Origin of the sequence: Nocardia sp. NPDC058114, assembly GCF_042884695.1 — a bacterium.
In the GTDB taxonomy this organism is placed as follows: Bacteria; Actinomycetota; Actinomycetes; order Mycobacteriales; family Mycobacteriaceae; genus Nocardia.
Window position 1 is genome coordinate 285,116 of record NZ_JBHVTK010000001.1, and the last position, 230,686, is coordinate 515,801.

Consider the following 230,686-nt stretch of genomic DNA (forward strand, 5'->3'; position numbering starts at 1 on the left):
GTACCTGGCGGCGCTGATTGCCCAGCATCGGGTCACCGTGACGCACTTCGTGCCGTCGATGCTGGCCGCGTTCGTCGGTGACGTGGGTCCCGAGGTGGATCTGTCGTCGTTGCGGATGGTGTTCGCCTCCGGTGAGGCGCTGCCCGCTGCCACGGCCGCCCGGCTGCGCGCGCTGTCGGCGACGGCGCTGCACAACCTGTACGGGCCCACCGAGGCGGCGGTCGACGTCACCGCGCACGAGGTGACCGCTCTCGACGAGGTGTCGGTGCCGATCGGGGGTCCCGCCGACGACACCGGGCTGCTCGTGCTCGACGAGAACCTCGACCAGGTACCCGTCGGGGTGGTCGGCGAGCTGTATCTGGCGGGTGTCCAGTTGGCGCGTGGGTACGTGGCGCGCCCGGGACTCACCGCGGATCGGTTCGTCGCCAATCCGTACGGCGTGCCCGGTGAGCGCATGTATCGCACCGGTGACCTGGTACGGGAGTCGCGCGGTGAGCTGGAATACCTGGGGCGCACCGACTTCCAGGTGAAGCTGCGTGGTCTGCGGATCGAGCTGGGGGAGATCGAGGCCGTGCTGGCCGCGCACCCTCGCGTCGGCAACGCGGCGGTGGTGCTGCATCGCCATGGCGCCGGTGAGGCGCTGGTCGGTTATGTGGTGAGCGTCGACGGTGCGGTGCTCGACGAGGCCGAGCTGGTCGAGCACGCCAAGTCGTCGATGCCCGAGTACATGGTGCCGTCGCTGCTGGTGCAGCTGGACGCGATGCCGATCAATGCCAGCGGCAAGCTGGATCGGAAAGCGTTGCCGGAGCCGGACTTCCGGGTGTCGGCCGCCGAATTCCGGGAGCCACGCACGGCGACCGAGCGTACCGTCGCCGCGTTGTTCGCCGAGCTGCTCGAGGTGGACGTGGTCGGCTTGGACGACGACTTCTTCCGCCTCGGCGGCAACTCGCTGATCGCCACCCGCGCCATCGGCCGGTTGCAGGCGAACTTCGGTGTGCGGGTGGATGTTCGCGACTTCTTCGACAGCCCGACGGTGGCCGTACTCGCGAAGCTGGTCGAGGGCGGGGTGGTCGATGATCGGCCCGCGCTCGTCGCGGGTCCGCGTCCCGAGCTGTTGCCGCTCTCGCCCGCGCAGCAGCGGATGTGGTTCCTCAACCGGTTCGATCCAGCGACCGGGGCGTACAACATCCCGATCGCGGTGCGGTTGACGGGTGCGCTGGATCGGGACGCGTTGCGGGCGGCGGTGGGTGATCTGATCGCGCGGCACGAGGTGCTGCGCACGGTGTACCCCGAGGTCGACGGGGTGGGGACACAGCGGGTTCTTCCTGTCGCCGAGGCGCTCGAAGTGCTTGCGGCCGAATTGTCTTCGAGCGACCACGCCGATGCCGGCGCCGATGGAGTCGCGCCGGGGTCTTCGACGGTGCTCGACGCCGTCAGCATCGGCGCCGAGGACCTTCCGGAGGTGTTGGCGGCCGTCATTCTGCGCGGATTCGATGTCACGGCCGCGCCACCGGTGCGCGCGAGCCTGTTCGAGGTCGACGGTGATCACGTGCTGGTGCTGGTGGTGCACCACATCGCCTCCGACGGCTGGTCGGCCGGTCCGCTGGTGCGTGACACGATGACCGCCTACTACGCGCGTGCCGAAGGTATGGCGCCGCAGTGGAATCCGCTGCCGGTGCAGTACGCCGACTACACCCTGTGGCAGCGTGCCGTCCTCGGCGCGGAGGACGACGCCGACTCGCAGGCCGGGCGCGAGATCGCGTTCTGGCGTGACTCGCTGGCCGGACTGCCGGACGAGTCGGGCCTGCCGACCGATCGCCCTCGCCCCGCCACCGCGTCGATGCGGGGACGCCGGGTCTCGTTCGAGCTCGATGCCGACGTGGTCGCGGCGCTGAACGCTGTTGCCGCGGAACAGGGTGCGACCCTGTTCATGGTGCTGCACGCGGCATTGTCGGTGCTGATCGCACGCCTGTCGGGCAATGCCGATGTGGCGATCGGCACGCCGGTCGCCGGGCGCGGTGCCGCCGAACTCGACGACGTCATCGGCATGTTCGTCAACACCGCCGTGCTGCGCACTCAGGTGCGTGGCGGCGAACCGTTCGCCGGCCTGCTCGGCCGCGTCCGCACCGGGGATCTGGCCGCTTTCGACCACACCACCCTGCCGTTCGAGCGGCTCGTCGAGGTGCTCGCGCCGACCCGTTCAGCCGGTCGTCATCCGCTGTTCCAGGTGGCACTGTCGTTGCAGAACCTGCCGCCGACCACCTTCGAGCTGCCCGGTCTGCGCGCTGCCGCCGTCGACTTGCCCTATGACATCGAGAAGTTCGATCTCTCCCTGACCCTGCGTGATTCCGCGGCCATGGGTCTGTCCGGCGAATTCTCCTACGCCACAGATCTGTTCGACGAGCAGACCATCACGCGCACGGTGGCCCGCTTCACCGGCCTGCTCGCCGCGATCGCCGCGGCCCCGCAGACTCCCGTCGCCGACCTGCCACTACTGATCGACACCGAACTCGCCGAGCTGACCGCCCGTACCGGCGGCCCGTCGACTCCCGCTGCGCTGCTGCCGCAGGTCCTCGCCCGCGCCGCCACCGACCCCACCGCGATCGCCATCCGAGACGGCGCCCGCACCCTCACCTACGGCGAGCTCGACGACGCCTCCACCTCCCTGGCCGCCCGTCTCGCCGATCTCGGCGTCGGTACGGGTGACCTTGTCGCCGTGAGTATTCCGCGTTCGGCCGACTCGATCACCGCGATCTGGGCCGTCGTGAAGTCCGGCGCGGGTTTCCTCCCGGTCGACCCGAACTATCCCGCCGACCGCATCGCCCACATGCTCTCCGATTCCGGCGCGGCGGCGGGTATCACGATCGAGGTGGTGCGGTCGGATCTGCCGGCTACCGTGAACTGGCTCGTGCTCGACGGCACAGAACCCACGGCAGACGATGCGGCGCGGGCGGGCCTGGGCGCATACGCACGTGCCGGTGACAGGACGATCAGCGTCGAGAACGCCGTCGATGTCGAGACCGGTCGCGGTGGCGTCGTGACCTCTCCAGATGCCCCCGTGGCCGATTCCCGTACGGTCGGCGCAGCAGGTGGCCGTGCGGTGAACGGCGGCGCGGCGGGTGCACGAGCGGTGGATCCGCTGGATCCCGCGTACGTCATCTACACCTCCGGCACCACCGGTCTGCCCAAGGGTGTGGTGATTCCGCACGGTGCGGTCGCGGCGTATCTGCCCGTACAGGCCGGGCGGTACCTGGCCTGCGCCGATGCGCGCGTGCTGCACGTGGCGTCGCCCTCGTTCGACATCTCCGTGGCCGAGCTGCTGCTGACCGTGACCGAGGGGGCGACGATGGTCATCGCGCCCGCCGGGGTGTTCGGTGGGGCGGAGCTGGGGGAGTTGCTGCGGGCCGAGCGGGTGACCCATGTGGTCATCACGCCGTCGGCGCTGGCGACGGTGCACCCGGAGGGCCTCGACGAGCTGCGGATGGTGGTGGTCGGTGGCGAGGCGTGCCCGCCGGAACTGGTGGCGCGGTGGACCGCCGCGATTCCGGGTCTGACCTTCCGCAACGGTTACGGCCCGACCGAGACGACCATCGTCACCAATATCAGCGAACCACTCAGTGCGGCAACGGCGATCACGCTCGGCGCACCGGTGGAGGGCACGACCGAACTGGTGCTCGACGAGCGGCTGCGGCCGGTGCCCGCCGGGGTCGTCGGCGAGCTGTACATCGCTGGTGCGCAGCTGGCGCGCGGCTACCATCGCAGGCCCGCGCTGACCGCCGGACGGTTCGTCACCAATCCCTTCGGCGCGCCCGGCGAGCGGATGTACCGCACCGGCGACACCGTGCGCTGGGTGCGGCGCGAAGGCTCGTTCGATCTGGAGTACCTGGGCCGCAACGACTTCCAGGTGAAGGTGCGCGGCTTCCGGATCGAACTCGGCGAGATCGACGCGGTCCTGGCCCGCCATCGGACGGTCGACTTCGCCGCCACCGTCGGTCATCGGACCGACGCGGGCGCCACCCTGCTGGTCTCCTATGTCGTGCCCGTCGCCGGTGCCACGATCGACGCCGCGACCCTCATCGCGCACACCGCCGCGCACCTGCCCTCGCACATGGTGCCCGCCGCGGTCGTCACTCTCGATGCCGTGCCGCTGACCCCCGTCGGCAAGCTCGATCGGGCCGCGCTGCCCGCACCGGTCTTCGACACCGCCGCCTACCGGGCACCGGAAACGGTGGCCGAGCAGGTGGTGGCCGCCGCGTTCGCCGAGGTCCTCGGACTGGACCGGGTCGGCCGCGACGACGACTTCTTCGATCTGGGCGGCAACTCGCTCCTGGCGACCCGGTTGATGGCGCGCATCGGCGCCGACCTCGACCTGCGCATTCCCGTCCGCCAGCTCTTCGACACCACGACGGTGCTGACGCTGGCCGCGGCCGCCGACCGTCTGCGTGGCACCGGCACCGGCCCCGCGCTGGTGGCGGGACCCCGACCCGATCCCGTGCCGCTCTCGCCTGCCCAGCAGCGCATGTGGTTCCTCAACCGCTTCGATCCCGGCTCGGCCACCGACAACATCCCGCTGGCCGTCCGGCTCACCGGTGCGCTCGACATCGCCGCACTCCAGGCCGCGATCGTCGACGTGCTGGACCGGCACGAGGTCCTGCGCACCCGCTACCCGGAACTGGACGGCAACGCCATCGCCGAGATCCTTCCGGCGACCGGCCTGCTTCCCGAGGTCCACCCGCAGATCGTGGCTGCGGCCGACCTGTCCGACGCCGTGCGTACCTTCGCCGCCACCGGCTTCGACCTCACCGTCGATGCCCCGATCCGCGCGACGCTGCTGCGTGTTGCCCCGGACACCGCGCTGGAGCATCGCGCGTCGGGCGCGGGTGACCGGGCCGATGGGCATGCCGCAGTAGCGGACTCGACGGGGTCCGCCGGTGCTGAGTACGTGCTGGTCATCGTGGTGCATCACATCGCGGCCGATGGTTTCTCGTTCGGGCCGTTGATCCGGGACGTGCTCACGGCCTACGGCACGCGCGCCATCGGTGAGGCCCCGGGTTGGGCGCCGTTGGAGGTGCAATACGCCGACTACGCCGTGTGGCAGCACACGGTGCTCGGTGATGCGGCCGATCCGGAATCGGTGGCGGCGAAGCAGCTCTCGTTCTGGCGTGACGCGCTGGCGGGGGTACCCGAGCAGCTGGAACTGCCCACCGACCGGACCCGGCCTGCGGTCGCTTCCCGGCGGGGTGCGATGCACGGCGTCGAGATCGATGCCGCGACCCATCGGGCACTGGCGGAATTCGCTCGCGCGCAGGGCATCACGGTGTTCATGGCCGCGCACGCGGTGTTCGCGGTGCTGCTGGCACGGCTGTCGGCGACCACCGACATCGCGATCGGCACGCCGGTGTCGGGACGCGGTGCGCGTGCGCTCGATGATCTCGTCGGCATGTTCGTCAACACCCTCGTCCTGCGCACGCAGGTGGCACCCGCGACCCCGTTCGCCGCACTGGTGGCCCAGGTCCGCGAGCAGGACCTCGCCGCCTTCGGCCACGCCGACGTGCCGTTCGAGCGCCTGGTCGAGGTCCTCGATCCGGTCCGCTCCACCGCCCGCAACCCCCTGTTCCAGGTGATGCTGTCCCTCAACGAGGACACCCCGAGCGAACTCGCGCTCCCCGGCCTCACCGTCGCAGGTTTCGACCTGCCCACCGGTATCGCCAAGTTCGACCTGGAACTCACCCTCACCGAGCACCGCGACGACAACGGCACTCCCACCGGCATTTCCGGTGCCTTCCTCTACGCCACCGACCTGTTCGACGCCACCACCGTCGCCACTTTCGCTACCCGCTTGGACCGCATCCTCACGGCCGTCCTCGCCGACCCGGCCCGCCCCGTCGGCGACCTCGACTTCCTCGACGCCGCCGAGCGGACCGACATCCTGACCACGTGGAACGACACCGCCACCGAGACCGGCCACGCCGCGACTCTCGCCTCGCTGCTCACCGACCGAGCCGCCGCAACGCCCCACGCGATCGCCGTCGTCGTCGATACCGATCCCACCGCGGCCGATGGCGCGCCCCTCGGAATCGGGGCGTCCTCGAGCGCGATTTCCCGGCTCGAACACGCGGCAGCCGATGCCATCGCCGCACACCGCGCCGGGGGTGCGGTGCCCGAGGTGTCGCTGCGTGCTGCTGATTCCACGACCGCAGTGGAGCTTTCGTACGGGGAGTTCGGCGTGCGAGTCGCACGACTGGCTCGTCATCTGATCGGGCTGGGAGCGGGCCCTGGCTCGCTGGTCGCGGTCGCGATGCGCCGTGGTGTGGAGCAGTTGGTCGCGGTGCACGCCGTGCTGGTGGCCGGGGCGGCCTATGTGCCGGTGGACCCGGATCATCCGGCCGAGCGGACCGCGTATGTGCTGGCGCAGACGGCACCGGTCTGTGTGCTGACGCTTGCCGGAATCGGTGTGGCTGTGGGCGAATCGGTGGTGGAGGTCGACGTGCTCGACCTGTCGGAGCTGTCCGGCGAGCCGATCACCGATGCGGAGCGGGTGGCGCCGCTGCGTCCCGGGCACCTCGCGTATGTGCTGTTCACGTCAGGTTCCACCGGCAGGCCGAAGGGTGTGGCCGTGCCGCACAAGGCCGCGGTGAACCAGTTGCTGTGGTTGCAGCGGGAGTACCCGCTCGGTGTCGACGACGTGGTGCTGCAGAAGACACCGTTCACCTTCGACGCATCGGTGTGGGAACTGCTGTGGCCGTTGCACGCCGGGGCGCGCTTGGTGCTCGCCACCGCTGACGGGCATCGCGATCCGGCCTACCTGGCGGCAGCCACCGTGCGGCATCGGGTGAGCGTCGTCCAGTACGTACCGTCGGTGCTCGCCGCGGTCGTGGCGGAACCGGCTGCCGCGCAGTCCGATTCGCTGCGACTGGTCTTCGTGGGCGGTGAAGCGCTGACGACCGACCTGGCGCGGCGGGTGCGCGCGATGACCGGCGCGACGGTGGTCAACCTGTACGGCCCGACCGAAACCGCCATCCAGGTCACCACGCACGAGGCCGGTGACGAACTCGGCGCCACGGTGCCGATCGGCGCACCGGTCGCCGATACCCGTGTGTACGTGCTGGATTCGCGCCTGCGTCCCGTCCCCGCGGGTGTTCCGGGCGAGCTGTACGTGGCGGGCGCGCAGCTCGCCGACGGCTATCACGGCCGTACCGAGCTCACCGCCGAACGTTTCGTCGCCGACCCCTTCGGCGCGGGCGAGCGCCTGTACCGCACCGGCGATCTGGTCACCTGGCGCACCGGCGCCGACGGTCCGGCGCTGCACTACCTCGGCCGCACCGACTTGCAGGTGAAACTGCGCGGTCTGCGCATCGAACCGGCCGAAATCGAAGCCGCGATCGCCTCGGTTCCCGGCGTCGGCCGCGTCGCCGTGCTGGTCCGCTCGGACGAAGGCCGGACCGATCAGCTCGTCGCCTACGTCGTCCGTGCTGCCGAGACACCCGAGGTCGTCGTCGGTGACTTCGGCCCCATCGCCGGCGGCGCCGATTCCGGGGGAGGCGACGCGGTCCGTGCTGTCGACGTCGCGCCGGCTGTTCCGCGACGCGACTCGTCGGCGGCGCCCACCACCGCCGACTTCGACGCAGCGATCGCGGCGACCCTGCCCTCCTACATGGTCCCTGGCGCCTACGTCTTCCTCGACGAGTTGCCCGTGAATGCTTCGGGCAAGCTCGATCGCCGGGCACTTCCTGCGCCGCAGTCGCGGCAGCTCGACTACCGCGAGCCCGCTACCGCCACCGAGCGGATCGTCGCCGCGACGTTCGCCGGGGTGCTCGACCTCGACCGAGTCGGCGCGGGCGACGACTTCTTCGCCCTCGGGGGCAACTCGCTGCTGGCGACCCAGGTGGCGGCCCGGCTCGGTGCCGCGTTGGATGCGCGGGTGCCGGTGCGCGAGCTGTTCGAGGCCAGCACCGTCGACGCACTCGCCGTGCGGCTGGACGCGCTGCGCGGCACCGGCAGCAGGCGTGGACCGGTGGCGGGCCAACGGCCGCAGCGGATCCCGCTCTCGCCCGCCCAGCAGCGGATGTGGTTCCTGCACCGCTTCGATCCGGACTCCGCCGCGTACCACATCCCGGTCGCGATCCGGCTCAGCGGCGAGCTGGATACGACCGCGCTGCGCGGCGCCCTGGGTGATCTGATCGCCCGGCACGAGACATTGCGCACCACCTATCCCGAATTCGACGGGCAGGCGACCCAACTCGTCGGTCCGGCGTTCGTGCCCGAGCTCGCCGTCGTCGACGTGGCTGCCGATCACGTGCCCGCGACGGTGGTGTCGGTCCTCGCCGGCGGTTTCGACATCACCCGCGAGGTGCCGGTGCGCGCCGCACTGCTGCGGGTCGCGGCGACCGAACACGTGCTGGTGCTCGTTGTGCATCACATCGCGGCCGACGGCTGGTCGTTGGGGCCGCTGACCCGGGATCTGGTGGCCGCCTACGCCGCCCGCGCTGCGGGTGCGCAGCCACAGCTGCCCGCGCTCGCTGTGCACTATGCCGACTACGCGCTGTGGCAGACCGAGGGGCTCGGCAGTGCCGACGACCCGGACGCGCCGCTGGCCCGCCAGCTCGACTACTGGACGCGCCGACTCGCGGGTTTGCCCGATGTCCTGACGCTGCCCGCCGACCGGCGCAGGCCGCTGATCGCCTCCAACCGGGGCGCGACCTTCACCACCACCCTCGGCGCCGACCTGCATCGCGGGATCGAGGAGCTGGCTCGCGCGCACCGCGCCACTGCGTTCATGGTGCTGCACGCGGGCCTCTCGGTGCTGCTCGCGCGGCTCTCGGCCGGTACCGACATCGTCGTCGGCACGCCCGTGGCCGGGCGTGGCCATCGCGAACTCGACGACATCGTCGGCATGTTCGTCAACACGCTCGTGCTCCGTGCGCAGGTGCGCGCGGGCGCGCGTTTCAGCGATCTCCTCGACGCGGTCCGTGCCGAGGATCTCGATGCTTTCGACAATGCCGACGTGCCGTTCGAAAGCCTGGTCGACGCACTGAATCCGGCGCGCTCACAGGGGTATTCACCGCTGTACCAGATCTCCCTGGCCTTGCAGAACCAGCGCAGGACCGCCTTCGAATTGCCGGGCCTGACCCTGTCGGGGCTGACCCTGCCGGATGCGCCGATCGAAGTCGATCTGGACTTCACCTTCGTCGACCGTTTCGCGCCCGACGGCGCACCTGACGGGCTCGACCTCGAACTGCGCTACGCCACCGATCTTTTCGATGCCGACACCATCGCGACCATGGTCGCGATGCTCGATCGGGTGCTGCGGCACGCGGTCACCGCCCCCGGCACCGCGGTCGGCGACCTCGCCTTGCTGGCCGACACCGCCGCGGCCACAATACCGGCGCGGCACCACGGTGAGGTGGTGCCACTCGACAGCGCGCTCGCGGAACTGGGCCTGCGCGCCCCACTCGCCGCCCACCTGCTCGATGCCGCGGCAGCGCGAGCTCCCCACGCCGTGGCGGCGATCTTCGAAGGCGTCGAGATCACCTACGGCGCGCTCGCTGCCAGGGCGAACCGGTTGGCGCGCAGGTTGATCGACTGCGGTGTCGGGCCGGAAACACCGGTGGCCGTGGCTGTTCCGCGCAGCATCGAACTGCTGGTGGTGCTGCACGGTGTACTCGCCGCCGGGGGCGTGTACGTGCCGATCGACGCGGGCCAGCCCGCCGAACGCATCGGGCATGTGCTGGCGACCGCGACCCCGCGACTCGTCGTCGTCGCGGCGGCCGGTGACCTCGACCATGTGGACAGCGGTATCCGATCCGCCACGGCCTCGGTGCATTTCGCCGCCGCGTCGCGCTCCGGGGTTGCGGTGCTCACCGTCGGCCAGCTCGAGGACGTAGCGCAGGACACGGTGGCAGCCGGCCCGGTCACCGACCTCGAACGGCTAGCGCCGCTGCACCCCGAGCACCCGGCGTATGTGCTGTTCACGTCCGGCTCCACCGGTACGCCGAAAGGCGTGCTGATCTCGCATCGCGCCGTGGTCAACGAGATCTGCTGGCTGCGTGGCGAATACGGCATGACGTCGGCCGATCGCTTCCTGCAGCGCGCGCCCCTCACCTTCGACGTCTCGCTCTGGGAACTGCTGGCCCCCGCGCTGCTCGGCGCCCCGCTGGTGCTGTTGCGCCCGGGCGGTCACCTCGACCTGGAATATCAGGCGCGAGTGGTGCGCGAGCAGGGCGTCACCATCATGGAGATCGTGCCGTCGGTGCTGGCCGCGATGCTCGCCGAAGGGCTCGGCGACGCGCTGAGCGGGCTGCGCATGCTGCACGTGGGCGGCGAGGAACTGCCCGCGCCACTGGCGGCCACCGTTCTCGCCACGATCCCCGGCGAACTGCACAACACCTACGGCCCCACCGAAGTGGCGATCACCAGCACGTTCCAGCGGATCACCGCGCCGGTCGAGCAGACCGAGCTGCCCATCGGCAGGCCGACCTGGAACGTGCGCGCCTACGTGCTCGACGAGCGCCTGCACCCGGTGCCCGGCGGTGTCGCGGGCGAGCTGTATCTCGCGGGTGACCAGCTGGCCCGAGGCTATCTGGGCAGGCCCGACCTGACCGCCGACCGCTTCGTCGCCGATCCGTTCGGGGCCGACGGAACCCGGATGTACCGCACGGGTGACCTCGTTCGCCGCGATCGCGACGATGCGCTGGTCTACTTGGGCCGCAACGATTTCCAGGTGAAGATCCGGGGACTGCGGATCGAGCTGGGCGAGATCGAGGCCGCGCTCGGCGACGCACCCGGCGTCACCCACGCGACCGTGCTGCCCGCCACCGACGACGCCGGTCGGCAGTGTCTGGTCGGATATGTCGCGGGCGAGGTGGACAGCGTGGCGGTGCGTGCCCACGTCGCGGGCCGGGTGCCCGCGTACATGGTGCCCTCGCACCTGGTCGTGCTCGACACCGTGCCGCTCAACTCGGCGGGCAAACTGGATCGGGCCGCGCTGCCCGCCGCCGACCTGTCCGTCACCACCGAATACGTGGCGCCGCGACCGGGTGCGCAGACCGCGCTCGCCGGTGTGATCGGCGAATTGCTCGGCGTGGCACGCATCGGCGCCAACGACGACTTCTTCGCCGTCGGCGGCAACTCGCTGCTCGCGATGCGTCTGGTCGCTCGGGCCAACGCGGCCCTCGGCAGTGCGCTCGACGTGCGCGATGTGTTCGACGCCCCGACCGTCGCCGGACTCGCCGAGCGTGCGGGCGTCGGCGGCGAACAGTCGCCGCCGCTGACCGTGGTGCGACCGCGCCCGGATCGAATCCCGCTGTCGCTGGCCCAGACTCGCCTGTGGTTACTGAACCGGATCGATCCCGAATCGGCCGTCTACACCCTGCCGATCGCGTTGCGCCTGACCGGCGACCTCGACACCGGCGCCCTGTGGGCGGCCCTGGCCGATGTCCTCGACCGGCACGAATCACTGCGCACCATTTTCCCCGAAGACGCCGACGGCCCGACCCAGGTGGTCCTTCCCGCCGACGCGGTGCTGCCCGCTGCCGTCGTGCGCGAGATCGCCGAGGGTGAACTGGCCGCTACGGTGCGCTCGATCATCGGCCAGGGTTACGACCTGACCACTCAGCCGCCTCTGCGCGCCGCGCTGCTGCGCCGGGAAACGCCGGTCGAAGCTGTCGACCGCCGACCAGTGGTCGGCGATGCCACGCCGCGTCTCGCGGCCGTGCATTGCATGGGTTCGCACCAGACAGAGCACGTGCTGGTGCTCGCTGTGCATCACATCGCCGCCGATGGGGTGTCGACGACGCCGCTGGCGCGGGACCTCATCGCCGCCTATGCCGCGCGCGCCGCGGGGATCGCTCCGGTGTGGGAGCCGTTGCCGGTGCAGTATCCGGACTTCACCCTGTGGCAGCGTGCCGTGCTCGGCGACGCGGCCGACCCACAGTCGCGGCTGGCGCGGCAGTCGGCGCACTGGCGTGACGAATTGGCCGGGATCGCACCGGTTCTCGAACTGGCGACGGATCGGCCCCGGCCCGCCGTCCGCGCGGGTGCGGGCGGGGCCGTCGGGTTCGAGGTGCCCGCCGATGTCGTGGCGGGGATCGAGGCGCTGGCCCGCCGCCACGGGGTGTCCACCTTCATGGTGGTGCACGCGGCGTTCGCGGTGCTGCTGTCTCGTCAGGGCGCAGGCGCGGATGTGCTCGTCGGCACGCCGGTCGCCGGGCGGGCCGATGCCGCGCTCGACGACCTGGTCGGCATGTTCGTCAACACCCTCGTGTTGCGGACGGCGGTCGATGCCGGTGCCGGGTTCGGCGAACTACTGGCCGAGGTGCGCGACGCTGATCTGCGGGCCTTCGCACACGCCGACCTGCCGTTCGAGCGGCTCGTCGACGAGCTCAATCCGAGCCGCTCCACGGCGTATTCGCCGATCGTGCAGGTGATGCTCGCGTTCGAGCATCGCGAGGACACCATCATCGAGTTGCCCGGACTGCGGATCGACGAGTTCGCTCTGGACGCGGCGACCACCCAGTTCGATCTGTCGCTGGCGATCAACGAGATCGTCGGCGCCGCGGGGGAGCCCGGCATGCGCGGGTGGCTGCGCTACGCCACGGATCTGTTCGACGCCGACACGGTGGCGGCGTTCGGTGCGCGGTTCGTGCGGGTGCTGAGCGCGGTCGTCGCCGACGACAGCATCGCGGTCGGCGAGATCGATCTGCTGGATGCCGCCGAGTCCGCCCAGCTCGCGGCGTGGAACGACACCGTGGCCCCGCTCGACGCCGAGGCGACGCTGGTCTCGATGTTCGCGGCGCAGGCCGCGCGTACCCCCGACGCGATCGCCCTGGAGTTCGAGGGGCAGCGGATCACCTATGGCGAGTTCGCGATGCGTGTCGCCCGCCTCGCGCGTTGGCTGATCGCCGAGCAGGTCGGTCCCGGCGCGGTCGTCGGTGTCGGGCTGCGGCGCGGCATCGATCTCCTGGTCGCCCTCTACGCGGTCCAGGCCGCGGGCGCCGCCTATCTGCCGCTGGATCCCGACCACCCGGCCGACCGGATCGCCGACATCCTGGCGACCGCGGCCCCGGTCTGTGTGCTGGCCGCCGCCGACTTCCCCGAAACCGGCGCACGCACCGCGGTGCCCGCCGCGCAGGTCGAGTCCGGCTACCGGCCGGTCGAATCCGGCACCGAGCCCGGCATTCGTCGTGTCGAGCCCGGCGCGCTCGATCTTTCCGGGTTCGCAGTCGACCCGGTGACCGATGCCGACCGGATCCGGCCGTTGCGTGCCGCGGACCTGGCGTATGTGCTGTTCACGTCCGGCTCGACCGGTAAGCCCAAGGGCGTCGCGGTGACCCATGCCGCGATCGTCAACCGTCTGGTGTGGATGCAGGATGCCTACCGGCTCGACGCGGCCGGCACCGTGCTGCACAAGACGCCGATCACCTTCGATGTGTCGGTGTGGGAACTGTTCTGGCCCTTGCAGATCGGCGCCACCCTGGTGATCGCGCGGCCCGACGGGCACCGCGACCCCGCCTACCTGGCCGAGGTCATCACCCGCACGGGTGTCGGCGTCGCGCACTTCGTGCCGTCGATGCTGGCGGCCTTCCTCGCCGAGCCGCGTGCGGCCGACTGTGTCTCGCTGCGGCAGGTATTCGCCTCCGGTGAGGCGCTGCCCGCCGCCGCTGCCCAGCGCCTGCGCGCGCTGGTCCCCGGTGTCGCCGTGCACAACCTGTACGGACCCACCGAGGCCGCGGTCGACGTGAGCTTCCACGAGGTCACCGACGCCGACACGGTCACGGTGCCGATCGGCGCCCCGGTCGCCAACACCGCCCTGCACGTGCTCGATGCCCGCCTGCGTCCCGTTCCCGTCGGCACACCGGGTGAGCTGTATCTGGCCGGCGTCCAACTCGCCCGCGGCTACCTCGCCCGCCCGGATCTGTCCGCCGACCGCTTCGTCGCCAACCCCCTCGGTGCCCCCGGCGACCGCATGTACCGCACCGGCGACCTCGTGGTCCGCACTCGCTCGGGCGAACTGGAATACCTGGGCCGCACCGACTTCCAGGTGAAACTGCGCGGCCTGCGCATCGAACTCGGCGAAATCGAGGCCGTTCTCACCGGTCTCGACACCATCGAACGGGCGGTGGTCACGGTCCGTGACGACGGCACCGGCGACTACCTCACCGCCTACCTGCTCGGCGTCCCGGGTGTGGACCTCGACGTGGTGAAATCCGCTCTACAGCAGGCACTTCCGGCCTACATGGTGCCGAGCGCGTTCGTTGTTCTCACGGAGTTCCCGGTCAATTCCTCGGGCAAGCTCGATCGGCGGGCGCTGCCCGCGCCCGAGCTGGCCGCTCGTGAATTCCGTGCTCCGGCGACACCGTCGGAGCGGTTGGTGGCCGGGGTCGTCGCCGAGGTGCTCGGTGTCGAACTGGTCGGTGCCGAGGACGATTTCTTCGATCTGGGCGGCAACTCGCTGATCGCGACCCGGGTCGCGGCGCGCCTCGGTGCGGCGTTGAACCGGCAGGTGCCCGTGGCGCGGATCTTCGAGACGCCGGCGGTGGCCGCGTTGGCTGCCGCGCTCGACGCCGCGGGCGGCGCGGCGCGGCTGGCGCTGGTGGCGGGGGAGCGGCCCGCTTCGATCCCGCTCTCGCCCGCCCAGCAGCGCATGTGGTTCCTCAACCGGTTCGATCCGGACTCGGCCGGCTACAACGTGCCGATCGCGGTGCGACTCGGTGGCGCGCTCGATCTCGACGCGCTCGCCGCCGCGGTGGACGATCTCATCGATCGGCACGAAGTACTGCGCACCTATTACCCCGAGACCGCCGAAGGTCCGGTACAGCGGATCGTGTCCGCCGCCGAAGCCGGTGTGGCTCTGCGGGTTCAGTACCTCGCGCCGGCGGAGATCGTGGCTGCCGTGACGGCGCTGGCCGCCACCGCCTTCGATGTCACGGCCGGTGTGCCGTGGCAGGTGGTGCTGTATCGGATCAGCGCCGACGAGGCGGTGCTCGCCATGGTCGTGCACCACATCAGCGCCGACGGTTCGTCGATGCCGCCGCTGGTGCGCGACCTGATGACCGCCTACCTCGCACGACGCGACGGTACGGCCCCGTCGTGGACGCCGCTGCCGGTGCAGTACGCCGACTACGCGCTGTGGCAGCGCGCGCTGCTCGGCGACGAAGCCGATCCCGACTCGGTGGCCGCCCGCCAGCTCGACTTCTGGCGCGCCGAACTCGCCGACCTCCCCGATGAACTCGCGTTGCCGCTGGACCGCCCGCGCCCGGCGGTGCGGACCCTCGCCGGTGGGACCGTGCCGGTGACCCTGGACGCGGGCACCCACGCCCGGCTCAGCGCGCTGGCCAGGGAGTCCGGCGCAACGCTGTTCATGGTCGTGCACACCGCGTTCGCGGCGCTGCTCGGTCGCCTCTCGGGCAGCGCGGACATCACCGTCGGCACGCCGGTCGCCGGGCGCGGTGAGGCCGCGCTCGAGGACCTGATCGGCATGTTCGTGAACACGCTGGTCTTCCGAACCCGGCTGCGCGCGGGAGAGTCGTTCCAGCAGTTGCTGATTCGCCAGCGCGCCACCGACCTCGCCGTGTACGCCCACGCCGAGGTGCCGTTCGAACGCCTCGTCGAGGTGCTCGATCCGGCCCGCTCCACCGCCCGGCATCCGCTGTTCCAGGTCGGCTTCTCGTTCCAGAACTTCGAGCGTGCCGAGCTGGCCCTGCCCGGGATCACCGTGTCGGGGCTGGACACCGAGAACGAGCTGTCGCAGTTCGATCTGCACCTCATCGTCAGCGACGAGTACGCGGTCGACGGTGCGGCCGCGGGCGTCACCGGCGTCCTCACCTACGCCCACGACGTGTTCGACACCGAGACCGCGGTGGCGATCGCCGGACGGCTGGAACGCCTGCTCACCGCTGTCGCGGCATCGCCGGGTACACCGCTGGATTCGGTCGAGGTGCTCGAACCGGTCGAGCGCACGCGCATCCTCACCGAGTGGAATGCCACCACCCACGAGATCGACGGCGCCGCCACGCTACTCACCGCGTTCCGTGCGCAGGTTCGGGCTACCCCGGACGCGACAGCGCTCGTGTTCGAGGACACGGCCCTGACCTACGCCGAATTCGACACCCGGGTCAACCGCCTGGCCCGGTACCTGATCGAGGAAGGTGTCGGCCCCGACGCCTTGGTGGGGCTCGCCATCCGGCGCTCCACCGAACTCGTCGTCGCCCTGTACGCGGTCCTCACCGCGGGCGGCGCGTATGTGCCGATCGATCCGGATCACCCGGCCGACCGGATCACCCAGATCCTCGACACCGCGCGGCCACACCTCGTCCTCACCACCGCCGCAGACGCATTCGACAAGCCGGCACCGGCTGACGGTTCGTCCGACTCGCCGTTCCGGGTGATCGGCAGTGATCGCGGATCGCCGATCCCGGGAGTCGAGGGCGGCGAGACCGCGCCAGGTGGTTCGCGGACCGCGGGGCCGACCGGGGTTGTCGTGCTCGATGACATCGACACTGCCCGTTACCCGGGTCATCCGGTCGTGGAGTCCGAACTCCGCGCCCCCCTGCGGGATTCGAACCTCGCCTACGTGCTGTTCACCTCCGGCTCGACCGGCGAACCCAAGGGCGTGGCCATGAGTCATGCCGGCATTCGCAACCAGATCGCCTGGCTGATCGAGCAGTACGCGATCGACGGTGACGATGTGTACCTGCAGAAGTCCGCGGCCGGGTTCGACTTGTCGGTCTGGGGCTTCTTCGCACCGCTCGCAGCGGGCGCGACGCTGGTGCTCGCCACCCCGGACGGGCATCGCGACCCGCTGTACCTCGCCGAACTGGTGGCAGCGCGGCAGGTCACCGTCGTCGACTTCGTGCCGTCGATGCTGGCAGTGTTCGCCGCGCACGCCGACGCCGAGCACCTGGCCGGTCTGCGGCTGGTGCTCGCGATCGGTGAAGCGCTCACTCCGGAGACTGTCGGCGCGCTGCGGGCGAAATCGGCTGCGGCGGTGCACAACCTGTACGGGCCGACCGAGGCCGCCGTGTCGGTGACGGCGTGGCCCGCCGACGGTGCGACCGGGCAGACGGTGCCCATCGGTGTGCCCGAATGGAATTCGCGCGTGTACGTGCTCGACGAACGGCTGCGCCCGGTCGCACCGGGAGTGGCCGGTGAGCTGTACCTGGCGGGTGACCAGCTCGCTCGCGGGTACCTCGGCCGCACCGCGCTCACCGCCGACAGATTCGTCGCGGACCCGTTCGCCGGGGCGGACATCCATTCCGGCGCGGCAGGCACCGTCGCGGACGCGGGTCTCGACACCGCGTATTCCGTCGGTGACGGCCGCGACCGGCATCGCCGGGGCGCGAGAATGTATCGCACCGGAGACCTGGTGAAGTGGACTCGCGACGGCGTACTGGTCTATCTGGCGCGCATCGACTTCCAGGTGAAGTTCCGTGGTCAGCGCATCGAACTCGGTGAGATCGAGGCCGCGCTCGGCGGATCGGCCGGGGTCGGTCAGGCCGCGGCGGTGGTCGCGGCGAGTGCGACCGGTGACCAGCTCGTCGGCTATGTCGTGCCGAGGCCGGGCGTCGCGCTGGATCCGGCCGCCCTGCGGTCGGGCGTGGGCGCGGTGCTGCCGTCCTACATGGTGCCGTCGGTGATCGTGGTGCTCGACGCGTTCCCGCTCAACACCTCCGGCAAGCTCGACCGCAAGGCGCTGCCCGCACCGGAATTCGTGGCCAGGCCGTTCCGGGCGCCGGTCAGCGCGGCGCAGCGGGCGGTGGCCGAGGTGTTCGGTGAGGTGCTCGGGCGCGAGCGGGTCGGGCTCGACGACGACTTCTTCGAACTCGGCGGCAACTCACTCGTCGCGACCAGGGTCGCCGCCCGCCTCGGCGCGACATTGTCGACGCGGGTGCCCGTGCGGACCCTGTTCGAAGCGACCACCGTGGCCGACCTGGCCGCCGCGCTCGCGACCACGGCCGGCAGCGGCGCGGGGATCGCGTTGACATCCGGCGAACGACCGGCCCGGATACCGCTGTCCGCGGCCCAGCAGCGCATGTGGCTGCTCAACCGCCTCGATCCCGAGTCCGCCGCGTACAACATCCCGATCGCGGTGCGGCTCACCGGTGATGTCGATGCCGGCGCGCTGGCCGCCGCGGTTACCGACGTGCTCGACCGGCACGAGGTGCTGCGCACGGCCTACCCTGCCGTCGACGGGATCGGGCACCAGGCGGTGTGGGAGTTCGTGCCGACGCCGGTGGTGGAGACCGTGGACCCCATCGCGGTACCGGCGATCGTCGCGGCCGAGATCGGGCGCGGATTCGATGTCACCGTCGCGCCGCCGGTGCGGGTGCGCGTATTGCGCTGCGCGGCGGACGAAGTCGTGCTGGTCGTGGTGATCCACCACATCAGCGCCGACGGGTTCTCCGCCGGGCCGCTGCTGCGTGACACCACCGCCGCCTACCTCGCCCGTCGCGCGGGGACCGAACCCGGGTGGGCGCCGCTGCCGGTGCAGTACGCCGACTACACGCTGTGGCAGCGTGCGGTGCTGGGCAGCGAGGACGACGCCGAGTCGGTCGCCGCACGGCAGCTGCGGTTCTGGCGCACCGAGCTGGCCGGACTGCCCGGGTTGCTCGAATTGCCCGCCGACCGGCCGCGGCCTGCTGTCGCGTCGCATCGTGGTGCGAGCGTTGACACTGTTGTGCCGCCGACGGTATGGCAGCGGGTGGCGCGGTTGGCGCGTCGCGCCGACGTGAGCGAGTTCATGGTTGCCCATGCCGCGCTGGCCGCGTTGCTCGCGCGACTCGGTGGCGCCGGCGACATCGCGATCGGCACCCCGGTGGCGGGTCGCGGTGAGCAGGCCCTCGACGATCTCGTCGGCATGTTCGTCAACACGCTGGTGCTGCGCACCGGTGTCGACCCCGCAGCGTCGTTCAGTTCGCTGCTGCGCGAGACCAGGCGGGTGGATCTGGATGCCTTCGAGAACGCGCAGGTGCCGTTCGAACGGCTGGTCGACGTGCTCGACCCGACCCGCTCGACCGCGCACAGCCCGCTGTTCCAGGTGATGCTGGCCTTCCAGAACCTGGCCGCAGGCCCGGTCGAGGTGGTCCTGCCCGGCCTCACCGTGACCGGACTGGACGCCGACGCCGCCATCGCCAAGTTCGACCTGGATCTGGTCCTCACCGGCACCGCCGACGGTGGTTGCGCGGTGAGCGTGACCTACGCCACCGACCTGTTCGACGCCGAGACGGCCGCCCGCATCGCGGACGGGTACGTGCGGATCCTCGACGCGGTCACGGCGAATCCCGAAGGTGCGGTCGGCGATATCGACCTGCTCACCGACGGCGACCGTCAGATGCTCGAGAATTGGTGTGACACCGCGCATCCGGCCGACGATGCGTGGCCGGTCGCGGCGACCGAGGATGCGAGGTCGCTGCCGGGCGACATCGCTCACGTCGGCGCGGTCGGCGTTCTGCCGACAGCGTTCGATCGCCGAGCCGCGGCGACACCGGACGCCGTCGCGCTCGTCGACGGTGACCTCGTTCTCACCTACGCCGAATTCGCGGCGCGGGTGAACCGGCTCGCCCGCCATCTGATCGACCACGGTGTCGGGCCGGATCACGCGGTGGCGGTGGGAGTTCGGCGCTCGGCCGAGTTGCTGGTCGGCGTGTACGCGGTGCTGGCGGCGGGTGGCACCTACGTGCCGATCGATCCGGATCATCCGGCGGAGCGGATCACCCGCATCCTGCGGATCGCGCAACCGGTCTGCGTGCTCACCACCAGCGGCGATGCTATGGACCTCCCACTGCACGGGCACGAGGTGATCACGCTGGACACCGTCGATCTCGCGGGCTTGCCGGTAGCGCCGATCGCCGACGCCGAACGGGTGGCGCCGTTGCTCCCGGAGCACACCGCGTACGTGATCTTCACGTCCGGGTCGACCGGTCTGCCCAAGGGCGTCGGCGTGCCGCATCGCGCGATCGTCCACCAACTCGACTGGCTGGCACAGCAGTTCGGCTTCGCTGCCGGTGACAGGGTGCTGCACAAGACGCCGATCACCTTCGACGCCTCGATCTGGGAGCTGTTGCTGCCGCTGCGGGTGGGCGCCCGCACGGTCATCGCCCGGCCCGGTGGGCACGGGGACCCGGCCTACCTGGCCGCGCTGATCACCGAACACCACATCGACACAGCGCAATTCGCCCCGACCCTGCTCGCGGCCTACGTGGCGCATGTGCGGGAGGCGGCCGCTGCGGGCAACAGTGTCGTGAGTACGACGCTACGGCGGGTGTTCGCCGGTGGCGAGGCGTTGCCCGCCGGGCTGGCACAGCAGGTGCGCGCACTGACCGGCGCGCAGGTGGTGAACCTCTACGGGCCGACCGAGACCACGGTGCAGGTGAGTGCGCACCGGGTGACCGATGACGACGTCGTCACGGTGCCGATCGGTGCGCCGGTGTGGAATACGGGGCTCTACGTGCTCGATGCCAGGATGCGTCCGGTGCCGCCGGGGGTGACCGGTGAGCTGTATGTCGGTGGCGCGCAACTCGCACACGGGTACATCGGGGCCGCCGAGCTCACCGCGGAGCGGTTCGTCCCGGACCCGTTCGGTGCGTCCGGCGCTCGGATGTATCGCACCGGCGACCTCGTTCGCCTGCGGGGAAGCGACACCCCGGCACTGGAATACCTCGGGCGTGCCGACCTGCAGGTGAAGCTCAACGGCCAGCGCATCGAACTCGGTGAAGTGGAAGCCGCGCTGCAGCGGCGGCCCGGGGTGGCGCAGGCCGCGGCGGCCGTGGTGTCCGGGGTCGGCGCAGATCGACTTGTCGCGTACGTGGTGGCGTCACGGAACAAGGAATCCGATGGCATTGCCGGTGCGCCCACTACCGTCGGAGCAGGTCCCGGTGCGGCGGTCGACGGCACTGTGACACACGCTGGTTCGGGATTCGATGCGGCCGTGCTGCGGGCGGCGCTGGCCACCGAACTACCCGGCTACCTGGTGCCCGCCGTGGTCCTCGAGCTGGACGCGTTGCCGGTCAACACCTCCGGCAAACTCGACCGCGGCGCACTGCCGCGCCCGGAGATCCGCCAGGCGACCTATCGGGCGCCGATCACCGAGACCGAGCAGCTCGTCGCAGGCGCCTTCGCCCGGGTACTCGGACTGGACCGCATCGGCATGGACGACAACTTCTTCGACCTCGGCGGCAACTCCCTCACCGCGGTCCAGCTGTCGTCTCGACTGAGCGAAGCACTGGGCAGCCCGGTGCCGGTGGCGTGGTTCTTCACCGACCCCACGCCGGCGGTCGTCGTGGAACGGCTACGCGCCGACGATGATTCGAGCGATGACGCGTTCGCGGTCCTGCTCCCGCTGCGCGCCGGCGGCACCGGCGCGCCGCTGTTCTGCATCCACCCCGTCGGCGGTGTGTCCTGGTCGTTCGCCGGACTGACCCGCCACCTCGACCCGCAGCGCCCGATCTACGGGTTGCAGTCGCCTGCCCTCACCGCCGACGAACCGCTGCCCGCCACGATCGAGGACTGGGCGCGCCGCTACATCGCCGCCATCCGCGAGGTGCAGCCGGAAGGGCCGTACCACCTGCTCGGCTGGTCGCTGGGCGGGCTGCTGGCCCACGCCGTCGCCACCGGCCTGCAAGCCGACGGCGAACAGGTGGCACAGCTGGCCATGATGGACAGCTGGCTCGGCGACGGACCGCAACAGACTGCGATGCCCACCGTCGGCGACCTGCTCGGCGGGCTCGCCGGTGACGATCTCGCGTTCGACACCGACGGTCTCGCCGCCGCGGCCGCGGGCATCGGCGGACCACTGGCGGCACTCGATCGCGACCGCATCGCCCGCATCATCGACGCCGCCACGGCCTCGATGCGGATGGTCGACGAATACCGGCCACGTCGCTTCGACGGCGACCTCGTCTACTTCGCCGCCACCGTCGACGATCCCAGCGGATCGCGTGGCGCGGCGAGTTGGGCCACCGCCGTCGACGGCACGGTCCACCGGCACGCCATCCCCGCCACGCACTGGGCGATGGCGGGTGAGGCGGCGCTGGCCCGGATCGCGGACGTCCTCGACGGGAGCGGATCCGAGACGCGCGGGCTCGCAGGAGAGGACCCGGCGACGAGGGCCGATGCGCGGGCGGGGGCGATGGGCGCATAGAATCGCGGAGCCGGCCGTCGTGCCTGCGGCCTGCACAATGAGGCATTACGCGCACGTCGCCAGGTCCCGTTCGAGAGTTTGAGGAACCATGCCAGCACAGCCGTCCGGTGGGATCGGGTGACGAGGTCCGAGCACATCGAGTCGCAGACCGAGTCCGACGAAGACACTGTTATCGAGGATCGGGTGACGAAACCGAAGTTGACCGAGTCGAATACCGAATCCGCTGACGATGTCTCCACCGGGGGAGTGCGCCGCACCGTGCTGCCCGGTGGCCTTCGTGTGGTCACCGAGCACGTGCCCGGCGTGCGCTCGGCCTCCATCGGAGTGTGGGTAGGCGTCGGTTCGCGCGACGAGGGCCCCACCGTGGCCGGCGCCGCGCACTTCCTCGAACATCTGCTGTTCAAGGCGACGCCCACACGCACCGCCCTCGACATCGCGCAATCCATGGACGCGGTCGGCGGCGAGCTCAACGCGTTCACCGCCAAGGAACAGACCTGCTACTACGCCCACGTCATCGACGAGGACCTGCCGCTCGCGGTGGACCTCGTCTCCGATGTGGTGCTCAACGGTCTGTGCCGCGCGATCGACGTCGACGTGGAGCGCCAGGTGGTCCTGGAAGAGATCGCGATGCGCGACGACGACCCCGAAGACCTGGTCGCCGACTCCTTCCTCACCGCCATGTTCGGCGACCACCCGATCGGGCGCCCGGTGATCGGCAGCGTCGAATCCATCGAGAACATGCAGGCTGCCCAGCTGCGCGGCTTCCATCAGCGCCGCTACCGGCCCGAGCGCATGGTCGTCGCGGTGGCGGGCAACGTGGAGCACGAACGCGTGGTGGAACTGGTGCACCGCGCGTTCGGGCCACACCTGGACACCACCGCCGAGCCCGCGCCGCGCCGCGAAGGGAAGTTCCGCGCGCAGGGCGCACCCGGCCTGATCAGAATCAACCGCGACAGTGAACAGACCCACCTCGCCTTCGGGGTGCGGGCGTTCGGCAGGCACGAAGGCCAACAGCGCTGGCCGCTGTCGATCCTCAACACCATCGTCGGCGGCGGCCTGAGTTCGCGCCTGTTCCAGCGCATCCGGGAAGAACGCGGCCTGGCGTACTCGGTGTACTCGAGCGTCGACACCTTCGCCGACACCGGCGCGTTCTCGGTCTCGCTCGGCTGCCAGCCCGAAAACCTCGGCCAGGTCGCGACATTGGCACGTGGCGTGCTCGACGAGGTCGCCGCCAACGGCGTCACCGATGCCGAATGCGCCAGGGCCAAGGGCTCTTTGCGCGGCGGGCTGGTCTTGGGCCTCGAGGACTCGGCCTCCCGGATGAACCGCATCGGCCGCAGCGAACTCAGCTACGGCAACCATCGCAGCGTCTCGGCGACCCTGGCTCGCATCGACGCCGTCACCACCGACGAGGTCAGCGAGATCGCCCGCACCTTGCTCGCCCGCCCCTACGGTGCGGCGGTGTCGGGCCCGTATCAGCGCACCCGCGATCTGCCCGCCTCGGTCCGAAAGCTCGTCGAGCGCTGAGCAATTCGGCACCGGGGTCATCCGGGTGCGCGCGTGAACGGCGGTGCCGATGATCGGTGGTGAGCGGTGTCGCGCCACCCCGGGTGGAAGCCCCGGTCGCCTGTGGCCATCTGTCCGAGCCGGGCTCTGGCCGGTACGCCGTCACTGCCGGGCGGCGCGGTGGCGACAGCCGCGGAACGCTGGAAACACGCAGGGCCGGTAGGGCCAGTCGGGCGATCAGCGCAAGGACTGCTCGTCGCGGTGTGTGGCATCCGCATCCACGCGGTTGGCGGCGTCGACGATCGAGGGGAGCAGGCCGGGCAGCGCGTGCTCTACGGCATCGGTGCGCAGTTCCTGGAAGGTCTGGCCGTCGATGGTGAGCCGTTCGATCAGGCCCGCTTCGCGCAGGATCTTGAAGTGGTGGGTCGCGGTGGATTTGTTGATCGCGTCGTAGAGCGCCGCGCAGCGGACGGGGGCGGCGGCATTGCTCAGGCGACGGACCATCTCCAGGCGGACGGGGTCGTGAAGGGCGCCGAGGACGGTGGGGAGCGCGGCGACGGGTATGGTCGGCGCCGGGGTGAGATCTTTAGCCTGTGTCATGAGTTACCTCACTCGGGGGTTTGATAGTCATCATACTCGGCGTAGCCTGATCATCGTTCGATGGTTATCAAACTCTGCTGATGGGGGCTGCTGTGGCAGCGACAACGATGGCGCCGGTCGAGGCCGGGCAGCGCTGGGCGTACGGGCTCGTCCTGGCCGCGAGCGCGGTGGCGCTCGGGGTTTCCGGGGCGCCCGCTCCGCTCTACGGGATCTACGAGACCGAGTGGCATCTGTCCCCGCTGACCACGACCCTGGTCTTCGCCGTCTATGCCTTCGCGGCGCTCGGCGCGGTGCTGGTCTCCGGCCGGATCTCCGATGTGGTCGGCCGCAAGCCGGTGATGATCGGCGCCTTCGCCACCATGATCCTCGGGCTGGGCGTCTTCCTGCTCGCCGATTCGGTGCCGATGTTGTTGCTGGCCAGGGCATTACACGGGGCGGCCGTCGGCGCCACCGTCGTCGCGGGCGCGGCGGCGCTGCTGGATCTGCGGCCCGAGCGTGGTGCTCGCTCCGGGCAGCTCAGCGGCGTCGCGTTCAACGTCGGCATCGCGATCGCGGTGCTCGGCACCGCGGTGCTCGCGCAGTACGCGCCGTCGCCGTTGCGCACGCCGTATGTGGTGATCACCGTCATCTGTGTGGCCGCGGGGGCCGGCATTCTCGCCCTTCGTGAACCGCACACCACCCGGGTGAAGGCACGCATCACCATCGCGAAACCGTCCGTCCCGCACGAGATCAGGTCCGACTTCTGGTTCTCGGCGATCGGCGTGATGGCCGCCTGGTCGGTGCTGGGTGTCCTGCTGTCGCTGTATCCGTCGCTGGCCGCGGCCGAAACCGGCGTGCACAATCTGGTGTTCGGTGGTGTCGTCGTCGCGAGCACCGCGCTGGCGGGCGCGTTGGCGCAGTTGCTGGCCACCCGGGTGCCGGCCCGTCGCGCCGCGATGATCGGTGACCTCGGCATGGCGGCCGCACTACTCGCCACTATTCCGGCGCTGGCCACGAAAGAGCCCGCGGTAGTGGTCCTCGCCGGTCTGGTGCTCGGCGGCACCTTCGGTCTCGGTTTCGGTGGGTCGCTGCGGCACCTGTCCGAGGTCGTTCCGCCGCATCGCCGTGGCGAGACCATGTCGGCCTTCTACCTGCTGGCCTATTCGGCGATGGCCTTGCCGACCCTGGCGGCGGGCTGGGCCGCGACGACCTGGGGACTCACGACGGTATTCCCCTGGTTCATCGTGGGCGTCTCGGTGGCGTGTGTCGGCGCCGCGCTGCTGGGTCTGCGCGGGACCCGCGCGGCCGCGAAACTCGGGTAATCGCAAACAGGCCGGTCCCAGCAGGGACCGGCCTGAACGACTACTCGGGCCAACCGCCGTACGGAACGGTGATCAGTTCCAGGAAGTGGCCGTTGGGATCGAGGAAATAGACACCGCGACCACCATCGTTGTGATTGATCTCGTTGACCCCGTGTTGCTGGGGGTCGGCCCAATGGTCCAGCTTGTAGCGCTGGATCTTGGCGTAGGCCGCGTCGAACTCGGCCTCGCTGACCAGGAACGCGTAGTGCTGTGGCTGGATCTCGGAAACGAAGGGCGGGACCTCGGCGAAATCGAAGGCCGCACCGTGATCGAGGGCGATCGGAATGAACGGCCCCCACTCTTTTCCTACGTCCAACCCGAGGATGTCCGCCCAGAACTCGGCGGTCTCCCGATTATCGCGGCATCCGACAATGGTGTGATTGAACTGCACTGACAGGGGATTTCTCCTTGTTCGTGATGGCGCCGACCCTGGGCACGGTACGAGGCGGCCGACAGGAGCACCATCACCGAGATCGAGGTTAGCGACAGATCCCGGAACCTGTAAAGGGCACTCGCGGTAGCGTCGCGACCATGAAGATTCGTGGAGCCGTTCTGGAACGGATCGCCGACCCGGCGCCGTTCGCCGATTCGCAGCCCATCACCGTGTGTGACCTGGAATTGGCCGAACCGGGGCAGGGCGAACTGCTGGTGCGCATCGAAGCGGCCGGCCTGTGCCATTCGGATCTGTCTGTGGTGGACGGCAATCGGGTGCGCCCGGTGCCCATGCTGCTCGGCCACGAAGCCGCGGGCATCGTCGAATCGGTGGGCGCCGGTGTCACCGATGTGGCCCCTGGACAGCGGGTCGTGATGACGTTCCTGCCGCGCTGCGGCGACTGCGCGGGCTGTGCGAGCAACGGACGCACGCCGTGCGGGCCGGGCAGTGTGGCCAACAACGCGGGCGAACTGCTCGGCGGCGGCCGACGGCTCACCCGCGACGGCGAGGTGGTGCAGCACCATCTCGGCGTCTCCGGCTTCGCCACGCACGCGGTGGTGGACCGGCGCTCGGTCGTCCCGGTCGACCACGACGTGCCGCCCGAGGTGGCGGCGGTGCTCGGCTGCGCGGTGCTCACCGGCGGCGGCGCACTGCTCAACGCCGCGAAACCCGGTGCGGGCGACCGGATCATGGTGGTCGGGCTCGGTGGTGTCGGAATGGCGGCGGTGCTCGTCGCGGTGTCGCTCGGGCTCGGTGAGGTGATCGCCGTCGACACGGTTCCCGAAAAGCTGGCGCTCGCCCGCGAATTCGGTGCGACCGCGGCCTGCACGCCGGGCGAGGTCGCCGAGCAGGGCGTGCAGGCCGACGTGGTGATCGAAGCGGCGGGCAACGTGCGCGCGTTCGAAACCGCCGTCACCGCAACAGCACCCGGTGGCGTCACCGTGACGGTCGGCCTGCCCGCCCCGACCGCCACGGCCACCATCTCGCCACTGGCGCTGGTGGCGCAGGGCCGCACCATCATCGGCAGCTACCTCGGCTCCGCTGTTCCCGACCGTGACATCCCCGAATACGTGCGGCGGTGGCGCGAGGGCAAGCTGCCGCTGGAACGGCTCGTCTCGGCCCGCATCGGACTCGACCAGGTGAACCAGGCGATGGACGATCTCGCGGCGGGCGCGGCGCTACGACAGGTGATCGTCTTCGACTGACGGCTCGGCCGGCCCGATGGTGTGAGGTCGGCGCCGCGGCCCCACGGGCTGCTCGATAGGCTTCGACGAGCAAGCTGAGTCGAGGACGAGGAGATGCGGTGACCATTCGGGTCGGAGTGCTCGGAGCACGCGGCAAGGTCGGGCAGGCGATCTGCGCGGCGGTGGAGGCGGCGCCCGATCTGGAGCTGGTGGCGCAGGTCGACAAGGGTGACGCGCTCGAGACGTTCACCGAGGCGGGCACCCAGGTGGTCGTCGATTTCACCCACCCCGATGTGGTGATGGGCAACCTGAAGTTCCTGATCGAGAACGGCATCCACGCCGTCGTCGGCACCACCGGCTTCGACGAGGCCCGCCTCGCCGAGGTACGCGGGCAGCTGGCGCAGCGGCCCGAGGTGGGCGTGCTGATCGCGCCGAACTTCGCCATCGGCGCCGTGCTGTCGATGCGATTCGCCGAGCAGGCGGCGCGGTTCTTCGACTCGGTCGAGGTCATCGAGTTGCACCACCCGAACAAGGCCGACGCCCCCTCGGGCACCGCCTACCGCACCGCCGCGGTGATCGCCGCGGCCCGCGCCGAAGCCGGGGTCGGGATCAGCCCCGACGCCACCACCACCGAACTCGAGGGTGCCCGCGGCGCCGATGTCGACGGTGTGCGAGTGCATTCGGTGCGGCTGGCCGGGCTCGTGGCCCACCAGGAGGTGCTGTTCGGCACCCAGGGCGAGACCCTGACCATTCGCCACGACTCCATCGACCGGTCCTCGTTCGCCCCGGGCGTGCTGCTCGGGGTGCGCGAGATCGCCGGACGGCCGGGTCTGACCGTCGGGCTCGACCCGTTCCTGGATCTGTGAGCGACTCCGACGCGCAGCGACCCGATCGGCAGGTCCTGAAAACCGTTGCGGTCGTGGTGTTCCTGGTCGTCGCGCTGCTGTTCTACTTCGTCCGGCTCGGCGGGCTCGCCATCGCCTACATCGCCGACGGCGGGTTCGCGGGTATCGCGATCGGCATCGGCATGCTGCTGCTGCCCGTCGTCGGTCTCTGGATCCTGTGGGCGACCTTGAGCGCGGCGTTCGCGCATCAACGGCTGGCCCGGCGTATCCACGAGGAAGGACTGGAGGTCGACACCTCGCAACTGCCGCGCCGACCCTCCGGCCGGATCGAACGCGACGCGGCCGACGCCCTGTTCACACAGATCAAGACCGAATGGGAAGCCGACCCGGACAACTGGCGGTCCTCCTACCGGCTGGCCCGCGCCTACGACTACGCCGGCGACCGGGGCCGCGCCCGCGACACCATGCGCCGCGCGGTGGCACTGGAAAAACTGGAACGCGACCCAGGAGAGTAGCGAGCCCATGGCCCGGTTGCTGATCATCCATCACACCCCGTCGCCGCACACCCAGGCGATGTTCGAAGCGGTCCTCGCCGGGGCGAGCGACCCCGAGATCGAGGGGGTCGAGGTGGTGCGCCGGGCCGCGCTGGCCGTGACCGCCGTCGATGTGCTCGACGCCGACGGCTACCTGCTCGGCACCCCGGCCAATCTCGGCTACATGAGCGGCGCGCTCAAACACGCCTTCGACACCATCTACTACCCCTGCCTCGACTCGACCGGTGGGCGCCCCTACGGCCTCTACCTGCACGGCAACGAAGGCACCGAAGGTGCTGAGAGCAGCGTGGAGCGGATCACCACCGGGCTGGGCTGGCAGCGCGCCGCCGAGGCGGTCGTGGTCTCGGGACCGCCGAGCAAGGCCGATCTGGAGAAATGCTGGGAACTCGGCGCGACCATCGCCGCTGGTCTGATGGAATAGCTGATCGGGACAGCGGGTCCGCCCCGAATTTTGGTGGGCTGACACGCGGGCTCGGGATGCGGTAGAACTCGACCGACGTGTTGCGGGCTGGCCGCGGTGGGTGTTCGAGGATGGGGAGTGGTCGGGTGAGCGAGTTGGCGCAGACGCGCACGGTGCGGCGGGTCGGTCTGGTGGAGGACCACGAGTCCGTGGCGATCGGACTGGCGGCCATGCTCGGCCCCGAACCCGACCTGGAACTGGTGGCGGTGGCGGAGTCCGTCGCCGGGCTGCTCGCCGAGACCACCGATCTCGACCTCGTCGTCCTCGATCTGCGCCTGCCCGACGGCTCGACGCCCGAGGACAATGTCACCGCGCTGCGCGAACGCGACATCGAGGTGCTGGTGTTCACCGGCGCCGACAACGCCTTCCTGGTCCGCTCCGCCGCCAAAGCGGGCGTGCTCGGGGTGCTGCGCAAGTCCGAGAGCGTGGCGACCGTGGTCGAGGCGGTGCGCCGGGCCGCGTCGGGGGAGCAGGTGGTGACCACCGACTGGGCCGCCGCCATCGACGGTGATCCGAAGCTCTCCGACGTCGGGCTCAGCCCGCGTCAGGAGGAAGTGCTGATGCTGTACGCCTCGGGGGAGAAGGCCTCGCGGGTGGCCCGGCTGACCGGTCTGTCGGAACAGACCGTCAACGACTACCTGGGCCGTATCCGGCAGAAGTACGCCGACGCGGGCCGACCCGCGCCCACCAAGACCGATCTGTACAAACGGGCCGTCGAGGACGGATGGCTGCCCGTGCCGGAAAGGCAGCAGCGCACGTGACCGATCTCGCGGTCGCGACGGCGCCCGCACCGGTCGGCGACGTCGACTTCTCGCGCGCGGCGACCGAACAGATCCTGCGCAGGCTCGGGCTGGTGATCGGGACCGGCGCCACGATCGTGATGGTGCTGGAACTGCCCGCGGTGCTGGTGCAGCCGATCAATCATTCGGTGTGGCCGGAACTGCATCTGGTGTCGGCGTATCTGATGTTCGGTGTGCTGGCGATCGTGTCGGCGCGCGGCACCGCCGCGGCGATCCGGCGCACCGCGGCCGCGGCCGCCGTGTGTTACCTCGCGGCCACCGTGGCGACGCCGCTGGTGTATCCGGTGGTGCACGTCGGTTCGTTCGCCTCGTGGCCTTATCGAGGGCTCGCTGTCGGCGTGCTGGCCGCGGGTCTGGCGTGGCCGCGACGTGGTGCGGCCGCGTTCGCAGCCCTGCTCGCGGTGACGACCAGTGTGTCGAATGCCCTTGTGGTGCCCGACAGTTCGATGGGGGCGTTGTTCGGCGACATCACCAGGGCGCTCGGCGTAGCCGCGCTGTTCCTGTGGTGCGTGGTGTACGCGCGTGCCGCCGCCGAACGGGTCGACCGGGAAGCGGTCCGGCAGCGCAGCCGGGCGGCGGCGGTCGCGGCGACCTCGGCCAGAGAACGTGAGGGCGCGCGTTTCGCGGCGCTCATCCACGACGCGGTGCTGTCGACGCTGCTGGAGGCCTCGCGGGCGCAGCAGTCCTCGCCGGTGCTGCGCAACCAGGCCGCGCGCACCCTCGAACAGCTCGAGCTGTCGCGGACCGCGCCCGAGATCGACCACCTCGACGCCGCCGCGGCGATCGAATTCCTGCGCGAGGCGGTGCGCGAGGTGGAATCCGAGATCCCGGTGCAGGTGTCCTCGCGGCGCGCGGCCGATCTGTGCCTGCCGATCGAGGCCGCCCAGGTGCTCGGGGCCGCGCTCTCGGAGGCGGTGCGCAACAGCGTGCGTCATGCCGACGTCCCCGGTCGGACAGTGCGGCGCGGTGTGTCGGTCACCATCGCGACCGGCGGCATCCGGGTGGTGCTGTCCGATGACGGCGCCGGGTTCGACCCGGCGCGGGTGTCGGCCGATCGGATGGGGATCGCGGGCAGCATCCTGGGCCGGATGCGCGCGCTCGCCGGTGGCGCGGCGTTCGTGGAATCGGCGCCGGGCGCGGGAACCGTGGTGACACTGGTGTGGGGTAGCTGATGGTCGATCGGGATCTGCCGTTCGCGATGCGCGATCTGTTCGGCCTCAGCGACGGCACGGCGTGGCTGTTCGTGGTGATCTTCGAAGCCACCATCGTGATGTACCTGCGGGTGAATTTCGATATCGCCCCGCCGGCGGCCGCGGCCGCCGCGCTGGTGCTGATGGCCGTGGCCGCGCTGGTGGTGCTGGTGTTCCCGGTGGACCCGCTGCCGTGGCCCGCCACGATCTACGTGGCCTGTGCCGGACCTGCGGCGATGGCGCTCACCGTGCCGTGGCTCGAGAGCTCGTCGGGGTTCGCCCACCAGCTGTGGACCGCCTATCCGACGTCGTATCTGCTGGCGATGCTGGTGCTGCGCGGGCGGATCGTGTCGGCCTGGCTCGGCGTGGCGGCCGCCGCGACGGTGCTGGTGACGATGGGGGTGTTCACCAGTTGGCACCCCGAAACCGTGGTGCGCGCGCTGACGCCGGTCGCCACCGTCGGCGCGGTGACGGTGTTCATGTCGATCGTGCGGCCCACCCAGCGTTCGCTGCGGGAACTGCGCAGCGAGGCCAATCGACGCGCGGCGACCGAGGCCGCGCTGGCCGCGGCCACTGCCGAGCGTGATCGTCAGTTGGGAGCACTCGACCGGGTGGCCGGGCCCCTGCTCGCCCGCATCGCCGCCGGGCTCGAGCTCACCGACACCGAACGCGAACAGTGCAGGCTGCTCGAAGCCGAACTGCGCGACGGTCTCCGGGCGCCGCAGCTGGTCACCGATCGGCTCAGCGCCGCCGCTCGGGGGGCGCGATCGCGCGGCGTCGAGGTCACCCTGCTCGACGACGGCGGCTTTCTCGGGGTCCCGGAATGGGTGCGCCACCACGTGATCGAGGCCGCGGTCGACGAACTCGACATGGCGGGAGCGGGCTCGGTGACCGTGCGCGTGCTGCCGGTCGGCAGACGCTGGGTGGCGACCGTGCTGGCCGCCGCGCCGGGCGGGGATCGGCGGACCGAGATCGACACCGCGGGTGAGGTCCGGGTCTCCACCTGAGCGCCGAAAACCTGTCGGACCCCTGTGTCAGGCTGAGCGAATGCAGCGGATGAATGCGGCGCAGGCCCGTCGAACGGCGCTGGCCGCGCAGGGCTTCGGCAAGCGAAGGCCGGCCAACCCGAAGCGTCGGGCCGTGCTCGATGTGGTCGCCAGAACCCGTCTGCTGCAAATAGATTCGGTCTCGGCTGTGGTCCGCGCGCACTACGCGCCGGTGTTCAGCCGGATCGGCCCCTACGATCGCGGCCTGCTCGACGGCGCCGCCTGGAGCGACAGTGCGAAGGCGCGACGGGGGCTGGTGGAGTACTGGGCGCACGAGGCGGCGCTGATCCCGGTCGCCGACTGGCCGCTGATGCGCTGGCGGATGCGGGAGTACCGGCACGGGCGCTGGTCGGGGATGCGCGCGATCGTCGAACGAAATCCCACGCTGGGCAAGGACATTCTCGATGTCGTGACCGAGGTGGGCGCGGCGAGCGCCGGGGAGATCGAACGTCATCTGGAACTGGACAAGCCCCGGCCGAAGGGGACCTGGTGGAACCTGAGCGACACGAAGATGATCTGCGAGCAGCTCTTCGCCGCCGGTGAGCTGTCCACCGCCCGCCGGGTCGGGTTCACCCGGCATTACGACCTCACCGAACGGGTCGTCCCGGCCGATGTACGCGACCGGGAGATCGCCGAGGACGATGCCGTGCGCGAGCTGATCCGCCGGTCCAGCCGGGCCCTCGGGATCGGCACCGAGGCCGACCTGCGCGACTACTACCGCCTGGCCCGGCGCCAGAGCGCCCCGGCGATCGCCGACCTGGTCGACGCGGGCGAACTACTCCCTGTCGACGTCGACGGCTGGGACGCACCCGCCTACCTGCACCCGGAGGCCGCCACCCCGCGCCGGATCACCGGGACCGCGCTGTTGTGCCCGTTCGATCCGCTGATCTTCTTCCGCCCACGTACCCAGCGGATCTTCGACTTCCACTACCGCATCGAGATCTACACCCCCGAACCCAAACGGGTGCACGGCTATTACGTCTTCCCGCTGCTCGTCGACGGCAAGCTCGTCGGCCGGGTGGATCTGCGCGCCGAACGCGCCACCGGCCGACTGCTCGCGCCCGGCGCGTTCGCCGAACCCGGCTACGCGACCGCCGAGACCGCCCAGGCTTTGCGTGGGGCACTGCGGGAAATGGCCGACTGGCTCGAACTCGACGAAGTCGTTATCGGCGAACGCGGCGACCTGGCCCCACTGCTGTGATCTCGGACGCCCTCTACCAGCCCTTGCCGCCGTAACCGCGCATCTGATCCTTCAACGCGCCACTGACGGCGCCGGAGAGCCAGGAGTTGAGCGACTGCCCGTTCTGCTGGGCCGCTTCCTCCGCGCGGGACTTGAGCTGTTCGACCAATCGCAGGGTCACCCGGCTGATGTCGCCGGTCATTTCCTCGAAAGTCTGGGGTTCTTCCGCGCCCGGCGGCGTGTTCTTGCGCACGTCGGCCTTCGCCTGCGTGCCTTCCAGGCGGACGTGCACGGTGCGGTCACCGAGTTCGGTACTGATCTCGGCGGCCAGTTCCGACAGCGCCGACAGCAGCACCAGGCGGCTCGAACTCTCCACCGCGGCGGCGAGGGCGGCGGCGGTGGCCTGCGTTTTCTCGTCGCCGAGCGCGGCGGCGGCGATCAGTTCCTCGCGCAACCGCGCGGTATGAGCATTCAGATCCATGACATCATTGTGACGTCACATATGACATCACGCAAGGTGAAAAACACCCACCGGCAGCCGCTTCGGGCGCTAGGGTGTCGAGGCGCATCCGGCGACCGGGTAGCCTTTCTGACCATGACGAACGGTGAATCGACGCCAACGGAGCTGCGCGCGTCCGGCACGGTAGGTGTCGCGATGGTGACCCCCTTCAGCGCTGCGGGCAAGCTCGACGTCGATGCCGGTGTCGCACTGGCGGCACACCTGGTCGACCGTGGGGTCGACCTGCTGATCATCTCGGGTACCACCGGCGAATCGCCGACCACGACCGAAACCGAGAAGCATGATCTGCTGCGGGCGGTCGTCGACGGCGTCGGCGACCGGGCCACCGTGGTCGCGGGCGCGGGTACCTACGACACCGCGCACTCGATCGAACTGGCGCGTGCCGCGGAGAACGCGGGCGCACACGGTCTGCTCGTGGTGACCCCGTATTACTCGCGGCCCACACAGGAGGGCCTGATCGCGCATTTCACCGCGGTCGCCGACGCCACCGCGCTGCCGATCACGCTCTACGACATTCCACCGAGGTCGGTGGTGCCTATCGCCATCGACACGATCCGGCGCCTTGCCGAGCATCCCAACATCGTCGCGGTGAAGGATGCCAAGGGCGATCTCGTCTCCGGAGCCGATCTCATCGCGACCACCGATCTGGATTTCTACTCCGGTGACGACGGACTGAATCTCCCCTGGCTCTCGGTCGGTGCGGTCGGATTCATCAGCGTCATCGGACACCTCGTGCCGGAGCGACTGCGCGAGATCCACCACGCCTACACCATCGGTGACGTGGCCAGGGCGCGAGAGATCAACGCGACACTACTGCCGCTGTACGCGGCCATGACCCGCCTGGGAGGTGTGGCGATGTGTAAGGGAGGACTCCGATTGCTCGGCATCGACGTAGGTGAGCCCCGGTTGCCCCAGCTGATGCCGACGCAGGCCCAGCTCGAGGAGCTGGCGCTGGACCTGCAGGCCGCGGGGGTGTCGGCATGACCGAACCCGTAGCCCGTAAGCCCCGCCGCCGTTCGGCATCGCGTGCCGCCGGTGCGCCGGAGCCGACGCCGGTGGAGACCGCGCAGGCCGCGGTGAAGAAGGTGGTCGCGCCCGAGGAAGCCGCCGCGGCGAAGGAACCGGCGATCGCCGAACCGATCGCCGAGGTCACCGCGGAAGCGAACCTGGCCGGTAGCGCCGAAGTGGGCACCGACCTGCTCAGCGTCGCCGAAGAGCAAGTGACCGCGAAGAAGACCGCGCCGCGGCGCGCGAGGACCAAGCCGGCTACCGAAGCCAAGGGCAAGCAGGCCGAGGCCAAGAGCAAGCCCGCCGCCGAGCAGTCCCGCGGTGGTGGCCGTGGCAGGCAGGGCGGTGGACGCGGTCGAGGTTCCGCGCCGGTCGCCGAGCCGCGCGAGAAGGCGGCCCACGACAAGCTGGGCCCGCCGCCGAAGCTGGTGAAGAACGGCTTGCGCCTGTTCGCCCTGGGCGGCATCGGCGAAATCGGCCGCAACATGACCGTGTTCGAATACGGCGGCAAGCTGCTGATCGTCGACTGCGGTGTGCTGTTCCCCGAGGACCAGCAGCCCGGTGTCGACCTGATCCTGCCGGACTTCGGGCCCATCGAAAACCGGATGGCCGACGTCGAGGCCATCGTGCTCACCCACGGCCACGAGGACCACATCGGTGCCGTGCCGTTCCTGCTGCGCCTGCGCCAGGACATCCCGGTGATCGGCGCCAAGTTCACCCTCGCGCTGGTCGCGGCCAAGGCGCGCGAGCACCGGTTGCAGCCCAAGCTGCGCGAGGTCGCCGAGGGCGAGACCACGGTGCACGGCCCGTTCGAGCTCGAGTACTTCGCGGTCAACCACTCGATTCCCGACGCGCTGGCCGTGGCCATCCGCACCGGTGCCGGCGTGGTCCTGCACACCGGCGACATCAAGCTCGACCAGCTGCCCCTCGATGGCCGCCTTACCGACCTGGCCGGTTTCTCCCGCCTCGGCGACGAAGGTGTCGACCTGTTCCTGGTCGACTCCACCAACGCCGAGGTTCCCGGTTTCGTCACCCCCGAGCGCGAGATCGGTGGCGTGCTCGACAACGTCATCGGCAAGGCCACCAACCGCGTCATCGTGGCGTCGTTCGCCAGCCACGTGCACCGCATCCAGCAGGTCGTCGACGTCGCGCAGAAGTACAACCGCAAGGTCTGCTTCGTCGGTCGCTCGATGGTCCGCAACATGGAGATCGCGCAGGACCTCGGCTACCTCACCGTGCCCGACAACGTGGTGGTCACCCTCGATCAGGCCGCGAACCTGCCCGGCAACCGCCTGGTGCTGATCTCCACCGGCTCCCAGGGCGAGCCGCTCTCGGCGCTGTCACGGATGGCGCGCGGCGAGCACCGCCAGATCAACATCCGCGCCGACGACCTGGTCGTGCTGGCGTCCTCGCTGATCCCCGGCAACGAGAACTCGGTGTTCGCCGTGGTCAACGGCCTGGCCAGGCTCGGCGCGACCGTGATCACCCAGCAGAACGCGAAGGTGCACGTCTCCGGGCACGCTTCCGCCGGTGAGCTGCTGTACCTGTACAACGCGGTGCGCCCGACCAACGCCATGCCCGTGCACGGCGAATGGCGGCACCTGCGCGCCAACGCCGCACTGGCGGTGGCGACCGGTGTGCCCGAGGAGCGGGTCATGCTGGCCGAGGACGGCGTGGTGGTCGACCTGGTCGACGGCATCGCCTCCATCGTCGGCCGTGTGCCGGTCGGACACGTCTACGTCGACGGCCTCTCGGTCGGCGACGTCGGCGAGTCGACCCTGTCGGACCGCCTGGTCCTGGGCGAGGGTGGGTTCATCTCGATCACCATCGTCATCGACTCGACCACCGGCAAGGCGGTGAGCACGCCCGAGCTCAACGGGCGCGGCTTCTCCGACGACCGGACCGCGCTCGACGGCGCGAACGAACTGGTCGAGGCGGAGCTGCTGCGCCTGGCCGGTGAGGGCATCACCGACACCCACCGCATCGCCCAGGGCGTGCGCCGGGTGGTCGGCCGCTGGGTCGCCGACGTCTACCGTCGCCGCCCGATGATCGTGCCGACGGTCGTCGCCGTCTGATCGCCTGATCGAGAGATCAACAGATCAACAGATCAACTGAAAACCGCTGGGCGACTATGTCGCCCAGCGGTTTTCTTGATATTCGGACCCGATATTTCGGACCGATATTCGGACCGTGACTCAGGCCTGGCAGGCCGCGGAGTCGAGCTGCGCCGACTTCACGATGTTGCACGCGAACACGTGCGACACCTTCCAGGAATCGTCCTCGGCGACGAAGTCGACGAAGGCGTCCTTGACCGGGGCGCCGTCGATGGTGACATCGGCGTTCGCCTTGAGCTTGCCGTCGGCGGGGTCACCGACGGTGGTGATGGCGACTTTGACGTTGTTCTGCTTCGCCGCCTCGACGAACTTGTCGACGAGCATCGGATCCTGGTCGGCGTCCTCGATGTAGGTCTTCTTCTCCTCGCCGGTGAGCTGGCCCGCGAGGGCCTTGTTCAACCGGGCGTTCAGCTCGGCGGCGGTCGGCTTGGGCAGGTTGGGCACCGTGGTGGCCGCGGGCTCACCGCCCTCTTCCTTGCCCGACTTGGCGTCGCCCGTTTCGAAGGCGCCGCCCTTGCTGGTGGTGGTTCCCGCGCTCGTGCTGGTCGAGTCGGTGCCGGAACTGCACGCGCTGAGGCCGAGCGCCGCGACGATCGCGACGAGAACGGCAGCGTATTTCACTGGACGGTTGTTCACTACAACTCCCATGATCATGGTCGAAACGGTCGGGCTAGAGCTGGTAGCCGCTGGTGCAGTTCCAGTGCTTGATGTAGGCGTTGCCCGGATTGTTGTTCAGCGCTTCGCGTTTCGCGCCGCCGATCGTCGACGCGGAGCCGTAGCTCCACCACCCGCGTGAGATCGCGATGGCTCCACACCCGTTGCGGTAGGACACCTTCACGTCGCACCCGCCACCACCGCCGCCACGCAGGCAGGCCGACATGGCACCGGCCTCGGCATCGGCGTAGCTGCCGTAGTCCGTGGCGTATCCGTAAACCCCCGGTTTGACCGACACCGCGATGGCGCCGTAGTTGCCCGACTGCGCCTGGGCCGGTGCGATGTGCCCCGCGAACACTGCGGCTGCGGTGGCACCCAGCACGGCCACGCTGGTGAGCATTCTCTTCACTTGTAGCGTCCCCTTCATCTGCACGGGTCGACGACCCGATAGAGCGCAGTCAACGTACCGAGGGTTACGGCGCCCGCGCTAGACGCGCGAGCCCGCTCACGCCCGAATCAGTGGCGATCGACAAGGATTCCGTAAGTTCGGGCCCGCGAAACGCGGTTCCCGGCGAGATTTCCCCGCGCTGACCGGGGCGCTGCGACCTGCGCATCCACCCTGGATCACCGCGGCGAGCACGGTGGGACCAGTGTTGCGGATGGTCTCGGAGGTGTTCGAGCGGCTAGCCTGATGGTCATGGCAGGTAAGTCCCGCAGCACCACGACCTCTCGTGCGCGGGCGGGATCGACCAGGGGGCAGACGCCGGCGGCGCGGTCTCGTTCGGCGACCCCGCGAGCGACGGCGGCTCCGCGTGGGCGCACCACGCCCGTACGCAGGCCGGTCAAACGCGTCTCCAACACCGCACCGCTGGCGGTGATCAGCCGCGGGATCGGGAGCGGTTGGACCATGCTGGCGCGCGGCGTCGGCGCCACCACCCGCACGTTGAGCCGGGCAGGCGACCTGGACCACGGGCACCGGCGCGACGGCATCGGCCTGGCGCTCATCGCGTTGAGTGCGATCATCGCCGCCGCGATGTGGCTGTCGGCGGGTGGACCGGTCGGCCGTTTCCTCGAGGACATCGTCCGGGCGATCGCCGGTTCCGCGGCCGCGCTGGCGCCGATTCTGCTGGTCGCGCTCGCGGTGGTGCTGATGCGCACCGAACCACATCCGGAGATCCGGCCACGGCTGGTCCTCGGTGGGCTACTCGTCGTGCTTCCCGCCCTGGGGGTCTGGCACCTGGCAGCTGGTTCCCCCACCGGCGCGGACGGCCGCGCCACCGCGGCCGGCGCGCTCGGCTATGCGATCGGCGGACCGCTCGGCCAGGGACTCACACCATGGCTCGCGCTGCCGATCCTGTTGCTGGCCATGATGTTCGGCGTCTTGCTGCTCACCGGTACCACGGTGCGCGAGGTGCCTGCCAAGCTGAGCGAATACTTCGGCCTCGGCGAATACGCCGACGACGGCGACCCCTACGACCCGGCCAACTACGATGCCGACGGATTCCCGGTGCACCGCAACCGAACCCGTCGCCGTGGCCGCAACCCCGACGACAACTACCCGCCCGACGAGTTCGGCGGCTCCGACGCGGTCACCGAATCACTGGGCGAACCGCCGCTGCGCGATGCCAAGCCGATCGAGGAACCGCCCGCGCCCGCACCGAAACCGGCGCGCAAGCGGCCGGTGGTCAAGCCGGTCGACCAGACCCCGCCGCCGCCACCGGAACCGGAGTTCGTCACCGATCGGGTCGTCGACGGCGACTACACGCTGCCCCCGCTGACACTGCTGCTCGACGGCGACCCGCCCAAGAAGCGTTCCGCGGCCAACGAATCGATGATCGAGGCGATCACCGAAGTCCTGGTGCAGTTCAAGATCGACGCCGCCGTCACCGGGTTCGTGCGTGGCCCCACTGTCACTCGCTACGAGGTGGAGCTCGGTCCCGGCGTCAAGGTCGAGAAGATCACCGCGCTGGCCCGCAACCTCGCCTACGCCGTCGCCACCGAGAACGTGCGCCTGCTCGCGCCCATCCCCGGTAAGTCGGCCGTGGGCATCGAAGTGCCCAATGCCGACCGCGAATTGGTGCGCCTGGCCGACGTCCTGAAGTCGCCGCACACCCGCAACGACCACCATCCGCTGGTGATCGGTCTCGGCAAGAACATCGAGGGCGAGTTCGTCTCGGCGAACCTGGCCAAGATGCCGCACCTGCTGGTGGCCGGTTCCACCGGTTCGGGTAAGTCGAGTTTCGTGAACTCGATGCTGATCTCGCTGCTGCACCGGGCCACCCCCGAGGAGGTCAGGATGATCCTGATCGACCCGAAGATGGTGGAGCTCACGCCGTACGAGGGCATTCCACACCTGATCACGCCCATCATCACCCAGCCGAAGAAGGCCGCCGCCGCGCTGGCCTGGCTGGTCGAGGAGATGGAGCAGCGCTACCAGGACATGCAGGCCAACAAGGTGCGCCACATCGACGACTTCAACAAGAACGTGCGCTCGGGCAAGATCACCGCGCCGCTGGGCAGCGAACGCGTCTACCGGCCCTACCCGTACATCCTGGCCATCGTCGACGAGCTGGCCGACCTGATGATGACCGCACCGCGCGATGTCGAGGACGCGATCGTGCGGATCACCCAGAAGGCGCGTGCCGCCGGTATCCACCTGGTGCTGGCCACCCAGCGGCCCTCGGTGGACGTGGTGACCGGTCTGATCAAGACCAATGTGCCCTCGCGGCTGGCGTTCGCCACCTCCTCGCTCACCGACTCGCGCGTCATCCTGGACCAGCCGGGCGCGGAGAAATTGATCGGCATGGGCGACGGTCTGTTCCTGCCGATGGGTCAGGGCAAGCCGACCCGGTTGCAGGGCGCGTTCATCTCCGACGAGGAGATCCAGGCCGTCGTCGAGTTCAGCAAGACCCAGGCCGAACCCGAATATCAGGAGGGTGTCACCGCGGCCAAGGCCGGCGAGGTCAAGGACGTCGACCCCGATATCGGCGACGACATGGACGTGCTGCTGCAAGCGGTGGAGCTGGTGGTCACCTCACAGTTCGGTTCGACCTCGATGCTGCAGCGCAAGCTGCGCGTCGGCTTCGCCAAGGCGGGCCGGTTGATGGACCTGATGGAGACGCGTGGCGTGGTCGGGCCCAGTGAGGGTTCCAAGGCGCGTGACGTGCTCATCAAGCCCGACGAGTTGGACGGGTTGCTGTGGTCGATCCGTGGCGGCGATCCCGGTGCGTCCGAGGACGAGTGACGCCGTTCCCGGTTTGCTCTGACCGTGCCGGAAGCAGGCGGCGACGAACGAGGAGGGACCTGGCACGGCTCATGGTCGGGACTGGCCCGGGGTAGGGCGAAAATCGCCTGTCAGGCGATGAAGCGGGCGCGCGCGAGGCGGGTACCCGACTTCACGGCACCGGGGCTGGGCCGGTGCATCGCGGTGGGGCGCTGGTTCTGCGCGGTGGATTCGTACACGGCTCGCTCCTCTCGGGGCTGTGGTCGGGGTATGTGGTGACGGTAGCAGCGCTCGCGAACCGGGCGAAAGCGCTTTTCCGTGTGCGCGGCGGGTGCGTCGGCCGCCGATGTGTGTGAAATCATGACGGGCAATCGTTCCGCAAAGCCGACTGAAACGGACAATTCGGGCATGATGGGCGACATGAACTTCATCGATCGGACCACCACATGCAGGTGACCACGCTCGAGTGGGTGATCACCGGACTGGTGATCCTCGGCCTGTTCGTCTTCGACTTCTTCGCCCACGTGCGCACCCCGCACGAGCCCACCTTCAAGGAATCGGGCATCTGGTCGGCTGTCTACATCAGCTTGGCGCTGCTGTTCGGCCTGTTCGTCGCCTGGAAATGGGGCGGCACGTTCTCGGGGGAGTACTACGCGGGCTTCGTCACCGAGAAAGCGCTCTCGGTCGACAACCTGTTCATCTTCCTCATCATCATGAGCACCTTCGCCGTGCCGCGGATCTACCAGCAGAAGGTGCTGCTGATCGGCATCGTGCTGGCGCTGGCGATGCGCGGTGTGTTCATCGCGGTCGGCGCGGCCGCGATCAGCGCGTACAGCTGGGTGTTCTACCTGTTCGGCGCGTTCCTGATCTACACCGCGATCAACCTGCTGCGCGAGAGCGGGCACGAGGTCGAACACGAGAAGAAGCGCGACAGCTACATCGTCTCGCTGGCCAAACGGGTCCTGCCCACCACCGACGAGTACGACGGCGACAAGCTCGTCACCCGGATCAACGGCAAACGCGTGGTGACGCCGCTGCTGCTCGCGCTGCTGGCGATCGGTTTCGCCGACCTGCTGTTCGCGCTGGACTCGATTCCGGCGATCTACGGTCTCACCGAGGAGCCGTACCTGGTGTTCACCGCCAACGCCTTCGCGTTGATGGGCTTGCGCCAGCTGTACTTCCTCATCGGCGGCCTGCTCGACCGCCTGGTGTATCTGTCCTACGGCCTGGCCGCGATCCTGGCGTTCATCGGTGTGAAGCTGGTGCTGCACGCGCTGCACGAGAACACGCTGTCGTTCATCAACGGCGGTGAGCACGTGAGCGTCCCGGAGATCTCCACGGCGTTCTCGCTGAGCGTGATCATCGGCATTCTGGTCATCGCGACGGTGGCGAGCCTGCTGCGCACCCGTAACACCAACAAAGCCTGACACCACCGCGGACGACGCTGCCCGGAACCCCGAGGGTTCCGGGCAGCTCTGTCTCCGGGGCTGCGCTACTCGGCGAAGGCGCCCATCACCGGCAACCACTCGACCACGCGGACGGCGTCGATCAGGTCCAGCTTCGCGAATGGGTCGTTGCCCAGCAGTTCGGTCAGCGAGGGCGCGTCCTCGGCGCGGAACAGCAGCAGCGCGCCCGAACCGTCGGGGTAGGGCCCGCTACTGAGCACCGTGCCCGCGTCGACGAGCGCGTTCAGCCAGCCGCGATGCTCGGGTCGGTTGGTCGCGCGGTCGGCCGCCGTCGCATCGGAGTAGGTGTAGTGGACAGCGAAGATCGGCACAGTCGATCACTTTCTCGCGAGGGATTCTCTACAGGGTCAGCAGCATGCGGGTATTGCCGAGGGTGTTCGGCTTGACGAAGCTGAGGTCGAGGAATTCGGCGACACCGGTGTCGTAGGAGCGGCACATCTCCGCGTACACCTCGGCGGTGACGGGCGTGCCGTCGATCTCGACGAACCCGTGCCTGCCGAAGAAGTCCACCTCGAAAGTGAGCACGAACACACGCTGCAACTGCAGTTCGCGGGCGACGGTGACCAGGTGCTCGACCACCGCCCCGCCGACGCCGCGGCCCTTGACGACGGGATCCACTGCGACAGTGCGTACTTCGCCCAGATCGGCCCACAGCACATGCAACGCGCCGCAGCCCACGACGCGCCCGTCGAGCTCGGCGACCCAGAACTCCTGCACCGATTCGTACAGTGTGACCAGGTTCTTCTCCAGCAGGATGCGCCCGGCGTACTCGTCGACCAGACGCTTGATCTCGGGGACATCGGAGGTTCGCGCTCGTCGGACGACCACGCCGGAAACAGGCGCCACAGTGGGCGCGGCAGTATGCGCGTCGCTGGTCGAACCGCTCAAGGGTCCCCGTGAGGTCATGGGTGCACAGTAGTCGGCCGGGTTACCGATAGTCTGAACATGTGCCGCACATCCTGTCGTTCCGCTCCTCGCATCGCGCCGGGCTCGACGACCGGATCGCGCGGCACCGATCGTGCGAGCAAACAGCTCGCGAAACCGTTGGATTTCGGCGCAGTGCCGGTGAGTGCCGAGAGGGCAGCGCATGAACGGTCAGCGTCTGGAGGCGGTAGCTCGCGTGGCCACGCGAGGCGCCCGGTCATGCCACGAGGACAGGGCATGAGCGTGCGACCCGAAGAGATCGATCGTGGGTCGAGTGCGGTGGCGCCGATGCACGGGGTGGCGGAGACGCAGGTTCCGCTGCTCAATATCGCCAACGTGCTGACCATCGCGCGCATCGTGCTGGTGCCGCTGTTCGTGCTGGCGCTGTTCGCCGAGGGCGGGCACGACACCCGCTGGCGGGTCATCGCCGCGGCGGTCTTCGGCCTGGCCGCGATCACCGACCGCTTCGACGGGCAACTGGCCCGCAAATACGGTTTGGTCACCGATTTCGGCAAGCTCGCCGACCCCATCGCGGACAAGGCGCTGATCGGAGCCGCGCTGATCGGGCTCTCGGTACTCGGGGACTTGCCGTGGTGGATCACCCTGGTCATCTGCGGCCGTGAAATCGGCATCACGCTGCTGCGGCTGGTGGTGGTGCGGCGCGGGGTGATCCCGGCCGGACGCGGCGGCAAGCTCAAAACGCTGGTGCAGTCGGTGGCGATCGCGCTGCTGGTGCTGCCGCTGTCGGGGATCTTCGCCACCGCGGGCATGTGGCTGATGTACCTGGCCGTGGCGCTGACGGTGGTCACCGGCCTGGACTATGTGGGGCAGGCGGCCAGGGTGTGGCTGGCGGGTGGACGGTCGCGCTCGTGAGCGATCCGCTCATCGACGGTGCGCCGGTCGCCGAACTGGTCGAGGCCCTGAACGCGGCGGGTCAGACCGTCGCCACGGCCGAATCGCTCACCGCGGGCCTGCTCGCGGCCACGGTGGCGGGAGTTCCCGGTGCGAGCGCGGTGCTGCGGGGCGGCTTGATCGTCTACGCCACCGACCTCAAGAACAGTCTGGCCCGCGTCGACGACGAGCTGCTCCGTACCGACGGACCGGTCGCCGCCTCGACCGCCGAACAGCTCGCTGTGGGGGCGCGGGAGCAGTGTGGCGCGGACTGGGGTCTGGGATTGACCGGGGTCGCCGGACCCGATTCCCAGGACGGGCATCCCGTCGGCACGGTATACCTCGGGTTGGCCGGTCCACATCACAGCGAAGTGGTCCGGTTGAAACTGCACGGTGACCGGTGGACGATCAGACTCGGTGCGGTGCACAGTGCGGTGCGGGAGTTGCTGCGCTGTGTCAGTGTGAAGTAGCCCGGTTCGGGAACCACCGGTCCATGCTCGACGTTGTGCCAGAAAGAGGTGAGCACCGCTACGGCGGTGACACGAGGTGGAGGAGAACGAGATGACGCTGCTGCGGGAGGCAATCGGGGACAGTCTGCGGCGTGCGCGTCTCGCCCAGCATCGAACGCTGCGCGAGGTGTCGACCTCGGCGCGCGTGAGCCTCGGCTATCTGTCGGAAGTGGAGCGCGGCCGCAAGGAAGCCTCCAGTGAACTGCTCGCCAGCATCTGCGAGGCACTCGACGTGCCGCTCTCGCGCGTGCTCTGGGACGTGAGCACCCTGATGGCGGGCGCCGACGGCTCCGCGCCGCGCGAACCCGCGCTGACCGGCCCCGCCGCCGAGCGCGAGCCCGCCGAAGCCGAGCCCGCCACCCTGCCCGAACCCGCCGCGGGCGAGGCTTCCGCCTCCGCGAGCGCGGCGGCCGAGCAGGGCGCGCGCATCGGCATCGCCGAAGACACCCGCATCGTCATCCCGGCCCCGAGGGCCGAGATGCTGGTACTGGTGAAGGGAATGTGACGCGGCGAACCCTGCGCCCGGCGCGCGAGACGCTGCACACCGCTGGTGAGAACGGATAGATTCTCATCAGGCGTCGATCGGTCCGGCCACTGCCGGTCCGGGTGCCGCATGGTGAAGGATAAGCACGTATCTGGTGCGTGACGGTCGCGTACCACCAGTCGCACGAGCGACGCACAGATGGAGGCGGGATCAATCGATGGCTAATCCGTTCGTGAAGGCCTGGAAGTACATGATGGCCCTCTTCGACTCCAAGATCGAAGAGCATGCGGATCCGAAGGTCCAGATTCAGCAGGCTATCGAGGAGGCGCAGCGTCAGCATCAGGCGCTGTCGCAGCAGGCGGCGTCGGTGATCGGTAACCAGCGTCAGCTGGAGATGAAGCTGAACCGCCAGCTCGACGAGGTCGAGAAGCTCAACGCCAACGCCCGTCAGGCCGTCACCCTGGCCGATCAGGCACAGGCGGCGGGCGACACCGAGAAGGCGATCCAGTACACCAACGCCGCCGAGGCGTTCGCCGCCCAGCTGGTCACCGCCGAGCAGTCGGTGGAAGACCTCAAGGTGCTGCACGATCAGTCCCTGCAGGCCGCCGCACAGGCCAAGAAGGCGGTCGAGCAGAACGCGATGATGTTGCAGCAGAAGGTCGCCGAGCGCACCAAGCTGCTCAGCCAGCTCGAGCAGGCCAAGATGCAGGAGCAGGTCTCGGCCTCGCTGCAGCAGATGGATTCCACCCTGTCCGCGCCGGGCTCCACGCCCAGCCTGGACGCCGTGCGCGACAAGATCGAGCGCCGCTACGCCAACGCGCTCGGCTCGGCCGAGCTGGCGCAGAACACGGTGCAGGGTCGCATGATGGAGGTGCAGCAGGCCAGCGTCCAGATGGCCGGGCACAGCAAGCTCGAGCAGATCCGCGCCTCCATGCGCGGTGATGCGTTGCCCACCGGCAACAACAACGCGGCGATCAACCCGGCGCAGCCCAAGGCCGCACCGGCACCGAACATCGACAAGGGCCAAGCGCTGTAATATTCGGAGCGCTGGCGCGCTCGAGTTCGCGGCCCCTTGTGTCCCGTCGATCAGGCACCGTTGCTTGCTCCTTCGTCGCCTACGCAACGGCACCTGATCGACGGGACGGCCGCGAACCGCCGCTTCGCGGCGGACCCTCCTCGAGGTCGGGTCGTACGGGGTTGGGAAGGCCGGCGTCGGTACCTGCGGCAGCAGCGGGTGCTCGAGCAGCGGAAGGATGAGGGGATGAACGGCAACAGGCGGCGCGCGCGTGCCGAGATCGTGGATCCGGCGGCGATCGCGCAGGTCGCGGTGGCGGGCTCGATGCCCGCGACGCTGCGGGGGGTCGGTGAGCAGGCACTGGTCGCGGTGCGGCGTTGGGCCGACCCGCGTGAACGGGAGCTGCGCCGTCGGCGACGGGTCCGCAGGCGCAGTTTTCAGCTCGGCACCGCCTCCGGTATCACCACGGTCGGCGCGGTCGGTCTTGCCGTGATCTCGGCGCCCGCCTGGGCGGTCGTGGTGATCGGTGGTGGCGCCATAGCCTTCGTCACCGGTACCGCTCTCAGCGCCCGCCGCTACCTGGAGTTGCGCAACAAGCCCTTACCCCAGGCGGCTTTCGTCGCCCGCAAGTCGCCCGGCCTGCGATCGGCCGCGCGCGCCCCTATCCAGCGCCTGATCCGTGCCGAACGGGCGCTCTACGACCTCGGTGCCCAGATCGCGCGCACCCGCCGCCTCCCCGAAGACGAACTGCGCGACCTGCTCGAGACGGCCCGCTCCGGCGCGGCCGCCCTGCACGCGCTCGCCACCGACGTCGTCGCCATGGAACAGGCCGCCGACACCGTCGGCCGCGCCAATCCCGACACCGTCGCGGCGCTGAAAACCACTGTCGCCGGCGTGCTCACGCGCCTGGAGACCGGTGTGGTCGAGTACGAACAGCTCGTTGCCGCCGCGGCCCGCATCCTCGCGGTTCCCGAGGACTCGGTGCTGGCGTACCAGTTCAACGGCATCGTCGCCGATCTTCGTGAAGCCGCCGACCGCCTCGACGGCTGGGCCCAAGCGCTCACCGAGATGGCCGACCAGGGCCCCGACTTGTTCGCCGGCGGAACGGATTCCGTCCGCTAGCCCCTCTCGGACCACCGCGACTTCCGGTCGGCACGCCGGTTCGGGACGCGGTGTGCCGACCAGGAGGATCAGGCTGGGGCGATGGCCTTGCGCAGGGCCGCGAGTTCGGTGGCGCGGGGATCGGTGACGGTGGCGGACTCGGGGTTGTCGAAGATCCGGACGTTCTTCTCGTCGGTGGTGAACGGGGCCCAGCCGGTGGTGCCGTCGGTGGCGAAAGCGACCCAGGCGGCGTGGATTTCGTCGGCCAGCGCCTGAGGTGGGGTGGGTCCGGTCAGGGTATGGGCGTCGTCGATGGTGTCGAAGACGAACGGGACCTCCAAGACGTGGCAGGCGCCGAGGCCGGGAAGTCCGGTGGGCCACGCGAATTCGTACACATGGGTGGGGACGGTGGCGGCGCAGGCTTCGGCGAAGTCGTAGGTGCCGGAGCGGAAGCTCATGTCGGTGAGGACGGCGTTGAAGATCTCGGCGGGGGTGGCATCCGGGCGCTCTGTCGAATAGACCTGGGCGACAGCGGGATCGATGCCGTAGCGGGTGAGGACGAAGGGCAGGGTGTCGGTGGTGATGGCGGCGGCGAGCCCTGCCGGGACGGTGAAGAAGCGGAACTCGTCGGCGGTGGTGCCCGCGATGAGGGGGACCGCGCGATCCGGATGGGCGCGCAGCACCTCCGTCGGCGGGCCCGCGACGATGTCGTCGTCGATCACCGGGAACAGGCTCATGATGCCGCCGCCCAGCTGGATCACCGAGTCGCCCCACCGCTGCGGATCGGGGTCGGTCATCACGGCCAGCGCGACGGCGTTCTGCGCCGTGCGCAACTCGTCCGGACCCAGTTTCCCGAAATCCTGCGCGGTAGGCGAGATTCCGAGCTCGGCGGCCAGCGCGGCCGACACCTTGCGCGCGTCCTCGGGATCGGCGGCGACCGCACCGTTGCCGCTCTGCATGATCGCCCGGCGGAACAGCCCGGCCGTCTGCGGTGCGGCGATCAGCGCCGCCACACTCATCGCGCCGGCGGACTCACCGAAGATCGTCACCTTGTCGGGGTCGCCACCGAAGGCGGCGATGTTCTCGCGCACCCAGCGCAAGGCGAAGATCTGGTCGTGCAGACCGCGATTGGACGGTGCGCCCTCGATCTCGGCGAAGCCCGACACCCCGAGCCGGTAGTTGATCCCCACCATCACCACGCCGTCGCGCGCGAACGCCGACCCATCGTAGATTGCCCGCGCGTTGGACCCGCGGACGAACGCGCCACCGTGAATCCACACCAGCACCGGTAGACCCGAAGCGGCGGAGTCGGGCGTCCACACGTTCGCGTTGAGGTACTCGTCGCCAGGGATACCGTCACTGCCGATGAGGGCGTGGATCGGCGCGGGATACGGCGTCTGTGCGCAGGTGGCGCCCATTTCGGTCGCGTCTCGCACGCCGTCCCAGGCGGGCGCGGCCTCGGGCAGCTGGAAACGTTTCGGCCCGACCGGCGCCGCCGCGTACGGCACCCCGAGAAAACGGGTGATCCCGGCCTCGGTGTGGCCGCGGATCGCGCCACTCGTGGTCGTGACGATGGGTTCCATGACAAGTCCTCCTACGCGCGGTGAGCCCCGATTATGGGCGCTTGTCCGGTTCGCCGTCAGTCGTTTGCCTACGGAACGAGCGGTCCGGCGAGTACTCGCTCGCCCGCCGTGCGGTCGCCGTCCCAGGTGAACTCCGGGTCGTCGCCGGATTTGCGTCCCCACAGGGCCAGGAGCAGGTCCGACGCGGTACCCGCCAGCTCGGCTACCGACTCGCCCGGACCGTAGGTCCAGGTGCCGCCGGTATCGGTGGCCCGCAGCCGCAGCGCCACCTCGGGTTCGACCGCCAGGCCGCGGTGGATCATCCGCAGAGCGAACAGTTCGAAGACCTCATCGATGCCGTCGACAGCGAGATCGGAGTCGAACGGGTCGGCCTTGCCGAGCGCGTTCTGACCGTCCCACAGGTGCATGAGCGTCTCGTGGGCGCGGCGCCGCCGCCAGAAACCGACGGTGCGCGGCATGGACCGGGTGAAGGTCCAGGCCTCCTGGTTCTCGTCCGCGGACAGCGAGGTCACCATGGCGTCGGCGGTCGACTCGTACCACTCGCGCAGGGCGGCGGGATCTCTCGGCGCGGGCTCGCCCTCGAAATCGCCGCGCAGCTCGGCCACCGCGGTGACCACCCACAGATTGCCGCGCCCGACATGGTCGACGAGGTCGTAGAACACCCAGTCGCCGCAGGACGGCACCGGCGCGGCCAGATCGGTGTCGGGGGTGATGAGCTCACCGAAGGCGGTGAGCTTCGCACAGAGCAACGCCAAGTAGTCCATGCCGATCACGGTAGCCCGGCACTCGACACGCTGCCGGTCGGCTCTACCGCGAGACGAGGCGGGCCCGGCACCATGGGGCCTTCGGATGTGACGTTCGCCGTCAGGTCGCGGGCGCGGACATGCGCAGGGTGATCCGGTCACCGCGCATCCGGACGAATTCCAGGCAGGCAGGCGAACCGTCGCTGAGCCGTGTCGTGCGCTGCAGGACGAGAAGCGCGCTGCCCGGCGTCACGCCGAGAAGCGCCGCACAGTGTTCGTCGGCGTTGACCGCGTCGAGGTTGATCGAGACTGTGGTGAGGCGGTCGTCGGCCGCGCGCTCGATCAGCGCGAAGAGGTCTTCGGTTTCCAGATCGGCCTGCAGGAGCGCGGTGCCGATGTCGAGTGGCAGGTAGGTCAGATCCAGGGAGATCGGTTCCCCGTCGACCCGTCGCAGGCGTTCGATGTAGCAGACGTGCGCGCCCGGCTCGAGTCCCAGCGCGACCGCGACCGCGGTCGGCGGACGCACCTGACCGGCGGTGCGGACCTGGTTGACGACGGTCCCGTGCCCGCGCAGCGAGGCGGCCAGACCCCGGGTGGCGGCGATGGTGTGTTCGAGCTTGGGCCGCCGCACCACCGTGCCGACGCCGGGCAACCGGTCGACCAGTCCTTCGCGCCGCAGGATCTCCAGCGCCTCGCGAATGCTGTTGCGCGACACACTGAATTCGCGCTGCAGGACGGCCTCGGCGGGCAGTTTGGCCGCGACGGCACCCTGGGCGATCTGCTGACGCAGCACGTCGGCGACCTGCCTGGCCCGATCCGAACGCGATCGCCGCCCGGGGTGCGCGCGGATCGGGTCGGGCCGGTGTGTCACGCGCCGAGCATAACCAGCGTCATCCCGGCCGCCGCAGATACCGGCCGACGGCGGCGGCGAGCGCTTCGGCGGCGAACTCCATCGTGGTGATGCCGATGCTCTCGTCGTAGACCGCCCAGCCGTCGTCGCCCGGTCCGAAGGTCACCGCGGGGATGCCCGCGTGCCGGAATCGGATGGTGTCGCAGTAGGCGGGTTTGGTGTAGGTGCGGGCTGGTCCACCGCCTGCGTCGTGATAGCCGGCCCTGAGCGCGGCGACGATCGGTTCGTCGACATCGAGGGGCTCGGTGCCGGGGACGAAGGTCGGTCCCGGCGCGTAGGTGACGTGGACATCGGTGCCCGCCGTCGGGTGGTCGCGGGCGATGTCGGCGATCCGTTGCAGCAGCTCGGCGCGATTCACCTCGGGCCCGAGCCCGACGACGGCGATCCGGGCCGACGCGGTGAGCGGGGTGAACTGCGCCATTCCGGCCTCGCCCGCGTCGAGCCCGACCACACTGTGTCCCCAGCCCTCGGGGAGTGCGCTCAGGCCGCCGAGCACCGTGAGCAGGGCGTGGGCGGCGTTGATTCCGGTATCGGGTCGCCAGATGTGGCTGGAGCGGCCGCGCACCTCGATGTCGATCAGCGCGTGCCCGGTGTGCTGGGTGGCGATCGCGACGCCGGTCCCCGACTCGTCGGTCCAAGCGGTGGGCTCCACGGTGATGCTCGCGTCCGCGCGCAGCCCGTGTTGCTCGAGCAGGTACAACGCGCCTTCGACGCCGTTGCGTTCCTCGTCGACGGTCAGCGCCACCACCAGGGTGCCCGTCTCGGGCGGTTCGGCGCAGACCCGGGCGACCGCGCTGAGCAAGGTGGCGAGGTTGCCCCGGGTGTCGGAGGTACCGCGCGCGTACACCCGGCCGTCCGCGACCACCGCGCGGAAGGGGTTGTCGCACTTGGTCCACCGGCTCGGCGGACCGGAGGGGTAGGTGTCGAGGTGATCGTTGAGCAGCAGGGTGGGCCCCGGTCCGAATGCCTTGGTGGCGAGCAGATTGGCGCGCGTCGGGGTTCGTCCCACGAGCCGGGTCTCGAAGCCCAGTTCGGTGAGCAGCGGCGCGATCTCCTGCGCGGCCCTGGTCTCCTCGGGTGGTCGGGCAGGCCCGTCGAGACTGTTCTCGCACCAGGGCTGCCCGGCGGGGACCAGCAGTTCGACGAGTTCGGTAAGGCTCAGGGCGGCCAGGCGGGGGGTGTGCACGATGGTCACGTCAGCGACTCCAGATGGTGGATGAGGGTGGACCGCACCGCGTTCGCGGTCAGTCCACGGGACACGGCGACGGTGAGGAAGACCCGCACCTGGTGCGGGGTGATGTGATCGGCGAGCACGATGCCCGCCTCGACGAGTCGTCCACCGCCGCCGCGATAGCCGTAGACCGCGGCGGTGCGGCTGTCGGCGGCACGGGTGGCGACCACGACGAGGGTGCCCGCGGCGGCCAGTTCGATCGCTGTGGAGGCGAGTGCGGGCGGCAGATTCCCGGCCCCGTTGCCCGCGATCACCACCGCGTCGGCGTCCACCGCGACCGCCCGGAGCGCGAGGTCGTCGGCGCCCAGCGCCGCCCCGACCAGCGGGACCCGGGCGATGCGAGCGCCTGGCGGCCCCAGCACCGTCGCCGGCGCGGGCGCCGGGTGCTCGGCCGTGACGACGGCACCCTCCTTCGTGGCCGACGCCGACCGCGCGGCGGGGCCTTTCACCTGACCGAGGGCTGGTCGGCCAGGGGTGGCGAACGCGTCGAGGCCGATGCCTGCCACCTTCTGGACGCCGCGTCCGAGCCAGATCGCCCCGGCGAACGCGACCACCGGTTCGCTCGACACCGGTGTGTCGACGGCAGCGAGGGCGGCCCGCAGATTCGCGACGGCATCGGAACCGGGCTCGCCGCCGGGTTCCATCGAGCCGGTCACCACCACGGGCACGGTCCACGGCCCGGTGTAGGTGAGCCAGGCGGCCACCTCCTCGATGGAATCGGTGCCGGTGGTGACGATCAGCCCGGTGCTGCCACGGTGCTGCGCGGCCGTCATGGCGGCGTGCAGGTTACGCAGGTGATCGAAGTCGACTTCGGAGCCGCCGACCCGAGCCACCTCTACGGCGTCGAGGACAGGATCGCCGCCGAGGAGTCGCGCGACGCCGACGGCATCGAGGGTGGGGACGGCGAGACCGTCGACCAGTCGCATGCTGATGGTCCCGCCGAGAGTGAACAGCGTGGGGGTACTCATGACTGCGGCAGGGCGCTCGCGTCGAGCAGGCGCGGGTAGTCGGCAGTGGGAACTGCCGGATCGAGATAGTTCTTCGAGCGGGCCCACAGGGCGAGCGCATCGAGATTGCCTGCCAGCTCGGGGCGCAGTTGCAGCGTGAAATCGAACTCGCGCAACACCTTCTCGACCAGGGCGGACGCGAGTTTCGTCGCGTCGGCGACCGCCGCGACGGCGGCCGCGTCGTGCTCGGCGAGCGCGGTGCCCGCCTCGGCGATGGCGTCGAAGAACTTGCGGAACGTCGCGGCCTTCTGCTGGGCGACGCCCGCCTGCGCCAGGTACAGGCTGTGCTGGCGGTACGGGTCGGCGGTCACGTCCAGCTCCACCGCGTCGCCGCCGAGCACTTCGATGGCCTGGGTCTGGTAGGGCTGGAAGATCGAGACGGCGTCCACATCGCCCTTGCTGATCGCGGTGGTGATCGTCGCGGGCGCCACCTGGACCAGTTCGGCCTCGACTCCGGCGCCTGCCAGCGCCTTCGCCGCGAAATAGGCGGCACTGGTGCCCAGCGGCGTGCCGATCTTCTTGCCCGCCAACTGGTTCAGGCTCTCGATGCCGCGCCGGGCGACGATCCGCGACCCCATCCAGCGTGACCCGTCGGCCACCACCCGCAGATCGCCGGACTTGGCCAGCGCGCTGGCGGTCGGGACATCGGCGGCGGTGGTGATGTCGACCTGTCCGCCCTGCAATGCCTGCAGGGCCTGCACACCGGTCGAGAAGTTCACCACTCGCACGGTGACCCCGTGCCGGGTGAAGATGCCCCCCTGCTGAGCGACCGGGATCTGCGCCCACGACGGGTCGACGACGAAACCGACGGTGAGCGTGTCGGTTCCGGTGGTGGCATCACCCGCGCACCCGGCCAGTGACAGGGCGGTGGTGGCGGCGACGAGCAGGGCGGCGCAGGCTCTGCGCAGTGATCCGGACATGAGTGACCTCCGAGAGTGGTTCGGTACGAACAGAAGTGGTTCAGTGCGACAGGAGATCGTCTGCTTCGACCCACAATTCGGCGTGCAGACGGCGACGGAGTGCGCTGTATCCCGGCAACTCGGCGAGCCGGTCGGCGGGACGCGGACGGGGCAGCGGGTTGTCGAACCGGGCCCGGATGGTGCCCGCGCCGAGGATGACGAAATGGTCGGCCAACCGGATCGCCTCGTCCACGTCGTGCGTCACGAACAGCACTGTGCGGCCCGAATTCGCCCATAGCTCGGTCACCAGATCCTGCATGTGCAACCGGGTTTGGGCGTCCAGTGCGGCGAAGGGTTCGTCCATCAGCATCACCTCCGGGTCACCGGCGAGCATCCGGGCGACACCGACTCGCTGGCGCATACCGCCCGACAGTTCGTGCGGTCGGCGGGTGGCGACGTCGGCGGGCAGGTGCACCGCGGCGAGCAGTTCCGCGATCCGTGCGGGCCGTGCCCGCCGCGGCATACCGGCGGCGCCGAGGACGAAGTCCAGGTTGGCGCGCACACTGCTCCAGGGGAACAGCACGTCACGCTGGAACACGACACCGCGTCGTGGCGCCGGTCCGGTGATCGGTACCCCGTTCTCGGTGACCACACCGGAGTCGGGTCGGCGCAGGCCGGCGAAGCAGTCGAGCAGGGTCGATTTGCCGCAGCCGGACGGCCCGACGAGCACGGTGCACGAGCCGGCCGCGACGGTGAGCGAGAGATCGTCGAGGACGGGGGTGTCGCGGCGGGCGAATCGGACGGTGACGCCGCTCGCGGTCAGGGTGAGGCTCATCGTTCTTCCTTGTCCCAGCCGATGAACGGGGCCGCGGCCCGCGCCACCACCTGATCGCACAGCACCCCGAGAACTCCCAGTACGAGCAGGCAGAACAGCATGCGATCGACTTGCGAGAACAGTTGCGCCTGGGCGATGCGATAGCCCAGTCCCTCGGTGGTACCCGCCATTTCCGCGACCACGATCAACACGAATGCGGTGGCGGTACCGACCCGCAATCCGGTGACGATATCGGGAAATGCCTCGGGGAGCACCACCCGAATCAGCGTGCGCCAACGGGAAGCGCCCGCGCAGCGCGCGACTTTCAGGAAATCGGCGGGTGTCGCCGAAAGTCCGGAATGGGTATTGATCCATACCGGGACGAACACACCGAGCGCGATCACGAACTGTTTACTGCCTTCGCCGAGCCCGAACCACAGAATGGCCAGGGGGACCAGCGCGACCGTCGGCACCGGCGCGAACAATCGCAGTACCGGCTGCACGACCAGACGGCCCACCCTGGTGGTGGCGGTGAGCGCGCCCACCGGGATCGCGACCAGCACACCCACCGCGAAACCCCGGACCACCCGGTCGAGGCTGGCCAGTGAATCCGCGCGCAGGGTTCCGTCGCGCCACATCGCGGCGCCGGCCGAGGCGATCTCGTCGAGGCCGGGAAACAATACCGCCGGGAAAATTCCCCACCTTTCGATCGCGGTCCAGATCAGCGCCACGGCGAGAATGCCGATTCCCGCGGTGATTGTCCGAGCCACGGGAACGGAAATCACGGTGAGTGCGTGGCGCCGCGGTGATTCCGCCGTTGATATCCCCGGGGCGGGTATTTCGAGGGTTTCCGTTGTCACGGGCTGTCCCACCTTTCCTGCGTCAGGAATGTTATAGAGCGGCGGTATTACGCCGAGGTGTCCGCGAACAGGTCCGGCGTGCTACGCCACCTGCGCACCCGGGAACCGGCCGATGGCGGGCGCGCGAGAGGACGGATACGCCACCGGATTCACCGTGATCCGAAACGTCGTACCGCTGGGCCCGAGATCTCGGGGTGAACCCTGATCTACACCCGGATATCGGTGCTGACCTGGTGATCTATTGCTCGCCGGGTGGGAGGATCGGAGGTGTCGGATCGCTGGACGGCGGTCGCAGAGGTGAAGGAGTCGTCATGGTCTTGAAAGTCATCGGCATCGTCGTGGTCGCGGTGATCGCGTTCTGGATTCTCGGCGCGCTGATCGAGGCGCTGATGCCCATCCTGGTGATCGGGGCGATCGGCACCGGCGTGTACCTGCTGTACAAGGCGGTGTCGGGGAGCGACAAGACCCCGATCAGTTAGTCGTCTGTGGTTAGCATGGCGGGGTGGAACAGGTACCCGAGGACTGGCAGCGCGGACTGGTGATCGTCGCGCACCCCGACGACATCGAATACGGCGCCGCGGCGGCGGTCGCGCGATGGACGGGGCAGGGCAAGGACATTCGCTACCTGCTCGTCACGCGCGGCGAGGCGGGGATCGCCGGGATGCCGCCCGCGCAGGCCGGGCCGTTGCGGGAGATCGAGGAGATCTCGGGCGCCCGTGAGGTCGGCGTGCACACCGTCGAATTCCTCGACCATTCCGACGGCCGCATCGAGGAAGGTCTCACCCTGCGAAGGGAACTCGCCGCCGCGCTGCGCAGACATCGCCCGGAGATGGTGGTGCTGTTCAACTTCGGCGACACCTGGGCGCCCGGCGTGGTCAACAGTGCCGATCACCGGGCCGTCGGCCGATCGGCGATGGACGCGATCTCCGACGCGGGCAACGAGTGGATCTTCCCCGAAATCGCTGATCTGCCACCGTGGTCGGCGCGGTGGGCCGCCGTGGTCGGTCCCGTGGCCACCCATGCTGTCGACGTGAGCGCTCAGCTGGAGCAGGCGCGCGCGTCGTTGTCGGCGCATCGGCGTTACCTGCAGGTGCTGAGCCCGGTGCCGGTGGAGGAGCAGGTGCGCGAGATCGTCAGCTTCGCCACGGGTCCCAAGGAAGGGTTCCCCGCCGAACACGCCGTCGGGTTCGAACTGTTCACCTTCGGCGGCTGATCAGCGACTCGCGCATCGATGATGTTGCGGTGCAAGGGCACTGGGTGCCGTCGCCATCAGAGCCGTCGGGCCGCGACGCGCTCGACAAGTGGCCGCCACTCCTGAAGCGGCGCGACCCGTAGGCCGACCACCTTGCCCGCGTCATCGGCCCTTCGCAGCGCGAGGGCCGCGGCGAAGTCGGGGTCCGCGCGGAACGAATCGGTCTCGGTGGGCGTCATCGGGCCGCCCTGTGCGACGAGCGTGCGGTGACTCGAGGCCGACAACCCGGCCGCGTGTGCTGGATCCGTTGCCACCAGAAAGCGTTTCGCGGTCACGTGGAGTTCGATCAGGCGCGCTACCCGGGGGCCGAGCAGCGTACGCACCGCCTCGGCGCCGTGCCTGCCGTGGCCCGCGTCGTCACCGGGGAAAAGTACATGGCCGATGTCGTGCAGCAGACCCGCGACCTGGAGTTCTTCGTCGTCGGGGAAGTCGCGGCGGAGCAACTGCGCGCACTGGCGATCGTGATCGAGGATGTCGACCGGGTCGCCGGTGCGGTCTGCGGTGTCCCAGGCGCCGGCGCACCGCTCGAGCAGCGCGAACAGGTCGTCGACGGTGTCGATTCCGGGGTGTCGCACGTGCTCGCTCCTGATGGTGTCGCTCGGACGGATCGGTCTCGCGGCGGTCAAGGTAGCGCAGAAATCGTGGATCGGTCGTCCGAGGTGGGCGGGGTCTGGCGGTATGGCAGGGTGGGCGGATGCGAATAGCTGTGGTGGCCGGGCCCGATCCAGGGCATGCGTTTCCCGCGATCGCGCTGTGCCTGCGATTGCTGGCCGCGGGCGACGAACCCGTGTTGTTCACCGGGCCGAGATGGCTGGATCAGGCGCGCTCGGCGGGGCTCAGCGTGCGCAAGCTCAAGGGCCTCGCGCCGCGCCCCACCGACGACGACGCCGACGCGGGGGCCCGGATCCACGAGCGCGCCGCCCACATCGCTACCGAGAACCTGCCCGAACTCAGCGCGATGCTGCCCGACCTGATCGTCTCCGACGTCCTCACCGCGGGCGGCGGGATGGCGGCCGAGCGGCTGGGCCTGCCGTGGGTCGAGTTGTCACCGCACCCGCTCTACCTGCCGTCGAAAGCCTTGCCGCCCATCGGTAGTGGCCTGGCGCCGGGGGAGGGTATGCGTGGCCGGATGCGCGACGGTGTCCTGCGCACGATGACCGCGCGCGCGGTCCGCAACGGACATCGTCAGCGTTCGGCGGCCCGCGAAACCATCGGCCTGCCCGCCGAGGACCCCGGTCCCGCCGCGCGCCTGGTCGCCACCCTGCCCGCGCTGGAGATGGACCGCCCGGACTGGCCTGCCGACACCCACGTCGTCGGGCCGCTGCTGTGGGAACCGACCGATGCCGTGCTTGCGCTGCCCCCCGGCGATGCGCCGTTGGTGATGGTGGCGCCGTCGACCGCGCACACCGGCGTCGCCGATATGGCCGATATCGTCCTGTCCGGCCTGGCCGGACTCGGTGTGCGCGCGGCCATCTCGACCCTCGATACGCCGCCCGCCGATCTTCCCGACTGGGCCACCGCCGGCCTGGGCCGCCAGGACGAACTGCTCACGCACGCCGCGGTCGTCGTCGGCGGTGGTGGACACGGCCTGCTCGCCAAATCCCTGTCCGCGGGCGTGCCGGTGGTGACCGTCCCCGGCGGCGGTGACCAGTGGGAACTCGCCAATCGGGCGGTGCGACAGGGCAGTTCGGTGCTCGTGCGACCGCTCACACCCGAGGCGGTCGGTGCCGCGGTGCGTCAGGTACTCGACGACCCCGCCTATGCCGAAGCGGCTCGGCACGCCGCCGCCGGTCTGGCGGAAGTCGAAGACCCGGTCCAGATCTGTCACGACGCCGCGAAGCGGTAGTTCGACCCCGGTCCAGCCGAGTTCGAGGGCCTGGTCCCGGTCTGTCACGACGCTGCGAAAGCGGTAGTTCGCCGCCGGATCCCGTCCGTCGTGCGTCTCTGGGCGTTAGCACAGACGAGTCGGAGAGTGGCCCTGAGCAGGGTGTGCTCGGACGATCCTGGGTGTCGCGACGGAGGTGCGCTGAGCGGGGCCCTGTCGGCTCTGGTCCAGCGCGAGTATCTTGGGCAACGTGCGATTGACCGAATTCCAGGAGCTGATGCACACCGAGTTCGGCGTGGCGCGCGCCGACGCCATGCTGACCGATCACGTGATACCCCAGCTGGGGCGCACGGGGGCGGTGGCGATCGACAATGGTGTCGACCCACGCGACGTCTGGCGGGCGCTGTGTGCCGACTTCGACGTACCTCCGAACCGGTGGTGACCAGGAAATGGCCGTGACAGCGCAGAACCCGGACACGCGACCGTATCGGTTCGACGAGCGGCTGCGGATGATCCCGGTCGACGCCGAAACCCTCGCGGCCAGGGTCGCCCTCGCCGACCCGCACGATTTTCCCGGCCTGCGCAGGCTCGGCATCGCGCTGATGCTGCTGGGGCGCTACGACGAGGCCCTCGACCGGCTCGATCAGGCCCTCGAACTGGCCGACACCGAGCGGCGCCGGATCACCGTCTGGATCAACCTGGCCGATGTCTACCGCTATCACGGCGAGCCGGGGCACGCCGAGATCCTCTACCGCCGGGCGCTGCACGCCAGCCGCGCGCTCGACCCCGAGCTCGTCTCCTTCGCCGCCCACCACCTGGGCAAGTCACTGGCCGAACAGCACCGTCCGCTGGAGGCGCGCGAGCTGCTCAACGAGGCCATGCGGCTGCGGGTGGCCGACGGCGATTCCGAACTCATCGAGTCCACCCGCGCGGCCCTCGACCATCTCGACGAGCTGGCCGTGCCGCTGCCGCCGGTGATCGAGGAGCTCCTCGGGCCGGTGCCGGAGTGGTCCGACGATCACGAGGGCTGTGACGGGAACCTGGTGCGGTCGGGTGAGTACTGGATCAAGCGTGGTCCGCGGGCGGTGGCCGAGCACGCCCGGCTGACGTGGTTGCGCGACAACGGGATCGCGGTGCCGGACGTGGTCGCGTTCGCCGAGGACGTTCTCGTTCTCGCGGATGCCGGTGGATCGCTCGCCGGACAGACCGATCCGGCCGAAGTCGGTGCCCAGATGGGCCGCGCCCTGCGGTCGTTGCACGACCTCCCGGTGCCGAGTTGCCCCTTCGCGGGTGGTCTGGATCTCAGCCTCGCCCGCGCCCACCGCCATGTGGTCGAGGGCTTCGTCGACCCCACGGATTTCGACGACGATCATCGCGACCTCTCACCTGTCGCGATACTCGAGCGCCTGCGGGAGCGGCGCCCGGCCACCGAGGATCTGGTCGTCACGCACGGCGATTTCACGCCGGGCAATGTGCTCACCGGCGGCTTGCTCATCGATGTCGCGACGCTGGGCACCGGCGACCGCTATCGCGATCTGGCGCTGGCCGAGCGCGACCTGGCCGGGGACTTCGGCACCGAGGCGGTCGCGGCCTTCTACACCGCCTACGGCCTGACCGAACCCGACCGCGTCAAGCTCGACTACTACCGGCTGCTCGACGAACTGTTCTGACGAGGCGCTGCTCAGCTGGTCTTGGCGTAGTGGCGCGCGGCCTTGGTGCGGTTGCCGCAGGTCGCCATCGAATGCCAGCGGCGGGTGCCGTTCTTGGACGTGTCGTAGAAGAACAACACGCAGTCGGGATGCGCGCATTGGCGGATCCGCTGCGGTGCCTGCGCGATCAGGTGCAGCAGATTGTCGGCGGCGAGCCAGCCGGGTAGCCACGCCGGGTCGTCGACCTCGGGGATGTCCTGTGGCCCCTCGTCGGTGAGCTCGCGCCGGATTCGCCCGTGGTCGAGGACCTTGTTCAGTGCGGTGTGATCGGCGCGAGTGACGGCGTCGTGCACGGCCGCGCGCGCGGTGTGCAGCGCGGTGAGGGCGTGGTTGTCGGCGGGTACGCGGTCGGCGAGCCCGAGGAGCTCCAGCCAGGTGCGCAGCCCGTCGAGATCGGCGAGCAGGTCGCCGGGTTCGGCGCCCGCCCACCGGGTGTTGAGCAGGTCGAGAGCAGGGGGTTCGCCGGTGTGCGGACGGGGATCGCGCATGCCCGAGGTTATCAACACGCCCCTCCTAACTGTCTAAAAGTATTTCAAGGGTTGACGAAGCGGGTGGGCTCATTCTATGTTCTAACTGTTCAACAACCGATAGGCAGTTAATCATTCCGGGAGGAAACCATGACCACCGTCGCCGCACCTGTGCTCACCACCGGTCATATCGGACTCAACGTCGCCGACCTCGACCGTTCCGTCGACTTCTACCGCCGTGGCCTCGGCTTCGAACAGCTCGGCACCGGCGCCGACGGCGAACAGCGCTGGGCATTCCTCGGCCGGGGCGGTGCGCTGGTGCTCACGCTGTGGCAGCAGAGCAGCGGCGAGTTCTCCACCAGCACGCCGGGCCTGCATCACCTGTCGTTCCAGGTCGACGACGTCGACACGGTGCGGGCCGTCGAGTCGGCGCTGCGCGCGGTCGATGCCGAGTTCTTCCACGACGGGGTGGTCGCCCACGGTGAGGGCGCGTCCTCCGGTGGCATCTTCTTCGCCGATCCCGATGGCATTCGCCTCGAGGTGTTCGCGCCGCTGGGCGCCGATACCGCTCCCGCGCCGGCCGGACCCGCCCCGACGTGCGGATTCTTCTGACCCACGGGCAATTCACGTCGTAGACAGGGAGGGTGAGGATGTTTCACTCCGGAGAACTGGCTGTGCAGCAACGCCTGGGGCAGGCCGACGCGGCTGCTCGCGTCGGCCGTTCGATCCGAACCGGGATTCCGGCGGTCGCCGCGTCCTTCCTGGCCGAGCAGCCGATGGTGGTGCTCGGTGCCGCCGATCCGGCGGGGCGGCTGTGGGCGAGCCCGCTCACCGGTCCCGCCGGGTTCGTGCACGCGATCGATGACGCGACCATCGACATCGACACGCTGCCCGAGACGTCGGATCCGCTCTCGGCGGCGATGGCGGGTGACGTCGACGTCGGGCTGATCGCCCTGCAGCCGCAGCGCCGCAGGCGGATGCGCGTCAACGGCACATCGGTGGTGCGCGACGGTGGACTGCGGATCACCACCGAGCAGGTCTACGCGAACTGCCCGAAGTACATCTCGCGCAGGCAGATTCGGGAGGTGTCCGCCGCCGGGGAGCCCGGCCCGGTGTGGCGTGGCACGGCGCTCACGCCCACCGCGGTCGAGATGGTGGGGGCCGCCGACACCTTCTTCGTCGCCACCGCCGACAGTGACGGGCACGCCGACGCCTCACACCGCGGTGGCAATCCCGGTTTTCTGCAGGTGCTGTCGCCGACCCGGTTGCGCTGGCCGGACTATCGCGGCAACTCGATGTTCATGACGCTGGGCAACCTCGCCGTGCAACCGCGCTGTGGGTTGCTCGTCGCCGACTGGTCGACCGGCGCGCTGCTGCAGCTCACCGGCCGCGCCGAATTAGTCTGGGACAGCGCGGCATTCACTACCGGCGCGCAGTGTGCTGTCGACTTCACCGTCGAGGAGGCGATCGAACGGCCCGGTGCGCTCGCTGTGCGCTGGGGGCCGCCCGAGCTCTCCCCGAACAACCCCTGATCACATCGAAAGGTCTTCCATGCGTCCACCATTGCCACCCTTTGATCTCGACTCCGCGCGCGCGAAGGTGCTCGCCGCCGAAAATGCCTGGAACAGCAGGGATCCCGAACGCGTCGCCGCCGCGTACACCGAGGATTCGGTCTGGCGCAACCGCGACGAGTTCTTCACCGGCCATGCCGCGATCGTCGACTTCCTCACCCGCAAATGGTCGGCCGAGAACGGCTACGCGCTGCGCAAGGATCTGTGGGCTTTCCACGACAACCGCATCGCCGTGCGCTTCCAGTACGAATGGCACGACGAATCGGGGCAGTGGTGGCGCAGCTACGGCAACGAGCAATGGGAGTTCGCGGCGGACGGGCGGATGGCACGGCGCGAGGCCAGCATCAACGACGTGCGCATCGAACAGTCGCAGCGGCGGATCTTCGGGCCACGCGCCGAGGGCGACGACTCGGTGCTGCCGCAGCGCTGACGACCGGTATCGCTCCCGGATTGCTGGTCGGAGCGGCTGCTTCGCGTGTTGCCGGGCGCGTCGCTTGACTCGAATGGGTGTTCGACTAACCTGGGCGCCAGAACTTGTCGGTGCCGGCCTCTACTGTGGGCGCCAACCAGAGAGACACTCACCTCGAGAAGGGGCACACATCATGGCACCGCAGGCCTACGATCGCGACAAAGCGCTGGAACTGGCACTGGCGCAGGTGGAGAAGAGCTTCGGTAAGGGTGCGGTCATGCGCCTGGGCGAGGAGACCCGCCAGCCGATCGCGGTCATCCCGACCGGCTCCATCGCGCTCGACGTCGCGCTCGGTATCGGTGGGTTGCCGCGCGGTCGCGTCGTGGAGATCTACGGCCCGGAATCCTCGGGTAAGACCACCGTCGCGCTGCACGCCGTCGCCAATGCCCAGGCCGCGGGCGGTGTCGCCGCCTTCATCGACGCCGAGCACGCCCTCGACCCCGACTACGCTCGCAAGCTGGGCGTCGACACCGACGCGCTGCTGGTCTCCCAGCCCGATACCGGTGAGCAGGCCCTGGAGATCGCCGACATGCTGGTGCGCTCCGGCGCCATCGACATCCTCGTCATCGACTCCGTCGCAGCCCTGGTGCCGCGCGCGGAAATCGAAGGCGAGATGGGCGACAGCCACGTCGGCCTGCAGGCCCGCCTCATGAGCCAGGCGCTGCGCAAGATGACCGGTGCGCTCAGCAACTCCGGCACCACCGCCATCTTCATCAACCAGCTGCGCGAGAAGATCGGCGTCATGTTCGGCTCCCCGGAGACCACCACCGGTGGTAAGGCGCTGAAGTTCTACGCCTCGGTCCGCCTGGACGTGCGCCGCATCGAGACCCTCAAGGACGGCAGCGACGCGGTCGGCAACCGCACCCGCGTGAAGGTGGTCAAGAACAAGGTCGCCCCGCCGTTCAAGCAGGCCGAGTTCGACATCCTCTACGGCCAGGGCATCTCCAAGGAGGGCTCGCTCATCGACATGGGTGTCGAGCACGGCTTCATCCGCAAGTCCGGCTCCTGGTACACCTACGAGGGCGACCAGCTGGGCCAGGGCAAGGAGAACGCCCGCAAGTTCCTGCTGGAGAACACCGACGTGCGCGACGAGGTCGAGAAGAAGATCAAGGAGAAGCTGGGCATCGGCGCCGTCCTGACCGCCGAGGCCGACGCGCCCGCCGACTTCTGAGCCGATGACCACGCCGAGCCCCGGCGGCCACCGCGATTCGGCCGACCCGGTCGAACAGATGCGCAGGCAGCTGGCTCGCCTCGGTATCGAGGTCGAGCCGGAGCCGGTCATACCGCCCGCGGTAGGGCGCGGCAGGGGCACGGCCGATGAACTCGTCCGGTCGGCTCGTGACACACGAGCCGACCCGGACGCGGAGAGGATTCGGTCGGGTGCGGGCGATCCGCAGCGCGCGCACCCGACCGGATTCACCGATTTCACCGATGGTGACAAACCACCGCGTTTCGCTGCGCGGGTTGGTGATGATCATGAAGAGTGGGGGAGCGAGGGTCGGCGACGACCCCGCGGCGCACGACGCGAACGCAAGTCCGCGCGGCGCGACGAAGTCTCCCTGTCGACCGTCGTCGGTGGTGACGACGGACGGCAGGCGGATCCGGTGGCGGCCGGATCCCAGCCGGGAGAGCCCGACAGGCGGGCCGGCGCACGCCGGCTCGCCCCGGGCGACCGTCCCGATGCGACCTTGGAGCAGGCCAAGGACGTGTGCCTGCGATTGCTCTCGGTACGTGCTCGCAGCCGCGCGGAATTGGAGAAACGACTCGGCGAGAAGGGCTTCCGTATCGAGGTGACCGAGGCCGCTCTCGAGCGGTTCACCGAGATCGGCCTGATCAACGACGCCTCGTTCGCTGAACAGTGGGTCCACGAACGGCACACCTACTCCGGCCGGGGCAAGAAGGCTCTCCACCGTGAATTGCGCGAGAAGGGCGTCGCCCCGAGCGACGCGGAAGAGGCGTTGTCGATGGTCACCGACGACGCCGAAAACGCTCGCGCCGCCGACCTGGTCCGCCGAAAACTACGCACCCTTCCCCGGGAGATAGAACGCGACAAGGCAGTCCGCCGACTCGTCGGCATGCTGGCCCGCCGCGGCTACGACCAATCCACCGCCTTCGCCGTCGTCACCGCAGAGTTGGACGAAGCGGGGTTCGAACGCACCGCGCCCCGCCCCCCTCGTGCTGCCGGCGAGGGGGAGCAGGCGCCACCTACCGACGCGGCAGGTGGCTCGTGGCGGACACGCCGTTCGCTGTCGCGCGGTGCTGGTTTTTCGGACGCCGACGAAACCGCCGGTGAGACGGACGAAGCGGATAGCGCCCGCCCCTCGCGCCCGGCTCCCGGCGACGAACAGGCCGCGATCGACCTGGTTCGGCGCAAACTCCGTTCCATGCCCGCCGATCTGGACCGCACCAAGGCGACACGACGCCTGGTCGACATGCTCGCCCGCCGCGGCTACAGCTCGTCAACGGCCTTCGCGGTGGTGAAAGCGGAACTGTCGCAGGCGGATCGGTGAGGTCCGTGGAGACAAGCGCCGAACTGCCGCGAGGGCGGTACGCGGCGCGTAAGATGATCACGCTTGGCGAAACCTGTTTCAGCGCAGGCTGATTCGCCGCGTCGGTGACGATGCGGATGTGGGGAAGGGATGTTTCACCCGGTTCGGGGTGGGAAATCCGGGGAGCAGGGCCGTAGGCGGCCGCCGAACGACGGGGAGGTGGACCCTGGACGCGTTGTGGTCGTTCGTGGTGAACCGGCGTGAGCAATTGCTGGTCGATTCCTATCTGCATGTGTCGGCGGTGGTGCAGTCGCTGGTGCTGGCGACCGTGATCGCGGTGGCACTCGGGATACTCGTGTATCGAAGTCCGCTCGGGTCAGCTGCCGCTACCGCGATGGCGGGGGCGATTCTGACGGTGCCCTCGTTCGCGTTGCTCGGGTTGCTGATTCCGTTTCTCGGGCTCGGCGTCGGGCCCACGATCGTGGCCCTGGTGCTCTACGCGCTGTTGCCGATCCTGCGGAACACGGTGCTCGGGTTGTCGTCGGTGGATCCGGCGGTGACCGATGCCGCGCGCGGTGTCGGGATGAACCGGTTGCGCCTGCTGACCAAGATCGAACTGCCGCTGGCATGGCCGTCCATTCTCACCGGAATGCGGGTCAGCACCCAGATGATCATGGGCATCCTGGCACTGGCGGCCTACGCGAAGGGGCCCGGCCTCGGCAACGTGATCTTCTCCGGACTCTCCCGCCTCGGCAGCCCGAACGCGGTGCCGCAGGCACTCACCGGCACCGTCCTCATCGTCGTGCTCGCACTCGCACTCGACGGCGTCCTGGTTCTGCTCGGACGGCTCACTATTCCGAGGGGAATTCGTGACTGACATCGAAACCACCAACGCGGCACGCGCTTCCGCGGTCTCCGGGGTCGAGATCGTCCTCGACCGGGTCACCAAACGCTATCCCGAACAGCCCGAACCCGCGGTCGAGGAGGTCTCCATGACCATCCCGGCCGGGGAGATCGTGGTGCTGGTCGGCCCGTCCGGCTGCGGCAAGACCACCACCATGCGGATGATCAACCGGCTGATCGAACCCACCTCGGGCACCGTCACCATCGGTGGCCGCGACGCGGGCGCGATCGACGCCGACGAATTGCGCCGCGGCATCGGCTATTCGATCCAGCAGGCCGGGCTGTTCCCGCACATGACCGTCGCCAAGAACATCGCCACGGTGCCCGGCCTGCTCGGCTGGGACCGCCGCCGCACCGCCGAGCGCACCGACGAGATGCTCACCCTCGTCGGCCTCGACCCCGGCACCTACCGCAACCGCTACCCCCGCCAGCTCTCCGGTGGACAGCAGCAGCGCGTCGGTGTGGCCAGGGCACTGGCGGCCGACCCGCCGGTCCTGCTGATGGACGAGCCGTTCGGCGCCGTCGACCCGATCACCCGTGGGCTGTTGCAGGACGAATTGCTCCGGCTGCAAAGCGAACTCGGCAAGACCATCGTCTTCGTCACCCACGACTTCGGGGAAGCGGTGAAGCTGGGCGATCGTATCGCCGTCCTCGGCGACCGCTCCCGCATCCTGCAATACGACACCCCCGCCGCGATCCTGGCGGCCCCCGCCGACGAGACGGTCGCCGGGTTCGTCGGCGCGACCGCCACCATCGACCGCCTCGGCCTCACCGTCCTCGCCGACCTCGACCTGGACCAGGGCATCACCGCCACCGACGACACCACCCCCGCGGCCTTCACCGCCGCCCTGCGGGACGCGGACCGCACCTGGGGCATCGTCCTCGACGCCCAGCGCCGCCCGCTCCGGCGAGTGACGACCGGCGAACTCGCCCACGCGGATTCGCCGCGCGACCTCGGCACCCCGATCGGCGCCACCCTCCCCGCCGACGCCACGCTGCAAGACGCGCTGGCCGCGCTGCTCACCGAACGCACCGCTTCCGCCGTCGTCGTCGACAACACCGGGACCTACGCCGGAACCGTCACCGTCGACACCCTCATCAACCACCTCGCCGCCACCGAATCGGCGCCGGCATGACGACCGAATCGCATCGATGGCCGGCCTCCTACGAACCTGCGGTGCCCGCAGGCCGTGCCGCGCATGATCGTGGTCCACACAGGGTGTGCCTGGTTCTCGCCGGCTCGGTGTCGGCGAGCCGAACCAACCAGATCCCGGGTGTCCGTGGTGTCGGAGCACAGTGGTCAGCGCTACGGTCACTGGTCGAATCGGACCGGGTGAGGAGATCGATATCGTGACGAATTCTGTTGCCACCTCTTCGCGTTCGATCGTCGACGTCCCCGCCGCGACCGCTGCCCCCGCCACCCAGCGTCGCGCGGAATACCTCCGCCTGCTGGCTCAGCCGGTGATCGTGCTGATCCTCACCGTGGGGGTGCTGGTCTGGGCGTTCCGGCGCGATCTCACCGTCACCCAGCAGGCCAGCATCAGCGTGCGCAATGTCGCCCAGGTGACCTGGCAGCACATCTTGATCACGGCGGCGGTCGTGCTCATCGTCGTGGTGCTGGCCGTGCCGCTCGGGACATTGCTCACCAGGCACCGATTCCGCCGTCTGGCCCCGATTTTCGTCGGCATCGCCAATATCGGGGCATCGGCGCCGGCGATCGGCCTGATCGTGCTGTGCTACCTGGTCACCCGCACCACCGGGTTCTGGGTGGGTGTCGCGCCGATCGCGTTCTGCTCGCTGCTGCCGGTGCTGCGCAATACGATCCTGGGCTACCAGGAGGTCGACCCCGCCCTGATAGACGCGGGCCGGGGACAGGGCATGTCGGCGGGACTCGTGTTGCGCCGCATCGAGTTCCCACTCGCGGTGCCCTACATCCTGGCCGGCCTGCGGACTTCGTTGGTGCTGGCCGTCGGCACCGCCACCCTGTCGTTCATGGTGAGTGCGGGTGGACTCGGCATTCTCATCGACACCGGTTACAAACTGCGCGACACCGTGACTCTGACGCTCGGCGCGGTGCTCGCCGTCGCGCTGGCGCTGTTCGTCGACTGGCTGGGCGCGCTGGCCGAACAGTTTCTCGGTCCGAGGGGGTTGCGGTGAGATTCACCGGATTGTTGCGCGGACTGGTCCCGGTGCTGAGCGTCGTGGTGCTCGCGAGTTGCGGTCTGCAGTCGGGTGGTTCGGTGCCGCTGCCCGTGGGACCGGGCAGTATCGAGCCGGTGCCGGAACTCGACGGTGTCGCGGTGACGGTGGGCTCCAAGGACTTCACCGAGGCCAACATCCTCGGCTACATGATCGAATTCGCTTTGACGGCCGCAGGCGCGAATGTGCGTGACCTGACCAATATCCAAGGCTCCAACAGCTTGCGCGACGCGCAACTGAACGGCCAGATCGACATCGCCTACGACTACACCGGCACCGGCTGGATCAACTACCTCGGCAAGGAGAAGCCGATCCCCACCGAGGCGGCGCAGTTCGACGCGGTCCGCGACGCCGACCTGGCCGAACACAACATGGTCTGGGCGGCGATGGCGCCGATGAACAACACCTACGCCCTGGTCACGAGCAAGGGCACCGCCGAGGAAACCGGCGTGCGTACGCTGTCGGACTACGCGAAACTCCTCGCGAAAGATCCCGCTGCGGCGGCCACCTGCGTCGGCACCGAGTTCAACGTCCGCCCGGACGGCTATCCCGGTCTGGCTGCCGCCTACGGGATCGACCCGGGCAAGGCTCAGCGCCAGATCGTCCAGGACGCGCTCGTCTACCAGGCCACCGCCGACGCGAAGCAGTGCCGCTTCGGCTCGGTCGCCGCCACCGACGGCCGCATCCCCGCGCTCGAACTGGTGCTTCTCGAAGACGACAAGGCGTTCTTCCCGAAGTACAACGCGTCGCTGGTCATGCACCGCGATTTCGCCGACGCGCACCCCGAGGTCGTGCAGGTGATGGCGCCGATCTCCGCCCGCCTCACCAACGAGGTGATCACCGAACTCAACCGTCAGGTCGACATCGACGGTCGCGAACCCGCCGATGTCGCCCGCGACTGGATGGTCGCCGAGGGCCTCGTCACCGCCGGCTGACCCACTGTGCCGGTTTGCCGAACTGTTACCAGCATCTGCCCGAGATGTCCGGAACGCGTGGGTCGCTCACACCAACACCTCAGCTTCTCGGTCCATGATGGACGGCGGTAGAGACACCGGAAACCAGGACGCGTAGCGGTGGGGGTGCCCGCGTCCAGACTGGGAGGCTGACGCATGACCATCGAATTCCGCAAGGTGACAGTCCTCGGGACGGGGGTGCTCGGATCCCAGATCGCCTTCCAGACCGCCTTCCACGGGTTCGACGTCACCGCCTACGACATCGACGACGCGGCGCTCACCGCCGCACGCACCCGATTCGATGGACTCGCCGCGGTGTATCAGCAGGACGTGGCAGGCGCCGATGCGAGCAACACCGCGGCGACCGCGGCGCGCATCACCCTGACCACCGACCTGGCCACCGCGGCGGCCGAGGCGGACCTCATCATCGAGGCGGTGCCGGAGGTACTCGAGATCAAGCGCGACCTGTACGGCAAGCTCGGTGCGCTCGCGCCCGAACGCACCGTGTTCGCGACGAATTCCTCGACGCTGCTGCCCAGCGACATCGTCGACTACACCGGGCGCCCCGATCGGTTCCTGGCGCTGCACTTCGCCAACCACGTCTGGAAGTTCAACACCGCCGAGGTGATGGGCACCGAGCAGACCGATCCGGCGGTGTTCGCCGCCGTGGTGGAGTTCGCGAAAGCGATCGGCATGGTGCCGATCGAATTGCACAAGGAGAAGGCGGGTTACGTCCTCAACTCGCTGCTGGTGCCGTTCCTGAATTCCGGAATCGAGCTCGCCGCGGGCGGATACGCCGAACCCGCCGCGGTCGACGAGACCTGGCGCATCGCCACCGGCGCACCCATGGGCCCGTTCCAGATCCTCGACATCGTCGGCCTGACCACTCCGTACAACATTCTGATCAACGGCAGCGCCGCCCACAAGAAGCTCGCGGCCTGGCTCAAGGAGAACTACATCGACAAGGGCAAGCTCGGTGCCGCCACAGGAGAGGGGTTCTACCGCTACAGCGCTTAGTCCCGCTCGACTTTCCGGAACGGACAGAGGAGACGGATGTACTACAGCAGTGGCAATTACGAAGCGTTCGCCCGGCCGCGCAAACCCGAAGGGGTGGACGCCAAATCGGCCTGGTTCGTCGGTGCCGGGCTGGCCTCGCTCTCCGGCGCGGCGTTCCTCATCAGGGACGGGCAGCTGGCGGCCGACAAGATCACCGTGCTGGAGCGGCTGGCCTTGCCCGGTGGCGCGCTCGACGGCATCAGGGAACCGAAGAAGGGTTTCGTCATTCGCGGCGGGCGCGAGATGGAGAACCACTTCGAATGCCTGTGGGACCTCTATCGTTCGGTGCCGTCGATGGAGATCGAGGGCGCCAGCGTGCTCGACGAGTTCTACTGGCTCAACAAGGACGACCCGAACTTCTCCCTGCAGCGGGCCACCGTGCAACGGGGCCAGGACGCGCACACCGACGGCTTGTTCACTCTCACCGATCGCGCGCAGAAGGACATCGTGAAGGTGTTCCTCGCCACCCGCGAGCAGATGGAGAACAAGCGCATCGACGAGGTGTTCGGCCCGGACTTCCTGGCGAGCAACTTCTGGCTGTACTGGCGCACCATGTTCGCGTTCGAGGAATGGCACAGCGCGCTGGAGATGAAGCTGTACCTGCACCGGTTCATCCACCACATCGGTGGCCTGCCCGACTTCTCCGCGTTGAAGTTCACCAAATACAACCAGTACGAGTCGCTGGTGCTGCCGCTGTACCGGTGGCTGCTCGACCAGGGTGTGCGATTCCGCTTCGACACCGAGGTCACCGACGTCGACTTCGACATCAGCGGGCCGCGCAAGCAGGCCACCCGGCTGCACTGGGTGTCCGAGGGTGTCGAGGGCGGGGTCGACCTGACCGCGGACGACCTGCTGTTCGTCACCATCGGCTCGCTCACCGAGAACTCGAACGAGGGCGATCAGCACACTCCCGCCCGGCTCGACGAGGGACCTGCCCCGGCCTGGGATCTGTGGCGGCGCATCGCCGCCAAGGACCCCGCGTTCGGCCATCCGGAGGTCTTCGGCGGCCACATCCCGGAGACCAAATGGGAGTCGGCCACGGTCACCACCCTCGACGAGCGCATTCCCCGCTACATCCAGAAGATCTGCAAGCGAGACCCGTTCAGCGGCAAAGTGGTCACCGGCGGCATCGTGACGGCGAAGGACTCGTCCTGGTTGATGAGCTGGACGGTGAACCGGCAGCCGCACTTCAAGCAGCAGCCCGCCGATCAGATCGTGGTGTGGGTGTACGCGCTGTTCGTCGATCGGCCCGGCGATTTCGTGAAGAAGTCGATGCAGGACTGTACGGGCGCGGAGATCACCCAGGAATGGCTGTACCACCTGGGTGTTCCCGAAGCCGAGATCCCGGAGATGGCCGCGGACGCCGCGACGTGCGTCCCGGTGATGATGCCGTATGTCACCGCGTTCTTCATGCCGCGCCAGGCCGGTGACCGCCCCGACGTGGTGCCCGCGGGCGCGGTGAACTTCGCCTTCATCGGCCAGTTCGCGGAGACCACCCGCGACTGCATCTTCACCACCGAGTACTCGGTGCGCACCGGTATGGAAGCGGCCTACACGCTGCTCGGTGTCGAGCGGGGAGTGCCGGAGGTCTTCGGCTCCACCTACGACATCCGGTCGCTGCTCGCGGCGACCAGCAAGTTGCGCGACGGCGAGGAGATGAGCCTGCCCGGACCTGAGTTCGTCCGCAATCGACTGCTGAAGAAGCTCGACGACACCGAGATCGGGCCGCTGCTGCGCGAATTCGGCCTCATCGGCGAGGACTAGGAAACGACAATCGGGGCCCGATCCGGACGGATCGGGCCCCGATTGTCGTGGGTGGGACTACTTCTTGGTGATGTCCACGCCGGGCGCGGCGTCGGCGAGGATCGAGTCGGCGGCCAGCACCGCGCCACCGCTCTTCTTCCGCGACCGCAACCGCTTTTCCAGTGTGGTGGCCAGGAAGCTCAGCGCCATGTTGAGCGAGATCATGATCAGCGCGATGACGATCAGCGCGGGGATCGTGTTCTGCAACGACGCGCCTTCTTGCTGACCCGACCGCACGAGCTCCACGTAGGTGATCTGGTAGCCCAGCGCGGTGTCCTTGAGGACAACGACCATCTGCGAGACCAGTGCGGGCAGCATGGCCGTGATGGCCTGCGGCAGCAGGATCAGCCGCATGAGCTGGTTCTTGCGCAGCCCCAGCGCCACGGCGGCTTCGGTCTGTCCCTTGGGTAGCGACTTGATGCCCGCGCGCACGATCTCGGCGATGACCGCGGAGTTGTAGATGATCAGCGCGATGACCACCGCGGCCAGCGCGAGCTGATCGGACGGGAACAGGTCGTAGTCGCCGAACACCGCGAACAGGAAGATCATCAGGATCAGCACCGGGATCGCCCTGGCGAACTCGACGATCGTGCCCGCGACCCAGCGCACCCACGCGTGGTCCGACAGGCGCAGGATCCCGAAGATCATGCCGAAGAACACCGAGCCGATGATCGAGATCACGGCGGCGGTGAGGGTGCCTTCCAGACCGGGCAGGAGATAGGTTTCCCAGATCTCGGACTGGAGGAACGGCTTCCACTTGGCCGCGGTGAACTGGCCCTTGTCGGCGAACGCGTCGTAGAGCCACCAGCCCGCGCCGACCAGCACGACGACGACCAGAACCGAGTACAGGTTGTGACGCAGCCGCGCGCGGGGCCCCGGAGCGTCGAACAGAACCGAAGCGCCGCTCATCGTGCCACCTCGTATCGCTTGGCCAGCCAGCCGAACAACAGCCCGGTCGGCAGGGTGAGGACGACGAAGCCGAGCGCGAAGATCGCACCGATGGTGAGAATGGCGGCTTCGTTCTCGATCATCGCGCCCATCAGGTACGCGGCTTCGGCGACACCGATGACGGAGGCGACCGTCGAATTCTTGGTCAGCGCGATCAGCACACTGCCCAGGGGCGCGATGACGGCCCGGAAGGCTTGGGGCAGCACGATCAACCGCAGGTTCTGGGCGAATCCGAAGCCCAGCGACCGGCCCGCTTCGGACTGGCCGAGCGCGACGGTGTTGATGCCCGAACGCAGCGATTCGCAGACGAAGGCGGCGGTGTAGACGCTCAGGCCGATGATCGCCCAGCGATAGTTGATGACCTTGATCTCGTCACTGCCGAGTTTCCACCCGAGGGTGCTGTACAGGCCGAGCGAGGTGAATACCAGGATCAGGGTGAGCGGAGTGTTGCGGAAGACCGCTACATACGCCGCGCCGACCCAGCGCGCGACCGGAATCGGGGATACGCGCATGCCGGCGACGACGGTACCGATGACGAGCGCACCGATCGCCGAGAAGAAGGTGAGTTTGATGGTTACCCAGAACGCATCGAGGATTTGGTTGTCATACCTCGAGATCAGGTCGAACACGGACGCGCGTCCTCCGATCGGTGTGAAAGCCAGCAGGACAACACCGCATCGGTGACCCGGGAAACCCCGGGCCACCGATGGTCAGTGGTTGATCAGTAGCGGTCGACGGTCGGCGGTGCGGGCACCGCGATACCGGTACCCGCGAAGTTCTTCTCCTGCGAGGCCTTCCACGAACCGTCATCGATCATCGCCTGGATGGCGTCGTTGACCTTGCCGCGCAGCTCCGAATCGCCCTTCTTCAGGCCGATGCCGTACTTCTCGGTGGTGAAGGGCTTGTTCACCAGCTTGAAGGTGCCCGGCGACTGCGCGGCGTAACCGGCCAGGATGACGTTGTCGGTGGTGACCGCGTCGATCGCACCGCTACGCATCGCCTCGATGCACAGCGAGTAGGTGTCGTAGGTCTGCAGCTGCGCCTGCGGGTAGTTCTTCTCGATGTTCTGGGCCGGGGTGGAGCCCTTCACCGAGCAGACCTTCTTGCCCGAGAGGGAATCGGGGCCGGTGATGTCGGTGTTGGCGGCCGGGACGAGCAGGTCCTGGCCCGCGATGTAGTAGGGGCCGCCGAAATCGACCTTCTCCTTGCGCTTGTCGTTGATCGAGTAGGTGGCCACGACGAGGTCGACCTGACCGTTCTCGATCAGCGTCTCGCGCTGCGCCGACGGCGATTCCTTGAAGGTGAGGTTCTCCGGCTTCACGCCGAGCTTGTCGGCGACGTACTTGGCGACGTCGACGTCGAAGCCGCTGTAGGTGCCGTCGGTATTGCGCAGGCCCAGACCCGGCTGGTCGAACTTGATGCCGATGGTGAGCTTGCCGTCCTTGGCGTTGTCCAGCGCCGACTTGTTGTCACCGCCACCACAGGCCGCGGTGACGGTGGCTGCCAATACCAGTGCCGCTGCGCCGATTCCGACGCGCATCGCACGATTGATCCTCATGGGTTTCCTTCTCCTTGTGACAATGGTGCTGCGAGTCAGTGACTGAGAATCTTGCCGAGGAAGTCCCTGGCGCGTTCGGATTTCGGTGCGGTGAAGAACGTTTCGGGCGCGGCGTCTTCGACGATCTCGCCGTCGGCCATGAACAGCACGCGGTCGCCCGCACGGCGGGCGAAGCCCATCTCGTGGGTGACCACGAGCATGGTCATGCCTTCCTTGGCCAGCGCCACCATCACGTCGAGCACCTCGTTGACCATCTCGGGGTCGAGCGCCGAGGTCGGCTCGTCGAACAGCATGACCTTGGGATCCATGGCCAGTGAGCGGGCGATCGCCACGCGCTGCTGCTGGCCGCCCGAGAGCTGGGCCGGGTACTTGTCGGCCTGGTTGGCGATGCCGACCCGCTCGAGCAGGGCGAGGGCGTGCTTGCGCGCCTCGTCCTTCTTCTTTCCGCGGACCTTCGTCGGCGCCAGCATCACGTTCTCGAGGATGGTCTTGTGCGCGAACAGGTTGAACGACTGGAACACCATGCCCACCTCGGCGCGCAGCGCGGCGAGAGCCTTGCCCTCGTCGGGCAGTGCGACGCCGTCGATGGCGATGTCACCGGAGTCGATCGGTTCGAGGCGATTGATCGTGCGGCACAGGGTGGATTTCCCCGAACCCGACGGGCCCAGGACGATCACGACCTGCCCACGGGGCACTTCGAGGTGGATATCGCGCAGGACATGGAGCTCACCGAAGTGTTTGTCCACGTTGCGCATCGAGATCATCGGCGGAGCAGCGGTGGTGGCTGCGGCGTCGGCGTTCCCGTTCGCGGGTGCGGCGTCGTCGGTCATGGTCAGAAACCTTATGTCCATTCTGGAGAATTGCCCGGCTTTCGAAGACATGCCGTGACGGCACGCCGAAACGACACCTGCTGGTAACCCGGCGGCTGCCCGTTACCTTTGCGTATTATCGCGCGAACGCAACCGTGACGCGCATCACACTCAGGGCTGCCCGTACCCTGGACAGGTGGATTCGACGGTTCAGGACGCGACTGAGGGCGCGACGCAGCACAGCTCTGTGGCGCAGCGCAGCTATGAGGTTCGCACATTCGGCTGCCAGATGAACGTGCACGACTCCGAACGCCTGTCCGGGCTGCTCGAGGACGCGGGCTATGTCAAGGCCGCCACCGGAGAGACGCCCGATCTGATGGTGTTCAACACCTGCGCGGTGCGCGAGAACGCCGACAACAAGCTCTACGGCACGCTCGGTCAGCTGGTCCCGGTCAAGCAGGGGCGCCCCGGCATGCAGATCGCCGTCGGCGGCTGCCTGGCGCAGAAGGATCGCGAGACCGTGGTGCGCAAGGCGCCGTGGGTCGACGTGGTGTTCGGCACCCACAACATCGGTTCGCTGCCGGTGCTGCTCGAGCGGGCCCGTCACAACGAGCAGGCGCAGGTGGAGATCCTCGAATCGCTCGAGGCTTTCCCGTCGACGCTGCCCGCCAAGCGGGAGTCGGCGTACGCGGGCTGGGTGTCGATCTCGGTGGGCTGCAACAACACCTGCACGTTCTGCATCGTGCCCGCACTGCGTGGCAAGGAAGTGGATCGCCGTCCCGGAGACGTGCTCGCCGAGGTGCAGGCGCTGGTCGACCAGGGCGTGCTGGAAGTAACCCTGCTCGGACAGAACGTCAACTCCTACGGCGTGAACTTCGTCGATCCCGAGCAGCCGCGCGACCGTGGCGCGTTCGCGCAGCTGCTGCGCGCGACCGGACAGATCGAGGGCCTCGAACGCGTGCGGTTCACCTCCCCGCATCCCGCGGAGTTCACCGACGATGTGATCGAGGCGATGGCGGCCACCCCGAACGTCTGCCCGCAGCTGCACATGCCGCTGCAATCGGGTTCGGATCGGGTGCTGAAAGCGATGCGCCGTTCTTACCGCAAGGAGCGTTTCCTCGGCATCATCGACAAGGTGCGCGCCGCGATGCCGCACGCGTCGATCACCACCGACATCATCGTGGGCTTCCCCGGCGAGACCGAGGAGGACTTCCTCGAGACCCTCGACGTGGTCCGGCGCGCCCGCTTCACCAGCGCCTACACCTTCCAGTACTCCAAGCGTCCCGGAACTCCGGCCGCCGACCTGCCCGATCAGCTGCCCAAGCAGGTCGTGCAGGAACGCTTCGAACGCCTGATCGCCTTGCAGGACCAGGTCTCCTGGGAGAACAACCAGGCGCTCATCGGCACCGAGGTGGAACTGCTCGTCGCCGAGGGCGCGGGCAAGAAGAACGCGGTGACCGCGCGGATGAGCGGTCGTGCGCGCGACGGCAGGCTGGTGCACTTCCGGCCCGGCGACGTGACCGGCATCCGGCCGGGCGACATCGTCACCGTCGACATCACCGAGGCGGCGCCGCACCATCTCATCGCCGACAGCGCGGTGAAATCGCATCGGCGTACCGCCGCCGGTGACGCGCACGAACGCGGCATCACGCCCAAAACGGCGCCGATCGGTGTCGGTCTCGGGTTGCCCCGGATCGGCGCGCCGATCATCGAGACGGTCGAGAGCGGCTGTTCGACGGGGTGCTCGTCGTGAGCGACGACAAATCTACTACCGGTCGTAGTGGGTCGGATGCGAACGGCGCGTCCGGTGATGGCACAGTGGGACCCGCCAACGACCAGCCTGTGGACAGGAGCGGACACGCGGTGAACCCGGCGCGCAACGACGAGGATTTCGAACAATTCCGCGGTGAGCTCGACGCGGTCGAGCGCCGCATCGCCGGTGAGATCGACCCCGGCGCGCGAGCGCTGGTGGTGGCGGGCGCGGTCTTCGCGCTGCTGATCTCGCTGGTCCTGCCGACCGCCGGTACGGCGCGCGGCTTCGACGTGCTGCTCGCCACCGATGCGGCGGGGGTCGAACACATCGGCCTGCCGTCGCGGATCTTCGTGTGGCTGGTCATCGTCTTCGGTGTCGGCTTCTCGCTGCTGGCGCTGACCACCCGTCGCTGGGTTCTGGCCTGGATCGCCTGCGCGGGGTCGGCCGTGGGCTCGGTGTTCGGTGTGCTCTCGATCTGGCACCGCCAGACCCCGGGCCTGGGCAACTACCAGGGCGCGGGTCCGGGGATCGGCCTCATCCTGGGCACCCTCGCGATCATGGTGCTCACCTTCCACTGGGTTCGGGTGGTGTGGAGCCGCACCGCCGTGCAACTCGCCGCGGAGGAACAGCGTCGCACCGCGGCCCGCGAAGCCGAGGATCGCGACCGCAAGCGACTCAGCGGCGAATAGTCCTGCGAGACAAGAAAACCCCCGACCGAATCGGCCGGGGGTTTCTTTCTGTCGCGCTCACAGATTGCTGACTGCGCCCTCTGCGGCTTCGGCCCATTCGCGCCACTGCTGTGCCTGCTCGAGCGCCTTCTCCGCATCGCGCTTCTTGCCCGCCGCGGTGGCCTTGGCGGCCTGCTCCTCGAACTGGGCGACCCGCTCACGGAACTGCGCGGCTCGCGCGACGGCCTCGGGATCGGAACGACGCCACTGCTGATCGGCCGCGTCGCGAACCCGCTTCTCGATGGCGCGCAGCTTGGCTTCGAGTTCCTGCATGCGCTCGCGGGGGACCTTGCCGATGGCGTCCCACTTGTCCTGCAGCTCGCGCAGCGCGTTGCGGGCGGCGTCCACGCCGTTGGCCGGGTCGATGTGCTCGTAGGCGGCCAGCAGTTCCAGCTTGGCGGCGGCGTTGTGATCGAACTCGGCGTCGCGTTCGCTGACCGCCGCGTTGCGGGCGGCGAAGAACACATCCTGGGCGCTCTTGAACCGTCGCCACAGCGACTCGTCGGCCTCGCGCGGTGCCCGGCCCGCGGCCTTCCACTCGGTGAGCAGGTCGCGGAACACCGCGGCGGTGCCGGTCCAGTCGGTGGAGTCGGCCAGCTCCTCGGCGCGCACGCACAGCTCTTCCTTGCGCGTCTTGGCGGTGGCGCGTTCGCGGTCGAGGTCGGCGAAGTGGGCGCCGCGCCGGCGGTTGAACGCCTCACGGGCCTTGGAATAGCGCTTCCACAGTGCGTCGTCGACCTTGCGGTCGACCCCGCGAATCGACTTCCACTCGTCGAGGATCTCGCGCAGCCGGTCGCCCGCGGCCTTCCACTGGGTGGATTCGGCGGCGATCTGCTCGGCCTCGGCGGCGAGAGCTTCCTTGCGCTCGGTGTGCTCGTGGCGGGCGCGGTCCTTCTCCTCCTTGGCGTGCGCGGCGGCTTCCTCGGAATGTTCGGTGATGACCTGTAGCCGAGCGGCGAGGCCGTCGATATCGCCGATGACGGCCGCCGTCGGCAGCGTCTCGGCCAGTGCCAGCGCGGCGGCCTTGGTCTTGCGGGCATCGGCCCCCGCGGCCAGCCTGGCCTCGAGCAGCGCGACCTCGGTCGCCAGATCGTCGAAGCGGCGGCCGAAGTGCGCCAAGCCCTCGGCGACGTCGCCCGCCTGCCAGGAGCCGACGATCCGTTCGCCATCCGCGGTCCGCACCCAGGCGGTGCCGTCTTCGTCGACGCGGCCCCACTTGCCCGGGTCGGTGGCACTGGGCACGATCACGGCGTGCGGATGCGGTTGATCGGGGCCCGGCGCCGGTTTCACGGCATGGGGTTTCGGCGGACGCGGAGCATTCCCGCCGGGCTTGGGGGTACCGGACGGTCGCGGGGCCGGACCTGGGGTGGGCTTCGCGGTTCCGTTGCTGTCGGTCATTGCTCTCCGTCCCTGCCGCGCGTCACGGCTGCCTGGTTACGCCCTAGCACATCCCATTGAACCCGGTTCGAGCCGCGGAAACCATCGATCCGGAGGATCGAATAGCGGATTTCCTGGGATTTCGTCCCGGACGACGTGGGTAGTCGCACCTGAAAACACTAGCAATCTCGGCGGGCATCCCTACGCCGGACACTCGCAGACCGCCGCGCGCCCGCGCCGCGCCGGATGTGGGCCCCGGTGCGCGCTGCGGCTACGGTTACCGCGTGTTCTCGATAGCGGCCCTGGTCCCGTCGCCGCCGATGCTGGTGCCCGAACTGTGTGGGCGAGTCCCGGTGTCCGGCAGCGATCCCGACGATCCGACCGTGGTGCTGCGCGCGGCCGCCCTCGACGCCGCCGCGGCCCTCGCCGAGGCCGCCGACCGGTGGGTCGTCGTCGGAGTCGGTAGCCATGACCTGACCTACGGTTCGGCGACCCGGGGGACCTTCCGTGGGTTCGGCGCCGACGTCGTCGTCGGGCTCGGCCCGGCGGGCGAGGACCCCGGTCCAGCAGACGCTCAGCTTCCCCTTCCGGTACTGGTCGCCGGATGGTTGCGGGAGCAGGTCGCGCCCCGGATCTCGGTGCGGGCCCGGCTGTTCGCCGCGGGCACGCCTGCCATCGATTGCGCCGCGGCGGGCGCCGCGCTGCGCGCCGAACTGGACAGCGAGCAGGACCCGTGCGCGGTGCTCGTCGTCGCGGACGGTGCCGCGACGTTGACGGTCAAGTCGCCCGGCTATCTCGACGAGCGGGCCACCGCTGTTCAGCACGACCTCGACGCGGCGCTGCGCACGGGTTCGCGGGCAGGCTTGTCCGCGCTCGAGCCGGACCTGTGCGCGGCGCTGCTCGTCGACGGACGCGCTGCCTACCAGGTACTCGGCGGTCTGTTCGCCGCCGATTCGGCCGATCCGCGGGTCCGTACCCTGTACCAGGGCGCACCCTATGGCGTCGGCTACGACGTGAGCGTGTGGCAACCGGGTGGACGGGAAGGGATCGACGAGTGACGAGCAGACCGATCGCGGTCGTCGGCCCCACCGCCACCGGGAAATCCGACCTCGCCCTCGATCTCGCCACCGAACTCGGCGGCGAGATCGTCAACATCGACGCGATGCAGCTCTATCGCGGGATGGATGTCGGCACCGCGAAACTGCCGCCCGACCAGCGACGCGGTATCCCGCACCACCTGCTCGACGTGCTCGATGTCACCGATACCGCGACCGTCGCCGCCTACCAGAGCGCGGCCCGCGCCGTCGTCGAGGACATCATGGCGCGCGCGAAGACCCCGGTCATCGTCGGCGGTTCGATGATGTACGTGCAGGCGCTGCTCGACGAGTGGGATTTCCCGGCCACCGATCCCGAGGTCCGCGCCCGCTGGGAAGCGCTCCTGGAGGAGGGCGGGGTGCAGGCGCTGCACGCGGCGCTGCGCGAGGCCGACCCGGTCGCCGCGGCGACCATTCTGCCCACCGACGGGCGGCGCATGGTGCGCGCGCTCGAGGTGGTCGAGCTGACCGGTCGCCCGTTCGCCGCTTCGGCCCCGACCATCGGCGCCCCGCGCTGGAACACCGCGATTCTCGGCGTCGACCGGGAGACCGCCGCCCTCGATGCCCGCATCGAGACCCGCACCGCCCTGATGTTCGAACACGGTCTGGTCGACGAGGTCCGCGGTCTGATCGACCGGGGCCTGCGCGAAGGCCAGACTGCCCGCCGCGCGATCGGCTACGCCCAGGTGCTGGCCTACCTCGACGACGAATACGATCTCGGCCACGCCCGCGAACGCACCCTGATCGGCACCCGCCGCTACGTGCGACGGCAGCGGTCGTGGTTCCGCCGTGACCCCAGGGTCTCCTGGGTCGACGGTGCCGATCCCGAGCTCGCCGCGACCGCGCTGGCCCTGCTCTCCGAAGCGAATACCGACCCGATAGGACGGACAGCGCAGTGACGCGACGAGTGAGTACCCGCAACGCCTCGGTGCAGGTGTGGCAGGCATACCTCAACAACCGGACAAAACGTCATCGTGACGGCCGGTTCCTCGTGCAAGGCGTGCGCCCGATCACGCAGGCCCTGGCCAATGACTGGCCGCTGGAAACCCTGCTCTACCGGCTCGGTGGCCCCGAACTGTCGAGCTGGGCGCGCGAGATCCTCGACACCGCCGACGTGCCGCAGGTGGGCCTCGTGCCCGAGCTCATGGCCGATCTGGGAGAGAAGGCGGCGAGCGCACCGGAGATCGTGGCGGTCGCGGTGTCGCGACACCGCGATCTGGCCGACTACGCACCCGGTGAGCCAGGGGAGGACGCCCCGGTGGTCGTCGTGTTCGATCGCCCGAACTCGCCCGGCAACCTCGGCACCTTGATCCGCTCGGCTGATGCCTTCGGCGCTTCCGGGGTGATCGTCACCGGCCACGGCGCCGACCAGTTCGACCCGCAGGCCGTGCGCGCCTCGACCGGCTCGCTGTTCGCCGTGCCGGTGCTGCGCGCGGCGGGCCCCGGTCAGGTGCTCGAATTCCGCGACCGCCAGGCGGCGCGCGGCATCCCCACCCGCATCGTCGGCACCGATGAACACGCGCCGGGCACCATCTACGACCACGACTTCACCGAGGCGACGATCCTGGTCGTCGGCAACGAGACCACCGGCATGAGCTCGGCCTGGGCCGACGCGTGCGACGACCTGGTCACCATCCCGATGGGCGGCACCGCCAGTTCGCTCGGCGCGCCGTCGGCGGGGGCGATCAGCCTCTACGAGATCGCCCGGCAGCGGCGTACCTTCGCCCGGTAGTGAAACCGTCGACGGCGCAGAGGAGAATGGCCGACGTGTCCGACATCGAATTCAGCAAGGGCCACGGCACCCAGAACGACTTCGTGGTGCTGCCCGACCTCGAGGTGCGCCTCGACCTGACGGCCGACCGCGTCGCCGCACTGTGCGACCGGCAGCGTGGCCTAGGCGCCGACGGCGTGTTGCGCGTGGCGAAGGCCGGTGCGTTGCTCGCCGCCGGTGTGCTGGAAGCGCTGCCGGAGGGCGTCGGCGCCGAGGACTGGTTCATGGACTACCGCAACGGTGACGGGTCGATTGCCGAGATGTGCGGCAACGGCGTGCGGGTCTTCGCGCACTACCTCGGTGCCACCGGGCTCGAACAGCGCACCGAATACGTCGTCGGCAGTCGTGCGGGCGCCCGTCCGGTCGTGGTGCACGCCGCCGGTCGGACCGACGGTGAGGTGACGGTGGACATGGGCGTCGTCCGCGAACTCGGCCCGTCCACCGCGACCCTGGCGGGCTGGGCCCTGGCCGGAATCGGTATCGATGTCGGCAATCCGCATCTGGCCTGCGTCGACGACAGTCTGACCGTCGACGCGCTCGCCAAACTCGACCTGAGCGTTTCCCCCGGCTTCGACCCCGACCTGTTCCCGCACGGGGTGAACGTCGAGATCCTCACCGCGCTCGACGCGGACAACAGCGTCGACATGCGCGTGTACGAACGCGGCGTCGGCGAAACCCGTTCCTGTGGCACCGGCACCGTGGCCGCCGCCGCTGCCGCGCTGACCGCCGCCGGTGTGTCGATCGGCACCGAATCCGGCGAGGTCACCGTGCGTGTGCCGGGCGGGCAGGTGCGTGTCGGGATCGCCGACGGACGTGCCTGGTTGCGCGGTCCCTCGGTCCTGCTGGCCTCGGGAACGCTGTCGCAGTCCTGGTGGGACGCGCAGTAGCACCGATAACCGCGTGCACGCTGTCACCCGGACGTGGCAGCATGGAGAACGTATGACGAAATCAGTAGAACCCACAGAATCCACATCGGCCGAGCACACCACCGCGGCCGATCCCGACGTCGCCGCCGATCGCGGTGACGTCGATGATGCGCTGGCCCGCCACGCGGCCCGCATGAAACAGCCCGGTTGGGCGGCCGATCCGACCGTCGGCGAGATGCAGCTAGACGAGCGCTCGTCGCTGCGACGCGTCGCCGGGTTGTCCACCGAGCTCACCGACATCACCGAGGTCGAGTACCGCCAGCTGCGCCTCGAGCGCGTGGTGCTGGTCGGTGTCTGGACCAGCGGCAGTTCGGCCCAGGCCGAGGGGAGCATGGTCGAACTGGCCGCGCTCGCCGAGACCGCGGGCTCGGAGGTCCTCGAGGCGCTGATCCAGCGCCGCGACAAGCCCGACCCGGCCACCTACATCGGCTCCGGCAAGGCCGAAGAGCTGCGCACGGTCGTTCTCGACACCGGTGCCGACACGGTGATCTGCGACGGTGAACTCACGCCCGCGCAGCTCACCGCGCTGGAGAAGGTCGTCAAGGTGAAGGTCATCGACCGGACCGCGCTGATCCTCGACATCTTCGCCCAGCACGCCACCTCTCGCGAGGGTAAGGCCCAGGTCGCGCTGGCGCAGATGGAGTACATGCTGCCGCGCCTGCGCGGCTGGGGTGAGTCGATGTCTCGTCAGGCCGGTGGCCGGGCGGGCGGCGCCGGCGGTGGCGTCGGCACCCGCGGTCCCGGTGAGACGAAGATCGAAACCGATCGTCGCCGGATCCGCGAACGGATGGCCAAACTGCGCCGCGAGATCCGGGAGATGAAGACCGCCCGTGACACCATGCGCGCGCGCCGCACCGAGAGCGGAGTGCCCTCGATCGCGATCGTCGGCTACACCAACGCGGGCAAGTCCAGCCTGATGAACGCGCTCACCGGTGCAGGCCTGCTCGTGCAGAACGCGCTGTTCGCCACCCTGGACCCGACCACCCGCCGGGCCGCGCTCGACGACGGCCGCGAGATGGTGTTCACCGACACCGTCGGCTTCGTCCGCCACCTGCCGACCCAGCTGGTCGAGGCCTTCCGCTCGACCCTGGAAGAGGTCACCGGCGCCGATCTGCTGCTGCACGTCGTCGACGGCGCCGACCCGCTGCCGCTCGAACAGATCAAGGCGGTCCGCGAGGTGATCACCGATGTGATCAGGGAGCAGGGCACGCCGGCGCCGCCGGAACTGCTGGTGGTCAACAAGATCGACGCCGCCGACCCGAACGAGCTCACCCGGTTGCGCGGCATGTTGCCGCAGGCGGCGTTCGTCTCCGCCCAGACCGGCGTGGGCGTGGAGGAGTTGCGTGAGCGGCTCTCGGAGGTGCTCGGCGGACTCGATGTCGACATCAGTGTGCTGCTGCCCTACAGCCGTGGCGACCTGCTCGCCCGCATCCACGCGGACGGCCGGATCGTCACCGCCGAGCACGAGGAGGGCGGTACCCGGGTTCGCGCGCGCGTGCCGCACGCGTTGGCCGCCGCCCTGTCCGAGTACGCGCACTCCGGTCCCGCGGAACCGGTGCTCAGCTGATCTTTTTCGCTGATTTGCCCGCCGGTTGCGGACAAATGTCGATGCGACACAGGGATTTTCGAACGCTATGGTCGAATATCGACAGCAGGAGGGTGTTATGTCGAACGACCATCAAGGTACGGAAAATATGACGGAGAACAGGGTTGCGGTGGGCGACCCTGTTCTCTCGGATGGGGCGCCGCTGAACCCGGCGCCGAGTGAATGGGACATCCGCGCGTTCGAAGCGGTGCTCGCGCCGCTGCGGGCGTGGACCAGCCCGAAGTTCTACGGTCTGGACAATATTCCGGCCGAAGGGCCGGTGCTGATCGTGGCCAACCACAATCTGCTCGGCGGGATCGACGCCCCGCTGATCATGCCGGAGATCCTGCGCCAGCGCGGCAGGCTGGTGCGCGGTCTGGCCGAGCATGTGCTGATGGTGCCCGGCGTGCGGGATTTCCTGCATCATTTCGGTGCGGTGCGCGGTACCCGCTCGAACTGCCTGGCGCTGCTCGAGCGCGGGGAGGCGGTGGTGGTGTTCCCCGGCGGTGGCCGGGAGGCGATCCGCCGCAGCGGCGAGAAGTACGAGCTGAAGTGGGAGGGCCGCACCGGTTTCGCGCGGATGGCGATCCAGGCGGGGGTGCCGATCGTGCCGCTGGCGATGATCGGCATCGACGATGCCTACGACATCGTCGTCGACGGTCAGCACCCGGTGATGTCGCCGCTGCGCTGGACCTGCCGCCTGCTCGGGATCAATCCCGAGTTGAGCCCGCCGCTGGTCAAGGGAGTCGGCCCGACGCCGCTGCCCCGCCCGGAACGGTTCTATTTCTCGGCGGGCGCGCCGATCGACCCCACACCGTGGATGGACGCCGACGACATCGACGGTGCGTCCGCCGATCTGCGTGATGTGGTGCGCAAGGGCCTCGAGGAAGAACTGCAGTTCCTGTTCAACGAGCGCGACCGCGACAGCGGGCGCACGCTGGTCGGCCGCCTGCGCGGCGCGCTGCCCTGGTGACCGCAACCGCCTGATCGGCTGGATCGGCGCCGCAGGGCAGACGCGCTCGTGCGGGTGCGGAATGCCCGCGGCGCCGATCTCGTTACCCCAGTTATACGGACTAGGGTCCGGATAACGAGAAGGTGGCGATGATTGTGACGGAACAGGTCCAGGTCGTGCTCGGCGCCGACCGCAGGCGCTGGCGCAACGAATGGCTCGACTCGCGCCAGTCGTTCCCGGTCACCGGCAACTTCGTGCTCGAGGACTCCGCGCACGGGCTGCTGCTCGTGTACAACGAGGACATCGTCGACCCGGGCGAGGGCTTCGACACCCATCAGCACCGCGACACCGAGATCCTCACCTGGGTGCTGGAAGGCACCGTGGTGCATCAGGATTCGGCCGGACACTCGGGGGTGATCCGTCCCGGCCTCGCGCAGCGGATGAGCGCGGGCGCGGGCATCCTGCATTCGGAGCGCAACGGGGCGGGCTACCGGGAGAAGGAGCGCCTGCACGTCGTGCAGATGTGGATCCCGCCGGACGCGACGGGTGTCGCCCCGAGCTACCAGGAACTCGACATCGAGGGTGACCTCGCCCGCAACGTGCTGGTGCCGGTGGCGTCCGGTATGGCGCGCCATCGCGGCGAGGCGGCGATCGGGATCGGTAACCGCCACGCTGCCTTCCACGTCGCGCGGCTGGACCCCGGCCAGGCGATCACCGTCCCCGATGCGCCCTACGGTCACGTCTTCCTCGCTCGTGGCACCGCCGACTACGAGGGCTACGGCACCCTGGAGCAGGGCGACGCCGTCCGACTGACAGCGACCGGCGGCCACCGCGTCACCGCGGTGACCGCCGCCGAGTTGCTGATCTGGGAGATGACCGCGACCGCGCGCCGCTAGACCTTGCGGATGACGGTGACGACCTTGCCCAGGATTTGCGCGTCGTTGCCGGGGATCGGCTCGAAGTGCGGGTTGTGCGGCATCAGCCACACGTCCTTACCGCTGCGTTTGAAGGTCTTCACCGTGGCCTCGCCGTCGATCATCGCCGCGACGATGTCGCCACCCTCGGCGACGTTCTGCTGACGTACCACCACGAAGTCACCGTCGCAGATGGCCGCGTCGACCATCGACTGGCCGACGACCTTGAGCAGGAACAGTGATCCCTCGCCGACGAGTTCGCGCGGCAGCGGGAACACATCTTCCACGGCCTGCTCGGCCAGGATCGGGCCACCGGCGGCGATCCGGCCGAGGACCGGGACGAAGGTGGGAGTCGGGCGGCTCGGGTCGACCTCGTCGGTCTGCTGGGACAGCGTGGTGACCGAGCGAACCGCCTCGTCGAGTCCGCGGACATTCACCGCGCGCGGCCGGTTCGGGTCGCGACGGAGGTAGCCCTTGCGTTCGAGGGCGCGCAGTTGATGAGCCACCGAGGAGGTAGAGGTGAGGCCGACCGCGTCGCCGATCTCACGGATGCTGGGCGGGTAGCCCCGTTCGGTCACCGAGGAGCGGATGACATCGAGGACCGTGCGTTGACGCACGGTGAGATCCGTCCCGGATCCCGATGTGACGGTGCCGGTGCCGCTTTCGTCACCCGTGTCGTCTGTGTGGGTCACCGTGTCCCGCCCTTCCAGTTGTCGAATTCGCCATCTCGAGGCTAGTCGTGCCACGCCGAACTATCAAACATCTGTTCGAGCATGTCGGGCGTTTCGTGCTGACAGCGGCGCGGGGATCTGGTAGAAATCGAACATCAGTTCGTCGCACAGGTGTTCGAACGGCGGGAGGCATTGCCGCCTCACCAGTACTTTCTCGCAGCAGCGGAGCACACCACCCCGGAGGTTCTTCCGATGAGCACAGCAACCAGCGCCCTGCGTTCCACAGACCCCACCGCCGCTCCGGAGCCCGTGCTCCGCCGCCGCCGGTCCGCCCGCACCCCACGACCTTTCGCCGTGGTTCGATCGGCGATGTCACGCTCGACGGGCATCGAACGCCAGGCCGTCGAAGCATCGTCGACCGCGCCCATCGCAAGCCCCGCCTCGCCTCGCCCGGTCGCGACCGCGTCCGCGAGCGGGGCACGCAGTATCGTCCGCTCCGGCGAGTTGAGCCCACCCGCGAACGGCCTGCCCGCGACCGAAGCCGCCGACATCGTCCGCGTCCCCCGGCGGATCGACCTCACCGACGCCGAACTCGATCTCGCCTTCGCCACCGTGCCCCGCAGCGCACCGGCGCGCCGTTCCCGTGAGATCGTTCGCCCGCCGGCGGCGGACCGCGGACCGCGGCACCGCGCGCCGCACAGCGATCTCGCGCTCTATGCCCGCGGTCCCGTGCGTACCGGCCGCGCGCGGGGCGTCCACCCGCTGCGTCGAGTCGAGCAGGCCAAGGCCGGGTTCGCCGCGCTCGCCGTGACGGCGCTGGTGACCGCGCTGATCGTCGTCGCCTTTCTCGGGCTCGCCCACGTGCGCGCGGGTAGTTTCGCCGACCACCTCGACTCGACGACGCCCGGAACTTCGGAGCAGGCGGGGTTGGAGTCCGGAGCGCAGTCCGAGCCGGGGCGATGAGTCGAAAATCGCTGCGCGGAAGCATTTTCAGCGCGGGTTCCGGCAGTGTGCGAGATCATCTGTATCGACGAATCACACCCTGAAACTAGAACACGTTGCTACGGTGACGAGCATCCTGAATCGGGGCGGGGGCCCCGGTCGAACCCGGATGCGAGGTCTCGGTGCGCCGCTGCTCGATCGCTCTACTGCTCGGTGTGGTGCTCGGCGCCCTACTGGCACCCGCCGCGCACGCGGCTCCCGGCTACACCGAGTACCTCGATCTCCCCGCGCTCAACGGTGTGGGCGAATACGGTGGCGGGCTGCACCCGGCGCTGCCCTCGGCGCAGCAACCCCTGCGGGACGCACTCACCCAGGCGCGCGACGACGGCATCGACCCCGCGCGGTACGCGACGCTGCTGCACCAGTACTGGCTCGTCGTCGCCACCGACAATGCCGCGATCGACCTCGAAGCCTGGGCGCCCGAGCGTGGCGTCGCGGCCAATTCCGCCACCTTCAGCCAGGTGTACGTGAACTACTTCCGCCTCGCCGCCACCCGCTCCGATCTCTACTGGGCGGGCATGGCGGGCATCGCGGGCGCGTCCTTCGCCGCCGGCTTCTTCGACGTCGGTGACGTCGCCGCCGGTGTGTCCGTGGGCGGAATCCACGAACTCGGCAACGCTGTCGCCGACCTGTTGCGTGCCACCCCGCCGGAACTGCTCGCCGGCGTCCCGGCCGATATCAGCGGTCTGGCGGCCCTCGGCCCTCGGCTGACCGCCGCCGACCTGGCCTGGAATCAGACCCGGCTGATGATCATGCAGAAGCACATCTTCATCGACCTGGTCCCGATGCACGAGGCCTATCTCGCCGACGGGATGGCGGGCATCGAGGAGATGTCCGCGGCCGGCCTGCTCGACGACGGCATGCGGACGGCCTGGGCCGGGATCGACGGCGGCACCGAAGCGGGTCGCGGCGACGCGCTGGTCGCGATGGCCGATCGGGAACAGAACCAGATCATCGCCGACCAGTGGGATGTGACCGCACGCGGTCGTGCCGGGATGGGTCGGGTGCTCACCTACGTCACCACGGTCGCGGGCAAGCCCGCCGTCCCCGGCACCCGCGCCCCCGGCGTGTACGCCCCGGTCACGGTGTGGTCGCCGATCGCCGCGGGGCGGCCGCTAGGTCTGCGGACGCCACTGCCCGCGTTCAACTGGGCCGACCGGGAGACCCGCTGGGACTACATCGCCGCCGACCTGCTGCCGCGTCATCTCGACCTCGCGACCGACGCGGCACGCGCGGGGACGGTGTATCGCGAACCGTTCACCGTCAAGCTCGACCGGGGCCGGATGCTCGCCCGGCTACCCGACATCATCGCGGACCTGGCCACGCAGTGGCAGGTTGTGCCATCCTGACCGGTATCCTGTCAAGAGCCATGGAATAGAAATGCGCATCGACGAAGGAACCCTCGGATGCATTGCCCGTATTGCCGACACCCCGACTCGCGCGTCGTCGACTCGCGGGAAGTCGAGGAGGGCACCGCGATCCGCCGCCGTCGTTCCTGCCCGAGCTGTGCGCGCCGATTCACCACCGTCGAGACCGCGATCCTGTCGGTGGTCAAGCGCAGTGGCGTGACCGAGCCGTTCAGCCGCGAGAAGGTGATCGTCGGTGTGCGCCGGGCCTGCCAGGGTCGTGAAGTCGACGACGACGCCCTGAACCTGCTCGCCCAGCAGGTCGAAGACGCGGTGCGCGCCAAGGGATCTCCCGAAGTGCCGAGCCACGAGGTCGGCCTCGCCATCCTCGGCCCCCTGCGCGACCTCGACGAGGTGGCCTACCTGCGTTTCGCCTCGGTGTACCGATCCTTCACCAGCGCAGCCGATTTCGAACGCGAGATCACCGAGATGCGTGCTGCGCGCGCGGTCGCCGCGACCGACTGATCCACGCCTCGGCAGCGCATGTCTCAGCGCCGGATCGAGGTGATCGCCTTCTCGATGCGTTTGCCCGACACCGGATACGGCGTACCCAGCTTCTGGGCGAACAGGCTGACTCGCAGTTCCTCGATCATCCACCAGATCTCGGTGACGTCGCGCGCGTTCTTGCGCGCCGGGGGCAGCGCGGCGACGAGCTTGTCGTAGGCGGCGAGCATCCGGTCCACCTCGACCATCGCCTGCCGGTCGCGCACCGCCGAACCCGGCAGTGACTCCAGGCGCTGGGCCGCCGCGAGGAGGTAGCGCGGGAGTTCGCGCAGCCGCACCCGGCCCCACTCGGCGACGAAGCCGGGGAACAGAAGGTCGTCGAGCTGCTGACGCACGTCGCCGGCGATATCGGCTTCGAGGGTGTCGGCCAGCGCGGCACGCGCCTGCTGGGCGGCGGCCAGGACGGGCACGACAGTACGGATCAGCGCGACGACCGCCGTGGACAGTTGCGGGCGGACGGCGGCCACCAGTTTGTCGAACTCCTCCGGCGAGCGCACCGGGCCGCCTGCCTTGGCGATCAGTTCGTCGGCGGCGGCGATCCGGCAGTCCTCGACCAGCTTGTCCAGGGAACCGTCGGGGTTCTGGCTCAGCGCCAGCCGGTCGCGGGCGGGCAGTCCGGCGGTGACCGCCCGCGTCGAGGTGGGGATCGCGGCGAGCAGCAGGGTGCGTACGCCCGCTCGCATCGCGGCCGCCTGTTCGCCGGGCGAGCTCAGGACACGCACCGCGACGCCCTCGCCCTCGGGCACCAGTGCCGGGTACCCGGTCACGGTCTGGCCGGCGACTTCGCGGCTCACGGTCGGCGCGACCGAACCGAGCGACTCCGAGGTCCACACTGTCGCGGGCGCACGCTCGGCACCGGCAGTCGCCCGCGCGACCGACGCCGAAACCTGATCGGCCAGTGTCGCTTTGAGCTGTTGCAGGCTCTTGTTCTTGGCCAGTACCTTGCCGCTCAGATCGACCGCGGCGAAGGTCATCCGCAGGTGATCGGGCAGTGCGGTGGGGGAGAGGTCGTCGGTGGTGATGGTGACCGCACCCAGCCGGGACAGTTCCCGTGCGAGCCCGGTGCGCAGCGGTTCGGCGCGCGGTGTCAGCCCGCGCAGGGCCGCCGACGCGAAGTCCGGCGCGGGAACGACCGCGCGCCGCAACGTTTTCGGCAGCGTTTTGATGAACGCGGCGGCCAGCTCCTCACGCATGCCGGGCACCAGCCAGTCGAAGCCGACCGCCCGCACGTGCGCGAGTTGTTCCACCGGGATCCGCGCGGTGACGCCGTCGTCGTCCTGGCCCGGCTCGAACTGGTAGGTGAGCGGGAAGCTGAGTTCACCCTGGCGCCAGGCGTCGGGGAAATCGGTCGGGTCCAGGGTGGCGACACCGGCATTGACCACGGTGTCGGTCGAGAAGTCCAGCAGTGCGGGGTCATCGCGCTCGGCCTTGCGCCACCAGCTGTCGAAATGGCGCACCGACACGACATCGGCGGGGACGCGCTTGTCGTAGAACTCGAACAGCACTTCGTCGTCGACGAGGAGGTCGCGGCGCCGTGCCCGGTGTTCGAGGTCGGCCACATCGTCGATCAGGGCGCGATTGCGGGCGAAGAACCCGTGCCGTGTCTGCCATTCGCCCTGTACCAGGGCATGGCGCAGGAACAGTTCGCGCGACAGTTCCGGGTCGATGCGCCCGAAGTCGACGGGACGTCCGGTCACCAACGGCACGCCGTACAGTGTCGCGCGTTCGTAGGCACGCGCCGATCCGCGCTTGGCCGACCAATGCGGTTCGGAGTAGGTACGTTTCACCAGATCACCGGCGAGCCGTTCGGCCCACTCCGGCTCCACTTTCGCCGCGATCCGCCCCCACAGCCGCGAGGTCTCCACCAGTTCGGCCGCCATCACCCAGCGCGGCGCCTTCTTGGCCAGCGACGACCCGGGGAAGATCATGAACTTCGCATTGCGGGCACCGAGGAACTCGCGCGATTCCGCCTCGCGCACGCCGATGTGCGAGAGCATGCCCGCCAGCAGCGACTGGTGGATCTGTGCGCTGGGCCACGGCATCGCGTCGTCGGCCGAATCCGAGGTCCCGCCACCGGATTGCTGCCCACGCGTGGCTGTGTCACCGCCGCGTCGAGACCGTCCACCTGCCTGTCGCGAGTCGGTGCCCTTGGTATCGGCCCGACCGGCGGTGGCGTTCGTTTCGGCCGCACCGGCACTCGGCTCTGCCACCGCGCGTTGGCTGTTCCCGCGTCCGCGGCCACGGCGTCCGCGACTGCCCTCGGAGCCGTCGGCACCGCCCGCTGTGGTGCGGGAGTCCGTCGGTCCTCGGCTCGTGCCCGCGTCGTTCCAGCCCATCCCGCGGGCGATGGTGCGCAACTGGCCGTGCAGGTCCTGCCACTCCCTGATGCGCAGGTAGTGCAGGAACTCGTCGCGGCACATCCGCCGGAACTGGTTGGACGACAGCGATTTGCGCTGCTCGGTAAGGTAGTCCCACAGCCTCAGGTAGGCCAGGAAGTCCGAGCCCTCGACGACGAAGCGCGCGTGCTGGGTGTCGGCCGCCTGCTGGTGCTCGACGGGTCGTTCGCGCACATCCTGGATCGACAGCGCCGCGACGATGATCAGCACCTCGTCGAGGCACCCGTTGCGCTGGGCCTCGACGAGCATGCGCGCCATCCGCGGATCCACCGGCAGCTGCGCCATCTCCCGCCCGATCGGCGTGAGTGTCAGATGCTTACCCGAATCAGCTTCGCCGTCAACAGATTTCGTGCTGCCGTGCGCCAGCGCGCCCAGTTCTTCGAGCAGGGCGATACCGTCGCGGATGGCCCGGCGGTCGGGGGCCTCCACGAACGGGAAACTCTCGATATCGCCCAGCCCCAGCGCCGTCATCTGCAGGATGACCGCGGCGAGGTTGGTGCGCAGGATCTCCGGCTCGGTGAACGCGGGCCGGGCCTCGAAATCGTCCTCGGAATACAGCCGGATACAGATGCCGTCCGCCACGCGCCCACAGCGACCCGATCGCTGCCGCGCCGAGGCCTGCGAGACCTCTTCGATCGGCAGGCGCTGCACCTTCGTCCGCATCGAATAGCGTGAGATGCGCGCGGTACCGGGGTCGATCACGTAGCGGATACCGGGCACGGTCAGCGAGGTCTCGGCGACATTGGTGGCCAGCACCACCCGGCGACCGGTGTGCGGGGCGAACACCTTGTGCTGCTCGGCGGCCGACAGGCGCGCGTACAGCGGCACGATCTCGGTGCGGGGGAGTTTCAGGTCGCGCAAAGCGTCGGCGGTGTCGCGGATCTCGCGTTCGCCCGACAGGAACACCAGCACATCACCGTCGCCCTCGGCGAACAGTTCCACGACCCCGTCGGCGATGGCGTCGGTGGGGTCGCGGTCGACGACCCGGGTGTCCTCGTCGTCGTCGGAGCCGGGCAGTTCCAGCGACAGCGGCCGGTACCGCAACTCCACCGGATACGACCTGCCCGACACTTCCACGATCGGCGCGGGTGTGCCGTGCGCGTCGGCGAAATGGCGGGCGAACAGTTCGGGATCGATCGTGGCCGAGGTGATGATCACCTTGAGATCGGGCCGCTGCGGCAGCAGCTGCTTCAGATACCCGAGCAGGAAGTCGATATTGAGGCTGCGTTCGTGGGCCTCGTCGATGATGATCGTGTCGTAGCGGCGCAGCATCCGGTCGCGCTGGATCTCGGCGAGCAGGATGCCGTCGGTCATGAGTTTGACCAGCGTGCGATCCGAGGCCTGATCGGTGAAGCGGACGGTATAGCCGACCACGTCGCCGAGTTCGGTGCCCAGTTCCTCGGCGATGCGTTCGGCCACGGTGCGCGCGGCGAGCCTGCGCGGCTGGGTGTGACCGATGGTGCCGCGGATTCCGCGACCGAGTTCGAGGCAGATCTTCGGGATCTGGGTGGTCTTGCCCGAGCCGGTCTCACCGGCCACGATCACGACCTGGTTGGCGGCGATGGCGGCGGCGATGTCGTCGCGGCGCGCGGAAACCGGCAGTTGTTCGGGGTAGGTGATCTGCGGAAGCGCCGCGCGGCGATTGGCCACGCGGGTCTCGGCGGTGGCGATCTCGGCCTCGACGGTGGGCAGGTCGTCGGGGCGCGCACGGTCGAGCTTGCGCCGGAGCCGATGTTCATCGCGCAGCGAGACCTCCGCCAGGCGGGTGCGCAGCGCGCGGGTTCCGGTGCTAGCTGTCCTGGTCATTGCGCCTACCAGCCTAGCGAAGCCCGCCACCGGTTTTCCCGCGCGTCGCCCGCTCGCGCCGTCGCGGAGACCAACGACACACCACGGCACCCGCCCGTCACCGTCCGCGCGTCCGGTCGGCACCTCGCGACGCGATGACCGTGCGCACACGAACTCCCGGTCAGCGGGGGTCCGTCATGCGAGGATCCGGGCATGAGCGGTCAGCGGGCACCTCGGGTCGCCAGGCGGGCCGCCCGACCATGCGAAAGGGGCACAGCATGAGCGTTTCGGTGCGAACGGCGTGGTGGATCAGGGCCTGTCGGCTCGGTTTCGGGCTGCTCGGAATCCTCGCCCTGGTCTGGATCCCGGTGCGGAACCTCGACTCGGCGACGTTCTCGCTCACGAACTATCTGAGCTACTTCACCATCGAGTCCAACATCTTGGCTGTGATCGTGCTGCTCGTCGGTGGCCTGATAGCGCCGCAGAGCCCGCGCTGGCAGATATTTCGCGGCGCGGTCACCCTGTACATGCTCATCACGATGGTCGTCTACGCGGTTCTGCTGGCCGATGTCGACGTGATGCTCACCGACAAGTGGATCAACGATGTCCTGCATCGCATAGTGCCGCTGGTCCTGCTGCTGGACTGGCTGTTCGTCCCGATGGCGCAACGCCTGCGCCCCAGCCTCGAACTGATCGGCCTGTGGCTGATCTTCCCGGTCGCCTACGGCGTCTACAGCCTGATCCGCGGCCCGATCGTCGACTGGTACCCCTACCCGTTCATCGACCCACGGACGCAGGGATACGTGTCGCTGACGATCGGGTTGGTGGTGTTGCTGGTGGTGTTCGTCGTGCTCGCGGTCGCGATGGCCGGCTTGGGAGATCTGCCCGCTCGGTGGCGCGAACGCAAGTCAGCAGGCTGACCCGGCGGCGGGCCAGGTGCGCGCCTGTCGGCGCAGTGGGGTAAATGTGGAGCCATGAATGCGCTCTGGCATGGATTCGCCGATATGGGTGCCGTCGATCGTGACGGTGCGTTCGTTATCGCTCGCGGCGAGGGCGCCTACGTCTTCGACACCGCGGGCAAGCGGTACCTCGACGCCACCGCCGGGCTGTGGTTCGCCAACGTCGGACACGGCCGTGGCGAGATCGCCGACGCCGTCGCCGACCAGTTGCGCACCATCGCGCACTACTCCAACTTCGGCGACATCACCGAAGCGCCCACCCAGGAGCTCGCCGAGAAACTCTCGTCGATCGCCCCGGTTCCCGGCAGCAAGATCTTCTTCACCTCCGGCGGCTCCGACTCGGTGGAGACCGCGGCGAAACTGGCCCGCCGCTACTGGCACGAGCAGGGCCGCACCGACAAGAAAATCCTGGTCGGGCGGCGTCTGGCCTATCACGGCATGCATTACGCGAGCACCGCGCTCGGCGGTCTGGCGCCGAACAAGGAGGGCTACGGCGTGCTGGTGGACGACACCCGCACCGTCGAATGGAACGACGCGAAATCGCTGCTCGCCCTGATCGAAGAGGTCGGCGCCGAGCGGATCGCCGCGTTCTTCTGCGAACCGATCATCGGCGCGGGCGGGGTGTACCCGCCGCCGCAGGGCTACCTGGCCGAGGTCCGCCAGATCTGCCGTGACCACGACATCCTGTTCGTCGCCGACGAGGTCGTCACCGGTTTCGGCCGCATCGGCGGTTCCTGGTTCGCCTCCACCCGCTTCGACCTGCAGCCCGATCTGATGACCACCGCCAAGGGCCTCACCTCCGGCTACCTCCCGATGGGCGCGGTCTTCATCGCTCCCCACCTGGCCGAGCCCTTCTTCGCCGGCGGCACCTGGTTCCGCCACGGCTACACCTACGGCGGCCACGCCGGCGCGGCCGCCGCGGCCCTGGCCAACCTCGCCATCGTCGAACGCGAGGGCCTCCTGGAGGAAGCCGCCCGCCTCGAATCCACCCTCCACACCGCGTTGGCGCCGTTGGCCGACCACCCCCGCGTCGCTGAGATCCGCAGCGGACTCGGCGCGGTCGCGGCCGTGCAGCTCGCCGACCCGTCCGAGGGTCCCGCCCTGGTGAAAACCCTGCGCGAACACGGCATCTCGGGCCGGGCCGCCGGTGCGGGCGCCATGCAGATCTCGCCGTCGTTCGTCATGACCGACGCCCAGGTCGCCGAGCTCGCCGACGGATTCGCCCGCGCCCTGGGCTGATTCGGGAGTCGATCGACACCGGGCCCGTCGGCGAAACTCGCTGGCGGGCCCGAAGTCGTGCGGGCTAGCCTGCTCTGTTCTGATCGAACAGGGGAGGACCTGCGTGCAAGCATCGGTGACCGTGACACCGGACCAACTACCGGAATTGCTGCTGCATGTCGCGGTGGTGCGGCCGGTGTTCCTGTGGGGTGCGCCGGGAATCGGTAAGAGCTCGCTCGTGCGGACCTTCGCCGATTCGCTCGGCCTGGAGTGCGTCACGCTCCTCGGCACCCAGCTCGCCCCCGAAGACCTCATCGGTGTCCCGCAGATCGTCGATGATCGCAGCCGCTTCGCACCGCCGGAGCTGATCGCGCGACCGGAGCCCTACTGTCTGTTCCTCGACGAACTCAACGCCGCCTCACCGGAAGTGCAGAAGTCGTTCTATTCGCTGATCCTGGACCGCCGGATCGGGACCTACGAATTGCCCGCCGGTTCGGTGGTGATCGGCGCGGGCAATCGCGCCACCGACAACGCGCTCGCCCGGCCGATGGCCTCGGCACTGGTCAACCGGATGGTGCACCTGCACCTGCGCGCCGATGTCGACGACTGGCTGCAGTGGGCCACCACCCACGACATCCACCCCTGGATCATCCGCTACCTCACCCAGCGCCCCGATCACCTGTGGTCGGCGCCGCCCAAAACCGAGGCACCCTTCTCCACGCCGCGCGGCTGGCACATGCTCTCCGACGCCCTGCACTCCTGCGGCGACGACATCGACGACACGACCCTGCAGGTCCTCGCCGCGGGCACGCTCACCCTCGGCCACGGTTCCGGTTTCCGCGCCTTCGTGAAAACGATCCGCCACGCCTACGACCTGGACGCGGTGCTCAAGGGCGACGCCGGGTGGCCGCGTGACCCGGCCGACCGTGACCTGCTCTATTTCCTGTCCGAGACGATGCGCGTCCGGTTGATCAAAGATCTCCCCGGCGACCGCGCGCACACCTCGCCGACGGTGCAGCGCTTCGTGATGCGCGCCAAGTCGCTGCTGGTGGAACTCGCCGAGATCTCGGTGGAGTGCGCGCAACTGGTGATCGCCTCCGATGCAGAGGGCATGCCGGTACTGCCGTCGTGGTTCCTCATCGAGGTGTCGCGGGATCTGCCGCGCCTGGCCGCGCGGCGCTGAGCATGGCACGCAAGCGGCGCACGGTCGCGGATCCGAGGCAGCAGGCGGTCGACGACGGCTGGAAGGCGGCGTGCGCCCACCCGGCGTTGCGGCCGCTGGCCACCCAGCTGTACCGCCTCGACGAGCGGACTCCTCGTGCGGTGTGGGCGCGGCTGAGCGGCAGCTACGTGGGCTATCACCCGAAACGCCGGGCCACCGCACAGGAATGGGCATGGGTGTTCGCGCACTGCCTGCTCCACGCCGGATTCGGTCACCTCGATCCGCGAAACACGGTGCCCGCCAACATCACCGGCCTCGACCCGGGAGACCCCGAGGACCGGCGCGACGTGCGCGCACCGCATCCGGCCTACCGTGCGGCGTGCTGTGCCGCCGTCGACACCTACCTGACGACGATGAAGATCGGCACCCGCCCCGCCGACATCCCGCCGACGCCCGAGTTGGCCGACGAGCACGCTGCCGCAGCCCGGTGGCGCGATACGGCAGTGCCGGATGCCTTCGCGCGCACCGGGTTCGCCGACTTCCTGCTCACCTCGGCCGAGACCGCGAAACGCGTCGACAACCCCGCCCGGTTCGCGCGGGGTATCGCGGCCGCTGCCCGTGCGGCGCTGGCCACCGCGGGCGGCGAGCGCACCGCCGACGGCGTACTGCGCCACCGCACCCCGTGGGATAGCGCGCTCGGTTGGTTCGTATCGTCGTTTCCGTTGCTCGGGGCCCTCGCCGCGGGCATGACCGTCGTCGCCGACGCGGAACTGGCACGCAGCTGGAATATTTCGATCGCCGCGGTGAATGCCGAAGCCGCCGAGATCTACGTCAACCCGCTGATCGGATTCGGTGAGGAGCAGTGGCGGTTCGTGCTCGCCCACGAAATGCTGCATGCCGCACTGCGTCACGGCGAACGCGCCGACTGGCGCGACCACTACCTGTTCAATATCGCCTGCGACTATGTGGTCAACGGCTGGCTGGTCGAGATGAATGTCGGTCAGATGCCGGAGGGTCTGCTCTACGACCCGGCGCTGAAAGGCTGTTCCGCCGAGGAGATCTACGACCGGATCGCCGTCGACCTGCGCAGGCTCCGCAAACTCGCCACCCTGCGCGGACGTGGCCTCGGCGATGTCCTCGGTGAACCGCTGGCCCACCCCGGCAGCGCGGGCCGTTACGTCGACCTCGACGAGTACTACCGCAGCGCGCTGATGACGGGGTTGGCGTACCACACCGGCAGCGGCCGCGGATATGTCCCGGCCGCGCTGGAACAGGCGATCCGCGCGCTCGACCAGCCACCGCTGCCGTGGGATGCGCAGCTGGCCCAGTGGTTCGACGAACACGTTCCCACCATCGACAAGCGGCGCAGTTATGCTCGCGCCTCGCGCCGACAGGCCTCGACACCCGGCATCCCGCGACCGGCGTGGGTGCGCCTCGAGGAGAACGTGCGGTTGCCGACCTTCGGGGTAGTCCTCGATACGTCGGGTTCGATGGACGTAACCCTGCTCGGCAAAGGGCTCGGCGCGATCGCGTCCTACGCGCTGGCCCGAGACGTGCCGCGAGCCAGAGTCGTCTACTGCGATGCGGCCGCCTACGACGCGGGCTACCTGCCGGTGGAGGAGATCGCCGCGGGCGTGCGGGTGCGCGGTCGCGGCGGCACGATCCTGCAGTCCGGCATCCGCCTGCTCGAACGAGCCGAGGACTTCCCGGTCGACGGCCCGATTCTGGTGATCACCGACGGGCAGTGCGACGCGGTACGGATCCGCCGCGAACATGCGTTCCTCGTCCCCGCGGGCGCTTGCCTACCGTTCGCCCCCCGGGGCCCGGTCTTCCGCCTGCGCTGAGCCGACAGCGTGGCGTGGCCGACGCCGATCCGGGATCAGCGAGGATCGAGCCGCAGGGTGAAGAAGCGGCTCAGCGGGTCGATGGAGTAGCTGCCGAACGGGCCGCATTCAGCGAACCCGTGGCGCAGATACAGGCGGCGGGCCGGGGCGAAGAAGTCCTCGGCGCCGGTTTCCAGGCTCAGCCGCCGGTACCCGCGTTCTCGGCTCACCGCGACCAGATGGGCGAGCACGGCGGCGGCGACACCGCGGCCGGTATGCCCGTCGGCGGTGCGCATGGACTTGATCTCGGCGTGCTCGGCGTCGAGTTCCTTCAGCGCGCCGCATCCGACGAGGTCGTCGCCGGACCACGCGCTCCACACCGTGACCGCGGGATCGCGCAGGGCGGCGAGGTCGAGGGCGTGCATGCTGCAGGCGGGGGTGGTGTCCGCCATTTCCGCGTGGTGGGCGGCCAGCAGGCTCCGGATTTCCGCGCCGGTGAGATCATCGGCCACCACGCGAAGCTGGTCGACCGCAGCAGTCGGGTTATCGGTCATAAGTCCAGTTTGCCGATCGATGCCGCGGCCCATCGATCCGGGTCGGCCACGGTGGCAGTGAGCTCGCCGTGCTGAGCGAGCGGTGCCGAGGGCACGGCGCGAGGGCCTCGCGGTGGTGTCCGCTTCCGCGAGGCATCTGGACGAGGCACGCCCCGACCGCGGAAAACGCCCCGGGGCACCAGCACGGGTGCGAGCATGGTGACGCGGGTGTCGACTCGAAAGTGGTGGGGTGTGGCCGATTTCGTGCAGCAGTATGCGTTCGTGCGGTGGCCGGTGGTCGCCGCGTTCGTCCTGGCATCGCTGATCGTGGCGACCCGCCTGACCGGGCGAACCCGGTCGGCGCACCGGATCGATACCGCCTCCGACAGCGCGCACCTGCTCATGTGCCTGGTGATGTTGGCCATGCTGGTGTTCCCCGCCGCGACCGACCCGCACGCGATGCGCGCGATACTCACCGCCCTCACCGTGGCGTTCGCGATCCTGCTCGCCGAACGTGTCATGGAGTGGCGCACCGGTTCGGCACCCGACGGTGTGTTGGCGCTGGGCTATCACACCCTCGCGGCTGCGGCGATGCTGTACGCGATGGCCGGGCACGGGGCCGTGCACGACCCCGGTGGGGCGCGCTGGCCCGCCGTCGGGCTGGCGGTGCTGTTCGGCCTCGACGCGCTGCTCGTCCTCGGTACGGCCGGTCACCGGTCACGCTGGCACCGCGTTGTTCATCCCGCCGGTTCCCACCCGCTGACCTCGGCGCTGGTGCCCCATGTGGTGATGGACATCGGGACCGCGTTCATGCTGATCGCCGCGATCGGCCGGTGAATACCGATCCACAACCGCTCGCGCTGCGAATTGCCTTAGTGCGGGCAGGAATTCGACGATGAGTGGGCAGCGCGGTCCCCAACCGCCGCCGGGGTCGCGCGGCGCCGGTCCGCGGATACCCCCGATCGTGGCCGGTGCCGACGATCGCGAGGAGATGCGCGCGCTCTACCGCGCCACCGGCGCCGCCGCGTTCGGGCTGGCCCTGCGGGTGCTGCACCGCCGCGGTGCCGCCGAAGATGTGGTCCGCGAAGGCTATCGACGGGCGAGATCGGCGCAGTGGATCGTCGACGAGGACGACGCCGGCCGGGAACCCGATTTCCCCGCCGCGGAATCCGGGGACGACCACACCGAGCCAGCTCCGCTGTCGCGTCCCGGGCCGGACCTCGGGACACCGTGGGGGCGTTCGGCGTTCGTCGCGACCGAACAACGATCCGACCTGGCCCCCCACACCTACGGTGCGATGGATGTCGCCTTCGGTCGCGGCGCCGTCTACTCCCACGAGGGTTCCCGCCTGCCCGACCGCGCGAGCACCGAGGCAGGCTCTCGCTCCGAGACCCCGGATCGCCTCGGCACAGACCACCCGGACCGACGCCACCAGGGCACAGACGACGCAGTCCATGGTCTGCCCGGCTCCCACGTGGACCACCCATCCGAGGTCACCGAGCCGGGCAACACCGGTACCGACCGTCTGAACGCCGACCACGCCTTCGGCCACATCGATGTGGATCGGTCGGGCGCGGTCGGCATCGACACCGAACGTCTCGGGACGGATCGTTTCGGCGCGCCCTCCCGGATCGCCCACGACGGCCCGGCCTTCACCCCCGACCAATCCTGGCTGCTGGCCCAGATCCATCGTCTCGCGGTTCAGCGCGCGCGTCTGGACCGCCGCGGCGGCGACGACATGCCGTGGCTGGCGGCCGCGGCCAGACTCGGTTTCGACGACCCCCTCGACAGCCACTGCGAGATCTTCGTCCTCGCCTACTACGGCGGCCGCACCTACCGCGCCATCGGTCGTGAACTGGGCCTGCGGGTACCGATGGTGACGAGGCTGCTGGGCGAGGGCATCGAACGGCTCGCCGAACAGCGGATCCCCCGGTGGACGGCCAGGCAGTCGTGGTGCCCGGCTGGCTCGGTCCTGTCCCTGGCCGACGCCTACGCGCTCGACGCGGTCGCCGAACTCGAACACCACCACATCGAGAACAGGCTCACCGCCACCACCCCGAACAGTCTGTCGCAGTTCGCCACCCGCGTGCGCGGTGTGCACGAAGTGCTCGCGCTGCTGGCCGCCGACGACCAGCACACCCCGCCCCGTGCGCTCGAAACCCGCATCCTCGCCGACCTGGGCGCCGCGCCGCAGCGACGCGGCCACTGGGCGGCCAGACCGCCCTGGTTGCGCCGCTTCGGCGGTCAACCGGAGAGTTAGAGCACCACCACGTGGTCTTCGGCGACCCGTCCGCCGAGGCGAACCCACCCGTCGGAGTCCCACTCGGTGTAGAGCTGTGAGCCCTGCCCCTGGGTGATGATCAGCCCGCGGCGCAACTGGGCGGTGAGCGCGACCGCCGCCGCCCCGGTCGCCTCGTCCTCGGCGATGCCCATGGCGGGCGCGAACATCCTGGCGCGCAGCGCGCCACGTGACTCGTCGGTCCAGGCCCAGAAGAAATGCTGGCCGTCGGTGAAGTCGACGGGGACCAAGGCTGCCAGCTCCTGCACCGAATCCAGTTGCTGGAAGGCGAACTTCGGTGCCCACTCGGCGCGCGCGGTGATCCAGGTCAGACCGTCGGTTCGGTTGACGGCGACGGGCCCCGCGGGCACCCGCAAGGTGTGCACCGGCGTGCGTTGTACGTCGAGCCACCACGCGGTGCCGACGGTGGGATGCCCGGCGAAGGGCAACTCGACGGCCGGGGTGTAGATGCGGACGTCGGCGATGCCGTCGACCGGATCGGAGACGACCGTGGTTTCGCTGAACCCCAGCCGTGCCGCCAGTTCCTGCTTGTCGAGGGCGACGACGTCGCCCGCGCGGGCGATGCCGAGCGCGTTGCCGAGGTTTCCGGCCGGATCGGTGAACACTCGGACGACCTCGACCTGGATGTTCGGGGCATCGGGCACATCATGTGCGTTCATGATCGCGAGCCTACCGGGCCGCTGTGCGAGGCCCACTGACCCGCGAGCCCCCCGGACACGTCCGCTCCCAGCACGGCAGCGGCCCCGATCCGGAATCCGGATCGGGGCCGCCGGGCCTCGAAACAGGCGCGAAACCGACGAATCAGACGGCAGCCGAAGCCAGCGCCTCGGTGGACGCGACCGCCTGGCCGACACCGGCGACGATCGCCGCCGCACGCAGTGACTCGAAGATCACCTCACGCGACACACCGGCCTCGCGCAGCGTCTTCTCGTGCGCCTCGAGGCAGTGCGCGCAGCCGTTGATCGAGGACACCGCGAACGACCACAGCTCGAAGTCGGCCTTGTCGACGCCGGGGTTGCCGATGATGTTCATCCGCAGGCCCGCGCGCAGATCGTCGTAGCGACCGTCCAGGAACGCCTTGCCGCGGTAGAACACGTTGTTCATGCCCATGATCGACGCGGCGCCCAGCGCGGCGTCGTAGGCCTCGGCCGAGAGCACGTCGGCAGCCTCTTCGGCGACCTCACGCAGGGTGGTCGCCGAGCGCGTGGCGGCGGCCGAAGCGAGCAGGGTGCCCCACAGCTGCTGCTCGTTGAGCACCGTGGTGCGGGCCAGCGAGGACAGATTGAGCTTGAGGTCCTTGGCGTACTCGGGAAGAGAGTTCTTCAGGTTCTCGAGGCTCATGACAGTGGGGCTCCTTCAGGGTGTTTCGGTGGGGAAGTGGTTCAGACGCTGGCGGTGAGCAACTCACCCGCGTTGATGGTCGGGTCGCCCTTCTTCCAGTTGCAGGCGCACAGCTCGTCGGACTGCAGGGCGTCGAGCACGCGCAGCACCTCGTCGACGTTGCGGCCGACCGAACCGGCGGTCACCGAGACGAACTGCACCTCGTTGTTCGGGTCGACGATGAAGGTGGCGCGATCGGCGACGCCGTCGGCGTTGAGAACGCCGGAGGCGGTGGCCAGTTCACGCTTGAGGTCCGACAGGATCGGGAAGGGGAGGGTCTTGAGATCCTCGTGCTGTGCGCGCCACTGGAAGTGCACGAACTCGTTGTCGACCGAGGCGCCGAGCACCTGCGCGTCACGATCGGCGAACTCCTCGTTCAGCTTGCCGAACGCGGCGATCTCGGTCGGGCACACGAAGGTGAAGTCCTTGGGCCAGAAGAACACGATGCGCCACTTGCCGGCGTGGTCGTCGCTGGTGATCTGGGTGAAGTAATCGTCGGGCTGCTGCGCGTCGACCTTGGAGAGGTCGCCTCCGATGACGGCCTTGAGGTTGTATGCCGGGAACTGGTCGCCGATGGTCAGCAGAGCCATGCTTCGTCTCCTCATTCGTGGTGTGGTTGATGTCAGCCTACTGAAAGGTAAAGCCGATTGCTGGTCGTACACTGATAGGCGTGAGTGATCAGACTTATCAGCCAACCCTGTCGCAGCTGCGTGCGTTCGTGGCCGTCGCCGAATACCGGCATTTCGGCACCGCCGCAGCGCGTTTGACTGTGAGTCAACCCACGTTATCGCAGGCACTGGCATCACTGGAAAACGGACTCGGGCTCCAGCTGATCGAGCGCAGCACCCGCCGCGTGCTGGTGACCGCCGCCGGAATGCGACTGCTGCCGCAGGCCATGGCGACCCTGGAAGCCGCCGATCGATTCGTCGCCTCGGCGACCGGCGACACCCTCGGCGGCACACTGCGCGTGGGCATCATTCCGACCGTCGCCCCGTACGTGCTGCCCGGACTGCTGCCCGAGTTGGGCCGCAAACTGCCCGGGGTGCTACCCCAGGTGGTGGAGGACCAGACCGCGCGGCTGCTGGACGGGTTGCGTACCGGTGTGCTCGACGTGGCGGTGCTCGCCCTGCCGACCGAAGCCAACGGCTTGGTCGAGATCCCCCTCTACAGCGAGGAATTCGTGCTGGTCACGCCCCGCGGACACGAGCTGGCCGGCCGCACCGACCTGGCCGCGCCCGCTCTCGCCGACCTGCCGCTGTTGCTGCTCGACGAGGGCCACTGCCTGCGCGATCAGACTCTGGACCTGTGCCGCTCGGCCGACGTGCAACCCGGGACGGTCGGCGATACCCGTGCCGCCTCGCTGACCACGGTCGTGCAGTGTGTGGCCGGCGGGCTCGGGGTGACGCTCATCCCGGAGATGGCCGTGGCCGCCGAGACCGCGCGCGCGAATCTGGGCACCGCGCGCTTCACGGCCCCCGCTCCCGGTCGCACGATCGGGCTCGCGTATCGAGGGTCTTCCGCGCGGGCCGCGGACTACGAATACCTCGCGGCGGTCATCCGATCCAAGCGCCCTTTCTGATCTGCGTGCTGCTCGGACAATGCTTGTGTGACAGTGGGCTCGTTGTCGAGCCAGGCGAATTATCATAGTTGTGGAATAAATTTCGCAAAATAGACTTTTCTCCGCTCGCCAGCCGAGGGCGAGTGGATATTTAGCATCGCAAATTAAATAACTTATCGGTGATCCAGCGATGCATCGGTTGCTTCGATCAGCGCTAGAATCATTGCAGTTAACTATTGGCATTCACGTGTTCGGGAATGCTATGGCCGGGGAGTTCGGTCCACAGCCCCCACGACACGGTATAGCGATCGGAGCGGTGCGGCAAGTGTCTGCGCCACCTTTGTGGATCGATTCCGAATCGTGCTGAATTCGGTACCCGATGCATGTACCGCGGGTGATCCGACTCTGGGCGGACGGTCGGGACGGCCCATCGGAGAGGATGTCGAACAGGGGTCGGCCAGGTCGGGGTGCCGATCGCCACGGCGGCGACGTCCTAAACGTCCTTTCTGTGTTCGTGACCATGTTGAAAGGTTCCGGAAATCGGATTCGGCAACTTTGTGGCTATATAATCGACATCTTGAAGTGAGCTGTAAGAGGGGAGGTCGAAATGGGCCGAAAGAGTCGCATCGATGACAGCCAGGACCGGTCGAAGCGGTTGGAAATCGGCTCATTCCGCTATTCCCGGGAAAAGGATTCCGGTAACGGTTCCGGCGTTGGGTCCAACGGCAGCGGACATCCGTCATTCGAAATCTTTCCGCTGACGGCGGCGCAGCGGGGGATCTGGTTTGCCCAGCACCTCACCGAATCGTCACCGATTTCTGTGGCCCAATACGTCGAGGTCGTCGGAGAGGTGGACGCCGAACTGCTTGCCGAGGCGTGCAGAACCGCCAGTCGCGAGTTCGGATCCGGGCATACGCGACTGATCGAGGTCGATGGTGAGCCCTGTCAGTTCGTCGACGAGGACCGTGGAGGTCCGGTATCGGTCGTGGACCTGCGCCATCATGCCGATCCGGTGGCGACCGCGCGCGCGATGATGGCTCAGGACTATTCCGCTCCGCTGGACATGCTGAACGACGACCTCGTGACGAGCATCGTGTTCCGGGTCGGCGAGGACCATGTCCTGTGGTACCAGCGCGCGCACCACATCGCGCTCGACGGATTCGCCGCGGTAACGATGCTGCACAGGATGACCGAGCTGTACAACGCTTGGGTGAAGTCCGAGGAACCGGCATCGTGCGCGGCGCAGGACTTGGAGGTCATCGTCGAGCAGGACCTGGCGTACCGGGGTTCGACACGTTTCGACAACGACCGCAACTACTGGCTGGAGCATCTGGCAGGCGCGCCGCCCGCCGTCAGCCTGGCCGGTCGCGTCGGCAAGCCCACCATCCATCCGGCGCTGGTCAGCACAGAGCTGCCCGACGCCACCGCGCGTCTGCTGACAAGCGTCGCGCTCGAACATGGTCAGAGCGTGGCGCCGACCATCGTCGCGGCGTTCGCCGCCTATCTCGCGCGGATGACCGGAAGCGACGAAGTGATGCTGAGCCTGCCGGTGTCGGGTCGGCACTCCGCCGTGCTGCGCCGTTCCGGGGGGATGGTGGCGAATGTGGTGCCGCTGCGGGTGCGGGTGGCCGGCCGCAACGTCGGTGAACTGATCGCCGCGGTGCAAAGTGAGTTGACGAGTGCACTGCGGCGGCAGCGCTACCGCCAGGAGGACATATTCCACGATATGGGGATCGCGCGCGACGAGGCGGCGTCCTTCGGGCCTGCCGTGAACCTGATGCTGATCGAGAACGAGGTTGTGCTCGGCAACACGACAGGCCGCCTCAACGTCCTCACCTCAGGCCCTACCGCCGACCTTTTCGTCAATATCTACCCGGGTGCGGGCAAAGACAGTACGCATATCGATTTCCAGGGAAATCCGAACGCCTACACCCCGGACGAGCTCGCGGGTCACCACCGGCGGTTCCGCATGTTCCTGCACGAGTTCCTCGCCGGGGGAGCGGAATGTCGAGTCAGCGGATTGTCGCTGCTCGACGTACACGAGCGATCCACGCTGCCGCGGGTGCGGGGGCCGAGCGGAGTCGAAACACGGCTGCTTCCCGAGATTCTGACCGAGAGCGCGCGCCGGGATCGCAGTGCGTGCGCGATCGTCTCGGCCGGGCAGACGATGACCTACGGCGAGCTGGACGACAGATCCTCCCAGCTGGCCCGGCATCTGATAGCTCTGGGTTGTGGCCCGGACGCGGCGGTGGCGATCATGCTGCGACGCTCGGTCGAATCCGTGGTGGCGACATGGGCGATCGCGAAATGCGGGGCCGTGGTGGTCCAACTGGCCCCCGAGTACCCGCACAAGCGGGTAGAACACATGGTCGCCGACAGCGGCGCGACCGTGGCGATCACGATCGACGACCTGCGCGACCGAGTCCCACCAGCGACGCGTTGCGTGGTTCTCGATGATCCCGCGACCCTGGGGGAAGGCGGCGCCGACAGCGGGCCGATTTCCGACGACGACCGTATCCGGCCACTGCGTCCGTCCAATATCGCCTACATCACCTATACCTCGGGATCCACCGGAACGCCGAAAGGCGTTCAGGTCACCCACACCGGCCTCGCGAATCTGATTGCCGACCGCGCCGCCACCTACGGAATAGACGCGACCTCTCGGGTGTCGTATGCGCTCTCGCCCAGTTTCGACGCGTCCATGGAACAGTTTCTGACCTGCTTCGCGAGCGGATCCGCGCTGGTGATCGTGCCGCCCGAGGTGACCGGCGGCGAGCCGCTCACGCGACTGCTGGCCGACGAGCACGTGACGCACCTGACCCTGACGCCCACGATGCTGGCGACCGTGGACCCGTATCCGGCGACCGACGTGCGCGTGCTCGTGGTCGGCGGCGACGTCTGTCCACCGCACGTCATCGAGCGGTGGGCGCCGTCGTTGTCCATGTACAACGAATACGGTCCCACCGAGGCCACCGTGACCGCCGCCGGCGGCGTGCTCGGACCCGGTCACGCCCACCTGGTCGGTGGCCCCCTTCGTGGCGTCGCGGCGATGGTGCTGGACCGAACGCTCCAACCGGTGCCGAACGGCACCGCGGGCGAGCTGTATCTCGCCGGGCCGGGATTGGCCCGCGGATACAGCCATCTGTTCGTCGAAACCGCCGCCCGGTTCGTCGCGGACCCGTACGGCGGCGCCGGCGAGCGGATGTACCGCACCGGCGACATCGCGCGCTGGACCGGCGACAACGCCGAGATGGCGCTGGAATTGCTGGGACGCGGCGACTTCCAGGTCAAGATCCGTGGCTACCGGATCGAACCGGGTGAAATCGACACCGCGCTCACCACACACGAGGACGTGGATCTTTCCGTGACGGTGCCGGTGCACAACAACGCGGGCACGACCGTGCTGGCGTCGTATGTGGTCCCGGTCAGCGGCCGTCGGATCGAACCGCTCGAACTCCAGCGCTTCGCCCGTGATTCGCTGCCGCCGCAGATGGTTCCGGCGGTGATCATCGCGTTGGACAGCCTCCCGGTGAACGCCTTCGGCAAGCTCGATCGCAGCGCTCTGCCGAAGCCGGAGTTCGGGACCGCGCCGGTCGGCAGGCCGCCGGCCACCGCCAGGGAGAAGGCGATCGCACGGCTGTTCACCGAGGTGCTCGGCGTGCCTCTGGTCGGGGCGGACGACAGCTTCTTCGCCCTGGGCGGCGACAGCATTCTGTCGATCCAGCTGGTGGCGCGGGCCAAAGCCGATGGCCTGAGTTTCTCCACACAGGATGTGTTCGTGCACAAGACCGTTGCGGGCTTGGCGGCCACGGCGACGAAATCAAGCGATACGCCCGAGTTGGCCGAGTTGCCCGGCGGCGGCGTCGGGCCGCTGCCGTTGTCGCCGATCATGTGCGCAATGCTGGATCGGGGTCATTACGACCGATTCGCGCAGGCCGCGCTCGTGCAGCTGCCCGATGGGGTCGATCGAGCGGGCCTCGTGCGCGCAGTGGGATCCCTGCTGGACCGCCACGACATGCTGCGCGCGGTCTTGCGCGGCGATTCGGTTGATAGCTACGTCGAGGTACTCGAGCCGAACGCGGTCGACCCGGACGCCGCGCTTGCCGATGTTCGCCTCGATCGACGGGACGCCGCCGAGGTCGACCGCCACCTGCAGCAGGCCGCCGATCGATTGGACCCGGGCAAGGGTGTGCTCGTTCAAGCCGTCTGGATGCGGGATCTCCACGGCTCGGGACCCGACCTGATGTGGCTGGTGGTTCACCATCTCGCCGTCGACGTGGTGTCGTGGCGCATCCTCCTCGCCGACCTCGCGCGGGCCTGGGCGCAGATCTCCGACGGCGGGGAACCGGATTTCGGCCCGATCACCACCTCGTTCCGGCGGTGGGCGCACGGGCTGGTCGAGCGGGCGCCGGGCAGACGGTCGGCGGAGCTCGACAGGTGGAACGACGTCCTCGCGCGGGGTGATCAGCTTCTCGGATCGCGCCGTCTGGTTCCGGATCGTGACGTCGGCGCTACGGCGGGCCGGGTCCACCAGCGCATTCCGGCAGCGGTCACCGAGGCGGTTCTCACCACCATTCCGGACCGTTTCCACTGCAGTGCCAACGATCCGCTGCTCGCGGCGCTGGTACTGGCACTCGGTGAGTGGCGGCGCAGGCGCGGTACGGAGGCGACCGCGGGCGAGCTGATCTCGCTGGAGGGACACGGCCGCGAGGAGCGGGCCGTGCCCGGCGTCGATCTCAGTGGCACCGTGGGCTGGTTCACCACTCGCTTCCCGGTCCGGATCGACTGGGACGGTGTCGATCTCGATGACGCGCTGGCCGGCGGCGCAGGTGCTGGACTGGCGATCAAACAGGTGAAGGAGCAGTTGCGCGCGGTGCCGGACAACGGCATCGGCTACCAGGTGCTGCGTCATCTCGATCCCCAGGGCCGTGCCGAGCTCGCGGACTTGCCCGAACCTCAGATCAGCTTCAACTACCTCGGGCGGGTCAGTGTCGCTGAACGCTCGATGCCCTGGGCGCCCACCACCGAGTTCACCGCACTGACCGCGACGAGCGATCCGGAGATGGCGCTGCCGGCCGTGCTCGATGTCAACGCGATCGCCGAGGAAGGTCGCGACGGGCTCGAACTCAATGTGACCTGGGAATTCGCCTCGCAGGTATTGGGTGCCGAGGAGGTCGACGAGCTCACCGGGCTGTGGGCTCGCGCGCTGGGGGCACTCGCCGACCACGTCCGATCCGACACCGGCTACGGCTTCACGCCCTCCGACTTCCCGCTCACCGCCGTATCGCAGGACGATGTCGACCACTGGCTGGGGAAATACCCGTCGATGATCGATGTGTGGCCGCTCACCGCCCTGCAGTCCGGGCTGCTGTTCCACACCATCTACGACCGCGACGGCGACGATGGCTACATCGTGCAGGTGGCGCTGACCTTCGCCGGGCAGGTGGACGGTGCGCGGATGCGCCGCGCCGCGCAGGTGCTCATCGACCGGCACGACAGCCTGCGGACGGCGTTCGTCGAGAGTGTCGATGGGCCACGGCAGATCGTCCTGCGCGACACCGAAGTCGATTGGGGCGAGTCGAATCTCGCCGGCATCAGCGATGGGGGCAGGCGGGCGCGAGCACTTCGGCGACTCGCGAGGGCGGCCGTGGCTCCGTTCGACCCGGCCCATCCACCGCTGGTGCGTTTCCACCTGGTGCGCACCGGCGTCGATACTTTCCAGTTGCTGGTCACCAACCACCACCTCGTGCTCGACGGCTGGTCGATGCCTCTGCTGATCCACGAGCTGCTCTCCTTGTACACCTCCGATGGCGACACCGCCGAGCTCGCGCCCCCTCGTTCGTACCGGGAGTATCTGCGGTGGCTGCAGGCGCAGGATCGCGACGCCGCAATCGCCGCGTGGCGGGAGACGCTCGCCGGAATCGACAGTCCGACACGGGTCACGGGCAGGCCGGATCGGTCCGTCGCCGCGCACGTCGGTGAGGTCGACCTGAACCTGGACGCGGCGACCACCGCAGCGCTTCTCGATCTGGGCCGCTCACACGGCGTCACCGCCAACACGGCCCTGCAGGTGGCATGGGCACTGCTGGTGGCCGCGCTGACCGGACGGTCGGACGTGGTCTTCGGCAATACGATCGCGCACCGCCCGCCGCAGATTCCGGATGTCGAGCGCATGGTCGGGCTTCTCGTCAACACGCTGCCCGTCCGAGTCCGCCTCGAACCCGGCGAAACCGTCGGCGACCTGCTCGTCCGCGTGCAATCCGAGCAAGCAGCCATGCTGGATCATCAGTACATCGGCTTGGCGGAGCTGCAACGGGCCACCGGCATCACCGATATGTTCGACACCGCGACGGTGCTCGAGTCCTATCCGCTCGACCGGGAACTGCTGGCGCGCAATCTCTCCGACGCCGGCTTGCGGTTCGTCGAGATCGACGCACACGACGCCACGCCGTATCCACTGAGTTTGCAAGTGTCCCCGCCGCGGTCGAGTCGCGACCGGCGATCGGATGCCGCCGACGAGCCGAGCACCTACACGGTGACGCTGAAATTCGCCACCGACCGATTCGATTCGGCCGAGGTCCGTACGCTGCTCGAACGCTTCGAGCTTCTTCTCACGCAGATCGTCAGGAACCCCGCCCGCAACGTCGCCGCGATCTCGTCCTGCTGGGATTCCGAACGCGCGGAACTGCTTTCGGTCGGCAGCGAGGAGCCGCCCGCCGCGGAGCTCGTGCTGCGCGACATCCTGTGGGGGACCGCGCGCAGGTATCCGGATGCCGTGGCCCTGCGGTGCGGCGACACCACGTGGACCTATCGTGAGCTGGAGCGCCGCGCCGACGAGTTCGCACATCTGCTGGCCCGCCATGGTGCTCGCGCCGAGTCGATCGTCGCGTTGGCTGTTCCCCGTTCGGCTGAACTGGTGGTCGCCATCTGGGCGGTGGCGAAGACAGGCGCCGCCTTCCTGCCGTTGGATCCCGGCAATCCCGCCGCGCGGATCGCGGAGTTGTTGTCCGACTCCCGGACCGGTCTCGGCGTGACGACCAGCGATGTCGCACCGAGCCTTCCGGACACCGTCGACTGGTTGACGCTGGACGCTGCGGCTACGGATGCTGACGAAAATCTTCCCCGTCTGTCCGAAGTCTCGGCCGGGGCTGATCGGCTGTCGGCCGACAACGCGGCATACGTGATCTATACGTCCGGATCGACCGGCAAACCGAAGGCGGTCCACCTCAGCCATCGCGGCCTGGCCGACCTCGTCGCGGCGCAGGTCGACGCCTTCGGTGTCGGTCCGGGTTCGGTGGTGCTGCAGGTCGCGTCGCCGGGCTTCGACGCCTGCTTGTCGGAGTTGCTGTTGGCGCACGGGAGTGGCGCCGGTCTCGTGGTGTCGCCGCCGGAGGTGTACGCCGGGACCGACCTCGAGGAATTGCTTCGGTCGCAGCAGGTGTCGCACGCGATCATCACCCCGTCGGTGCTGAAAACCATGGATCCGTCCCGGACACCGTCGTTGACATCGCTCGCGGTCGTCGGCGAAGCGACCGAGCCGGACACCGTGAACCGGTGGGGGCACGGCCGACGGCTGATGAATCATTACGGACCGACCGAGTGCACGATCTGGGCGACGGGGTCGGACGCCCTGGTGCCCGGCGAACTGGTGACGATCGGCGGCCCGATCCGAGGCGCGTCGGCGATGGTTCTCGACCGGTGGCTGCGACCGGTGCCGGTCGGTGTCGTGGGCGAACTCTATATCGGTGGGCCCGGACTCGCCCGCGGGTACGTCGGTCGACCGGGTGTGACCGCGTCGCGCTTCGTCGCGGATCCGCGATCGGTTCGCGGCGAACGGATCTACCGCACCGGTGATTCCGTGCGCTGGGTGCGCGGTCGCGCCGGATTGGCACTGGAATATCTGGGTCGAGGCGATCAGCAGGTCAAGATCCACGGTCTGCGGATCGAGCCGGGGGAAATCGATGCGCACCTGGCTCTGCACCCGGAGGTGGCGAGCGTCGCGACCGTCGTGGTGAAGGGGCCTGCCGACGAACCGGTGCTGGTGTCCTATTTCGTCTCCGCCTCGGGCGCCGTGGTCGACGTGGTGGCACTCGGCGACGATCTGTCGCGCACGCTACCGCGCTATATGAACCCCGCGGCGATCGTGCAGCTCGAAGAGATGCCGCGCACACCGACCGGAAAACTCGATCGGAAAGCATTGCGGCAGAGGTCCTTCGATGCCCACGCCGCGGACGGCAGAATGCCGTCGACGCATACCGAACAGGTCATGGCGAAACTCTTCGCCGACGTGCTCCATCTCGACACCGTGTCCGCCGACAGCAATTTCTTCGCGCTCGGCGGGGACAGCATCGTCTCGATGCGACTGGTGGCGCTGGCGCGATCCGCCGGGCTCACGCTCACGCCGCGAGATGTCTTCGAAGGCAAGACAGTTGCCGCCCTCGCCGCGATGGCCGACGGCGATGGGGCCCCGCCGGTGGAACGCGCCTCGGATTCTCCGCTCGTCGCCCTCACCCAACCCGACATCGATCGGCTCGAGCAGCAATACCACGGCCTGTCCGACGTCTGGCCGTTGTCGCCCATGCAGTCCGGTGTGCATTTCCACTCGACGTTCGACCCGGATGCCGGGGACAACTACACCGTCCAGACGATGATCGGATTTTCCGGCGAGGTCGACGGTGAGCGCTTGCGCCGTGCCGCTCAGGCCGTGGTCGACCGGCATGACATCCTGCGGGCCGCGTTTGTGGAGACCGCGGGCGGGCCCCGTCAGATCGTGCTCGACCATGCCGAGATCGGATTCCGGGAGATCGATCTCGCCGGTGACCGCGACGCGGAATCCCCAGCCGACCCGGCAACGATCGCCGCGGCGGACGCGGCGGCGGGATTCGACCTGTCGGCTCCTCCGCTCCTGCGCTTGACGCTGATCCGTCTCGACGCGGGGTCCTTCCGGCTGCTCGTCACGAATCACCATGTGATCCTGGACGGCTGGTCGATGCCGCTGCTGATGCGAGAACTGCTCGACTACTACGGGTCTCCCACCCATATCGACTCCGCCGGACCCGCACCCTCCTACCGCGACTATCTGTCCTGGCTGGGGCGGCAGGACGCCGCCGCATCCAAGGCGGCATGGGCACAGGCCTTTTCGGATGTCGACGCACCCACCCGGGTGTCGCGCGACGTGCTCGCGACGGGTTCGGTATCCGCCGCCGAAATCGAGGCCGAGCTGACGGCAGATCGTTTCGGAGGTCTCCGTCGAGTGGCAGCCGAGTCGGCCGTCACCATCAATACGGCGGTCGCCGCGGCCTGGGCCCTGAATCTGCGCGTCCTGACCGGTGAGACCGATGTGATCTTCGGATCCGCGGTGTCGGGACGGCCACCGGAGTTACCGCGGGTCGAGCAGACGCTCGGCATGTTCCTGACCACGATTCCCGTGCGAGTCCCGCTCGAACCCACCATGACGGTGCGCGAGTTGCTGACCGGCATTCAGGAGCGGCACGCTCGCATGCTGGATCATCACCACATCGGCCTGCCCGAGATCCACCGCAGCGTCGGTCTGCCCGAACTCTTCGACACCGCCGTCACCTTCCAATCGTTCCCCGTCGACCGGGCGGCACTACAGCAACTCATCGAGTCGGCGGGCCTGCGGGTGGACGAACTCAGCGGTGTCGACGCGACGCCGTACCCGCTGAGCCTGGTCGTGGCGCCGAAACAGTCCGTGCACGGCGAAGCACAGGCACTGCGGATCACCCTGCGATTCCACGACCGCGCGTTCGACACCGCGGCGGCGCGCCGGATCCTCGACCGCTTCGTCGAGTTGCTCGGCCGGATCGCCGTCGACGCCGACCTACGGCTGGGTGAGCTGTCGCTCGACCAGGAACCGGGGCCGTCGTGGCCGGTTTCGGGTGCGGAACCGGAAATCCCGGACACGCTGGACCGGATCCTCACCGCGTGCGCTACCGCCGAACCCGACGCCATCGCCGTGCGATGCGGTGCGACCGCCATGACGTACCGGCAGCTCGACGAGCGATCCGCACGTCTGGCCCGGGTCCTGCTGCGGCACGGCGTCCGGCGGGGACAGGTCGTCGCCTCGGTGCTTCCGCGATCCCTGGCGGCGACGGTGACCCTGTGGGCCGTGGCGAAGACCGGTGCCGCAGTCCTGCCGATAGACCCGACCCTGCCGCCGGAGCGGATCGACTTTCTGCTGTCGGATTCGAAAGCCGTGCTCGGGCTGACCGACTCCTCCGCCGGGGCGCATCTTCCCGATGGCGTCGACTGGCTGATCCTCGACCAGGAGCAGATGCTCGACGCCGCGGATTCGGTTGCCGCGGCGCCGATCACCGACGCCGAACGCGGCGGTCCGATCCGGCGGGATCAGACCGTGTACGTGAGCTACACCTCCGGGTCGACCGGTATGCCCAAGGGCGTGCTCGTCAGCCATCGCGGCCTGGCCGATATCGTCGCGGCGCAGCGGCGGATTCTCGGCGTCGACCCGAGTTCGGTGGTGCTGCAGGTAGCCTCGCCCAGCTTCGACGCCTCGGTGTTCGAGTTGTTGATGGCGCACGGTTCGGGCGGCCGACTGGTCGTCTCGCCTCCCGATGTCTACGCCGGACCCGAGCTGGCGGATCTGATCGGGCGCGAACATATCTCGCACGTGGTGATCACTCCCTCTGCGCTGGCGACAGTCTCGTGTGACGGTCTCGACGGGCTGCGCGTGCTGGCGACAGCCGGTGAGCCGGTCGGGCCGGAACTGGTCGATCGGTGGGCGCCGCACCGCACCATGGTCAATCTCTATGGGCCGAGCGAAAGCACGATCTGGGCTACCGCCAGCGACGCACTGGCGCCCGATGCCGCGATCACGATCGGCAGGCCGGTCGGCCCCGTCGCGGTCGTCGTGCTCGATACCTGGTTGCGGCCCGTGCCACACGGTGTCGAGGGCGAGCTGTATCTGTTCGGTCCCGGCTTGGCCGATGGGTACGCCGCCAGGACGGGGTTGACCGCGTCGCGGTTCGTCGCGTGCCCGTTCGCGGAGCCGGGTCAGCGGATGTACCGCACCGGTGACGTGGTGCGCCGTGGCGTCGACGGCGAGATGGAATTCGTGGGGCGCAACGATTTTCAGGTGAAGGTGCACGGCACCAGGATCGAGCTGGGGGAGATCGACGCGGTGCTCGATGCGCGGGCGGATGTGGCGTACGCGGTCACGGTGCCGCGCCGCGACGGCGGGCGAGCGGCGGTGCTGGCGTCCTATGTCGTGCCCGCGCCGGGGACGCAGGTATCGGGCGAGCAGTTGCGTGCGGCACTGGCCGAGGTGCTGCCCCGGTACATGGTGCCGTCCACGGTGATGGTGCTGGACGAGGTGCCGCTGACCGTCAACGGGAAGCTGGATCGCGAGCGGCTGCCCGAGCCGGTGTCCGTCACGCGAGAATTCCGGGCGCCGTCGCCGGGGTTGGAGGAGTTGGTCGCGCGGACGTTCGAGCAGGTGCTCGACGTGGACCGGGTGGGAGTCGACGACGACTTCTTCGCGCTGGGCGGCGATTCCCTGAGCGCCTCGATGGTGGTGGCGCGCCTCGGCGCTGCCCTGGATACGCGAGTGCCGGTGCGGTCGGTTTTCGAGGCGCCGACCGTCGGCGGATTGGCCGGTCTCGCCGCGGCGCTCAGCGGTGGGGGCCGGTTGCCTCTGCTGCCGGGCGCCCACCCCGACTCCGTGCCGCTGTCGCTGGCCCAGCAGCGGATGTGGTTCCTGAACCGGTTCGAGCCGGATTCGGCGGTGCACAGCATTCCGGTGATGCTGCGGCTGTCCGGACGGCTGGACACCGAAGCGCTGGCTGCCGCGCTCGCCGATGTGGTCGCGCGGCACGAAGTATTGCGGACGATATATCCAGAAGTCGCCGGTGAGCCGCGCCAGGTCGTTCTCGACGAGACCGCGGTGCCGGTGCGGGCGGTGCGAGTGCCCGCGGATTCCGTCCAGGAGGTGGTGGGCGAGTTCGTGCGGCGTGGATTCGATGTGACCGTCCGGGTGCCGATGCGAGTGGGCTTGTTCGAGCTGGGCGCCGAGCGCGACAGTGACACAGGAGAATTCCTGCTGGTGCTCGTGGTCCATCACATCGCGGGCGATGGTCAGTCGATGGGGCCGCTGGCGCGTGACGTGATGGTGGCCTATGCCGCGCGACTGACCGGGCAGGCACCGCTGTGGGAGCCGCTCGCTGTGCAGTACGCGGATTTCGCGTGGTGGCAACGGCAGATGCTGGGGGCCGCGGACGATCCGGCGTCGTTGATGTCGGAGCAGTTGGAGTTCTGGCGCTCGACGCTCGCGGGTGCACCGGACCGGCTGGAACTTCCGGCGGACCGCCCACGCCCGGCCGTCGCATCGCTGTCGGGAGGCCGGGTACCGGTGGAGATCGGTGCGAGCCTGCACGAGCGGCTGGTCGCGCTGGCACGGTCGAGAGGGTCGTCGCTGTTCATGGTGATGCACGCGGCGCTGGCAGCGGTGTTGGGGCGGCTCAGCAGCAGCGATGACGTCGTGATCGGCACCCCGGTCGCGGGACGGGGCGAGCCTGGTCTCGACGATCTGGTGGGCATGTTCGTGAACACGCTGGCCTTGCGGACCCGCGTGGATACGGGCGAGCCGTTCGCCGAGTTGCTGATGCGCACCCGGCAGACGGACCTGCTGGCGTTCGAGCACGCGGACGTGCCGTTCGAGCGGGTCGTGGAGGAGTTGAACCCGGAGCGATCGGCGGCACGACATCCGTTGTTCCAGGTGGCCTTGGCATTCCAGAACGTGTCGACGATCGAAGTGGTGCTGCCCGACGTCCGGGTGGCCCGGGCAGAGGTGGATACCGAGGCGATCCAGTTCGATCTGCAGCTGGTGCTGTCCGATTCATCCGCGCAGGGTATGTCGGGAATGTTGACCTATGCTCGGGATCTGTTCGACGAGGTGACCGCAGCGGCGATCGTCCGGCGGCTGGTGCGGGTACTGGAAGCCGTCGCCGACGATCCGGCCGTAGTAGTCGGCGATATCGACTGGCTGGAAGCCGACGAGCGCTCGGCGCTCACCTCGCGGGTCGGGGCGCACACCGTGGCGGCGCTGGAACCGTCCGGATTGCTGCCGGAGGTGTTCACCTCGGCTGTCCGGGACAACGGCGACGGTATCGCCGTCGTCGCGGGGGATGCCACGCTGTCGTATACGCAGCTGGACGAACGATCGAGCCGGCTGGCGAGGGTGCTGATCCGCCGTGGCGCCGGACCGGAGAATCCGGTGCTGGTGGCAGCAGCGCGGTCGGCGGAGTCGGTCGTCGCGTGGTGGGCGGTGGTGCGGTCGGGTGCGGCATACGTGCCGGTCGACCCGAGCTACCCCGACAGCCGAATCGAGCAGATGGTGTCGGATTCCGGTGCGACGCTGGGGGTTACGATGTCGTCGGTGCGTGCCCAGCTGCCCGATTCGGTGGACTGGATCGTGCTCGACGACCCGGCCGTCGCCGCGCGGATCGACGCGGAGGCGGGCGGCCCGATCGGCGACGACGAGCGGACGCGGCCGTTGCGGGCCTCGGATGTCGCCTACGTGGTCTTCACCTCCGGATCCACCGGAGTGCCGAAGGGCGTCGCCATCACACATTCCGGCATCGCCGGCTTCGTCGCCGGGCGGCGCGCCGACCGAGAGCTGCGGCACACGTCCAGGGTCTTGCATTTCGCGTCGCCGTCGTTCGACGCCGCGGTGATGGAGATCCTGATCGCGGCCAGTCGAGCCGGTGCGCTCATCGTGGCGCCGACGGGGATCTACGGCGGCGACGAGCTGGCCGAGTTCCTGCGCGTGCAGCGGGTCACCCACGCCTTCATCACCCCGGCCGCGCTCGCGTCGGTGGATTCGGCCGGGCTCGACGACCTGCGGATGGTGTTGTCCGGTGGTGAGGAGGTCCCGGCGGATCTGGTGAGCCGATGGGCGGGCACCGACGTCGCGGGCGCCCGGGAGTTCCAGGTGCTGTACGGGCCGACCGAGGCCACGATGCTCGCCACGGCGACGCGCGCACTGCAACCGGATGATCGGCCGACGATCGGTGTCCCGCTGCCGGGGATCCAGGCACTGGTCCTGGATGACCGGCTGCGGCCGGTGCCGGTGGGGGTGGCCGGAGAGTTGTATCTCGCGGGTCCGGCGCTGGCGCGCGGGTACCTGAACAGGGCGGCTCTCGACGCGGTGCGGTTCGTGGCGCTCGCGTTCGGGGAACCGGGACGCCGCATGTACCGGACCGGTGATGTGGTGCGCTGGAAGACCGACGGCGATCTGGAGTTCTTGGGGCGCAACGATTTCCAGGTGAAGATCCGTGGTTACCGGGTAGAGCTGGGCGAGATCGACGCGGTGCTGAACGCCCAGGCGGAGGTGGCCTACGCGGTCACGGTGCCGTGGCGTGCGGGCACCGGTCCGGCACAATTGGTGTCCTACGCGGTCCCCGAAACCGGCGCGAGCATCTCGGGCGAACAGTTGCGCGCGGCATTGGTCGAGGCGCTGCCGTCGTACCTGGTGCCCGCCGCGGTGATGATCCTCGACGCGATCCCCCTGTCGCCGAACGGAAAGCTCGACCGCGCGGCCCTGCCCGCACCCGTCGTCCAGGCCAAGCGGTTCCGGGCACCGGTGTCACCGGCGGAGGAAATAGTGGCGGGCGTCTTCGCCGACGTCCTCGGTAACGACGGTCCCGTCGGCGCCGACGACGACTTCTTCGACCTCGGCGGCAACAGCCTGGTGGCCACCCGGGTAGCCGCGCGGATCGGTGCCGCGCTCGACGTGACCATCCCGGTGTCGATGATCTTCGAAGCGCCGACGGTCGAGAGGCTGGCCGCGCGCGCCGAATCGCACGCCGATACCGGTCGGGTAGCACTGACCGCGCAGCCACGGCCGCAGCGAATTCCCCTGTCGTACGCACAGCAGCGGATGTGGTTCCTGAACCGGCTCGAGCCCGGCTCGGCCGCCTACAGCATTCCGATGGTGCTGCGGCTGTCCGGACAGCTGGATCTCGACGCGTTGCGCGCGGCGATCGAGGATGTCCTGGATCGGCACGAAGTACTGCGGACCGTATACCCGTATGCCGACGGCGAGCCGTCGCAGGTGGTCCTTTCCGCCGCTGACGCGTATCCGCCGCTGACCGTGACCTCGGTCGCGGAACCCGAACTGGCCGAGTCGTTGTCGGCGTTCGTCTCGACGGTGTTCGATGTGACGGTCGAGGCGCCGGTGCGGGTGCGGTTGTTCGAGCTCGGGCGGGACGAGTGGGTCTTGGCCGTGGTGGTGCATCACATCGCCTGCGACGGGTCCTCGCTCGGCCCGCTGGCACGGGACATGATGACGGCGTACACAGCTCACCTGCTCGGGGAGTCGCCGAGCCGGCCGCCGTTGCCGGTGCAGTACGCCGACTACGCGATCTGGCAGCGGACGGTATTGGGGTCCGAAGACGATCCCCAGTCGCTGCTCCGTGCCCAGATCGACTACTGGACCCTCGAGTTGGCCGAGCTCCCGGTATTGCTGGGGCTGCCGACCGACCGACCGCGTCCGCCCGTGCAGACCCATGCGGGCGCGAGCGTGCCGATCAGTGTCGGTGCCGATCTGCACGCGGGATTGCAGCAGGTCGCGCGAGAACACAACACGACGCTGTTCATGGTCTTCCATGCCGCGCTGGCGGCTACGCTGGCCCGGCTGGCCGATACGGACGATATCGCGATCGGCACTCCGTTCGCCGGACGCGGCGAGCCCGAACTCGACGATCTGGTCGGGATGTTCGTCAACACCCTGGTGCTGCGGACCCGGTTGACGCCGGGGATGACGTTCACCCAGCTACTCGAACACCAGCGGGGGACCGATCTGGCCGCGTTCGGACACGCCGATGTTCCGTTCGAGCGGCTGGTGCAAGAGCTGAACCCGGTGCGGTCGCACGCCCACCATCCACTGTTCCAGGTGATGCTGGCATTCCAGAACGTCGGCGGGGCCCAGTTCGAACTTCCGGGGCTCTCGGCGTCCGCCGTGACGGCCGACACCGACATCGCGCTGTTCGATCTGCTGATCACGATGTCGGATTCCTATGACTCCGCCGGTGACCCGGCCGGCATCAGCGGCGGGGTGATCTACGCGAGCGACCTCTTCGACGCCACAACAGCGACAGCGATCGTCGATCGCCTGCTGCGATTGCTCGGCGAACTGGTGACCGATGCGACACAGCCGGTGCGCGAAGTGGATCTGCTCGGCGACGATGAGCGCGAAACCATCCTGACGCAGTGGAATTCGACCGATTACAGCCTCCAGCCGGAGGAGACGCTCCCCTCCCTCTTCGCTCACTCCGTGCTGGCGCGAGCGGACCGGCCCGCGGTGACAGCCGGAGAGCAGACATTGACCTATGCGGAATTCGCGTCCCGCGTCAATCGGTTGGCGCGGTGGTTGATCTCCCGCGGAGTGGGGCCGGAGTCGTTGGTGGCGCTGCGGATGCGGCGTTCACTGGACCAGGTCGTCACCATCTACGCGGTGCACGCCGCCGGGGGCGGATACCTGCCGGTCGATCCGGACCTGCCGGCAGACCGCATCGACTACATGCTGTCCATCGCCGCGCCGGCGCTGGAGCTGTCGTCCCTCGATGGGCTGGAGCTGTCGGGATTCGACGACGGGCCGGTCACCGACGCCGATCGGCTCGCGCCGCTGCGATCGCACAATGTCGCGTACGTGATCTTCACGTCGGGGTCGACCGGTCGACCGAAAGGCGTCGCGGTATCGCACTGTTCAGTGGTCAACCAGGTGCGGTGGGTCAACGAGACCTACGCGCTGACGCCGAAAGACGTCGCCCTGCTGAAGTCCCCGGCTACGTTCGACATGTCGGTGTGGGAGTTGTTCGCGCCGCTGGCGGCGGGCGCGCGGCTGGTGATCGCGCGAGCCTACGGGCATACCGACCCGGCCTATCTCGCCGAAACCATCGCCGCCCAGCGGGTCACGGTCGCCGCGCTGGTGCCGTCGATGGTGGCGGTACTGGCGGACATGGCGCCCGCGCAGTCGCTCGAGTCGGTGCGGACGCTGCTGGTGGGCGGTGAGGCATTCGACCCCGAGACGGTGGCCGCGGCACGGCGAATGGTGCCCGGGGTCGAGTTGCACAATCTGTACGGGCCGACCGAATGCACCGTGTGCTCGACCGCGCATCGGGTGAGCGAAGCCGAGAGCGCGACCATGCCGATCGGCTCACCGGTATGGAACACGCGCGCATACGTCCTCGACGACCGGTTGCATCCGGTACCGCCCGGCGTCGCCGGGGAGCTGTACCTGGCGGGCACCCAGCTCGCGCGCGGCTACCAGTCACGCCCGGGCCTCACCGCGGAACGGTTCGTGCCCGACCCGTACGGCGACGGCAGGCGCCTGTACCGCACCGGCGACTTGGTGCGCTGGCGCCGGACCGGCGAATTGGATTACCTGGGCCGCACCGATTTCCAGGTGAAGCTGCGCGGCCTGCGCATCGAACTCGGTGAAATCGAGGCAGTACTCGCCGAGCATCCCAGCGTCGCGCGGGCGATCGCGGTGGTGCGCCCCATCGGCACGATGGAGCACCTCGTCGGCTACCTCGTGCCTGTCGCGGGCGCCACGGTCGATACCGCGGCGGTGGCCGCGCACGCGGCGACCAAACTGCCCGACTACATGGTGCCCGCCACGATGATGGTGCTCGACTCGGTGGCCTTCCACTCGTCGGGCAAGCTGGACCGTCTGCGGCTACCGGAGCCGGTGCTCTCGGTAGCGGAGTTCAGGGAGCCCTCGTCGTGGCTGGAAGGCGAGGTCGCGCGGGCCTTCGGAACGGTGCTCGGCGTGGATCGGGTGGGCGCCGACGACGACTTCTACGCATTGGGCGGTAACTCGCTGAAGTCGGTGCAAGTGGTGAGCGAGTTGCGCAAGGAACTCGACTACGAGGTGCCGATCAGCTGGATGCTGTCCGATCCCTGCCCGGCCGACCTGGCCAAGCGGATCGAATCCAGAATCCGCTCCGGTTCGACCGTCGACGGTACCGATGCCGGCTTCGACACGCTGTTGCCGATCCGGACCGATGGTGACCGAGCGCCACTGTTCTGTATCCACCCGGCCGTCGGCCTGTCGTGGTGCTACCGCACACTCGACCGCTACCTCTCCGACGGCCGACCGATCTACGGCATCCAGGCGCCACAGATCGGCGGTGAGATCCCCGGTCCTACATCGATCGAAGAAATGGCAGCACGCTACTTCGACGAGATTCGCGCGGTTCAGCCACACGGCCCCTACCACCTGCTCGGCTGGTCACTGGGTGGTGCGATCGCCCATGCCATTGCCGTCGAGATGCGCGCCGCCGGTGAACAGGTCGCGCTGCTGGCACTGCTGGACGCCGAAGTCGGCGGTGTCGACGAGTCGACGCTGCGCGCCGTGACGGCCGGCGAGCTGATCAGCAATCTCGGCCCGGTCATGGGCGTCGATTTCATCGACCCCGATGCGACAGCCGAGGAGGCTGCCGACCTGATCGAACGACATCTGGGAAGCAGCCTCGGCATCGACGCCGCACGGATCCAGCGCCTGACCGATGCCTACAACCTGGCGGTCCGGGCAGCCGGTGCGTGGCGTCCGGCGGTCTTGGACAGCGACATGCTCTATTTCACCGCGACACGCGACCGGCGATCCGACGTCGCGGGTCACGAGGGATGGGCGCGGGTGGTCCGCGGGCAGGTGTCGAGCTTCGACATCGACGCAGCCCACCTCGAGATGACCCAACCAGGTGCGATCGCCGAGATCGCCCGGATTCTCAACGCGCGACTGGATCAATGACCGTGTGAGGTCCGCCCACACGCTCCGGTTGCGAGACAGACCTGGTCGCCTGCTATCTTGAACGTTGTTCAATTGTGTAGCGAAGGATGTCTGCCGTGCCCGAAGTCGAGAAATCCCCGAAGTGGGCAGCCACCTTCACCGCACGGGACATGGCGCAGATCGCGGTGTTCGCCGCCCTGATCGCCGCGCTCGGCCTGCCCGGCGCGATCACCGTCGGGTTCAGCGGGGTACCGATCACGCTGCAGACGCTCGGAGTGATCCTCACCGGCGCGATCCTGGGCGCGCGTAAGGGCACGGCCGCGGTGGCGGTGTTCATCGCACTGACCATGATCGGGCTGCCGCTGCTGTCCGGCGGCCGCACCGGACTCACCGCACTGGCCTCGCCGACGGCGGGTTACCTGATCGGCTGGATTCCGGCGACGCTGGTCATCGGTCTGTTGACCGCGATGATCCTGCCGAAGTATCCGATCGTGTTCGGTCTGCTGATCAACGCACTCGGCGGCATCGTGATCATCTACCTGTTCGGCACCGCGGGACTGCTGGTGCGCACCGATCTCAGCCCGTGGGCGGCGGTGTCGACCAACTTCGCGTTCATCCCGGGTGACCTCGCCAAGGTCGTGATCGCCACGGTCGTCGCCAAGGGCGTGCATCGCGCGTACCCCGGGCTGATCCGTGGCTGATCGCCGCGCGTCGTGAGCGAGATCGTCGTCGACGCGGTGGGGCATCGTTTCGGTGACCGGACCGTGCTGCGTGAGATAAATCTGCGGATCACCGAACGCCGGGTCGGCTTCATCGGCGCCAACGGCTCGGGCAAATCGACGCTGGCCCGCATGCTCAACGGACTGCTGAAGCCGACCGCGGGCACCGTCACCGTCGACGGGCTCGACGTCGCCCGCAAGGGCGCGCAGGTGCGGCGCAAGGTCGGCTTCGTGTTCACCGACCCCGATACCCAGATCGTGATGCCGACAGTTGCCGAGGACCTCGCGTTCTCGCTGCGCCGCAGCGGCCTGAGCAAGAGCGATATCGCCGCCCGGGTACAGCGAATGCTCGACCGATTCGGCCTCGCCGCGCACACCGACCACCCGGCGCACCTGCTCTCCGGTGGACAGAAACAGCTGCTGGCCATCGGTTCCGCACTGATTCGCGAGCCCGAGGTGATCGTGGCCGACGAACCGACCACGCTGCTCGATCTACGCAATGCCCGGCGGGTCTCGCAGGCGCTGAACTCCCTCGACCAGCAGGTGATCGTGGTGACCCACCAGCTCGGACTGCTCGACGGGTTCGATCGAGTCGTGGTGCTGGACAACGGTTGCGTCGTTTTCGACGGCGCACCGCCGGCGGCGATCGACGCGTATCGGCACCTGATCTAATGATCGGCCTGTACTGCCCCGGCGACTCGCCGCTGCACCGGATGCCGGCGGGGGTGAAGCTGGCGCTGTTGCTGGTCTCGATCCTCGCGATGACGGTGTTCGTCCGGGGTCCACTCGCTGTGCTGGTCGCCGCGGCGCTGGTGGCCTGTCTGTTCGCGCTCGCCCGCGTCTCCTGGCGGGTGGCCTTCGCCCAGGTGCGCCCGGTGCTGTGGATGACCGCGATCATCGGGGTGTTCCAGCTGCTCACCACCTCGCCGGCGCGGGCCGTGGTGGTGTGCGGGGTGTTGCTCGTGTCGGTGGCCCTCGCGGCGCTGGTCACGGTGACCACACGGGTGAGCGCCATGCTCGATGCGCTCACCCGCGCGCTCGGCCCGCTGCGCCGCGTCGGAGTGAATCCGGAGCGGGTGAGCCTGCTTCTGGCACTGGCCATCCGGTGTGTTCCGTTGCTGGCGCAGATCGTCCACGATGTCGGCGAGGCTCGGCGAGCCCGCGGGGTGTCGTGGTCGGCGACCGCACTGGTCACGCCCGTGCTGGTACGGGCTTTGCGCACCGCCGACGCGATGGGAGAAGCCCTCGCCGCACGCGGTGTCGACGACGACTGAGATCGGCGTGGACCGCGCGATGCGAACAGGAGACCAGCCGCCTTCCGCGTAGCGTGCGTACGCGCACCTTGCTATTCCTAGACGACCGGTCGTATAGTTCTGTGCATGGCACGACCACGGCGCAGCGACGACACGAGAGCGCTTCTCATCGAGGAGGGCGCGGCCGATCTGCTGTCCAACGGCTATCACGGCACCGGCATCAAGCAGGTGCTCGACAAGGTCGGGGTGCCGAAAGGCTCGTTCTACAACTACTTCGACAGCAAAGAGACGTTCGCTCGAGCGGTGATCGAGCATCATTCACTGTGCATCCAGCGCAACCTCGCCGACGCCTTCGGCGCCACCGCCGATCCCCTCGGTGGCGTGCGCGTCTTCTTCGCGCGGCAGACCGCCGAATTCGTGCGCACCGACTTCACCGGCGGCTGCCTGCTCGCGAACCTCGCGGCCGAGCTCGAAGGTAGTGACGTGCTGCGGGAAGAACTGTCGAGTGCCTGGGTGGCCTGGCGTGACAGTGTCGCGGCCGCGCTGCGCGCCGCACAGGCCGACGGCTCGGTGCGCGGCGACATCGACGCGGTCGACCTCGCCGACCTGCTCCTCGAATCGTGGGAGGGCGCCGTGATCCGGATGAAGCTGCAGCGCACCGTCGAGCCGCTGCACAAGTGCCTGAACCGTCTGCTGGACGACTACTTCCGGCCCTGATCGGGGTCGGGCGGACCGGCTGGTTGCTGCGTGTCTATTCCAAGACGACCGGTCGTATCAAATGAAAGGGAAGACACCATGTCCACCATCAAAACGGCCATCGTGACCGGATCCTCCAGTGGGATCGGGCGCGACATCGCTCGTGCCTTCGTTCAGCGCGGCGACAATGTCGTGCTCAACGGGCGTGATGCCGCGAAGCTCGCGGCGGTGGCCCAGGAGTTGGGCGCGCCCGAGCGCACGGCGGTCGTCGTCGGCGATATCGGCTCGCCCGCAACGGGTTCGGCGCTGGTCGCGGCCGCGGTCGAGCGATTCGGCGGGGTGGATGTGCTGGTCAACAACGCGGGCACGTTCGCGGCGAAGCCGTTCACCGAGGTCACCGCCGACGAGTTGACCGGCTACCTCGACGGCAACCTGAAAGGCACCTACTTCACCACGCAGGCCGTGGTCCGGCGGCTTCGTGAGCAGGGTGCGGGCGGCAGCATCGTCAATATCGGCACCGTGCTGGTCACGCACGCGATCGCCGATATCCCCGCCTCCGCGCCGTTGGCCAGCAAGGGCGCGATCCACGCCTTGACCACAAGTTTGGCGGCCGAACTGGCAGTCGACCGTATTCGCGTCAACGCCGTCGCCCCCGGCTTCGTGCGCACGCCGCTGCTGGCGAGCGGTAACGAGGCTGTCTTCGGCGGGTTCGCCCTCCTCGACCGTCTCGGCGACGTCACCGAAACCACCGCGGCCGTGCTGTACCTCGCCGACGCCGAGTTCGTCACCGGCCACATCCTGCCCGTCGACGGCGGCTTCATTTCCGGCCGAGCGGCCTGAGTCGGCGAAAAGACCTACTACACAACGGATTCGGGTGCGCAGCGCCCCGAATGCCGGTCATCCTGTGAGAGCTGCATCCATCGAAAGGACACGCTCATGCCGTACGTGAACATCAAGGTCACCGACGAAAATGTCACCACGGAACAGAAGTCGCAGCTCATCAAGGGCGTCACCGATCTGCTCTTCGAGGTACTCGGCAAGGCCCCCGACAGCACCTACGTCGTGATCGATGAAGTGCCGCTGACGGATTGGGGCGTCGGTGGCGTGAACGTCGCCGAGTATCGCGCCCGTCGAGCCGCCACGGAGTGAGTCATCGGTACCGGGCCGGGCGGTGCCCCGGCTCGGTACCGTCACCGGGCGAGAGCGCGGGGCCGACTCACAGTGGACCGTCGAACTCGATCGAGGCATCCAGGGCGAACCAGCCCATGGACGTCAGTGTCGCACCGCGCTTGAAGTAGCTGGGTCCCAGCCACAGACCCGGCTCTATCTCGCGCAACTCGTCGTAGATCCGGTGGGCGGGACCGGGCTTTCCGGCCCGGAGATCGTCGTAGTCCAATCGCACGGCCGCACGTCCGTCGACCGAGGATGCGCCGACCGTTGCCACGAAGTTGAGCGCGCGCATGCCGCCGAGCAGGCGGAAGATGTTGTGCCCGAATGCCATCCCGCCGTCCACGTGACGAAAGGACTTGCCCACCCAGAAGTAGGTGGGACGGTCCATCAGTGGTCCGAGCAACCGGGAGCCGGTCGCGGGAAAAGACCGCATCACCAGATCGCCGGTCAGCCGGCCGAAATCTGATGCTGTCGTCTCCGGCGCCGCGGTGAACAGCTCCGTGAACGCGGCGATACCCGCCGTGGATAGGGCATCGAGGCGCGGGCGTCGGTCAGATGGCCGGTGGACCGGCATCAGACCGCTCGCGGACAACGGTGTCGGCTTCATGGGCGGACTCGATTCTGTCGAAACTCGGTCCTCGCATGGTGCCAAGCCGCGGCGCGCTCCGGTGCGGTTTCGCCGGACCCAGGACAGCGGGCCGGGACGCATCACACGTCCCGGCCCGCTGTCGGTGCGGATTCCCTACCGGTCGCGCAGGGTGTACGGCTCGACCGCGCCGCGCTCCAGAGCCCGCGCGTCGATGGTCTCGGCGCGGTAGGGGAGCAGGGCGAGACGGTCGCGCATGCCGCGGACCGGGTCGTCGATCTTCTCGTTCAGGCCGAACAGGAAGGTCCACTCGTGCTCGTCGCTGCCGTAGGGGACCACGGTGGCGAACTGCTCGTGGAAACGACCCCACGAACGCTTCAGCGTCTCGTTGCGCCACATGGTCGCGCAACCGGCCTGCGCCGACAGCACGCCGCCGGGAGCGAGCAGTGCCTTACATCGGGACAGGAACTCCGACTCGTAGAGGCGGTTGTGCTGGGCGTCCTCGACACGCTCGTCGGGCAGATCGATGACGATCACGTCGTAGCGGGTGCCCGCCGCCTGCGCGTTCGCCAGGAAGTCCCAGCCGTCGGCGTAGTGCACATGGACCGGGCCCTCGTGCCGCACCGCGGCGGCGAGCTCGTCGGTGGTGTAGCCGTAGGGCAGGTGCTCGGCACACAGCTCCACTTCGCGCTGATCGATGTCGACATGGTCGACCAGGGTCGCCCCGGCCGCCACCGACATCTGCGAGGCCACACCCTCGCCGGAACCGATGATCAGCACCCGGTCGAGCTTCTCCGCCAGCACGAACGCCGGGACCATCATGGCCTCGTGGTAGGTGACCTGGGAGAACTCGGTGGACTGGCGATCATCGTCGGAGAACAGGGAGATCCCCTGATCGGTCCGCGCGATCACCATGTGCTGGAACGGGGTGTTCGTATCCACGATCACCTCGTGCAGATCCCAGATCCGGGTCAGGCCGTCGCCCACCGGTTCGTAGATCTTCTCGGCGCCGTGGCCACGCTGGACCGTCTGCATCCGAACTGTGGTGGGGGACAACTTGTCTCGGAGCAACTCGACGGCTTTCGTCGCGCCCGCACCGATGCTGCCGCAGGTGAAGACGTCGACGAAGATGTCGCCGGACTCCGGATAAGTGTGAATCGAGGCGTGAGACTCCGACAACAGCGCGAGGACGGTCACCCCCTGCGGATCGAACTTTTTGTGAACGACTTCGCAGATGGTGACGCCCGCCGCGATCAGAGACTCACGCAACGCCGATTCGAGTCGTTCGAGATCGTCACACAGGGCTGTGTCGACGCCACCGAACTCGGCCAGCACGTGCCAACCGGTGAATTCCGCCGTCATGGGCAAACTCACTCTCGCTCAGCGCCCGAGACATGAACGGTCAAGGGCGGAAAACCATTGAAGGACACCGACGAATAACTCGCGGTATAGGCGCCGGTGTGCAGGATCTGAATCCGGTCACCGGCTCGCAACGTGGTCGGCAGAAGGACCTTCGTGCGTTGATACAGTACATCGTCGCCGTCGCAGGTCGGACCCGCGACCACCGCCTCCGACACCGGATCGCCGTCGCGATCGGTGACGAAACGGTAAGCGATGTACTCGTTCTCGGTCTCGGCCATACCGTTGTATCGGCCGATGTCGAGATACACCCAGCGCCGGCCATCCGGCGCGAATCGCACGCCGACGACCTCGGCGTGCACGGTGCCCGCGTTACCCACCAGCGCACGGCCGGGTTCCACGATCAGGCCGATGGCCGCGGGCAGGAACTCGGCGGCGGCACCGGAGATGGCGGCCGCGATCGCGTCGAGTTCGGGGGCGGCGTCGACGTAGGAGATCGGCAGACCGCCGCCTACATTGACCGCCGTGACGTGAATGTCCTTGTCCGCCAACGCCGTGACGATCGCACCCGCCTGCTCGATGCCGATCCGCCATGCGGCGGGGTCGAGTTGCTGGGAGCCGACGTGGAAATACGGGCCGCCGACCTGTAGGCCCAGATCCCGGGCGCGCACCAGCAGCCGCAGGGCTTCGGCGGGCGCGCACCCGAACTTGGTGCCGAACGGGGTCCGTGATTCGGGGGCCGAGGACAGGAAACGGCACTCGACCTCGGAGCCGGGCGCGTGCTCGGCGATGCGGTCGAGGTCGTCCTCGGTGTCGAAGGCGTAGCGGCGCACCCCGAGGGCGAAGGCGCGCGCGATATGGGCGCTCTTCTTGATCGGGTTGCCGTAGCAGAGCCGCTCGGGCGCGACACCGAGGTCGAGGCACTGGTCGATCTCGCCGATGCTGGCGACGTCGAATTCGGCGCCCTCGTCGTCGAGCAGGGTGATCAGTTCCGCCACCGGCGCCGCCTTGACCGCGTACCGGATCCGGGTGCCGACAGCGACGGCGGCGTCGAGGGTTCGGTAGTTGGCACGTACCCGCTCGGGGTCGATGACAAGGTACGGGGATTCGGGCACAGGTGAACTTTCGGTCGGCAGCCGGGAGAGACTATCAGCGGCGCCTACCCAACAACGAATCCGTCAAACATTCGTCATATTCGTCATAGGCAACTGGTATTACTCATCCCGCCGTGACTGTGACCTCGTCGAACACCACCTCGCCCGCGGCGTCGGATTCCTCGAGATCCACGATCGCCGTGACCGCCCAGCCGTGATCACCCGCGGGGTCGTCGATCACCTGGCGGACATGCCAGAAACCGGGCCGCTGCTCGATCCCGAACAGTTGTGGGCCGCGCGCGTCGGGGCCGGTGCCGATCGTGGCGTACTCGTCGAAATAGGGGGCGAAGTCCTCGGCCCACTCGGGGCCGGTGCCGAGTTGGTCGAGTTCGTACCAGCGGTGTCGCGACGCCAGCTCCACCCGGCGGAACATGGCGTTGCGCACCATGATCCGGAAGGCGCGTTCGTTGGCGGTGATCGGGCGCACCGTTTCGGCGCCGAACGCTATCTGCTGGGCGTCGTTCTCGGCGCCGGGGTTGGTGAGCTGTTCCCACTCGTCGAGCAGGCTCGAGTCGACCTGGCGGATGAGCTCGCCGAGCCATTCGGTGAGGTCGTCGAGATCCTCGGTGCGGGCGGCGTCGGGCACGGTGCGGCGCAAGGCGCGGTAGGCGTCGGCGAGGTAGCGCAGCACGACGCCTTCGGAGCGGGTCAGTTCGTAGTGCGAGATCAGTTCGGCGAAGGTCATCGCGCGTTCGATCATGTCGCGCACCACCGACTTCGGTGACGGCGCGAATTCCGACACCCAGGGGTGGCCGGCTCGGTAGGTCTCGAACATCGGATCGATCAGCTCGGCCAGGGGTTTGGGCCAGGTGACTTCCTCCAGGAGCTCCATCCGCTCCTCGTATTCGATACCGTCGGCCTTCATCTCGTTGACGGCGACACCACGGGCCTTGTGCTGCTGGGCCATCAGCAGCTGGCGCGGGTCCTCGAGGGTCGCCTCGATCAGCGAGACGACGTCGAGTGTGTAGGTGGGACTGTCGCGATCGAGCAGGTCGAACGCGGCCAGCGCGAACGGTGACAGTGGTTGGTCCAGCGCGAAATCGCGTTGCAGGTCGACGGTGAGCCGCGCCATCCTGCCCTTCGCGTCGGGCTCGGACAGTTGTTGCACCACACCGGCATCGCGCAGCGACCGGTACAGGCGCAGGGCTCGCAGGATGTGCTTGCGTTGCGCGGGACGCGGCTCGTGGTTGTCCTCGAGCAGGTGACGCATCGCGTAGAAGCAGTTGCCCGGGCGGGCGATCACATTGAGCAACATCGAGTTGGTCACCGCGAAGCGCGACACCATCGGCTCGGGCGGGGCGGCGATCAGCCGGTCGAAGGTCTCCTCGCTCCACGAGACGAAACCCTCCGGCGGCTTGCGACGCACCACTTTTCGCTGCTTCTTCGGGTCGTCGCCCGCCTTGGCGATGAGGCGGGTGTTCTCGACCTCGTGCTCGGGAGCCTGCACCACCACGGTGCCCATCGTGTCGTAGCCCGCGCGACCCGCGCGCCCGGCGATCTGATGGAACTCACGCGCTTTGAGCCTGCGGGTGCGCACACCGTCGTACTTGGTGAGACCGGTGAGCAACACGGTACGGATCGGGACGTTGATGCCGACGCCGAGGGTATCGGTGCCGCACACCACTTTCAGCAGCCCGTCCTGAGCGAGCTTCTCCACGAGGCGGCGATATTTGGGCAGCATCCCCGCGTGGTGCACACCGATGCCGTGACGGATCAGCCGCGACAGCGTCTTGCCGAAGCCCGAGGCGAACCGGAACTCGCCGATGGCGGCGGCGATCGCGTCCTTCTCGGCACGGGAGGCGAAGTTCACGCTCGTCAGCGCCTGCGCGCGTTCGAGCGCGGCGGCCTGGGTGAAGTGCACGACGTAGACCGGCGCCTGGTGGGTGGTCACCAGCTCTTCGAGAGTCTCGGTGATCGGGGTGCGCACATACGAGAACGTCAGTGGGACAGGACGTTCGGTGCCCGCGACCACCGTGGTGGAGCGGCCGGTGCGCGCCTCGAGATCGGCGGCGAAGAAGTCCACTTCGCCCAATGTCGCCGACATCAGCAGGAATTGGGCGCGGGGGAGTTCGATGATCGGCACCTGCCACGCCCAGCCGCGGTCCGGGTCGGCGTAGAAATGGAACTCGTCCATCACGATCTGCCCGACCTCGGCTGCCGCGCCCTCGCGTAACGCCAGGTTCGCCAGGATCTCCGCCGTGGCGCAGATGATCGGGGCGTCGGCGTTGACCGCCGCGTCACCGGTCACCATGCCCACGTTCTCCGCGCCGAACACCTCACACAGCGCGAAGAACTTCTCGCTGACCAGCGCCTTGATCGGTGCGGTGTAGTAGCTGCGCTGCCCGTTGGCCATGGCGAACAGGTGCGCGCCGACCGCTACCAGAGACTTTCCGGAGCCGGTCGGCGTCGCCAGGATGACATTGGACCCCGACGCCAACTCCATCAGCGCCTCGTCCTGCGCTGGATACAGGGTTGTGCCCTGCTCGGCAGCCCACGCCGCGAACGACTCGTAGAGCGCGTCGGCGTCGGTCCCGGGAATTTCCAGTAGGTCGGTCAGATCCACTCCGACCACCCTAGTGGGTGTGGGGGTCAGTCTTTACCTTCGCCGGAGGTGTCGTCGTAACCACCCTGCTCGGCCAGGAAGCGCTCGAACTCCGCCCCTAGCTCCTCGCCACTGGGCAGTTCACCGTCGGCGGCCAGCAGGCTGGACTGGCGTTCCTGGGCGGTGACGAAGCTGTCGTACTGGCGTTCCAGCGCTGTGACGACCGTCTCCACCTCCTCGTTGCCCGCGATGTGCTCGGCGACCTGCTCACGCACGCGCGCGGCCGCCTCACCCAGCGCGGAGAGCGGCAGATCCAGGCCCGCGTTGTCGGCGAAGTTCTCCAGCAGCGTCTGCGCGGCCTCGGGGTAATCGGTCTGGGCCAGGTAGTGCGGCACGTGCACCGAGAATCCGAGCGATTCGTGGCCGTGCTGCGCCATCCGGTACTCGAGCAGCGACGACGCGCTGCCCGGCACCTGCAACTCGCCCGGCCAGCGCTGGTGCTCGCCGATCAGCGAACGATCCGAGGAATGCGCGGTGACACCGAGCGGACGGGTGTGCGGGATCGCCATCGGAATCGCCGACAGGCCGATCGTGCGGCGCACACCGAGCTGTTCGGCCAGCAGCCGCACCGCAGTGGTGAACTTCTCCCAGCGCAGGTCCGGTTCCAGGCCCGAGAGCAGCAGGAACGGGGTGCCCGCGGTGTCGCGCAACGCCCACAGGTTCAGTTCCGGTTCCGCGTAGTCGGCGAAATGATCGGTCTTGAACGTCATCAGCGGGCGGCGCGACCGGTAATCGAGCAACTCGTCGACATCGAACGACGCGACCAGCTCCGATTCGAGGCTCTCGCGCAGATGGGTCGTCGCCAGACGCACGGCGTGCCCGGCGTCGGTGAAACCTTCCAGACCGTGCACCAGCACGGGGCCCGCACCGTCGTCCGAGGACAACTGCGGCGCCGGAAACTCCAGTTCGTACATATGCGACTGGTCATCCATCGCGTTTCTCCTTCCTGCGCGGTCCACCATCGCTCGCGGGGTGGGGAAGCGGATCTCCATTGTCCCCCACGCGAGCAGTGCCATCACACACGGCCGGGGACGGCTCGTCCTGTTAGGCAACAGCATGGACACCTCGCGCATTCCCGCCCGGTGCGGAGGACCGGGGTGTGCCGCGCCTCCCGCCCGGCGTGGCGCGACCGGGCCGATCGAGGCGGTGGGGCACAGTGGACGGTGTGAACGTGGCGCAGGCGACACCGATCCGCGCGGGTGATCCGGGCCTGCGCCGCTGGTGGCTGGGGTTGGTGGCCGTGTCCTTCGCGCTCACCGGGTGTGCGCAGAGCGTCAGCGGGACACCGGTCGCCGAGAGCGCGGTATCGGTGCGGCAGATCGATGGTTCGCTGGCCGAGCTGCTGCCCGCGCCGTCGCAGTTTCCGGCCCGGTATCCGGCGGTCGTGCTGCCCGCGCAGGCGGCGACGGCGGCCGCGGCCGATCTCGACGGAGTGGGGGCGGGCGCGACCGTCACTCCGGCGAAATGCACACCGGTCGAGGCAGAGCCCGGCGGGGAGCCCGCGGCGGTGGCGGTCGGGACCGATGACGCGAGCCGGGCCACCCTGACCGTCGAGTTGTCGCGGAGCGCCGAACCGGTGTCGTCGCTGCGCGATCGACTCGGTGAGTGCGGGCTGATCCAGGTTCGGCGGGCGGGTGCGGGGTCCACCGTCACGACCGCGCTCGACCGGACCGCGCCGACCGGTACCGACGACGCGATAGCGTTGCGGCGCACCGTGGTTCCCGAAGTCGGCGGTGCGGGGCTGACGCAGACGATGCAGACCTCGATCGGGCAGATCGGCGACGTGCGCATCACGGTGACGTCGATGACCTTCGGTGCGGGACAACCGGATACGGCCGCAGTGGACGAGATGTTCGCCACCACCGCCGCCGCCGTACGCGGTAGCTGAAGCGCCTACCACCAGGCGGTGACAGGTTCGCCCGCCGCGCATGGCCGGGAGCGGGATCGGTCCACAGCTTCGGCACTACACACAGGGCGGATGAAAGCCCAGGTCGGTGCACCCGATGTGGGGGAGCCGGCGGGCACCGTGGAGCCATGACGCCTTCGACGAACCCCACCCGCCGGGTCAAGCGCTCCGGACCGTTTCCCCGCGCACTCGGCTGCGCCGAATCCACTCCCCGCTATCCCGGCGGGCTGCCGCGCCCACCGCTGCGGGTCGACGAACCCGGTGAGCTGATCGCCGCCCTGCCCGCGATGCTCGGCTTCGTCCCCGAACGGTCCCTCGTCGTCGCCGTGCTGCACGAGGTGGCGGGCGGTGCGGCCGAGGCGATCGAGGCGGTGGTGCGCTTCGACCTCGACGTGGCCACCGACATCCGGCTGCTCGACCAGTTCACCGCCTGCCTGGCATCGATCTGCCTGCGCGAAGAGGCGACCGGGGTGCTCGCCGTCTTCGTCGAGGACCGTGCCGAGTTCGAGAGCGAGGAGGTCCTGCGCGCGGCCGAATTGATCGACGTACTGGCCGAGGACGGAATCGCGGTCCGCGGCGCCTGGTCGGTTCCCGCGATCGCGGCGGGCGAACGCTACCGCAGTGTGTTCGGCCTGGTCGGGACCGGCCTGGTCGCCGATCCGTCGTCCTCGATCGTGGCCGTGTCACATGTGCTGGAAGGCAAGCAGATTCGTGGCTCGCGTCAGGAGATGACGGCGCTGATGGTTCCCGACGAGCTGCTGAGCGCGCGCGTGCGCGCTCAGCTCGGGCCCGCGGACGCGCGCTACCGGGGTGGGCTGGCGGCGGCGACGCGCGCCGGTAACGCCCTGGCCTACCAGCGGCGGGCACTGGAATGGGTGCTGTGGCAGATCGCCGACACCGCGTCCGGCGCACCGCGTGCCGCACGCGAACTCGCGCGACTGGCCGCGACCCTGCGCGACCGGCCGATCCGCGACGCCGTGTACGGCCTCGCGGCCGGCGATCACGCCGAGGCCGCCGAGCGGCTGTGGGCGCAGTTGGCCAGGGCGACACCCGGTACCGACCGCGCCGAAGCAGCGTCGCTGCTCGGCTTCAGTGCCTACCTGCGCGGCGACGGACCGTTCGCCGGCGTCGCGATCGGCGCCGCCGTCGAGGCCGACGCCGAGCACGCGATGGCGGTGCTGCTGGAGACCTCGCTACAGACCGGACTGCGGCCCGAACGGCTGCGCAGACTCGCGCTGTGTGGTCACCAGATCGCCGCCGATCTCGGGGTCGACATCGGCCCGATCACCCGGTGAGGCAGGCAGGTCAGCGAGCGCTGTGGGCCTTCGTGCCGAGGGAGCGCAGGAAATCCCAGGCGTCGGAGACGATCTCGTCGAGGTCGTTGTGCTCGGGTCGCCAGCCCAGTTCGGCGACCGCTCGGTCACTGGAGGCGATCAATACGGCCGGGTCACCCGCGCGGCGCGGCGCGTCGATCGTCTCGATCGGCAGACCGGTGACCCGCTCGCACGCCGAGATCACTTCGCGCACCGAGAAACCCGTGCCCGAACCCAGGTTGCAGATCCGGTGCGTGCCCGGCTGCGACGACGACAGCGCGAGCAGATGCGCCTGCGCCAGGTCGCGGATGTGGATGTAGTCACGCACGCACGTACCGTCCGGCGTCGGCCAGTCGGTGCCGTACACCGAAATGGCCTTGCGATGACCCAGCGCCACCTGCAATACGAGGGGGATCAGATGCGTTTCCACCACCCGGTTCTCGCCGAGCCCGGCATAGGCGCCCGCCACGTTGAAATAGCGCAGGCTGGTCGCGGCCAGATCGTGCGCCACCGCGTAGGAGGTGATGGCGTGATCGATGGCCAGCTTGCTGGCGCCGTAGGGATTGGTGGGGCGCGTGGGCGAGGCCTCGGTGATCGGGACCTGCTCGGGCTCGCCGTACACCGCGGCGGTGGAGGAGAACACCAGGCGGGGCGTTCCGGTCTCGCGGATCGCCTCGAGCAGCGTCAGCGTTTTCACGACGTTGCCGTGCCAGTACTTCTCCGGCTGCTCCACCGACTCGCCGACCAGCGACTGCGCCGCGAAATGCAGAACACCGTCGAAGGATTCGGCGCGCAGCAGATCGGGGGCGGCGACAGCGATATCACCGTCGACGAACCGGGCACCGGCCGGCACACCGTCGGCGTTACCGGTCGAGAGGTCATCGACCACGACCACCTCGTGGCCCTCTTCGAGCAGCACGGCGGCGCAACCGCCACCCACGTAGCCGGCGCCGCCGGTGACAAGAAGTTTCACGAATCAGACCAGCCTCACCTGGACGGCATGCGCCATCTCTTCGGACAGTTCGAAACCGTTGTGGCCCGGCACCGTGATCAGCACCGCACCCGGCTTGGTCTCCACGGTAACGCGTGCGTCGGGCACCACGCCCGCCTCACGCAACCGCCCGATGACCTCCGGGTCGGTCTGGATGTGCTCGGCCAGCCTGCGCACGACCACCGCGTGCAGCGCGCCGTTGGGCAGATCGGAGAGCCGGATCAGCTTCTCCTCGGCGGCGGACACGTCGCCGAGGCCGAGTTCGTCCAGGCCCGGGATGGGGTTGCCGTAGGGCGAGGTGGTCGGGTGGTTGAGCACCTCGATCAGGCGCCGCTCCACCTCCTCGCTCATCACGTGTTCCCAGCGACACGCCTCGGCGTGGACGTTCTCCCAGTCCAGACCGATGATGTCGACCAGCAACCGCTCGGCGAGCCGGTGCTTGCGCATCACCGAGACGGCCATGGAACGGCCCTTGTCGGTGAGCTCGAGATGGCGGTCGCCCGCGACGAGCAACAGGCCGTCGCGCTCCATCCGCGCGACCGTCTGGCTCACCGTCGGACCACTCTGCTCGAGGCGTTCGGCGATGCGTGCCCGCAACGGCACCACGCCCTCTTCCTCGAGGTCGTAGATGGTACGGAGATACATCTCCGTGGTGTCGACCAGATCCTTCACCTGATACCCCTTCGTCAGCACGAATTCTACCCACGCGCGAACGCCGGTCCGCCCGTCGGACCAGCGGCCCTATTTCTACTGCATGTCAACGCCGCACGGGGGCTGCTGCTTCCGGCTAGCGTGGCGACCATGGTCACGTCGCCGCGCAGCGAAACCAGTGGGACCGTCGTGTGGACCGAGCGATTCCTCGGCTACACCTGGAGTCCGGAGCATCCGATGAAGCCAGCGCGCCTGCAATACACCATGTCGCTGGCCGAAAGCCTAGGTCTTCTCGATGGTGTCGAGCCGTTGGCACCCGACGCGGCCACCCAGGCCGATCTGATGCGGGTCCACAGCAGCTCTTACATCGAGGCGGTGCGCCGGGCCGGACAGGGCCCGCCGACGCCCGAGGATGTCCTCTACGGGCTCGGAACCGCCGATAATCCGGTGTTCCCGAAGATGCACGAGGCGGCGTCGGTGATCGTCGGCGGCACTCTCGCCGCCGCCAGGGAGATCGCGGCGGGCCGTACCCGGCGGGCTGTGAGCATCGGCGGTGGAATGCACCACGCCATGCCGGATTCGGCGGCGGGGTTCTGCGTCTACAACGACGCCGCGATCGCCATCTCGTGGCTGCTCGACCACGGCTTCGACCGCATCGCCTACCTCGATGTCGACGTCCACCACGGCGACGGTGTGCAACGCGCGTTCTACGCCGATCCGCGGGTGCTCACGGTGTCGATACACCAGCATCCGGCGACGTTGTGGCCCAATACCGGCTGGCCCGAAGAGACCGGGGTCGGGACGGCCGAAGGTACCTCGATCAATCTGCCGCTCCTGCCGGGCACCCGGGACGCGCAGTGGCTGAGGGGATTTCACGCGGTGGCGCCCGGCGCGGTCGCCGCGTTCCGGCCGCAGATCATCATCAGCCAGTGCGGTGTCGACACCCACCGCGAAGATCCGCTGGCCGATCTGGAGCTCACCGTCGACGGTCAGCGCGCGGCCTTCCTCGCGATGCGCGACCTCGCCGACGAACACGCCGAAGGGCGGTGGCTGGCCATCGGCGGTGGCGGATACGGCGTGGTGCGGGTGGTGCCGCGCGCCTGGACCCACCTGCTCGCCGCGGCACTGGACAGGCCGCTCGCCCCCGAAACGCCGGTGCCCGCCGACTGGATCGACCACGTGCGAGCCTCCGCGCCACGTGTGCAACCACCGACGACCATGGGTGACGGCGGCGACACCGCCTATCGGGCCTGGGACGGTCCCGGCGGCACACCCGAGATCGGCGACGCGGGCCAGATCCGCGCGCAGCGCGCGGTCGACACCGCGATCACGGCCACCCGGCGGGCGAGTTTCGGCCTGCTCGGGCTCGATCCGGAGGATCCTCGTGACTGAGCCACTGCTACCCGATACCGCCGACACGCCCGCGAATCCGCCTGCCCCGCCTCAACATTGGTACGGCGATGTGCTCGCCGCCGACGGTGGCGTGGTCCGGGTGCGCCCGATCGTGCCCGCCGATGCCGACGCGCTCGCGGCCTTTCACACCGGCCTGTCCGATCGCACCCGGTATCTGCGCTACTTCGGTCCGTACCCGCAGATCTCGCCGAAGGACATGTACCGCACCACCCACGTCGACTACCGCGATCGGGTCGGTCTCGTCGCGGTGCTCGGCACGGCGATCATCGGCGTGGCCCGCTACGAACTGCTCGCCCGGCCGGGCCCACGCGCGGCCGAGGTGGCGTTCGTGGTCGCCGACGAGCACCAGGGGCGTGGGCTCGGCTCGGTGTTGCTCGAACACCTCGCCGGTGCCGCCGCCGAGAACGAGGTGATCGCCTTCGTCGCCGAGGTGCTGGCCGAGAACGAGGCCATGATCACGGTCTTCCGTGAGGCCGGCTACCAACTGCAGCGCAGTCGTGACGGTTCCGAGGTACACCTCGAATTCGCCATCGACCCCACCGAAGCGCTGCGCACCGTGCGGGATTCGCGGGAGGCGGCCTCGGAAGCACGCAGTGTCGGCAATCTGCTCGCACCCGGTTCGGTCGCGGTGATCGGCGCGTCACCGGAACAGACCCGGGTCGGCGGCGCGGTATTCGCGAATCTGCTGGCAGGCGGTTTCAGCGGACCCGTGTTCCCGGTGAACCTGCACCGGCGCTCGGTCCGTGGCGTGCGCGCCTACGCCGCGGTGAGCGAGATCCCCGACGAGGTGGACCTGGCGGTGGTGGCGGTGCCACCCGCCGCGATCGGGGCGGTCCTCGACGATTGCATGGCCAAGGGGGTCAAGGGCCTTGTCGTGTTGACCGCCGGCTTCGGCGAGACCGGGGCAGCCGGGCTGGCCGCCGAACACGACCTGGTCGCCGCGGCGCGCGGGCATGGGATGCGTGTGGTCGGACCCAGCGCGCTCGGCATCGCCAACACCGATCCCGCGGTCGGTCTCAACGCGACTTTGGCGCCGGTGCTACCCCAGCGCGGGCGAATCGGCTTCTTCTGCCAATCCGGCCCCCTCGGCGCGGCGATCCTCGGCGAGGCCGCGGCCCGCAACCTCGGTCTGTCGACGTTCGTCTCGGCGGGAAACCGGGCCGACGTCTCGGGCAACGACCTGCTCCAGTACTGGGACACCGCCGCTGACACCGAAGTGATCCTGCTGTATCTGGAGAGCTTCGGTAACCCACGCAAGTTCTCCCGGTTGGCACGCCGGGTGGCCCGCGGCAAACCGATCGTCGCGGTGAGCAGCGGCCGCCTCGCGGCCGGCGCCGACATGGACCGCATCGTGGTCCGCGACCTCTTCGGTCAGGCCGGGATCATCCAGGTCGACTCCATCTCCGAACTGTTCGACTGTGCCGCGCTGCTGGCCTGTCAGCCGCTACCGAAGGGCCCCCGGGTCGCGGTGGTCGGTAACAGCGCCGCGCTGAACTGGCTGGCCATCGACGCCGCCCGCAGCGAAGGGCTGCGGGTGCACCGGCCCGTCACCGCGGTCGACCGAGGTCCTGGAGCCCGGCCCACCGAACGCGGTGTGCAGGCCGCGCGGCCGCCGGAGCCGGACCTGCGCAGCGCTCGGCCGGGCGAGCGCGCCGAGCGAGGCGCGGATCGTGCCGGGCGGACGGCGTGGGGATTGCGCGGCGCCCGGCGGGGAAGCCGGGGCCCGGCCGATGCCGGGACGACTGACCGGCCCGGGGACAGCACTGGGGCGCCGGACCGAAGCAGGGGCAGCGGACCGGCCGACCGGCCCCGGGACAACGCCGGGACGCCCGACCGAAGCAGGGGCAGCGGACCGGCCGACCGGCCCGAGGACAACGCCGGGACGCCCGATCGGACGAGAGGTGGCGTAGGGCCGGCCGACCGGACCAGAGGTAGCGCCGGGTCGTCCCAGCGGACTGTGGGCAGTGCCGGGCCTGCTCACCGGACCTCGGACAGCGCCGGGCCGACCAGCCACACCGAGGGCGACCTCGGCCCGGCCGCACGGAGCGTGGACAGTGCGATCGTGGACGGGCCGGTGGATCTCGGCCCGGAGGCGACACCGGCCGACTTCCGGGAAGCGGTCCTGGCTGCGCTGCGTAGCGAGGAGGTCGACGCGGTGATCGTCGTGGTCGCCCCGCCCGTTCCGGTGCCGATGGAAGGCTTCGGGGACGCCTTGCGGGCGGCAGCCGCGGCGGCGCCGGGCAAGCCGGTGCTCACCACGTTCGTCGCGGAATCGGGCATTCCGCGACAGTTGGCGGTGCGTACCACCGCGGGCGCGCCGGCCCGCGGGTCCATCCCGTCCTATCCGGATCCCGAGCGAGCCGCGCGAGCGCTGGCCAGGGTGGATCGGTACGCGCGCTGGCGGGATCGGCCGATCTCGCCGGTGGTGCGCCCGCCAGGAATCGACACCGCGGCCGCGGCGGCGCTGGTGGAGGGCTGGCTCGCCGAGTCGGGCGGGCGGTGGCTCACCGACGAGGAGGCGGTGCGGCTACTCGGGTGCTACGGCATCGACGTGGTCGAGTTCCGGGCTGTGCGCGATGCCGAACAGGCGGTCGCCGCGGCCGAGGAACTCGGATATCCGGTCGCGGCGAAGGCCACGGGGGAGCTGTGGCGGCGCCGACCGGATCTGATCGGCGTGCGTCTGGATCTGTGGGGACCCGAGGCGGTCCGGCAGGCCTACACCGACCTGGTGGAGATCTGTGGCGATCCGCTGTTGCACGTGCAGAAGATGGCGACCAAGGGTGTCGGCTGCGTGCTGCGCGTCACCGACGACCCCTCGTTCGGATCGGTCATCCAATTCGGCCTGTCCGGCATGATCATCGACCTGCTCGGCGACCGCGCCTACCGCGCCCTACCGCTGACCGAGGAGGAAGCGACCGCGCTCATCGACGCACCACGCGCGGCGCCATTGCTCTCGGACGGGCCGGGCAGAGTGGGGGTGGACAAAGCCGCGCTGGCCGCGCTGGCTCAACGCATCTCGGCGTTGTTCGACGACATCCCCCAGATGCGCGAACTCTCCTGTGACCCCGTCCTGGCCGCCTCGGCCTCGGCGGAGATCATCTACGCCCGAGCGCGCATCGGCCCGGAACCGAGCCGCTTCGACACCGGCCCCCGTCGGCTGGCCTGAACGATGGCCGATCGGTCCGGTGGAACGAACAACGCCGACCGGCTCGCGACCCGGAGGGGAGGGGTGCGCGGTCGCCGGTCGGCGTTTCGGCAGACGACCCCGCGGGGCCGTCGAGTTTTCGGATCAGCTGGCGTAGGCGCGCAAGCGGTCGGCGCGGTCGCCCTTGCGCAGCTTGGACATGACCTCGCGCTCGATCTGGCGGACCCGCTCGCGGGACAGGCCGAAGAGCTTGCCGATCTGGTCCAGGGTGCGCGGCTGGCCGTCGTCGAGACCGAAGCGCAGGCGGATGACCTGCTGTTCGCGCTCGTCGAGGGTGGCCAGGACGCTGCGCACGTCGTGGTGCAGCAGGCCGGCGATGACGGCGCTCTCGGCGGAGGTGGCCTCGGAGTCCTCGATGAAGTCGCCGAGGGGAGCCTCCTCGTCGTTGCCGACGGGCATGTCCAGGCTCACCGGGTCGCGGCTGTGGTCGAGCAGATCGGCGATCTTCTCCACCGGGATGCCCGACTCGTTGGCGAGCTCGGCGTCGGTGGCCTCGCGGCCCAGCTGCTGATGCAGTTCTCGCTTGATCCTGGCGAGCTTGTTCACCTGTTCGACCAGGTGCACGGGCAGCCGGATGGTGCGGCTCTGATCGGCCATGCCGCGGGTGATTGCCTGACGGATCCACCAGGTGGCGTAGGTGGAGAACTTGAAGCCCTTGGCGTAATCGAACTTCTCCATCGCGCGGATCAGTCCGAGGTTGCCCTCCTGGATCAGGTCCAGCAGCGGCATGCCGCGGCCCGTGTAGCGCTTGGCCAGGGATACGACCAGACGCAGGTTGGCCTCGAGCAGGTGCGAGCGGGCGGCAGAGCCCTCGCGAACCAGAATCGCCAGGTCACGCTTGCGAGCCGCCGTCAACCGCTTACTGGTTGACAGCAGGTTCTGGGCATACAGGCCCGCCTCGATGCGCTTGGCCAATTCGACCTCGTCGGCCGCCGTGAGCAGTGCCGTGCGTCCGATTCCGTTGAGGTACACGCGTACCAGATCGGCTGCGGGGCTCTGGGCGTCGATATCGGCCTCGCTGGGGCGCAAACGAGTGGTGGCGGGGCTTGTCATGACTTGCCTCCTGTCGGTGGTGTCTCACTCCGATCAACGGACCCGACTTAGAGAAAGTTCCCGATCCCGCGGTCGATAAACCGCTCTGAGCTGCTGGTTCCCACCCCAACGGCTGAGAAGTTCCTGAGAAGAGGGTCCTGGTCGGAACTCGCTGCCACCGCGGGGCGGCTCAGACGGGCCGCACCAGTCCGTGACGGACGAGTCCGGCGACCACACCGAGAGCCTGGGCGGCGAATTCCGGCGTGACCTGGTTTGCTCCGTCGGCGAGGGCGAGTAGTTCGATCAGTTCGTACAACGGCAGCCCGTCGGGCCGCATTCCCGCGACCAGCGCGACCGTCGACTCGTCGACCTCGTGCTGCCAGCGTGGTCCGTCGCCGCGATGCAGCCGGGCCACCTGCTCGGTCCAGCCGAACTCGCCGGGCAGATACACCCGCTCCAGCGCGGTCGCCGGGCTCGGCGCGAAACGGGATGCCCACGCGAGGTTTTCGTCGGAGGCCACCGCGCGCAACCACGCCGACCGCGCGAAGTACCCGGCCACCTCGGTGCCGAGCGGGTCGTCGAAACCGTGGGTGAGGTCCTCGGCGAGGAGTTCGGTGGGGCCGTCGATCGCGCGCAGATAGACGAACCCGAACCCGACACCTTCGACATCGGCGGCCTCGAAGGCGTCGAGCCAGCGCGCCGCCTGTTCCTGGGCGGCCGGGTCGCGCGGGTCCAGGCCCGCGTCGCGCAACCAGGTACCGACGTAGAGGGCAGGATCGGCGACATCGCGCTGTACGACCCACGCGTCGACGCCGTGCGCGGGCAACCAGCTCGACACGCGCCGGCGCCAGTCCTCGCCGTCCACGTGCACCCAGGCGGCGAGCATGGCCGCCGTGCCGCCGGGGGCCAGTAGCTCGGGCGCCTGCCCGATGACCAGCTCGCTGGCCCCATCCAGGGCGAGCCCGGAGTCGCGATAGGTGTGCTCGATGCGGGCCGGACCGACCACGAACGGCGGATTGGCCACGACCTGGTCGAAGCGTCGCCCCGCCACCGGCTCGAACCAGGACCCCTCGAGCAGTTCGATATCGAGTTCGTTGAGCGCGGCCGTGGCCTGCGCCAGCCACAGGGCCCGTGCGTTGACATCGGTGGCGGTGACCCGACCCGCGTAACCCGCCGCGTGCACGGCCTGCACACCACAGCCGGTGCCCAGATCCAGCACGGTGCCGACGGGTTCGGTGGGGGTGGCGCGCAGCAACGACAGTGACGCGTGCCCGACGCCGAGGACGTGATCCTCGGTGAGTGTGCGCCGCCGCATCGAATCGTCGAGATCGGACAGGATCCACCGGGTACCCGCGCCGGCATCGAGCGGCCGCAGATCCAGCGCGGCCCGCACCTGGTCACCGTCGCGCGTGAGCAGACCCGCCGCCACCGCGGCGTCGATGCGCACCGGCGCCAGTGCGGTCGCGACGTCGCGCTCCGGCAGGACGTCTCCGAGCAGCAGCAACCGCACCAGCGTGCCGAGGTCGCCCGCCGCCCGCGCCGCCCGCCGCACCGGCACCGGCTCCGAACGGCTCAGTGCCGCATGCACATCGGGACCCAACGCCTCGACGAGGGTGTCGGCGTCGTAGCCGACCCGGATCAGCGCGGTGCGCAGGTCCGGGCACAGCGCGGTGAGCGGGGAGTCGGTCATCGTCGGGTTCGTAGGCACCCGACCACTCTGCCAGGGCCACGAGCACCGAGAACGACCAGCTGCCACTGCGTGTCGTCGCGTGCGCAGACCTGGACTCGCCCGAATACCGCGGTAGCCGCGGCGGCTTGTTCCTCTCGCGGACTGGATGGAAAGCCGCTGGGTCGCAGTGGCACATCGGCTGTGCTCGCGGCAGGTCGCTGTCTGCGGTGGTTCAGCCGGTGTACGGGTCCCGCGATGTCACGCAGTACAAGGCATTTCCGGGGTCACGCAGGACGATCCAGTGTTCGGCGTCGGTGACCCGGGTGGCGCCGAGGGATTCGTGCCAGGCCGCGGTGGCGGTGATGTTCGACGAGGCCAGGTCGGCGTGCGCGCCGGTGGGGCCGGGTTCATCCAGGCGCTGGAGCAGAAAGTGCAGTGGCTGGTCGGGGCCGCGCAGGCGCGAGAATTCCGGGCGGCGGCCTGGCTTGTGGGTCCAGTCGGTGAGTGTCTGCCAGAAGGCGGTATCGGCGTCGATGTCGGTGGGGGACAGGTCGAGGCAGATCTGGTCGAGGCGGGTCACTGTGCCGTCGGGCGCGGTCGACACCGTGATCGGCGCCGGACCGAGACCGGCGGGCTCGGTAGACGGAATGAGACAGAACGTCTGTCCGGCAGGCGATTCCAGCACGGTGTAGTCATCCACCTCGGCGACCACGTGGGCGCCGAGCCCGGTCGCGGTCGCGATCGCCGCGGGGAGATCGTCGACGTCGAGATCCAGGTGGATGCCGCCGTCGTCGTGGACGGCTTGCATCTTGATCCACGCGGGCCCGGTGGCGGGCAGCAGGGTGATGAACTCATCGTGTTCGCCGCGCGGTGGCGAGACGGTGGAGTCGGTGACCTTCGCCCAGAATCGTGCGCAGTCGGCGAAAGTATCGACGGGTCGGTCGAGAAAGGCCCAGGTCCAGCGAATCATGCTGTCTCCCTTCCGCTATGAGGGCACCTCGGAAGCCGTCGGCCGGATTCGGTTGTCCTGTCGGGCAGCTCGGATGGTCCTGTCCGAACGGTAGGCTGCCCGCGCTCCGCTGTCGACAGCCTTGTCGGTTCAGCCTGCGGGGCTCCGCTGTCACGGCCTTCGTGCCGCGTTTCGCTCGCGCGCGCCCAACCGACCCCGTCGATGGCAGGATATTGACGAAACATGTCACACCGGCCACTCGCTCGCTCGCCGTCGATCCGGCACGCTGGCCGAGTGACCGATTTACGTGCGCCCGCGCCGCCCACCGGCGACGACCCGGCCGACAACCTCACTTCCGCACCGGCATCGGTCACCGACGAACGTCGTCGACTCCATCCCGCGTGGATCGTGGCGGGCGTCGGCTTCGTCGCCCTGCTCGGCGCGGCCGCCTTCCGCTCGGTCCCCAGCGTCCTCATCGAGCCGCTGCACACCGAATTCGGGTGGTCACACGCCACGATCTCCACCGCCATCTCGCTGAATATGCTGCTCTACGGCCTGATCTCGCCGTTCGCCGCCGCGCTGATGGACCGATTCGGCATCCGCAAGGTGGTGTGTTCGGCGCTGGTGCTGATCGCCGCGGGCAGCGGGCTGACGGTGTTCATGACTCAGGCGTGGCAGCTGGTGGCGACCTGGGGATTGCTGGTGGGTGTCGGCGTCGGGTCGATGTCCATGCCGTTCGTCGCGACCATCACCGGCCGTTGGTTCGTCCGGAGTCGTGGCCTGGTCACCGGAGTGCTCACCGCGGCGGGCGCCACCGGTCAGCTGGTGTTCCTGCCGCTGGTGTCGATGCTGGCCACCGAGCACGGCTGGCGGCTGCCGTCGTTGATCGTGGCGGCAGTGGCGCTGTCGGTGGTGCCGCTGGTCTGGCTGTTCGTGCGCGACTATCCCAGCGACGTCGGTGTCCGCGCGTACGGGGCGCCGACCGATTCGGACGCGGGTGCGCGAGTCCCGATCGTGGGCGGTGCCAACCGGGCGTTGAAGGTACTCGCCGCGGCCGCGCGCCGACCCGGATTCTGGCTGCTGGCGGGCGGTTTCGCGATCTGTGGGGCATCGACGAACGGCCTGGTCGGCACCCATTTCGTCACCGCGGCCCACGACCACGGCATGCCGCCGACCACCGCGGCCGGACTGCTCGCCCTGGTCGGGATCTTCGATGTGGCAGGCACCATCGCCTCGGGCTGGCTCTCGGACCGCGTGGATCCGCGCTACCTGCTGCTCGGCTACTACTCGCTGCGCGGGCTCTCGCTACTGATCCTGCCGTCGCTGCTCGGGCCGCACACCGAGCCGAGCATGTGGGTGTTCATCGTGTTCTACGGCCTGGACTGGATCGCGACCGTCCCGCCGACCGTGCTGCTGTGCCGCGAACTCTTCGGCGCGGACGGCCCGATCGCGTTCGGCTGGGTCTTCGCCGCCCACCAGGTCGGCGCCGCCGTGGCCGCCACCGGCGCGGGCTTCATCCGCGACGTCCAGGGCTCCTACGACCTCGCCTGGTACGTGGCGGGTGCGCTCTGCGGGATCGCCGCGGTCATGTCGATGCTGGTCCGCAGACCGGCAACGGCCGTGTAGCCGAACCCAGCCGCTATTCCAGGGTCTTGTGCTGTCCGGATTCCAGCGCGATCTGGTTCGTGCGGCCGTCCCAGCGGCTGGGTTCGTCCTTGGTCCGCGGCGGGCGGTCGTTGGCGATCAGCACCGCGATCCACGGCAGCGGCACCGAGGCGGCGATGATCAGGATCGAGAGCAGCGGGTTCTCGAACGCGCTGTAGGCGATCGCGGCCAGGATCAGGCAGGGGATCCGGAAGGCCATGATGAACGTGTAGCGGCGCACCCTGGCGCGATGCTGGTCGTCGAGCGAGGGCGCGGCCTCGGTGATCAGCACGGCGTGTTCGGCGGGGGCGGGCCGGAAGAACCCACGCGAGGACTTAGGCTCGGGGGGGATCGTCACTTCCGGGTCCGGCTTCGGTTCGTCGGCGCCTGGGACATCGCCGTAGGACTGCATACCCCGAGTCTTCCACTCGGCGTCATCGAGCGCACACGCGGCTGGTCAGCGGCCCGGGGCCGGGATGCGGCATCATGGAAGGCGTGAGTACAGACACTCTGGTACGCCCGGAAACCACGACCGACGAGACGACCAGCGACGACACCCCCAAATTCTTCCATTACGTGAAGAAGGACCGGATCGCCGAAAGTGCCGTGATGGGCACGATGGTCGTCGCCCTGTGTGGCGAGGTTTTCCCGGTGACGCGTTCGGCCAAGCCCGGCTCGCCCGTGTGCCCGGACTGCAAGAAGGTCTACGAGGGCTTGCGCAAGGACGGCGACTGAGCCGAGGGCTCGGTCGGTGACGCCGGTGCCTCGGAGCAGGCCCCGGCGGTTTCGTCGTGCTCATCGTCATCGTCGTCGTCACCCCGCACCTGGCTGGTGATCCATTCCTTGACCTGCTCGATCCGGGTGGCCCGGGCAGGCCAGAACTCCTGAACGGCGGCGTTGAACTCCGCGCCCAGGATCACCGCGAAGCCGAGAAAGTACGTGAACAGCAGGAACGCGATCGGGGTGGCCAGCGCGCCGTAGCTCACCCCGGTGGCGGTGATCCACGACAGGTACCGGCGCAGCAGGTCGCTGGCCGCCATGAAGAAGACCCCGGCCACCAGCGCGCCGCCGAACAGCCGATGCCACGGTAGTGATTTGTGCAGGGCCAGCTTGTAGAGCGTGGTCAGCCCGACGATCAGCAGCAGCCCGACGATCGGGTAGTAGAACGTGTCTATCAGCCGCAATCCCGGCTCCCGCCACGCTTCGGGCAGCACTCGCCCGATCCTGGTGGGACCCAGTGCGATCACCGGCAGGATGAGCACCGCGGCCACCAGGAACTGCACGTAGAGCAGCAGCGCGAAGATCCGCTGCCAGATCGGATGACGGGCGTCCTGTTGTCCGTGCGCCTCCACGATGGCGTCGACGAAGGTGGCCATCGCCGAGGATCCGGCCCACAGCGACAGCACGAAACCCACCGACACCAGCGCGCCGCGCCCTCGGCCGAGCACGTCGTCGACGGTCGGTTCGATCAGGTCCGAGACCACCGACGGGCTGAAGAAGTCGCGGCTGAACGCGATGATCTTGCTCTCCACGATCTGCACGGTGTCGGGCCCGAACAATCCGCCCACATAGCCGAGGCTGCCGAGGAGGCCGAGCAGCAGTGGTGCCAGCGACAGGGTCTGCCAGAACGCCGCCGCCGCGGACTTGGCGAATATCGAGTTGTCCCAGCACTTGACCGCGACCCGGACCACCAGTCGCCATGCCGTAGCGAGCCATCGCACCCACGGCGCGTGATCGCTGCGACGTTGCGGAGCGGCCCGCGCGCCGACCGCAGGGCGCGCGGGCGAGTCGCGGGGCGGGAGCGCCTGCGGCGGGTGCGCCGCGTCGGCAGCTGGGACCTGGTCGTTGTTCATCTCGGTGTCAAGCATCCCGCACGTTGGGGGTCTGTGTGGTGCGGGCCGGGCATCGTGTCGGCGGGTAACAGGTAAATGGCCAGTGACCACGGGCGCGGTTGTGATGCCTGTCGCCCACCCCGCGTCGGTTTGGCGACACGCCGCATCGGGCGGCTAGGGTCGACTGCGTGACTGGGTCGGGTGGCGCCGCTACGGCGAAGCAAGCGGGGACACCGGGCGAGATTGCCGCGGGAGGTGCCCCGTCGGGTTCGTTGCGCGCCTGGCAGCGGCGCGCGTTGACGAAGTACCTGGCCACCAAGCCGCGTGACTTCCTCGCGGTCGCGACGCCCGGCGCCGGTAAGACCACCTTCGCGCTGCGTGTTGCCGCAGAGTTGCTGGCCGATCGTACGGTGGATCAGATCACCGTCGTCGCGCCGACCGAGCACCTCAAGCACCAGTGGTCCGCCGCGGCCGCGCGCACCGGGATCCAGCTGGACTCGCGGTTCTCCAACTCCACCGGCGCGACCTCCGGCGACTATCACGGCGTCGTGGTGACCTATGCCCAGGTCGCCGCGCACCCGACACGACACCGGGTGCGCACCGAGAACCGTCGCACGCTGGTGATCCTCGACGAGATCCACCACGCGGGCGACGCCAAGACCTGGGGCGAGGCGACCGAGGAGGCGTTCGGCGACGCGACGCGCCGACTGGCGCTGACCGGAACCCCGTTCCGCAGTGACGATTCGAAGATCCCGTTCGTCACCTATGAGCCCGACGAGGGTGGGTTCCCGCGTTCGCGCGCCGATCACTCCTACGGCTATGCCGACGCGCTCGCCGACGGCGTCGTGCGTCCGGTGGTGTTCCTGGCCTACTCCGGTGACGCGCACTGGCGCGACAGCGCGGGCGAGGAACACACCGCCCGCCTCGGCGAACCGCTCAGCGCCGAACACACCGCGCGGGCCTGGCGCACGGCCCTTGACCCGGCAGGTGACTGGATCTCGGCGGTGCTGCGCGCGGCGGATGTGCGCCTGCGTCAGCTGCGCGCCTCGGGCATGCCCGACGCGGGCGGTCTGGTGATCGCCACCGATCAGGAGCGGGCCCGCGACTACGCCGAACTGCTCGAGCACATCTGTGGCGAGCGGCCGTCGGTGGTGCTCTCGGACGACCCGCAGTCCTCGCAGCGCATCGGCGAGTTCGGGAAGGGCACCCAGCCGTGGATGGTCGCGGTGCGCATGGTGTCCGAAGGTGTCGACGTGCCACGCCTCGCCGTCGGCGTCTACGCCACCAGCGCCTCGACGCCGCTGTACTTCGCGCAGGCCATCGGCCGTTTCGTGCGTGCCCGCAAGCCGGGCGAGACCGCGAGCGTGTTCCTGCCGTCGGTGCCGGTGTTGCTCGACCTGGCCGCGCAGCTGGAGTTGCAGCGCGATCACGTTATCGGCAAGCCGCACCGCGAGAAGGACGGCCTCGACGACGAGCTCCTGATGGACGCGAACAAGGCCAAGGACGAGCCCGGAGAGGACGAGAAGTCCTTCGTCGCCCTCGCCGCGGACGCCGAGCTCGACCAGGTGATCTACGACGGTTCCTCCTTCGGCACCGCCACCATCGCGGGCAGCGACGAGGAAGCCGACTACCTCGGCATTCCCGGTCTGCTCGACGCCGACCAGATGCGTGCTCTCCTGCGCGACCGTCAGACCCGTCAGCTGGCCGACCGTAGTGCCGCGCAGGAGTCCGCCCCCCAGCCCGCGGCCGTCGCCGAACGTGTCGCCACCTCGGACAAACTGGGCGAGCTGCGCCGCGAACTCAACAGCCTCGTCGCGATGCACCACCACCGCACCGGCAAACCCCACGGCGTGATCCACGGCGAACTCCGTCGCGAATGTGGTGGTCCGCCTACGGCCTTGGCGAGTGTCGATCAATTGGGTGAACGTATCGCCGCCCTGCGTCGACTCTGAGAGATCGAACCTCGCCGACGCGCCGGCCCGCGGGCTTCGCCTAGCGTGTCGCGGCGTCGAGTGTGCGCAGCGCGCTGTCGACGGCGGCGCTGAGTTCGCCGGGGCTGACGCCGTCTCTGGCCTGGATCGACAACCCGTACAGAACGGTGCTGTACAGCATGGCCAGCGAAGCCGTGTCGGTGTCGGCGGCGAGATCGCCGTCGGTGACGCCGCGATCGAGACGTGCGCGGATGTCGGCCGTGGTGTGGCGACGGGCTTCGACCAGGAATTCGCGCACCGCGGCGTTGCGGGTGGTGTAAGTCGCGCCGGCGAGGACCACCATGCAGCCGTTGGGCAGACCGGGGTCGGTGTAGTGGGTGATGTTGTCGCGCAGCATCGCCTCGATCGCGGCGTAGGCGGTGGGTTGCTCGCGCAGCGCCGTCGCCGTGTAGGAGCCCTCGGTGCGGCGGTAGAGCTCGACGGCGGCGCGGAACAGGGCCTCCTTGTCGCCGAAGGCGGCGTAGAGGCTGGGGGAGTTGATGCCCATGGCGGCGGTGAGGTCGCTCATCGAGGCGCCGTCGTAGCCGAGCTCCCAGAACACCTCCATCGCGCGACGCAGCGCGACCTCACGATCGAAGCCTCGGGGGCGCCCGCGCTCTGCCATGCGAAACCTTTCTGTGCCGATCGGTAAATATACCGTGCCCGCGGCGGCGGACGGCCTCGTCCACTTATTTCTGTGTCGATCGGTAAGAAACTCTTGACGAGGGTGCTGTGGATACGCTTCTCTATTTGTGTATCGACTACTACAAAATTGGAGCAAACCTGATGACGAGCAGCAACACCGTGGCCCTGGTGACCGGCGCGAGCCGCGGGATCGGCGCGGCCATCGCCCGCGCACTGGCCGCCGCCGGCACCGATGTGGCGTTCACCTATCAGCGCGACGAGGTCGCCGCGAAGGCGGTCGCCGCCGAGATCGAGGCGCTGGGCAGGCGGGCGCTGCCGATCAAGGCCGACAGCGGCGACGCCGCAGCGGTCGTCGCCGCCGTGGAACAGACTGCGCGCGAACTGGGCGGGCTCGACGTCCTCGTGAACAACGCGGGTATCTTCCCGGCCAAGCCCTACGAGGAGTTCACCCTCGACGAGATCGACCGCGCGCTGAACATCCACGCCCGCGCCGCCTTCGTCGCGGGCCAGGCTGCCCTCCCGTACCTCGGTGACGGCGGCCGGATCATCTCCATCGGCTCCAACCTGTCCGAACGCGCGCTCTTCGGTGGACTGTCGCTCTACAACCTCAGCAAGTCGGCCCTCAACGGCTTCACCAAAGCCCTTGCGCGCGAGCTCGGTCCGCGCGGCATCACGGTCAACCTCGTCCAGCCCGGACCGACCGACACCGACATGAACCCCGCGGACAGCGGGCACGCCCCTGCGCAACGGGAGTTCAACGCGCTGGGCCGTTTCGGTGCCGCCGCCGACGTGGCCGACCTCGTCGCCTTCCTCGCGGGTCCGTCGGGCAGATCGATCACCGGCGCGATCCTCACCGTCGACGGCGGCACCAACGCCTGAGCGGCGGGCGCAGCCCGAACGGGCTCTGTGTATCTTCCGGATGCCGGTTTCGTCGAGCGGGATCGGCAGGACTCACGGATAACCCGTTGCGTTCGAGGAGGTCTCGTCGGCTGATCGCCTAGCGGGCGATGTCGAAGAAGTCGGCCGGGTCGAGGGTGTGCAGGGGAGTCCAGCGTTGTTCCTGGGTGGGCGCGTCGGATTCGGCGGTCGCGTCGAAGTAGCCCTGCAATTCCAGTGCGAGGCGCGGATTCTCGTCGACCCCGCGCGCGATCGTGTACAGCGTCGCGAACACGTGCAGGCAGCGCGCGGTCCGCGCCGAGCAGGAACAATCGGCGCTGACCAGGGTCGGCGCGGGGGAGTGGCCCGCGTCGACCAATGCCCGGTGCATCTCGTCGGTGAGGACGGTCGGGTCGGTGATCGTCTGGCCGATCGCGGTCACCGCCGCCCGCGACAGCGGCGCCACCTCGACGTGTGCGATCGAGGCCTGACCGCCGCGATGCAGGTGCGCGCGCACCGTTCGCCCCTCGATCTCGACGCGCACGCCGTCGTTGCGCGCGATGCTGCGGGCGCGGGGCAGCAGTGGTTCCGGCCGGGTCTGGCGCAGCGGTTCGGCCAGGCGCACCCAATCCCGACCCCACTGGGTGTAACCGAATTCGTTGTCGGCCATCAGTTCTCTCGCTTCCGGCGCAGGATGTCGACGAGGGCGTCGTCGTCGAGGCGGGCCAGTTCGGCGATGCCCGCCGCATCGGACAGGTCCGTCAGCGCGGACTTGCGGGTATGCATCGCGGCGATGTGCTCCTCCACCGTGGTGGCGCTGGTGAGGGTGGTGACGGTGACGGTGCGGGTCTGCCCGATCCGGTGCGCCCGGTCCGAGGCCTGCGCCTCCACCGCCGGATTCCACCAGCGATCGAAATGGATCACATCGGCCGCGCGGGTGAGGGTGAGGCCGGTGCCCGCCGCGCGCAGGCTCAGGATCAGTACCGGCGGCCCGTCCGGCGCCTGGAAGCGGGTGACGAGGTCGCCGCGCTGGGTCGCGTCGAGCCCACCGTGGAAGAACGGCGCGTCGATGCCGAACTGCTCGGCCAGGTGCCGCACCAGCAGGTCGCCGGTCTTGCGGTACTGGGTGAAGATCAGCGTGGGGTCACCGGTGTCGAGGTTGGTGGCGACGATGTCGGTGCACAGGTCGAGTTTGCCGGAACGGCCCGCGAGTTCGCCCAGGTCGCCGGAAACCAGTCCGGGGTGGTTGCACACTTGCTTGAGGTGGGTGAGCGCGGCCAGTACCCGTCCCTGTCGTTGCAGGCCGGAGCCGAAGCCCTCATCGAGGGCGTCGGCGAGCACCGCGTCGTACACCCGTTCCTGCTCGGCGGTGAGATCGCACAGCAGATCGCTGTGGATCTTCGCGGGCAGTGACGCCGCCACCTGAAGCTTCTTGCGTCCGAGGACAACCGGCTCGACGGCGTCCCTGAGTCGTGCCGCGGCCGTGGCCGACCCCTCCTCGATCGGCCGCACGAACCGGCGCCGGAACTGCGTGCGATGCGCGAACAGTCGCGGCACGGTGAGGTTGAGCAGTGCGAACAGTTCGTCGAGGTGGTTCTCCACCGGCGTTCCGGTCAGCGCGACCTTCGCGTCGGCGGTCAGCGCGCGCGCCGCCCGCGACACCTGGGTGCGCGGATTCTTCAGCGCTTGCGCCTCGTCGAACACCACGGTGACCCACTGCTCACCGGTCAGTGCCGCCCCGTGCAGCCGCAGGGTCGGATACCCGGTCACGAGAACCGTCCCCGCGCCGGCGGGCACCGCGCCACCGCGCCACGACACCGCCTTCAACCCCGGTGCGAACCTTTCGATCTCGTGCACCCAGTTGCCCACCAGCGAGGTCGGGCACACCACCAACTGCGGACCGTCGGAGCGGCCCTGCAGGAACCCGATGGTCTGCACCGTCTTCCCGAGCCCCATCTCGTCGGCCAGCACGGCCCCGCCGAACGCCGACACGGTCTCACGCAACCACCCCACCCCGCGGACCTGATACGGCCGCAGCGTGGCATCGAGAACTCCCGCCAGCTCCCCGTCGAGGGCCCGCGTCTCGCGCAAGACCCGCGCCGCCCGCTCGGCGGACACGATGGCGGTGCCGACCGCATCGGGGACGGCGTGCGCGGCGGCGGGCAAGGCGAAGGACCGCTCGTCGGTCATCGACGCGCGCCAGGCCAGCGCGGACGGGGCGAGGTCGCCGAGGGTGACGTCGGCCAGTTCGGCGGGGGTGACCACCGCGGTCGCCACCTCGACGGTTTCGATCGCCCCGCGCTCGCCGACCGGCAGCGCGAGGGTGAGTTGTTCCGGATCGCCGACTCCCGTCGGCGCGGGGCCGGTGTCGTGCCCGGTCCACGTCCACAGGGCGAACAGGTGACGGTCGGGAAGGTAGGTGGCCTGAATGGCGGGCAGAACGTTCTCCTCTGATCGGGCAGCACGAACAACCGAACAACGTACACTGTACTGAGTTTCAACGTACACTGTACTGAGTTTGTTCCCGAACGCTCGACACAATCTCCGGAGAGGATGGCTCGTGCCCGCTGACCAGGACGGGGAATCGACCGCTCAGGCCACCCGGATCCTCGAATTGCTGTGGCGGCACTCCTTGCCGTCGAAGCCGGGCGCGCGCGGCCCGAAACCCGGGCTCACCGTCGACGATGTGGTGGCGGCAGGTATCACCCTGGCCGACCGCGACGGCATCGACAAGCTGACGATCCGCGCGGTCGCCACGCAACTCGGTCTGCGCGCGATGAGTCTCTACACCTATGTCCCCAGCAAGGACGCCCTGATCGTGCTCATGGTCGACGCCGTGGCCGCCGCGGACTCCCCGATCCCGGCCGACCTGCCGGTCCGCGAACGCATGATCACCGTCGCCACCCGGATCAGGGCCGAGCTGATCGAGCACCCCTGGCTCCTCGCGGTGTCCCCGTGGCGCCAGGTGCTCGGCCCCGCCCGGATGCGCCGCTACGAACATCAGCTGGCCGCGATCGAGGGCATCGGCCTGAGCGATCTGGCCATGGACCGCGCGATCGCGGTCCTCACCGACTTCGCGACCGGCAATGCCCGCCTCGCCATCGCGGCCGCGGGCGCCGCCGCGCAGCTGAGCGACGCCCGATGGTGGGAGGTCAACGGCCCCTTGCTGGCCCAGGTGATGCCCGCAGGCGAATTCCCGCTCGCCGGGCGGGTCGGTACGGCCGTCGGCGAGCACTACCAGGCGCCCGCCGACCCGGAGGGCGCGTTCGACTACGGCGTGGCGACCCTCGTCGACGGCATTCTCGCCGACGCCCGATAGCCGGGATACCCGGATACAGCGACAGCGGGCGCCCTGTCCGGGTCGCCCGCTGTCGGGAGTTTTCTGTTGTCAGATGTGGTTGTTTCGGACGCGAGGAGTGGTCAGATCGCGGGAGCTTCGTCCGTGTTGAGCACGGCTTCGAGTTCGCGCAAGCGGTCCATGTGTTCATTCGCGTGGTGCTGGCAGAAGAGCAACTCGCCACCCGCGGGAAGCACGGCACGCACTCGGGCAGCCGCCCCGCAGCGATCGCAACGATCGAGTGCGGTCAGTGGGGTGCTGGTCAGTGTTCCTGGCATGACTCCTCCGTCCCGGCTCCCGGCGCTGCGTGGCCGTTCGCCTAGGTGTGGGCCTCGTGGTCACTCCACGCGGCTCGCATCCGCTACTTCCCAGCAGTGGTACGACTACTCTGTCAGACGTTCGGGGTTCAGGCTTTGTTCCCGGAAGTGAATCTTTGTGTTTTCGATAACAGACCTGCGGTTTCGCTGAAAGCGAACACCCGCCGGTCGTCGGTCTCGAGCACCCACCGATCACCCGCGAAGCGCTGATGCCACCTCCCACTCGAACCTGCCGCTCACCGATATGTCGCTCGCTGCGGTGTTGCTCGTTACGGACGAGCCGAGCACCGAAGCGGGCCGAACACGATCGAGTTGTGACAGGGTCTTGACCGTCCGAACCTGTTGTCTACCCGGAGATTACCCGTGACATCCGACACTCACACCCTTGTTCACCTGTGTTCTTCCCAAGAATGGGAGGAAGCTCGCCGCGTGGGCGAGCGCAGACCGCCTTCGCTGGCCGACGCGGGCTTCGTGCACCTGTCCACCCCGGAGCAGGTCCACCTGCCCGCCAATCGACTCTTTGCCGGGCGCGCCGACATGGTCGTGCTGTGGCTGGATCCGGCGGCGTTCACCGGTGCGGTGAAGTGGGAACCGGGCGTGCCGAGCGACCCGTCGTCGATGCTGTTCCCGCACCTCTACGCGGCGCTGCCGGTCGCCGCGGTGCTGGCCGCGCAGCCGTATCTGCCCGGATCCGACGGCGTGTTCAGCACACCGCGCCGGGAGGGAGTGGCGTAGACCACAATCGCGGCCGGGCGCGTCTACTGTTGACGGTGTGAACGTCGACGTCACAGCGCTACCGGGCATCGGAGTGCGCAAGGATTTCGAAGTCAGGTCGGGGCGCCGCGTCGGGGTGGTCGCCCACCGCGACGGTGACATCGATCTGATCGTGTCCAAACCCGACGACCCGGACGCCATCGCCGCCCAGGTGCCGCTGTCCACCGACGAGGCGTCGGTGCTGGCGAACCTGCTCGGCGCGCCGCAGCTGGTCGCCAAACTCAACGACGACCATCGCGATCTGCCGGGCATCACCACCCGCCAGCTCGCCATCGTCGACGAATCCCCCTACGCGGGCCGGACGCTCGGCGAGACCGGCATGCGCACCCGCACCAAGACCTCGATCGTCGCGGTGATGCGCGCCGGTCAGCTCCACCCGTCACCCGGCCCGGACTTCACCTTCACCGAGGGTGATCTGCTCGTGGTCGTCGGCACCCCGGACGGCCTGGAAGCGGCCGCGAAGATTCTCGTGCACGGCTGACCGCCGTGACCTCGCAGGCCTTGGCTCTGCTCGAGCTCGGCGTGATCTTGTTCGCGCTGGGGATCTGCGGGCGAGTGGCGGGCCGCTTCGGGATGTCCCCGATTCCGCTGTACCTGCTGGGCGGACTGGCGTTCGGTCGCGGCGGTTTCATCGAGCTCGACGCCGCCACCGAGTTCGGGCACATGGCGAGCGAGATCGGCGTCGTGCTGCTGCTTCTGCTGCTCGGGCTCGAGTACACCGCCCCCGAGCTGATGACCGGTCTGCGGCGCTCCTGGGCCGCCGGAGTGCTCGATCTGGTGGCCAACGCCCTGCCCGGGGTCGCGGTCGCGCTCATCATGGGCTGGGGTGTGCTCGGCGCCGTCGTGCTCGGTGGGGTCACCTACATCTCGTCGTCGGGGATCGTGGCCAAGGTGCTCGACGATCTGGGCCGTCTCGGTAACCGCGAGACGCCCGTGGTGCTGTCGATCCTGGTGCTCGAAGACCTCGCGATGGCGGTGTACCTGCCGATCCTGACCATGATGCTGGCCGGGTTGAGCCTGCTGAGCGGATTGATCTCCCTCGCGGTCGCGCTGGCGACCATCACGGTGGTGCTCGTGGTGGCGCTGCGGTTCGGGCGGGTGGTCTCGGCCGTGCTCGACAGCGCCGATCGCGAGGTGTTCCTGCTCCAGCTGCTCGGCGCCGCGCTGCTCGTGGCCGGGGCGGCCTCGGCGCTCAATGTCTCGGCCGCGGTCGGCGCGTTCCTGCTCGGCATCGCCATCTCGGGGTCCACCGCGCACGAGGCCGCGAAACTACTGGAGCCACTGCGTGATCTGTTCGCGGCGATCTTCTTCGTCGCGTTCGGTCTGTCGATCGACCCGACCGCGATCCCGCCGGTGTTCGCCTGGGCGGTCGCGCTGGCGGTGGTGACCACCGGCACCAAGATCGCGGTCGGTTGGTGGGCGGCGAGCAGGCAGGGAATCCGGCAGATGGGTCGGGCGAGGGCGGGCGCCGCGCTGGTGGCGCGCGGCGAATTCTCCATCGTCATCGCCGGATTGGCGGTCGCCTACGGCAAGGCCGACGCGAAGCTGGCCGCGCTCGCCTCCGCCTATGTGCTGCTGATGGCGATCCTCGGCCCGATCGCGGCCCGGGTCGTCGAGCCGGTGGCCGAATTCGTCAGGCGCCGTTCGGGTGTCGCGACGACCTGATCAGTCGACGACCCGGCGTGGCCAGGCGCCCGCACCGTCGTAACTCAATTCCTCGGTGCGGTACTCGTGCTGGACCGGCGGCGCGTACTGCGCGGCCGGGCGCGCGGGCGCGGCCGGCCGCGGCTGGGGCCGGTGCCGCGAGGTGAGCCACATGCGTGGCAGTGCTTCCTCGTTCTCGATCTCGGTGAGGCTCACACTGATCAGCACGAGCATGGTGACGATGCTGCTCACCCCGATCAGCGGCGCCAGCAATTGCATCGCCTCGGCGCCGGTCGCGGGCGCGGTTTGATGTCCGGTGTGCGCGTGCATCGAGGCCATCCCGGTGTAGTGCATGCCGCACACGGCCACACCCATGATCAGTGCCGCACCCACGGTGGCGAGAAATCCCTTGACGCGCAACGTGAACCACAGCGCCACGACCGATGCCACCACCGCGATCACCATCGACAGGGCCACGATCGCCGGGTCGTATCGCACGGTCGCGCTGGATCTCATCGCGTACATGCCGGTGTAGTGCATGGTCCCGACACCGAGGCCGGTGATGACGCCACCGGTGAGCAGTGAGCGCAGGGTCGGCTGCGGCTTGTTGACCATGAACAGCCCGATTCCGACCACCACCATCGCGGTGATCGCGCTGAACAGCGTCAACGGGATGTCGTAGCGGATCTCGGTGCCGCGGATGGTGAAGCCGAGCATCGCGATGAAATGCATGACCCAGATTCCGGTTCCGCCGATCGCGATCGCGGCGCCGATGAGCCAGCCGACCCGTCCCTCGGTGGCATTGCGACCGCGGGCCGCGCACTGCAGTCCGAGCAGACAGCCCGTGACGGACATGAAGTAGGCGAGAACCGGGGTGATCCAGCCGTAGCTGAAGTGGTAAATGTCGAGCACGCGCGAAAAACCCTCAATGCCGATACCGCAGACTTGAGGCGGTAGAACGAAAAGCTGGGTGTGACAATACGTCGAAGATCGCCAATCCGGGTCCTCCACAGTGCAATCCAGCAGTGTGGGTTTGATCACGAAAAGATTACTCACCGATTTACTGGATAAAACAGACCGCTAGGAATGTAGCGGAGGAAACAAAAAAGAGGCCCGCACCACCGATTCGGTGGTGCGGGCCCCTTGTGCGGAACCTAGTCGAGGTAGTCGCGCAGAACCTGCGAACGGCTCGGGTGGCGCAGCTTGCTCATCGTCTTCGATTCGATCTGACGGATGCGCTCACGCGTGACGCCGTAGACCTGACCGATCTCGTCGAGGGTGCGCGGCTGACCGTCGGTGAGGCCGAAGCGCAACCGCACCACGCCCGCCTCGCGCTCGGACAACGTCTCCAGCACCGACTGCAGCTGATCCTGCAGCAGGGTGAAGCTCACCGCGTCGACCGCGACGACCGCCTCGGAATCCTCGATGAAGTCACCGAGCTGGCTGTCGCCCTCGTCGCCGATGGTCTGGTCGAGCGAGATCGGCTCACGCGCGTACTGCTGGATCTCGAGGACCTTCTCCGGCGTGATGTCCATTTCCTTGGCGAGCTCCTCCGGCGTGGGCTCGCGGCCCAGGTCCTGGAGCAGCTCACGCTGGATGCGGCCGAGCTTGTTGATGACCTCGACCATGTGCACCGGGATACGGATGGTGCGGGCCTGGTCGGCCATCGCGCGGGTGATGGCCTGGCGGATCCACCACGTCGCGTACGTCGAGAACTTGTAACCCTTGGTGTAGTCGAACTTCTCGACCGCGCGGATCAGACCCAGGTTGCCTTCCTGGATGAGATCGAGGAACGCCATGCCGCGGCCGGTGTAGCGCTTGGCCAGCGAGACGACCAGTCGCAGGTTGGCCTCGAGCAGGTGGTTCTTGGCCCGGTTGCCGTCGCGCACGATCCAGTTGAAATCGCGGCGCGTGGTGACCGAGAGCTTCTCGCCCGCCTCGGCGAACTCGCGCATCTTCTCCGCGGCGAACAGGCCGGCCTCGATTCGCTTGGCGAGTTCGACCTCCTCCTCCGCGTTGAGCAGCGCGACCTTGCCGATCTGCTTGAGGTAGGCGCGCACCGAGTCGGCGGAGGCGGTGAGTTCGGCGTCCTTGCGTGCTTGACGCAGCGCTTCGGACTCCTCCTCGTCCCAGACGAAATCGCCGGAAGCCTTGTCCTTCTCGGACGGCTCCGCGGTATCGGCGACCTCGGCGGCTTCCTCGGTGACGTCTTCGACGACGACTTCCTCGCCGACGAGTTCGTCTTCGGCGACTTCGAGATCACCGAGATCGTCGACCTCGACCGACTCGTCGTCGAGCTGCTCCTCACCGCCCTCGCCCGAGGTCGCCTTCTTCGCGGCGGTTTTCTTGGCCGGAGCCTTCTTGGCGGCAGCCTTCTTCGCCGGCGCCTTCTTGGCTACGGCCTTCTTCGCCGGCGCCTTTTTGGCAGCGGCCTTTTTGGCCGGCGCCTTCTTGGCCGGGGTTACGGCGTCGTCGGCATCGGCGTCGGAGGCCGAGTCGGCGGTCTGACGGGTATTCGTGGCTACCACGTACGCCCTTTCGTGACGGTCTCGTGCGGCGTCACGCCAGAGTGGTTTTCCGGCGGAGCGGTCGGTCGGGTTGCACCGGCGATGCGTCGGCCGGGGAAGTCGGCGCTCGTTCACCGACCTTCTCGCGACCGGCCGCGGCCGGAAGGTTTCACCGGCTCACCGCCGGACGTGTTCCATTGTAACGATCCAACCAGGGTACTCATGGCACGATGCCACCCAGGCGTTGCGTCGCAGGCCGCGCCGGGCTACGGCGCGAGGCCCGCATCGATGGCCATCGCCGCGCCGACGATACCCGCGGTGTTCTTCAATACGGCCGGAATCACGGGAGTTCGGTTGGTGAGCAACGGAATCCACTGTTCGTGATCACGGCTGATGCCGCCGCCCGCCACGATCACCTTCGGCCAGAACAGATCCTCGATGTGACCCAACACGCGACTCACCCGCTGCGCCCACTCCGGGTAGGTCAGGTCCTCGTTGTCCTTGACCGAGGCCGCGGCCAGATCCTCGGCGTCGACGCCCTCGATCTTGAGATGGCCGAGCTCGGAGTTGGGCACCAGCACGCCGTCGTAGAGCAGTGCGGAGCCGATGCCGGTGCCGAAGGTGAGCAGCAGCGTCAGCCCGTGGAGGTCGCGCGCGGTGCCGTAGCGGTCCTCGGCCAGTCCCGCCGCGTCGGCGTCGTTGAGCACGGTGACCTCGCGCCCGCCCAGCGCCTTCGCGAACAACGCGCGGGCGTCGGTGCCGATCCAGGCCTGGTCGATGTTGGCCGCGGTTCTGGCGTGGCCGTCGAGCACCACGCACGGCATGGTGATGCCCACCGGTCCCTCCCACCCCGCCTGCGCGACGAGTTCGGCGACCGCCCCGGCGACGGCGTCGGGCGTCGACGGCCGCGGTGTCGGGATCTTGATGCGCTCATGGGTGAGCAGGCCGGTGGCCAGATCGACCTCGGCGCCCTTCACCCCGCTGCCGCCGATATCGATACCGAATGCGTGCCCCCGAGTGGACATGGTTCAACCCCTTGCTGACGTGGTCGAGGTGCCTGGCAGACACCAGGGAGAAGAGTAGCGGTAGTCACCCCTCGCGCGACGAGCCACGACATGTGATGCGATGGGTGGGTGCCCGAATACACCGAGCCCGAGACCGTAACCGCCCCCACCACATCCGCCGATTACGAGCAGTTGCGGCGCCTGGCCGTCGAGCTCGCCGAGACGGCCGCCGCGCACGTGCGTGCCCGCAGGCCCGAGGTATTCGCCGACGACGGACCCGTGGCAGGCGCCGTGGCCACCAAGGGGCACGTCACCGATCCGGTCACCATCGTCGACACCGAATCCGAACAGCTGATCCGCAAGCTGCTCGCCGAGCGCAGGCCCGGCGACGCGATTCTGGGGGAGGAGGGCGGCGGCGATGTCGGCGCCACCGCGCCGGGGGCCGTCACCTGGGTCGTCGACCCGATCGACGGCACCGTGAACTTCCTCTACGGGCTGCCCGGCTACGCCGTCTCGGTGGGCGCGGTGGTCGACGGCAAGCCCGTGGCGGGCGCCGTGGTGGACGTCGCCGCCGCCACCACCTACAGCGCCGCATTGGGCGCTGGATCGCACGCTGTGCGACCGGACGGCACCCGGGTGACACTGCGCTGCAGTAGCGAGGATTCGCTCTCGGTGGCCCTGGTAGCCACCGGCTTCGCCTATGGCAGCGCGCGCCGGGCCCGCCAGGCGCAGCTGCTCACCGAGATCCTGCCGCGGATCCGCGACATCCGCCGCCTCGGCGCCGCCGCCATGGACCTGTGCCATGTCGCCTCGGGCAGGCTCGAGGCGTACTACGAGCACGGCCTCAACGCCTGGGACTGGGCCGCGGGTGCCCTCATCGCCGCCGAAGCGGGGGCGATCGTGCGCGTCCCCCCGGTCACCGTCGGCGGGGCCGCGGGCGAACTGACCGTCGTCGCGGCCCCCGGCATCGCCGGGGACCTCACCGACCTGCTCGACCGGGTCGGCGCGCCGACGGCGCTACCGGACTAGAGCGCTCAGCACTTGACTTCGCGTGCGGCGTCGAGGAGGTCCGGGTCGATCGAGGACGAGCTCGCGCCGGGGGCCAGGTTCTTGAGCGACCGGAGCACTGCCTCGGCGTCGGCGCCGGGTCGCAATGATTCACCGAACGCCTGCCCGAGGACCAGGTCGACGGTGTCGTCGGTGCGCGGATCCTCGATCAGCTCGGCGCAGGGCGCGATCAACTGCACCGACGCGGCCGCGGGCCGACCGTTCACACCGAACCGGATCTGACCGGTGCAGGTGAGGTCGCCGCTGACATAGACCGGATCGTTACCGACCTGTGTCCCCGGCGCGCCGGCGAAGCCGAGGTCGGCCAGTGCCGCGCCGATGTTGCCCGCCTGGCCGCTCTTGCCGTTGGCGTTGAACACCCGCACCCGCGACTCCGACAGGGCCGCCGGGTCGACCTCGGCGAGTCGCGTCGGACCCACCCGGGTACCCAGTGCCGCGGGCTGCGGCGCGTTGGTGGCCGTCGGCGTGCTCGGCGCGTTGCACGCCATCGGTTCGTTGCTGTCGTCACGGGTTCGGAACGCCGTGATCCAGACGAACAGGCTCACCAGAGCCAGCACGAGGACGAGCGCGAGCCAGAGCTCGGGCCGCCGCCGCGGAAAGGGTTTGCCGTCGCGATCTGTCGCGCTGCCTTCGGTGATCAGTGAAACCACGCGCTCACTCTACGAGTCCCGCGGCGGTGCGCGAGTCGGGGAGGTCTCGGCGAGTTTCCCGGCAGGTGACGATTCGTCGTCGGTTTCGGCTCGGCGCGGGTTTGATTGCGACTTTCGTCCATCGGTCCGCTATTGTCTGGCCGCCCAGATCGAATATTTACCGGTGAAACGGTGGTCGGTCGCGGGAACAACAAGGGCATGTCCTGCGTTTACCGAACGCTGTCGGAGTAGATCGCTGGTCGATCGAACCTGATAGACGACCGGTGCACGTGTGAGGTGCACCACCGGCGGGGCGGTACGAACGCCGGAACCCTGCGGGGTTACGGCAATCGACTGATCCGGGATATACGGAGTAAGGACTGAGGGGAAGACGACATGGCAACCGACTATGACGCACCGCGGCGCACCGAATCCGACGAGGTGTCGGAGGATTCGCTCGAGGAGCTGAAGGCCCGCCGCAACGAGGCGCAGTCCGCCGTCGTGGACATCGACGAATCCGATACAGCGGAATCGTTCGAGCTTCCCGGCGCGGACTTGTCCGACGAGGTACTCAGCGTTCGGGTGGTCCCGAAGCAGGCGGACGAGTTCACCTGCTCGAGCTGTTTCCTCGTGCATCACCGCAGCCGACTGGCCACCGAGAAGGGTGGACAGCTCATCTGCATGGATTGCGCGCTCTAGCGGCAGGCAAGTGCGTGGCACCGTGCGGTCGATCGACCCGCATGGGCTACGCAGACTGATCCGCAGGGATCAGCGAGGAAGGGTCAGCCCGCGCTCGGGAGTCCGAGCGCGGCCAAGACCCGGTCCGGCCTACGCGTACTGACCAACCAGTACGGCGTGGGGTCGTCCGGGTCGTCCAGCACCAGCAATGCCATCGGGCCGATCCAGGCCCGGTGCTGCACATAGGCGGCGGGGTCGAGTTGTCGGCCCAGCGCCGCACTCTTGGCCGTCGGCGCGACGGCCGCGGCGCGCGCGACGAAGCTCACCGGTAGGTGGGCGCGGTCGACGCGCAGTTCCGCCGTACCATCGTCGGCCACGGTGACATCCAGGCGATGCCTGCTCATCCACAACAGAATCCAGACCGGGACCGGCGCCAGCAACACGTACGGCAGCCAGGCCCGCAGACCCGGCGCGCCCATATGGATCTCGGCCGCGAGCAGGCCCGCGATCGCGAAGCCGACCGGCCACCACCACAGCGGCACCCACAGGCGCTCGGAGTAGGGCGACGGACCCTGCGCGCTCGGCGCGCCGTGGTCGGTGTCTGTGGTCGCGGTCGTCGGGGAATGGGGCTGGTCGGGCACCCCTCAACACTAGGTCACCGCACCAGGGCTGCGACGAGAAGGTCCGGCCTCGACCGCGTAGTCTCGACCGATGTGAACGCACTTGCACCGATTCCGCTGCGGCGGCTCGATCCCGGCATCCCTGTGCCGACGCGTGCCCATCCGGGTGACGCGGGCGTCGACCTCTGTACCACCGAGGATGTGATCATCGAACCGGGCGAGCGGGTGCTGGTCGGTACCGGGATCGCGATCGCGTTGCCGATGGGCACGGTCGGCTTGATCCACCCCCGGTCCGGCTTGGCGGCGAAGGCCGGTCTGTCGGTGGTCAACACGCCCGGCACGGTCGACGCGGGTTACCGCGGTGAGATCAAGGTGTGCCTGATCAACCACGACCCACGCACCGCCATCGAGCTGCGTCGCGGCGACCGCATCGCGCAGTTGCTGGTGCAGCGGGTCGAGTTGGTCGACTTCGCCGAGGTCGACGATCTCGACGACACCGCCCGTGGCACCGGCGGGTACGGGTCGAGCGGCGGGCATGCCAGCCTGGCCGACAAGGAGGCGTGATGGGTCTGTTCGGAAAGAAGAAGCGCGCGCGTGACGACGCCGCCGACGACTATGTCGAGTACGACGACGTCGAGTACGACGAGGCGGACTACGACTTGGACGCGGACTCCGACGAGTACGACACCGACGAGTTCCAGCGCCCCGACTTCGCGCGCCTGGACTTCGACGACGCTCCGACCGATGAGCGCATCTACGGCAATTTCGACCATGCCCCCGATGCCGCCGCGGGCCCCTACGACATCAGCGAGGTCTCCGACGAGGCCATCTCGCGTCGCCTCGATCTCGGCTCGGTGCTCATCCCGGTGCCCCAGGGCGGGCAGTTGCAGGTGGAGATGAGTCCCGACGGCACCCCGCAGGCGGTGCACCTGGCCACCGAGCACGGCAGGCTCACGGTCGCCGCCTACGCCGCGCCCAAGTCGGCGGGTCAGTGGCGCACGGTCGCCGCGGATCTGGCGGAGTCGCTGCGCGGTGACGGCGCGAGCGTGGCTGTCGAGAAGGGCCCGTGGGGCCGCGAGGTCAAGGCGATCACCGAGGGCGCCGATCTGCGTTTCATCGGTGTCGACGGTCCTCGCTGGATGATCCGGCTGGTCGCCGCCGGCCCCAAGGGCGCCGTCGACGACCGCAGCCCGCTGATCACCGCTGCCCGCGCGGTCCTGGCCGACGCCGTGGTCCGCCGCGGCACCGACCCCCTGCCCGTGCGCGACCCGCTCCCGGTGGTCCTGCCTCAGGAACTGGCCGAACAGCTGGCCGCCGCCCATCAGCAGCAGGTCCAGGCCCAGCAGGACGCGCTCGAGGCCCAGGCGGCCGCCGCGGCCGCTCCGCCGCCCTCGGCCCTCCCGCCGAAACTGCCGGACGAGCCGCGTCGAGGCGCGGACGGTTCGGCCATGCAGCAACTCGGCCTGAACTAGGCGTGGCTCCGCCGCCTCTCCGCGACTTTCGCCGGTCGTGGGGAGGCGGTTCGGCGGGTGACCCGAGCCTGCGGTTCGGGGCGGGTGTGGTGTCGGGGGTACCCGAACGAGTTACCCGTGTATTCGCGAAATCAGTTGTCCTGCAAGGCTGTTCGTTGCGTGAGTGTCGCTGGTAGCAGCGCGCTCAACTCTGCGAACCCGGTGTGCCCGAGGATCGCCGGGTCGGCGCCCAGCTCGGCGAGTGTCACCCGGTGCAGTCGGGCTGACGGCAATGTTGCCGCCCATTCCTCAGCGACGGCGATCGGGTGGACCGGGTCGTCGCCGGCGCCGACGACGGCGACCGGCACGTCGTTGCCCGCCAAGTCGTCCAGCGACGGCCACGCGTACGCGGCGGCCTCGTCCAGCGCGGCGGGCAGATGCGGCCACTGCCCGCGCCAGGACTGGGTCAGTGCGTCGGCCAGCCAGGCTGGACTCGAGGCGCGCATCCGCTCCAGCACCGCCTCCAGGCCGTCGGCTCGCAGTTGCTCGGCGGTAACCGCGGCGCTCAATGCGGCTGGGCACGCGGCGGTTTCGGCACCCGTCCAGGCGGGTAATGCTGTGATGACACCGACTACCGCGGTACGGTGCTCGGCTGCCCAGTCGAGTGCGATCGCGGCGCCGAGGGAGATGCCCGCGGCCAGGACCGGACCGCGCGCCGCGGCAGCGTCCAAAGCCGCGGTACAGCTCCCGATCACGGCCTGCGGGTCCGGTTCGACGGCGTGGAAGGCGAGTCCGTACGCGAGGGCGGCAGGCCCGAACGCGCGGGCCGCGAAATCGGCGTCGGAGCCGGTCCCCGGCAGGGCGACCACGGTGACCTGGGGTGGGGTGCGCAACACCGACCGAGCGTAGCGGCCGGGCGTTTGCCCATCTACAGTGGCGGTGTACGGCCAACTAGCGGGAGAAGCGTGACATGTCGTCATCCACGGGCGGACACAAGTCGGGATCGGGTCCGGACTCGGGATATTTTCGCCGACTCGGTCGTCGTCTCACCGCCGATATCGACCAGCTCGACGCCGAGGAATTGGCCGAGACGGCCGATGCGTCCGGTGCCCGGCGGGCCAAGGATTGCTGTCGTGGCGAAGAGGCGACGATTCTGGGCAGACTCCGCAGTGTCGAGGCGTGTCCCAAGGCGGCCGGTGCCACCGTGCAGGCCGAGTTCTTCGACGGCACCGATGCCATCACCCTGGTGTGGATCGGGCGCAGGCGCATTCCCGGTATCGAACCGGGCAGGCGCATTCTGGTCCGTGGTCGCGTCGGCGACCGCGACGGCCGCAAGGTGATCTTCAACCCCTACTACGAATTGCGCGGGAACAGCTGACGTATGCCCTCCAGCGACGAGTACCGCACTGCCGCGGACCCCGAAGCCACCGTGGCGTTGCCCGTGGTCACCGATGAACAGGTGGACCCGGAGATCGACACCGAGGTCGACAAGGCCGAACAAACCTTGCTCGAGCAGCTCGGCGGTTTCAGCGGCCTGATCTATTCCACCCTCCCCGTTCTGGTTTTCGTCCCGGTGAACACCTTCGCGGGCCTCACCGTGGCCATCTGGGCCGCTCTCGGCGTCGCCGCCGCCATCCTGATCTGGCGACTGGTGCAGCGCAGCCCCATCCAGCCTGCCGTCTCCGGCTTCCTCGGCGTCGGCCTGTGCGCGCTCATCGCCCAGCGAGTGGGGGAGGCCAAGGGCTTCTTCCTGTTCGGCATCTACACCAGCCTGGTGTACGCGGGCGTGTTCGCGGTGTCGATCCTGCTGCGCAGGCCGCTGGTCGGGGTGATCTGGGGCGCGCTCAACGGGCACGGTCACCGCTGGCGGACCGACAAGCGCATCCGCAAGCTCTACGACCTGGCCACCGCGGTCTGGGTGGTCGTGTTCGGCGCCCGCTACCTGGTGCAGTCGCAGCTCTACGACACCGACCACACCACCTGGCTGGCCGTGGCGCGGATCGGCATGGGCTGGCCGCTCACCGCGGTCGCCCTGGTGGTCACCGTGTGGGCGGTGCGCCGCGCCGGGCACCTGCCCGCCGAGAAAGCCGACAAGCCCGGCGCCGGAACGGAATCCGTGCCCGCGTAAGGGTGGTCAGCGCGCCGCCGGAGGTGGGGAAGTACCCACCCTGGGGTATCTGGTCGCGATCGGCTGTTCGTCGCACGATCAATGCGTAGGAAAAACGCGATGATCGTGAGAGGACCGGCGACCATGATGGCAACCGAGCACCGAAATGAGCGACCGGCCACCGCAGCACGCCGCGACGCCGCCAAGACCCCGGCGCCCGTGCTGTCGGAGAGCAAGCGCCTCGGCGCCGAACTCGACGCGCTGATCGGCCCGGCCGCCGCCGGTGATCGCGACGCCGTCGCCGAGATCCTGCGCCTGGTGCATCCGGTGGTCCGCCGGTACTGCTCGGCCCGGATGGGCACCACCGGGCATCTCACCGTCACCGCCGACGATGTCACCCAGGAAGTCCTGATCGCCACTGTCACCGCCATCCCGCGCTACCGCGATCAGGGCAAGTCGTTCCTGGCCTTCGTCTACGGCATCGCCGCCAACAAGGTCTCCGACGCGTTCCGTCGCGGCAAGCACACTGCCTACCCCACGGCCGAGCTGCCCGACAGCGCCAGTACTTCGGCGGGTCCGGAGGAGTGGGTGCTGGCCTACGAGCGCCGCGCCGCCACCCTCGAACTGATGAAGGTGCTCGCGCCGAATCACCGAGAGGTGCTGCACATGCGCATCGTGCTCGGCTGGAGCGCGGCCCAGACCGCCGAGGCCATCGGCACCAGCCCGGGCGTGGTCCGGGTGATGCAGCACCGCGCGCTCAACAAGCTGCGTGCGGAACTGAAAGTGGCGTAGGGACTTACGGCCGCACGCCGTGCGTCGCCAGCGTGAGTCGCAGATCCTCTTCGGCCTCCACCGAGGTGACGAACAACAGTTCGTCGTCACCCTCGAACGGATCGTCGGGTTGCGGCACGATGACCCGGCCACCGCGCAGGATCGTCACCAGCGCGGTATCGCGCGGCATCTTCAAGGTCCGCACCGGCTTGCCTGCCAGCTGGGTGTCGGCGGGCAGGGTGATCTCGACCAGGTTGGCCTGCCCTTGCCGCAGCGTCATCAGCCGCACCAGATCACCCACCGATACGGCCTCCTCGACCAGCGAGGCGAGCAGCCGCGGCGTCGACACCGCCACGTCGACGCCCCACGACTCGTTGAACAGCCATTCGTTGCGCGGATCGTTGACTCGCGCCACCACCCGGCGCACCCCGAACTCGGTCTTGGCGAGCAGGGCGTGCACCAGATTCGCCTTGTCGTCGCCGGTGGCCGCGATCACCACCTCGTAGGTCTCGAGATCGGCGTTCTCCAGCAGCGACAGCTCGCAGGCGTCGGCGTGCACCCAGACGGCGTCGGGGATGGCGGCGGGGTCGATGTGGTCGAGCTGGCGTTCGAGCAGCATCACGCGGTGTCCGCCGCGTAGGAGTTCCCTGGCGATCGAGCGCCCGACCGCGCCCGCTCCGGCGATGGCGACCTTCATGTGTTCAGTCCTCGCTCAGTGGGGCCTTGGCGGCCAGGGCGATCGCCTCGCCGACTGTGCCGGACGTGGCCGCGACATAGACGACGTCGTCGGCCTGGACGATCGTCTTGGATTCGGGCAGCAGGCCCTGGCCGAAGCGCAGGATGAACGCCACCCGCACCTGCAGGTCGCGTTCCAGATCGCGCACCGTGCGACCGGACCAGTCCTCGTGCAGGGTCAGCTGGGTCACCGCGACCGCGCCGGTGGGATCGCGCCAGGTGGTGGTCGAGTTGTCACCGATGAGGGTGCGCAGGAACCGGTCGGTGGTCCACGGCACGGTGGCGATGGTCGGGATGCCGAGTCGTTCGTACACCTCGGCGCGTTTGGCGTCGTAGATGCGAGCGACGACACGTTCGACGCCGAACATCTCTCTGGCCACTCGCGCCGAGATGATGTTGGAGTTGTCACCGGAGCTCACCGCGGCGAAGGCGTCGGCGCGCTCGATCCCCGCGCGGGTCAGCACCTCACGGTCGAAGCCGACGCCGATCACCTCCTGCCCGGTGAAGCCCTCACCGAGGCGGCGGAAGGCGGTGGGATCCCGGTCGATGACCGTGACCTCGTGACCCACCCGGGTCAGCGCACGCGCCAGTGACGAGCCGACACGCCCGCACCCCATGATCACTACGTACACCGTGCACCCTCGTTCCTTGCCTACCCGTGGCGTCCGGCAAGGACCGTACCCGCCGGATGCTCCCATCGCCCATTTTCCCCGCGCCGACGCGGGGCAAACAATCCGGACATCGCCGTGACGCCGGTGAACGTGCGCGCGAAGGTGCTGGTGAACTCCTCTATGCTCAGCCCGGTGTCCAAGTTGACGACGGCAGCCAAGCGTGTGCTGCTGGGCAGGCCGTTCCGTAGCGATTCGCTCGGCCACACGTTGTTGCCCAAGCGTATCGCTCTTCCGGTCTTCGCCTCCGACGCGATGTCGTCGGTCGCCTATGCCCCGGAGGAAATCTTCCTGGTGCTGTCGGCGGCGGGCATCTCGGCCTACGTGTACGCGCCATGGGTCGGTCTTGCCGTAGCCCTGGTGATGGCGGTGGTCGTTGCCAGCTACCGGCAGAACGTGCACGCCTACCCTTCCGGTGGCGGCGACTACGAGGTCGCGACGAAGAACATCGGGCCCAATGCCGGTTTGACGGTCGGCAGCGCGCTACTGGTCGATTATGTGCTCACCGTGGCGGTGTCGATTTCGTCGGCCGCGTCCAATATCGGGTCGGCGATCCCGTTCGTCGCCACGCACAAGGTGTTGTTCGCGGTCGTGGCGATCGCGATCCTCACCGCGATCAACCTGCGTGGCATCCGCGAATCGGGGACCGCCTTCGCGATTCCCACCTACGCGTTCATCTTCGGCATGTTCGCGATGCTGGCTTGGGGCCTGTTCCGTACCTACGTGCTCGGCGACGACATCCAGGCCGAGTCCGCCGGTTTCGGGCTCAACGCCGAGGACGAGCACCTCTACGGCTTGGCCTTCGCCTTCCTGATCGCGCGTGCCTTCTCCTCCGGTTGCGCGGCGCTGACCGGTGTCGAGGCCATCAGCAACGGTGTGCCCGCGTTCCGTAAACCCAAGTCGCGCAATGCCGCGACCACCTTGCTGCTGCTGGGTTCCATCGCGATCGTGCTGCTGATGGGCATCATCATCCTGGCCCAGAAGATCCGTGTCGTGTACGCGCACGACCCCGCGCACCTGGTCGGCGCGCCCGCCGATTATCACCAGAAGACCCTGATCGCGCAGATCGCCGAAGCGGTGTTCCACGGCTTCCCGATCGGGTTCTTCTTCATCACCATCGTCACCGCGCTGATCCTGGTACTGGCCGCCAACACCGCGTTCAACGGTTTCCCCGTGCTCGGTTCGATCCTGGCACAGGACCGCTACCTGCCCCGTCAGCTGCACACCCGCGGCGACCGGCTCGCGTTCTCCAACGGCATCCTGTTCCTCTCGGGTGCCGCGATCGCGTTCGTGGTGGTCTTCGGCGCCGAGGTGACCAAGCTGATCCAGCTCTACATCGTGGGTGTGTTCGTCTCGTTCGTGCTGAGCCAGACCGGCATGCTGCGGCACTGGACGCGCCTGCTGCGTACCGAGACCGACCCGGCGCAGCGCAGGCAGATGATGCGTTCCCGGGTGATCAACGCAATCGGTCTGACCGCGACGGGCGCCGTGCTGATGATCGTGCTGGTCACCAAGTTCTTCGCCGGCGCCTGGATCGCGATCCTGACGATGGTGGCGATCTTCGTCGTGATGAAGCTGATCCACAAGCACTACGACTCGGTCTCGCGCGAACTCGACGAATCCGACTGGGACGGCGTGCTGCCCAGCCGCACCCACTCACTGGTCCTGGTCTCCAAGCTGCATCTGCCCACGCGCCGCGCGCTGGCCTTCGCGCGCGCCACCCGCCCGGACACGCTGGAAGCGGTGACGGTCAACGTCGACGACGCCGACACCCGCAAGCTGGTGCGCGAATGGGAGAACAGCGAGATCAACGTGCCGTTGAAGGTGATCGAATCGCCCTATCGCGAGATCACCAAGCCGGTGCTCGAGTACGTCAAGCGGGTGCGCAAGGACGCCCCGCGCGACGTGGTCACCGTCTTCATTCCCGAATACGTGGTCGGCCACTGGTGGGAGCAGGTGCTGCACAACCAGTCCGCGCTGCGGTTGAAGGGCAGGTTGCTGTTCGAGCCCGGTGTGATGGTGACGAGCGTGCCGTGGCAGCTCAGTTCCTCCACCAGGGCCAAGCAGGCAGCCGATGTGAACGCACCGGGTTCGGTGCGCCGAGGTTTCGAACGACCAGGACGTCGCGAATGAGCGGCGCGCCGGTCGAGGGTGAGAGTAGGTGTGGCCGTGAGTGATTGGAGCGGACAAGAATTCGAGGTGCGCCTCGGGGCGCCCGGGCACGGTGGGTTCATCGTCGGGCGCCACGAGGGCCGGGTCGTGTTCGTGCGACACGGGCTGCCCGGTGAGCTGGTGCGGGCGCGGGTGACCGAGGATCGCGGCGGTTCGTTCTGCCGGGCCGACGCGGTCGAGATCATCGAGGCGTCCCCGGACCGGGTGCCCGCGACCTGTCCGGTGTCCGGGCCGGGCGGTGCGGGGTGCTGTGACTTCTCCTTCGCGACGCCCGCGGCGCAGCGCGCGCTCAAGGCCACGGTGGTGGAAGAGCAGTTGCGCCGGTTGGCCAAGATCGAGCGTGAGGTGACGGTCGAGCCGATCGCCGGTGATTCGGGTGAGGTCACCGGTGGTTGGCGCACGCGGGTGCGGTTGGTCGTGGACGGCGCGGGGCACGCCGGTGTGCACCGTCACCGCAGCACCGAGGTGATCGCGGATCTGCGCTGCCCGCAGCCTGTCGCCGGTGCGCTCGACGGCGTCGCGGACCGGTTGTGGACGCCGGGGGCCGATCTGGTCGTCGCGCTCGACGGTGACGGTGTTCGTCATATCGTGGAACTGGCCGAGACTCCTGTTTCCGGTCCCGCCGGTCGCCCGGAGACACCGCGTGGCGCGAGCCGTGGTCGTGGCCAGCGGCCGGGGCGTCGTCGTGAGTCGGCGCCGCCGACGGGTGACGAGCGTGGGGCGATCCGGGACCGGGCGGCTTCGCGGAAGTCGGCGATGAACGCGCCTCGTGAGGAGTGTGTGGTCGAGGGTTCGGGTCGCGTCGTCGAGTATGTGGCGGGGCGTCGCTGGGAGTTGTCGGCGACCGGGTTCTGGCAGGCGCATCGCGGTGCGGCGCAATGTTATTCGGACCTCATCGCCGAGTGGTCGGGGCTCGCTCCCGGCGGTTCGGGGTGGGATCTCTATGCCGGTGTGGGCGTGTTCGCTGCCCGCTTGGCCGAGCAGGTGGGGCAGACCGGGGCGGTGACCGGTGTCGAATCCGCTCGTTCGGCGGTTGTCGACGGAGTGGCGGCGCTGGGGGATCTGCCCTGGCTGGAATTGCGTAGTGAGCGGGTCGAGCCGTGGGCTCGAAGTGCTTCCGGTAGGCCCGATGTCGTGGTGCTCGATCCGCCGCGGGCGGGGGCGGGCAAGGATGTCGTCGCCGCTGTCGCCGATGCCGATCCGCGCCGGATCGTTCATATCGGTTGCGACCCGGCGGCTTTCGCTCGTGATCTGGGGTTGTACCTGGATGCCGGCTATCACCTGGCGGAGCTGCGGGCCTTCGACGCCTTCCCGGCGACGCACCATGTCGAATGTGTCGCGCTGCTCGACCGCTGAGTGTTCGGTGATCCCGGACGATTCCGCCGATAGAAAGAGAGAGTTCGCGCTACATTGTCTCAATGGTGGACGTGAACGACGCACGCCGGTTCGTTGTCATCGGGGGTGGGCTGGCCGGGCTGGCCGCCGCCGTATGGCTGGCGGAAGCCGGTGAACAGGTAACCCTGCTGGAGCGGCGAGGTCGGCTCGGCGGCCGCACGCAGGCGATGCGGGTCGCCGAGGTGGACGACCTCGCCGACAACGGCCAGCACGTGGTGGCCAGTGGATACCGGAGCCTGTGGCGGTATCTGGAGAGCGTGGGCACGCGGCACCACGTGGAATTCCCCGGCGCCGGGAGCTTGCGCTGGCCGGGTGGTCGCGCAGTCATGTTGCACACCAAGGGTTTCGCAGCCGTGCGCACACTGATGGGTGCGCATCCCGACGCGGGACCGCTGGAGCGGCTGCGTGCGCTGCGTTCCGCGCTCACCTTGGTGCGCCAAGCGCTGTGGCAGCCTGCCTACCTCGCCGACATCACCACCGACGAGTGGTTCCGGCGGCTGGCGATGCCGCCGAAAGCGCGCGAGGCCCTGTGGGATTGGCTCGCGCTCGGCATCGCCGCGGAACCGGTGGACAGGGAGTCGGCGAAGGTGTTCGCCGATGTGCTGGCCACCGGGGTCCGGATCGGGATGCGGACGCGCACAGGCGTGACGATCGGCTACCCCACCGTGGATCTGGACACCCTCTACATCGCCGGTGCCGAGAAGGTTTTCGAACGCCACGGGGTCGACGTGCGCTACCGGGCGGTGGCCCGCAAGGTCGTCATCGTCGACGGCAAGGCGACCGGGGTGCAACTGGCGGACGGCTCGGTCGTCGACGCCGACGCGGTGATCTGCGCGGTTCCCAACACCAATATCGGCGGGCTCCTCGACGACCTGCCCGAACACGCCGAAATCTACGCTGCCGCAGACAAACTGGGTTTCACCCCGATCGTGAGCACGAACCTGTATCTGGACCGGCCGCTGAAAACCAAGTCGGCCATGGAGGCGCTGATCGGCGGCACCGGAGTGATCGATCAGGTCTTCGACCGGCAGCGCATGCATCAGCGCGCGCCCGATGGCACCTGGCTGTACTGCCTGACGACCAGCGGCGCCTACGAGCAGATCCACAAGAGCAACAGCGAGATCGTCGCCGAGCAAATGGATCTCATCCGCCGCTATTACCCGGAAGCCGCCGACGCTCAGGTCGTCACCGGTCATGTGGTGAAGATGCCGAAGGCGACCTTCTCCCAGGTTCTCGGCACCGACAACCTGCGCCCCGACCAGCGCACCTCGGTCCCGAACCTGATGCTGGCCGGCGATTGGACCCGCACGGACTGGTGCGCCACGATGGAAAGCGCCGTCCAGAGTGCCGAACGCGCCGTCGAAGCGCTGCTCGCGCAGCCGGAGTAGACCGGCCGCGCTAGTCGAGGGCCCAGGTGATGCGGACGCTTGCGCCGACTTCGGTTTCGCCGGGGACCACGGGAACCGGGGAGCCGGCCCGGGCCATCAGCATGGGGGAGGAGTCCATTTCCGCGCTGATGTCGTAGGCCCGGGACGTCGGCGGCGAGGTGTCCTCGGTGATCTGGAGGACGGCGCCCAGGCTCACCCCGGCGCGGGTCGCGTACTGCTCGGCTTTCGCCTTCGCGTCGTCGTAGGCCGCGTCGCGGGCTTGCTCGAGCAGGGGGGCCGGGTCGGCGACGCCCCGGGTGAGGCCGCCGAGGCGGACGTCGTCGCCGCCCGCGTTCACCGCGGCGGCGACCGTTTCGGCGGGGTCGATGCCGGTGCCTTCGCGCAGCGACACACTGAGGCCGGTGGAGGCCAGGTATCCGGCGATCTCGTTGCGCCCGTTGTCGGTGTAGACGGTTTCGGTGCGCACGCTCAGGCCGCTGGTGGCCATGTCCGCGTCACTCACCCCGGCGGTTCGCAGTGCCGCGACGACCGCGCTCACCCGGTCACCGGCACGCCCGTAGGCCCCGGCGACGGTGTCGGCGCGCGATTCCACCGACAACGTCAACCGGATCAGATCGGGGATCGCGCGCACCGCGCCGCGCCCGAAGGTGGTCGTGCTCGCCTGCCAGGACTTCTTGCTCACCGCGGTACTCCTGTCGGTCGAAGGCTGCTGTGCTGCTCAACGTCTCGCGTGAGGACCGAGTTCCGCCGGGCGGTCAGTAGTTCTCGGCGTTGCCCGAGATGGTTCGGACAGTGGCTTCCATCTGCGCGTACGCCCCGGCCGCGAGCCGTTGCAGCAGGGCGAGTTTCAGTTGCGGGTGCTGCTCGGCGAGCTCGTCGAACACGGGCGCGCTCATCACCGCCACCCGCAGCCCGGTCTCGGCGACGATGTCGTTGACGAAATTCTCGCCGGTCAACATCGGGATCTCGCCGAACGACATCCCCGACGACAACGTCACCAACCGGTGCACCCGCCCGTCGGTACCGGCGAAGGTGGCCCGCACCCGCCCGGCGAGAATCAGATACAGCCCGGACCGTGGCTCGCCGCGCTCGGCGATCACCTCGCCGCGGGCGAAGGTGCGGGCGACGAAATCCGCGCACAGCCGGTCCCGGTCGGCGGGGGCGAGTCCCACCAGCAGCGGATGCTCGTCGAGGTCGATCGACGCGGCGGCGCGCGTTCCCGGCGGCCGATGCCGGTCGAGCACGATGTCCTCACACCATTCGGTCGCGGTGTCGCGATCGACGAACACCCGCCCGCGCGGATCGTCCGGATCCAGACTCGACACCTCGTGACCGAGCTTGGCATCGGGATCGACCAGCGCCACCCGGCTACCCCGGCGCACCAGTTCGGCCTGCAACTGCTCGACCATCCCGCGAGCCACCTGGCTCACCTCACCGACCCGGCGCAGGTCGATCACCAGCGCGTCGAGCTCGTCGGCGTTGCCTTCGATCGCCCGCACCGCCCGTTCGGCACCGGCGAACAACAGGTCGCCGTGCAGCTCGTAGACCCGCGCACGGTCACCATGGGCGGCCAGCACCTCGGCGTCCTCGGGGGTGCGGCGCAGCCGCGACGGCAGCTGCGCGACCGAGTAGTCGGCGCGGATCGCGGTGCGCGCCGATCGGGTCACGTGACAGAAGTGCAGTTCGAGCCGGCGCGACAGCTCCCGGCACGCCGCCACCCCGCGCACACTGTTGCCCTGCCCGTCCAGCCTCGGTGAATACACCGAGATCCCGAGCTGACCGGGCAGCACCGCGATGATCCCGCCGCCGACCCCGCTCTTGGCGGGCAGCCCGACCGTGGTCACCCAGTCACCGGCGGCGTTGTACATGCCGCAGGTGGTCATCACACTGAGCACCCGTTCGGTGAGCGAGGTCGACAGCGCCCGTTCACGAGTCTTCGGATTGACTCCGTTGTCGGCCAGGGTCGCCGCCATCACGGCCAGATCGGTGCAGGTGATCTCGATCGAGCACTGCCGGAAGTACCGGTCGACCACGTCGTCCGGATCGACGTCGATGATGCCGACCGAGCGCAACATGTACCCGATCGCCCGATTGCGGTACCCCGTGCGGGCTTCGGATTCGTAGACCGCCTCGTTCATCGTCAACTCGCGTCCGGCGAAGCGGGAGTAGCAGCGACGGACCCGCTCGAACTTGTCGGCGGCGTCGCGGCCGTCGATCAGCGAGGCCGCGGTGATGGCCCCGGAGTTGATCATCGGGTTGCTCGGGCGCTGAGTGTCGGGTTCGAGGCTGATCTCGTTGAACGGTTCACCCGACGGCTCCACGTCGATGTGCTCGGCCACCCCGTCGAGTCCGCGATCGGCCAGCGCCAGCGCGTAGGTGAACGGCTTGGAGATGGACTGGATGGTGAACCCGATGCCGGTGTCACCGACCTGGTAGACGAGCCCGTCGGCGGTCGCCAGGCACAGTCCGAACGAATCCGGTGCGACGGCGGCGAGCTCGGGGATGTAGTCGGCGGGTGCGCCGGAGGTGTCGTCGCGACAGACCGCATACACCTCGTCGAGCATGCCCGCCACCACACCCGGGTCGATCGTGCGCGTCGCGCCGTGCGGTCGAGTCACAGCGTCACTGTAGGTCGCAGCGCTGGTGGCCCGGTCCTGGACGCGCGGGGGAGATTGTCCTCACAGCCCAGAACTCGGTGAGGTAAGCCTTGGTCGAAGACGATTTCCGCCCGCGCGTCCTGTTCACCGGGCCTGCGGCGGTATCGTCGTCGCGACCGTAGCGCTCGCCGTGCCCGTGCTGGGAAGGGCCCGCGAGCCTGTGCCCGTCCCGCGGGCAAATACACTGGGCTGATCACAATGTAGTCCGGAGGGAGCGAGTTCAGGTGGGAGTGCTGTCGCGGGTGGATTCACCCGAAGATCTGCGCCGGCTGAGCGTGCCGCAGCTGCGGGAACTGGCGGACGAGATCCGCGAGTTCCTGGTGCAGAAGGTCGCCGCCACCGGAGGCCATCTCGGCCCCAATCTCGGGGTGGTCGAGCTGACCATCGCCTTACACCGGATTTTCGATTCGCCCGCCGATCCGTTGATCTTCGACACCGGCCACCAGGCGTATGTGCACAAGATCCTCACCGGTCGCAAGGATCGCTTCGACTCGCTGCGCAGCCGTGACGGTCTGTCGGGCTACCCGAGCCGCGCCGAGAGCGAACACGACTGGGTCGAGTCCTCACACGCGTCGGCCGCGCTGTCCTACGTCGACGGCCTCGCGAAGGCGTTCGCGCTCACCGATCAGGACCGCACCCCGGTCGCGATCGTCGGGGACGGCGCGCTCACCGGCGGTATGTGCTGGGAGGCGCTCAACAACATCGCGGGTGCGCCCGATCGCCCGGTGGTGGTGGTTGTCAACGACAACGGCCGTTCCTATGCCCCCACGATCGGTGGACTCGCCGACCGGCTGACCGCCCTGCGTACCCAGCCTGCCTACGAGCACGCGCTCGACGCCGGGAAACGCATCCTGAAAAGCATTCCCGCCGTGGGTGATTCGGCGTACTCGATGGTTCACGCGCTCAAGGCCGGGATCAAAGACGCGGTGAGCCCGCAGGAACTGTTCTCCGATCTGGGCATGAAGTACGTCGGCCCGGTCGACGGCCACGATCTCGTCGCGCTCGAGGCGGCGATGCGGCGCGCCAAGGACTTCGGCGGTCCGGTCGTCGTGCACGTGGTCACCCGCAAGGGCAACGGCTACGAGCACGCCGAGAACCACGTCGCCGACCAGATGCACGCCTGCGACCCGATCGACCCGCTCACCGGCCGCCCGCTGGCGGGCAAGAAGGCCAAGGGCTGGACCGCGGTGTTCTCCGAGGAGCTCATCGAACACGGTGCGCGCCGCGACGACATCGTCGCCATCACCGCCGCCATGCCGGGCCCCACCGGCCTGGCCGCGTTCGGCGAACGCTTCCCCGAGCGCATGTTCGACGTCGGCATCGCCGAGCAGCACGGCATGGCTTCGGCCGCCGGTCTGGCACTGGGTGGTATGCACCCGGTGGTCGCCATCTACGCCACCTTTCTCAACCGCGCGTTCGACCAGCTCCTGATGGACGTGGCACTGCTGAAGCAGCCCGTCACGGTCGTGCTGGATCGCGCGGGTATCACCGGCCCCGACGGCGCCAGCCACAACGGCATGTGGGACTTCTCGCTGCTGGGCATCATCCCCGGCATCCGGGTCGCGGCCCCGCGCGACGGTGCCACGTTGCGGGAGGAGCTGGCCGAAGCGCTCGCCGTCTCCGACGGCCCGACCGTGCTGCGGTTCCCGAAAGGCAGTGTCGCCGAGGACATCACGGCCGTGGAACGTCTCGACGGGCTGGATGTGCTGCGACTGGCCGTGCCCGGTGCGGGCTCCGCCCAGTCCCAGCACGGTGACGTCCTGATCGTCGCCGTCGGCCCCTTCGCCGACACCGCGATGAAGGTCGCTGAACTCCTCGAACCCCAAGGCATTTCGGTCACCGTCGTCGATCCGCGCTGGGTCATCCCGGTGTCGGACACCTTGGTCAAGCTCGCGGAGAACTACCGCCTCCTGGTCACCGTCGAAGACGGCGGCCTGCACGGCGGCATCGGCTCCACCGTCTCCGCCCGCCTGCGCGACGCGGGCCTGGACGTCCCCACCCGCGATCTCGGTGTGCCCCAGCAGTTCCTGGACCACGCCTCCCGCAACGAGATCCTCGAAGAACTCGGCCTCACCCCCGACGCCATCGCCCAGCGAATCGGCGGCTGGCTGCAATCACGCTGATCAGAGCCGGATAACGCCCGCCGCGTGTCGGGCGTTGTCCGCCTCGGGCGTTGCGTACCCTCGCTGCCGAACGGTCCACTCGAGATTCCGATCGGCGGGAGAGCTCATGGCGAAGGTGGCGATCGTCGGGGCGGGCGTGATCGGTATCGGCTGGGCGAGGCTCTTCGCCCGGGGCGGTTGGGACGTCGCACTGGCCGATCCGCGACCCGACCTCGAACAGATCGTGGCCGACGATCTGTCGGGTCTGCCGGTCACCGCCCACGCCGAGGCCGGATCGGCCGCCGAGGGCGTCGACTATGTGCAGGAGGCGGGCCCGGAACGGCTCGAGTTCAAGCACGAGGTCTTCGCCGAGCTGGCCGCAGCCACCGCCGACGACGTGGTGCTCGCCTCCTCCTCGTCCTCGCTGCTGCCCACCGACATCGCCCAGGGCAGCTCCGTGGCCGGCCGCATCCTGATCGGCCACCCCTTCAACCCGGCGGACCTGATGCCCCTCGTCGAGGTGGTTCCCGGCGCGAAGACCGCCGATGCGGCGGTGGACCGGGCGATGACGGTCTATCGCGAGCTGGGCAAGACACCGATCCGGTTGCAGCGCGAGATCCCTGGTTTCGTCGGCAACCGACTGCAGAAGGTCTTCAACGACCAGGCGATCTACCTGGTGCAACAGGGCATTATCGCCGCGGAAGACCTCGACGACCTGGTCAAAGCTTCGCTCGGACTGCGCTGGGCCACCGTCGGCCCGTTCGAGGGCATGAACCTCGGCGGCGGCCCCGCGGGCATCCGCCACCTGATGGACAACGTCGGCTCCCAGATGACCTTCGACATCGGCTCACCGGACAAGTCGGCCATGGGCATGGTGGTCCAGCAAGTCGACGCCGCGTACGGCAACGGCGAGCAGCAGTACGAGCAGGGCGTGACGGCCCGCGACGAGAAGACCCGCGCGATCCTGCACGCCCTCGGCGAGGGTGCCTGAGACTGCGCGGCCCGAAGGTGCCTAGTGGCGAGGACGCCGGGCGACGACGGCGAAATTCAGCGGGATGCGCGGTGCGCCGGCGGGCAACGTCCACCCCTGCTCGCAGGGCACGAGATCGGCGAACGCGGGCCAGTCCATAGTGGGCAGCTCGGTCAACGCCTCGATGACGAGCCCGGCTCCGAGCAGCGCGCCGACGATCTCGCCCAGGTCGTGGCGCCACTCGTGATTGGTGGTGTGCGCGATCTGCCCTTCGGATTCCTCGGTGTAGGTCCCCGAGTCCGAGTAGCTGCGAGCGCCGCCACCGCCGAGATAGTCGTCGTCGATCTCCCACGGTTCGAACTGCATCGCACCCAGAATCGGATGGTCGTCGCGGATCACGAACACCCCGCCCGGTTCGAGCAGGTCATGGATCGACCGCGCCCACGCGGTGAGCTCCGGCAGCCAGACGATGGTTCCCGCACTGGTCACGATGGTGTCGAAGCGCCGATCGAGCAGGGAGGAGGCGAACCGCGCGTCGCCTTCGACCCAGGTGATGTCGCGACCGTCGGCCTCGGCGATCCGCGCGGCGTGCCGCAGCGAGTTCGGCGACAGATCCAGTCCGTGTACCTCGATCGCGCCCAACCGCGCCCAGGACACGGTGTCCGTCCCGATGTGACACTGCAGATGCAGCAGGGATCGCCCCCGGATCCCGGATTCCGGTAGGTGCGGGGCCAGTACCGCGAGATCGTTGCGCACCACCGAGGAAATGTCGTCCGGATCGGCCAGAAAGGCGTCGACGTCGTACATCCGCGAACGCGCGTGCACGTCGGCCCGGTCGTCCCAATTCGCGCGGTTGGCGGCGATCGCTTCGGCTTCGAGCACGGCATGACCTTTCGACGGCGGTGTGACGGCGAGGATCAACGCTAGTTGGCGGGCCACTGTCGGGTCGACTGATTTTGTGCCGCCGGGTCTCTCGGCACGCATCGGGTTGCCGAGACTGGTCGCGTCGCTCAGGGCGTGCGGCGGATCGGGGAGTATTCCTGTTCGGGCCGGCCGGTGGTGCCGTAGCGAAGTTGCATGCGTAGATCGGCGGTGGTGACGAGGGCAGCCAGGTAGCGCTGGGCGGTGGCCCGCGAGATTCCGATGGCGGTGGCGACCTCGCCCGCCGACATCGGGGCGGTGGCCCCGTGCACCGCTCGGAGTACGAGTTCCCTGGTGGGGGAGGCGGCGGCGGAGCCCCGGTCCGGGGTGGCCGGGGTGGGCCGCAGCGCGTCGAGTGCCGCGTCGACCTCGCGTGCGCTCACCTCGGGGACGGCGAGGATTCTGCGGTAACGGGCATAGCCGGCCAGGCGGGCGGCGAGGACGGTGTGATCGAACGGTTTCACCAGATACGCCAGCGCTCCCGCCGCCGAGGCGGCGCGGACCGTGGCCGATTCGGTGGCAGCGGTGAGCATCATGGCGTCGCAGTGCAATTCGCGTACCAGGTCGATGCCCGAACCATCCGGCAGATAGACGTCGACCAAGGCGAGATCGATGGCGGTCGTGGCGAGTGCCTGCCGGGCGGCGGCAACGGTGTTGACGACCGCGCCGACGACGAATCCGGGTAGCGCGCCGACGATTCCGGCATGCATGTTCGCCACCCGGAAGTCGTCATCGACCACGAGCACGGTGTAGTCGGGCCGGTTCACGACACTTCTCCCTCGCTGAGCACGCCGGGTAGGCGCGCGATGAACTCCGCCCCGCTCAGTTGTCCACAGGCGCCGGCGGCCGAGGCCAACCACACATCGCCACCGAGCGCCCGAGCGACCTGCCGCGACAACGCCAGCCCCACCCCGCGACCCCCTGGCACCCCGCCACCGTGTTTTGTCGAAACCCCGTCGGCGAACAGCGAATCCACCAATTCCGGTCCGATTCCCGGGCCGCTGTCGGCGACGGTGATGTGCAGCGTGGATCCCTCCTGCACCAACTCGACCTCGACGAGCGCGCGGGCCTGCGCGCCGGACTCGTCCGCCACGGAATCGTCGCGGATGTGCGCGTCGAACTCGGCGGGCACGTCCGGCCCCGTGGCGGCTTCGACGACGCGCACGGCATCGATGGCATTGTCGAGCAGATTGCCCAGCACTGTCGTCACATCCACCGGCGCACCGAGATTCGCGTCCACCCAGGTGCTCGGCCCCAGCCGCAACGACACCCCGTTCTCCCTGGCATGAGCGGCCTTGGCGGCGAGAAACGCTTGCAGATACGGATCGCGCACCGCATCGATCCCCGGCATCGCGGCACCGAGCGGCCCCGACCCGAGCAGCTCGTCGATGTATTTCGCGGCCTCGCTGGGCCGATCGCCGTGCAGCAACCCACTGAGCAGGTGCAATCGGTTGGCGAACTCGTGCCGCTGCGCCCGCAACACCGTGCTCATCGACCGCACCGCGTCCAGCTGCCGGGTCAGCGACTCCACATCGGTCCGATCGCGCACATCGAGCACCGCCCCCAGCGCGCGCCCCTCGCGGGTCACCGTCCTGGCGGTGACCACGACGATCCGATCGCCGATCGCCGCCTGCACCGGCTGCCCGTCGGCGGCGCGAAACGCCTCGAGCACGCGCGGCGTGAGCCCGATCGAATCCACCGAACGTCCACTGTCCCCGTCGATTCCGAGCAGGGCGCGCGCCTCGTCGTTGATCACCGTCGTGCGCCACCTGGCATCGACCGCGACCACCCCCACGCCGATCCCGTGCAGCACCACATCCTGTTCGCGCACCAGTTCGGCCAGCTCGGCGGGCTGCAAGCCCAGGGTCAACCCGTGCCACCGCCGTGCCAGCAACACCGACCCCGCGATCCCCGCGAACAGCGCGCCCATCACCAGGACGGCGGCCCGGCGCAGGTCGCTCACCAGCTGATCGCTCACCGCCTCGGTGGAGATGCCGACACTCACCTCGCCCACCACCCGATCCGAACCGGGCTCGCGCACCGGCACTTTCGCCCGCACCGAGTCGCCGAGTGTGCCGTGCTCGCGAATCACCACCTCGCGCCCTGCCAACGCCTCCGAGGGATCCGTGCTCACCTTCTGACCCAGCCGCGCCGGGTCGGGATGCGCCAACCGCAACCCCGCGTCATCGGTGATCACCACGAACAGTGCCCCCGTCCGCAGGCGCGCCGCCTCGGCCGTCTGCTCCAGTTCCCCGCTCGCGAGCTCCGCGCGGAGCAATGGCCCCGGCTCCAGCGCCGCGTACCGGGCGACCTCCTCGCGCACCACCGGATCACTGGCGACGGTGCGCGCGATGGCCAGAGCCCGCTGCCCGTACTCGGCCGACAACCGCTGATCGCTCAGGTAGGCGAACACCCCGAACGCCAGCCCCAGGATCAACGCCACCAGCGCGACCTGCAGCAACACGATCTGTGTCCGCAGCCGGACACCACGGGGGAACAGCCTCACCGGCTCAGTGTAGGCACCCCCGGTGACCATGAGCACAATGCGCACAACGCCCGTATCGCTGCTTGCGCCGGTTGTGCGCACAAGCGCGCGCTCTGTGACCCACAACACTTACCTTTCGATAGCGGCCGCGCATCACACCAAGGCGGCGCCGGACACAGGAGCAGCAATGAGCAATCCACTCATCGAACTCCGGGGCGCGACGAAGCGCTTTCCCGGAACCGACGGTGGCATCCACACCGCGGTGAAGAACATCGACTTCACCGTCGCGCCAGGCGAATTCGTCGCGGTGGTCGGCCCGACCGGCTGTGGCAAGTCCACCACCCTCTCCCTGGTCTCGGGCCTCGAGCCCACCTCGGCGGGGCGCACGCTGGTGCGCGGCAAGGATGTCGACGGCATCCCCGACGGCATCGGCTACATGTTCCAGCAGGATGCCGTGCTGCCGTGGCGCAGCGTGCTCGACAATGTCGCGCTCGGCCCGCGCTTTCGTGGCGTGTCGAAAGCCGAGGCGAAGGCGAAGGCCGCCGAATGGGTGCGCATCGTGGGACTTGCCGGATTCGAGGACTATTACCCGCACCAGCTCTCCGGCGGCATGCGCAAGCGCGTCGCACTGGCCCAGACCCTGGTGAACGAACCCGAGATCATGCTCATGGACGAGCCGTTCAGCGCGCTCGACGTGCAGACCCGCCAGCTCATGCAGGACGAACTGCTGCGCGTGTGGGCAGGCACCGACGCCGCGGTGATCTTCGTGACCCACGACCTCGAGGAGGCCATCGCCCTGGCCGACCGGGTCGTGGTGATGACCGCGAGCCCCGCGACCGTCTGCGGTGACTTCCGCGTCACCCTCGAACGTCCGCGCAATGTCGAAGAGGTGCGCCTCACCGAGGAATTCCGCGACCTCTACCGGGAGATCTGGGAAACGCTGCGCGATCAGGTCGAGGCGGCTCGCACGAAGGGAGCGACCCGTGTCGCTTGAGACGATGACCGCGATCGCCGCGACGGCGCCGGAGGTCGAGGCTGAATCCGAGGAGCAGATCCTGGCCCGGGTGAAGGCCAAGAACCGCAAGTCCAAGTTGCGGGTGTGGGGTCTGCGGGCCGCGCTGATCGTGCTGTGGCTGGGATCGTGGGAGCTGGTCGCCAGCGTCTGGATCGACCCGTTCTTCTACTCCAAGCCCTCCCTGATCTGGGATCGGCTGGTCGAATGGTTCACCGAGGGAACGCAGTTCGGGTCGATCTGGCTGCAGATCTTCACCACCGTGCAGGAAGCCGTGCTCGGCTTCGTGATCGGCACCGTCGCCGGCGTCGTGCTGGGCACCTTGCTCGGCCGCAGCCGCTACTGGGCCGACGTGCTCGCCCCGTTCATCAAGGCGCTCAACGCCGTGCCCCGCATCGTGCTGGCCTCGCTGTTCATCATCTGGTTCGGCTTGGGTCTGAGTTCCAAGGTCGCGACCGTGGTGGTGCTGGTGTTCTTCGCCGTGTTCTTCAACGCCTTCACCGGCGCCAGGGAAGTCGACGGCAATGTCATCAACAACGCCCGCATCCTGGGTGCGAGTAAACGTCAGATCCTCGGCTCCATCGTGCTGCCCAGCGCCACGACCTGGATCCTGTCCAGCCTGCACACCGCCTTCGGGTTCGCGCTGATCGGTGCGGTCGTCGGTGAATACGCCGGTGCCAGTAAAGGTTTGGGCCTGCTGATCTCCAACGCCCAGGGCACCTTCGACGCGGCAGGCATCTACGCGGGCATGATCATCATCACCGTGGTCGCCCTGATCGCGGAATCGCTCATCGGCTTCGCGGAAGGGCGCCTGCTGAAATGGCGTCCCTCGCAGGCACAGTCGGGTCACGGGGTGTAGACGATGAGATACCGCAAGCCCTTCGCACTGGCGCTGCTCGCGATCAGTTCGCTGCTGCTGGCCACCGGATGCCGCGATTCGCGGTCCATCCCGATGGCCGACGGCAGACCCCAGATCACCATCATGGTCGGCGGTCTGGAGAAGGTGATCTACCTGCCCGCGATGCTCGCCCAGCAGCTCGGTGCGTTCGAGGCCAACGACATCGACGTGAAGCTGCTCGGCGAGCAGTCCGGCGCCAGCGCCGAAACCGCCCTGCTCACCGGTGACGTCCAGGCCGTGGTCGGCTTCTACGACCACACCATCGACCTCCAGGCCAAAGACCAGTGCCTGCAGACCGTGGTCCAATTCGCTGACGTGCCAGGCGAAGTGGAACTGGTCTCCACCGCCGACGCCGACACCATCCGCTCGCCCGCCGACTTCCGCGGCCGCAACCTCGGCGTCACCTCGCTCGGCTCGTCGACCGACTTCCTCACCCAGGCGCTGGCCGGTCAGGAGGGTCTGAGCACCTCCGACTACACCAGGGTGAAAGTCGGTGCGGGACAAACCTTCATCGCGGGCATGAACCACGACGGCATCGACGCGGGCATGACCACCGACCCCACCGTGGCGAAAATGGTCCAGTCCGGTGACGCGAAGATCCTCACCGACATGCGCAACGAGGAAGGCACCCGCGCCGCACTCGGCGGCCTGTACCCTGCCTCATCGCTGTACATGAAGTGCGACACCGTTTCCGCGCACCCGGAGATCGTCCAGAAACTGGCCAACGCCTTCGTGCAGACGCTGCGCTGGATCGACACCCACAACCCCGACGAGATCGCCGCGAAGATGCCGTCCCAATACGCCGGCAGCGACCCCGCCCTCTACGCGAAATCCATCCGCGACTCGATCGGCATGTTCAACGGCGACGGCCTGATGAAACCCGAAGGCGCCCAGAACGTCCTCCGCATCCTGGGCCGATACTCCCGCAACGTGGCCCCCGTCCGGGACCGCATCGACCTCGAAGCCACCTACACCAACCAATTCGTCGAACAAGCGCACCGAACCCCGGCCCAGTAACCCATCGACCCCTGCCGTGACTCATGGCAGGGGTCGATGCGTGTCTATCGGTAGGCGGGTTCGTTGTCTTCGCGATAGATCGCGATGGCCGATTTCATCAACCGCACCAACGACCCTCGGGCATCGCCGGTATCACCCGGTCGCGCCTCGATCACAGAGCCTCGTTCGGTGACCAGGTAGCGCCCATCCGGGAAATCCATCACGTGGAAGCCCTGTGCGGGTTGTGGCCGGTTGTCCGTCGCGGCGCCCGGATAGCCCGCCACGTATACCAGCGTCGACCGGGGCCGCCCGAAGAAATCATCCGCCTTCTGCTGCGGCGTGCGCCGGTCGGCCGCCCACGGATCGTAGGGTGCTTCCTCGTCGAAGTCGTTGCTGTTCATCGAGAACACGTCCCCGCCCGCCGCCCCCGTCTTCGGCAGCCGGGCAAGGAGCTTGTCGGGCAGCTGTTCGATCTCGAGCATGCTCATCCGGATGTCACCGCCCTCGTGGTCGAGCGGCACCCGCTGCTGTTCCACCAGCACCGCCTGCTGCCCCCGCACCGCCGCGAACGACCGCAACTTCTCCCCGTCGCCGTACCCGGCGAGCTCGAATCGCGCTTCCGGCTCGAGCAGAATTTGCAGCGCCGCGTCCAGCGAGTGGTCGAACATCGGCAGAATCCGCTGGGCCTCGTCCTGCCACAGCCGGTCGTAGTCGTCCACGGTCACCGCGTCCGCCCGCGTTTGCAACGGATAGGGGAGCACATCGCGATCCGCCGCGCGCCACAGCACCGTGAACCCGAGCGCACTGAACTGCCACTGTCCCTGGCTCATGCGCCGATCACCGGTGGCACCGTCTTGGCCCGCTGATCCTCGCTGAGCCCCGTGAGTTCTTCACCGTTCTCCTGATTGATCAGATAGTCCTTCGTCCCGGATTCCTTCTCGTCATCGCCCTTCCCGCCCTTCCCGCCACCGGCACCCATACCGCCCATGCCCGACATCCCGCGGCCCGAACCGGCGGAACCCGCCCCTCCTGCACCGGCACCGCCCTTTCCCGCAGCTGCGCCACCCGGAGTGCCCGGAACGGCCGCTCCTGGCACACCGGAACCCGGTGTCCCCGCACCGGGCGAACCGCCACCCGGAGAACCGCCGGTCCCCATCGGCGTCGTCGACGCGGGAGTGGTGCCGGTCGGTGAAGTCGGCGTGGTCGGCACGGTGGACTGCGGTGTCGTCGCCGCAGGCTCCGTGCTCGACGGTGTCGTGTCGTCGCCGGTGTCGTCGTCGGAGGGGTCCTCCGTCGTCGGCGTCTCGGTGGTCGGCTGTTCGGTCGTGGGCTGTTCGGTGGTGGGCTGTTGCGTGGTCGACTTCTTGTCGGTGGTGTCGTCCTTGCTGCCGTTGTCATCGCCCGGCTTCGAGCCGGTGTCCAAGGGGTTGTACGGCTGGGGGACGAGTGGGACGTCGGTGTCCGCGATCTTGATCGCCTCGTAATAGATGCCCTTGACCACCTCCGCCCCTTCCGATTTCGCGGTATCGGCGTTGTGGCTGTCCATCTTCCAGGTGGGTCCGGGGATGTAGCTCGCGATCCCGCTGAGCGTGGAGCCTTCGTGCGGTTGGACCCGATCCTTGGCGATCTGCATGGCCGACTCGACCACCTTCACCTTCTCGGCCATCATCTGCGCCGACGACAGCAGGTTTCCCGACTTCTCGACATAGTCCTTGATGCCCGCACCGGCGCTGGCTCCCGCGTTACCGGTCCACTTCTCCCCGATCGCTTTCCCGATTTCGGCGTCGTAGGTCTTGAAACCCTGTTCGAGCTTGTTGCGCAGGGTCTCCCAACGGGTGTGCAGCGTGTTGACATCGGTCATCGACATCGCGGAGACCCGCTCGTACAGGTCCGACATCTGACTCGGTTCGTCATACGAGACGACCTGCGGCTTCTGATAGGCGCCGTCGAATTCGTTTTTCAACTCCGCCAACCGATTCCGTGCGATATGCGCGTCCGGGCTCTCGTCCGTCGAGCGGGTCGGCTTGCTACCGTCAGCGTAATCCTTCAACGAGAGGTATGTGCTACCTCCCGGAATGGAGTTGACGACTGCCCTACCGACGACATTGTCCAAGAATGACATTCTTAACCACCACTGGGAAGGTTGGCGCCCTGTGAAGTCAGCGCTTGCGCTTGGGCTACTTGCTGGTCTTGGTACTTGTTCACCGAGATCTCGATGGTGTCGCGGATCAGTGTGAGTACATCGATGTGCTCTTGAAAGGCTGTGTTGAAATCACGTTCGCCGCCAACAGCTTTCATGCCGAGCATCTTCGCCAATTCGTCAGCTGCTCGGAATCTGCCGAGGCCGGAAACCGTTGCGACGGACTGTAAGTCGTTCTTCAACTGGTTGAAAAGGTCGATCTGCTTGTTGCTCGCATCACGGCAACTCGTTGCCACCGAAGGATCGAGGTACAGGCGACCGGCCTTCGCTTCCTCGTTCAGATACTGCCAGCGGGACTTCTCGTCTTCCGAAGCCATGACACCCCCTTGTGTTCGAACGTTTTCATTTAGGAAAGAGTGGAACAATCGCTTCCGCGATCGGCTGTAGCCGTTCGCACGGCGGCACTGCCTTCTCTTTTACGCCGGTGGTGAGTAGATCCAGCTGCGCTAGGCCGGTAGCCGTCGAAAAGGCGATCGAGCAATCTTCGTTCGCTTTGTAGTGGCTCTGCCGAAACTGCACACCGCTGCGCCCGGCGATCACGACGTCCTTGAACTCGATGTTCGTCGGTTTGGCGCGCATTTCGTCGAGTGTGTGGATTGTGGAGTACGCACCGATCCCGAATCCGGACGGGTAGTTCGCGTCATCCCAGCGACAGATCTTCCAGCCGGGCTCTTCAGCGCCGAGGATGCCGGATCGCTCCGATGCCACATCCAGCCCCAAGCTGGTCAGGGTCGAGTCAGGAATCTGGCTGCACGGATCCCACAAGGCTGCGGTGGCCGCAGCCTGGTCGGTAGTCGCACTCGGCTGCGCATTCCCACTCTCGGTGGTGGAACACCCCGCCATAGCCAGCGCCCCACACAACACAGTGGTCACCACCAGAAACCGTTGTCGCACGAGCATCCTCCGTCTTCCCAGCTCACCGAGCCACACCATCGTGACGAGCCCGCACCAACCCCACGGCCGCCCCGAATGCTCCCCGCACCCGGCCACCCGTCGTTCCGCACAGCCTACGACACCATCTCGCCCGGTTCCTCCCGCTGCCCCCGCACCATGAAACCTTCGCAACCCCACCGAGTTCCGCCGTGTCAGAGTTCTGCTGACCCTCTAGAACAACCCACGTCGATGCTCGACGGTCGCGAGTGACGCGGTCGAGCATCGACGACTACCTCCCTGCGCATTCCCGCAAATCGACCAACGAGATGGCACCCCTTCGCACCCTTAGACGCACCGAAGCCCCTTCTGGTTCCATCGATTTCACCGCACATACCAACCTTCTCGTATCCGCTACGCTCGGCGATTGGCACTGCGTGCCGCAGGTCTGACGTACTGGTATTTCCGGTGCATAGGACCTGTTCGATCAGGTTCGACATCGCAGGTCGTGGGCAGGGTGTGCCCGCCGACCCGGGGTGGCATCACACGAGGGGCGGGGCAGCGAAGATGACAAGCGCAGGCGGGGAACTCAGCATCTCCCCGGACAAGATCAGAACCCACGCCAGCAACGTCACCTCGGCCGGTTCGGGGTTGACCGAAGCACTCGAAGCAGCCCAAGCCGTCTCTGCCCCCTCGGATGCGTTCGGGAAACTGTGTGCCTTCCTCGGTCCGTTGTTCGTCGATTCGGTAGAGACCGATGGCATCGACGCGATCCAGGCCGCGATCGATGCTGTCGGCGACACCAGTTCGAACCTGACTGCTGTCGCGGACGCATTCACCACCCGCGACACCACCAACGCCGCAGCACTCAAGACCCAGCAGTCCGGCTTGTAATGATGATAAGAATTATGACGCGCATGCTTCAGATTTCGGCCTCGCCGGCAATAAGAACAATGCCAATAAGGCGGCGTTTACCGAAGCGATGAAGCAACAAATGACGGCTCCGGATACGAAGATTTACCGCTTCAATTGCAGATACCAAGGAACGGCCATCGGATTCATCGACCCCAATACGAACAAGATGGTAATGTTGCGGTCTGACGGCAAGTTCTGGTCGGCTCGGAAGCTGGGAGACCAGCAATTTAAGGGTATCGTTCAGGGGGTTTTCTATGGTAGCCGGAATGGCAAATTGAATTTTTCCAAACGCACTTGGCAGCGCTCCCTGGATGTGTCACCGAATTCGGGCATCGGCGATCAATTGGCACTGATGAGAAGGTTTGCCAGCTGCGAAATTGATGGTGCAGAGTTTGCGCGCAGCTGGTACGCCGCACGGGGTAGATCTCTGGAAGCAAAGGAGCGCGTGCGACCGCCTTTCGAATTCCTGCTGGATCGAGTCTTCTTTGCGCTCGAAGATTACCCGATCGATCCTTTGGATCGGGAAGACGGGGATATCACCGAGGACCAACTTCGCGCCGCAGTCTGCGATGCTCTGGTTCACCTCGATAAACTGTAGGTGGGCGACATGGGTACGGCGCGAATGTCTCCAATGCATGGGAAGTCAAACAATGGTCGAGTTCATTTTCACGGTCCGCGATGACCCTCCAGAGGATGGGTATTCACTAGGCGACCTGGAAGTGCTGGGCAAGTCAGGATCGGTTACTACTCGCGGTCTTGAGCGTCCTGATCAACGTATGATGGTGTATCCCTCCGCCGCTGCTCTCCTCTCTGAGGCTCGATTACTGGCCAGTCGCGGAAAGGGAAATGGGCGATTCGAAGGCTTTGGTTCTATGTTTGTAGTCGAGTTTTCCCTACAGAAGGACCGTGTAGCTACCCGGCACGGGAAGAAGATTATTGATTCCACTCCATTGTCAGATTTTCTTTACACTATCTACGATAGTGTAAGGACTCTGCATGGCCACGGGGTCTTCGCCATTGAAGAAAATCGCAAAATATTGAACCTTTTGGAGAAGGAGATAGATTCATTCGAAGTGTGGCTAACATCCTTCGGAATCAAGCATGAGAAATCCAATGATAGACGGAAGCGTTTTTAGAGCACACTGCCAAGGATTCCATCGCCTCAACTCACCGAAAGAGCGTTTTCGTCTGATGGAAAGTTGACAACAACTGGAAGTTGAATGACAAGTGGGAGCGCGGCATTCTTCCGCAGGACGTTATCGCCGTGGGAAGGTGCGAAATTTAATACCAAGCCGTAGCTTTTCCTGGTTCCAGGACCACATTCTAGACTTGTAAATAACCGACGGATTGAAGAGTTTACAGTGAGGGGTGGATGGGCATGAGCGGCAGCGGTATCATCGGAGTTTACAAAACATATACTATGATATCTCTTGAATCCGTCCTGTGTGCCAATCGATGTTTGGCGGGCGAGGTCAGCTTGGGTGATGTTGCAGTGTATGGACATCGCATCGATGGAGAATTGGAGAAGATAACTGCGCTTTGGAGGGTCGATCATATAAGTTATCTTCGTACGCCGATGGATTCTATACCAGAGGGGTATTCCAATGGAATATGGTTCGTCGGTGACGGTATAGACAAACTTGGCGAGTATATTCACCTCTTCACGGCACCTCCTCGATCGGTGCCCGACATCGGTGTCCTTTCGCGTATGGTCGACATGGCGCGCAAGCGGAGTCTCGAGTCAACTGCCGCCGAGAGAAGGTCAACTAACAGGCGCAAAATCGAGCAAAGGGTCGCCGAGAAGGTTTGCATCGCATCGAAGTTTGATTGGACGTGGACCTTTGACAACATTCGACAGTTCTGCGACATCGTCGGCTGGCACGAAGATCCCGATGCGGGTCACTCGATCGAGCACGGAGGCGATCTGACTACCGACATAGACGTGCGACAGCCTGGGGCGAGTTTGAGTGTCGGGCGCGGTGATATCAGGTACTGCTCGTTCAAAGCTGTTGACACCGTGTTCGCACGCAATGCCGATGATGGCATGGCTGCTGAGCGCATAGTAAAGGAATTCAATTCCCTCGCTGGTGTAATCGAATCGAGGATCGGCCGCCCGCTTTGCCGGCCTGCGGATATGAACGAGAACAGTGAGATGGCTTGGATACTTCCAAAGGTCGTCGTACGCCTTCGTAGATCCGTTCAAGGTGTCAGGGTCTGGATGATCAACCCGCGATATCTGACAGAACTCGACGGCAACCTCAAGAGATAGGTGCGGAAGGTGAATTGGATCGAAGCCCTGGTGGACTCACGTAGTGTACGGGCGATATTCGGAGCAGCCACTCCGTCATTGGAAGGCGTTGTGCTCCATGAGGTTCGCCTGCACCGAGACGGGCCAAGTGTATACCTCCGTTTCGACTTTCGTGAGTTCCCTGTTGATCCGCCGAGGAAATGGAGAAACATCGGTTACAACACAGTGCAGATTGAGCTGAACCTCTATGGCGTCGATAGTGTCGAGATATCGAACCTGAGCACCGAATCCGTGATTGATCTCAATCTATCGACTTGTAACCGCGATGGGAAGAGAGTCGTACATGCTCGGACTTCCAAGAATTCCGCAACCCACTTGGATGTTGTAGCCGGGTCCGTCAGAGTTTCGAAGATATCGGCCTACGTAGGCGATCATCCACTAGTGCCGCATGTACCGACTCGCGGGGAGTAACGCTATGCCGAGATTCTGAGTTTGTTGATGAAGAAGAAATTTGTTATTGGCCTATATTTGGCAGAATTCTATCCCAGATGGAGCGATGAGGTAGGCGAAAATTGTCCATGCAATAGTCGGAATATCGACTTGGCCAAGTTCCTTTGGGGTAGTACGACTGTGCGTAGGGTTGACGTAAAGACTGGATACGGCGCTGTCCTGCCATTGTTTGTGCACTGGAGCGATGGAACAGATCTCGATGCTCTCGATCGGAAGATTATCGATGGTCTTCCATATTTCTTCGACTTTGATGGTGCGCTATTCGGCGCCGACGTCCCAGTTAAGTGCTTCAGCTGTGGGGCGCGATTTGTAGGAATCGTAGTGGAGAACGCCGTCTCGATTGTCGAACACAGGGAAACGCGGTCTCGTGATCACAAGTACGTCGAGTGCTGTCCAGTCTGCGAGAAGCGATGGCGCACTGATGTTCTCGAACTGATCGTGCAGGTTGGGCCAAGTAGCTCGCAGGAAGGGGAGTGACAGGCGAGCCGGTTCAGCTCGTCCGGGAAGTGGGCGAGCTCACCAACGAAAACTCGTCGAATTGGTCTGCACCGTCTCGGCGGAAGTGAGCTCGTTGTAGGTCGGCGTCAGGTGGTCGCCGGTGTCAATGCCTCCGTCAGGGCGGGAACCGCGAGGGTGCGTTGCCATGGGCGCGCACCGCCGGCGAGCAGGAAGGCCTCGATCTTCGCGGACAACTCTTCGGGAGTGCCGACGTTCTTGTAGTCGGGGAGTCCGTCCCAGCAGAGACGACGAACCAGTTCGGGGGACAGGAGGTTCTCTACCGGGATGGAGTGTTCGGTGGAGAGTTCGCCCATGGCGCCGCGGGCGGTGGTGAGGCGGGCGGCGGCGACGGGGTCGCGGCGTTCCCAGCGGTTGACCGGGGGCGGGCCGTCGAAGGGGAGGGTGAGTGGGGGGAGTTGCTTGTCGGGGAGGGTGCGGCCTCGTTCGACGGCGGCCAGCCAGTCGCGCGAGTAGCGGCGCTGGCGGGGGCCGCCGAAGACGGGGAGGGTGCGCAGTTGGGCGATCGAGCGGGGTTCGCTGGTGGCGGCGGTGACGATGGCCGAGTCGGGCAGGATGCGGGCGGGGGCGACGTCGCGGGCGCGGGCGAGTTCGTCGCGGGTGGTCCACAGTTCGCGCACGATCGCCAGTTGACGGGTGCGGCGCAGGGTGTGGATGCCGGAGGTGCGGCGCCAGCGGTCGGCTTTCGGAGCGGGCGGGTCCATGGTGCGGACGTGCTCGAATTCCTCTGCGGCCCAGTCGAGTTTGCCCTGGGCGTCGAGGTCGGCGGCGACGGTGTCGCGGAGTTCGAGGAGTAGTTCGACGTCGAGGGCGGCGTAGTTGAGCCATTCGTCGGGCAGCGGGCGGCTCGACCAGTCGGCGGCGCCGTGGCCCTTGCGCAGGGAGCGGCCGAGGAGGTTTTCGACCATCGCGGCCAGGCCGACGCGTTCGTAGCCGGCGATGCGGCCGCCGAGTTCGGTGTCGAACAGGCGGGCGGGGCGCAAACCCAGTTCGGCGAGGCCGGGCAGGTCCTGGTCGGCGGAGTGCAGGACCCATTCGAGGTCGTTGATCGCCTCGGCCAGCGGGGTCAGCGCGTCGGTGACGGGAATCGGGTCGATGAGGAACGAGCCCGCGCCCTCACGGCGGAGCTGGATCAGGTACGCCCGGGCCGAATAGCGGAAACCGGACGCGCGTTCGGCGTCGACAGCCAGGGGACCGGTGCCCGCGGCGAGGGTTTTGGCGGCCGCGGCGACCTCGTCGGCGGTCGCCAGCACAGGTGGAACCCCCTCGGCAGGGGCGAGCAGGGGCTCTGCTGCGGTGGGTTCCTCGGCGACCGACATAAACGTGAACTCTACGTGGCGATCAAGGGCGATCGGTGCGGGTATAGGACTCCGGTCGTAAATGAGTGACCCCGGCGGGGGGTAACCCGGCGGCGAAGGCCAGCACTTCGCAGAATGCCTCGACGTGTCGGCGCATCTCGGTGGTCGTGGCCGTCCACGACGCGCGCAGTTCGAGCTGGTGCGCGCGGGGTGGGCCCGCGATATCGCCATAGCGGACCGAACTGGTCGCGGTGACCGTGCCGCCGAGGGCGGTGAACGCTTCGCCGCGCGATTCGAGGGAGTCGACCAGCCAGCTCCACGCCACCTCGGGTAAGAGGGGGTCGGCGGCCAATGCGGCGTCGATGTCGGCCTGGATGTAGGCGACGAGCCGGAACACACCGTTCCAGGCCTCGTCGCCGTCGGGGTCGTGAAGCAGGATCAGCCTGCCGAACGCGTCGCCCTCGGAGTCGGTGGGCACCACCGGACTGTCGGGGTGGATGACCTCCGCCCCGAGCGCATAGGAGAACGGCGCCAACCGTTGCGGGGGACGGATCGGCGCCAGCTCGATTCGGGGGTGCACTGTTGCGGTGCCCATCGCATCGACCGCCGCCCGAAAAGAAGCAGGCTCGCGGGGCGTTCCCCCGGTCGGTGCGGCGCCGTCGCGGATGTCGAGCGGTGTCACGAGGAGGAACGGTAGACCGTGGGTGCCCGGCGCCGTCGGAGGCGCGCCGCCGTGCGCGTTGCGTGCGGGTCGCGTTGCGTAGGGTGCATTCTCGGCGTCGGCGCGATGCACGATGTGCGATGTGAGCGGGGTCGGCGGGTATCGACGACTCGACCGGTGGAACGTGTGGTCGGTCCCACACCCGCCGGGGCGTGAGGTTCCCGCGGGCTCGGCGCTTAGGATGAACGGCGATGAGCACTTACACCCGCCGCCGGTTGACCGATGCCCCTTTCCTGGCCGCCGCCACCGGCGCGACGCCCAGCAGGCGCCCGGTGTGGTTCATGCGTCAGGCCGGCCGGTCGCTGCCGGAGTACCGGGAACTGCGCAAGGGCATCGGCATGCTCGAGTCGTGTTTCGACCCGGAGCTGGTGTGTGAGATCACCATGCAGCCGATCCGCCGCCACGGCGTCGACGCGGCAATCCTGTTCTCCGACATCGTCGTTCCGCTCAAGGCCGCGGGGATCGACCTCGACATCGTGCCCGGTGTCGGCCCGGTCATCGCCTCCCCGGTGCGCACCGAAGCCGACGTGCGCGCGCTGCCGCGGCTGCGCCCCGAAGAGGTCGGCGCGGTCACCGAAGGCGTGCGACTGCTCACCGGCGCGCTCGGCGACACCCCGCTCATCGGTTTCGCGGGTGCCCCGTTCACCCTCGCCTCCTACCTGGTGGAAGGTGGGCCGAGCAAGCAGCACGAGCGCACCAAGGCGATGATGCACGCCGACCCGAAGACTTGGCACGCCCTGCTCGGCGCCCTGACCGACATCACCATCGCGTTCCTGCAGGCCCAGTTGGCGGCCGGGGTCGACGCGGTGCAGCTGTTCGATTCCTGGGCGGGCGCGCTCTCGCTGGCCGACTACCGCGAGTACGTGCTGCCGCATTCGGAGCGGGTGTTCGCCGAGGTGGCCTCGGCCGGGGTGCCGCGCATTCACTTCGGCGTCGGCACGGGCGAACTGCTGGGTGCCATGGGTGAGGCCGGTGCCGATGTGGTCGGTGTCGACTGGCGGGTGCCGCTCACCGATGCGGTGCGCCGGGTCGGTGCCGGAAAAGGCTTGCAGGGCAATCTGGATCCCGCGATCCTGTTCGCCGGGTTCGACGCTGTCGAGGCCGAGACGCGGCGGATCGTGCGCGAAGCCGACGAGGCGATCACGCTCGGTGCGACCGGGCACATCTTCAACCTGGGCCACGGCGTGCTGCCCGACACCGATCCCGGTGTGCTGACCGCCCTGGTCGAGTTGGTGCACTCCCTGTAGCTTCGGCTCACGAACCAGACGCGCTGGTGACCCAGCCGACATCGGAGCCGGTGCGTCGCACCGGGCGACGTGTCGCACGGCTACGGTCGGTACATGCGGATCGCGGTTATCGGGGGCGGAATCAGCGGGCTCGTCGCGGCTTATCGGTTGCGGCAGCGGTTGGGGGAGGACACCGACATCGTCGTGCTCGAGCAGAGCGGACGGGTCGGCGGCGTGCTGCACACTCGTGAATTGTCCGGGGGGCCAGTAGATCTCGGCGCCGAGGCCTTCGTGGGGCGCAGGCCCGAGGTGATCGAGTTGATGAGCGAACTCGGCCTGGCCGACCAGTTGGTGCGGCCCGCGGGGAAACGGCCGCTGATCTGGGCGCAGGGGTCGGCGCATCCGTTGCCGGGGCGCACCCTGATGGGGATTCCGTCTGATGCCGAGTCGCTGCGCGGGCTGGTCGACGATGCGACGCTCGCCCGGGTCGCCACGGAGCCGGAGCGGCCGCTGCGCTGGGATCGAGGCTGCGACATCGACGTGCAGACTCTGGTGGGTGACCGGTTCGGCAGGCAGGTGGTCGAGCGGAGCGTCGATCCGTTGCTGGGCGGGGTTTATGCGGGAATCAGTGCTTCGATCGGTGTCCGCGCCGCGTTACCCACTCTTGCCGCAGCGCTCGACGACGGCGCGTCGAGTCTTACGGAGGCTGTGGGTGCGGCGATGCCCGCGCCCAGCTCGGACCCGGTATTCGGTGGGCTACGCGACGGCTACGGAGCCCTGCTGGCCGCATTGACCGAGGCTTCGGACGCGCGTTTCGTCGCGACCACGGCCGCGACCAGAATCGCCCGCGGACCCCATGGCTGGGTGGTCGACCCGATCGGCGCCGTCGAAGGTGTCGTCATCGCTACGCCCGCCCCGGTGACCGCCCGCCTGCTGCACTACGTGGCGCCCGAGGCAGCCCGAGCCGCCGCGGGCATCGAACTGTCCTCGTCGGCGCTGGTCGCGATGGCCCTGCCACGCGACACCGCGCTACCGGACAACTCCGGCATCCTCGTCGCCACCGGAGAACCCTTGCGCGCCAAGGCGTTCACCCTGTCCAGTCGTAAATGGCCTCATCTGGCAGAGCGTGACGTCGCGCTGGTCCGCGCCTCCTTCGGCCGGCTCGGCGACGACAAGCCGCTCTCCTGGACCGACGACGACCTCATCGCGGCGGCTGTCGCCGACCTGTCCACCGTCACCGGCATCCCGATCACCCCGATCGAAGCGGTCGTCCAACGGTGGCCCGGTGGCCTTCCGCAGTACGCCCCCGGCCATACCGAGCGGATCGCGGCTCTCGAGTCGGCTATCGCCCCCCTCGACGGCATCGCGGTAGCGGGCGCCTACCTGCACGGCGTCGGTGTTCCCGCCTGCGTCGCGTCGGGAACCGCCGCCGCGGAACGCGTGGCTACCGCATACATCGCCAGCACGCAGAGCTGATCCCGATGCCGGCGGCGACCGGATATATGTGGGCCGATCCATTCCGGTACCTCGCTCCGGCCCGGCTTCGTGGCGTGTCCTCGGCGGCAGGCGATACCGGCGCCGCGTGATCGCTGTGAGTCACCCCGTGGCACAGGCAGACTGGGACGATGCAGAGATTCGAAGCGGTGCTGTGTGATCTGGATGGCGTGCTCCGTCAATTCGACCACGACCGTCAGTGCGACATCGAGGAGCATTACGGGCTGCCCGTGCTGGCCACCGCCTTCGCCCCGGAACAGATCCGCCCGGCCATACTCGGACAGATCACCGCCGAGCAGTGGCTGGCTTCGATCACCGCCGCGCTCGGCGGTCACCCCGATGCGGTCCGGGCGGTCGACGCCTTCGCCGCCGTCGACTTCTGGGTCGATGAGCAGGTCAGGGATCTGCTGACAGAGGTCCGCGCCCGCGTCCCGCTGGTCCTGGTCACCAATGCGATGGACAACCTCGACATCCATCTGGCCCGGATGCGTCTCACCGATTTCGCCGACACCGTGATCAGCAGTGCGGCCGTCGGCATCGCGAAACCGGACTTGCGCATCTACGAGATCGCTGCTGAAGCGGCCGGTGTCGCACCGAACCGCTGCGTGTTCATCGACGACCGGCCGGAAAACGTCTCCGCCGCACGGTCTCTCGGCATGACCGGCATTCACTACCGAGGGATCGAAGATCTGGCGGTACTCAGTGTGAACGGCGGAAGCTAGTCGTGGCCGGCCGCGCAGCTGCCACGGAACAAACATCGCCGTCTGTCAGCTCGGTGGCTCGGGGGACCAGACTCCGACCGCGGTGCCCTCTTCGACATGCTTGCGATAGGTGACGACCTTGTTGTGGATCACCTCGAGGTCGGCCGCCAGCTCGGCCAGCCTGTCACGGACGGACTGTTCGTGAGCCTCGAGCAACGCCAGTCGCTCCTGCTCGTTTCCCGGTCCCGAGCGAACGAGCCCGGCGAAGACTCGCAAGGTCGCGATCGGCATGCCGGACTCGCGGAGGCGGTTGCAGAGCAGGAGCCATTCGACGTCGGCCGGTGCGTAGACGCGCTGTCCACCGGGAGACCGGGGGATCGGGCGCAACAGAAGTTCTTCCCGTTCGAAGTATCGCAAGGCGTGCACCCCGAGGCCGGTGGCCCGCCCGACGTCACCGATAGACAGCTCGTTCATCTCGTGCGTCCTCACAGCTTGACCTAGATCGCACTCTAGATTTTACCGTCAGCGCATGGCGATCACAGAGCAGCACAGAATCGGTAGCGGGTTCGGACCGCGCAGCACGGTCGGCGAAGTCGTCGACGGCGTCGACCTCACGGGAAAGACGGTCCTGGTCACCGGTGGTTATTCAGGTCTCGGCAAGGAGGCCACCGCGGCGTTGGCGCGTGCCGGGGCGCAGGTGGTTGTGCCGGCCCGCCGGGTCGAAGCGGCGCGAAAAGCGTTGTGCGACGTCGATAACGCGGAGGTCGATGAACTCGACTTGGCCGATCTCGACAGTGTGCGGGTGTTCAGTGAACGCTTTCTCGACACCGGCCGGAGCATCGACGTCATCATCGCGAACGCCGGGGTGATGGCCTACCCATGCCGGGATGTCGGGCCGGGCTGGGAAGCGCACTTCGCGATCAATCATCTCGGGCACTTCGCACTGGTCAACCGTTTGCGTCCGGCGCTGGCCCGGAGCGGGGCTCGTGTGGTGGCGGTGGCATCGTCGGGCCACTTCCTGTCCGATATCCGCTGGAACGACCTCCATTTCAGCCGCGACTACGACAGCTGGAGAGCCTACGGTCAGTCCAAAACCGCCAACGCACTGTTCGCCACCCACCTCGACGCGATCGGCGCGGCGACGGGAATCAACGCGTACTCGGTGCACCCGGGCAGCATCCTCACGCCACTGCAACGCCGTATCCCCCGTGCGGAACAGATCGCGCAGGGCTGGATCGGCAGTGACGGTAGTCGGGCCGAGGGCTTCAAAACCCCGGCGCAGGGGGCGGCGACAGCAGTCTGGGCGGCGACTGCCGCACCGCTCGCGGGGCACGGCGGTGCCTATTGCCAGGACTGCGATATCGCCGAAGTCGCCACCGACGACGACATGCTCGCCGGCGGCGTGAAGCCGTGGGCCGTCGACCCCGCTGCCGCCGCCCGTCTCTGGACCCTGTCCAGTGAGCTCACCGGACTCGACAGCTTCTCCGGCTGACCAGCGGCGTGTCAGCGGGCATCGGCGATAGCGGTACTGCATGATCGCCCGCTGTGACCATTGCCGGTGAGCAGCGCAACGAGCGAAGCCTGATTCTCGATCCCGATCTCGGTCCGGTCGAACTTCACGACGGTGAGGCGACGACGGTGACCTCGGTGTTCGGCAGTGACGAGTCGTCGCCGTGGCGGGCGAGCAGACCGGTTGGGGACTGAGCCCCGACCGCGGGCGAAAACGCCGCAGTGGCACCATAGATCCATGGCGCGACTCGACTACCAGGCTCTCAACTCCACCATTCGCTACCTGATGTTCTCGGTGTTCCAGGTTCAGCCGGGCGTGCTCGGTGAGGACCGGGCGGGGGCGATCAAGGAGGCACAGGAGTTCTTCGACGGACTCGCCGACAAGGGCGTGGTGCTGCGCGGGATCTACGACGTGGCGGGGCTGCGGGCCGACGCCGATTTCATGCTGTGGACACATGCCGAGCGGGTCGAGGACCTGCAGGCCGCGTACTCCGATTTCCGGCGGACCACCGAGCTGGGCAGGGCGAGTGCGCCGGTCTGGAGCAATGTGGCGGTGCACCGGCCCGCGGAGTTCAACAAGAGCCATATTCCCGCGTTCCTGGCAGGCGAGGACGCGGGGAACTACATCTGCGTCTACCCGTTCGTGCGGTCCTACGAGTGGTACCTGCTCCCCGACGAGGAGCGGCGCAAGATGCTCGCCGATCACGGCAAGGAAGCGCGCGGATATCCGGACGTGCGGGCCAACACCGTGAGCTCGATGGCGCTGGGCGACTACGAGTGGATCCTCGCCTTCGAAGCCCCCGAACTGCACCGGATCGTGGACCTGATGCGTGACCTGCGGGCCACCGAGGCGCGGTTGCACGTGCGCGAAGAGGTGCCGTTCTTCACCGGTCCGCGCGTCGAGGTCGAACAGTTGCTCACCGCACTGCCGTAAGCGGCGCAGACACCGAAGGCCCTCTCGTGGAGAGGGCCTTTCTCCTCGGCCTGGTATCGCCGCGGTCTCCCACTCGAGTATCGTGAGCGGGCCGATTGTGGCGTTGAGGGTGAGAGAGATTCGCGCGTGGTATCAGGGTGGGGAACGGATCGAACCGAAGAGGGTCGATCCGGCACAGCAGTGACCGATCGAACCGCACCGGAAACGGTCGAGTCGCGGCGAACTCCGGTGCAGTGGCTGCGCTCGGCGCGCACCGACCTGATCGTCGCCGGTTGCTACCTGTCGCTCGCGGTCTTCGTCCTCGCCGGGCTGTGGTGGAACCCGAGCAGTGGTTACCTGAGCAAGAGTGATCAGGACCAGACGCTGTACGAGTGGTTCTACGCCATCGCCGCGCGAAACCTCACCCACCTCGACAGTCCGTTCAGCACCGAGCTGCAGAACTATCCCGACGGCATCAACATGATGGCCAATACCCTCATGTACGGCTGGGGGGTGCCGTTCACCCCGATCACGCTGCTGTTCGGGCCCACCGTCACCTTCGTGTCGGCGCTGACATTCGGCCTGTTCAGCACAGCGTTCGCCTGGTACTGGGCATTCTCGCGCGAGCTGGTGAGCTCGAAATTCGCCGCGGCCATCGGCGGATTGTTCTGCGGCTTCGCACCCGCGATGATCGCGCACACCAACGGGCACGCGAATTTCGTCTTTCTGGTGTTGCTTCCGCTCATCGCTGTGCGGGTCATCAGGATGGCAAGGCACGCGGAGAACACCGTCGGGTCGCGACCGGTCTGGCAGCCACGCGCCGCCGTCGCGCTCGGACTGCTGGTCGCGCTGCAGCTCACGCTGGGTGAGGAGCCGCTGCTGATCTTCGCGCTCGGCTTCGCGGCCTTCGCCCTGGCCTACTTGCGCACCCCGCGTGCCATCGCGCGCACAGCGCGCGCGGCGGCCCCGTCGATACTGCTCGCGGCGCTGATCACGCTGACGCTCACCGGTTTCGGGCTGTGGTGGCAGTTCGCCGGACCGCAGTCGTATCGATTCGTGGGGATCGGCCGGGTCGGCAACGACATTCTGTCGCTGGTGCAGTTCTCGCCGGAATCGGCGGGCAGCATGTTCTCGTTCGGCCCCGATGTGAGCATCAATCCGACCGAGGACAACACCTACTTCGGTTGGCCGCTACTGCTGCTCGTCGCCGCGGCCGTGTGCTACCTGCGGCGTGAGCGCATCGTGCGGGCCGCCGTGATCGTCGGGGTGGTGTTCACGACGCTGTCGATGGGCATTGTGCTGTCCTTCGACGGCGTCGTGCGTTTCGGCGAGGGTGAGTATTCGATGATTCCGATGCCGTGGCTGGCCTTCGGATGGATCTCGCCGCTGAACGGGATGATCGAATCGCGGTTGGCCATGATCGCCATTCCGGCCATCGCGATAGTCCTGGTCCTCGGCACTCAGCGGGCGATCGAATCGCTGCGCACCGCTGCCACGCGGCGGCGACCCGTTGCCTGGTTCTGCGCCCTGGCCTTCGCGCTGCTGCCCATCGCGCCGACCGTGCTGCCCGTCACCGAACGCCCCCGGACGCCCGCGTTCTTCGCCGACGGCACTGTGCGGCAGTACGTCTCGGACGGCTCGGTGGTGATCGTACCGCCGCCCACCTCGGGAGATTCGATCGCGCTGCGATGGCAGATCGACGCCGACTTCGCCTTCCCGCTCGTCGGCGGCTACTTCGTCGGCCCGGTCGGCGCGGACCGTGGGGCCGGTTATGGCGCCGACCCCCGATCCACCGCCGTTCTGCTCATGCTGGTCCGCAAGACCGGTACGGTTCCGGTCATCGACCGAGCTCGGCGCGAGCAGGCCGTCGCGGACCTGCGTTACTGGGGCGCCGATGTGCTGGTGCTGCCGCCGTCACAGAGCGATGATGCCCTGCGTCGCACCGTGGACGACCTGCTCGGCGTACCGGCCGAGCAGGTGGGCGGTGTGTGGGTGTGGGACGTGCGCGGTCTCGTGTGACCGCTATTCGGCGGCGGGCTTCAGGCGCAACGAGATCGAGTTGATGCAGTAGCGCTGGTCGGTGGGCGTCGGGTAGCCCTCGCCTTCGAAGACATGCCCGAGGTGGCTGTGGCAGTTCGCGCAGACCACCTCGACCCGGCGCATCCCCAGGGTGTCGTCGGGCTTGAGGATCACCGCGTCGGAATCGGCGGGATCGAAGAACGACGGCCACCCGCAGTGCGAGTCGAATTTCTCTGTGCTGCGGAACAATTCGGCGTCGCAGGCACGACAGGTGTAGACGCCCTCGGTCTTGGTGTCGGTGTATTCGCCGATGAACGGACGCTCGGTGGCGGCCTCGCGCAGGACCGCGTATTCCTCGGGATCCAGTTTCGCCCGCCATTGCTGCGGCGTCAGCTGGATGCGCGGCGTGGGCAACGAAGTATCGGAACTCATGGCTCCACGCTAATGGTTTCGGCCGGTGCGCGCCGTGAGCGGTGCGTCACCGGCCGGTAACTACTTGAGCGCGGGCTCGCGATCCTCGACCGGCGCCACCGGATCCTCGCGGGGCGGCGCAGTGTCCTCGACCGGTGCGACGGGCGCGGGCTCATCGGTGCCGTCCCGCGAATCGGGCGCACTCTCGATCCACGTCGGGTCGATTCCGAACTGCAGCCTGCCCTCGCGACGCGCCGCCAGATACCGGTCGCCGAGCACGCAGAACACGACGATGAGCAGCAGGCCCCACCCGAAGGTCACCCGCAGGTATTCGAGATTGCGGCCGACGCCCTGCCAGCGATCGGAGAGCCACTTGTCGTAGGTCATGAACCCGAAGATCGCCAGCCACGCGGGCCAGTTACGCAGGACGGAATTGCGCAGTACCACGGTCATCAGGAACGGGAAGACCATCATGGAGTAGTACATCTGGCCCAGCGACGGCAGCAGGAACCACGCGGTGAGCAACACCCCGGAGAACGTGGTGACGAAGAACAGTTCGTCGTGGCGGTAGTAGCGCCACAGCAGCCACAGCGATACCGCGACCACACCGGCCATCAGGACCTTGACCAGCAGGATCAACCATTCGGGCAATCCGTAGTAGAGCCCGTTGCCACCCACCGAACTGTTGAAGTAGTCGCGGGTCTCCGCCAGATAGGGCATCACGTGGGTGAAGAACTTCTCGGGGTCCGCCGACAGTGGCCAGGCGATCGCGGTGAGCACCAGCGGCACACCGAGCGCGGTGATGAACACCTTCCACTGGCCGCGAACGGCTGCGACCAGCAGTAACGGCGCCAGCGTCGGTTTCACCGCGATGCTCAATCCCAGCGCCACGCCTGCCCAGAGGTCCCGGCGCGCCAGCAGCAGCGTGATGAACGCCAACTCGGCCAGCAGCAGGCAGCCGTTGACGTTGGTGAAGACCAACGTATTGGTCACCGTCTCGGAAGCGAACATCGCCAGCAGCAGCGCGGGCGCGGCGATGGAGCCCAGACCGAACTTGAACAGGCGCAGCAGCAGATACCAGGCGAGCAGAATCGCCACGGCGTTGAGCCCGATGAACAGCCAGCGTGACAGCTCGTAGTCGATGATCGCGACCGGCGCGATCAGCAGCGTTCCACTCGGATAGTAGAGATAGTGCGGGTCGACCGACGAGAAGTCGGCGGTGTACAGCGGCCTGCCGTTCAGGAACTCGAACGAGGCGTTGTACACAGGCCGGTAGTCGTCGGTGACGAAACCGTTGATCGCCTTGATGAAGACGCGGTTCAGCACCATCATGACCGCGAAGGGCCAGAGCGCGAACTTGATCACCTCGGCGGAGGTGCGAGCGGTACGGGGCTCGAGCTGTCGGAACAACACTGGGGCACGGTACACCGAATCGGGTTGCGATGGTGTCGCCGGACCCGTATGACGCGCCGGAACCGGATGGTTGCCCCGACCGGATCAGGCCGGGCAGGCACCGCCGTCGGCGGGCAGTTTGCCCTCGGCGAGGTAGTCGTTGACGGCCTTCTGCGCGCACCCGGAGTGGGTGACGACCGGATGGCCCCAGCCCTGCCAGGTCATCGTGGCATGCCGAGCGCCCGCCGAGCCGAGCGCACCGGTCACCGAGGCGGCCGCCCCGCCGACGATCGGATCGGCGGCACCGGCGAACACCAGCACCGGCAAGTCGAGTTTCGTCGGCAGCGGCGCCGCGGTGGAGACCGGCCAGGCCGAGCAGACCATCAGCCCGATGGCGGCATTGCGCCCGAATACCGGATATTTGCTCGCCCACGTCTCGCTGAGTTCACGGGCCTTGTCCGCGGTCGGGGGCTGCTGGCTGTCGGTGCACCGGTTCACGAACTCGCCGTCGGAGGTGATCGCGGCGGCTTCGCGCACGACCATCGCCGACAGTGGTCCGCGATCGCCACGGTCGGCGGCGGCGAGGATGTCGGCCATGGCGGTGACCCGATTCGCCTGGTCGCCGCGGGGACTGGACAGGAAACCGGTGAGCGCGGTCGACAGGTCAGCGGCCGAGATCTCGCCGAGCCCGCCGCTGTTCGCCTTGTTCATCAGCGCCACGATCGCCGCCCGCGGATCGGCGCCGAGTGCGCAGTTGGCGGCCTTGCAGCGCTGCGCGAACGCGGTGAGGGCCGCTTCGGCGCCGGTGACCCGCGCCTCGGCCATGGTGGTGGCGTCCGCGCCGACGGGTTCGGGGGCGTCGAGCACGAGGCGGGCCAGGTGGTCGCCGTAGCGGCGGGCATAGCTCAGGGCCACCTTGGCGCCGTTGCCCGCGCCGAGCACGTTGATCTTCTCGACCTGCCATTGTTTGCGCAGCTGCTCGATGTCGTCGGCGGCGTGCGGCGCGTCGAACGTGCCCTCGTAGGGCTGCAGGAAATCGCGGCAGGCGATGGTGGCGTCCTGGCTGAAGCCCGCGACGGCGCCGACCTGATCGGCGCTGCCCACCCCGGTCTGTCCGAGGTCGGTCATCACCGCGCGCAGCTGCGCCGGAATGCAGTCGATGGGCTGGGAGGCGCCGATGCCGCGTCGATCCACCGCGACGATCGGCTGCGCGGCCAGCAACGCGCTGTTGGGCCCGATCGCCAGACCGGCCAGCGTCGAGGCCGACGAACGGTCCGAACCGGAGGTGAGCACCAACGGGGCCGCATCGGTGGGCGTCTGCGGCAGGCGAGCACGCAGGGCGCCGGCCCGGAACGTGCCGAGCACGGTGCCCGCGGTATCGATCGGGGTCGAGAACTCGGCGCACTCGAGGACCAGACCCGCCGGAGCGGCGCCGAAGTCGAGCGAACTCAACGTGGCCGCGGTGCAATCACGCCAGGCCAGATCGGTTTTGGGCACCTCGGCCTTGGCCAGGTCCTGCGGCGCGGGCGCTTCGGTCTGCGCGCCGCCTGCCCCGGGACGCTCGACGGCGACGACGGGCCGATCCGACGGCCCGGCCCCACAGCCCGCGAGCATGATCGACAGTGTCGCGGCCGTTGCCGCGGCCCGAGTCCAACGCATGCGCTACACACTGCCAGGTTCGGCGCCAGGTTTCATCGACGGGCCCAACGGGCCGCGACGGTGCCGTCCTCGGCGAGCACCAGCTGCTTGCGTGCCATCGGCAGGTCGAAAGTGCTCGCCGACAGCGAGATTCGCCCGCCCGCGCCCCCGACCAGCATCGGGGCGGTGGTCAGGCAGAGCTCGTCGACCAGGCCGGCCTCGGCCAGCTGCCCGAAAAGATGCGGTCCGCCTTCACACAGCACCCGGTGCAGACCGCGCTCGGCGAACACCCGGATCAGCGCGGCGGGCATGATCGCGGCCTCACCGGCGACCACTATCTGCGCGCCCGCGTCCTCGAGCGCACTGACCTGCTTCAGGTCCGCGTGGCTGGTGGTGACGATCAGCGGCGGCACCTCGGCGTCGGTGAAGAACTTCGACCCCGGATCGAGCTTGGCGGTCGCGGTGACCACCGCGATCGGTGGCGGGGTGCCGTCGGGGTGACCACCGATCCCGTGCCGATGGTGCGCGATGCGCCGTTGCGGGTCGGGGTGCGCGCCGCCGTAGTTCTCCGCGCGCAGGGTGCCCGCGCCGATCACGATCACGTCGGCCAGTTCACGCAGGACCGTGAACACTGTCTTGTCCGCCTCGGTGCCCAAGCCTGCCGAAACACCGTCGACGGTGAACGCGCCATCGATGCTGCTGACGAAGTTCGCCCGTACCCACGGACCGTCCAGATGCCGTGGGTAGGCATAGCACCTGGCCAGTGCGTCGGCGTCGAGGTCTGCGAGCTGGGTCACATTGTGGATACGCTGCATAGGGATCGATGCAACCACGTCCGTACGATTTGTCCATGCAAGAACGCCTTGTCGATCGCCATCCGGAGGTCCCGGCCGACCAACTCGTCGCGCAGATGGTGCCCCCGCCCATGTTCGACGAGGTCAGCTTCGCCTCCTACATCCCCGACCCCAAGGAACCGAGCCAAGCGGCCGCGGTAGCCAAGGCGGAGGAATTCGCAGGTCAGGTGGCGAAAATCCACAAGGCCGCCTCGAAGAAGAGCCTCTTCGGCAAGAAGAAGGCCGTCTCGGGCGCCGGCCTGTATCTCGACGGCGGCTTCGGCGTCGGCAAGACCCACCTGCTCGCCTCGATCTTCCACAGCTCCCCGGCGCCCAAGTCGTTCGGCACCTTCGGCGAGGTCACCAACCTGGTCGGCGCACTGGGCTTCAACAACGCCGTCGAGCGGCTCTCGGCCAACAGCGTGCTGTGCATCGACGAGTTCGAACTCGACGATCCGGGCGACACGATGCTGGTTTCGCGACTGCTCACCGAGCTGTCGGCCCGTGGCGTCTCCATCGTGGCGACGTCGAACACGCTGCCCGGCCAGCTGGGCGAGGGGCGTTTCGCGGCATCGGACTTCCTGCGCGAGATCAAGAAGCTCGGTTCGATCTTCGATCCGGTGCGCGTCGACGGGCCCGACTACCGGCACCGCGACCTGCCGCCCGCGCCGGAACCCACCTCGAACGACCTGCTCGTCGAGCGTGCCGCGACCACCCCGGGTTCCACCCTCGACGAATTCGACGTGCTGCTGAAGCATCTGAGTACGCTGCACCCGTCCAAGTTCGGCGCGCTGATCCAGGGCGTGGCCTCGGTGTTCATCTCCGACGTGCACACCGTGACCGATCAGGCCGTCGCGCTGCGCGTGGTCGTACTGGCCGACCGCCTCTACGACGCGAGCATCCCGGTGACGGTTTCGGGCGTCAAGCTCGACGAGATCTTCTCGAAGGAGATGCTCGACGGCGGCTACCGCAAGAAGTACCTGCGCGCGATCTCACGTCTGCTCGCGCTCTCGCGCTTCGAGGCCGCGGCCGCCTGACCCCACAGCCGGTCAGAGCGCGCGTTCGAAGACGAAATCGGAGTGCAGCTGGTTGCCGACCACGAACGTCTTGGTGCCCACCTGCCGAAAGCCGTGCTTGGCGTAGAACTTCTGCGCGCGCTCGTTGGCCTGGTTGACCCCCAGCCACACCGTCTCGGCGCCCGAGTCGCGCGCGGTGTCGACCACGGCGTCCATCAATGCCGCGGCGACGCCGCTGCCGTGGTGTCCGGGCAGGACATACATCTTGCTCAGTTCGACCACCTCGCCCGCGCTCACCTGCGCGGCGACGTCGGGGTCGCTCGGTCTGCCCGCGATGAGCATGGCGTAGCCGACGATCTCGTCGCCCTCGACGGCCTTGAGCACGGTCCTGGTCGGGTCGGACAGGTATTCGCCGAAGCGTTCGCCCGACAGCATCTGCTCGAGGAAGATCTCGATATCGCCCACGGTGGCCTCGGGCGGGCAGGCGAGCGGAAATGTCGCGGCGGCCACATCGCTGAGCGCCTCGGCGTCCCAGAGTCCGGCTCGGTCGACGACGACGGAACTGTTGGTCATCCTTCCAGTACAGCACGGGTCGCCCCGGCCGCGGCGCGACTGTGGATCGCGACAGCGCGGCGGCACTACGGCTGGGTCGGGCACTGTCCCACCGACTGTGGGCTGTCCAGCGCGGTGGCACCTCACCTACTGGTCCGAGTAGTCTCCTGCGCATGACGAGCGGTAGCCGCATCGGGATCGTCGGTGCGGGAGTGGCGGGTTTGGCCTGCGCGAAGGTATTGAGTCAGGCGGGGTTCCCGGTCGAAGTCTTCGACCGGGCCCCCGACGTCGGCGGTGTGTGGAGTGCCACCCGCCGGTATCCGGGACTTCGCGCGCAGAACAGCAAATCCACGTACGCGTTCAGCGATCACCCGATGCCCGAGGATTTCCCCCGCTGGCCCGACGGCCAGCAGATGCAGGCCTACCTGGCCGGATACGTGCACGAGTTCGGCCTCGGCCCGCACCTGCGCCTGGGCACCGAGGTGGTGGCGGCCGACCCGGTCGACAGCGGCTGGCTGCTCGAGATCCGCGACCACATGGGGGTGCACCGCACCACCTGCGATCACCTGATCGTCGCCAACGGCGTCTACAGCGACCCGGTGATGCCCGACCTGGCCGGCACCGCGGCGTTCCGTGCCGCGGGTGGGCGACTGTGCCATGTCTCGGAATTCCACGATGTCGAACAGGCGCGTGATCGTTCGGTGGTCGTGCTCGGCTACGGCAAGTCCGCGTGCGATGTGGCCGAGGCCGTCAGCCACATCGCCGACGAGACCACCGTGGTGGCGCGCAGACTCACCTGGAAGATGCCGCGCAAGCTCGGTTTCGGCGCCGACTACGAACGTCTGCTGCTGACCCGCGCGGGGGAGGCGCACTTCCCGTCCCGCTTCCCGCACCGCGTCGAACGGTTGCTCGACCGTCTCTCGCTGCGCCAGTCGAACATGGACCTGCTGCAGGAGCGGGTGACGCGCAAGCTGCGGCTGCGTGAGCTCGATCTGGTACCGACGAGCCCGATCTCCGAGATCGGCACCAGCAGCGCGAGCCTGGCCACCGAGGGCTTCGCCGAGCAGGTCGAGGCGGGCCGGATCAGCGTGCACCGCGACACCGAGATCACCGAACTGATCGGTGGACCGCACGGACCCGCGGTGCGTCTGGCCGACGGCAGCCTGAAACTGGCCGAGATCGTCCTCTGCGCCACCGGATACCGGCAGGAGGTGCCGTTCCTCACCCCGTTCGTGCGGCGCGCCCTCACCGACGACGTGAGCGATTTCCGGCTCTACCGCCACATCCTGCCGGTAGAGATCCCCAATCTGAGCTTCGCCGGTTACAACAGCTCGAATGTGAGCGCCCTCAGCGCCGAGGTGGGCGCGCACTGGATCGCCGGGCTGCTCACGGGCCGGTTCGTGCCGCCGATGGCCGAGCTGATGAACAACGAGATCGATGCGCGCCTGGAGTGGTCGCGTGAACGCAGTGAGGGCAACCACGCGCACGGTGCCTCGGTGGTCCCGTTCTCGCTGGCCAATATCGACGAGATGCTCGACGATCTCGGCACGCCGCTGCCGTTGGTGTCGCGGCTGGCGCAGTGGGTGCGACCCGTGCGGCCGTCGTCCTATCGCGGGGTGCTGCGCAATCGCGCGGTGGCCGCCCCCGTGGCGCCCGCACCGGCGCCCGTAGCGGAGCGGTAGCCGACACGCCGGATCGCCGTCGGCAACGCCGACGGCGATCGGTGCGTTGGTGATAATCCTCCCGTGGACGCGCTGGATCTGAACCTGCTGCTCGCTCTCGACGCGCTGCTCGACACCAACAGCGTGACCGAGGCGGCCAGGCGACTGCACACCTCGACCTCGGCGATGAGTCGCACTCTCACCCGGCTGCGCGAGGTGCTCGGCGATCCGCTGCTCGTTCGCTCGGGCAGACAGATGGTGCCAACGCCGCGGGCCCTCGAATTGCGCCACGATGTGGCGAGCCTGGTCGATCAGGGCCGGTCGTTGCTCACCGCCCGCGATGGGAACGGGCCGGGCAGGCATCGTGATTTCGTTGTCCGCGTGGGTGATTCGGTCGGCGCGAGCCTGTCCGGTCCGCTACTGGCGGCGGTCCACGCAGAGCTGCCCGGGGTAACCGTGCGGCTGCTCGCGGCCGATGCCGCCGACGGTGCGGTGGCGCTGCGCGACGGCCGAGTCGACGTCGAGGTCGGCATGATCGGGCAGACCGACCCGGAAACGGTGGTCAAGCGCCTGTTCACCGACCGCTGGATCGGCGTCGCCGCGCCCGACCACCCGTTCGCCGTCGACCGCCCCACCGTCGCCGCCTACGCCTCGGCACGCCATCTGGAAGTGTCACCCACCGGTCGCACGCACGGCCCGATCGACGACCGCCTCGCCCTGCACGGCCGCACCCGCCGCGTGGTCGCCACCGTCGCCGACCTGCCCACCGCGCTGCTCACCCTCGCGTCGACCGAATTGATCTGCCCCGCACCGGAACTCGTGTCCCGCGCCGCACGCGCCGCGCTCGGCTTGGCGATGTTCGAGATCCCGCTGCCGCTACCGGCCCCCGTCGTCGCCATGGCGTGGCATCCACGCAACACCGCCGACGCCGGTCATCGCGCCCTGCGCGACCTCATCGGCACAGTCCTGCACGAACCTCCGAAGCCGGAGGTCGGTCCAGGTCTGGTTCCGCTGGCGACACCTGCCTGACAGACATCCCCGGAACATTCGTCCGCCGCTCGCACGTGACCGGTGCGAGATGGACGCGCGCGCCTGATGGGTTGCAGTGGTGCGCAGTCGGATCGGAGGAGGCGATTCGCCTGGGAGCTCGTTTCTCAGCTGCTCACGTCCCGAGCGGAGACGAAGGTGCGTCTAGCCCACGTCCGGTGTCGGCGGGCCGAACACGTCGCGGCGGCCCGGTGGGAGACCTGCCGAGCGTTTCAGCTCGTCCAGCATCGCCTGCAGCTTGTCGACATGGGCGCGTTCGATGTCGAAGGCGCGGTAGGTGCCGGTGACGGTGATACCGGCCGAGTCGGTGGCGGTGGGCGGAACCGGGTCGGCGGCCGGGCGTTCGAGGGGATCGGGGCTGCTCGCCGACCCGTCGCGTCCGGTCGGTAGGCCGAGAGTCGGTGGATCGAAGTCCGCGGACGGACGATCGTGGTCGGTGAGCGTCGCGTGGTTGTTGCGCGGCTCCTGGTCGGGTAGGGCGGCGGTGTTCGCCGGTCGATCGGCGTTCGGGAACGCGGTGCTGTGGCCGACGCCGTTGACGTGCGACGGACCGGGGGTGCGCGCCGAATCCACCGGCACCTGGTTCGGCTGTGTGGTGAGTTCTGTCGGTGGAGTCAGGCGTGGGGGCGGCCCGGAGACGGTCGGTGGCTCGGATGATTCACCGGTGGTCATGCGGTCGCGCGGGGTGAAATCGTCGAAGAGGGACTCGGCACGGCGCGCGGAGTCGGTGGTGAAGCCGTTGCGGGCGTGTCCGTTTCGGTCCGGGGTCGGCGAGGGGGGTGCCGGTTCCTCCGTGAAAGACCAGTGGATGCCGTTGGCAGTGTTGCCCGCGGGCTGTGCACCCACCGAGGTGTCCGGGCGGACTTCAGCTGCCGGCGGGATGTGGGACTCGAATCCATTGACCGGCTTGCCATTCGGCGGCGTCGCGGATCGCTCGCCGGTGAATCCCGACGACAGGTGGTCCTCGGCAGCAGAGACGGGTTCGGTCGGCGCGGGCCGCGCGACACCGTTCCCGTTGGTGGACAGCTTCTCCGGCGACGCAACGCTCGGTCTGCCGTCTGCTGTGGCCGAGCTCTCCGTCGGCTTCTTCACCGGTCGAGCCCGCTCGATCACGGCATCGGGGCTGATCTCCGCCGTCTGCGGATCTCCGGGCGCCTGCCGCGCCGACCGGTCGTCGACCGGCGAGCTCGGAACGTGCTTCATCGCACCGGAACCGAGCCCGAACCCGTTGGGGCCGCTCTCCCGCACGAGGGCGCTCACCTCCGCGCTCCCGGGTAGTGGGCCGTTGGTTGCGGAGGACGGCGTGCTGTTGTCGACACCCGACGTGGACGGGCGATCCTCGGAGAGCACCGTCGCGGTGGGCTTCGAAGCTGTCGGCGCACTCGCTTCTGCCGCGTGGTCGACGACCGGTGCCGTCAGCACCGTGCCGATCACGGCGGGCACCGGTGTGCCGTTTCGGGTGGACGCGATGTCGCCGGCCAGACCCTTCGCGGTGCCGTTGATTCCGTTCGTCGAGGTCCCATTGCCCGCCGAGACCCGCTCGCCGGTACTGCTGAGCCGCACGGGCGCGGGTCTGCGACCGGACGGTTCGCCGGCGGCCGCGTTGCCACCGACTACGGCGATCGAGTCGGTATCGAGCGACGCCGGTTGACCCAGGGGCGCCGCCTCGGCCTGGGCCGTGCGCGGGATCGGCGTCGCGGCCAGCGCGGTGGGGTCGCCGAGGTGATCGGTGGCCGGCCGGACAGGGGAGTTGCGGCGTTCGAGCGGGGGCCGGGAGCTGTCGGTATCGCGGTCCCGATGAGGTGGTAAAGACTCGGGGGCCGCTCGGTGGTCGTCGAGTCCGTCGGCCGCGCGTTCGGCGGCCTCCGCGGCTTCGCGAATTTCGCGACGGCTGGGCGTGCTCCGCGCCGGACGGCCGGAATCGGGCTCACCGTCGTTGTCGAGGGCGTCGAGCCGGGAACTCAGGCGCGAAATGTCCTGTGACGCACGAAATGCCCAGGATTCCAGCCGCCTGATCCGGGTGTGGTCGGGCAGATCCTCGTCGACCGGGAAGGTGGGTACATCGAGCTGGACCCGCGCGGCGACGATATCGAGCTTGTCGCTGACTTCGCGCAGCGCCGTGGCGATACTCGCCAGCATCGACCCGATGGACTCGTCGTGCTCAGCGTGGTTCATGCACACCCTACTTCCCGTGGTCGCCCGAGCGTGCCCGCCTCGGCCGCAGCGATCATATCCACCGGAGCAACAGCACGTGTTGTCGTGACCGCTTCCGCGACGCGCCGAACTGATTCTCAATCAGGATGAAACGGACACGCAACAGGCCGGGTCTGTGTATCGAAATGATCAAGAATTAGGCGTCTTCGTGCGACGTTGGCACAATGAAATGGCTTGATATACAAGCAGAGTCGCGTTTGTGACCTCAATCACCAGGCGATGACGCACCCGAACGCGGGTCAAGGGGGCTGGCGCCTTTTCGATGGCTGCGGGAACCTGATGTCCAGGACGTGCGCGTGAGCCTACGACAGGTCCCTTGGTGAGGGAGTGATGGTGTGAGGACGAAGCGGCTGAGCGAGACCCAGGTGGCGTGTGGACGTCGAGCGCTGCTCGACGAACTGGGGATTTCCGAGGGCAGCCGCCGCGCCGTCACCGAACGCACCGGCTATGGCTGTGGTTGCCCCGAATGCGCGGCGACCCAATGGAATACGCAGCGTCTCGAGCACTGGATCTGCGGCAGGCTCACGGCGGCGGGCGCCGATGAGGCCGAGGTCGACGCACAGATCGGCGATATCCCCGTCGATATCTACTGGCGCCGCGGCGACCGGCGCTGCGTGGTCGAGGTGCGCAGCGGCCCGCTCGACATCACCGCGGCCCGCGCACACCGGAAACGCCTGCAGGCGGCCGGAATCGACGATGTGCTGTGGGTGTGCCCGCAGGGTTTCTGGGTGCCGCTGGTCCCCGCGGTCGGCATCGCCGATTTCGCGCCCGCGGCCGCCGACTACCGCATCGACCAGGGCATGCTCGCCGCGGGCAAGACCGGTTTCGCCGCCCCGGCCGGCGGCGGTACCGAGTTGCGTGATTTTCTCGAAGACTGGGTGTCCGGCGCAATGCACTGGGGGCACGCGGATCTCACGACAGGAGGGTGGTCCGACGTGGGCACCTGGGAACGGCACACCGCGGCACAGGCCGCGATGATCGAGCACCAGCGCACCGAGTTGCGCGATCAGCGGGTGGAGCTGGCGGTCTCGCGCCAGGCCGTGCGCGACAAGCAGCGACTGGTCGGCCGTCTGCACAACCGGATCGATCGGGCCGGGGTGAACGCCGACGCCGAAGCCATCACCATGGCCGGACTGCGCAGCGAACTCCTCGCCCAGCAGCGCGTCGCGGCGAGCCTGCGCGCGAGCATCGGCCGGATGGATCGCACCCTGGATCAGTGGCAGTGGCTCACCTGCTGCGCGATGCTGCTGGTCCTCACCGTGATGGTCGGCGCGATGGTGATGCGCTGAGCCGCATCGGCAACCGGTCCCACTGCCAGTCGTTGCGGAGCACGAGGCCGGCAAGGTCGAGGAGGTCGAGGCCGGTGTCCGCGCTGACCGTGGCCAGCGCCTGTCGATCGTACGGGCCCTGGTCCAGGTCGGAGGCCAGGCGTTGCTCGATCGAGGCGTCGACCGGGCGAGCTTCGAGCTGGGGTGTACCGATCGCGCTCCCGGTCCAGACGAGCCAGCCCCAGCCGTGCTCGCGTGCGTAGGCGCGGCCGAGTTCGCTCTGGATCCGGTTGTGGTGGAAGGCTGTGCGGCCCAGCGGAACCACGTCGATGAGCATCGTGCGGCCGTCGGTGAGCTGTGCGGCCACGGCCGGATAGTGCACCTGGTCTTCGTCGGCGAAGCGATAGGTCAGTGCGGTCGGTTCTTCCTGGAACGCCGCCACCGCCGGGTCTGCATCGAGGGTTCGCAGTAGCCGGGCCGCCATGGCCGAGTCGTAGGCGACGTCGCGGCCTGCTTTCGCCAAGTAGAACCGGCCGCGGCCGTCGTCGTCACCGTCGGCCACGCGCGCCGACTCCGTGGGCAGCGGGGCAGGCGATCCGGTCGCCCACTCCACGTCGGCCAGCAGCGCCCGCAGATCGTCGGCGCCGTCCGCCGGCACCTGTAGCTTGGCCAAGATGCTGGCAGTCTTCTTCTGCCAGCCCAGGATTCGTTGCATCACATAGCCGGCCACCCGCTTGGCGTCGCCCGGTTCGTGTCCGGCCAGCCGGAGCTTGAGGTAGGACCATTCCATGGCCACCAGGTCGGTATCGGTCGCGTAGGTCTCGGCCAGCAGCATGCGCACCAGACGCAGATCACCCGCCTCGACCGGATAGCGGTGCGCGAACACCTGCGCCGACCGGTGCCCGGCGCGGGCGGCGTCGCGCACGATCCGGCCGACCGCTTTGGCGTACAGCTGGCGGACCCTGTCGCGGGCCAGGTCGTAGCGGGCGCCGATCCGGGTGAGGGTCTCCGGGCGCTGCCCTCCGATCCCGAGGCGCAGCGCGACGATCCGCGCGTCGCGGGCGGCGCGTTCGGCATGGTCGGTGAGCAGTTCGCCGACCAGATCGTCGAGCTCCTCGAGCTCGAACGAGACGTCGGCGGCGATATCGTGACCCGGTGGCCTGACGATCTCGGCACTCACAGCGGCGACCTCCCTCGCTCGATCGAGTCAGCGTAGCCGCAGGCCCCGACAACTAGAGCGAGGTCAGGTACTCGCTGTAGAACAGGCACAGCCCCGTCGCCGACGCGATCCCGGCCAGCACCCAGAACCGGATGATCACCGCGGTCTCGGGCCAGTTGTTGAGTTCGAAGTGATGATGGAACGGCGCCATCCGGAACAGCCGCGTATGCGTCGTGCGGAACACCACGATCTGCAACACCACCGACATGATCTCGGCGACGAACAGCGCCCCGATCACCACGGCCAGCAGTTCGGTGCGGCTGGTGATCGACAGCCCGGCCAGCAGCCCGCCGAGGCCGAGCGACCCGGTGTCGCCCATGAAGATCTTGGCCGGCGCCGCGTTCCACCACAGGAAACCGATGCACGCCGCCGCCCCCGCGGCACTGACCATCGCCAAGTCGAGCGGATCGCGCACCGTGTAGCAGGCGCGTCCGGGACTGATCTCGCACGAGTTGTCGTACTGCCACAGCGTGATCACCACGTACGCGCCGAGCGTGAGGCTCATCGACCCGGCCGCGAGTCCGTCGAGACCGTCGGTGATGTTCACCGCGTTCGACCACGCGACCACCAGCAACACGATGAATGCCACGAAGAACAGCGACGCGAAGGTGATGGTGTTGATGTCGCGGACGTAGGACAGGTTGCGACCGGCGGGCGTGAGCCCCGTGGCGCCGGGGAACCGCAGCACGAGCACAGCGAACACCACCGCGGCGCCGATCTGCCCGATGTATTTGCCCGCCGCGGTCAACCCGAGGTTGCGGTGCTTGCGCAGCTTGATGGAGTCGTCGAGGAAACCCACCACACCCAGCGCCGACGCCAGTAGTAGTACCAGCACGCCCGACGCGCTCGGCCCCGGTGCGTCCCACAGCAACCCGATCAGATGCGACCCGAGATACCCGGCCCACACCCCGGCCCCGATCGCCAGCCCACCCATCGTCGGCGTTCCGCGTTTGGCCTGATGACTGGCAGGTCCGTCGATCCGGATCTCCTGCCCGAACCCTCGCCGCGCGAAGACCCGGATCAGCCCCGGCGTGAGCGTGATGGTGACGACAAGAGCGATCCCCGCCGATAACAGGATCTGCCTCACTCGATTGCCCCTCCATGCCGCCGGTCCCCGCACCGGACCCGCCCGGCGATGCCGTGTGCCGATACTAGGGGAGCTCACCGGGAATCCGTGCCGAGAGTGATCTGGGTTACAGGCTCGGCTCGCTGGACCGGTAACGCAAACAAGTCAGGCCCCCTCGAAAGGGGGCCTGACTCGGTACGGTGGTGCGCGATACTGGGATTGAACCAGTGACCTCTTCCGTGTCAGGGAAGCGCTCTCCCGCTGAGCTAATCGCGCGAGGTGGAGACGGGAATCGAACCCGTGTGCACGGCTTTGCAGGCCGTTGCCTCACCACTCGGCCACTCCACCGTACAAAGGAGGATGGGGCTAGTGCCTTACCTACCTCTCGAGCGGATGACGAGATTCGAACTCGCGACCCTCACCTTGGCAAGGTGATGCGCTACCACTGCGCCACATCCGCATTTACTTCACACTTAGGGGAGCGGCTCGGCCTGGCGGCTTTGCTGCTCTCTGCGGTGCGAGGAGAACATTAGCCGACGTTCGACGCAGACTACAAATCGCCTGGTAAACCGCCCTAAATATGAATTACACGCATGTCGCCCACATCGAGCCGCGCCGCCCAGCGACCCTGATGATCACATTCTGAAACATAGATATGCGCATCTAGCCATAATACCGCCCGAGCGTCGAGTGTGCGGACCATCGATCGACCGCCCGCGCGTACACGCGCGCGAGCGCGGGCATCGACACCAGCGAGGTTCCTCTCTCCGAAACCCCGCTTCACAAGGCGATTTGGTGTCATCCCGGCCCCCCGTGCTAATGTTCCATCTCGTTCGAGCGGCTCAAAACCCGCCCGACAAGTGTTCGGTCCCATAGCTCAGCGGGAGAGCGTCCGCCTCACACGCGGAAGGTCGCTGGTTCGAAACCAGCTGGGACCACCAGAAAGTGCAGGTCGGAGTCTTTTTGGCGATGGCCGTGTAATAGCGTTCAGTTTCGGGGGCTTCGACGCTGACTGGCGGGGTAGCCGATCGTGCTCGACAAGCCCGACGAGAAGTGTTGCCCGTCACAATCGCCTTCGTCTGCCCGCTCCGCGCGGTGCATAAAGCTCGGTAGCTTCAGCCGACGAACTGGCGCAAATCAGCTCAATCGCGTGGCGGAATGGCCACATCACTGCGTTGATGTCTTCGATTGCTATCCGGATCTGCTTCTCGGAACCCTCCGTCGAGCGTCGGCACGCCGACTCGACGTGCTGTCGCAGGTCTTCCTGGGCCTGCTGGCTTGAAACCAACTGGGACTATGCATCATGGATGGACGGGTACGTCTTTCGTGTTGGCCGGCCGATTTCGTGCAATACGAGCAGGGTCGTTGCCCGCGGACCGGCAATAAGTCGCGCTTCGGCCGGCTGGGCCGGCCGGGATCGGGCTTTGACGCCGGTATTAGGCAGCCGAAGAGTGGATGGACGACGGCAGTCGGCATGCTCAGTTCGAGGTGACTGCCGCGCGGTTCAGCCGGGAGTGGCAGCGTCCTAGCTGAGTCGGCAGAATCGTTTGGTATGCAACGTATTCCGTTCGATGTGGTGGCATATGTGCATCGAGTTCAGTCGAGCTCCTGCTTTATCTGCGAGGTGGCCGCCGGCCCGGGGAGCGACGGATGGCACGAGGTGGTTGCCGAGACCGAGAACGACATCGCGTTTCTGTGCAAGTATCCGACCGTGCTGGGACACGTGCTCGTGGCTCCGAAGATCCATCATGAGCACGTGGTGAGGGATCTCGCCGAGGACGCCTATCTCCAGTTGATGGCTCTGGTGTACCGGGTGTAGATGCCTACATCGACCGGGTCCAGGCCGATCACGCTCAATGAACGTCTCTGCGTGTTCAGCGCAGCGACCTTCTCGAGTGCGACCTACGGGCAGGGCGCGATGTCACCTACGAGCTGCCCGTACCTCGATGGCGTCCATGAACAGGTCGAGCGCGACGTCGAATTGGTCTTCCTCGTCGACCTCGGCCAGGTGTGGCGCGACCGCGGCGATGTTGGGATATCGAGTCGGGGACAAGGCGAGGTATTCACGGCTCCAGGCGTCGCGGTCACCGGCCATGGAGTCGGCGGGTAGAGCCATGAGTGTGGCTTCCATGGATGCGTAGGCCAGTGCGATCTCGACCAGGGCTCGGTAACAGGATGCGGCTTCGCGGCCTTGTAGGCCTGCCTGTAGCAGAGCGCCGAGGACGATTTCGGCGCCTTCGAATTCCGATGCTCTGCGGCTGGTCCGTCCGGAAACCACCACTGCGACCTGCGGGTGTGCGTGACAGGCGAGCCGCACACGCTGCGCCAACCCTTTGAGGGTGGCTCGCCAGTCGTCGCTCACCTCGACACCGCTGAGCGCTTCGGCCATCAGTCTGTCTGCCAGGGCGAGCATCAGATCGTCCTTGCCGCGGAAGTGGCGCAAGACCGCGGTGTGGTCGACTCCGAGCTCTGTGCCGAGCCGCCGGAACGTGAGGGCATCGGAGCCGTCGGTTTCGATGATTCCCATCGCCACCTCGATGATCCGATCCGGGGTGAGAACACCTCGTGGACGGCGCTTTCGGGTAGGGGCGGCAGGACTGGTCGGCATCGCGTCAGCATACCTGCGATTTAAGCACCACTGTTGACACCAGTGGTGACAAATGGTTGCATTCTGGCCACCTCACATGAACGGAGAACGAATGTTCAAGCGAAGTTTGGTCGTCGCGATCTCGGCGGCGGCGGTGCTGTCGGCGCCGTGGGCGGCACCCGCACACGCCGACGGCGCCTTGCCGTTGCCCCTGTTGCCGCACGTGCCCTTCTACTTCACCGACACCGCAGACGCCGCCAACCGGCCCGAGTCACTGACCGCGCAGGGGCTCAAAGCCCTCGATGCGACCTACGTATACAACGGCAAGACCCGCACTGTCGCCGACTATCTCGATCGTTCTTCGACCAGGGGATTCCTGGTCATGAAGGACAACCAGATCCTCGATGAGCGCTACTTCGGCGGCTATTCGGCCACCAGCCGCTTCAACTCGTGGTCGGTCGGAAAGTCCATCACCTCCGCCGCGCTGGGCATCGCGGTGTCGGAGGGGCGGATCGCTTCGATCGACGACCCGGTCACCAAATACGTCCCGGACCTGGCGAAAAGTGGCTACAACGGGGTAAGTATCCGCAACGTCTTGCAGATGTCGTCGGGCACCGCTTACGACGAAACCGACTACACCAACCCCACCAAGGGTTCGACCGCCACCACGATCCGCATGGTTGCCGGCACGTCGCTGACCGACCAGGCCAAGGAGATCAAACGCGAGCGGCCCGCGGGAACCAAGTGGAACTACGACTCCGTGGACACTTTCGTCCTGGGCTGGGTCGTGTCGAAGGCAACCGGTAAGTCGCTCTCGGACTACGTCGAGGATCGGATCTGGAAGCCGGCCGGGATGGAGACCTCGGCGCTGATCGGCAAGGACTACAAGGGTAACGCCGTCGGCTACTGCTGCTATCACGCGACTGTTCGCGACTTCGCCCGGTTCGGGCTGCTGTATCTACGCGACGGCCAGGCCGGTGGCAAGCAGGTCCTGCCCGCGCAGTGGGTCAAAGACTCCACCCACGCCTCCGCCCCGCACTTGCAGCCGCACAACCTGCGCCCCGACAAGCCCGAAAGCTCGGAGAACAACTACGGCTATGGCTATCAGTGGTGGCTCGGTGACGGCGACCGCGGCGACTACTCCGCGATCGGCATCCTCGGCCAGTTCATCTACGTCTCGCCCAAAGACGGCATCGTGATCGTCAAGAACAGCGAAGACCTCAACTCCGAAGTCAACATGGGCGAAGCCATCCACGCCTTCCGCGCCATCGCCGACGCCGCCGCCAAGCGATGACCTCGAACCGATGACAACACGTCCGGTCCCGTAGCGGGGCCCGGGACCGGACGTGACGCGCGACTGGAGATCTGATGCTGACAATCGATGACAACCTCCGTGCACCTATGCACTCGGAAGACAGCGCCACAGCTGCCGCACTCAACGAGTTCGCGATGTCGCTGCTGTCCGGCAGCCGCATCAACCTATCGATCGCCCGACACTTCCAGATCCCCACCGCCAACACGTTCGTCGTCGTCGCTGCCGGATTCTCCCCACCGCCGGACGCGGCCCTGACCGATCGGGCGACCGCGATCCCCGAGGCTCGGTTGGACGACATCCGCCGATGCCTGGCGGCCGAATGCGGGTTTCCGGTACCGGCACTCTTGGGCCCGGGTTACGGCACGATCCTGATTCCTGCTTCCTCAGACCTGGGTCGTCGGATCGGTGACCTGCCCGCCTTGTTGTCTGCGGCCGCGCGAAAGGCCACCACTACGGTCGCCGTCGAGTCCGCGACCGCCTCGATCTCGGAAGCGGCCGGGACCGCTCACGAATTACTCGACCTCGCCATCCGCCTCCGCAAGGAGCCGCAGCTCTACAGGCTGGGAGAACTGGCTGTGGAGTACCAGGTCACGCGCCCTGGACCTGGGCGCGACCACCTAATGTCGCTTCTAAAGCCTCTCGATGAGCACCCAGAGCTGCTGCAGACCTTGGAGGTGCTTGTTCGCCAGGGATTCGATCGCAAAAGAAGTGCCCGTCGATTGTGCATACATCCCAACACCGTCGACTACCGCATGCGCCGGATCTTGGCCCTGACCGGCCTGCCCGGAACGCATGCCTCTCACTGGCGACTGTTCACTGCATTGACCGCGTGGACATTCGTTCGAGCCGAACATGTCCACCACGACGGTCCTGACATTCGCTGACGTTCGCCAGGTTTTGCTCGTGGTGCACGAGATGTACCGATCGGCCGTATACATACCCGTCGGATGACGAACTAACGAGCCGAAATCACCGTTGGAACTGACGCACCCGAGTCCTCGGATAGTCGTGCACGCGAACCATGCTGCACGGGCGTCGATTTGGAGAGTTTGATATGCCCACGCCAGAAGATTCCACACCCCTGTACGGAGAACTCTTCGAGTCCGCGAAACGGCTCTCGTTCGACCTACGCAACGACTCAACCGACGCCCACATCGATCTTGACTGGTATGGGATGACGCCGGAATGGTCCCCGCTCTATGGAACACCGACCTGGAATCGGATGGCCGAGACCGAGCGGATGCAGCTGACCCGACGCGAGGTCTCTCACTTTCTCGGCGTGGCGATCTGGCTGGAAGTCGCACTGCAGATCGTTCTGCTCCGCCGCAATCACAGCGTCGACCCGACACGTGCGGATGTGAAGTTCTTGTTCAACGAATGCGCCGACGAGAACCTGCACTCGCTGATGTTCGTCGCTGCGATCGAACGCCTCGGTGAGCGCCACAGCCCCCTGGATCGTCTGCTTGTCGTCGTTGGTTGGTTGTTTCGCACCTTCGCCTGGGGAGAGGTCGCCTACGGAATCGTCCTGGCGGGCGAGGAGATCTTCGATGTGATGCAACGCGACTGGTCGATCGACGACCGAGTTGCTCCCGCGGTCCGACGCAGTTCACACGTGCACGTAGTAGAGGAATCGCGTCACATGAGCTTCGCGCGCCAGAAGATCCGAGATCACCTGCGCAGTGTCTCGTCGGTTCGTCGCAATGTCAGTGCTGTTCTGATCGCCGTGGGCGCGCACGTCATCGCCAGAGGCTTGGTCAACAAGAAAGTCTACCTGGATCTCGGGCTCGACTGGCGTGCGGTGAAGGACGACATCGACCGAAACGAGCAGCATCGCATGATGTTCCGCCGGGCGACTGCACCCCTGGTGGAGTTCCTCGCCCGCGAAGGACTGCTGAATACGGTCGCAGGCACCATCTACCGCAAGTCGAACCTGCTGTGAAAGGCGACCCGCAGTGAGTTTCGTGATTCTCGGGCACTGTTGCAAAGACGGGTCCTGCCTGCAGGTCTGCCCGCAGAACTGCATCCATCCCGCACCCGGCGAACCGGAGTTCGAGCTCGTCGAGCATCTGTATATCGACCCTGCCGCGTGCATCGACTGCTCGGCGTGTGTCGATGCGTGCCCCGCACAAGCCATCAAGCCCGACACGGCGCTGACCGAGACCGAGCAGACGTACGCCGAGCAAAGTGGCGTGTATTTCGACCTGCTCGCGACATCGCGATCACCGCGCATCACTACACCGGCGATCCCGACGGCCTTGGGCTCGGGCCCGATTCGCGTCGCGATCGTCGGCGCCGGATCGGCCGCGATGTACACGGTGCGCGAGCTGCTGCAACGCTCCAGCTCTGTGCAGATAACAGTGTTCGAACAGAGCTCTCACTTTGGCGGGCTGCTGCGGACCGCGGTCTCACCGGATCAGCAGGGGATCCGGCAGATGGCCCGTTTGTTCGATGTGCCGTTCGCCGACCCCAGGGTGGAGACCCGGTTCGATACCCGTGTCGGTGTCGAGGTGACGATGCAATCGCTTCTGAAGCGATACGACGCGGTGGTTCTGGCACACGGAGCCACTCGGCCGCGAGAGATCGCCGCGGCGGCAACCACAGATGTCCATCAAGCCATCGATGTGCTGGTCGCCGCCTACGCCGCACAAACAGACGGCACCGGACCGGTCGGGCTGTTGGCCGGACCGACCGCGGTGATCGTCGGTGGCGGGAATGTCGCGCTGGATATCGCCACGACCATCGCCAAGCGACGGATCATTACTCGGGCAGGCGCGCCGATCAGCCGGGTGGTCATCGTCGCACGTTCGTCGGCGTCTCAGCCCTCATTCACCTTCTCAGCGCTGCACGAACTGAGCCAGCTCGATGTCGATATCTCTGTCGACACCGGTGGGACGCGGATCGGTGTCGACTCGAAGGATCCACTCGCCCGCCTGCTATCCGCATTCGCGCGAGAGGGCAGTGCGCCGACGCGCTCAGCGCGGCTGTCGGTCGAGCTGATCTTCGGACAGGAAGTGACCGCGCTGACGACGGCTGAGGGCCGCATTCGCCTCGACACAGACAAGGTCGCCGCCGGTGGTCGAGTCCGACTGAAGACCGCGGCAGGAAACGTCGTCACCGCCGATTCGGTCATCATGGCGTCGGGGTTCACCTGTGAACCGTTGCCGGGTGTTGCGTTGAGATCCGACGGCGCTGTCGACAACCATCATGGCCGGGTCGTCTCGCCGGTGAGTGGTGAGCCGATCGAGGGGCTCTACGTCGTCGGCTGGGCAAAGCGTGGCGGGCGCGGTGGGGTGGGCGAGAACCGGCGTTGTGCAGCACAAACAGTCGACATGATCGTGGCGGACAATGGCTAGCTGACCTGGCGGGAACAGTGGCAGATGAGGTCGAAGCGGGTCCTCGGCGCCCTCGCGGGCAGCTACCGCGTCGGCATCGTGACCTCGGCGGGGCAGCGATCGGATCGCAGCCAGCGGGCATTTGTCCTGTCCTGAGTTGGGGGTCCACAGACTGGGGGCTGATTTACTGCCCGCTTTGGCAAGGAGAATCTCAATGATCGTGGTAACGGGCAGATCCGGGACGATCGGCAGGGCGCTTCCGCGCTCGAGGGCATTCATTGCTGAGCCGATGCCGGGTTCTCGAACTAGTCCGCAGGTCCCATAGCCCGCGCGACTGGACCCACATCACCCGGTCGAGCTCTCGCGTGCTCGCGATCGGATCGAGTGCGATCTCGCTCAAATCGTGTGCCCCTCGGTACGCGGTGAACCCTGATCTTTGCCGATGTCGCGCGGACGGGCGTCTTCGATTTCGGTGCGAGCTGCTAGGTCCATGTCGGCCGCTGGGACAGCAGCGTGGGGAATTCGGTGTGCAGCAAGCAGAATTCGTTCTTCCAGGGGTCTTGCAGGATCCAGAATTCGAATCGGCGCTCGCGTTGGTGGTCGTAGCGGATGGCTCCGAGTGCTTCGAGTGTGTGGACTTCGGCGTCGAGGTCGTCGACGTCGATGACGATGTGGCACAGGCGGCTGCGGTGGCTCACGGCATCAATGTAGGCGGCTTTGCTTGGACGGGAGGCTGATTCACGAAGATGCATGCGGAACCCCTGGGATCAACGCGGGCGCCGAGTTCTGTCATTCTCGCTGGCAGGCTCCGACCGCCTCGACATGCATCGGTGAACCCTCGATCACTGCCGGCGTGCTGACCAGTCCGGCACCCCCATCCCATGGAGTGAGGCTCAGATGTCGGTTGGGAATAAGGATATTTCGCTGGGAGAAGCGCAAGCTACTTGACCGACACGGAGTGTGGGGAGTGGATTGCTGGCTTCGATTAGAAGGTTTCCGGATTTAAGGTCAAGTGCAACGATTCCGTCGTCGAAAATGGTTGTGACTGTACAGCAAACCATGAGTTGACCATCCTTCAGATAGATTCCCTCTTCAGGTGCATCGGAATCATAAACATGAATTTCTGAGACCTCGTCGCCCAGTTCGATCTCCACGTCGTACTGGACGCCCGCTACTCCGGGCTTCCGTCCGGCCCACACTGCGGGCCAGTCGCCGCTGCGTGATCTGACCAGTCCCGATGTGCCGGTCGGCATGTCGGTCAGCAGGGTAACCAGCATCACCATGTTCCCTTCGGGAAGGGCACTCGGACAACTCGGTTGTCGAGGTGCCACGCGTTTGCGGATGGATTGTAGGTCCATGTTTCTTCGTGGTAGTGAAATTTGGTTGGCCCGCTGCTCATTTCATGATTTCCGAGCCGGATGCTGCGGGTTCCGTCTTCGGATACGATCCGGTTCGGGTCGGGAAGTCCCGTGCGGGGGTGCAGGTTCGTGTGTTCGCCGGGGGTGAATGCTGTCGTGGCGCCGGTGTAGTCGGTTTCAGCGGTCAGGCGGCCGGCAAGGTCGTACTGGTAGGTCCAGCATTGGCCGAGGGGGTTGATGACGGCCGTCAGTTGGCGTTCGGAGTTGTACAGATGTCGGGTGGTTGAGCCGTCAGGGTCGGTTCGGGTCGCGATCTTGTCGAACCCGCCGTAGGTGTAGCGAGTGGTGCCGCCGTTGCGGTTGGTGTGGGCGAGGTGGTTGTTTTCGCCGTCGTAGGTCCAGGATTCGGCGAAACCATCGGGGTCGGTGCGGCGACGATGACGCGATCCGGATCCCCGCCGCGGCGGCCTGTTTGGGGAGTGAGAGTTTCGTGTTTGCGTGGGAAGACCATGGCAATCAGCCATGTCGAGATCTGACGCTTGATGTTCGTTGCTGAGACTGCCGTCACGATGGATCTGCTACGGCATCGAGTGTGAGGGCGGGCACGGTGTTGTCGCGTTGCGGGTTTCAATATCTGTGACGTAAAGTCACAGGCGTTACTGAGGGGCAGATCGGTAACGGGGGATGACGGCCGACTGTGGCCGGGCTTCAACGGCGTAAACCGTTGGGTCAGTTGGATTCCTGAATTCGATGACACGTGGAACCCCGGGGTGGGGTCTCTACTTTCTCAGGTCGAAGTGGAGGCGCTGTGCGCCTCTGCTTTGCTGTGCGCAAGGGGCATGCAGATGAGCAACATGATGGAAGCTGACCGCATCGAAGCGGTGGATTTGAGCTATCGGGAGGGTAGCCCGGTCCATCACACGGCCGATGGTTGCGAGCTGTACTACGAGGTCGAGGGGCAGGGCCCCAGCATTACCTTCGTGTCCACGATCTACGTGGTGAGTACGGCGTGGCGTGCCTTTACCGGCAATCTTGTGCAAGACCACCAGGTCCTCACCTACGACCTGCGTAATCAGGGAACTTCCGGCGATGCCGCGCTCGGCTTCGGTCAACACACCGACGATCTGCTGTCGCTGCTCGATCACCTCGGGATCGAGAAGACCTACCTGGTCGGTACATCCATCTCGACGTTGATCTGTCGTGATTTCGCGGTGGCACACCCTGATCGTGTCGCCGGGCTGGTGCTGATCGGCACGCCGCTGAGCCCGTGGGGCTCCAATCGTCGTCGTCGTATCGCGAAGTCCTGGTTGGCCTCTGTCGAAACCGGCGGTCCGCGAGCACTTTTCGATCAGATCTATCCGTTGGTGTTCGGCGACAAGATGCTCGCGCTCGGCGGTAACGCCACTTACCTGGCGCTGCGTGAGCGCTTCTTGGCGATGAACACTGCCGAGCAGCTCGCCGAGAACTTGCGTGAGTCGATCGATGCGAGCGATGACGCGGATCTGTTGCGCTCGATCACCGCGCCCGCACTGCTTCTCAATGGCGACGACGACTTCTGCAACAGCCCTGCCTCGCTGCACGCCTTGGCGGAAATCCTGCCTGAGGCCAGTGTCGACATCATCGAAGGCTGTGGCCATCTGCCGTTCTTCGAGGCTACCGACCGATTCCAGTCCTCGGTCGCGGGATTCGTCGCCGCCACCGAAGCTCGGGCGAAGTAGCCACAGGTGAGGAAACTGATTCAGCTCACCGGCGCGTACCGCTGGTGGGTCGTCGCGGCATGGCTGCTGCTGGTCGCGGCCGCGTTGCCGCTGATGCTGCACCAGTCCGACCGGCTCACTGCCGGCGGCTACGAGGTTCCGGGCAGCGGATCCCAGCAGGTTCAGCAACTGGTTGC

At 68.3% G+C, this 230,686-nt stretch carries 187 protein-coding genes, 4 tRNA genes and 2 pseudogenes (2 of these 193 cut by a window edge); 114 read left to right on the top strand and 79 right to left on the bottom strand.

Annotated elements, in window-relative coordinates; genetic code table 11:
- A protein-coding gene (locus tag ACFVVI_RS01345; protein WP_387442345.1) for a non-ribosomal peptide synthase/polyketide synthase crosses the window boundary here: on the top strand, nt 1-22,135 show its 3' portion. It extends 974 nt beyond the left edge of the window; 22,135 of the gene's 23,109 nt are visible here — the last part of the coding sequence; the start codon falls outside the window, past its left edge; the stop codon is at nt 22,133-22,135.
- A 198-nt stretch (nt 22,136-22,333) separates the two neighbouring features.
- The gene (locus ACFVVI_RS01350) at nt 22,334-23,662 is read left to right on the top strand and encodes a M16 family metallopeptidase (protein WP_378992406.1); all 1,329 of its coding nucleotides are present in this window, start codon (nt 22,334-22,336) and stop codon (nt 23,660-23,662) included.
- Between the two features lie 216 nt (nt 23,663-23,878).
- On the opposite strand, the gene ACFVVI_RS01355 is transcribed toward ACFVVI_RS01350, so the two are convergent.
- Entirely contained in the window at nt 23,879-24,241 is a 363-nt protein-coding gene (locus ACFVVI_RS01355) for an ArsR/SmtB family transcription factor (RefSeq protein WP_378992362.1), read from the bottom strand.
- A 107-nt stretch (nt 24,242-24,348) separates the two neighbouring features.
- Between ACFVVI_RS01355 and ACFVVI_RS01360 the strand changes: the two genes are divergently transcribed.
- Nucleotides 24,349-25,542, top strand: coding sequence for an MFS transporter (locus ACFVVI_RS01360; RefSeq protein WP_378992407.1), 1,194 nt, complete (start codon nt 24,349-24,351; stop codon nt 25,540-25,542).
- A gap of 40 nt (nt 25,543-25,582) precedes the next feature.
- Here the strand turns inward: ACFVVI_RS01360 and ACFVVI_RS01365 are convergent, their stop codons facing one another.
- Nucleotides 25,583-25,978 carry a VOC family protein gene (locus tag ACFVVI_RS01365; protein WP_379313054.1) on the bottom strand — a complete coding sequence of 132 codons (396 nt, stop codon included), beginning with the start codon at nt 25,976-25,978 and terminating at the stop codon, nt 25,583-25,585.
- Between the two features lie 134 nt (nt 25,979-26,112).
- Here ACFVVI_RS01365 and ACFVVI_RS01370 point away from each other — a divergent pair, with 134 nt between their 5' ends.
- The 8 genes from ACFVVI_RS01370 to ACFVVI_RS01405 all read left to right on the top strand — a co-directional run bounded on the left by ACFVVI_RS01370 (nt 26,113) and on the right by ACFVVI_RS01405 (nt 33,294).
- Complete coding sequence (locus tag ACFVVI_RS01370) at nt 26,113-27,219, top strand: zinc-binding dehydrogenase (RefSeq protein ID WP_387442349.1); 1,107 nt, start codon at nt 26,113-26,115, stop codon at nt 27,217-27,219.
- Nucleotides 27,220-27,317: 98 nt separating this feature from the next.
- Entirely contained in the window at nt 27,318-28,064 is a 747-nt protein-coding gene (gene dapB, locus ACFVVI_RS01375) for a 4-hydroxy-tetrahydrodipicolinate reductase (RefSeq protein ID WP_378761874.1), read from the top strand.
- Nucleotides 28,061-28,558, top strand: a complete 498-nt coding sequence (locus tag ACFVVI_RS01380; protein WP_378992365.1) for a hypothetical protein — start codon at nt 28,061-28,063, stop codon at nt 28,556-28,558. The genes dapB and ACFVVI_RS01380 overlap by 4 nt, the downstream gene beginning before the upstream one ends.
- A gap of 7 nt (nt 28,559-28,565) precedes the next feature.
- Nucleotides 28,566-29,018 carry a flavodoxin family protein gene (locus ACFVVI_RS01385; protein ID WP_378655351.1) on the top strand — a complete coding sequence of 151 codons (453 nt, stop codon included), beginning with the start codon at nt 28,566-28,568 and terminating at the stop codon, nt 29,016-29,018.
- A 110-nt stretch (nt 29,019-29,128) separates the two neighbouring features.
- The gene (locus ACFVVI_RS01390; protein WP_378626553.1) at nt 29,129-29,818 is read left to right on the top strand and encodes a response regulator; all 690 of its coding nucleotides are present in this window, start codon (nt 29,129-29,131) and stop codon (nt 29,816-29,818) included.
- Nucleotides 29,815-31,029: a sensor histidine kinase gene (locus ACFVVI_RS01395; RefSeq protein ID WP_387442353.1), complete on the top strand. Its 1,215-nt coding sequence runs from the start codon at nt 29,815-29,817 to the stop codon at nt 31,027-31,029. The genes ACFVVI_RS01390 and ACFVVI_RS01395 overlap by 4 nt, the downstream gene beginning before the upstream one ends.
- A complete protein-coding gene (locus ACFVVI_RS01400) occupies nt 31,029-32,054 on the top strand; it encodes a hypothetical protein (protein WP_387442356.1) in 1,026 nt (341 codons plus the stop codon). The genes ACFVVI_RS01395 and ACFVVI_RS01400 overlap by 1 nt, the downstream gene beginning before the upstream one ends.
- Before the next feature lie 40 nt (nt 32,055-32,094).
- Entirely contained in the window at nt 32,095-33,294 is a 1,200-nt protein-coding gene (locus ACFVVI_RS01405) for a winged helix-turn-helix domain-containing protein (protein WP_387442358.1), read from the top strand.
- A gap of 13 nt (nt 33,295-33,307) precedes the next feature.
- Here ACFVVI_RS01405 and ACFVVI_RS01410 read toward each other — a convergent pair whose 3' ends face one another.
- The gene (locus tag ACFVVI_RS01410; RefSeq protein ID WP_378992372.1) at nt 33,308-33,754 is read right to left on the bottom strand and encodes a hypothetical protein; all 447 of its coding nucleotides are present in this window, start codon (nt 33,752-33,754) and stop codon (nt 33,308-33,310) included.
- A gap of 114 nt (nt 33,755-33,868) precedes the next feature.
- Here ACFVVI_RS01410 and dapA point away from each other — a divergent pair, with 114 nt between their 5' ends.
- Nucleotides 33,869-34,777, top strand: a complete 909-nt coding sequence (dapA, locus tag ACFVVI_RS01415; protein ID WP_378992374.1) for a 4-hydroxy-tetrahydrodipicolinate synthase — start codon at nt 33,869-33,871, stop codon at nt 34,775-34,777.
- A complete protein-coding gene (locus ACFVVI_RS01420) occupies nt 34,774-36,876 on the top strand; it encodes a ribonuclease J (RefSeq protein ID WP_387442361.1) in 2,103 nt (700 codons plus the stop codon). Before dapA ends, ACFVVI_RS01420 begins: the two co-directional genes overlap by 4 nt.
- A gap of 120 nt (nt 36,877-36,996) precedes the next feature.
- Here ACFVVI_RS01420 and ACFVVI_RS01425 read toward each other — a convergent pair whose 3' ends face one another.
- Complete coding sequence (locus ACFVVI_RS01425) at nt 36,997-37,551, bottom strand: hypothetical protein (RefSeq protein ID WP_387442363.1); 555 nt, start codon at nt 37,549-37,551, stop codon at nt 36,997-36,999.
- A gap of 34 nt (nt 37,552-37,585) precedes the next feature.
- A complete protein-coding gene (locus ACFVVI_RS01430; protein ID WP_387444415.1) occupies nt 37,586-37,969 on the bottom strand; it encodes a DUF4189 domain-containing protein in 384 nt (127 codons plus the stop codon).
- Nucleotides 37,970-38,266: 297 nt separating this feature from the next.
- Here ACFVVI_RS01430 and ACFVVI_RS01435 point away from each other — a divergent pair, with 297 nt between their 5' ends.
- On the top strand, nt 38,267-40,813 hold the full coding sequence (locus ACFVVI_RS01435; RefSeq protein WP_387442366.1) for a DNA translocase FtsK: 2,547 nt from the start codon (nt 38,267-38,269) through the stop codon (nt 40,811-40,813).
- A 425-nt stretch (nt 40,814-41,238) separates the two neighbouring features.
- Entirely contained in the window at nt 41,239-42,219 is a 981-nt protein-coding gene (locus ACFVVI_RS01440; protein WP_378992379.1) for a TerC family protein, read from the top strand.
- 65 nt (nt 42,220-42,284) lie between these two features.
- Here ACFVVI_RS01440 and ACFVVI_RS01445 read toward each other — a convergent pair whose 3' ends face one another.
- Nucleotides 42,285-42,569, bottom strand: a complete 285-nt coding sequence (locus ACFVVI_RS01445; protein WP_378992382.1) for a YciI family protein — start codon at nt 42,567-42,569, stop codon at nt 42,285-42,287.
- A gap of 28 nt (nt 42,570-42,597) precedes the next feature.
- Entirely contained in the window at nt 42,598-43,164 is a 567-nt protein-coding gene (locus ACFVVI_RS01450; protein ID WP_378992384.1) for an amino-acid N-acetyltransferase, read from the bottom strand.
- 255 nt (nt 43,165-43,419) lie between these two features.
- Here ACFVVI_RS01450 and pgsA point away from each other — a divergent pair, with 255 nt between their 5' ends.
- From pgsA to ACFVVI_RS01475, 5 genes are all read left to right on the top strand, one after another.
- Nucleotides 43,420-44,055, top strand: coding sequence for a CDP-diacylglycerol--glycerol-3-phosphate 3-phosphatidyltransferase (pgsA, locus tag ACFVVI_RS01455; RefSeq protein ID WP_387442370.1), 636 nt, complete (start codon nt 43,420-43,422; stop codon nt 44,053-44,055).
- On the top strand, nt 44,052-44,543 hold the full coding sequence (locus ACFVVI_RS01460; RefSeq protein ID WP_378992388.1) for a CinA family protein: 492 nt from the start codon (nt 44,052-44,054) through the stop codon (nt 44,541-44,543). The genes pgsA and ACFVVI_RS01460 overlap by 4 nt, the downstream gene beginning before the upstream one ends.
- 91 nt (nt 44,544-44,634) lie before the next feature.
- The gene (locus ACFVVI_RS01465) at nt 44,635-45,087 is read left to right on the top strand and encodes a helix-turn-helix domain-containing protein (protein ID WP_378626573.1); all 453 of its coding nucleotides are present in this window, start codon (nt 44,635-44,637) and stop codon (nt 45,085-45,087) included.
- 196 nt (nt 45,088-45,283) lie between these two features.
- A complete protein-coding gene (pspA, locus tag ACFVVI_RS01470) occupies nt 45,284-46,102 on the top strand; it encodes a phage shock protein PspA (RefSeq protein ID WP_101466599.1) in 819 nt (272 codons plus the stop codon).
- Nucleotides 46,103-46,327: 225 nt separating this feature from the next.
- Nucleotides 46,328-47,203: a hypothetical protein gene (locus ACFVVI_RS01475; protein ID WP_387442373.1), complete on the top strand. Its 876-nt coding sequence runs from the start codon at nt 46,328-46,330 to the stop codon at nt 47,201-47,203.
- A 68-nt stretch (nt 47,204-47,271) separates the two neighbouring features.
- Here the strand turns inward: ACFVVI_RS01475 and ACFVVI_RS01480 are convergent, their stop codons facing one another.
- The 8 genes from ACFVVI_RS01480 to ACFVVI_RS01515 form a co-directional block, all read right to left on the bottom strand.
- Entirely contained in the window at nt 47,272-48,765 is a 1,494-nt protein-coding gene (locus ACFVVI_RS01480; RefSeq protein ID WP_387442375.1) for a carboxylesterase/lipase family protein, read from the bottom strand.
- Nucleotides 48,766-48,833: 68 nt separating this feature from the next.
- On the bottom strand, nt 48,834-49,529 hold the full coding sequence (locus tag ACFVVI_RS01485) for a maleylpyruvate isomerase family mycothiol-dependent enzyme (RefSeq protein ID WP_387442376.1): 696 nt from the start codon (nt 49,527-49,529) through the stop codon (nt 48,834-48,836).
- Nucleotides 49,530-49,629: 100 nt separating this feature from the next.
- Complete coding sequence (locus ACFVVI_RS01490) at nt 49,630-50,379, bottom strand: GntR family transcriptional regulator (RefSeq protein ID WP_387442378.1); 750 nt, start codon at nt 50,377-50,379, stop codon at nt 49,630-49,632.
- A 19-nt stretch (nt 50,380-50,398) separates the two neighbouring features.
- Complete coding sequence (locus ACFVVI_RS01495) at nt 50,399-51,613, bottom strand: M20 family metallopeptidase (RefSeq protein ID WP_387442380.1); 1,215 nt, start codon at nt 51,611-51,613, stop codon at nt 50,399-50,401.
- Nucleotides 51,610-52,617, bottom strand: a complete 1,008-nt coding sequence (locus ACFVVI_RS01500) for an asparaginase (RefSeq protein ID WP_387442382.1) — start codon at nt 52,615-52,617, stop codon at nt 51,610-51,612. The genes ACFVVI_RS01495 and ACFVVI_RS01500 overlap by 4 nt, the downstream gene beginning before the upstream one ends.
- A complete protein-coding gene (locus ACFVVI_RS01505; protein ID WP_378988504.1) occupies nt 52,614-53,576 on the bottom strand; it encodes an ABC transporter substrate-binding protein in 963 nt (320 codons plus the stop codon). The genes ACFVVI_RS01500 and ACFVVI_RS01505 overlap by 4 nt, the downstream gene beginning before the upstream one ends.
- A 40-nt stretch (nt 53,577-53,616) precedes the next feature.
- Nucleotides 53,617-54,390, bottom strand: coding sequence for an ABC transporter ATP-binding protein (locus ACFVVI_RS01510; protein WP_387442385.1), 774 nt, complete (start codon nt 54,388-54,390; stop codon nt 53,617-53,619).
- Nucleotides 54,387-55,139 (bottom strand): ABC transporter permease, encoded by a 753-nt coding sequence (locus ACFVVI_RS01515; protein ID WP_387442387.1) that lies wholly within the window; start codon nt 55,137-55,139, stop codon nt 54,387-54,389. Before ACFVVI_RS01515 ends, ACFVVI_RS01510 begins: the two co-directional genes overlap by 4 nt.
- A gap of 401 nt (nt 55,140-55,540) precedes the next feature.
- Between ACFVVI_RS01515 and ACFVVI_RS01520 the strand changes: the two genes are divergently transcribed.
- Nucleotides 55,541-55,708 (top strand): hypothetical protein, encoded by a 168-nt coding sequence (locus tag ACFVVI_RS01520; RefSeq protein WP_358072878.1) that lies wholly within the window; start codon nt 55,541-55,543, stop codon nt 55,706-55,708.
- 23 nt (nt 55,709-55,731) lie between these two features.
- Nucleotides 55,732-56,442, top strand: coding sequence for a PIG-L deacetylase family protein (locus ACFVVI_RS01525; protein ID WP_379317220.1), 711 nt, complete (start codon nt 55,732-55,734; stop codon nt 56,440-56,442).
- A gap of 56 nt (nt 56,443-56,498) precedes the next feature.
- Here the strand turns inward: ACFVVI_RS01525 and ACFVVI_RS01530 are convergent, their stop codons facing one another.
- A complete protein-coding gene (locus ACFVVI_RS01530; RefSeq protein WP_387442390.1) occupies nt 56,499-57,056 on the bottom strand; it encodes an HD domain-containing protein in 558 nt (185 codons plus the stop codon).
- 119 nt (nt 57,057-57,175) lie between these two features.
- On the opposite strand from ACFVVI_RS01530, the gene ACFVVI_RS01535 reads away from it, so the two are divergent.
- The 3 genes from ACFVVI_RS01535 (at nt 57,176) to ACFVVI_RS01545 (ending at nt 59,976) form a co-directional block, all read left to right on the top strand.
- Nucleotides 57,176-58,327 carry a glycosyltransferase gene (locus ACFVVI_RS01535; protein ID WP_378988515.1) on the top strand — a complete coding sequence of 384 codons (1,152 nt, stop codon included), beginning with the start codon at nt 57,176-57,178 and terminating at the stop codon, nt 58,325-58,327.
- 229 nt (nt 58,328-58,556) lie between these two features.
- On the top strand, nt 58,557-58,748 hold the full coding sequence (locus tag ACFVVI_RS01540) for a DUF3046 domain-containing protein (RefSeq protein ID WP_062988054.1): 192 nt from the start codon (nt 58,557-58,559) through the stop codon (nt 58,746-58,748).
- Nucleotides 58,749-58,755: 7 nt separating this feature from the next.
- Complete coding sequence (locus tag ACFVVI_RS01545) at nt 58,756-59,976, top strand: phosphotransferase (RefSeq protein WP_387442394.1); 1,221 nt, start codon at nt 58,756-58,758, stop codon at nt 59,974-59,976.
- 11 nt (nt 59,977-59,987) lie between these two features.
- On the opposite strand, the gene ACFVVI_RS01550 is transcribed toward ACFVVI_RS01545, so the two are convergent.
- Nucleotides 59,988-60,503 (bottom strand): CGNR zinc finger domain-containing protein, encoded by a 516-nt coding sequence (locus tag ACFVVI_RS01550; RefSeq protein WP_378988519.1) that lies wholly within the window; start codon nt 60,501-60,503, stop codon nt 59,988-59,990.
- Between the two features lie 129 nt (nt 60,504-60,632).
- Here ACFVVI_RS01550 and ACFVVI_RS01555 point away from each other — a divergent pair, with 129 nt between their 5' ends.
- The 12 genes and pseudogenes from ACFVVI_RS01555 (at nt 60,633) to ACFVVI_RS01610 (ending at nt 71,886) form a co-directional block, all read left to right on the top strand.
- Nucleotides 60,633-61,094: a VOC family protein gene (locus ACFVVI_RS01555; RefSeq protein ID WP_387442396.1), complete on the top strand. Its 462-nt coding sequence runs from the start codon at nt 60,633-60,635 to the stop codon at nt 61,092-61,094.
- A 38-nt stretch (nt 61,095-61,132) separates the two neighbouring features.
- Nucleotides 61,133-62,014, top strand: a complete 882-nt coding sequence (locus ACFVVI_RS01560) for a pyridoxamine 5'-phosphate oxidase family protein (RefSeq protein ID WP_378988523.1) — start codon at nt 61,133-61,135, stop codon at nt 62,012-62,014.
- Between the two features lie 19 nt (nt 62,015-62,033).
- Nucleotides 62,034-62,483, top strand: coding sequence for a nuclear transport factor 2 family protein (locus ACFVVI_RS01565; protein WP_387442398.1), 450 nt, complete (start codon nt 62,034-62,036; stop codon nt 62,481-62,483).
- 172 nt (nt 62,484-62,655) lie between these two features.
- Nucleotides 62,656-63,693, top strand: coding sequence for a recombinase RecA (gene recA / locus ACFVVI_RS01570; RefSeq protein ID WP_067460620.1), 1,038 nt, complete (start codon nt 62,656-62,658; stop codon nt 63,691-63,693).
- A gap of 517 nt (nt 63,694-64,210) precedes the next feature.
- Nucleotides 64,211-64,657: pseudogene (locus tag ACFVVI_RS01575) on the top strand (regulatory protein RecX); the annotation flags it as partial.
- A gap of 216 nt (nt 64,658-64,873) precedes the next feature.
- A pseudogene (locus ACFVVI_RS01580) lies at nt 64,874-65,032 on the top strand (recombination regulator RecX); the annotation flags it as partial.
- A 205-nt stretch (nt 65,033-65,237) separates the two neighbouring features.
- Nucleotides 65,238-65,888: an ABC transporter permease gene (locus ACFVVI_RS01585; protein WP_378628265.1), complete on the top strand. Its 651-nt coding sequence runs from the start codon at nt 65,238-65,240 to the stop codon at nt 65,886-65,888.
- The gene (locus ACFVVI_RS01590) at nt 65,881-67,050 is read left to right on the top strand and encodes an ABC transporter ATP-binding protein (RefSeq protein ID WP_387442401.1); all 1,170 of its coding nucleotides are present in this window, start codon (nt 65,881-65,883) and stop codon (nt 67,048-67,050) included. Before ACFVVI_RS01585 ends, ACFVVI_RS01590 begins: the two co-directional genes overlap by 8 nt.
- Nucleotides 67,051-67,297: 247 nt before the next feature.
- On the top strand, nt 67,298-68,071 hold the full coding sequence (locus tag ACFVVI_RS01595) for an ABC transporter permease (RefSeq protein ID WP_378989117.1): 774 nt from the start codon (nt 67,298-67,300) through the stop codon (nt 68,069-68,071).
- Nucleotides 68,068-69,048, top strand: coding sequence for a glycine betaine ABC transporter substrate-binding protein (locus ACFVVI_RS01600; RefSeq protein WP_387442403.1), 981 nt, complete (start codon nt 68,068-68,070; stop codon nt 69,046-69,048). The genes ACFVVI_RS01595 and ACFVVI_RS01600 overlap by 4 nt, the downstream gene beginning before the upstream one ends.
- Before the next feature lie 174 nt (nt 69,049-69,222).
- Complete coding sequence (locus tag ACFVVI_RS01605; protein ID WP_387442405.1) at nt 69,223-70,083, top strand: 3-hydroxyacyl-CoA dehydrogenase; 861 nt, start codon at nt 69,223-69,225, stop codon at nt 70,081-70,083.
- 36 nt (nt 70,084-70,119) lie between these two features.
- Entirely contained in the window at nt 70,120-71,886 is a 1,767-nt protein-coding gene (locus ACFVVI_RS01610) for an oleate hydratase (protein ID WP_387442408.1), read from the top strand.
- A gap of 57 nt (nt 71,887-71,943) precedes the next feature.
- On the opposite strand, the gene ACFVVI_RS01615 is transcribed toward ACFVVI_RS01610, so the two are convergent.
- The 4 genes from ACFVVI_RS01615 to ACFVVI_RS01630 all read right to left on the bottom strand — a co-directional run bounded on the left by ACFVVI_RS01615 (nt 71,944) and on the right by ACFVVI_RS01630 (nt 75,195).
- Entirely contained in the window at nt 71,944-72,834 is an 891-nt protein-coding gene (locus ACFVVI_RS01615) for an amino acid ABC transporter permease (protein WP_387442410.1), read from the bottom strand.
- Entirely contained in the window at nt 72,831-73,502 is a 672-nt protein-coding gene (locus ACFVVI_RS01620) for an amino acid ABC transporter permease (RefSeq protein ID WP_378626608.1), read from the bottom strand. Before ACFVVI_RS01620 ends, ACFVVI_RS01615 begins: the two co-directional genes overlap by 4 nt.
- A gap of 92 nt (nt 73,503-73,594) precedes the next feature.
- Complete coding sequence (locus ACFVVI_RS01625; protein WP_378988538.1) at nt 73,595-74,431, bottom strand: glutamate ABC transporter substrate-binding protein; 837 nt, start codon at nt 74,429-74,431, stop codon at nt 73,595-73,597.
- Nucleotides 74,432-74,466: 35 nt separating this feature from the next.
- Nucleotides 74,467-75,195 (bottom strand): amino acid ABC transporter ATP-binding protein, encoded by a 729-nt coding sequence (locus tag ACFVVI_RS01630; RefSeq protein WP_378655486.1) that lies wholly within the window; start codon nt 75,193-75,195, stop codon nt 74,467-74,469.
- A gap of 241 nt (nt 75,196-75,436) precedes the next feature.
- Between ACFVVI_RS01630 and miaB the strand changes: the two genes are divergently transcribed.
- Nucleotides 75,437-76,993 carry a tRNA (N6-isopentenyl adenosine(37)-C2)-methylthiotransferase MiaB gene (miaB, locus tag ACFVVI_RS01635; protein ID WP_378988540.1) on the top strand — a complete coding sequence of 519 codons (1,557 nt, stop codon included), beginning with the start codon at nt 75,437-75,439 and terminating at the stop codon, nt 76,991-76,993.
- 89 nt (nt 76,994-77,082) lie between these two features.
- Nucleotides 77,083-77,682 (top strand): hypothetical protein, encoded by a 600-nt coding sequence (locus ACFVVI_RS01640; RefSeq protein ID WP_378988542.1) that lies wholly within the window; start codon nt 77,083-77,085, stop codon nt 77,680-77,682.
- A 57-nt stretch (nt 77,683-77,739) separates the two neighbouring features.
- Here the strand turns inward: ACFVVI_RS01640 and ACFVVI_RS01645 are convergent, their stop codons facing one another.
- Nucleotides 77,740-79,119 (bottom strand): DUF349 domain-containing protein, encoded by a 1,380-nt coding sequence (locus ACFVVI_RS01645; RefSeq protein ID WP_378988544.1) that lies wholly within the window; start codon nt 79,117-79,119, stop codon nt 77,740-77,742.
- A gap of 263 nt (nt 79,120-79,382) precedes the next feature.
- On the opposite strand from ACFVVI_RS01645, the gene ACFVVI_RS01650 reads away from it, so the two are divergent.
- From ACFVVI_RS01650 to ACFVVI_RS01680, 7 genes are all read left to right on the top strand, one after another.
- The gene (locus ACFVVI_RS01650; protein ID WP_387442415.1) at nt 79,383-80,156 is read left to right on the top strand and encodes a hypothetical protein; all 774 of its coding nucleotides are present in this window, start codon (nt 79,383-79,385) and stop codon (nt 80,154-80,156) included.
- Nucleotides 80,153-81,091 carry a tRNA (adenosine(37)-N6)-dimethylallyltransferase MiaA gene (miaA, locus tag ACFVVI_RS01655; RefSeq protein ID WP_387442417.1) on the top strand — a complete coding sequence of 313 codons (939 nt, stop codon included), beginning with the start codon at nt 80,153-80,155 and terminating at the stop codon, nt 81,089-81,091. The genes ACFVVI_RS01650 and miaA overlap by 4 nt, the downstream gene beginning before the upstream one ends.
- The gene (locus ACFVVI_RS01660) at nt 81,088-81,924 is read left to right on the top strand and encodes a TrmH family RNA methyltransferase (protein ID WP_387442418.1); all 837 of its coding nucleotides are present in this window, start codon (nt 81,088-81,090) and stop codon (nt 81,922-81,924) included. The genes miaA and ACFVVI_RS01660 overlap by 4 nt, the downstream gene beginning before the upstream one ends.
- Nucleotides 81,925-81,968: 44 nt before the next feature.
- Nucleotides 81,969-82,850, top strand: coding sequence for a diaminopimelate epimerase (gene dapF, locus ACFVVI_RS01665; RefSeq protein WP_378989118.1), 882 nt, complete (start codon nt 81,969-81,971; stop codon nt 82,848-82,850).
- 172 nt (nt 82,851-83,022) lie between these two features.
- The gene (gene hflX / locus ACFVVI_RS01670) at nt 83,023-84,456 is read left to right on the top strand and encodes a GTPase HflX (RefSeq protein WP_387444420.1); all 1,434 of its coding nucleotides are present in this window, start codon (nt 83,023-83,025) and stop codon (nt 84,454-84,456) included.
- A gap of 127 nt (nt 84,457-84,583) precedes the next feature.
- Entirely contained in the window at nt 84,584-85,447 is an 864-nt protein-coding gene (locus ACFVVI_RS01675) for a lysophospholipid acyltransferase family protein (protein WP_387442420.1), read from the top strand.
- Between the two features lie 128 nt (nt 85,448-85,575).
- Nucleotides 85,576-86,322 carry a pirin family protein gene (locus ACFVVI_RS01680; RefSeq protein ID WP_387442422.1) on the top strand — a complete coding sequence of 249 codons (747 nt, stop codon included), beginning with the start codon at nt 85,576-85,578 and terminating at the stop codon, nt 86,320-86,322.
- Here ACFVVI_RS01680 and lexA read toward each other — a convergent pair.
- A complete protein-coding gene (lexA, locus tag ACFVVI_RS01685) occupies nt 86,319-86,957 on the bottom strand; it encodes a transcriptional repressor LexA (RefSeq protein WP_379312155.1) in 639 nt (212 codons plus the stop codon). The two genes, ACFVVI_RS01680 and lexA, sit on opposite strands and share 4 nt — an antisense overlap.
- A gap of 306 nt (nt 86,958-87,263) precedes the next feature.
- Between lexA and ACFVVI_RS01690 the strand changes: the two genes are divergently transcribed.
- The 3 genes from ACFVVI_RS01690 to nrdR all read left to right on the top strand — a co-directional run bounded on the left by ACFVVI_RS01690 (nt 87,264) and on the right by nrdR (nt 89,884).
- On the top strand, nt 87,264-87,974 hold the full coding sequence (locus ACFVVI_RS01690) for a hypothetical protein (RefSeq protein WP_387442424.1): 711 nt from the start codon (nt 87,264-87,266) through the stop codon (nt 87,972-87,974).
- A 161-nt stretch (nt 87,975-88,135) separates the two neighbouring features.
- Nucleotides 88,136-89,362 carry a hypothetical protein gene (locus tag ACFVVI_RS01695; RefSeq protein ID WP_387442426.1) on the top strand — a complete coding sequence of 409 codons (1,227 nt, stop codon included), beginning with the start codon at nt 88,136-88,138 and terminating at the stop codon, nt 89,360-89,362.
- A gap of 57 nt (nt 89,363-89,419) precedes the next feature.
- On the top strand, nt 89,420-89,884 hold the full coding sequence (nrdR, locus tag ACFVVI_RS01700; RefSeq protein WP_378626625.1) for a transcriptional regulator NrdR: 465 nt from the start codon (nt 89,420-89,422) through the stop codon (nt 89,882-89,884).
- 23 nt (nt 89,885-89,907) lie between these two features.
- Here the strand turns inward: nrdR and hrpA are convergent, their stop codons facing one another.
- On the bottom strand, nt 89,908-94,125 hold the full coding sequence (gene hrpA / locus ACFVVI_RS01705; RefSeq protein WP_387442428.1) for an ATP-dependent RNA helicase HrpA: 4,218 nt from the start codon (nt 94,123-94,125) through the stop codon (nt 89,908-89,910).
- Between the two features lie 257 nt (nt 94,126-94,382).
- Between hrpA and ACFVVI_RS01710 the strand changes: the two genes are divergently transcribed.
- The 4 genes from ACFVVI_RS01710 to ACFVVI_RS01725 all read left to right on the top strand — a co-directional run bounded on the left by ACFVVI_RS01710 (nt 94,383) and on the right by ACFVVI_RS01725 (nt 99,287).
- A complete protein-coding gene (locus tag ACFVVI_RS01710; protein ID WP_387442430.1) occupies nt 94,383-95,024 on the top strand; it encodes a Pr6Pr family membrane protein in 642 nt (213 codons plus the stop codon).
- A gap of 54 nt (nt 95,025-95,078) precedes the next feature.
- Complete coding sequence (locus tag ACFVVI_RS01715; RefSeq protein ID WP_387442432.1) at nt 95,079-96,302, top strand: aspartate aminotransferase family protein; 1,224 nt, start codon at nt 95,079-95,081, stop codon at nt 96,300-96,302.
- Between the two features lie 103 nt (nt 96,303-96,405).
- On the top strand, nt 96,406-97,464 hold the full coding sequence (locus ACFVVI_RS01720; protein WP_378988568.1) for an AAA family ATPase: 1,059 nt from the start codon (nt 96,406-96,408) through the stop codon (nt 97,462-97,464).
- Between the two features lie 2 nt (nt 97,465-97,466).
- Entirely contained in the window at nt 97,467-99,287 is a 1,821-nt protein-coding gene (locus ACFVVI_RS01725) for a hypothetical protein (protein WP_387442434.1), read from the top strand.
- Between the two features lie 35 nt (nt 99,288-99,322).
- Here the strand turns inward: ACFVVI_RS01725 and ACFVVI_RS01730 are convergent, their stop codons facing one another.
- The gene (locus ACFVVI_RS01730) at nt 99,323-99,820 is read right to left on the bottom strand and encodes a GNAT family N-acetyltransferase (protein WP_387442437.1); all 498 of its coding nucleotides are present in this window, start codon (nt 99,818-99,820) and stop codon (nt 99,323-99,325) included.
- A 207-nt stretch (nt 99,821-100,027) separates the two neighbouring features.
- Between ACFVVI_RS01730 and ACFVVI_RS01735 the strand changes: the two genes are divergently transcribed.
- A complete protein-coding gene (locus ACFVVI_RS01735) occupies nt 100,028-100,636 on the top strand; it encodes a DUF5134 domain-containing protein (protein ID WP_378988574.1) in 609 nt (202 codons plus the stop codon).
- A 58-nt stretch (nt 100,637-100,694) separates the two neighbouring features.
- Nucleotides 100,695-102,059, top strand: coding sequence for a hypothetical protein (locus ACFVVI_RS01740; protein ID WP_387442439.1), 1,365 nt, complete (start codon nt 100,695-100,697; stop codon nt 102,057-102,059).
- Here the strand turns inward: ACFVVI_RS01740 and ACFVVI_RS01745 are convergent.
- The 3 genes from ACFVVI_RS01745 to ACFVVI_RS01755 form a co-directional block, all read right to left on the bottom strand.
- Complete coding sequence (locus ACFVVI_RS01745; RefSeq protein WP_387442440.1) at nt 102,056-102,757, bottom strand: PhzF family phenazine biosynthesis protein; 702 nt, start codon at nt 102,755-102,757, stop codon at nt 102,056-102,058. The genes ACFVVI_RS01740 and ACFVVI_RS01745 overlap by 4 nt on opposite strands.
- Before the next feature lie 142 nt (nt 102,758-102,899).
- Nucleotides 102,900-103,439 (bottom strand): carboxymuconolactone decarboxylase family protein, encoded by a 540-nt coding sequence (locus ACFVVI_RS01750; protein WP_387442443.1) that lies wholly within the window; start codon nt 103,437-103,439, stop codon nt 102,900-102,902.
- Between the two features lie 41 nt (nt 103,440-103,480).
- A complete protein-coding gene (locus tag ACFVVI_RS01755) occupies nt 103,481-104,068 on the bottom strand; it encodes a peroxiredoxin (protein ID WP_378988580.1) in 588 nt (195 codons plus the stop codon).
- Nucleotides 104,069-104,148: 80 nt separating this feature from the next.
- Here ACFVVI_RS01755 and ACFVVI_RS01760 point away from each other — a divergent pair, with 80 nt between their 5' ends.
- The 8 genes from ACFVVI_RS01760 to ACFVVI_RS01795 all read left to right on the top strand — a co-directional run bounded on the left by ACFVVI_RS01760 (nt 104,149) and on the right by ACFVVI_RS01795 (nt 127,619).
- Entirely contained in the window at nt 104,149-105,057 is a 909-nt protein-coding gene (locus ACFVVI_RS01760) for a hydrogen peroxide-inducible genes activator (RefSeq protein WP_387442446.1), read from the top strand.
- A gap of 586 nt (nt 105,058-105,643) precedes the next feature.
- Nucleotides 105,644-123,823, top strand: a complete 18,180-nt coding sequence (locus tag ACFVVI_RS01765; RefSeq protein ID WP_387442449.1) for an amino acid adenylation domain-containing protein — start codon at nt 105,644-105,646, stop codon at nt 123,821-123,823.
- Between the two features lie 86 nt (nt 123,824-123,909).
- The gene (locus tag ACFVVI_RS01770; RefSeq protein ID WP_387442451.1) at nt 123,910-124,503 is read left to right on the top strand and encodes a biotin transporter BioY; all 594 of its coding nucleotides are present in this window, start codon (nt 123,910-123,912) and stop codon (nt 124,501-124,503) included.
- 12 nt (nt 124,504-124,515) lie between these two features.
- Nucleotides 124,516-125,193: an energy-coupling factor ABC transporter ATP-binding protein gene (locus tag ACFVVI_RS01775; protein WP_387442453.1), complete on the top strand. Its 678-nt coding sequence runs from the start codon at nt 124,516-124,518 to the stop codon at nt 125,191-125,193.
- Complete coding sequence (locus ACFVVI_RS01780; RefSeq protein ID WP_387442456.1) at nt 125,193-125,795, top strand: energy-coupling factor transporter transmembrane component T family protein; 603 nt, start codon at nt 125,193-125,195, stop codon at nt 125,793-125,795. Before ACFVVI_RS01775 ends, ACFVVI_RS01780 begins: the two co-directional genes overlap by 1 nt.
- Before the next feature lie 105 nt (nt 125,796-125,900).
- A complete protein-coding gene (locus ACFVVI_RS01785; protein ID WP_378988590.1) occupies nt 125,901-126,491 on the top strand; it encodes a TetR family transcriptional regulator C-terminal domain-containing protein in 591 nt (196 codons plus the stop codon).
- A 78-nt stretch (nt 126,492-126,569) separates the two neighbouring features.
- Complete coding sequence (locus ACFVVI_RS01790) at nt 126,570-127,310, top strand: SDR family NAD(P)-dependent oxidoreductase (protein ID WP_387442459.1); 741 nt, start codon at nt 126,570-126,572, stop codon at nt 127,308-127,310.
- 96 nt (nt 127,311-127,406) lie between these two features.
- The gene (locus ACFVVI_RS01795) at nt 127,407-127,619 is read left to right on the top strand and encodes a 4-oxalocrotonate tautomerase family protein (RefSeq protein WP_378988594.1); all 213 of its coding nucleotides are present in this window, start codon (nt 127,407-127,409) and stop codon (nt 127,617-127,619) included.
- 67 nt (nt 127,620-127,686) lie between these two features.
- On the opposite strand, the gene ACFVVI_RS01800 is transcribed toward ACFVVI_RS01795, so the two are convergent.
- From ACFVVI_RS01800 to ACFVVI_RS01820, 5 genes are all read right to left on the bottom strand, one after another.
- A complete protein-coding gene (locus ACFVVI_RS01800; protein WP_387442463.1) occupies nt 127,687-128,247 on the bottom strand; it encodes a hypothetical protein in 561 nt (186 codons plus the stop codon).
- A gap of 135 nt (nt 128,248-128,382) precedes the next feature.
- Entirely contained in the window at nt 128,383-129,588 is a 1,206-nt protein-coding gene (gene speD / locus ACFVVI_RS01805) for an adenosylmethionine decarboxylase (RefSeq protein ID WP_387442465.1), read from the bottom strand.
- A gap of 8 nt (nt 129,589-129,596) precedes the next feature.
- Entirely contained in the window at nt 129,597-130,700 is a 1,104-nt protein-coding gene (locus ACFVVI_RS01810) for a type III PLP-dependent enzyme (RefSeq protein ID WP_387442468.1), read from the bottom strand.
- 103 nt (nt 130,701-130,803) lie between these two features.
- Nucleotides 130,804-133,302 carry a DEAD/DEAH box helicase gene (locus tag ACFVVI_RS01815; RefSeq protein WP_378988600.1) on the bottom strand — a complete coding sequence of 833 codons (2,499 nt, stop codon included), beginning with the start codon at nt 133,300-133,302 and terminating at the stop codon, nt 130,804-130,806.
- Nucleotides 133,303-133,328: 26 nt separating this feature from the next.
- Nucleotides 133,329-134,273: a PAC2 family protein gene (locus tag ACFVVI_RS01820; RefSeq protein WP_378988602.1), complete on the bottom strand. Its 945-nt coding sequence runs from the start codon at nt 134,271-134,273 to the stop codon at nt 133,329-133,331.
- Between the two features lie 233 nt (nt 134,274-134,506).
- Here ACFVVI_RS01820 and ACFVVI_RS01825 point away from each other — a divergent pair, with 233 nt between their 5' ends.
- Complete coding sequence (locus ACFVVI_RS01825; RefSeq protein ID WP_387442470.1) at nt 134,507-135,229, top strand: sensor domain-containing protein; 723 nt, start codon at nt 134,507-134,509, stop codon at nt 135,227-135,229.
- A 146-nt stretch (nt 135,230-135,375) separates the two neighbouring features.
- Entirely contained in the window at nt 135,376-136,542 is a 1,167-nt protein-coding gene (locus tag ACFVVI_RS01830; RefSeq protein ID WP_387442472.1) for a DUF4192 domain-containing protein, read from the top strand.
- 10 nt (nt 136,543-136,552) lie between these two features.
- Here ACFVVI_RS01830 and galE read toward each other — a convergent pair whose 3' ends face one another.
- Together galE and ACFVVI_RS01840 are read right to left on the bottom strand one after the other, a co-directional pair.
- Complete coding sequence (galE, locus tag ACFVVI_RS01835) at nt 136,553-137,533, bottom strand: UDP-glucose 4-epimerase GalE (protein WP_378626657.1); 981 nt, start codon at nt 137,531-137,533, stop codon at nt 136,553-136,555.
- Nucleotides 137,534-137,536: 3 nt separating this feature from the next.
- On the bottom strand, nt 137,537-138,223 hold the full coding sequence (locus tag ACFVVI_RS01840) for a metal-dependent transcriptional regulator (protein ID WP_378989121.1): 687 nt from the start codon (nt 138,221-138,223) through the stop codon (nt 137,537-137,539).
- 129 nt (nt 138,224-138,352) lie between these two features.
- Between ACFVVI_RS01840 and ACFVVI_RS01845 the strand changes: the two genes are divergently transcribed.
- Nucleotides 138,353-139,594: an acetoin utilization protein AcuC gene (locus ACFVVI_RS01845; protein ID WP_387442475.1), complete on the top strand. Its 1,242-nt coding sequence runs from the start codon at nt 138,353-138,355 to the stop codon at nt 139,592-139,594.
- A complete protein-coding gene (locus tag ACFVVI_RS01850) occupies nt 139,587-142,781 on the top strand; it encodes a GNAT family N-acetyltransferase (RefSeq protein ID WP_387442477.1) in 3,195 nt (1,064 codons plus the stop codon). The genes ACFVVI_RS01845 and ACFVVI_RS01850 overlap by 8 nt, the downstream gene beginning before the upstream one ends.
- A gap of 123 nt (nt 142,782-142,904) precedes the next feature.
- Here the strand turns inward: ACFVVI_RS01850 and ACFVVI_RS01855 are convergent, their stop codons facing one another.
- The 3 genes from ACFVVI_RS01855 to ACFVVI_RS01865 form a co-directional block, all read right to left on the bottom strand.
- The gene (locus ACFVVI_RS01855; RefSeq protein WP_378626663.1) at nt 142,905-143,873 is read right to left on the bottom strand and encodes a sigma-70 family RNA polymerase sigma factor; all 969 of its coding nucleotides are present in this window, start codon (nt 143,871-143,873) and stop codon (nt 142,905-142,907) included.
- A 169-nt stretch (nt 143,874-144,042) separates the two neighbouring features.
- Nucleotides 144,043-145,542, bottom strand: coding sequence for a methyltransferase (locus tag ACFVVI_RS01860; protein WP_387442480.1), 1,500 nt, complete (start codon nt 145,540-145,542; stop codon nt 144,043-144,045).
- Between the two features lie 211 nt (nt 145,543-145,753).
- Nucleotides 145,754-146,491, bottom strand: a complete 738-nt coding sequence (locus ACFVVI_RS01865) for a VOC family protein (protein WP_387442483.1) — start codon at nt 146,489-146,491, stop codon at nt 145,754-145,756.
- A gap of 273 nt (nt 146,492-146,764) precedes the next feature.
- Between ACFVVI_RS01865 and ACFVVI_RS01870 the strand changes: the two genes are divergently transcribed.
- A complete protein-coding gene (locus tag ACFVVI_RS01870) occupies nt 146,765-148,096 on the top strand; it encodes an MFS transporter (protein WP_387442485.1) in 1,332 nt (443 codons plus the stop codon).
- Nucleotides 148,097-148,109: 13 nt separating this feature from the next.
- On the opposite strand, the gene ACFVVI_RS01875 is transcribed toward ACFVVI_RS01870, so the two are convergent.
- On the bottom strand, nt 148,110-148,526 hold the full coding sequence (locus tag ACFVVI_RS01875; protein ID WP_378988616.1) for a DUF3099 domain-containing protein: 417 nt from the start codon (nt 148,524-148,526) through the stop codon (nt 148,110-148,112).
- 83 nt (nt 148,527-148,609) lie between these two features.
- Between ACFVVI_RS01875 and ACFVVI_RS01880 the strand changes: the two genes are divergently transcribed.
- Entirely contained in the window at nt 148,610-148,849 is a 240-nt protein-coding gene (locus ACFVVI_RS01880; RefSeq protein ID WP_056815556.1) for a DUF3039 domain-containing protein, read from the top strand.
- Here ACFVVI_RS01880 and ACFVVI_RS01885 read toward each other — a convergent pair.
- A complete protein-coding gene (locus ACFVVI_RS01885) occupies nt 148,819-149,982 on the bottom strand; it encodes a YihY/virulence factor BrkB family protein (RefSeq protein ID WP_387442489.1) in 1,164 nt (387 codons plus the stop codon). The genes ACFVVI_RS01880 and ACFVVI_RS01885 overlap by 31 nt on opposite strands.
- A gap of 206 nt (nt 149,983-150,188) precedes the next feature.
- Here ACFVVI_RS01885 and ACFVVI_RS01890 point away from each other — a divergent pair, with 206 nt between their 5' ends.
- Nucleotides 150,189-151,898 carry a DEAD/DEAH box helicase gene (locus ACFVVI_RS01890; RefSeq protein ID WP_378628281.1) on the top strand — a complete coding sequence of 570 codons (1,710 nt, stop codon included), beginning with the start codon at nt 150,189-150,191 and terminating at the stop codon, nt 151,896-151,898.
- Between the two features lie 40 nt (nt 151,899-151,938).
- Here the strand turns inward: ACFVVI_RS01890 and ACFVVI_RS01895 are convergent, their stop codons facing one another.
- A complete protein-coding gene (locus ACFVVI_RS01895; RefSeq protein ID WP_387442491.1) occupies nt 151,939-152,541 on the bottom strand; it encodes a TetR/AcrR family transcriptional regulator in 603 nt (200 codons plus the stop codon).
- Nucleotides 152,542-152,702: 161 nt separating this feature from the next.
- Between ACFVVI_RS01895 and ACFVVI_RS01900 the strand changes: the two genes are divergently transcribed.
- Complete coding sequence (locus tag ACFVVI_RS01900; RefSeq protein WP_387442493.1) at nt 152,703-153,440, top strand: SDR family NAD(P)-dependent oxidoreductase; 738 nt, start codon at nt 152,703-152,705, stop codon at nt 153,438-153,440.
- A gap of 118 nt (nt 153,441-153,558) precedes the next feature.
- Here ACFVVI_RS01900 and ACFVVI_RS01905 read toward each other — a convergent pair whose 3' ends face one another.
- Together ACFVVI_RS01905 and ACFVVI_RS01910 are read right to left on the bottom strand one after the other, a co-directional pair.
- Nucleotides 153,559-154,107 carry a hypothetical protein gene (locus ACFVVI_RS01905; protein ID WP_387442495.1) on the bottom strand — a complete coding sequence of 183 codons (549 nt, stop codon included), beginning with the start codon at nt 154,105-154,107 and terminating at the stop codon, nt 153,559-153,561.
- Complete coding sequence (locus ACFVVI_RS01910; RefSeq protein ID WP_387444423.1) at nt 154,107-155,837, bottom strand: DEAD/DEAH box helicase; 1,731 nt, start codon at nt 155,835-155,837, stop codon at nt 154,107-154,109. Before ACFVVI_RS01910 ends, ACFVVI_RS01905 begins: the two co-directional genes overlap by 1 nt.
- A gap of 160 nt (nt 155,838-155,997) precedes the next feature.
- Between ACFVVI_RS01910 and ACFVVI_RS01915 the strand changes: the two genes are divergently transcribed.
- Complete coding sequence (locus tag ACFVVI_RS01915; RefSeq protein ID WP_378988626.1) at nt 155,998-156,756, top strand: TetR/AcrR family transcriptional regulator; 759 nt, start codon at nt 155,998-156,000, stop codon at nt 156,754-156,756.
- Between the two features lie 101 nt (nt 156,757-156,857).
- Here ACFVVI_RS01915 and ACFVVI_RS01920 read toward each other — a convergent pair whose 3' ends face one another.
- Nucleotides 156,858-157,052, bottom strand: coding sequence for a hypothetical protein (locus ACFVVI_RS01920; RefSeq protein WP_378988628.1), 195 nt, complete (start codon nt 157,050-157,052; stop codon nt 156,858-156,860).
- A gap of 402 nt (nt 157,053-157,454) precedes the next feature.
- On the opposite strand from ACFVVI_RS01920, the gene ACFVVI_RS01925 reads away from it, so the two are divergent.
- The 3 genes from ACFVVI_RS01925 to ACFVVI_RS01935 are packed head-to-tail and all read left to right on the top strand — an operon-like array spanning nt 157,455 to nt 159,530.
- Entirely contained in the window at nt 157,455-157,826 is a 372-nt protein-coding gene (locus tag ACFVVI_RS01925) for a DUF952 domain-containing protein (RefSeq protein ID WP_378988630.1), read from the top strand.
- Nucleotides 157,827-157,863: 37 nt separating this feature from the next.
- Nucleotides 157,864-158,346, top strand: a complete 483-nt coding sequence (locus ACFVVI_RS01930) for a cation:proton antiporter regulatory subunit (protein ID WP_101466659.1) — start codon at nt 157,864-157,866, stop codon at nt 158,344-158,346.
- Nucleotides 158,347-158,351: 5 nt separating this feature from the next.
- The gene (locus ACFVVI_RS01935) at nt 158,352-159,530 is read left to right on the top strand and encodes a cation:proton antiporter (protein WP_378988632.1); all 1,179 of its coding nucleotides are present in this window, start codon (nt 158,352-158,354) and stop codon (nt 159,528-159,530) included.
- On the opposite strand, the gene ACFVVI_RS01940 is transcribed toward ACFVVI_RS01935, so the two are convergent.
- The 3 genes from ACFVVI_RS01940 to ppgK all read right to left on the bottom strand — a co-directional run bounded on the left by ACFVVI_RS01940 (nt 159,531) and on the right by ppgK (nt 163,041).
- Nucleotides 159,531-160,421: an MHYT domain-containing protein gene (locus ACFVVI_RS01940; protein ID WP_378988634.1), complete on the bottom strand. Its 891-nt coding sequence runs from the start codon at nt 160,419-160,421 to the stop codon at nt 159,531-159,533.
- Nucleotides 160,422-160,663: 242 nt separating this feature from the next.
- Nucleotides 160,664-162,037: an RNA polymerase sigma factor gene (locus tag ACFVVI_RS01945; protein WP_378626684.1), complete on the bottom strand. Its 1,374-nt coding sequence runs from the start codon at nt 162,035-162,037 to the stop codon at nt 160,664-160,666.
- 245 nt (nt 162,038-162,282) lie between these two features.
- Entirely contained in the window at nt 162,283-163,041 is a 759-nt protein-coding gene (ppgK, locus tag ACFVVI_RS01950; RefSeq protein WP_378988636.1) for a polyphosphate--glucose phosphotransferase, read from the bottom strand.
- A 108-nt stretch (nt 163,042-163,149) separates the two neighbouring features.
- Between ppgK and ACFVVI_RS01955 the strand changes: the two genes are divergently transcribed.
- Nucleotides 163,150-164,049, top strand: coding sequence for an inositol monophosphatase family protein (locus ACFVVI_RS01955; RefSeq protein WP_387442500.1), 900 nt, complete (start codon nt 163,150-163,152; stop codon nt 164,047-164,049).
- A 5-nt stretch (nt 164,050-164,054) separates the two neighbouring features.
- Here the strand turns inward: ACFVVI_RS01955 and cei are convergent, their stop codons facing one another.
- On the bottom strand, nt 164,055-164,738 hold the full coding sequence (gene cei / locus ACFVVI_RS01960) for an envelope integrity protein Cei (protein ID WP_378626688.1): 684 nt from the start codon (nt 164,736-164,738) through the stop codon (nt 164,055-164,057).
- Between the two features lie 375 nt (nt 164,739-165,113).
- Here cei and ACFVVI_RS01965 point away from each other — a divergent pair, with 375 nt between their 5' ends.
- Nucleotides 165,114-165,416, top strand: a complete 303-nt coding sequence (locus ACFVVI_RS01965; RefSeq protein WP_056811237.1) for a DUF4193 domain-containing protein — start codon at nt 165,114-165,116, stop codon at nt 165,414-165,416.
- Between the two features lie 83 nt (nt 165,417-165,499).
- Here ACFVVI_RS01965 and ACFVVI_RS01970 read toward each other — a convergent pair whose 3' ends face one another.
- Nucleotides 165,500-166,036: a DUF3093 domain-containing protein gene (locus ACFVVI_RS01970; protein WP_378988640.1), complete on the bottom strand. Its 537-nt coding sequence runs from the start codon at nt 166,034-166,036 to the stop codon at nt 165,500-165,502.
- A gap of 72 nt (nt 166,037-166,108) precedes the next feature.
- Here ACFVVI_RS01970 and dut point away from each other — a divergent pair, with 72 nt between their 5' ends.
- Nucleotides 166,109-166,579 (top strand): dUTP diphosphatase, encoded by a 471-nt coding sequence (gene dut, locus ACFVVI_RS01975; RefSeq protein ID WP_358063315.1) that lies wholly within the window; start codon nt 166,109-166,111, stop codon nt 166,577-166,579.
- Nucleotides 166,579-167,487 (top strand): DUF3710 domain-containing protein, encoded by a 909-nt coding sequence (locus tag ACFVVI_RS01980; RefSeq protein WP_387442505.1) that lies wholly within the window; start codon nt 166,579-166,581, stop codon nt 167,485-167,487. Before dut ends, ACFVVI_RS01980 begins: the two co-directional genes overlap by 1 nt.
- Nucleotides 167,488-167,618: 131 nt before the next feature.
- Here ACFVVI_RS01980 and ACFVVI_RS01985 read toward each other — a convergent pair whose 3' ends face one another.
- On the bottom strand, nt 167,619-168,362 hold the full coding sequence (locus tag ACFVVI_RS01985) for an alpha/beta fold hydrolase (RefSeq protein ID WP_378988644.1): 744 nt from the start codon (nt 168,360-168,362) through the stop codon (nt 167,619-167,621).
- 74 nt (nt 168,363-168,436) lie between these two features.
- On the opposite strand from ACFVVI_RS01985, the gene ACFVVI_RS01990 reads away from it, so the two are divergent.
- From ACFVVI_RS01990 to ACFVVI_RS02000, 3 genes are all read left to right on the top strand, one after another.
- Entirely contained in the window at nt 168,437-168,844 is a 408-nt protein-coding gene (locus tag ACFVVI_RS01990; RefSeq protein WP_067458744.1) for an OB-fold nucleic acid binding domain-containing protein, read from the top strand.
- Nucleotides 168,845-168,847: 3 nt separating this feature from the next.
- Nucleotides 168,848-169,594, top strand: a complete 747-nt coding sequence (locus ACFVVI_RS01995; RefSeq protein ID WP_378988646.1) for a DUF3159 domain-containing protein — start codon at nt 168,848-168,850, stop codon at nt 169,592-169,594.
- A gap of 99 nt (nt 169,595-169,693) precedes the next feature.
- The gene (locus ACFVVI_RS02000; protein ID WP_387442510.1) at nt 169,694-170,365 is read left to right on the top strand and encodes a sigma-70 family RNA polymerase sigma factor; all 672 of its coding nucleotides are present in this window, start codon (nt 169,694-169,696) and stop codon (nt 170,363-170,365) included.
- Between the two features lie 4 nt (nt 170,366-170,369).
- Here the strand turns inward: ACFVVI_RS02000 and ACFVVI_RS02005 are convergent, their stop codons facing one another.
- Both ACFVVI_RS02005 and ACFVVI_RS02010 read right to left on the bottom strand, forming a co-directional pair.
- Entirely contained in the window at nt 170,370-171,041 is a 672-nt protein-coding gene (locus tag ACFVVI_RS02005; RefSeq protein ID WP_067458738.1) for a TrkA family potassium uptake protein, read from the bottom strand.
- Nucleotides 171,042-171,045: 4 nt separating this feature from the next.
- Nucleotides 171,046-171,711, bottom strand: a complete 666-nt coding sequence (locus ACFVVI_RS02010; protein ID WP_056811222.1) for a TrkA family potassium uptake protein — start codon at nt 171,709-171,711, stop codon at nt 171,046-171,048.
- 171 nt (nt 171,712-171,882) lie between these two features.
- On the opposite strand from ACFVVI_RS02010, the gene ACFVVI_RS02015 reads away from it, so the two are divergent.
- The 3 genes from ACFVVI_RS02015 (at nt 171,883) to hpnE (ending at nt 176,702) form a co-directional block, all read left to right on the top strand.
- Nucleotides 171,883-173,880 (top strand): APC family permease, encoded by a 1,998-nt coding sequence (locus ACFVVI_RS02015; protein ID WP_387442513.1) that lies wholly within the window; start codon nt 171,883-171,885, stop codon nt 173,878-173,880.
- Nucleotides 173,881-173,916: 36 nt separating this feature from the next.
- Nucleotides 173,917-175,275, top strand: a complete 1,359-nt coding sequence (locus ACFVVI_RS02020) for a class I SAM-dependent RNA methyltransferase (protein ID WP_387442515.1) — start codon at nt 173,917-173,919, stop codon at nt 175,273-175,275.
- Nucleotides 175,276-175,337: 62 nt separating this feature from the next.
- Nucleotides 175,338-176,702, top strand: coding sequence for a hydroxysqualene dehydroxylase HpnE (hpnE, locus tag ACFVVI_RS02025; protein WP_379318454.1), 1,365 nt, complete (start codon nt 175,338-175,340; stop codon nt 176,700-176,702).
- Nucleotides 176,703-176,712: 10 nt separating this feature from the next.
- On the opposite strand, the gene ACFVVI_RS02030 is transcribed toward hpnE, so the two are convergent.
- Nucleotides 176,713-177,384: an SIMPL domain-containing protein gene (locus ACFVVI_RS02030; protein ID WP_387442518.1), complete on the bottom strand. Its 672-nt coding sequence runs from the start codon at nt 177,382-177,384 to the stop codon at nt 176,713-176,715.
- Nucleotides 177,385-177,457: 73 nt separating this feature from the next.
- Nucleotides 177,458-179,266, bottom strand: a complete 1,809-nt coding sequence (glsA, locus tag ACFVVI_RS02035) for a glutaminase A (protein ID WP_387444426.1) — start codon at nt 179,264-179,266, stop codon at nt 177,458-177,460.
- Between the two features lie 317 nt (nt 179,267-179,583).
- On the opposite strand from glsA, the gene dxs reads away from it, so the two are divergent.
- The gene (dxs, locus tag ACFVVI_RS02040) at nt 179,584-181,482 is read left to right on the top strand and encodes a 1-deoxy-D-xylulose-5-phosphate synthase (RefSeq protein WP_387442520.1); all 1,899 of its coding nucleotides are present in this window, start codon (nt 179,584-179,586) and stop codon (nt 181,480-181,482) included.
- Between the two features lie 106 nt (nt 181,483-181,588).
- Nucleotides 181,589-182,452 carry a 3-hydroxyacyl-CoA dehydrogenase NAD-binding domain-containing protein gene (locus ACFVVI_RS02045; RefSeq protein ID WP_387442523.1) on the top strand — a complete coding sequence of 288 codons (864 nt, stop codon included), beginning with the start codon at nt 181,589-181,591 and terminating at the stop codon, nt 182,450-182,452.
- Nucleotides 182,453-182,473: 21 nt separating this feature from the next.
- Here the strand turns inward: ACFVVI_RS02045 and ACFVVI_RS02050 are convergent, their stop codons facing one another.
- The 3 genes from ACFVVI_RS02050 to ACFVVI_RS02060 form a co-directional block, all read right to left on the bottom strand.
- On the bottom strand, nt 182,474-183,313 hold the full coding sequence (locus ACFVVI_RS02050; protein WP_387442525.1) for a class I SAM-dependent methyltransferase: 840 nt from the start codon (nt 183,311-183,313) through the stop codon (nt 182,474-182,476).
- Nucleotides 183,314-183,441: 128 nt separating this feature from the next.
- Nucleotides 183,442-184,119, bottom strand: a complete 678-nt coding sequence (locus tag ACFVVI_RS02055; protein ID WP_387442528.1) for a response regulator — start codon at nt 184,117-184,119, stop codon at nt 183,442-183,444.
- Nucleotides 184,116-185,858 (bottom strand): ATP-binding protein, encoded by a 1,743-nt coding sequence (locus ACFVVI_RS02060; protein WP_387442530.1) that lies wholly within the window; start codon nt 185,856-185,858, stop codon nt 184,116-184,118. The genes ACFVVI_RS02055 and ACFVVI_RS02060 overlap by 4 nt, the downstream gene beginning before the upstream one ends.
- Before the next feature lie 166 nt (nt 185,859-186,024).
- Here ACFVVI_RS02060 and ACFVVI_RS02065 point away from each other — a divergent pair, with 166 nt between their 5' ends.
- The 3 genes from ACFVVI_RS02065 to ACFVVI_RS02075 are packed head-to-tail and all read left to right on the top strand — an operon-like array spanning nt 186,025 to nt 188,764.
- Nucleotides 186,025-186,831: an ABC transporter ATP-binding protein gene (locus tag ACFVVI_RS02065; protein WP_378988669.1), complete on the top strand. Its 807-nt coding sequence runs from the start codon at nt 186,025-186,027 to the stop codon at nt 186,829-186,831.
- Complete coding sequence (locus ACFVVI_RS02070; RefSeq protein WP_378988671.1) at nt 186,821-187,708, top strand: ABC transporter permease; 888 nt, start codon at nt 186,821-186,823, stop codon at nt 187,706-187,708. The genes ACFVVI_RS02065 and ACFVVI_RS02070 overlap by 11 nt, the downstream gene beginning before the upstream one ends.
- Nucleotides 187,709-187,711: 3 nt before the next feature.
- Nucleotides 187,712-188,764 (top strand): ABC transporter substrate-binding protein, encoded by a 1,053-nt coding sequence (locus ACFVVI_RS02075; RefSeq protein WP_387442533.1) that lies wholly within the window; start codon nt 187,712-187,714, stop codon nt 188,762-188,764.
- A 44-nt stretch (nt 188,765-188,808) separates the two neighbouring features.
- Here the strand turns inward: ACFVVI_RS02075 and ACFVVI_RS02080 are convergent, their stop codons facing one another.
- The 4 genes from ACFVVI_RS02080 to ACFVVI_RS02095 all read right to left on the bottom strand — a co-directional run bounded on the left by ACFVVI_RS02080 (nt 188,809) and on the right by ACFVVI_RS02095 (nt 191,816).
- Nucleotides 188,809-189,573, bottom strand: a complete 765-nt coding sequence (locus ACFVVI_RS02080; RefSeq protein ID WP_387442536.1) for an ESX secretion-associated protein EspG — start codon at nt 189,571-189,573, stop codon at nt 188,809-188,811.
- Nucleotides 189,570-190,715, bottom strand: a complete 1,146-nt coding sequence (locus ACFVVI_RS02085) for a hypothetical protein (protein ID WP_387442539.1) — start codon at nt 190,713-190,715, stop codon at nt 189,570-189,572. Before ACFVVI_RS02085 ends, ACFVVI_RS02080 begins: the two co-directional genes overlap by 4 nt.
- 152 nt (nt 190,716-190,867) lie before the next feature.
- Nucleotides 190,868-191,260: a hypothetical protein gene (locus tag ACFVVI_RS02090; RefSeq protein ID WP_387442542.1), complete on the bottom strand. Its 393-nt coding sequence runs from the start codon at nt 191,258-191,260 to the stop codon at nt 190,868-190,870.
- 25 nt (nt 191,261-191,285) lie between these two features.
- Nucleotides 191,286-191,816: a DUF3558 domain-containing protein gene (locus ACFVVI_RS02095; protein WP_379221857.1), complete on the bottom strand. Its 531-nt coding sequence runs from the start codon at nt 191,814-191,816 to the stop codon at nt 191,286-191,288.
- Between the two features lie 564 nt (nt 191,817-192,380).
- Between ACFVVI_RS02095 and ACFVVI_RS02100 the strand changes: the two genes are divergently transcribed.
- From ACFVVI_RS02100 to ACFVVI_RS02120, 5 genes are all read left to right on the top strand, one after another.
- Nucleotides 192,381-192,707: a type VII secretion target gene (locus ACFVVI_RS02100; protein ID WP_387442544.1), complete on the top strand. Its 327-nt coding sequence runs from the start codon at nt 192,381-192,383 to the stop codon at nt 192,705-192,707.
- The gene (locus ACFVVI_RS02105) at nt 192,634-193,326 is read left to right on the top strand and encodes a colicin D domain-containing protein (protein ID WP_387444429.1); all 693 of its coding nucleotides are present in this window, start codon (nt 192,634-192,636) and stop codon (nt 193,324-193,326) included. The genes ACFVVI_RS02100 and ACFVVI_RS02105 overlap by 74 nt, the downstream gene beginning before the upstream one ends.
- A 52-nt stretch (nt 193,327-193,378) precedes the next feature.
- The gene (locus ACFVVI_RS02110) at nt 193,379-193,864 is read left to right on the top strand and encodes a hypothetical protein (protein ID WP_387442547.1); all 486 of its coding nucleotides are present in this window, start codon (nt 193,379-193,381) and stop codon (nt 193,862-193,864) included.
- A gap of 242 nt (nt 193,865-194,106) precedes the next feature.
- A complete protein-coding gene (locus ACFVVI_RS02115) occupies nt 194,107-194,997 on the top strand; it encodes a DUF6301 family protein (RefSeq protein WP_387442549.1) in 891 nt (296 codons plus the stop codon).
- 30 nt (nt 194,998-195,027) lie between these two features.
- Nucleotides 195,028-195,447: an Imm50 family immunity protein gene (locus tag ACFVVI_RS02120; protein ID WP_387444432.1), complete on the top strand. Its 420-nt coding sequence runs from the start codon at nt 195,028-195,030 to the stop codon at nt 195,445-195,447.
- A 623-nt stretch (nt 195,448-196,070) separates the two neighbouring features.
- On the opposite strand, the gene ACFVVI_RS02125 is transcribed toward ACFVVI_RS02120, so the two are convergent.
- Both ACFVVI_RS02125 and ACFVVI_RS02130 read right to left on the bottom strand, forming a co-directional pair.
- Complete coding sequence (locus tag ACFVVI_RS02125) at nt 196,071-197,321, bottom strand: HRDC domain-containing protein (protein WP_387442552.1); 1,251 nt, start codon at nt 197,319-197,321, stop codon at nt 196,071-196,073.
- Between the two features lie 22 nt (nt 197,322-197,343).
- Nucleotides 197,344-197,895, bottom strand: coding sequence for a DUF3000 domain-containing protein (locus ACFVVI_RS02130; protein WP_378989124.1), 552 nt, complete (start codon nt 197,893-197,895; stop codon nt 197,344-197,346).
- A gap of 317 nt (nt 197,896-198,212) precedes the next feature.
- On the opposite strand from ACFVVI_RS02130, the gene hemE reads away from it, so the two are divergent.
- The 3 genes from hemE (at nt 198,213) to ACFVVI_RS02145 (ending at nt 201,463) form a co-directional block, all read left to right on the top strand.
- Entirely contained in the window at nt 198,213-199,268 is a 1,056-nt protein-coding gene (gene hemE, locus ACFVVI_RS02135) for a uroporphyrinogen decarboxylase (RefSeq protein WP_387442553.1), read from the top strand.
- Nucleotides 199,269-199,361: 93 nt separating this feature from the next.
- Complete coding sequence (locus tag ACFVVI_RS02140) at nt 199,362-200,723, top strand: protoporphyrinogen oxidase (RefSeq protein ID WP_387442555.1); 1,362 nt, start codon at nt 199,362-199,364, stop codon at nt 200,721-200,723.
- Nucleotides 200,724-200,872: 149 nt separating this feature from the next.
- The gene (locus ACFVVI_RS02145) at nt 200,873-201,463 is read left to right on the top strand and encodes an HAD family hydrolase (protein ID WP_387442558.1); all 591 of its coding nucleotides are present in this window, start codon (nt 200,873-200,875) and stop codon (nt 201,461-201,463) included.
- A 45-nt stretch (nt 201,464-201,508) separates the two neighbouring features.
- Here the strand turns inward: ACFVVI_RS02145 and ACFVVI_RS02150 are convergent, their stop codons facing one another.
- Nucleotides 201,509-201,916, bottom strand: coding sequence for a MerR family transcriptional regulator (locus tag ACFVVI_RS02150; protein WP_387442560.1), 408 nt, complete (start codon nt 201,914-201,916; stop codon nt 201,509-201,511).
- A 55-nt stretch (nt 201,917-201,971) separates the two neighbouring features.
- Here ACFVVI_RS02150 and ACFVVI_RS02155 point away from each other — a divergent pair, with 55 nt between their 5' ends.
- The 4 genes from ACFVVI_RS02155 to ACFVVI_RS02170 all read left to right on the top strand — a co-directional run bounded on the left by ACFVVI_RS02155 (nt 201,972) and on the right by ACFVVI_RS02170 (nt 205,883).
- A complete protein-coding gene (locus tag ACFVVI_RS02155) occupies nt 201,972-202,934 on the top strand; it encodes an oxidoreductase (RefSeq protein ID WP_387442562.1) in 963 nt (320 codons plus the stop codon).
- Between the two features lie 53 nt (nt 202,935-202,987).
- Nucleotides 202,988-203,146, top strand: a complete 159-nt coding sequence (locus ACFVVI_RS02160; RefSeq protein WP_378626730.1) for a hypothetical protein — start codon at nt 202,988-202,990, stop codon at nt 203,144-203,146.
- A gap of 43 nt (nt 203,147-203,189) precedes the next feature.
- The gene (hemQ, locus tag ACFVVI_RS02165) at nt 203,190-203,885 is read left to right on the top strand and encodes a hydrogen peroxide-dependent heme synthase (protein WP_378988701.1); all 696 of its coding nucleotides are present in this window, start codon (nt 203,190-203,192) and stop codon (nt 203,883-203,885) included.
- A gap of 180 nt (nt 203,886-204,065) precedes the next feature.
- Nucleotides 204,066-205,883, top strand: a complete 1,818-nt coding sequence (locus tag ACFVVI_RS02170) for a glycosyl transferase (protein ID WP_387442566.1) — start codon at nt 204,066-204,068, stop codon at nt 205,881-205,883.
- A 3-nt stretch (nt 205,884-205,886) separates the two neighbouring features.
- Here ACFVVI_RS02170 and msrB read toward each other — a convergent pair whose 3' ends face one another.
- The 4 genes from msrB to ACFVVI_RS02190 all read right to left on the bottom strand — a co-directional run bounded on the left by msrB (nt 205,887) and on the right by ACFVVI_RS02190 (nt 210,139).
- Nucleotides 205,887-206,315: a peptide-methionine (R)-S-oxide reductase MsrB gene (msrB, locus tag ACFVVI_RS02175; protein ID WP_378626732.1), complete on the bottom strand. Its 429-nt coding sequence runs from the start codon at nt 206,313-206,315 to the stop codon at nt 205,887-205,889.
- Between the two features lie 60 nt (nt 206,316-206,375).
- The gene (locus ACFVVI_RS02180) at nt 206,376-207,707 is read right to left on the bottom strand and encodes a glycosyltransferase family 87 protein (protein WP_378988706.1); all 1,332 of its coding nucleotides are present in this window, start codon (nt 207,705-207,707) and stop codon (nt 206,376-206,378) included.
- 84 nt (nt 207,708-207,791) lie between these two features.
- Complete coding sequence (locus ACFVVI_RS02185) at nt 207,792-209,345, bottom strand: alpha/beta hydrolase (protein WP_378988708.1); 1,554 nt, start codon at nt 209,343-209,345, stop codon at nt 207,792-207,794.
- Between the two features lie 32 nt (nt 209,346-209,377).
- Nucleotides 209,378-210,139, bottom strand: coding sequence for a pyrimidine reductase family protein (locus tag ACFVVI_RS02190; RefSeq protein WP_387442569.1), 762 nt, complete (start codon nt 210,137-210,139; stop codon nt 209,378-209,380).
- A 35-nt stretch (nt 210,140-210,174) separates the two neighbouring features.
- On the opposite strand from ACFVVI_RS02190, the gene zapE reads away from it, so the two are divergent.
- A complete protein-coding gene (gene zapE, locus ACFVVI_RS02195; protein WP_387442571.1) occupies nt 210,175-211,194 on the top strand; it encodes a cell division protein ZapE in 1,020 nt (339 codons plus the stop codon).
- Between the two features lie 12 nt (nt 211,195-211,206).
- Here zapE and ACFVVI_RS02200 read toward each other — a convergent pair whose 3' ends face one another.
- Nucleotides 211,207-211,746, bottom strand: coding sequence for a GNAT family N-acetyltransferase (locus ACFVVI_RS02200; protein ID WP_378988715.1), 540 nt, complete (start codon nt 211,744-211,746; stop codon nt 211,207-211,209).
- 152 nt (nt 211,747-211,898) lie between these two features.
- Between ACFVVI_RS02200 and ACFVVI_RS02205 the strand changes: the two genes are divergently transcribed.
- Both ACFVVI_RS02205 and ACFVVI_RS02210 read left to right on the top strand, forming a co-directional pair.
- On the top strand, nt 211,899-213,407 hold the full coding sequence (locus tag ACFVVI_RS02205) for a flavin-containing monooxygenase (protein WP_387442574.1): 1,509 nt from the start codon (nt 211,899-211,901) through the stop codon (nt 213,405-213,407).
- A gap of 63 nt (nt 213,408-213,470) precedes the next feature.
- Nucleotides 213,471-214,415, top strand: a complete 945-nt coding sequence (locus ACFVVI_RS02210) for a LysR family transcriptional regulator (RefSeq protein ID WP_378988719.1) — start codon at nt 213,471-213,473, stop codon at nt 214,413-214,415.
- Nucleotides 214,416-214,577: 162 nt separating this feature from the next.
- Here the strand turns inward: ACFVVI_RS02210 and ACFVVI_RS02215 are convergent, their stop codons facing one another.
- Entirely contained in the window at nt 214,578-216,608 is a 2,031-nt protein-coding gene (locus ACFVVI_RS02215; RefSeq protein WP_387442577.1) for a hypothetical protein, read from the bottom strand.
- A gap of 374 nt (nt 216,609-216,982) precedes the next feature.
- Between ACFVVI_RS02215 and ACFVVI_RS02220 the strand changes: the two genes are divergently transcribed.
- Nucleotides 216,983-217,936 (top strand): hypothetical protein, encoded by a 954-nt coding sequence (locus ACFVVI_RS02220; protein ID WP_378988723.1) that lies wholly within the window; start codon nt 216,983-216,985, stop codon nt 217,934-217,936.
- On the opposite strand, the gene ACFVVI_RS02225 is transcribed toward ACFVVI_RS02220, so the two are convergent.
- From ACFVVI_RS02225 to ACFVVI_RS02245, 5 genes are all read right to left on the bottom strand, one after another.
- Nucleotides 217,902-219,095: a hypothetical protein gene (locus ACFVVI_RS02225; RefSeq protein ID WP_387442579.1), complete on the bottom strand. Its 1,194-nt coding sequence runs from the start codon at nt 219,093-219,095 to the stop codon at nt 217,902-217,904. The genes ACFVVI_RS02220 and ACFVVI_RS02225 overlap by 35 nt on opposite strands.
- A gap of 52 nt (nt 219,096-219,147) precedes the next feature.
- On the bottom strand, nt 219,148-220,221 hold the full coding sequence (gene mraY / locus ACFVVI_RS02230) for a phospho-N-acetylmuramoyl-pentapeptide-transferase (RefSeq protein ID WP_378658313.1): 1,074 nt from the start codon (nt 220,219-220,221) through the stop codon (nt 219,148-219,150).
- Between the two features lie 180 nt (nt 220,222-220,401).
- Nucleotides 220,402-220,476, bottom strand: a tRNA-Val gene (locus tag ACFVVI_RS02235).
- Nucleotide 220,477: 1 nt separating this feature from the next.
- Nucleotides 220,478-220,548 (bottom strand) — tRNA-Cys (locus tag ACFVVI_RS02240).
- A 40-nt stretch (nt 220,549-220,588) separates the two neighbouring features.
- Nucleotides 220,589-220,660: transfer RNA gene (locus ACFVVI_RS02245), tRNA-Gly, on the bottom strand.
- 406 nt (nt 220,661-221,066) lie between these two features.
- Here ACFVVI_RS02245 and ACFVVI_RS02250 point away from each other — a divergent pair.
- A tRNA-Val gene (locus tag ACFVVI_RS02250) sits at nt 221,067-221,141 on the top strand.
- Nucleotides 221,142-221,752: 611 nt separating this feature from the next.
- Nucleotides 221,753-222,019, top strand: coding sequence for an HIT family protein (locus ACFVVI_RS02255; protein ID WP_378988727.1), 267 nt, complete (start codon nt 221,753-221,755; stop codon nt 222,017-222,019).
- Nucleotides 222,020-222,121: 102 nt separating this feature from the next.
- Here ACFVVI_RS02255 and ACFVVI_RS02260 read toward each other — a convergent pair whose 3' ends face one another.
- Nucleotides 222,122-222,808, bottom strand: a complete 687-nt coding sequence (locus tag ACFVVI_RS02260; RefSeq protein WP_378988729.1) for a TetR/AcrR family transcriptional regulator — start codon at nt 222,806-222,808, stop codon at nt 222,122-222,124.
- A gap of 91 nt (nt 222,809-222,899) precedes the next feature.
- Here ACFVVI_RS02260 and ACFVVI_RS02265 point away from each other — a divergent pair, with 91 nt between their 5' ends.
- From ACFVVI_RS02265 to ACFVVI_RS02280, 4 genes are all read left to right on the top strand, one after another.
- Entirely contained in the window at nt 222,900-224,081 is a 1,182-nt protein-coding gene (locus tag ACFVVI_RS02265) for a serine hydrolase domain-containing protein (RefSeq protein ID WP_387442583.1), read from the top strand.
- A 74-nt stretch (nt 224,082-224,155) separates the two neighbouring features.
- Nucleotides 224,156-224,986: a PucR family transcriptional regulator gene (locus tag ACFVVI_RS02270; protein WP_387442586.1), complete on the top strand. Its 831-nt coding sequence runs from the start codon at nt 224,156-224,158 to the stop codon at nt 224,984-224,986.
- A 137-nt stretch (nt 224,987-225,123) separates the two neighbouring features.
- The gene (locus tag ACFVVI_RS02275; protein WP_387442588.1) at nt 225,124-226,041 is read left to right on the top strand and encodes a diiron oxygenase; all 918 of its coding nucleotides are present in this window, start codon (nt 225,124-225,126) and stop codon (nt 226,039-226,041) included.
- Between the two features lie 13 nt (nt 226,042-226,054).
- Nucleotides 226,055-227,455, top strand: a complete 1,401-nt coding sequence (locus ACFVVI_RS02280) for an FAD-dependent oxidoreductase (protein WP_387442590.1) — start codon at nt 226,055-226,057, stop codon at nt 227,453-227,455.
- Nucleotides 227,456-227,916: 461 nt separating this feature from the next.
- Here ACFVVI_RS02280 and ACFVVI_RS02285 read toward each other — a convergent pair whose 3' ends face one another.
- From ACFVVI_RS02285 to ACFVVI_RS02295, 3 genes are all read right to left on the bottom strand, one after another.
- Nucleotides 227,917-228,132 carry a VOC family protein gene (locus ACFVVI_RS02285; RefSeq protein ID WP_378988737.1) on the bottom strand — a complete coding sequence of 72 codons (216 nt, stop codon included), beginning with the start codon at nt 228,130-228,132 and terminating at the stop codon, nt 227,917-227,919.
- A gap of 195 nt (nt 228,133-228,327) precedes the next feature.
- Nucleotides 228,328-228,711 carry a hypothetical protein gene (locus ACFVVI_RS02290; RefSeq protein WP_387442592.1) on the bottom strand — a complete coding sequence of 128 codons (384 nt, stop codon included), beginning with the start codon at nt 228,709-228,711 and terminating at the stop codon, nt 228,328-228,330.
- Nucleotides 228,711-229,316: a hypothetical protein gene (locus ACFVVI_RS02295; RefSeq protein WP_387442594.1), complete on the bottom strand. Its 606-nt coding sequence runs from the start codon at nt 229,314-229,316 to the stop codon at nt 228,711-228,713. The genes ACFVVI_RS02290 and ACFVVI_RS02295 overlap by 1 nt, the downstream gene beginning before the upstream one ends.
- 321 nt (nt 229,317-229,637) lie before the next feature.
- On the opposite strand from ACFVVI_RS02295, the gene ACFVVI_RS02300 reads away from it, so the two are divergent.
- Together ACFVVI_RS02300 and ACFVVI_RS02305 are read left to right on the top strand one after the other, a co-directional pair.
- Nucleotides 229,638-230,510: an alpha/beta fold hydrolase gene (locus ACFVVI_RS02300; RefSeq protein ID WP_387442596.1), complete on the top strand. Its 873-nt coding sequence runs from the start codon at nt 229,638-229,640 to the stop codon at nt 230,508-230,510.
- 6 nt (nt 230,511-230,516) lie between these two features.
- Nucleotides 230,517-230,686 carry the 5' end (the start) of an MMPL family transporter gene (locus ACFVVI_RS02305; protein ID WP_387442597.1) on the top strand. The gene runs 1,963 nt beyond the window's last position, so 170 of the gene's 2,133 nt are visible here — the first part of the coding sequence; it begins with the start codon at nt 230,517-230,519; the stop codon falls past the right edge of the window.

What these genes read in the sequence shown, in the direction of transcription:
- ACFVVI_RS01355 (WP_378992362.1), bottom strand. Translation starts at nt 24,241, where the DNA reads ATGACACAGGCTAAAGATCTCACCCCGGCGCCGACCATACCCGTCGCC.
- ACFVVI_RS01360 (WP_378992407.1), top strand. Translation starts at nt 24,349, where the DNA reads ATGGCGCCGGTCGAGGCCGGGCAGCGCTGGGCGTACGGGCTCGTCCTG.
- ACFVVI_RS01370 (WP_387442349.1), top strand. Translation starts at nt 26,113, where the DNA reads ATGAAGATTCGTGGAGCCGTTCTGGAACGGATCGCCGACCCGGCGCCG.
- ACFVVI_RS01385 (WP_378655351.1), top strand. Translation starts at nt 28,566, where the DNA reads ATGGCCCGGTTGCTGATCATCCATCACACCCCGTCGCCGCACACCCAG.
- ACFVVI_RS01390 (WP_378626553.1), top strand. Translation starts at nt 29,129, where the DNA reads ATGGGGAGTGGTCGGGTGAGCGAGTTGGCGCAGACGCGCACGGTGCGG.
- ACFVVI_RS01400 (WP_387442356.1), top strand. Translation starts at nt 31,029, where the DNA reads ATGGTCGATCGGGATCTGCCGTTCGCGATGCGCGATCTGTTCGGCCTC.
- ACFVVI_RS01405 (WP_387442358.1), top strand. Translation starts at nt 32,095, where the DNA reads ATGCAGCGGATGAATGCGGCGCAGGCCCGTCGAACGGCGCTGGCCGCG.
- ACFVVI_RS01410 (WP_378992372.1), bottom strand. Translation starts at nt 33,754, where the DNA reads ATGGATCTGAATGCTCATACCGCGCGGTTGCGCGAGGAACTGATCGCC.
- dapA (WP_378992374.1), top strand. Translation starts at nt 33,869, where the DNA reads ATGACGAACGGTGAATCGACGCCAACGGAGCTGCGCGCGTCCGGCACG.
- ACFVVI_RS01420 (WP_387442361.1), top strand. Translation starts at nt 34,774, where the DNA reads ATGACCGAACCCGTAGCCCGTAAGCCCCGCCGCCGTTCGGCATCGCGT.
- ACFVVI_RS01430 (WP_387444415.1), bottom strand. Translation starts at nt 37,969, where the DNA reads ATGCTCACCAGCGTGGCCGTGCTGGGTGCCACCGCAGCCGCAGTGTTC.
- ACFVVI_RS01435 (WP_387442366.1), top strand. Translation starts at nt 38,267, where the DNA reads ATGGCAGGTAAGTCCCGCAGCACCACGACCTCTCGTGCGCGGGCGGGA.
- ACFVVI_RS01440 (WP_378992379.1), top strand. Translation starts at nt 41,239, where the DNA reads ATGCAGGTGACCACGCTCGAGTGGGTGATCACCGGACTGGTGATCCTC.
- ACFVVI_RS01450 (WP_378992384.1), bottom strand. Translation starts at nt 43,164, where the DNA reads ATGACCTCACGGGGACCCTTGAGCGGTTCGACCAGCGACGCGCATACT.
- pgsA (WP_387442370.1), top strand. Translation starts at nt 43,420, where the DNA reads ATGAGCGTGCGACCCGAAGAGATCGATCGTGGGTCGAGTGCGGTGGCG.
- ACFVVI_RS01465 (WP_378626573.1), top strand. Translation starts at nt 44,635, where the DNA reads ATGACGCTGCTGCGGGAGGCAATCGGGGACAGTCTGCGGCGTGCGCGT.
- pspA (WP_101466599.1), top strand. Translation starts at nt 45,284, where the DNA reads ATGGCTAATCCGTTCGTGAAGGCCTGGAAGTACATGATGGCCCTCTTC.
- ACFVVI_RS01475 (WP_387442373.1), top strand. Translation starts at nt 46,328, where the DNA reads ATGAACGGCAACAGGCGGCGCGCGCGTGCCGAGATCGTGGATCCGGCG.
- ACFVVI_RS01480 (WP_387442375.1), bottom strand. Translation starts at nt 48,765, where the DNA reads ATGGAACCCATCGTCACGACCACGAGTGGCGCGATCCGCGGCCACACC.
- ACFVVI_RS01485 (WP_387442376.1), bottom strand. Translation starts at nt 49,529, where the DNA reads ATGGACTACTTGGCGTTGCTCTGTGCGAAGCTCACCGCCTTCGGTGAG.
- ACFVVI_RS01500 (WP_387442382.1), bottom strand. Translation starts at nt 52,617, where the DNA reads ATGAGTACCCCCACGCTGTTCACTCTCGGCGGGACCATCAGCATGCGA.
- ACFVVI_RS01505 (WP_378988504.1), bottom strand. Translation starts at nt 53,576, where the DNA reads ATGTCCGGATCACTGCGCAGAGCCTGCGCCGCCCTGCTCGTCGCCGCC.
- ACFVVI_RS01510 (WP_387442385.1), bottom strand. Translation starts at nt 54,390, where the DNA reads ATGAGCCTCACCCTGACCGCGAGCGGCGTCACCGTCCGATTCGCCCGC.
- ACFVVI_RS01520 (WP_358072878.1), top strand. Translation starts at nt 55,541, where the DNA reads ATGGTCTTGAAAGTCATCGGCATCGTCGTGGTCGCGGTGATCGCGTTC.
- ACFVVI_RS01535 (WP_378988515.1), top strand. Translation starts at nt 57,176, where the DNA reads ATGCGAATAGCTGTGGTGGCCGGGCCCGATCCAGGGCATGCGTTTCCC.
- ACFVVI_RS01545 (WP_387442394.1), top strand. Translation starts at nt 58,756, where the DNA reads ATGGCCGTGACAGCGCAGAACCCGGACACGCGACCGTATCGGTTCGAC.
- ACFVVI_RS01550 (WP_378988519.1), bottom strand. Translation starts at nt 60,503, where the DNA reads ATGCGCGATCCCCGTCCGCACACCGGCGAACCCCCTGCTCTCGACCTG.
- ACFVVI_RS01555 (WP_387442396.1), top strand. Translation starts at nt 60,633, where the DNA reads ATGACCACCGTCGCCGCACCTGTGCTCACCACCGGTCATATCGGACTC.
- ACFVVI_RS01560 (WP_378988523.1), top strand. Translation starts at nt 61,133, where the DNA reads ATGTTTCACTCCGGAGAACTGGCTGTGCAGCAACGCCTGGGGCAGGCC.
- ACFVVI_RS01565 (WP_387442398.1), top strand. Translation starts at nt 62,034, where the DNA reads ATGCGTCCACCATTGCCACCCTTTGATCTCGACTCCGCGCGCGCGAAG.
- recA (WP_067460620.1), top strand. Translation starts at nt 62,656, where the DNA reads ATGGCACCGCAGGCCTACGATCGCGACAAAGCGCTGGAACTGGCACTG.
- ACFVVI_RS01605 (WP_387442405.1), top strand. Translation starts at nt 69,223, where the DNA reads ATGACCATCGAATTCCGCAAGGTGACAGTCCTCGGGACGGGGGTGCTC.
- ACFVVI_RS01610 (WP_387442408.1), top strand. Translation starts at nt 70,120, where the DNA reads ATGTACTACAGCAGTGGCAATTACGAAGCGTTCGCCCGGCCGCGCAAA.
- ACFVVI_RS01615 (WP_387442410.1), bottom strand. Translation starts at nt 72,834, where the DNA reads ATGAGCGGCGCTTCGGTTCTGTTCGACGCTCCGGGGCCCCGCGCGCGG.
- ACFVVI_RS01625 (WP_378988538.1), bottom strand. Translation starts at nt 74,431, where the DNA reads ATGAGGATCAATCGTGCGATGCGCGTCGGAATCGGCGCAGCGGCACTG.
- ACFVVI_RS01630 (WP_378655486.1), bottom strand. Translation starts at nt 75,195, where the DNA reads ATGATCTCGATGCGCAACGTGGACAAACACTTCGGTGAGCTCCATGTC.
- ACFVVI_RS01645 (WP_378988544.1), bottom strand. Translation starts at nt 79,119, where the DNA reads ATGACCGACAGCAACGGAACCGCGAAGCCCACCCCAGGTCCGGCCCCG.
- hflX (WP_387444420.1), top strand. Translation starts at nt 83,023, where the DNA reads ATGAAACAGCCCGGTTGGGCGGCCGATCCGACCGTCGGCGAGATGCAG.
- ACFVVI_RS01675 (WP_387442420.1), top strand. Translation starts at nt 84,584, where the DNA reads ATGACGGAGAACAGGGTTGCGGTGGGCGACCCTGTTCTCTCGGATGGG.
- ACFVVI_RS01680 (WP_387442422.1), top strand. Translation starts at nt 85,576, where the DNA reads ATGATTGTGACGGAACAGGTCCAGGTCGTGCTCGGCGCCGACCGCAGG.
- ACFVVI_RS01690 (WP_387442424.1), top strand. Translation starts at nt 87,264, where the DNA reads ATGAGCACAGCAACCAGCGCCCTGCGTTCCACAGACCCCACCGCCGCT.
- nrdR (WP_378626625.1), top strand. Translation starts at nt 89,420, where the DNA reads ATGCATTGCCCGTATTGCCGACACCCCGACTCGCGCGTCGTCGACTCG.
- hrpA (WP_387442428.1), bottom strand. Translation starts at nt 94,125, where the DNA reads ATGACCAGGACAGCTAGCACCGGAACCCGCGCGCTGCGCACCCGCCTG.
- ACFVVI_RS01710 (WP_387442430.1), top strand. Translation starts at nt 94,383, where the DNA reads ATGAGCGTTTCGGTGCGAACGGCGTGGTGGATCAGGGCCTGTCGGCTC.
- ACFVVI_RS01715 (WP_387442432.1), top strand. Translation starts at nt 95,079, where the DNA reads ATGAATGCGCTCTGGCATGGATTCGCCGATATGGGTGCCGTCGATCGT.
- ACFVVI_RS01725 (WP_387442434.1), top strand. Translation starts at nt 97,467, where the DNA reads ATGGCACGCAAGCGGCGCACGGTCGCGGATCCGAGGCAGCAGGCGGTC.
- ACFVVI_RS01730 (WP_387442437.1), bottom strand. Translation starts at nt 99,820, where the DNA reads ATGACCGATAACCCGACTGCTGCGGTCGACCAGCTTCGCGTGGTGGCC.
- ACFVVI_RS01740 (WP_387442439.1), top strand. Translation starts at nt 100,695, where the DNA reads ATGAGTGGGCAGCGCGGTCCCCAACCGCCGCCGGGGTCGCGCGGCGCC.
- ACFVVI_RS01745 (WP_387442440.1), bottom strand. Translation starts at nt 102,757, where the DNA reads ATGAACGCACATGATGTGCCCGATGCCCCGAACATCCAGGTCGAGGTC.
- ACFVVI_RS01750 (WP_387442443.1), bottom strand. Translation starts at nt 103,439, where the DNA reads ATGAGCCTCGAGAACCTGAAGAACTCTCTTCCCGAGTACGCCAAGGAC.
- ACFVVI_RS01755 (WP_378988580.1), bottom strand. Translation starts at nt 104,068, where the DNA reads ATGGCTCTGCTGACCATCGGCGACCAGTTCCCGGCATACAACCTCAAG.
- ACFVVI_RS01765 (WP_387442449.1), top strand. Translation starts at nt 105,644, where the DNA reads ATGGGCCGAAAGAGTCGCATCGATGACAGCCAGGACCGGTCGAAGCGG.
- ACFVVI_RS01770 (WP_387442451.1), top strand. Translation starts at nt 123,910, where the DNA reads ATGTCTGCCGTGCCCGAAGTCGAGAAATCCCCGAAGTGGGCAGCCACC.
- ACFVVI_RS01780 (WP_387442456.1), top strand. Translation starts at nt 125,193, where the DNA reads ATGATCGGCCTGTACTGCCCCGGCGACTCGCCGCTGCACCGGATGCCG.
- ACFVVI_RS01785 (WP_378988590.1), top strand. Translation starts at nt 125,901, where the DNA reads ATGGCACGACCACGGCGCAGCGACGACACGAGAGCGCTTCTCATCGAG.
- ACFVVI_RS01790 (WP_387442459.1), top strand. Translation starts at nt 126,570, where the DNA reads ATGTCCACCATCAAAACGGCCATCGTGACCGGATCCTCCAGTGGGATC.
- ACFVVI_RS01795 (WP_378988594.1), top strand. Translation starts at nt 127,407, where the DNA reads ATGCCGTACGTGAACATCAAGGTCACCGACGAAAATGTCACCACGGAA.
- ACFVVI_RS01800 (WP_387442463.1), bottom strand. Translation starts at nt 128,247, where the DNA reads ATGAAGCCGACACCGTTGTCCGCGAGCGGTCTGATGCCGGTCCACCGG.
- speD (WP_387442465.1), bottom strand. Translation starts at nt 129,588, where the DNA reads ATGACGGCGGAATTCACCGGTTGGCACGTGCTGGCCGAGTTCGGTGGC.
- ACFVVI_RS01820 (WP_378988602.1), bottom strand. Translation starts at nt 134,273, where the DNA reads ATGGATGACCAGTCGCATATGTACGAACTGGAGTTTCCGGCGCCGCAG.
- ACFVVI_RS01830 (WP_387442472.1), top strand. Translation starts at nt 135,376, where the DNA reads ATGACGCCTTCGACGAACCCCACCCGCCGGGTCAAGCGCTCCGGACCG.
- ACFVVI_RS01845 (WP_387442475.1), top strand. Translation starts at nt 138,353, where the DNA reads ATGGTCACGTCGCCGCGCAGCGAAACCAGTGGGACCGTCGTGTGGACC.
- ACFVVI_RS01855 (WP_378626663.1), bottom strand. Translation starts at nt 143,873, where the DNA reads ATGACAAGCCCCGCCACCACTCGTTTGCGCCCCAGCGAGGCCGATATC.
- ACFVVI_RS01860 (WP_387442480.1), bottom strand. Translation starts at nt 145,542, where the DNA reads ATGACCGACTCCCCGCTCACCGCGCTGTGCCCGGACCTGCGCACCGCG.
- ACFVVI_RS01865 (WP_387442483.1), bottom strand. Translation starts at nt 146,491, where the DNA reads ATGATTCGCTGGACCTGGGCCTTTCTCGACCGACCCGTCGATACTTTC.
- ACFVVI_RS01875 (WP_378988616.1), bottom strand. Translation starts at nt 148,526, where the DNA reads ATGCAGTCCTACGGCGATGTCCCAGGCGCCGACGAACCGAAGCCGGAC.
- ACFVVI_RS01885 (WP_387442489.1), bottom strand. Translation starts at nt 149,982, where the DNA reads ATGCTTGACACCGAGATGAACAACGACCAGGTCCCAGCTGCCGACGCG.
- ACFVVI_RS01895 (WP_387442491.1), bottom strand. Translation starts at nt 152,541, where the DNA reads ATGGCAGAGCGCGGGCGCCCCCGAGGCTTCGATCGTGAGGTCGCGCTG.
- ACFVVI_RS01900 (WP_387442493.1), top strand. Translation starts at nt 152,703, where the DNA reads ATGACGAGCAGCAACACCGTGGCCCTGGTGACCGGCGCGAGCCGCGGG.
- ACFVVI_RS01905 (WP_387442495.1), bottom strand. Translation starts at nt 154,107, where the DNA reads ATGGCCGACAACGAATTCGGTTACACCCAGTGGGGTCGGGATTGGGTG.
- ACFVVI_RS01920 (WP_378988628.1), bottom strand. Translation starts at nt 157,052, where the DNA reads ATGCCAGGAACACTGACCAGCACCCCACTGACCGCACTCGATCGTTGC.
- ppgK (WP_378988636.1), bottom strand. Translation starts at nt 163,041, where the DNA reads ATGTCCACTCGGGGGCACGCATTCGGTATCGATATCGGCGGCAGCGGG.
- ACFVVI_RS01965 (WP_056811237.1), top strand. Translation starts at nt 165,114, where the DNA reads ATGGCAACCGACTATGACGCACCGCGGCGCACCGAATCCGACGAGGTG.
- ACFVVI_RS01980 (WP_387442505.1), top strand. Translation starts at nt 166,579, where the DNA reads ATGGGTCTGTTCGGAAAGAAGAAGCGCGCGCGTGACGACGCCGCCGAC.
- ACFVVI_RS01990 (WP_067458744.1), top strand. Translation starts at nt 168,437, where the DNA reads ATGTCGTCATCCACGGGCGGACACAAGTCGGGATCGGGTCCGGACTCG.
- ACFVVI_RS01995 (WP_378988646.1), top strand. Translation starts at nt 168,848, where the DNA reads ATGCCCTCCAGCGACGAGTACCGCACTGCCGCGGACCCCGAAGCCACC.
- ACFVVI_RS02000 (WP_387442510.1), top strand. Translation starts at nt 169,694, where the DNA reads ATGATCGTGAGAGGACCGGCGACCATGATGGCAACCGAGCACCGAAAT.
- ACFVVI_RS02005 (WP_067458738.1), bottom strand. Translation starts at nt 171,041, where the DNA reads ATGAAGGTCGCCATCGCCGGAGCGGGCGCGGTCGGGCGCTCGATCGCC.
- hpnE (WP_379318454.1), top strand. Translation starts at nt 175,338, where the DNA reads ATGGTGGACGTGAACGACGCACGCCGGTTCGTTGTCATCGGGGGTGGG.
- glsA (WP_387444426.1), bottom strand. Translation starts at nt 179,266, where the DNA reads ATGCTCGACGAGGTGTATGCGGTCTGTCGCGACGACACCTCCGGCGCA.
- ACFVVI_RS02045 (WP_387442523.1), top strand. Translation starts at nt 181,589, where the DNA reads ATGGCGAAGGTGGCGATCGTCGGGGCGGGCGTGATCGGTATCGGCTGG.
- ACFVVI_RS02065 (WP_378988669.1), top strand. Translation starts at nt 186,025, where the DNA reads ATGAGCAATCCACTCATCGAACTCCGGGGCGCGACGAAGCGCTTTCCC.
- ACFVVI_RS02075 (WP_387442533.1), top strand. Translation starts at nt 187,712, where the DNA reads ATGAGATACCGCAAGCCCTTCGCACTGGCGCTGCTCGCGATCAGTTCG.
- ACFVVI_RS02080 (WP_387442536.1), bottom strand. Translation starts at nt 189,573, where the DNA reads ATGAGCCAGGGACAGTGGCAGTTCAGTGCGCTCGGGTTCACGGTGCTG.
- ACFVVI_RS02090 (WP_387442542.1), bottom strand. Translation starts at nt 191,260, where the DNA reads ATGGCTTCGGAAGACGAGAAGTCCCGCTGGCAGTATCTGAACGAGGAA.
- ACFVVI_RS02100 (WP_387442544.1), top strand. Translation starts at nt 192,381, where the DNA reads ATGACAAGCGCAGGCGGGGAACTCAGCATCTCCCCGGACAAGATCAGA.
- ACFVVI_RS02110 (WP_387442547.1), top strand. Translation starts at nt 193,379, where the DNA reads ATGGTCGAGTTCATTTTCACGGTCCGCGATGACCCTCCAGAGGATGGG.
- ACFVVI_RS02115 (WP_387442549.1), top strand. Translation starts at nt 194,107, where the DNA reads ATGAGCGGCAGCGGTATCATCGGAGTTTACAAAACATATACTATGATA.
- ACFVVI_RS02125 (WP_387442552.1), bottom strand. Translation starts at nt 197,321, where the DNA reads ATGTCGGTCGCCGAGGAACCCACCGCAGCAGAGCCCCTGCTCGCCCCT.
- ACFVVI_RS02130 (WP_378989124.1), bottom strand. Translation starts at nt 197,895, where the DNA reads ATGGGCACCGCAACAGTGCACCCCCGAATCGAGCTGGCGCCGATCCGT.
- hemE (WP_387442553.1), top strand. Translation starts at nt 198,213, where the DNA reads ATGAGCACTTACACCCGCCGCCGGTTGACCGATGCCCCTTTCCTGGCC.
- ACFVVI_RS02140 (WP_387442555.1), top strand. Translation starts at nt 199,362, where the DNA reads ATGCGGATCGCGGTTATCGGGGGCGGAATCAGCGGGCTCGTCGCGGCT.
- ACFVVI_RS02145 (WP_387442558.1), top strand. Translation starts at nt 200,873, where the DNA reads ATGCAGAGATTCGAAGCGGTGCTGTGTGATCTGGATGGCGTGCTCCGT.
- ACFVVI_RS02150 (WP_387442560.1), bottom strand. Translation starts at nt 201,916, where the DNA reads ATGAACGAGCTGTCTATCGGTGACGTCGGGCGGGCCACCGGCCTCGGG.
- ACFVVI_RS02155 (WP_387442562.1), top strand. Translation starts at nt 201,972, where the DNA reads ATGGCGATCACAGAGCAGCACAGAATCGGTAGCGGGTTCGGACCGCGC.
- hemQ (WP_378988701.1), top strand. Translation starts at nt 203,190, where the DNA reads ATGGCGCGACTCGACTACCAGGCTCTCAACTCCACCATTCGCTACCTG.
- msrB (WP_378626732.1), bottom strand. Translation starts at nt 206,315, where the DNA reads ATGAGTTCCGATACTTCGTTGCCCACGCCGCGCATCCAGCTGACGCCG.
- ACFVVI_RS02185 (WP_378988708.1), bottom strand. Translation starts at nt 209,345, where the DNA reads ATGCGTTGGACTCGGGCCGCGGCAACGGCCGCGACACTGTCGATCATG.
- ACFVVI_RS02190 (WP_387442569.1), bottom strand. Translation starts at nt 210,139, where the DNA reads ATGCAGCGTATCCACAATGTGACCCAGCTCGCAGACCTCGACGCCGAC.
- zapE (WP_387442571.1), top strand. Translation starts at nt 210,175, where the DNA reads ATGCAAGAACGCCTTGTCGATCGCCATCCGGAGGTCCCGGCCGACCAA.
- ACFVVI_RS02200 (WP_378988715.1), bottom strand. Translation starts at nt 211,746, where the DNA reads ATGACCAACAGTTCCGTCGTCGTCGACCGAGCCGGACTCTGGGACGCC.
- ACFVVI_RS02205 (WP_387442574.1), top strand. Translation starts at nt 211,899, where the DNA reads ATGACGAGCGGTAGCCGCATCGGGATCGTCGGTGCGGGAGTGGCGGGT.
- ACFVVI_RS02215 (WP_387442577.1), bottom strand. Translation starts at nt 216,608, where the DNA reads ATGAACCACGCTGAGCACGACGAGTCCATCGGGTCGATGCTGGCGAGT.
- ACFVVI_RS02255 (WP_378988727.1), top strand. Translation starts at nt 221,753, where the DNA reads ATGCAACGTATTCCGTTCGATGTGGTGGCATATGTGCATCGAGTTCAG.
- ACFVVI_RS02260 (WP_378988729.1), bottom strand. Translation starts at nt 222,808, where the DNA reads ATGCCGACCAGTCCTGCCGCCCCTACCCGAAAGCGCCGTCCACGAGGT.
- ACFVVI_RS02265 (WP_387442583.1), top strand. Translation starts at nt 222,900, where the DNA reads ATGTTCAAGCGAAGTTTGGTCGTCGCGATCTCGGCGGCGGCGGTGCTG.
- ACFVVI_RS02270 (WP_387442586.1), top strand. Translation starts at nt 224,156, where the DNA reads ATGCTGACAATCGATGACAACCTCCGTGCACCTATGCACTCGGAAGAC.
- ACFVVI_RS02275 (WP_387442588.1), top strand. Translation starts at nt 225,124, where the DNA reads ATGCTGCACGGGCGTCGATTTGGAGAGTTTGATATGCCCACGCCAGAA.
- ACFVVI_RS02290 (WP_387442592.1), bottom strand. Translation starts at nt 228,711, where the DNA reads ATGCTGGTTACCCTGCTGACCGACATGCCGACCGGCACATCGGGACTG.
- ACFVVI_RS02295 (WP_387442594.1), bottom strand. Translation starts at nt 229,316, where the DNA reads ATGGCTGATTGCCATGGTCTTCCCACGCAAACACGAAACTCTCACTCC.
- ACFVVI_RS02300 (WP_387442596.1), top strand. Translation starts at nt 229,638, where the DNA reads ATGAGCAACATGATGGAAGCTGACCGCATCGAAGCGGTGGATTTGAGC.